This window comes from Paraburkholderia strydomiana, from assembly GCF_031456815.1.
Taxonomy (GTDB): Bacteria; Pseudomonadota; Gammaproteobacteria; order Burkholderiales; family Burkholderiaceae; genus Paraburkholderia; species Paraburkholderia caledonica.
The window spans coordinates 1-229,216 of record NZ_JAVDVL010000012.1 but is presented as its reverse complement, the minus strand read 5'-3'; the positions used below and the strand labels follow the sequence as shown (position 1 = coordinate 229,216).

The following is a 229,216-nucleotide window of genomic DNA, read 5'->3' as shown; positions in this document are numbered from 1 at the left end:
CTTGCGCTCGGCCTCGGTGAAAACATCGACATCGTCGCGATTGCAAGTCAGGCGGTGTTCCGATTCGTATGCACCGTCGAAGCCATCTGCCGCTCTCCGTTCGATTACGTGGTCCTATCCCGCCCAGGCCCAATCCGGCGTCTGCGCGAACGCAAGTCGATACGCGTTGAAACGCATTTCGCGGTGCGCTTCGGCATCGGCGAAACCGGGGACACGTACGACGGTCTCGGCGTAGCGAAGAGCCTCAGCGCGCTTGGCATGTCGCTGATGGCGCCGTGGACCCTGGGTGCCGTCGGCGACCGGTTGCGCGTGGCTTTCCGGCTCGGATCGGTGGAGATGGACACAGAGATACAGACCACGGCCGTGATCCGAAACCTGCAGAAGAGCACTGGCGCTGACACTTCTTCGGTACATGGACTCGAATTCGATCAACTCGAACCGGCCCAGCAGATAGCGTTGAAAGTGTTCGTGTTCGATCGTCAGGACGACGTGCAGCAGTGGTCGCACGGCTTCAAATGAACCCGCGGCAAGCAGTGCGCGAAGCGCGCTTGCCTATCAACCAATCAGTTCTTCCGGCGTGACGCGGCGTGCGCCCCAGGCGCTCGCCATCCGCTCGCAGCGGCCGAGCCGTATCGCGCCACGCTCGAAGTCGACGAATACGACTTCGTCTGCATCCAGGGGACGCGTCGCTTGATCGGTCGTGCGGCCGTCGGTCAGAACCCAAAGCCAGCGCTGTTGCGCCGGGTTGCGGCGCGCGCTGCGCCCGAGCAACTGCGTTGCCTGTCGAATGCCCGCTGCGAACGGCGTCCCGCCGCCACCGCCGACGGGCTCAAGCCAACGCTCGTTCCACCAGCGCGGCACTGCGGGGCCAAAGCGCAGGTCTGCGCCGGCTCCGCCGAAGCAAATCAGCGCAGCCTCGGCACGCATTGCACTCGCGCGATCGAACAGCGCAATCAGCAGACCTTTCGCAAGTGCGAGGCGCTGACCGGCCAGCATCGAGCCGGAGCAGTCGAGCACGAAGCAGTGCAGCACACCGCTGGACGGCGTCTCGCGCACGAAACGCAGATCTTCGGCACGCAGCGCGGGTTGGCCGCGCTCTTCCCGATGCCCTTTCGCTCGTCGCTGTCCACTCGCAGCAAACGTCTGCGGCCATGCGATACGGCGCGTTGGTTCGCCACGCGGATCTGCACGCACATTGCTGTGCGTCTGCGCCCGTTGCCGCCATCGGAAACCGCTGCGCGAGTCAGCGGCGGCGCCCTTCCGATGGCTCAGCGTTTTTTTACGTTAAGCGGTATGACGCCTTTGACGTGCGTCGTCGCGGATGGCTGCGGCGGCAGATAACCCCAATCGCCATCGCCGGCCTCGACATCGGAAGATGAGGGCGTAGTCGAACTGTGCGTCAAACCGCGTGACATTGCTTCGCCGCCAGTCGCATCGTTAGCGGTCGATGTGTCCCGCTGACGCCGCCTGTGCACGAGCACCGCTTCAGCGACGAGATCCACATGCTGCGACGTTACAGCATCGCTCTGCTCCAGTGCCGCGAGCGCTCGCGCGGCGCGCAGCATCACCAGGTCGGCGCGCAAGCCGTCTACTGCGGCGTCGATACACAACGCGCTGACATGCGCATGCACGGCGTCGTCGAAAGAAAGCTGCGCGAGCTTGTTGCGTGCCGCGCGGATCCGCTCGACGTAATGCGCCTGCTCACGAGCGTAACCGGCACTAAAGGCCACCGGATCGAGATCGTATGCGAGCCGCGCCTTCACGATCTCTTCACGCACGCGCGGCTCGAAACAGTTCTGCAACTCGACCATCAAGCCGAAGCGGTCGATCAATTGCGGTCGCAACTCGCCCTCTTCGGGATTCATGGTGCCGATCAGCACGAAGCTCGCCTCGTGACTATGCGATACGCCGTCGCGTTCCACGGTGTTCACACCGCTCGCTGCGACGTCGAGCAACGCGTCGACGAGCGCATCGGGCAACAGATTCACCTCATCCACATACAGCACACCGCGATGCGCCTTCGCTAGCAGCCCAGGCGAAAAGCGCACGGTGCCGTCGCGCAGTACGGTTTCGATATCGAGCGTGCCGATCAGACGATCCTCGCTCGCGCCCAGCGGCAGATTGACCAGTTGCCCTTCGGGCAGCAGCTCGGCGAGCGCGCGCGCGGCTGTCGATTTAGCCGTGCCTCGCGGCCCGGTCACCAGCACGCCACCCAGCCCCGGATCGATCGCGGCGAGCAACAGCGCTTGCTGCAACGGCGCCTGACCGATCAATGCGGCGAAAGGAAACGCCGGCCTTTGCGCGGGGTTTTGCGCAGGATTTGGCCGCGCATTTTGCGTGGCTGCATTCATGATTGCATTCCTTCAATCTGCTGTTCGCTCGCGAGCAGATGCTGTTCGACCTGAGCGCGATAGTCGCCGGGCGCCTGCCACAGACCGCGCTGCATCGCTTCCAGCAGGCGCTCGCAAATCGAATGTAACGCATGTGGATTGTGCCGCTGCAAGAACTCGCGCGTATCCGCATCGTTCAGATAAGCATCGGTGACAAGCGCATATTGATGGTCCGCGACCACACGCGCGGTCGCATCATAGCCATAGAGGTAATCGACCGTTGCTGCAATTTCAGAAGCGCCTTTATAACCATGGCGCTTTACACCGTCGATCCATTTCGGGTTGACCACGCGCGAGCGCACTACGCGCGCGATCTCCTCGTGAAGCGTGCGAACGCGCGGCGCGGCGGGGTTGCTATGGTCGGCGTGATAAACGCTCGGCTGATTGCCTGCAAGATGGCGCACAGCTGCGACCATACCGCCCTGAAACTGATAGTAGTCGTTCGAATCGAGCAGATCGTGTTCGCGGTTGTCCTGATTCTGCAATACGACATCCATCGCGGCGAGGCGTGTGCCGAATGCGTGACGCGCTTCTTCGCCGGCGTTTTTCTGCGTGTACGCATAACCGCCCCAAGCCTGATATGCATTCGCGAGATCAGCGTCGGTCTGCCATTGTTGCGAGTCGATCATGTCCTGCAAACCGGCGCCGTAAGCGCCGGGACGCGCACTGAATACGCGCCAGCCGGCGCGCTTGCGTGCCTCGGCCGCGTCCATACCGTGTGCGATCAATGCATCGCGTTCCCGCAGCACACGCTCGCGAATCGGGTTCAGTTCTGCTGGTTCGTCCAGTTCGGCGACGGCTTGCACCGCAGCATCGAACAGATGCATCACATTCGCAAACGCGTCGCGGAAAAAGCCGGACACACGTAGCGTGACGTCGATGCGCGGCCGGTCGAACGCTTCGATCGGCATGATTTCGAAGTCGGTCACGCGATGGCTGCCAGGCGCCCACTTCGGTCGCACCCCAAGTAGTGCGAGCGCTTGCGCAATGTCGTCGCCGCCGGTGCGCATCGTCGCGGTGCCCCACACGGACAGACCGATCGCACGCGGGTAATCGCCATGTTCCTGCAAATGCCGCTCGATCAACTGCTGCGCCGACTTGAGCCCCAACGACCAGGCCGCTTGCGTTGGGACCGCACGCGTGTCGACCGAATAGAAGTTTCGGCCGGTCGGCAGCACATCGGGTCTGCCACGCGATGGCGAACCGCTCGGCCCCGGCGGCACGAATCGCCCTTCGAGACCGCGTCTGAGATGCGTCATTTCCTGCGTACCGCATGCGTCGAGCCGAGGCAGCACGTCGTTGCGCAAGCGCTCGATCACGCGCTCTGCTTGCGGCAGCGGCGCCTTCGCCAATGCGCTCGACGTATCTGTATCCGTATGCGCTTGCGGCTCGCATAGGCTCCGCAGCATTTCCGCTGCGAACAGTTCCAGACGCTCGCGCGTATCGCCGCAATGCCGCCAGGGCGCATCGCTGACCTGTTGCAGAATGTCAGGACGCGGGCCGGTCCAGGCCGCGGACCAATCCACCGATAGCGGGTCGAAAAAGTGATCGATCTGCAGATCGCGCGCCAGCGCATCGATCAACCCTGCGTTGCCACCTTGCCCATCGCCGACGGGAAAGCGCGCTAACGCAAGCAGCGTATCGCGTCGTTGCACTACTTGCGGCGATTGGCCGAACGTGTGCAAACCATCGCGAATCTGCGCTTCTTTCAATTCACACAGCCACGCATCGACGCGCGTGAGTAACGCATCTTCGTCGTCTTCACCCTTCGGCTCGGACAGGCTCAATTCTTCATGGAGCTTATGTTCGACGATAGTCGCGAGAATCGTGCGCCGTAATAGTTTCGAGCGGCGCGGGTCGACCATCAGCGCTTCATAGTATTCGTCGACCTGGCGCTCGAGGTCCTGCAACGGACCGTAGCTTCCGGCGCGCGTGAGCGGCGGCATCAGATGATCGACGATCACGGCTTGCGCGCGGCGCTTGGCCTGACTGCCCTCGCCCGGATCGTTGACAATGAACGGATATAGATGCGGCATGGGCCCGAGAATCAGATCTGGCCAGCAGGTATCGCTCAACGCAACACTCTTGCCGGGCAGCCATTCGAGGTTGCCATGCTTGCCGACATGCACGACCGCGTCGATGCCGAACTGATGACGCAGCCAGAAATAGAACGCGAGATACGCATGCGGCGGCACGAGTTCGGCGTCGTGATAGCTCGCGTAATCGCCCTGCTCGCGCGAACGCGACGGCTGAATGCCGACGAATACGTGGCCGCAACGCCAACCCGCAATCATGAAACGGCCGCGCCGCACGCTCGGGTCGTGCTCTGGCGAGCCCCAGCGCGCATTCAGCGCGTTGCGCGCTTCGGCGGGCAGCGCGTTGAAATGGGTGAGGTAATCGGCCAGCGCAAAGCTTTGCAAAGCGGGCCGCAGATCGCGCACCACCGGATCGTTCGTCACGCCCTCGGTCAGCTTCTGCAATAGCGCGTCGCCGTTATCGGGCACGGTTGCCACGCGATAGCCTTCGTCGCGCAACATCGACAGAATGCCGACCACCGACGCCGGCGTATCCAGTCCGACGCCATTCCCAATGCGACCCTCGCTCATCGGATAGTTGGCGAGAATCAGCGCGAGTTTCTTGTCCGCGTTGTCAAGCGAGCGCAGGCGGCACCAGCGGCGGCTCAACTCGGCAATAAAGTCTACGCGTTCGCGATCGGGCTGATAACGCACCACGTCGACTTCCGTATGCGGACAGCGATACGCGAGTCCTTTGAAACTGATCGCGCGCGTGATGATGCGCCCGTCCACTTCGGGCAGCGCAATATGCATGGCGATGTCGCGCGAATTAAGGCCCTGATTGTCCTTAAGCCAGTCCTCGCGGTTGCCGCCGCTCAGAATCACCTGAAGCACAGGCGCGTCGCCGGCGAGCGCGAGCGGTTCGGGATCATCGATCGCAGAAGCGGCGAACGCTGTTGTGTTGAGTACGAGCGCCGCGTCATGTTGCGCGCACAACGACTGCACGACTTCGCGACTCACCGCGTCCTTCAACGACGTAATCGCGATTGGCAGCGGGTTCACGCCTTGTGCGTCGAGAGCTTCGATCAGCGCGTCGAACACCGCTGTGTTGGCCGCCTGAAGATGCGCCTTGTAGAACAGTATCGCCGCGACGGGCGCATCGTGCCGCCAGCGCGCTTGCCAGTCGGCGATTGTCGGCGTGTCGCGTTGTGGATGGTAAAGCGACGCGGCCGGCAACGCGCGGGGCGGCGCAGGCTCGTGTCCCCAACCGAGCGCGCGATGCGCGATGCAGCGCAGAAACGCCTCGGCATTCTGGGGACCGCCTTCCCGCAAATAACGCCACAACTGATGGCACAGATCCGCGTCCGCGGTGCTGCGCGCAAGCAGATTGGGATCTTCCTGCAGATCGCCCGAAAACATCGCGAGCGTTTGCTGTTTGCGCTCCGCTAGCGCGACGACCTGTTCGATACCGTACGGCCAATACGCTTCGCCGCCAAGATGATCGACTACGACGACGCGCGCGTGTTGCAGCACATCTTCGACGTAGAAATCCACCGACGCCGGTTGCCGCAGATACGTCACGTTCGCGAGGCGCACGCTCGGAAAGCCGTCGCCGAGACGAGGAAACACGCTTGCCAGCAGCGACAACGTGGTGTCCGCAGAACTGAGCACGACGATATCCGCAGGCCGCTGATCGATACGGATCACGCCTTGCGTATCGTCGACGAAACCGCCCGGCGTGGTGCGCAGAAGATGCATGTGCGCTTACGCCTGCTGCGCTGCGACGCCCGGCACCTGAGCGTTCGACACGCCCAGCGCCGCGTCGAACGCGCGCTGCAGCGCGGCTTGATCGAGGTCTTCACCGATCAGCACGAAGCGGCTTTCGCCCGCCTCGCCAGGTTGCCAGCGCCGGTCGAAATAGCTGTCGAAGCGCCGGCCCACGCCCTGAATCACGAGACGCATTGCTGCGCCCGGCAACGCCGCGAAACCCTTTACACGGTAGATCGTGTTGCTCTGAACAAGCGTTTGCAGTGCGGCGATTACTGCTTCACGCGACAGCACGTTTGCATGCACCACTACCGAATCGAATTCATCGTGGTGATGGTCCGCGTCGTCCGCCGAACCGTGATGGTCGTGGCGCAAGTGAATCGTTTCTTCCGATGCGGCTTCGAGTCCGAACAGCGTGTGCAGATCGAGCTGCCCCATGTGCGCGCGCACGACCTTCACTTGCGGCGGAATCTCCTCGCGGATCACGGCTTCGACCGCATTCTGACGAACCTCATCGAGCAGATCTGTTTTGTTCAGAATCACCAGATCGGCCGAAGCCAACTGATCTTCGAACAATTCGTGCAGCGGCGATTCATGATCCAGATTCGGATCGGCTTTGCGCTGCGCATCGACAGCGAGCGGGTTTTCTGCGAACTGGCCGCTCGCGGCAGCGGGACCGTCGACCACGGTAATCACCGCATCGACGGTGAAACTGTTTTTGATCTGCGGCCAGTTGAACGCCTGTACGAGAGGCTTCGGCAACGCGAGACCCGATGTCTCGATCAGCACATGGTCGATCTGCTCACGGCGCTCAACGAGCTTTTCCATCACCGGAAAGAACTCCTCCTGCACCGTGCAGCAGAGGCAACCGTTCGCGAGTTCATACAATTGCCCTTCCGTTTCGACGCCATTCTCGTCGCAACCGATGCCGCAACCCTTCAGGATTTCGCCGTCGATTCCAAGTTCGCCGAACTCGTTGACGATCACCGCGATGCGCTTGCCGCCCGCGTGCTGAAGAATGTGCCGCAACAGAGTGGTTTTGCCGCTGCCGAGAAAGCCCGTGACGATGGTGACGGGGATCTTGCGCATTTGAGTTTGCATCGTGAGGTCCATCCCAGGAGTTGCAGGCGCCGGCCGGCGTAGTCCGCACGCATGAGGTTCAGCGCGTGCCTCGGGCATGAACGACGGCCTTGCTACAACAGGAAAAACGCAGAAAACGGGTGTGAGGGCATGAGCGCAGCGCCGCATCCCCGCGGCGTTCGCCCTTCGTGTTCCGGCCGGTATCCGGGCTGGCGAAAGCGCCGCTTCCCCTTCCCGGACGAGTGATTTCTCGCCCAGTGGTGATATGCCCACGCGGCCTTGCGCGTGGACACCGAAGCCGGCACTGCGACGCCACGCGAACCGCCGTGACGTCACTTTTCGCTTACCGTTGCGGGGGCAGCACAGGTTGACCCAAACCGTGACAGGCGGGCGCCCTGTTTCCCGTTTAACTGCATGCGCACGAGCGCGCACACGAGCACCAGAAGTGCGTGCGAGTTTAGGCCGACCGTCTGGCGCCGTCAAGGAAACGCGGGCCCGGCGCGCTTATCGCACGGGCTTCTCGTGTGCTATCGTATGCGCGCGTTTGGTGCCCGCACATGCATTCGCGTGTGCAGTTAAACGGGAAACAGGCAGCGCTCCCGCGCTCAACCTGTGCTGTCCCCGCAACGGTAAGCGACCTGCGGTGCAATGTTCATGCTGCACCGCGCATGCGTTTTCGATGCCACTGTCCGATACATTCGAATGAATGCGGGCGGGAAGGCAAAGCGCGTGAGGCCGCCAGCCCGGATACCGGCCAGATGCGGAGGCGACCGTGCGTTTCTCGACGTCACGCCGCCGGCAGCCGGAATCCGCGAGGGACGGATGTGAAGGCGCTGAAGCACTATCTGGCAACCGGGTTCGCACCCGCGCGTGCCGTCGTGCGTGAAGACACCGCTTGAATGACTTCGATCTCCAATCACCTGGGCCCGTTCGCGTGCCGCACTGCATGGCGTACGCCGGCGGAGCGCGCAACGTCGTTGCCGTGCACGGTTAGCGAGGCGCGATGACACGCGCGTGGCTGATCGGCGCAGGGCCCGGCGACGTCGAACTGATGACGTTGAAGGCAACGCGCGCCCTCGGACAAGCCGACGTGATACTCGTCGACGATCTCGTCAATCCCGACGTGCTGCAATTCGCGCGCGCCGACGCGTCCATTGTTTATGTCGGCAAACGCGGCGGTCATCCGTCGACGCCGCAAGAAGGCATCGTCGCGCAAATGCTCGATCATCTGCATGCTGGGCGCGGCGTCGCGCGACTCAAGGGCGGCGATCCGTTCGTATTCGGCAGAGGCGGCGAAGAGCAGCAGGCGCTGCATGCGGCCGGAATCGAGGTGGAGATCATCAGCGGTATCACAGCCGGAATCGCGGCGCCCGCAGCTATCGGCATTCCGGTTACACACCGCGATCACGCGCAAGGCGTGATCTTCGTGACCGGCCACGGTGCGGGCAGCAGCGAGCCGGACTGGGGCGCGCTCGCCGCCACTCACATGACGCTCGTCATCTACATGGGCATGCGGCGGCTGAAGGATATCGTCAGCGCATTGCTCGCAGCCGGCATGCGCGCCGACACGCCGTGTGCGGCGATCGAATCGGCTACGCGTCCCGAGCAACGCCATGCGCTTTCGACGCTTGGTGAATTCGCCGATGCCGTCGCGCGCGCGGGACTCGGCTCGCCTGCGATCGTGGTGATAGGCGGCGTGGCGTCGCTCGCGCTCGCGCGTGCCGCCGCGGCAAGCTCATCAGATGCGGCATCTTCGCCGGACGCGAAATGAAAACGCTTAGCGTGGGCATCGGTTGCCGCCTGTACACATCGGCGGACGAGATCGAAACGGCGGTGCGCGCCGCGCTCGGTTCGCACACGTTCGAACAGATTGCAACGGTAGCCTCTATTGAAACGAAAGCCGACGAGCCGGGCCTGCTGGAGTTCTGCGCGCGTCACGGGTTCACGCTGCAAGTGTTCAGCCGCGAGCAGATTCTCGCGATTGACGTTCACGAACCGTCGGCTGCCGCGCGCGAGCATCTCGGCGTGGACGGCGTATGCGAACCGTGCGCGCTGCTTGCGGTGGCCGCCCGTTGCACCGCACATCTGATCGCTCGCAAAACCGTTTACGCTGGTGTCACCGTGGCGATCGCATCGACCGCACCAGCGCCAGCACACAGTGTCACCACCATCTCACAGGACCTTCCATGAAGACCGATCCCGAATCGCATCAACGCATGACCGAACGCCGGCGCGAAGGCCACGAAAAAAAGCAGGCCAACGCGACCGTCGAAAAGGGCCTGCTGATCGTCAACACCGGCACCGGCAAGGGCAAGACAACCGCCGCTTTCGGCATGGCTGTGCGTGTGCTCGGCCACGGCATGCGGCTTGGCGTCGTGCAGTTCATCAAGGGCGCGCTGCATACGTCGGAGCGCGACTTCCTCGGCGCTATTGCCAACTGTGACTTCGTGACGATGGGCGACGGCTACACCTGGAACACGCAGAACCGCGACGCCGACATGGCCACCGCACGCAAAGGCTGGGACGAAGCACGCAGGATGATCGAAAGCGGCGACTATCAGATGGTCATCCTCGACGAACTGAACACCGTGCTCAAGTACGAATATCTGCCGCTCGACGAAGTGCTGTCCGTCATCAACGCGCGTCCGGCGATGCTGCATGTGGTCGTGACCGGCCGCCACGCGCCCGATGCGCTGATCGAAGCCGCCGACCTCGTCACCGAAATGCGCATCGTCAAGCATCCGTACCGCGAGCAAGGCGTGAAAGCGCAGCGCGGCGTGGAGTTCTGAACGTGTCCGCCTGCCCTGCGCTCTTTATCAGCGCGCCCGCGTCGGGTCAAGGCAAGACCACGATCACTGCGGGCCTCGCGCGCTACCATCGGCGACTGGGACGGCGTGTGCGCGTGTTCAAGACCGGGCCCGACTTTCTCGATCCGATGATCCTTGCGCGCGCAAGCGGCGCGCCCGTGCTGTCGCTGGATCTGTGGATGGTCGGCAAGGACGCCTGCCGCAATCTTATCGCGCAGGCGGCGGACGAAGCCGATCTGATCCTGATCGAAGGCGTGATGGGCCTCTTCGACGGCACGCCGAGCAGCGCCGATCTGGCGACCGAGTTCGGTGTGCCGGTACTCGCGGTGATATCGGCGAAGGCGATGGCGCAAACCTTCGGCGCGGTCGCGTTCGGCCTCGCGAATTTCCGGCCTCAGGTGCCGTTTCATGGCGTGCTCGCGAACCGCGTCGGTTCCTCGCGTCACGCGCAGATGCTCGAAGAGGCATTGCCGCCAGCGCTGCACTGGTGCGGGCACATTACCGCCAGCGACGAAATCGAATTGCCCGATCGCCACCTCGGCTTGCATCAGGCCGCGGAAATCGACGATCTCGACGCGCGTCTGGATCGCGCCGCCGATGCGCTCAGTCATACAGCGCTGGCCGGGCTGCCGCCCGCGGTGGAGTTTGGCGCGGCTACGCCACAAGTGCTTCCCCGCCTTCTGCACAACAAAAACATCGCCATCGCGCGCGATGCCGCGTTTTCGTTCATCTACCCGGCCAATGTCGCGCTGCTCGAAGCGCTCGGCGCCCGCGTTCACTACTTTTCGCCGCTCGCTGACGAAGCGCCGCCCTCCGACACCAATGCGCTGTATCTGCCCGGCGGATATCCCGAACTGCATGCCGCGGCGCTCGCCGCGAATGCCCGCAGCACCGCGGCGATCCGCGCACATGCGGCGGCCGGCAAACCGCTCGTCGCCGAATGCGGCGGCATGCTTTATCTGCTCGATAAGCTCACTGACACGCAAGGTGTCAGCACGTCGATGCTCGGCTTGCTGCCCGGTCACGCGACGATGCAAACACGCTTCACCGCGCTCGGCATGCAACAGATCGACAGCATGCATGGCCCCGTGACCGGCCACACGTTTCACTACTCGAAGCTCGGCACGCCGCTTTCGCCGTTGCGCTCGGCCACGCGGCCACAAGGCGATGCGCCCGGCGAGGCTCTATATCGCGTCGGCTCGATTGTCGCGACTTACATGCACGCTTACTGGCCCTCCAACCCGGCCTTCACGGCCGCTCTGTTCAATGGCGAAGCCTTTTAACGAAGCCGACCGCGACGCGGTTTATCGCGCGATTTACGAGCGCCGCGACATGCGCCACTTCGTGCGCGATCCCGTCGATGCCGCGGTATTGCAGCGTCTGCTCGATGCCGCGCATCACGCGCCGAGCGTGGGTTTCATGCAGCCGTGGCGCATCGCGCGCATCACCGATCCCGCCTTGCGTACTGCGTTGCATGCGAACGTCGAAAGCGAACGGCTTGCTACCGCCGACGCGCTGGGCAAGCGCCGCGAAGAGTTCATGAAACTGAAAGTGGAAGGCATGCTGGAGTGCGGCGAGCTGCTCGTCATGGCGCTGATGGACGGCCGCGAGCGGCATATTTTCGGCCGGCGCACGCTGCCGGAAATGGACCTCGCGTCGGTGGCCTGCGCGATCCAGAACATGTGGCTCGCCGCCCGCGCCGAAGGGCTCGGCATGGGCTGGGTGTCTCTCTTCGACGTCGATGCAGTGCGTCGGCTCCTGCGCATGCCGGAAGGCGCGCGGCCGGTCGCGATACTATGCCTTGGCCACGTCGACCGCTTTTATAGCGAGCCGATGCTGCAAACCGAACGATGGGCGGAGCGCACGCCGCTCGCCGATTGCGTATTTGAAAACCGCTGGCCCGAAGATCCGATACCGAAGGAGCAGTCGCCGTGCGATCCGCTGTAGCCGGCATTATCTTTGCAACGGCATCACCGAGACCACGTCCGGCAGGCTGCCTTCTGGATTCGGGCGCAACTTCACCCGCCAGTCGGTTGGTGCGTCGAACGGGAACTGCACCAGCGCGCTTCTGATCAGCGCGGGCGTGGCGTGCAACGGATCGGCGTCGCGGTCTGTACTGGCCGCGCTGACCTTGTACACTTCGCGCCCGCTCACACGTTCGAAAAACCGCAGCGTGAGCGTATGACGGTAGACGCGTGCGCCGAACAGCGGGACCGATGCGTCGGTCTGCGGGCCGCAATTGCCAGATGCACAGTCGCTCACACCAACGCCGATTTGTGCTGGCCGCGTCTCGTATCCGACCGAGAGCACGTAATGCGCAGGCCGCTCCGCCGTATCCGCGAAACCCTGCTTCGTCAGCTCGTCACGCAGCACGGTTTCGAACTGCGCATGGTCGACGCGCGCTTCCTGCATCGGCAGACGCGCGAACGTGTACGTCCGCTCGCCAGCTAGTGCGGCTGCGGGCGTCGCGGTGTGCACGTCCGCGTGCATGCCGGTACATCCGGCGAGTGTCGCCACAGCAAGCGCCGTACACACCAGAGTCGCTTTCATTGCGTTCACCGCTTTCGTCGCTTCCACAATTCGCTCCCCGATTCGATAAGACGCGCGCTCAGGCGTCATGACGCCGGCTCGCAGGCCGATCCAGTTGCGTTTCTTCCAGTGCCGGCAGATAGATCGTGACTGCCGTGCCTCGCCCGGGCGCGCTCACCACGTCCACTTCACCGCCATGGCGCGTGACCACGGTCTTGACGAAGGCCATGCCGAGCCCGGCGCCGCCCACTTCTGGCCGCTCTGTTTCGTGAAAACGTCTGAAGCGTTCGAATAGCTGTGCCTGCTGGTCTTGCGGTATCCCATAGCCCTGGTCGCGGATCGTGCACGACACGCGTCGCGTCGCGCGATCCGATGCAACCGCCATAGTGAAACCGGCCGTCGCCGACGTGCGCGCGGGCACCTCGTTCGATAGCTCACAGGTGATATGCGTGTCGGGCGGACTGTATTTGACCGCGTTGTTCAGGATGTTGACGAGCGCACGGGTCAGGAGCGAACGATCGGCGCAGATCCAGTGGCCCTCGTCGCCGATATCGCCTATGTCGCGGCCTTCTGCCGATAGGTCCGTTTCCGTGTGCAACGCGATCCGTTTCGCGTGCGCCTGCGGCCAGACTTCATCGCTCGCGTCGATCATCAGCTCGGCGAGATTCACCGGCTCCAGCAGGTAGGTTTGCGACTCGGCGCGCGCGAGTTGTACGAAGTCGTCGGCGAGTGTCAGCGCACGTTGCGCGTAACGTTCGATGCGCTCGAGCAAGCCGCGCGCGAGCACCGGCTTCTCGCGGGCCCGCTCGATCTCGACGAGCGCCAGGATCGACGCCTGCGGCGAGCGCATATCGTGCGACAGCAGCCGAAGTGCGTCTTCGCGCTGGCGCTCGGCGGCATGCAACGCAGAGACATCGACGAGACCGGCGATCCATCCGGTCGTCTCGCCCTGAGCATTCGTGCAGTTCGCGTAACGCAGCAGATGATCGCGCCCGTCAGCGTCGCGCACTTCGACGCCCTGCGCCATCAGCGCGGCAAACTCGCGGCTCGTGGGATCGAGCAGCGCGGGCCAGTGCGCACGGGCCCGCAAATCGTTTTCGGCATCCGATCCGGCTCCGCTATCGATGGCCTTGACGAACGTCAGGCCACCCAGCACCGCCTGCATGGAACGTCCCTCGGGCATCGGCGCGCCAAGACGTGCAAAGTGCGCCCTCGCGGCATGGTTCGCGATCAGCACGATGCCCTGCATGTCACTCACGAGAATCGGCTCGGGCATGCTGTCCAGGCTGTCCCACATAAAGCGCTTCATGTCCTGCACGCGTTGTGCGGCTTGCGCCATCAGCGCCATGTGCTGTTCGAGCACGTCGCCGCCAAACTGGCGCCGGCGCTGCGGCGTTTGCGGCAGCAGATGCGGTTCGTCCGCGAGACGCTGCAACTCCTTGCGCAGATACGCCATCGTCATTTCGAGCCGGCGCCAGTTCCAGATCGGATAAACGGCCACCACACCGAGAATCGCGGGCACGGGCGACAACCACAGCTGCGCGCCGTACAGCAGAATCGCACTGCCGGACATGGCAAGCAGGCACAGCGCGCCCGTCAGCAGCAGCGAGCGGCGCGGCGACAGCACGAGGAAACCGGCCAGCAACGCCGCGAGCGGAGCCAGTGAGACGACGAGCAGCAGCCATCGTGCGGCGGGCGCGACTTCGCGGCCGGTGAGCAGCGTATCGAGCACATTCGCGTGGATGTAGACGCCGGGCAGCGGCCCCAATGCACCGGAAACCGGCGTGGCAAACCGGTCGTAGAGACCCGATGCTGTCACGCCGATTACGACGATGCGCCCGCGCAATTTCTCGGGCGGGACCTGGCCCGCGAGCACGCTCGCGAAACTGAGCTTCTCGTAGCTTTGTGCATTCGGGCTGAACGGGATCAGGAAGCGGCCGTCGCTCGCCGCGTCGTTGCGCGCACCCGTTCCCCGATCGCTTGCATCGCTCGCCGATTCCAGAGACGCGCGCCTCGCCGGCTGCACATTCAGCCCTAGCGCGCCGCGTTCTGCCGCCCGCGCCACCGTGAGCATCAACTGCGGCCAGCGCGAGTCGGCGTCGCCTTCGAACTGGGCGACGCTGCGCACGATGCCGTCGCTGTCCACTTCAATATTGATATGCCCGAGGCCGGCCGCCGCGCGTACGAGCGGCGCCACCGGTTCGACGACGACAACGGGCGCGCCGCGCCCGGCGTCCGTGAGGAGCACCGGCAAATAGGTCGGACTCAGCGCAATCGCGCGGGCAAGTTCGGCGTCGTCGGGATTGGTTTCGGTGAAGAGCACGTCGTAGACGACCGCGGCGGGCTTTGCCTTCGCGACCTGCTCGAGCAATCGGGCGTGAACGCTGCGCGGCCACGGCCAGCGGCCGAGTTGCGCGATGCTTTCATTGTCGATTTCCAGCACGACGATGTCCGGCAGCACCGCCTGCGCATGCAGGCTCAGTAAGCGGTCGTACACGAGATGATCGACGCTCGCGCTCATGCGACCCAACGAACTGAGCGCGATCACGACGAGACCCAGGCATCCGATAGCCGCCCATTCGATCAGAAAACGACGGCCGGCGCGCCGTCCGAGACGGGCGCGCGGGTCGAGGCTCAAGCGCGTGGATGTGTTGGGCAAGGCGCGATGTCAGGAGGTAGAAAGCCAAAAACAGCAAGCGGACCGGGGCACTTCCGGGCCTGTGAATCTGTCAGCGTCAGCGCGCAAGCGTGAACGTGCGAACTGCGCTGGCCGTCGCGTACGAGCGGCCGTTGTCGAACTGCTCGGCAACGATGGTCCAGTAATAGACGCCTGGCGGCAGATCACTCACCACCAGTTGCCCGCCCGTCAGATCCGCGCGGTCGACAATCGGATGACGCAGATCGGCCGTCGTCGCCATGACGAAGCGAAAACGCGTTTGCGCCGACGCCGGCGCGCGGCTCACGAACCAGCGGAATTCGTAATCGTGGCTGCCCACGCGCGGCACGGCCGACGCGCCGACCGCGAATTGCCGTCTCTCGAAGGCATACACCTGCGGCAAACCTTCGAGCCCGTTCGCGTCGATCGCCGCAATGCGCACGAAATACGTGCCGTCTGCCAGATCGCCGAAGTCCGCATGTGGCGCGCTCACGCGAAGGTCGCGGATAAGATCGAGCTGGTCGGCGTCGCGGGAAATCTGCACGCGGTAGGTTGTTGCGGATGTTGCAGTTTCGGCGGCTCCGGCGGCCTCGGCTGGAATCAGATCGAAAGCCACCGTCTTGCCGTCCTGCACTCTCGCCGGCTCCTTGAGCGCAGGTGCTGGAAGCAGTGCAACTGCATCGCCTATCGCGGCGCCGGCCCGCGTCACGCTGCCGAAGCGTTCCGTGAGCAGTTGCGCCGACGCCTGCAGCGGCACGCCTGGCGGCGGTGCAGACTTGCGCGAAAGCGCCGCGACCGGATCGACGCCGACCGCGCCGTCCAGCACTTCGACAGCCGTGGTTTGCGCGTCGCCGTCGTAAGCGACCCTGAAGCGCGTCCCACGCACGCCCGCCACCACCGACGGCGAACGGATCTGAAAGCGGTCGTCTTTCTTCGTCGCATGCGTGACCTGGCTCTCGATCTGCCCGCGACGCAGTTCCAGTTGACGGTCGCCCGCGCCCGTCAGTGTCGTCCGCCGCAACCGGTCGATATCGAGCGCGCCGTCCTGCGTCATCGTGAGATGAGAGCCGTCGGACAACTCCAGTGTGACGAAACCGTTGGGTCCGGTGCGGATGCGGTCGCCTTCGCCAAGCGTCGCGCCCGCCGTCAGCGGCAGATAAGGGCTCGCGCCCGACGCATGTTCAGCGGGACCGCTCGTCGCGATCACACGTGCCGTCTCCGGGTCCTGCTTCAGTTTGTCGGCTGGCAGACGCAGTGCAATGCCGGCGGGCATGCGACGTGGTGCGGGCACCTGATTCAGGCGACTGAGCACGGCCCAGTCGGCGGTGTCGCTGAGATACCGGCTCGCGATTTCATAGAGTGTGTCGCCTGCGTGCGTCACATAGGAAACATAGGCGGGAGGCGCGGCTTTCGCGCGCTGCTTTGGCGCCCGTGACGGCTGCGCCTGTGCCGAAGCGGGCGCGAAGCAGGCGAAGGCGAAGAATCCCGCCGCGGCTAGTACGGCGCTCGCGCGGCGGCCAGCCGAGCCGGTCCTGCCGCGTATCGCTGAAGCGTCGTCGACGGAAACCGTCACGCCTGCCCCGCTTGCGAACGGTCCGCGGCTGGCGGTGTATCGCTCGCTGACTCCAGCCGCTCCAGTCTGTAGCCATAGCCGTAGATCGGCGTCAGACGGTAGCCGTGTTCCGGCCGCAGGCCGAGCTTGCTGCGCAGCATCGACACGTGCGTGTCCATCGTGCGCGACGGGATGTCCGTCGCCTGCTTCCAGACGACGTCGAGAATATGCGCGCGCGACAGCGGCCGGCTCAGATGCTGGAACAGCAACAGCGCGAGTTCGAACTCCTTCTGGGTGACCGCCACTTTGGTGCCGCGCACCACCACATGCTTGGCATGCAGATCAAACTCGAATTCGCCGAAGACTTCCGTCGCCGCCAACGGCTTCAGATGATAAGCGCGGCGCAGCAGCGAACCGACGCGCGCGAGCAGTACGGCGGCCGGGACCGGCTTGACGACGTAGTCGTCGGCGCCGATGTTCAGGATCGACGTAATGTCGCTCTCCTGGCCGCGGTTCGTCATGAACAGCACGGGCAAGCGTTCTGACAGGCTTTCGCGCACCCAACGCAACACTTCTTCGCCCGACATGTCAGGCACATTCCAATCGAGCACGAGCAGATCGAATGTCTGGCGCCGCAACTGCCGCACCAGTTCGCGTCCCGCAACGTATGCATGACAGACGTGGCCCGCTGCCGACAGCGTTTGGCAAACCAGATCGGCTTGCGCCGAATCGTCATCCAGGACAGCAATTCTCATAAAAACCCCGCAACGCGACTTCGTCGTTTGTTCGTCGTTCGTTCGTCGTTTGCCGGTAATGGGCGCAGCGGCGTATCGGCGACCGCGGCCATTACCGGCAAGCCGGCGGATCGACCGGGACGCCGGTGCTCGCTGGCACCGGCGATCCGGCCTTTCATTCATCTTCAGTTCGAAGTTTGTTTGACTCTCTTTCGACTAATGGTCCTTCGCCTCGCGCCCCGTACAACCCTGCTGCCACCCCATCTCAAAATTAGCGCGCATTTTTCGATTTGGGAGCGGCGATTATCAAACCGCCGATAATCATAATCGAAAAGACGATCGATCTTTGCTGAATGCCATTAAACGGTTCAGCGGCGGCTGCCGGCTCGCATGCCGCTTTTGCCGGTTTTGCGCGCCGTTCCCGACGCCTCTCAGGTCCCGCCGGCTAGTTTCGGCCCGTATGGGCCTGCATATAAAAAGGTGGTCTCTCTCGCACACTTCAGGCCCCGCGCCTGTCTTTTTCAAACCGCGACAAGCTTTTCGGGAAACAGCGATTTGACAATTTGAGTGAGTATAGAAACGGTCCCAAAATAAATCGTTTAAGGATTGTCAAATCGGTGCTGCCGCTGTTGTAGATTTGCAATGAAGCTGTCGAGTCCGCACAAACCAGTCAAAAAACACTGGATCAGTGGATCGACACCTCTCACTGTGACAACGTGCAGTTAATCGCGGAGCAAAGCTTTCAGGTTATGTCTTGGGCAACCGCTCAATACACCGAGTCGCGCTCCGATTGCCCGGGTGCTCTGCGCGTTTCGCGGCATGGGTCGTTGCGCGCGGGCCGTCGAGAGCAAAAAAAACGGCGTCGTGCCTGGTCAGGACGACGCCGTAAAAACATCACACGCTCGCGGGGGGCTACCTCACGAGTGCACAGAAAGTAACCGCTCAGAAATTCATTCTCAAGATGAAAGAACTACGTTTGTAACGAACAACGCGGTAGATATTACGCAGGCCATAACAACCATCCCGAAGTTGCAATGCCGCGCGGCATCGAACCTTGGGGGATGAACAGTGCGGACATGTGAACATTTACAGAAGGCGATGATTTGTTACAGACGGACGTGAAAGCGAAAAACTCGCACGCCAGTGCTGCATTCTCTCGAGCATGAGTCACGCGAATCCCGGCCGCATCGAAAGCTGCGAAAGCTTGCGGCCGACCCTCACGCTGCCCGCTCTGCCCGGTCAACACAGCGACGAGCGCCGTCCAGACCACGCGCGGGCGCAATGTGTTCGAGCTTGACGGGCAAGGTACCCGCGACGTTCACACCGATTGCCTCGGCAGCGGCATACGAGAGATCGATGATCCGTCCGTGCACGAACGGCCCACGGTCGTTGATCCGCACGACCACCGAACGTTCTCGCCCCACTGCCGTCACTCGTACACACGCGCCCAAGGGCAAAGTGCGGTGTGCCGCGGTCAATGCGTGCATGTTGTAGCGCTCGCCGCTCGCGGTGCGGCGACCATGGAAAACCTTGCCGTACCACGACGCGAGGCCGGTCTGCAGAAAGCGCCTGCTGCAAGCGCAAGCCGACGCGGCCGGCGAATCGTCATCCGCGGACTGCGCGTCGGATTGCGGCTCGGATTGCGGCTCGGCAGCCGATAAGCTCGGCGCAAGGGCAGCGGCCCGCTCGTCATCATCGTTGTAGCCACCTTGCAATGCATGAGGCGCAGTCTGCGCGACTGTACGAATGGCCGGCTCGGCGCTGCTCAGGGCGGAGCGGTCAACGACCGACGGCGCGCAACCCGCCAGCGCCAACACACAGCCAAGCGACGCGAGCGTGAGACCGAGAGGATTTGCAGGCACGCGAAGAAAACCGGTGAAACCGGTTGAGCCGGTGCGGTTGGTGAAGCGAAAAGTCATAGGGCATTACATTGCGCAGCGCGCTGCACGAAACAGCACGCCGCGTCGGTCCGGTTCGAGGAAAGCGGCAATGCCGCGTGGGCACCGGCTTAAGGGCGCTTCGGAAGATAGAGGAGCGGATCGACAGGCTTGCCGCCGTCGCGCACTTCGAAATGCAAAGACGCGTCGCCGTGGGAGTCCGACGAAAGCTCGGCAATCGCCTGCCCTTTCTTGACGAGCGCGCCGTCTTTAACCAGCAGCGCGCGGTTGTTGGCGTAGGCGGTCAGTAAATGTGAGTCGTGCTTGATGATGATCAGCAGACCGTAAGCCGCAATGCCGCCTCCCGCGTAGACGACCCTGCCGCTCGCCGCCGCTCTCACCTGTGCGCCGGCGGCCGCAGCGATCGCAATACCCCTGGTTTTTCCTGCGACGAACGGCGCTTCAACCGGCCCGTTAACCGGCCATGCGAGTCGCGCTTTGCCGATGGGCGCGACGCTCTGCACTGCGTTCGCGCGGGGTTCTGGGCTTGCAGGCGTGCGCGCATTCAATCCGGCAGGCGCGCTGGCAACTCCCGGTGGCGGCGCGACCCGCAGCAGTTGCCCGGCATCCAGTGCGCCATCCGCCGACAGATGATTCCACTGCGCAATGGCCGCAGCATCGCGGCCAAATGCCCTGGCGATGCCGGTCAAGGTATCGCCCGAATTCACCCGATAGAACCCGGCCGGAACCATTGCCTCATTGGGCACTGCTGGCAATCCAGGCACTGCTGGCACTGCGGGCGCCCAGTTGGAGGGCCACGCCAACGGCGGACTGGCAGGCGCACCGCTCGGCGCGAGCAGCGAGCAACCGCTCAGCGCGCCCGCCAACGAGAAGACGAGCAGGATTGGGACAGCCGGTGTGGCGAAACGGGGCAAACAGATTTTCATTAGAGCAGTGGGCGAGATCGGGGTAGTGCAAGGCGGCGCATCGGGCTACCGTTGCTGCGGCGGCGCGGCGGCCAGCACGGCCGTCGGCACGGCGGCCAGCACGGCGAGGTCCGCCTGTCGAACACGCTGCGCAGTCGGCGCGCGCGTTCATTGCGGGCGAGAACATCAGCAATCGTGTTTCTTTGCGTGGCCCGGCGGGCAATGAGTGCCGCGATTGAAGCGATAAGCATCGTCGTGACCTGCACGCGTGCGCCGCCCTTCCCACTCGTCGCGGCTCCACGAACGGTGACCGTCCCAATAACGTCCGTCGTGCCAGCCTTGTGTCGCTGGAGCATTCGCAGTCGTGCGTGTGGACGGGCTGAGCTCGAAGCCGAAGCTCTTTGCCTGAGCGACGACGGACAGGCTCATCGCGCAGCCAAACGCGATCGAAAGACAGATACGTTTCATACAAGAGTCCTAATTAAATAGACGTGATTGCAAGCGGCAATGCGAACGACGCTCTGCGTCAGCCACCGGGCTGCCCGAAAGAAGACCGTGTTTTATGTTTCGCGCAGGTTTTCGTCGATGAACTGCACGCAGCAAACGGGCCGATGTCAAGCACCGGCCCGCGTCTTCACAGGCTCGCTACGCGGCGTAACGGTTACGGCTTGGCGGGCGCTGCTTCGTCGGACACCGGTGCGGCATCCTGTTCGCCGCCTGCAGCCGATGCTGCATGGTGCGAATGCTTGTGCGAATGCTTATGTGCGTGCTTGTGTTGCTTCGTGGCGTGGTGTTGCTTGACTGCCGGCGTTGCTTCCTGCTGGGTAGCAGCAACAGCAGCTTGCGACGATGCCGCGACCGGTGCCGAAGCCTGCGCAAACGCTGCGATCGAGAAAAGGCCGGCAACAGCGGCGGCGACGAAATGCTTGTTCATAACGGTTATTTCCTTAACGTACTGCGTTGACTGACCTGATGATGGTCGCGTGTTCAACGAGTACGGCAAGCAACCGTTGACGGCAGGCAGACAAACTCCGCGTTTCTTGACGACTTGTGACGTCTTTGAACAATGCGGAGTCAAATCTGGGAATATTGGATACCGGAAAACGTCGGCATTCAGTGGTGGATGAGTGCGCGACTCGTGCGCACTGTCCCGAAAACGGGTCGCGTCACCTTCCGCCTTCGAGCTCGGGCATCGGCGCGAAGAGTGCGTCGATATCGTCGTCGGAGAACTTGGCCGCGCCGGCGGCGTCTTCCGAAAGAATGCTGTCTGCAAGACCTGCCTTTTGCTCCTGCAATTCCACGATCTTTTCTTCGATGCTGCCCGCCGCGATCAGTTTGTAGACGAACACGGGCTTATCCTGTCCGAGCCGATGTGCACGGTCGGTGGCCTGATTCTCGGCGGCGGGATTCCACCACGGGTCGTAGTGGATCACGGTATCCGCAGCGGTGAGGTTCAGCCCCACGCCGCCCGCCTTCAGACTGATCAGGAACAGTGGCACCTCGCCTTGCTGAAAGCGCTCGACGGGCGTGATCCGGTCCGTCGTGTCACCGGTCAGGATCACATAGGGAATCGCCGCTTCGTCCAGCGCCTCGGCAATCAGCGCGAGCATGCCGGTGAACTGCGAGAACAACAGCACGCGGCGTCCCTCTTCGATCAGCTCCGGCAGCATGGACAGCAGCAGGTCGAGTTTGGCAGAGCGCATACCACGCGCGCCCTTTTCCGCCTTATCCGGGCTCGCCGGTTTCGCCGCTGCGTCCTCGCTGCGTTCCGCGCCGTCGCCTGTGGTCCTGAGCGTGCGCACCAGTCGCGGATCGCAACACACTTGCCGCAGCTTCAGCAGCGCGTCGAGCACGATGATGTGACTGCGCGCGAGGCCCTGTGCGCTGACGGCCGCGCGCACCTTCTCCTGCATCGCCGTACGCACGGTTTCGTACAGATCGCGCTGCGTGCCTTCCAGATCGACAGAGCACACAATCGTCGTCTTGGCCGGCAACTCCTTCGCCACCTCGTCCTTGCGACGCCGCAGCATGAAAGGCCGGATGCGACGCGCAAGCAACGAACGGCGCACGCCGTCGTTATTCTTTTCGATCGGATTGCGCCAGCGGCGCGTGAAATCCTTCTGGCTGCCAAGAAAACCCGGCAGCAGAAAATCGAACTGCGACCACAGTTCGCCCAGGTGATTTTCGAGCGGCGTGCCGGTCAGACACAGCCGGTGCCGCGCGTTCAAGCCGCGGATTGCCTGCGCGGCTTTCGTCGTCGCGTTCTTCACGTACTGCGCCTCGTCGAGAATCAGCAGGTGATATTCGTGTTCGGCGAGCACCTTCTGGTCCCGCCACAGCAACGCGTACGTCGTCAGGATGAGTTCATGTTCGCCGATCTGATCGAAGCGCTGCTTGCGTTGCGGGCCGTTCAGCACCAGCACCTTCAGTTCGGGCGCGAAGCGGCGTGCTTCCTCGCGCCAGTTGTGCACGAGCGTGGTCGGGACCACGATCAGCGCCGGCCGGTCGAGTCTGCCCGCTTCCTTCTCGGCGAGAATATGCGCAAGCGTCTGCACGGTTTTGCCAAGGCCCATGTCGTCGGCGAGTACACCGGCGAGACCCTGCTCGCGCAGATACTGCATCCAGTTCAGACCCTGCTGCTGATACGCGCGCAGTTCAGCGCGCAGACCGCTAGGCACCGGCACCTCGCGCAAGCCAGGACCGGCTTGCAGACGCTGCGCGAGTTCGCGAATGGAATCGTCGCCGCGAAATTGCCAGCGTCCCGTATCGCTCAATGCCTGGAGGCGGCCTGCGTCCACAGAAGGCACGCGCAGCGGCGCGCCCTCGGCGAGACTCGCACCGAGCGAATCGAACAGATCGACCAGCACGCGCACCACCGGCTTCAACCGGTCCGCGCGCAGCCGCAGGCGCTTGTTCTCTTCGGTCTTCAGTTCAATCGGCTCGTCGTCGGCGATCGCCTCAAGCGTGCCGCCCAGCCAGCGCCGGTCGCGGCGGAACAGATCGGCGAGCAGCGGCTCGAGCCGCACATTGCGCTCGCCGATGCGAATACCCATTTCGAGATCGAACCAGCCGTCGCCCGCCTGATGCGCGGTGCCGTCGATCGCGTCGATCTCGATCACGTTGTAGCGGAACTCGGGCGCCATCGTCACACGCCACCCTCTGCTGACGAGTTCCGGCACCGCGTCGCTGACAAACGAGGACCAGGCGTCCGCATCGGCCAGCCCGAGCATCGTATCGGGCAGTTGCCGCGACGTGAACACGCGGCTCGTGGGCACCTTCTGCAACCCGCTTTTGCGAAGTTCGAGCAGGCGCTTCTTCTCGACCTCGTAGCGGCGGCGGATGTGAATGACGTCGCCGCCCGGCATGGGCACGAGTGTCACGCTGCTGTCCACGTTGATGCTGACGCCGTCGTAGTCGAAGCTCACGCCGGCCAGTTCGACGGCCAGGCCTTTGGCCTTTCCGGCGGACGGCAACGCGTGGCTATTGAGCGTGAGCACCGGCACCGGCTCCACGTCGATCACCCGGATCGCCCGCGAGTCTTGCGTGGGCGGCAACGGCAAGTCGGGCGCAACTTCGCGCAGCACCGACGCGACAAGGGGCGCTTCGGCAAGCGAGATCGGCGGCATTGCGAGGTAATCGGGCAATTGCTGGAACGGTAGCGACGAGCGGACCACACCGGCCTCGTTCGCCACGCCGTCCACATACCAGACGGGCTCGGTCGGCAACACCATACTCGCGCGCGGCTCGGTGCACAGAACCGGGCGCAGCCGCTGGTCGGCAAGCGGCTCCCATTCGATGCGCCCAGGCCGGTCGGCCGCACGCGCGAGCGGCGTGGGGCCGTCGTGACCTGGCGCAATCCCGAAGTCGACGAAGAGGCGCCCAGTGGCAATGAGCTTTTGCAGCATCTCCGCGCCGTTCGTGCCACGCAGAACGAATTGCCCGAAGTCTTCGCGAGAACGGCCGAGCCACAGGCCGCGCAAGATGGACAGATCTTCGTCCGATACGAACCCCGGTTGCTTGACGAGCGCCGCTTCGACGTTGCCCCACGTTTCGCCGACGGAGACGATCCGACCGTCCGGATGGCAGCGCGCGCGGTGCAGCACGACCTCGTGCCGCATGTGGAAGTCGGACCAGTTCAGCCGGTAGGCGAGCGTCTCGGTGCGCGCGGCGCTTGCCTTCTGAACAGCGGCGTCGGCGGCTTCCGCGCGTGCCCGGAAGCGTTCGAGCCAGCTGACCAGTTCGGGACGCACGCCAGGTTGCAAAGCAGTAGGCTCCGCCGATGCGGATCGGCCGAAAACGGCGGCGCCACCTTCGCGCTCATTGCCGTCCACGTCGATGATGTGGTCCATCTCGTCGTGGTATTCGAGCTCGGCCAGCAGCAGCGCGGCGACGTGCTTGCAATTGCGGCCGACCGGGCAGGTGCAGTCGCTCTGCGCCCACGGCAGGCCGCCGTCGGTGCGAAAACGGACCCGCGTTCTGTAAGGAAGCGGCTGCGAGCCTTGTACGTCGCCAGTCAGTGTGGCCCCGTGCCATGCGACTTTGCTGACGGGCCCGACCGCGCGCGCCTTGGCGACGGTGTTCTCACCGAGCCATTCTGCAATCCGTTCGCGATCAAAGAAAACTGACGACATCAGGGTGCATCCTCTTCAAGCCGGCGAAGGCAGGCGGCGCGGAAGGCAACTGCCGGCGGACGGCGCAGTCCACCGCTTCGTTCACCCGGAGCCAGGCTGCCAGCGATAACCGGCCATTTTACGCGTCGGAGCGAATTGGCTGTGCGAGGCGGCGCTCGCGTGGGGCGAGCCTGGTGTGGGGTCTGGTGTGCGTTGGCCGGTGTCCGCGTTCGAACCGCTCTCAGCGAGGCGGTTGCTAGCGGGGGCGCGCGCCGTTCTCGTCGTTCTCGCCGTTCCCGTCGTTTCCGTTCTTCGGGTCGTACCGGTCCTGCCCGCCCTTCTCGCCGCTTCTCGCCCCGCCGCCGGGCGGCGCGCCGACGAGCACCTCGACACCTGCGGCCGTCAAAACCTGCGCAAGCGCCGGAGCGGGAGCTTCGTCGGTAACGAGCAGGTCCACGCCATCCGCGGCAAAAGCGTGGAGCAGCGCGCTATGTCCGAATTTGGCGTGGTCCGCCGCGACCACGCGACGCTCCGCCTGAGCGAACGCCGCGAGCGAATACGCGACGTCGGCGGGAAGCGCGTCCATGAAATGCCCGTGCATGTCGATCGCGGTCACCGAGACGATCGCGTAACGCACATGAAACTGGCGCAGAAAAGCCTGAACGCTGTCGCCGATCGCGGCGCTGTCGTCGGCACGAAGTTCGCCGCCCGCGATGAACACGCGGTTGCCGTTGCGCGGCGCGAGCAGCCGGGCCACTTCGATGGAGTTGGTCACGACCGTGAGCCGCGAGCGCGCCGTCAGCGCCCGCGCGATATGCACGCAGGTGCTGCCGCCGTCGAGAATCAGAGAGTCGCCGTCGCTCACCAGTTCAGCGATGCGCGCGCCGATCGCCCGCTTGCCCGCGAGGCTGGCCGCCATGCGCCGCTCGAACGGCGGTTCGTCGAGGCGCTCGGGCAGCATGATGCCGCCGTGGACCTTTAGAAGCAGGCCCTGCGCAATCAACGGTTTGATATTGCGGCGAATAGTCTCGTCGGAAACCTCGAAGCGCGCCGCGAGACCGGTGATCGTACAGGTGCGTTGCTCGCGGACAAGCTGCAGGATTTCGCTCTGGCGTTGGGTAGAGAACATGGAGTGCGCGATTGTGGGCTTCGGTGAGTCTAGCAAAAACCACGGTTCAGAGTGGCAATTCTCATTTATTCCCACACAAAGCCACATTCAAATCTGCGGTGATTGCAAAGCGGTTGCCTTAAGCTAAGCGCCGCGTTTTTCGGCCTGTACAGCACCTTTACAGCCGGCAAATGACATCTGTGTGTCGAGATATCACCTCAGATCTTGCAACAACTCCCCGTTGCGTCATGTGCATTTATGGGGCAATCTTCGCGTGTCATTCATCTAATTCAACACATGTCCACATCCATCCCTCAGCACGCGCGCGTCGTCATCATCGGCGGCGGCATCATTGGTTGCTCGGTTGCGTACCACTTGACCAAGCTCGGCTGGACCGACGTCGTCCTGATGGAACAAGGCCAGCTTTCCTGCGGGACGACGTGGCATGCGGCCGGTCTGGTCGGCCAGTTGCGGACTCAGGAAAGCATGACGAAGCTGATCCGCTATTCGACCGCGCTCTACGCGGAACTCGAAGCCGAAACGGGTCTTGCAACGGGTTGGAAACAATGCGGCTCGCTGTCGGTGGCCCGCACTGCCGAGCGGATGACTCAACTCAAACGCACCGCCGCCGTGGCTCGCGCCTACGGCGTGGCCTGCGACGTGATCAGCGCGCGCGAGGCCGGCGATCTATGGCCTGTCATGCGCACCGACGACCTGCTGGGCGCCGTCTGGCTGCCCGGCGACGGCAAGGCGAATCCCACCGATCTGACGCAGGCCCTGGCTCGCGGCGCCCGCATGCGCGGCGCGCGCATCGTCGAGAACACGCGCGTGACGGCTATCCACACACGCGACGCGCACGGCGCGCGGGAAGCGACTGGCGTTGCGTGGCGCAACAAGAACGGCGACGAGGGCACGATCGGCGCCGAAATCGTCGTAAATTGCGCCGGCCAGTGGGCCAAGGCCGTGGGCCGCCTGTGCGACGTGACGGTGCCGCTGCACTCGGCCGAGCACTATTACATCGTCACGGAACGCATTGCCGGCGTGCACCCCGACCTGCCCGTCATGCGCGACCCGGACGGCTTCATCTATTTCAAGGAAGAAGTGGGCGGCCTCGTCATGGGCGGTTTCGAGCCCAACGCGAAACCGTGGGGCATGCAAGGCATTCCCGAACACTTCGAATTCCAGTTGCTGCCCGACGATTGGGATCAATTCGAAATTCTGATGACGAACGCGCTGCAACGCGTACCCGCGCTCGAAACGGCGCAGGTACGCCAGTTCTACAACGGTCCTGAATCGTTCACTCCCGACAACAACTTCATGCTCGGCGAGGCGCCCGAACTGCGACGCTTTTTTGTCGGCGCGGGTTTCAACTCGATGGGCATCGCCTCGGCGGGCGGCGCCGGCATGGCGCTGGCCGAATGGATTGTGGCGGGCGAGCCGACCATGGATCTGTGGCCGGTCGACATTCGCCGCTTTGCGCGCTTCAACGGCAACGACACGTGGCTGCACGATCGCGTGAAGGAAACGCTAGGCCTGCACTATGCGATGCCGTGGCCTAATCGCGAACTCGACAGCGCCCGTCCGTTTCGCCGCTCGCCGCTGTACGCTTTGCTGCGCGAGGACGGCGCGTGTTTCGGCAGCAAGATGGGCTGGGAGCGCGCGAATTTCTTCGCACCGACGCGCGACGAAGCACGCATCGACTATGCGTTCGGCCAGCAGAACTGGCTGCCGTTAAGCGGGGCCGAACACCGTGCGTGCCGCGAACGCGTGGCGCTCTTCGACATGACGTCGTTTTCCAAATTTCTTGTCAAAGGCCGCGACGCGCAAAGCGTCCTGCAAAACCTGGTCGCGAACGACGTCGACGTGCCGCCGGGCACCACGGTCTACACCGGCATGCTCAACGAACGCGGCAATTACGAATCGGACTTCACGCTCACTCGCCTCGCCGCGGATCAGTACCTGCTCGTTACCGGCACCGCGCAAACCACGCGCGACTTCGACATGATCGATAAAGCAATTCCGCGCGATAAGCACTGCGTGCTCGTGGACGTGACGAGCCAGTATGCAGTGCTCGCCGTGATGGGGCCGCGCTCGCGCGAACTTCTGCAAAGCGTGTCAAAAGCAGACTGGCGCAACGAGTCGTTCGCGTTCGGCCAAAGCCGCGAAGTCGATATCGGCTATGCAACCGTGCGCGCGACCCGCCTCACCTATGTCGGCGAACTGGGCTGGGAGCTGTACGTGCCGGTCGAATTCGCAGTGGGCGTGTACGAGATCCTGCATGAAGCCGGCAAGGCGTTCGGCCTCGTCAATGCGGGCTACTACGCGATCGACTCGCTGCGCATCGAAAAAGGTTACCGCGCATGGGGCCGCGAACTCACTCCGGACACGAACCCATTCGAGGCGGGCCTTGCATTCGCATGCAAACTCGACACCGACATTCCGTTCCGCGGCCGCGACGCACTGCTCGAACTACGCGGCAAACCGCTGCGCCGCCGCATGGTGGTGCTGACCGCGGACGGCGCAGCAGATCGCATGCTCTGGGGCGGCGAAGCGATTCTGCGCGACGGCAAGCCGGTCGGCTTCGTGAGTTCGGCGGCATTCGGCCATACGCTCGGCTGCCCGGTCGCGATGGGCTACGTCAACAACTCCGACGGCGAGGCAGACTCCGCGTATTTGACGAGCGGCGCATATGCGATCGACGTAGCCGGCGAATTGCTGCCGGCTACGCTTCACCTGAAGGCGCCTTACGATCCTCGCTCCGAGCGAATCCGCAACTAGCAAACGGCGTCTAGCGTCCGCCGCGCGCCATGCTCGAAAACACGCCGTCGCGGCGGATCAGGCCATGAAACAGCGCCGCCGCAAGATGCAGCAGCACCGTGCCGAACAACGCAAAAGCAAGCCACGTGTGCAACGCGCGCAGCACCGCGAAAAGTTCGACGTTATGCGGCGCGATCGGTGGCAAATGAAACGGACCCCATAGCGTGAGCGGATAGCCCGCCGCGGACAGCATCGCCCAGCCGATTAGCGGCATCGCAAACATCAGCGCATAGAGCACCGCGTGCGAGCCCTTCGCCGCCATTTTTTGCGATGCGGGCATGTCGCGAGGCAATGGCGGACTGCCGCGCCGTAAGCGCACGCTTGCGCGTATCACCACGAGCAGCAGCAAAGCGATGCCAAGCGGCTTGTGAATTGCAATCAGCGTGTCATGCGCGCGCGACACGGTTGCGACCATGCCGACGCCGATAAACAGCATCGCGACGATGAGCGGCGCCATCGTCCAGTGCAAAAACCGCGCTAGCGGACTGAAGTGCGTGCGGGTCCGCGTCATGAGCGCTCTCCATGTGTCGTCGGGGTTTGATGAACTTCCGGATGCAGCGTTTCCTCGCGCGTGCGTCGCTTGAACGACAGCGCATAGGCCGCCGAGCGCGCGGCAAGCAAAGGATCGTCGGACGGCGCGATGCCCGCCGGCACGATCGTCGGGTCGAAATTGACGTCGCGGCAAGCACCGTTTTCCTGCGACGTGCTGCGCTCGATCACGAGCGTCCCCGCGTCGATATTCTCCCGATCGGACGGCCATTGCAGCGTGGCGTCGCCGGTGGGGTCGCCCGGATGAGCAACGGTCAGGATCAGATGCCAGCGCAACGGCCCGCTCTGCAGACGCTCGTCCAGGTCCGCCGCGAGGAAATTCTTCTCGGCCTTTTGCGCGTCCGTAATCGGCGCGTACGGCGTCTCGGGCACCATCGCCCAACGCACCGCGCGCGTGTCGCCGGCCTGGTTGGTGAAGCGGAACGCGTTGATGCCGTAGTACGCGGCGTTCGCGAGGCTCGACGAAGGCGGATGCGCCTTCACCCACGTCTGGAAGGGTTGGGTCTCCGGATTGGCTGCATAAAAGGCCTTGAGCCGGGCCGGGTCCGGCTTGCCGGTCGCCGGATCGGGCGTTGCGGCAAGCAGTTGCTGATAGAACTGCTCAGGCGTATGCACGGCGAAGACCGGTGTCGAGTTCATTCCGGTGCGCCACTGCTCGCCGTCCTTCAATTGAAAGAGCAGCGCGAGGCTGCGCACCGGGGAACTCGTATCGGGCGCCGACGGATTGCCGCCGGGCACCGCAAAGCGTCCGGTGACCGGCGTGCGTCCGGGCGCAAATACGACCGCGCGCGAGACGCGCTCGCCCTGGCCGTTACTGTCGAAATAACCTTCGACGCACAGGCCCTTCGCATGATTGCGCCGATAGCCCGGATGCGGTTGACCCGCCACGGCCTGAAGCGTATTGACGATGCGCGGCGCGCTCAGGCGTTGCGGCGTCAACCACCCCGCCGTATAAGCGAAGCCGCCTGCGGACAGAAGCACGACGGCGCCTATCGCGGCAAGCCGGCACGGCACACAGCGAGGTAACTGATCGGGAACGGTGTTTTTTGTCACGGAGACTCCTTGCTGAATCGAGGCGTTGATTGGCTAACACGCGCGGCGCAAGTCTATTCCGTTCGATTTCCGGCGCGCGCGTTCGCCACGCGCGCCGGCCGTCGGCATTTCAATGCCCTCAATTCATGCTGTCGGTCGGCCTGGCGTCGCTCGCGACGCGGTTCGCGGCCGCCTCGGCAGCAAGCGCCTGCTTGTGCTGTTCGACCATATGCGCGAAGACCGGGCTGACGTCCGGATATGATGCGTCGGTCACGTAATCGAGACCGTTCTGTTGTGCCTGGATCAGTTCCTGATAGACCTCGGCACGGGTTTTTCCTTGCGCGAAAACATTCGACGAAGCGGCCAGAACGACGACGGACAATGCGGCAAAAGCGATCTTCTTCATGATGAACTCCGGTGAGTTGGTTGCGGGTTTGCATCAGGGAGAACCACGCCTCACCGGCTTTTATTCCTGCGTCAGCCACGTGGAAAAAACATTTCCGTTGCGCGGAATAAAGCACTTCGCGAACGGGTTTGCTAGCTTCCGCGACGCTGCGATGGCACAGTAAAAGATGTTGCGCAAACCCGGTGACGAGAGCGGAATAAACCGCAGCGCGGCGGTGTTTGCACCTCAATAGCCGGATTTTGCCCGGAGACCTTTTCCCATGAACCCGACCGACGCCCCCAACGATTCGCCGCTTTCCGAAGCCGACATTCAGGCCTACGCCGATGGCACGTTGTCGCCGGCGCGCGCCGCGTTTCTGCGCGATTATCTCGGCCGCGATCCGGCGGAAGCCCGCCGGGTCGCCTTTTACGGCAAGCTCAACGAACAGATGCAACGCTCCTTTCAGACCGCCGACGAACCCGAGGCCAGCGCATTCAACGGGCGGCGCAACGCCGGCAGCCGCTGGCGCAGCGCTGTAACGCTGCGCTTGCGCAAGCCGCTCAGGGTGCTGGTTGCGCTCGTCATCGCGTGCGTCGCCGTGAGCGGCTGGTTCGCGGCCACCGAGGTCACGCGCCAGGCGCTTAACAACGCGGCCATCATGGCGTTGGCCGAAACCGCCGCCGCCCCGTTTCCCGCCGGCTCGCCGACTCGTCGAGATCCGTCCGCTCCCGACCTCGAAGCGATCGGGCTGCGGCTCGTGGATCAGCGCGTCGTGTCGCTCGGCCTGCTGCAGCGCGCCACCGAATTCATCTATTTGAATGGCGATAACGAGCCGGTCGTGGTGCTGTCGACGCTCGCACTGCTCGCGCCTTCTCAGCCGCAATGGTCGGCGCGCCGCATCGGCGATGTACGTCTGTTGACATGGACGGCGCAGCGGCAGCGCTTCGTGGTCGCCGGCAATGCACGCACACACGGTCTGATGCGCGCCGCCGACGTCATGACCATGCAATGAAACCGCACGATCTTGCGGCGTGTCGTTTAATCAACGGAATAAAATGCGTGCACGCGTGTTTGCACTACAAACGCGTGCGACGCCCGACGAAGCGCCGCCGCTCCGTGTCCACGAGAGGCCCCATGACCGGGATGAATAATGGATGTTCGTGACGAGTTGATGGAACACGTGCCGCGCTTGCGGCGCTATGCGCGGGCGCTGATCAACAATCGCGACCTCGCGGACGATCTGGTGCAGGACACGCTCGAACGCGCGCTCGGCCGCACCGAAATGTTCCAGGCCGGCACCGATCTGCGCGCCTGGCTATTTACGATCATGCACAACGTGTTTGCAAATCAGGCGCGCAAGGCGTCGTCGCGCGCGGTACACGTGGCGGTCGATGACGAAAGCGTGCATGAAAGCGAGTTCGCCGTGCCGGCGCAACAATCCCGTTCGCTGGAAATGCGCGATCTCGACTACGCGTTGCAGCGTTTGCCCGTTGAGCAGCGTGAAGTCGTGCTGCTGGTCGGGCTGGAGGAAATGAGCTATGCCGACGTCGCGCTCGCGCTGAACGTGCCCATCGGCACGGTCATGTCGCGGCTTTCGCGCGGACGCGAACGGCTTCGGGCATTGATGGCGGGCAGCCAGCCCGGTGCGAAATTACAGGTGGTGCGATGAGCGAGCAAATTACGCCAGTTAGCGAAGAAGAACTGCACGCCTATGTGGACGGCACGCTGTCCGAGGAACGACGTGCGGAGGTCGAGCGCGCGCTCGAACAGAATCCGGATCTGGCCACGCGCATCAGCGATTATTTCTCGCTGAACAGCATGTTCCATGAGCGCTACGACCGCGTGCTGAACGAACCCGTGCCGAAGCGTTTACAGCCGGGCGCGCCGCGCCGCTCGCGCGTCGCTGCCAACTGGCCGCAGTTCGCGGGCATGGCGGCGGCGCTGGTAATGGGCATTGGCATCGGCGTCGGCACGCATATGGGACGCGACACGTTGCCTTCGGTGGCGGGTTCGTCCGACACACGCCCTGTCAGTGCGGACAGCACCGAAGTACTCGCGCGTCAGGCTGCGATTGCGCATGTCGTCTATATGCCGGCGGTCGACCGGCCCACCGACATGAACGCGGATCACGAGCAGGACTTCGTGAAGTGGCTGGCGAGTCGCCTCGGCACGAATGTGCATCCGCCCATGTTGTCGAAGGCAGGCTTCGCGCTGTCGGGTGGCCGCCTGCTGCCTGGTCCGGACGGCGACACCGCGCAGTTCATGTATCGCGGCCAGAATGGCGAACGGGTGACGCTGTGCATCTCGCGCCGCAAGGTGAACGCGAACACGACAGCGTTCAAGCTGTATCAGGACGGGCCGGTCAACGTGTTCTATTGGGTTGACGGCGATTTCGGCTACGCGGTGTCAGGCGGTATCGATCGCAAGCAGTTGCTGCAACTGTCGCATGACGTGTACTCGCAATTGACGGCAGCGGCGCCGCCGTCGAGCTAATGCCGGTACGGTCTATTGTGTTCGTCAGCGCGAGCTCGACTTCACGAGTTCGCGCGGCGTGATGCCGAGGAGCCGCCCCATCCAGTGCGCCATATGGCTCTGGTGTGCGAAGCCCGCGTCGAGCGCGACCTGGCTGGCGCTCAGCCGGCCTTGCAGCAACAACGTTCGCGCGCGTTCTACGCGCCGCTGCACCACATATTGATGCACAGGCACGCCGAGCGTCGCGCGAAATAGCACCTTGAAGTGCGGCACGCTGAGGTCGGCAAGCGCGGCAAGCTCGCTCAACGTGAGACGCCGGTCGAGATGTGCTTCGATAAACTCCGTCACGCGCGCCGCTGTCCGCGGTGCGAGCGTGCGCCGCTTGTTGTCTAGCGACGCGGCGCCGCCAATCAGACGGACCACCATTGCCGTGCACAGACTTTCGGCGTAGAGCGGGTCAGACGCGACGTCTGCTTCCAGTTCCGCGCGCAACGCCCACGCCAGGTGTTGAAAGCGCGGATCGCGCATCTGGAACTGCGGGAGAATCTGCGCGCCGTCTGGTTTGCGCGCCAATTGTTCAGCGGTCCTGCGCGCGAAATCTTCGCCGATCCAAATGCTGAAAATCGTGCAGGCCGATTCATCGCTCCACTGCCCGTCGAGTCCTGCCGGAATCACGTCGGCGTCGCCGTGCGCCTGAATGCGCGAGTGCGGTTTCTCGTTGCAACGACAGTGCGCGCGGACAGGCGCGCCCACATGCACGCCGATTCGATGATGCTTGAACGCAGGTATCCGGTGCACGCCAGCTGACACGTTCACCAGCTCCGCGCCGAAACCCTGCCAGGCGAGCAGCCGGCTCGAGCGCAGCGCAATACGGGAGCCGGTATGCGCGGGTGGGATCTGCGTGCGGGTCTCTGGGACGGCATTCATCGTTTATCTCGCGGATGGCAGTCGGTCTGCGGGCATTGTGCATGGTTTTTAGCGCCTACGCTCAGTACGCCTCCTGACTTCCCGTGCGCAGCGCCGACGAGCAACGAGTCATCCGAATCTGCTCACGGGCATCCTTGCATGCGCGTTTTGCGCTGCGCGCGTCCTTATGATCCTCTCATGACGATCCGGTAAGGAGCACCTGATGTTCGTGATTTTTGGAGCCGGCGGCAATGTCGGCAAAGTGAGCGTAGCCGCGTTGCGACGCGCCGGCCGGGACGTGCGCGCCGTGGTTCATAGCGTGGCGCAGGCGGATGCGTTCGAGCGAATCGGCTGCGATGTCGTGGTCGCGGATTTGCACGACCGGGCAGCGGTGGCGCGCGCATTGGAAGACGCGCACGCGGTGCAGGTTGTGTGTCCGCTGCCGCGCCATGACGACGACCCGGCAAACGCGATGCGCAGCATGATCGATGTGAGCGTCGAAGCATTGCATGCGAATCCGCCACCGCACGTACTCGCGCTTTCGGATTATGGCGCCGAGCAGCCGAGCGGAACGGGCATCACGACGCTTTTCCACTACCTCGAAACGCAACTCGGCACCGTCGACACCCGGTTGACGTTCCTGCGCGCAGCCGAGCACATGCACAACTGGGCGCGTGTGCTGCCGCTCGCATTGTCCAAAGGGGTGTTGCCGAGCCTGCATCATCCGCTCGAAAAGCGCTTTCCTACTGTGGCTGCGCAGGATGTCGGCGCGCTGGCGGCTCAATTGCTGCTCGACGGCGATCCGCGTGAGCGTTCGCCTCGCGTGGTGAGCATAGAAAGTGAAGTACGCGTCAGTGTGAACGACGTTGCGCACACTATCGGCGAACTGTCGGGCCGGCCTGTCGTGCCGCACGCGGTGCCGCGGGAGCAATGGGCCGCGATGCTCGAAGGCGCGGGCTTGAGCGAGCAACACGCGCGGCTCATTGCGGATCTGTACGACGCGCACAACGCGGGACGCATCGACGTGCAAGCGGGCGTTAGCGAACGGCGATTCGGTCCCACTACGTTGGCGCAGGCGTTAGCGACGATCATGCCGCAGGACGCGGCACAGAACGGTTGATCGAGGACCACGGAGATGTCGACCTGCCCCTTGAGATGCGAGGCGAGAAGAATGCCCACTCGTGCGAGCGGCTTGCTCGCGCTCGTGCTGACGTTGTCGGCACTGGTGGGCTGGCGTGCGCTTCGGGATCTGCTCAATGCGATTCCCGATAGCAACGATGATTTTGGTCTGTTTTAAGCGATGTCATTGCGCTGATATGACGGTCGCAGCGGCAGGCGAAGAACATCAGGTACCGCGTCAACTAACTGACGAGTCCCCGTCATTCGAACGAATCAATGCGCTTGAATGCGCGGCCGTTCATTCAAGGCAGACACTCAGCCAAAACCTGTTTGCTATCCCACGACACCTTTTGCTGCCTCGCGCCCCGCAACCGCATGAAAAACCTCGCGGGCGATTTTATTTTTCCATTTAGATTCAGCAACTTATGTGATGGTTGCCAGCTTGCCCGCTTCACGTTGGCACACCCTATGCAAATACCCCTGTGAGCGCGACAAATAGTGCTCTTCCATCCAGACCGAAGACCTTCACAGGAGATTTACCATGAGCTCACTGACCATCAAAGACATCGCCCACACCGAAGAACTTTCCGCCAAGGCTCTGTCCGCTGTACGCGGCGGCAGCAACTACAACGCAGGAAACCTCAACCTTGCCTACGGTGGCGGCTTCGCCAGCCCGGGCGTCGTGGTCGCACCCGTCACGCAGACGGACACGTACACGAAAGTCGAGATCCCGACGATCCAGAACTTCGGCGGCCTGCAGTTCGCCAAGGCGTAAGTTAAGCGCCGCGGAGAGTCGCGCTGACAGCGGATGCCGTTCGATCCCGTCGAGGTGCGCTCTCCGCGCTTGCACGTCGAACCACACTCTTTAAACCCAAACAGAGAAACAGCTCCAGGAGACCTACCATGACCTCACTGACCATCAAAGATATCGCCCATAGCGAAGAACTGTCCGCCAAGGCCTTGTCCGCTGTACGCGGCGGCAGCAACTACAACTTCGGCAACGCCAATGTTGCCTATGGCGGCGGCTTCGCCAGCCCGGGCGTCGTAGTCGCACCCGTCACGCAGACTGACACGTACACGAAAGTCGAGATCCCCACGATCCAGAATTTCGGCGGCCTGCAGCTTGCCAAGGCGTGAGTTAAGCGCCGCGGAGAGTCGCACCCACATCGGATGCCGTTTCATCCCATCAAGGTGCGCTCTCCCCGCTTGCACGTCGAACCACACTCTTTAAACCCAAACAGAGAAACAGCTCCAGGAGACCTACCATGACCTCGCTGACCATCAGAGACATCGCCCACACCGAAGAACTGTCCGCCAGGGCTCTGTCCGCTGTACGCGGCGGCAGCAACTTCAACTTCGGGAACTTCAATGCTGCTTATGGTGGCGGCTTCGCCAGCCCGAGTATCGTGGTCGCACCGGTTACCCAGATCAGCACGTACACGAAAGTCGACATTCCCACGATCCAGAATTTCGGCGGCCTGCAATTTGTCAAGGCATGAGTCCAGGGATCGGGAGTCGCAAGCCCGGACCCGCATGATGGATGCTTTGCAGGTCTGACGGCTTTATACCTGGGGAGCGCAGTGGGATGGCCAGGCGGTTGGTCCAGCCATCGCAGTTCGTTCTCCTTCCGTACCCTCCGGACTTGTCACCGAGGTTCGGATCTCGGGGCCCGCCGGCCGGTCCGCCCGGCGGGATTTTTTGCGCGCTGTAGCTCAAGAGCCAGGTGATCGCGAACATGCGGGCTTGGCATTCTCTCCATCGAGAATGCGCACGACGACAGATGGTGGAGCATGCACGGGTACGGGCCAATGCCCTTACGGTTCTTCGCCCGCGGCGGTCGTCGACGGGCTCATTGACGCCAGAATCTGGTCACGGCAAGCCGCAAGGATTTCGTCGGCCAACGGCGAATCGTCCGGGCAGGCGCGCGACATGACAATCGCACCGACCGCATGCGCCAGCATGTCGAGGGACCTGGCTCGCGCCTGGCTCGTGTCCGCACCGTCCCCCGCACCGCCTTCGGGGCAGAGCACAGTCAGCAGGTTCTCGATACCGGCCGCAAACTCGGCCCGAACTGCGTCCGACTGACGCGCGGCATCCCCACCCAGCGCAGCCATCGTGCAGCCGGTCGCGCGGGCGTCGCGGTGCTCGCGGGAAAGGTAGTACCGCACAAACTCAGGTGCGTCGGCACCCGCGCTCAGCGCCACGGTCTGCGCAATACCGCAGGCCGCCGACTCCGCCATCAGATCGGACTTGGAGCCGAACTGCTTATAAAAGCCGCCGTGCGTGAAGCCGGCGGCTGCCATCAGATCGGCAACGCCCACCCCATCGTAGCCGCGCTCCCGAAACAGCTTTGACGCCGTCTCGACGACGCGTTCCCGGTTGGCCTGCGCCTGTGCCTTGGTGATCTTCATTTCGTGACCACAGTGGTTCATGTGTTCGAAGGTTCGATTATACATTGATGTCGATCATCATCAAAACCTTGACACGTTAGATTATGACCATCATCATTGCGTCCATTGCCAACCCAGAAATTGACCGACATGACTGGAAAGAAGCTTTTCGAGCCTTACGCCCTTGGCCGCCTGACGCTTGCCAATCGCTTTGTCATGGCACCGCTAACGCGTAATCGCGCGGGCGCCGGGCTAGTGCCCAGCGAACTGGCCGCGACCTACTACGCCCAGCGCGCTTCGGCGGGCCTGATCATCACGGAAGCCACCCAGGTGTCGGCCCAGGCACAGGGCTATCAGGACACGCCGGGCCTATACACGCCTGAGCAAATTGCCGGCTGGCGCAAGGTCACCGAGGCCGTGCACGCCAAGGGTGGGCACATCTTCGCGCAGCTCTGGCACGTCGGACGCGTTTCGCACGCCGACGTCCAGCCCGGCGGCGCTGCGCCAGTCGCGCCTTCGGCGATTCGCGCGGAGACGAAAACCTTCGTCAACAACGGATTTGTCGATGTATCCCAGCCACGTGCGCTGGCGCTTGTCGAATTGCCGGGCATCGTGAACGATTTCCGTCAGGCTGCGGCCAACGCAATTGCGGCCGGCTTCGACGGCGTGGAAATTCACGGTGCGAACGGCTATTTGCTGGAGCAGTTCATCAAGGACGGGGCCAACCAGCGCGCTGACGCCTACGGCGGTTCTGTCGAGAACCGTGCGCGCCTGTTGCTGGAAGTCGTCGCGGCCGTGGTGAAAGAAATTGGTGCCGATCGCACCGGCGTGCGCATTTCTCCTGTGTCGCCGGCAAACGGCATTTCGAGCAGCGATCCTCAGCCGCAGTACGACTACATCGCGGCGCAGCTCAGCGCGCTGGGCATCGTCTACCTGCACGTGGTCGAGGGTGCGACGGGCGGCCCGCGCGATTTCGCACCGTTTGACTACGACGCACTGCGACAGCGGTTCAGGCAGACCTATCTCGCCAACAATGGCTACGACCTGGAGCTCGCCACCACCAGGCTCAACGAGGGCACCGCAGACCTGTTCGCGTTCGGCCGTGCCTTCATCAGCAATCCCGATCTGGTCGAGCGCCTGAAGACCGGCGCCCCGCTGGCTCAGCCCGATTTCGCCACGCTCTATGGTGGCGGCGCCGCGGGCTACACCGATTACCCAGCCATCACCGCTTGAGGCGCGGCGCTTGTTCCCGCACCCGAACCGCTTATTCGAAGGAAACTACTCATGACCACGCTTCCGACTGTTCTCGTCACCGGTGCATCCTCCGGCATCGGTTCCATCTACGCCGAGCGCTTCGCACGCCGCGGCCACGACCTCGTGCTCGTTGCACGCGACAAGGCGCGCCTCGATACGCTGGCCGCACGCCTGCGTGAAGAAAGCGGTGTTGCCGTCGAAGTGCTGCAGGCTGACCTGACCCAACCGGGGGACCTGGCTGCAGTCGAGACCCGACTGCGCGACGACGCTAGCATAGGTATCCTGATCAATAACGCGGGGATGGCTCAGTCGGGCGGGTTCCTGCAGCAGACCAGCGAGGGCATCGAACGCCTGATCACGCTCAACACCATGGCGCTGACGCGGCTGGCAGCCGCGGTCGCTCCGCGCTTTGTCCAGTCGGGCACAGGCACGATCGTCAACATTGGCTCGGTGGTGGGCCTCGCGCCCGAGTTTGGTATGTCGATCTACGGCGCCACCAAGGCGTTCGTGCTGTTTCTGTCGCAGGGATTGCACCTCGAGTTGTCGCCCAGCGGCGTTTATGTGCAGGCGGTGCTGCCGGCAGCGACCCGTACGGAGATCTGGGAGCGCGCCGGCATCGACGTCAATTCGCTTACCGAGGTGATGGAGGCCGGCGAACTGGTTGATGCGGCGCTCGTCGGTTTCGACCGCCGCGAACTGGTCACCATCCCGCCGCTGCATGTGGCCGGCCGCTGGGATGCGCTGGATGGCGCACGTCAAGGGCTCCTGTCGGACATTCGACAAGCGCACGCGGCCGATCGCTACCGGTCGGAAGCCTGAACACTTTGGCCTATGTCTACGCGAAAGCCAGCCATGCCTTATCGACCGATTCCCCGGCTCAGTTCTTGAGATGTAGCTCGATGACCATCACGCACACACAACGCTCACGCGCGTTGCAGACGATCGACTCGACCGGCAGGGTTAGCCAGTCGGCAATGTCCTATGCCCGCGCACAGAACAGCCATGTCACGGCGGCCGGAACCACTTTCGCTTACCGCGAGCTTGGCCCGCACGGCGGCATTCCGCTGATCCTGCTCAACCACTGGGGCGCCGTGCTGGACAACTTCGATCCGCGCATCGTCGATGGCCTCGCTCGCAAGCATCGCATCATCGCGATCGACTATCGCGGAATCGGGTTATCTGGCGGCCTCACGCCCTTGACCGTGGACGAGATGGCGCGCGACACCATCGCGTTGATCCACGCGATGGGTTTCAGTCAGGTCGATCTGCTCGGCTTTTCGCTCGGCGGTTTCGTCGCGCAGGACGTGGCGCTAAAGGCGCCGGGCCTGGTGCGCAGGCTCGTCCTCACAGGTACGGGGCCCGCGGGCGGTCGGGGCATCGACCGTGTGGGGGCCAAGTCCTGGCCATTGATGCTCAAGGGTCTGGTGACGATGCGCGATCCCAAGACCTATCTGTTCTTCACCTCCACCGCTAATGGCCGCCAGGCGGCAAACGCGTTCCTGAAGAGGCTGAAGGAACGCACGGCGGAGCGCGACAGAGGGCCGACACCCCGCGCGTTGCTTCGCCAGCTCAAGGCGATCAAGGCTTGGGGCCGGCAGGCGCCGCGGGATCTCGGCCGCCTGCACATGCCTGTCCTGATCGCCAATGGAGACAACGACATCATGGTGCCTACCGCCTTGAGCCACGATATGGCGCGCCGCATTCCCAACGCGCAGTTCGTCATTTACGAGGACGCAGGACACGGAGGCATCTTTCAGTATCACGCCGACTTCGTGATCAAAGCGCTGGAATTTCTGGCGCATTGAAAACATCGCGGCCGGCGACAGGTACCCAAAACTGGATTTAGAACACCATGAAAGCGCTCACCTTCAAACGCTACGGCAAGACACCCGAAATCGGGTTCGCCGAAGTGCCCCGCCCCACGCTCAAGCCTGATGAACTGTTGGTACAGGTCCGCGCGGCGGGGTTGAACCCGATCGACAACATGATTCCGTCGGGGACCTTCAGGCCCGTCCTCAAATTCGAGTTGCCCGCTACGCTGGGCAGCGATATTGCCGGCGTGGTGACCGAGGTCGGCAGTAACGTGACGCGTTTCAGGCCGGGCGATGCAATCTTTGCCAGCCTTTTCGATCTCGGCCGGGGCTCGATCGCTGAATTCGCGGCGGTGCCGGAGAGCGTTGCCGCGTCGAAGCCGGTCAACCTCGACTTTGTGCAGGCTGCGGCCGTTCCGATGGTCGGGCTCACCTCGTGGCAGGCGTTGAAAGAGCGCGCCCACCTTCAAGCCGGCCAGAAAGTTTTCATTCCTGCCGGGTCGGGCGGCATTGGCACGTTTGCGATCCAGTTCGCAAAGCACTTCGGTGCCCGCGTGGGAACGACAACCAGCACGGGCAACGTGCAACTGGTGACCAGTCTGGGTGCAGACGAGGTTGTCGACTATAAGAAGCAGGAGTTCGAGAAAGTTCTGCACGGCTACGACGTTGTGCTTGGCACCCTTAGAGGCGATGCGATTGAGAAATCCATAGGCATCCTCAAACCGGGGAGCAAGATCGTGTCGCTCATCGGGCCGCTGGACGCAGCGTTCGCCCGCGCCCGCAGGCTGAACTTTATTTTGAGGTTGGTATTCGGGCTAATGAGCCGCAAGATCAAGCGGCTCGCGAAGAAGCGGGATGTGGCGTATTCATTTCTCTTCATGCGCCCCGACGGAACCCAACTCTCTGAAATTGGCAAACTCCTCAAGTCGGAACAGGTTCGTCCAGTGATCGACAAGGTGTTTCCGTTTGAGCAGGCGAAGGAAGCGCTCGAATACCTGGCCCAAGGACGTGCCCGGGGCAAGGTCGTCGTGAGAATGAAGTGAGTTGCGCAGGGGCGTAGCTTTGGGGCGCAGGTGCAGACGGCCTCGATTGCGAGCGAAGCGTTAGCCTGTCTCGCGGCCGATGACCGCGCTAACGCACGACGCATATGAGGGTCACTGGAAACCGGATCGTTCGATCGATGTGGCGGTGCTTCGACGGGCGCTCGCTCTCAGAAAACGCCTCGACATCCACATGAGTCCGCAGTCTCTCCGCGAGATGCAATTCGCCCGTTATAGCGGTCCGAGCCGCATTCCTGCCTTGTCATTCGAACGGGTTTTGCTTACGGCCAGCGATAGGCCAGCACGCGTTCGAGCGGATAAGCCAATTCCCTCACCTCTCCGAGTTGGTTGCCTCCGAACAGGTAGACGTTGTCGGCGTCCGATCGGATAAAGAACCCGACATGCCCTTTCCATTCGACGGCGTCGTCGGCAGTCAACACAGCAACACAACCATATCTGGGCGCATCGAGCGGATTGCCCCACGAGAGCCACGAGCGAGCCAAGGCCGATCCCGTTCCGGGAACGCCTGACTGCTTCATACACCAGTTGAGGAATGACGAGCACCACGAAATCTTGTCGTCATAACCGGCGAGTTGAGTCGTGTTGTTGTATTCGGCAATCCTCGGGTTGGATTCTCCTGGTCCGTAACGGCTGACGCCCCGTTCCTTGAACGCAATATCCAGCCAGGCAGGCGTGAATCCGGTCGCCGATGGCTCGTAACGATACCCTTCACGCATAAATGTGCTCCTTACAGATGATCCTGTTCGAGTGGGCCGTAGATTGCATGTGGCTGTCCGGAATTACTGTCCGATAACGGTCGCCGTATGACCGGTGTCGCCATTCTCAGGGGTAAGTGACAAAGCCAGCTCCTGTCATTGCATTGGATCGCAGCTGCTGCTTCTCTTGCGCCCGTCGGCTAATAAACCGACATGTAACACGCGCCAGAGGACACCGCGACTTGTTTGTTCCATCAAGGTCGCTTCCAACACCAAAGGGTATTCAATTCGGAGCTTCGATAGACGACGCTCAAAGTACCTTTGCTGAGGGAGAGCGGCCAATACCCTCTGTAACTTGCAGACGCAGGCCGCAACCCGAAAGAGTCCGAGCTGCGACGTTGCCAGCGTGTTTGCAGACGATCAAGGGCTGCCTTTCTTGTCCGCGCTCTCATATCGAATGAACTGCCTTGAATCCTATGTCAGTATGGTCACTTCAAGCACGATTTAATATCCGTTGGAGTCATTGATCGTTTGCACGACACTGCGAAGGGGCCGTCCGAGTTCGCGTCGTTATGCAGGGTTAATAGTTGACGCAGCACTCTGGATTTAACTTTTCCGTTACACTTTCCAACAAAAGTTGTCTTGCGGTGGTTTTTAGGAATTTGGTGTTGGGGTATTATTCGGCCAGCGCAAAAGCGCCAAAGAAAAAATCGGCTGTTTGCCACGCTGGGGGCTTCAATGAGTTTTAATAACGCTAGTGACGGAATCTCCGCGTCAGGAGGTTCTATTGCGGGACTATTGAGTGGCGCGGAGTCATTTGCCGGAGTCGCAAGTAGTTTAGGCGGACCGGTTGGCAGCTCATATGCAGCGGGAGTCGTTAATCAGGCGGCACGCGCGGTTCAACTGGCCCAGACGGCGTCGAACCTGATCGGCAAGACGCCCTCAGCCGTCGCAGACGCCATCAATTCGCTTGCAACCAAGCCCCAGCTCACCCAGCAGAATCGCTTCATGTCGATTCGGACGCCGCTCGGCCCGGATGTGCTTCTGGTCACCGCGTTGGTGGCAGACGAGTATCTGAACCAGCTGCCAGAGATTCATCTCGATCTCATATCACAGCGACGCGATATCCAGATTGACTCTCTCGTCGGCCAACTCGTTTCTGTCTCGCTTAAGCCTGAACAGGGCGGACTGCTTTCCGCAGTGCCAAAGAACCCTAACCAGTCCGAGCGCTTCTTTCACGGCTTTGTCATTTCCTTTTCGCGCGTTGGTAATTCTGGCACTGTTACGCGCTACCAGATGACGGTCGTGCCCTGGCTTTGGTTTCTCAGCCGCTCGACAGACTGCAGAATTTTCCAGAATAAAACGCCTTCGGATATATTGGCGGAAATATTTTCCGAGTTCGGATTTAGTGATTATGAGTTGAACCTGCAAGGCCAATATAAACCGTTCGAATACATCGTGATGTATCGCGAGTCGTACTTCAACTTCGCGGCACGCCTGATGGAGCAGGAAGGGCTTATCTGGTGGATTCGTCACGAGAAGGACAAACACGTCCTCGTGATCAGCGACAGCAATGCGGGCTTCAGGGCGATCGACGGCCTCGCCGAAATTCCGTTCTACGCGGACAGCGCGGCGAGTGAGAAAAACGGCATCTCGCAGTGGAACGAAGCGTTCAGCTTCCGCGTCGGCAAGATCACGTATCGGGACTTCAACCATCGCACACCGTCGACGCCCCTCCTCCATGTGGAGGTTCCGTCGACCTTGTCGAATCCGAATATCCAGAACACTGAGCGGTACGAATATCACTCGCTCTACGACCACGGCGACGACGGGGAGCGTTATGCGCGCATTGCAATGGAGGCTGAAGAGGCACAGGCCCATCATTTCAATGGTGCATCGTACGTTCAGAAGCTTGACCCGGGCCTGAAATTCAAACTGGTCAATCATCCGGTATCGGCCTTCAACAACAAGGACTTTGCCCTTCTGCACGTACGGCACGAAGCTGCCAACGACTACACACACGAGTCGCACGAACTTCCGTATCGCAACTCGTTTTCGTGCCTGCCGGTGGATATTCCCTATCGGGCCGAACGGCGCACGCCGAAGCCTTACATGTACGGTACGCAGTCGGCGGTGGTGGTCGGGCCGGAAGGCGAGGAAGTCCACACCGACGGCAGTTCTGTGAAGGTTCATTTCTTCTGGGACCGCCGTGGCAAGCAGGATGGTAGCGACTCGATGTGGGTGCGTGTGGCCCAGTCGTGGGCGGGCGGGGGCTGGGGCGGGTCGGCAATGCCGCGCACGGGACAGGAAGTGCTCGTCGCGTTTAACGAGGGCGACCCTGACAACCCGATCATCGTCGGTCGCGTCTTCAATGGAGAGAAAACCAACCCCTACCACCACACCGCGGGCCGGACGATGGGGTTGCGCAGCAAGACCATCAACGGCGACGGGTTCAACGAACTGAAGTTTTCGGATGTCGCCGGATCGGAAGAGGTCTTCATCCACGCCCAGAAGAATCTGAACACCGTCGTCAAGGATAGCGAGACGCGCTCGATCGAAGCCGGAAATCGGCTCGTGAGACTGCACGCAGGCGATGAAACGAAAGACATCGCCAAGGGTAGCTTGACGGAGACGATCGCGAAGGCGCGCGCGACGACGGCCAATACGATCGATACAAAAGCGGTCGGCGGTGAAGCTGGGCCTGGCAACCAGATGCATCAGGCGACGGACAAGATCGAGCATCGCGTCGGCGCGAGCATCATCACGATGAAGCCCGACAGCATCAAGCTCTCGCACGGTGCGTCGAGCATCCTGATCAACCAGAGCGGAATTTTCCTCGACGGGCCGGTAATTCACCTGAACCAAGGCCTGTTTGTGACGCCGGAGCAGGCGCTGGCCATCCAGTGGGCGCAGCAGCAGGCGATCATCGCGGCGGGTCTGGCGAGTCCGGATCCGAAGGTGCGTGACGCGGCGAAGCGGCTGCAGGCATCTGTCAAGGCCCAGCAGATGGCGAAGTTGGCGGACGCAGTTTATTCGCCCGGTACGGCGCCGCCCGGATGGTCGAACATCAGCAATGACCCTGAGGCTCTGAAAAAGTACGGCCTGCGCCCCGCAGATCTGTCGATACCCGGAAGCAACTTCGGAGCACAGGCGTATGCGCCTGACCCCGCTGTGTTTGGCGATAGCATGAAGCCAACGGTGGCGTTCAAAGGTACCGAACAGCTCACGCGGGAGGACATGTCGAATAACATCGCACAGGGTCAGGGCTACGAGTCCGCCTATTACGGGCGGGCAGTAAAAATTGGCAAAACTGTGCAAGCCTCGGGTAATGCTTCGGATCTTGACCTCGCGGGTCACTCGCTCGGTGGTGGGCTCGCGTCAGCGGCCGCAGAGGCGAGCGGCTCCAGCGCAACTACCTTTAACGCCGCGGGATTGAATTCCGGAACACTCTCGCTGTATGGAGCGACACCGGTCGGCGCTTCGATAACCAATTACCGTGTCGACGGCGACATCCTGACTGGATTACAGGAAGGAAAACTCGGTCCGATCAGTGACGCCACAGCTTCAGTAATGCCGAAAGCTGTTGGTGAGCAGATTGATATCCCGGGCAGCGCGATGAGCACGTTATCGCGTCACAAGATGGCGCAGGTCAATGCAGGAATGGAATCAACGGTTGCGGACCAGCAGTCGTCGCTGCTTCAGCTTCTAGGATCGCATTAAATGAAATATCGAAAACTCGCAATTGCCGGGGCAGTCGCCGTCGCGGTGTGCGTCACAAGCCCATTCTGGTGGCCGACCCAGGCAGAGGAAACACACATGTCCACCTTCAAACGCTATCCTCCCGAAGACTTTTTTTCTGGTGTTGAACTCGAGCTAGCCCGTGCTATCCGGGATGGCGATCTCGCCCGTACAAGGGAACTGATACCGAAGGTCGACTTGAGCCTGGTAGGCAGGAAAGAAATGACGATGCTCGCGTTCGCCGTCCAAGAAACGGTCCCCGTCAAAACGGACGCAGGCAACGTGCGCTATCAGATCGTTAGCGAACTGGTCCGCCATGGTGCCAAACCGGAGCAGCCATTTGGTCAAACCAGAGGCAACGTTGCGTGTATCGCCGCCCGGGCTGACTCACCCGCCCTGCTCAAGGCGCTCCTGGCAGGAGGCATGAGCCCTGACCTGAGATACGACGGGGACACTCCCCTGCTTTTCGCAGTTGCCGAAGACAATCTTCTAGCTCAATTGCGCGTGCTCGTAGAAAACAACGCAAATGTGAACCTCAAGGATTCGCTTGGCAACACCGCGATTTTCGGAGCGACCCAAATCCGCCAGTGGGACTCCGTTGACTATTTGTTATCGCACAAAGCCGACCCTACCGTCGTCAATGACGGTGGCGTGACATACGCCAAGGTGCTCAAGATCGAGCTTGACAGTACGCCGAAAGGCTCCCCCCAGCTTGAGCGTATCGAGGCGATACGCAAGAAATTAATCAGCGCAGGCGGGAAGTGGCCGACGGCATGAGAAGTACCCGAGATGAAAAACGCAGGGTTGCCGGCATGAGACGACATCCTAGGTAGCGCGATGGCCACGTTATCGCGTTGCAGATGGCGAAGGTTAATGCAGGGTTAGACGACAGTGTTAGACGGCCCTGCTCGCGACCGCAAATGCGCGACAGCTGTCACAAATGGCGACACTGATCGATCACGGGGCCAACGCCAACATTCCCGACTCGATGAGTAACTTGAACTAAAAATCACGCCTCGCGATTCGCCACAAGCGGACCGCAGTGAAGCGATCGCAAAGCGAATCGTGTCGGCCGGGGATACATGCCGCCGAGGAAAGTCAGCGGTGGCGCGGCACGCAGTCGCAGGACGCAGGCAACAGGTATGCAAACCACAAGCAGCGGATAGAACACATCCATGTCCAGTTATCAGATGAACGATGCCTCCATCGATCTGCCCGAGCAGTTCAAGGACGGCACCATGCACCTGTTCACCGTAGAGCGCAACGGCATCAACGCGTTCACCTTTGTCGTGTCACGCGCTGATATGGACGAAAGCGATACGGTAGATACGTTCGCGCATAAGCTCGTCCAGCAAATGCGCAAAACACTGCCCCGCTTCGAACTGAAAAACCTGCGAGCAAGGGAAGTCGACGGTGACACGGCGCGAGAAATCGACTATATCTGGGCCTCTCAGGGCACGCCGTTACACCAGCGACAGACCGTTGTGATGGCGCGGGGAGCCTCAGGCACGACACCCCGTGCAATCAGTTTCATAGGGACGTGCCCGAACGGCTTTACGCCGGAGTGGGCAGAGGAATACCAGAAGCTGGTCGGGAGCGTGAAACTTGCCAAGCGGGGAGCTGGACCGTTCGCGAGCCGTATGCTTCCTGCTGACGCAGACGGGCTGGTCTTCGTTCTGCGAGAGGCCGACGGGTCGCTGGTAGTCGTGCCGAGGTTGTCCCAACTCTTCGGTTATAACATCGCGGACGCGCTCGACCCCAAGGTCGCGTTCTTCGATCACACGGGGGCACCGATCGGGCTCGAGCGGACAACGGAACCGGGAGAAGGCTGGGCGCATCCGGATGGCGAGCGCTATATGTTCTGGACTCTCGACCCGGCGACTCACCCTCGCCTTGCCCATCGGCTCGACGCTGTACGCAGCGTCAGTGGCATCAGCAGTCTGTCTAGCGTCGACGCCGTGCGCCGATATCTGGCTGATGTGTCCGTCTCTGTACTCACGAAACCGGCGGTTAGCTGATGGATTCGCTACTCGCCGCAGCCCGACTCGGAGACCCGGTCGCGCACACAGCTTCCAAAGGCTGGATGCTCGCCGGTCTGATCGGTGGCGCATTGCTTGGTGCAGCAGTCGTAGCGCTTACGGGCGGCACAGCATTGATCGCGCTGGCGGCAGTGGCAGCGGGAGCTGCTGCCGGTGGTGGTATCGGCGAAGTACTGGGCACGATGTCCTGGGCGCCCCGACACGTCACGGGCAGTCTCATATCCGGATCACCAAACGTCTTCATCAATAGCCGCTCAGCTATCCGAGCGCACATCAGCAACGGGCTTTGTAGCGACCACTCAGGTGCTCCACAAGTCGTCGCGCAGGGTTCGAGCACCGTCTTCATCAACGGCCAGCCCGCAAGCCGCAAGGAGGACATGCTTGCGTGCAGCGCGGTCATCAGCGACGGCTCGCCCAATGTATTCATTGGCGGTGCACGCCAGACGACCGATGACATCAGCCCGGAGGTTCCGGCCTGGATGAACTGGGCGATGCTCGGCGTGGGAATTGCCGCGGCGGTCGTGCTCGCGGGGCCCGTTGTCGGTCTGATCGGCGCAGCGGGCGGATTCGCCGGCGGGGAACTCGGCTCTGCGGTCGGCGGCGCTGTTTTTGGTGAGGGTTCGGATGGCCAGAAGTGGTCGATGCTGGGTGGATCGCTCGTTGGCGGTGGACTCGCCGGCAAGGGCGCAGGCATGCTCGAGGCGCCCAAAGAGCCTGTTCCCATCGCTTTGCTCAAATCGCCAAAAGAGCCTGTCGCCGCGCCGGTTTCGCGCTTTGACTATACGGTCGATAAGGTGCCCGCTGACCTGGAACCCAACGCGGCTGGCGTCTACGGGTACATGCCCAAGGAAGGGACCGAGTTTCACCAGTCAAAGTGGGGTGTAGACTGGACCGACCCGGAAGCAACAGCGGGTGCGACCGCGAAGCGGATCGACTATCACGAAGGTATGGAACAGAAAGAGGCCTGGATCGCGGACCAGAGAAGCGCGGGCGTGCCGGACGAAGAGATAGCCCAGCAGATAACCAATAGTCGCAACGCAGACCGCCTTTCCTACTACACGGAAGAGCAGTTGCCGGGCGTATACGCGCGCAACCTGGCCAAGTATGGTGACAAGATGGGCCCGAGCTACGATTATCTGATCGAGAGCGGCAAGACCCCTCAACAGATCATTGAAAGTGCAACACGCACGAACCCGACCATGGACATCCTCACGGGCATCGCGAAAGTCAAATGAACGAAACACAGATCATCGTCCGTACCCTGCCGAACCGTCCGAGACTTGTGCTGGACAAGCCGACGGGCAGCCTTACTCCCGTCACCGGGTCAGAGTTTTTGCCCGTGCGCGGTTTCGCTTTTCCCGTGGAGGGCAAGACATTTGTGCAATACGCTGAAGACGGAAGGTTGTACCTTCAACTCGGCGAGCCGCGCTGGGAGGTTGGGCCGTCGAGTGACGTGAGCTATGGCCATAACTTCGACAGCAAGACGACGACGTTCACCATCAACGGATTCAGCCTCGAATATGAGGCATGGTGGGCGCACGATCCAACATTCAACAAGTTTGCGCCGGAACGTGATCAGGACGAAGACCCCCTTGCCTACGTGTATCACCTGTACAGGAATGACGAGGAACGGGAGGACTACATTCGCCGCATGATGCAAGGCTGAAGGCTCGCGATTCTCGTAATGAAGCCCCTCGGTCTCGCGCTTGGGAATTTGCCACCAAAGACCATCGCTTACACCTGCGATCCTGGGGCTTTCTCACCGCAGACAGCTACGCATAAATACCGCCTCCCGCCTACTCATTCTCATCGAAGTAATGCCCAAACTTGAGCTGCTTCGTACGGATATAGCGCTCGTTTTCCTCGCGCATCGGAATGGCGAGCGCGACGCGTTCGCAGACCGGAATCCCGTGTTTGGACAGCGTGTCGAACTTTTCGGGATTGTTGCTCATCAAGCGGACCGAGGTCACTTTCAGCGTGCGCAAGATGCCCGCCGCCGAGTCGTATTCGCGTGAGTCGTCCGGCAAGCCGAGATCGAGATTAGCCTCGACGGTATCGCGGCCCTGCTCCTGCAGCGCATAAGCGCGGATCTTGTTCGACAGACCGATGCCTCGGCCTTCGTGCCCACGCAGATACAGAAGCACGCCGCAGCCTTCGGCCGCGATATAGCGGAGCGCCAGATCGAGTTGCTCGCCGCAATCGCAGCGGTACGAGCCGAGCACGTCGCCCGTCAGGCATTCGGAGTGCAAACGTGTCAGCACCGAAGACCGGTTCGCGACGTCGCCCATCACGAGAGCAAGATGTTCGGCGCCGCTTTCGACCACGCGAAACACGTAAGAGGTGAACGTGCCGTAGCGCGTGGGAAGCGTGGCGGTGGCGTCGAGAACGACGCATTCGCCGTTGATGGCGCCGTCTACTACGGGCGACGGATCGTGAGACGTGAGCATGGCGTTAGACAAAGGTGCTGAACATGAACCCGATGAAACCGGGGATAAGGTACGGACAGGAGTTTACCGCTAATCGGCCGACCTCACCGTATGCCCATGCATGGCGCACGGATCTTGCACCAGCGAAGCGCCCAACTCACCGCAAGTGCAATAGTTTGAGGCCGCACTACCCGAAGTAAACGCTTCGCGCGCTCCAGGTATTCCCGAACACACTCGCTGGCGTCTCGCGCCTATACTGGAATTGCTTGGTCCTCGACAGCCGCCGCGCCGGCGTGCTGCACCGCGAAACGGAGCCGCTCCATGACAACCGTTGCACAGCTTCTTAAAACCAAACCGAACAACACGACCGTCTACACGATACGGGCCGACGACTCCGTGTACGAAGCGATCAAGCTGATGGCTGAGAAAGGCATTGGCGCGCTCGTCGTGACGGACGGCGACAGCATCGCGGGGATCGTCACCGAGCGCGATTACGCGCGCAAGGTCGTGCTGATGGACCGGTCATCGAAGGCCACGCCGGTGCGCGAGATCATGAGCAAGGCCGTGCGCTTCGTGCGCCCCGAGCAGACCACCGACGACTGCATGGCGCTCATGACCGAGCGGCGTATGCGCCACTTGCCGGTGATCGAAAACGACAGGCTCGTCGGAATGGTGTCGATCGGCGACCTCGTGAAGAACATCATCGCCGAACAGCAGTTCACCATTCAGCAACTCGAGTTCTATATTCATGGCGAGCGTCCCTGACGCGCCGCGCCTGCCGCATGTACGAGCCGCAAAAAAAGCCCAATCGCTGAACGGTTGGGCCAAGCTACCTTGCGGCAGCGGAGGTTCCTGTGAATTTCTGGGCGGTATGTGACACCGCGCAACGCTTTGCCTGCGTATGAGGCTACGGCGCTGTGTGACGCGGTGTCGGCCATGGACCTGAGTCTTTGCGTTAGCCCGCCCAACGTGTCAGAACTACGTGATTCGGTATTTCAATCCCGGCTGGAAGACCGGCCGCCGCCTGATCTGGCGACACGCTCTCCGGCTCATATCCAGACTTGCAATGCTTGCGGCAGCGGCCGTATCACGCTTGATGAATCCAACGCTCTGCGGCCTTACGAAACTGGCCGGCCGGTTGCAGACTCAACTAGCGGAGACTGCCGACGCGGCCAAGCTGCAGAATCTTAGTTGCCGAAATAAACCGACTTCGCGCCAGTCATGGGCTCACGCACGCCGCCTGATTGCGACGAGCCATTCGCGACGCCGCCGTAACCGCTGGTGTCGGCAACCGGCAATTGGGTTTGCGCAACCGCGGGGTTTTGCGCCTGGACGCGACGCTCGGCGGCCTGGACGTCGGCCGGATAGTTCGGGTCATTGCTGACTGCCGGGTTGTAACCTGCCTGTTCCAACTGGATCAATTCGTTGCGGACTTCCGCACGCGTCACGGGTTGCTGGCTCGATTGAGCGAACGATGCGATCGGAGCGGCGAGAACTGCTGCAATGGCGACTGCCTTGATAAGCGATTTCATGATTATTACCTCCAGACTTGGTTTTATTTGCTGCTTGCCACACCGTGTGGAAGCGAGTGATTCCAGTCTAGTCACCGGCGCACCGAGGGAAAACCCCTAATTGTGAGATACATAATTGTCGTAATCGAAAAAGTCAGCCGGAATTGCCGCCAAGCAAAATGCCGCTTGCATCGTTGCCGTAATAATTTCGCCGACGTGCCACGCCTGCCTTCCTCCGTTCCGAAGCTGCGGTATTTATCCGTGCAATCGGCGGCCGCGAGACGGTCAATTTTGCAAATTGCCGCCGAGGTCGGCGTGAGGTGCAAGAAGCAGTTTGCGCGGGCCGCTGACGAATGCGCTGCCCGGCTCGAAGAAACGCAGCGGCCGATGCGTTTCCCGCGACAAGCCAATGCGTGTCGTCACACCGACCGGCATATCGCCTTTTTCGATGACACCGATCCACAGGTCGCGCCCGCTGCAAAGATCCTGGCCGTCGAAGGACTGGCCAATGCCCAACGCCATAGTGAGGCGGCCGGGTCCGCGTGCCAGGTCGCGCAGCGGCACGCCGGGGCGGCGCGCTTCCATCAGCGGCAGACCCTCGAGCGGCTCTATCGCGCGAATCAGAATGCCGGCGCCGATGTTCTCCGCTTCGGCAGACATATTGAGCATGTACGATAGGCCATAGGTGAGCCGCACGTAGGCGTAGCCGGGCGCGAGAAACATCGAGCCGTTGTACGGACGACGCCCGATGAACGCATGGCTGGTCGAATCGCCTACCGGATATGCCTCGGTCTCGACGATGCGACCGCTCATACGCCCTTCGGGCACGTCGTGCACGAGGTATTTGCCGACCATGAAACGCGCGAGGTCAGCGGCCCCCACGGGCAAATCGTTACGCGACAACGGGATGATGGGAAGCAATGATTTGCTCATGCTGCGTGCCTTTTTTGAATGCGTTGGTGGTTGCAGTGACTGGTGCGTGGGTTAGTCCGCGGGCTGATGCATTGGTTAGTCCACGGTAAGTCCACGTTAGTCCACCGTTAGTCCACTTTTTGGGAACACGGGACGCCACGGCCTACACCAGCCCGCCCGGATATGCAGCAAAGCTTTGCTCATCATGGCTTCACCGTTGTAGCAAAGCCTCATTCCGGGCACCGCCGCATTCACCCTGGAACCAATTGGAGTATCGTTTGCTTCCGGCCCCAAGCAAGCCTGCACCGGCTCACGCGGGCTTCGGCCCGTCGAAGCAGCCAAAACGAGTTCGCCAGACTCAAGCATTTGCAAGACCCGCAGTGACGTCCTTCCGATTTGATTCCGCTGTACCCGTAGTGCAACACATGGTCTCCGCCAGGGGACGAGCATATTCACGACAAGGAGAAACTCGCATGAAAGCATCCACGGCAATGAAGATGGTCGGCGGCGCGCTGATCGTATTGGCATCGCTCAACGCATCCGCACAAAGCAGCGACGCTGCAGCGTCCGCACCGGCAACCGCGGCGTCGTCGGCGGCAACGGGCAAGCAGGCCAAGGCTGCCAACCGTGCGCTCGGACGCAAGGTCCGTAGCGCGCTCGCCAAGACCAAGGGCTTGAGCGTCGCGAACATCAACGTGCGCGCACGCGGAGGCGCTGTGACGCTGGCCGGCACGGTGCCTGACCAGTCGCAAGTCGACATCGCAACGCAAGCGGCGCAAGGCGTGGCCGGCGTGACGTCGGTGAAGAACGCATTGACGGTTCGCCCGGTCGGCCAGTAACGACCACAAGCCGGCGCTCGCGTGGCGCCGGCAGCAACCTCGGCAAGTGCCGGCGTCGAGTTGCCTGACGTTGGCACTCTGCCGGGCGTAACAGGCTCGAGCAACTCTTTAGCAGTGTCGTCGCATTTTGACGCGTCACGGTTCGCAGTTCGCTGTCTGCAGTCCACGGTCGGCAATCCCGGCCAGACCATTCCAACGCGGCCTCCAGCGTGGCAATTCCCTGCCCAATCTCGTGCTGCCAGGACCCGCGGGGCCATCAACAAACCTTCCCCGCGCCTGATAAAAAGCTCTACCATCCAAACCGTTGCACCATCCTCCTAACGCACCGGTTTAATTCGTCGCTCCCGTTTCCAAAGCCCGCCTCGTCGCACGATTCACGAACAAGTACCAGACAAAAGGATGCCCGATGGCCAAGCCGCCGACCGTCTTGCCCCGCTGGACTCTCGCCGTGCCGCTGGTTGCGTGGATCGTACTGGGCGCGGCCTACGCGTCGCCGGGCAACCAGTTACTGCTCGTGCTAGTGGGTATCGCGCTCTGCGCCGCGGTCTTCACGGCAGTGCATCACGCTGAAGTGGTCGCGCACCGCGTCGGCGAGCCCTTTGGCACGCTAGTTCTCGCTGTCGCCGTGACCGTGATCGAGGTCGCGCTGATCGTCTCCGTCATGCTGACGTCCGGCCCCGAGAAAGCGGGCCTCGCACGCGATACCGTGTTCGCCGCGGTCATGATCGTCTGCAATGGGATCGTCGGACTGTGCGTGCTGGTGGGCGGCATCCGCCACCGCGAGCAGGACTTTCAGAGCCGCGGCGCGGCTGCGGCTCTCGCCGTGCTGGCGTCCCTATCGGTGCTGACCCTCGTCATGCCGAACTACACGACGACGAGCGTCGGCCCGATGCTGTCGCCGTCGCAACTCGCTTTCGCCGGCGCGTCGTCGCTAGTGCTGTACGGCGTGTTCGTATTCGTGCAGACGGTTCGCCATCGCGATTACTTTCTCGCCGACGTGCCCGACGAAGACGTGCACGCCGCGCCGCCCAGCGCCGGACTCGCGCTCACGAGCGGCGGCCTGCTGGTGGCGTGCCTCGTCGCGGTGGTGCTGCTCGCGAAAGTGTTGTCGCCGGTCGTGGAGACAGCGGTCCAGAATGCCGGCGCGCCGCCGGCGGTGGTAGGCATCATCATCGCCGCGCTGGTGTTGCTGCCGGAAGGTCTAGCCGCCGTGCGCGCGGCGCGCGCCGACCGCTTGCAGAACAGCCTGAATCTGGCGCTCGGCTCCGCGCTCGCGAGTATCGGCTTGACCATTCCAACCGTGGCGGCCGTGTTCCTGACGACGGGGCAACCTCTCGTGCTCGGCCTCGACGGCAAGGAGACCGTGCTGCTCGTGCTTACGCTGATTGTCGGCACGCTGACGCTGAGCACAGGACGCACGACGATCCTTCAGGGCGCGGTGCACCTGTCGCTCTTCGCCGCATATCTGTTCCTGTCGTTCGCGCCGTAGCTTTGCGCTCTGCCGCCCCGCCTTCAAACGGGCGGAACATCGACACCTATTCTTCCCAATGCGCGGCGATCCAGTCGCGAAAGAGATTCAGCTTCTGCTGATGCGCAACCGAATCGGGATACACAAAGTAGTAGCGCCAACCCGTTTTGAGGACCATATCGAAAGGCCGCACGAGACGCCTCGCGGCCACGTCCTCGTCGATTAGCGCGAGGTCGCTGATCGCCACGCCGAAGCCCTGCAACGCGGCGTTGGTTGCCATGTCCAGAGTGTCGAAGCTCGGCCCGTGCTCGGCGTCGATCTCGCGCGCGTCTGCCGTGTCTGCTTCGGCGACCTTGGCAAGCCACATTTTCCAGTCGCGATGATCGCGCGTAGGATGCAACAGCGTATGCCGCGCGAGATCCCCGACGGCCGCGAGCGGCTTGTCCTTCAACAGATCGGGCGCGCACACGGGCGTGAGACGCTCCTCGAATAACGGCACCGCCTGCACGTCCGCACCGGGCGACGAGCCATAAATGATCGCGGCATCGAACGGTTCGAGCTGGAAGTCGACGTCGTGCTGCCATGTCGTGGTGATCTGCACATGCAGGTCCGGATATTCGGCCTGGAAGCGCATGATTTTCGGCAGCATCCAGCGCATGACGCAAGTGGGCACCTTCAGCGCGAGGTCCGTGCGTTGGCGCGTCAAGCGCAGCGAAATCTCCTCGATTCGCGCGAAGCTTTCCTTCACCGCCGGCAGCAGCAACTCCCCCTCGGCGGTCAACGTCAGCCCTTTCGCATGGCGCTTGAAGAGCGGAAACTTGTAGTAGTCCTCCAGCGCGATGATCTGCCGGCTCACCGCGCCTTGCGTAAGGCACAGATGATCGGCGGCGCGCGTGAAGCTGCGGTGACGCGCAACGGTTTCGAAAATCTGCAGCGCGTTGAGCGGCGGGAGGCGTCGCATGAAGTATCAGGTATCCGGATCAGAAAAAATCATTGCGGCGGTGTGAAGGACCGATGTCGTCATTCGTCGCCTGCCCACAGGATACGCGATCGCGCGTCGCCGCACGAGTCGTGGCAACGCGTAACGGCATGCGTTGCGCTCATGCGTCGGTCGAAAAACGCGCCGAATGTGCGCGGCGCGCACTGCAGCGGGGCACGAGGCCACCACGAGCGCACCAGAACCGAGCTTTGCTCATACCTACGGGCAAGCGCAGAGCACGGAAATGCATGGACGTTAACCCGAATGCGCCGGTGGCTCAACCTTCGAGCGGATCGCGCGACGCGCTTTCCGCACTTCGCGATACGTGCCCGGCATGAGATTACGTCATGCCCTCCATGCGCATATTTCGTTTGTTGACGGATTTTGGCAAACCTAGAGTGCATCCACAGTACGCATCCGCCAACGCCAACGAACGGTGCCGTGCGGTGCGGCGGCAGCGGTCACAGCGATTATCACCAGGCAACAGGCGTTCAACACAGGGAGACCGCCATGCAAGAGATCAAACGGGGCAGAAGGCAGGCCATCAAAACGATTGGCGCAGCGCTCGCGGCGTCCACGTTGCCGATGCCGTTCGTCAGTCTGCGCGCGCAGCAGCAGAACTTCAGCGGCAAGACGTTGCGGCTCCTGACATGGTCGGACGACACGGGCGCGGCCGCGCTGCGCAACATCGCCGCGACGTTCACCGCGAAGACCGGCGCGAAGGTGATCGCCGACCGCGCGGACGGCACCTCGGGCATGGTCGCGAAGGTCAAGGCCGCGGGCGAGCGCCCGACTTACGACGTCATCACGCTCGCGGGCGTGGGCGCAGCCGGTCTCGGCGACGCGGGCTTGCTGATGAAGCCCGATCTCGACAAGCTGCCCAACCTGAAAGAAGTGGCGCCGCAATACCGCACTGGCGCGAACGGCTTTGGCATTGGCTACCTGCTGTGGTCCGACGGTCTGATCTACAACACGTCGACGGTGAAAACCGCGCCGTCGTCGTATGAAGCGCTGTGGGACCCCAAATACGCCGGCCGCCTGTTCCTGCCGCCGCCGGAATGGGCCGAAGCGGTCGATCTGGCGATCATCGCCGCGAAGATGAACGGCGGCTCGCAGCAGAACATCGAGCCCGGTTTCAAGAAGCTGATGCAACTGAAAGACCACGTCATGACGCTCGGTGAAAATCCGAATCAGGTGGCCGATCTCTTTCGCACCGGCTCGCTCGACATTGGCGGCATCTATTCGCCGGCGTTTTTCCCCGATCAGATTCGCAAGCCGGAATACAAGATGGGCGTGACGTACGGCATGAAAGAAGGCTTCGCCACGCAATTGATGTTCACGGTGATCCCGAAAGCGCATCCCGGCGACATCGATCTCATCCATGCCTTCATCAACCATTCGCTCGATGCAGGCGTGCAAGGCCGCATGGCCGCCGACGTGCTCAACGGCCCGGTCAATTCGAAAGCGGTGATTCCCGCCGAGAGCCGCGCGTTCGTGCCAAGCGCGCAGCAGATCGCCGAGAAAGCCGTGCTGCATGACGACAAGGCGCTCGCCGCCGTGCAGCCCGCGTGGATCAAGCGCTACACCGAAATCTTTTCGGCATGACGACGATGCCCGCGCGCTTCTCGCGGCGTGCTTCAGCGGCCTCCTCCGATGCTACGGCTCACGAGGCGGCGCCTGGCATGAGCGCCGCGTCCCGGGCGGCACTCAACGCAGGACCGGACGCCGCAGGACCCGACGCGCCTGCAGCCAGCGTCGCGCAGAAGGCGCGGCCATGGCTGCTGCTCGCGCCGATCCTGCTGTTTCTCGCGGTGCTCGGCGCGGCGGCGCTCGTCGTGTTACGCATGAGCTTCGGCACGCAAGGCAACGAATGGCATGGCTTCACGCTGCAGAACTATGCTGATCTGCTGGACGGCTACTTCATGCGGTCGTTGTGGCTCACATTGAAGCTCGCGTTCCAGAGCATGATCTGCGCGGTGCTGTTGGCCATTCCGGTCGCGCTCGCGATGGCGCGCACGAAGTCGCGTCTCGCGCGGCGGCTGTTGCTGGCCGGCGTGCTGCTGCCGCTGCTCGTCAATCTGCTGCTGCAAGGCTATGGCTGGCTGATCATCCTCGGCCCGGCCGGTTTGCTCAATCACGCGCTGCTCGGCAGCGGTCTCATGCATCGTCCGTTGATGTGGCTGTACCGTGAAAACGGCGTGCTGCTCGGCCTGATCCAGACGGCGTTTCCACTTGCGGTGCTGCCGCTTTCGAGTGCCATGCGCGCCGTCTCCAGTTCATTCGAGGAAGCCGCGGCGACGCTCGGCGCAACGCGCTGGCAAACGCTGCGGCATGTCCTGTTGCCGCTCGCCATGCCCGGTCTGGTGTCGGGCGCGCTACTCGTGTTCGCCTATAACGCCAGCGCGTTCGCCGTGCCGCTTTTGCTCGGCGGCCGCCGCGTGCCGATGCTCGCGGTACTGGTTCACGATCAGGTCGCGCCTTTGCTGAACTGGCCGGCCGCGTCGGCATCCGGTGTCGTGCTGATGATCGCGACGCTCGCCGTGATGGCGCTTTCACAACGACTCGTGCGCCGCACCCAACGTCTCGCCGAGGAGCCCCACGCATGAGCACGCCCGTCCCGAGTGCGCGCCTGCATCGCGCGTCGCCGCCGCCCCGCTGGCCGCGTCTGTCCAACGCTCTGCCCGGTCAGCTCGGCAAGGCCACCGCGTTGCTCGCGGCTATCGTGCTGTTCGTCGCCGCGCTGCCCATTCTCACCATGATCACGATGTCGTTCAGCGCGGCCGACACGCTCGAATTCCCGCCGCACGCGTACGGTCTGCACTGGTATCGCGCCGCCTGGCAAAGCTTCGTGTCGCCGGACGCAACCAGTTCGCTTTCGATGGGCGCCGCGTTGAGCACGAGCCTGATCGTCGCACTGTCGACCATGCTAATCGCGACGCTCGTCTCCGTGCCCGCGGCTTACGCGCTGAGCCGCTATCGCTTTCGCGGCAAACCGGCGGTCGAGCAACTGGTCGCGCTGCCGCTCGTCTATCCGCTCGTGATGCTGGGCCTGTCGCTGTTGCTCGTCTTCAACGTGCTGCCGGTCGAACTCGGCGTCTTCCGCCTGATCGTCGCGCACGTGATTCTGGCCCTGCCCTTCACGGTGAAAAACTGCGCGGCGTCGGTCGCCTCGATTGGTCCCGAGTTCGAAGAAGCGGCCTGCGTGATGGGCGCGAGCCCGGCCCGCGCGCTCGTCGACGTGATCCTGCCGCTGATGCGGCCCGGCATTCTCGCCGGCATGCTGTTCGCGTTCATCGTGTCGTTCAACGAATTCACCGTGACGTTCTTCCTGTACACGATCGACACGATGACCTTGCCGGTGTGGCTCTACAGCCGCACGGTGTCGTCGCTCGATCCGACCGTGTTCTGCTTCGCGGTGTTTATCGTCGCGATCGATTTCGCGCTGATCTGGCTGCTCGAAAAGCTGATCGGCGACGAAGGGGTTGCGCTGTGACCGCTCGTGTTTTTCCGACGCCTTCTTGCTGGAGCATTCGATGACTCATCTGACCTTGCAGGCCGTGACCCGGCGCTTCGGCGCGGCCTATGCTGTCGACAGCGTCGATCTGAGCGTGCCGGACGGCAAGCTCGTGTGCTTTCTCGGCCCGTCGGGCTGCGGCAAAACCACCTTGCTGCGGATGATCGCCGGCCTCGAAACGCCGACCTCGGGCAGCATCGAATTCGCGGGCCGCGACATCACGCGCGTGCCGGCCAACCAGCGCGACTTCGGCATGGTGTTCCAGTCGCTCGCGCTCTTTCCGCATATGAGCGTCGCGCAAAACATCGCCTATCCGCTGAAGCTGCGTAAGACGCCGAAGCCCGAACAGGCGCGCCGGATCGCCGAACTGCTCGAACTGATCCAGTTGCCGCATATGGCGAACCGGCCGGTCACCCAGCTTTCCGGCGGCCAGCGGCAACGGGTGGCGATTGCGCGTGCGATCGCGTCGCAGCCGAAACTGCTGCTTCTGGACGAACCGCTTTCCGCGCTCGACGCCAAACTGCGCGAAGCGATGCAAGTGGAAATTCGCCTGCTGCAACAGCGCCTCGGCATCACCACGATCATGGTCACGCACGACCAGCGCGAAGCAATGACCATGGCCGATGAAATCGTCGTAATGGAAAAAGGCCGCATCGCTCAGGTCGGCAAGCCGCTCGACATCTATCGCGATCCGGTCAGCGAGTTCGTGGCCGACTTTATCGGGCTCGGTAATATCCTGCCGGTCACTTACGACGGCGCGGGCGCGGTCAGTCTTCCTGGCGGCGTGCGCATTGCGGTGTCGCAGGCGGCTCGCGTTCCGGAGTCCACGAGCGACATCCGTTTGCTTATCCGTCCCGAGGACGTCTGCGTGAAATCCGCGGCCGGCGCCGCCGCAGGGCCGAACCGGCTGGCCGGTACGGTCACGTTTATCCGCGACGTAGGCGCCTCGCTTGAGGCGACGATCGATTGCGCCGGCTTTACGCTGACTGCCGCAACTACGCCGCGGGAAACACCGGGCCTTGCGCTCGGCATGCCGGTGCTGGCCGAACTGCCGCCGCACGCGTGCAAGCTGATCGCCGCGCGCGCGGTGCAGTGATATCAATCGTATTCCAACACGACAGTTGCAACACACTCGACAGAGGACAGACCATGAATCAGCTCATTAAGCAACTCAAGCCCGTTCGATCGACAGCGCGCCGCGCATTCGCCACGCTGGCCGCAGCGCTCGCGTTCACCGGCGCTGGCGCGCTCAGCGCGTTTTCGCCGGCCGCTCATGCCGATGCGCTCGACAGCATTGCCAAATCGGGCACCGTGCGCATTGGCGTGTTCATGGACTATCCGCCGTTCGGCTCGATCGGGCCGGACATGAAGCCGATGGGCTATGACATCGACGTCGCGAATCTGATCGGCCGCGCACTCAACGCGAAGGTCGAACTGGTGCAGGTGACGGGCGACAACCGGATGGCGTACCTCGCGGACCGTAAGGCCGACATGCTGCTGTCGGTCGGCCAGACGCCCGAGCGCGAGAAGGTGATCGACTTCTCGCAGCCGTACGCGCCGTACTACCTGGCCGTATTCGGCCCGAAAGCATTGCCGGTGAAAAACGCCGCCGATCTGGCAGGCAAATCGATTTCGGTCGCGCGCGGCACGCTGGAAGACCTGAGCGTGACGAAGATCGCGCCGCCCAGCGCGAACATCAAACGTTTCGACGATCCTAACGGAGCAATTTCGGCGTTTCTTTCTGGTCAGGTACAGTTGATGGTCGTCGGCAACGACGTCGGCGCCACGATTCTCGCGCGTCATCCCGCGAACGATCCCGAGCAGAAGTTCTCGCTTTTCAGCTCGCCGGATCACGTCGGTTTGAACAAGAACGAGCCGCGTCTGAAGCAGAAAGTCGACGAAACCATAGCCAAGGCCCGCAAGGACGGCACCATGAACGCGATTTCGCAGAAATGGCTGCGCACGCCGTTGCCGGCCGACCTCTGAATTTCCTGTACGGAGTTTGACTCACGATGAGCGCCACGCCATGACCTATGCGTTCGATTTCAGCGGCTTCGGCCTCTATGCGGGGATGCTCGCGCGCGGTGTTGCCGTCACATTGGGACTCACGGCGATCTCGACCTTGCTCGGCGCCGTGGTCGGCATCGCGGGCGCGAGCGTCGCGGTGGCCGGACCAAAATGGGCGCGCTGGGTCGTGGCGAGCTATGTGGAACTGATCCGCAATACGCCGTTCATCGTGCAGTTGTTCTTCGTGTTCTTCGGCTTGCCGAGCCTCGGTATTCACATCGACGAAATACAGGCGGCGATTCTGGCGATGACCGTCAACCTGGGTGCCTACGCAATCGAAATCGTGCGCGCGGGCATCGACTCCATTTCGCGCGGCCAGGTTCAGGCCGCGCAAGCACTCGGTCTGCATGGACGGCAAGTGTTTCGCTACATCGTGCTGCCGCAGGCGCTCGCCAATGTGTTTCCCGCGCTTCTGAGCCAGGTGCTGATCGTGATGCTCGGCTCGGCGGTGGTGTCGCAGATCTCCGTTCCTGATCTCACGTACGCAGCCAACTTCATTCAGTCGCGCAATTTCCGTTCGTTCGAGAGCTACCTGATCATCACGGCGACTTACCTGCTGCTGTCCATCGTGCTGCGGCAAATCCTCAACCGGTTCGGACGCGGCCTGTTTGCGGGCCGCACCGCGCGCGGCGCCGACAGCGCGCCTCGCAGCTGGCGCGCCCGCCTGATGTGGCGCGGCGCCCGCACCCTGCCCGCGGAGCGTTGATCATGGTCGAATTCACCCTGTGGGACATCGCTCGCAATCTGCTGCTCGCGGCGCGCTGGACAGTGCTGCTTTCGTTGATCGCGTTTGTCGGCGGCGGCATCGTTGGCCTGATCCTGCTCGCCATGCGTGTGTCGCCGATCGCGTGGCTGCGCCGCATCGTCGTGCTCTATGTGGAGGTGTTTCAGGGCACGCCGCTTCTGATGCAACTCTTTCTCGCGTTTTTTGGTCTGCCGCTCCTCGGCGTGGACGTGTCGCCGTGGGTCGCCGCCACGGTCACGCTCACGCTTTACACGAGCGCGTATCTGGTCGACATCTGGCGAGGCTGTGTGGAAGCCGTGCCGCGCGGTCAGTGGGCCGCCGGCGCGAGTCTCGGCATGACGTTCAGCCAGCAGCTGCGTTATATCGTCTGGCCGCAGGCGCTCAAAATCGCCGTTGCGCCGACGGTCGGCTTTCTCGTGCAGGTAGTCAAGAGCACTGCGCTGGCGTCGATTATCGGCTTCACTGAATTGACGAAGACCGGCACGATGATCACGAACGCAGCGTTCCGCCCGTTTCCGATCTACGGGATGGTCGCCATGATCTACTTCGCGATGTGCTTTCCGCTGACCTGGTACGCACGCGTGCTGGAGAAGCGGCAGAAGGTCGGACAGCATCGCTAGACCTCGCGAGCCGGGTGCGTCGCAGAAGGTAAAAAGCGTCAACCGCCGCAAGACGGTTGACGCTTTTTCATGCGCTCACGCTTTACGCTACAGCTAGCGCGCCGCTTGAGTCGACTTGCGCAGCTTCGTCACGTCGGCGGCCGTGACTGCGGGCGCGCCGTTGTTCCAGCCGGCACGCACGAACGTGAGCACGTCGGCGATCTGCTGGTCGTTGAGCACCGGCGCGTACTTCGGCATTGGATACGGCGCGGGAATGCCGCCGATCACGAGGTCCTCGGTGCCGTTCAGCGTCACGTTGATGAGCGACGACGCGTCCTTTTCCAGCACGTTCGGATTGCCGGCCAACGGCGCGAGCATCGGCGCAAAACCGCGTCCGTCGACGCCGTGACAATGCATGCAATACGCGGTGTAGACGCGCGCGCCGGCATCGTTCGCGGGACGGTTGAGCGACACCTTCGTCGTTTGCGGATCGTACTTGTAGGGCGGGGCACCGTTGCCGCCCACCGCCGGCAGCGACTTCAGATACGTCGTCATCGCCGCGATATCGCCGTCGTTCAGGTTCTGCGTGCTGTTGTTGATCACGCTCGTCATCGAGCCGAATGCGGAAGCGTGACGATTCGCGCCGGTCTTCAGGAACGCCTGCAAGTCCTGATCGCTCCAGCGCCCGAGGCCGCCGTTATGTTCGCCGGTGAGGTTCGTCGCGTACCAGTTGTCGAGCAGACCGCCAGTCAGAAACGCGCTGCCGGTTTCGTCGAGCGCCTTCTCCTGGAACGCAATGCCGCGCGGCGTGTGACATGAGCCGCAGTGCCCGAGTCCCTGGATCAGATACGCGCCGCGATTCCATGCGACGTCCTTGCCCGGCTTGTTCTGGTACACGCCCTTCTCGAGGAACACCATGTTCCAGAGCTTCAGCGGCCAGCGCATGTTCATCGGCCATTTGATGTCGGACTCGCGATTGGCCTGCTGCACCGGCGCGACGCCGCTCATGAAAAACGCGTAGAGCGCTTTCATGTCTTCGTCGTTGACCTTTGCATACGACGGATACGGCATCGCCGGATACAGGTTGTGCCCGTCTTTCGCGACACCTTCGCGCATGGCGCGGGCGAAGTCCTGTTCCGTATAACTGCCGATGCCGGTTTGCGCGTCGGGCGTGATGTTGGTGGTGTAGATCTGGCCCATCGGCGTGTTCATCGGCAAGCCGCCCGCGAACGGCTTGCCTTTCGGCGCCGTGTGGCATGCGGCGCAATCGCCGGCCTTCGCCAGATACGCGCCGCGTTGCACGAGCGCCTGGTCGGCTGCGGATGCCGCCGCGCTTGCCGGCGATGTCTGGGTCAGAAAAGGCAACGCCACGCATAGCGCCGCACCGAAACCCTTCAGAGTGTTTTTCATGTCGGGCTCCCGTTAAGCGGTTTTCAACTGGCTGCCGACCGGCAATTGCCGCAGCCGCTTGCCGGTGGCCGCGAAAATCGCATTGGTCAGTGCGGGCGCGAGCGCGGCTGTTCCCGGCTCGCCGATGCCGCCCGGCGCCTCGCTGCTCTTCACGATATGCACGTCGATAGGCGGCGTCTCGTCGATACGCAGCATCCGGTAGTCCGTGAAGTTGTTCTGCTCCACGCGGCCGTCCTTGATCGTGATCTCGCTATAAAGCGCCGCCGTAATGCCGAAGATGATCCCGCCTTGCACCTGCGCTTCGACGGTGTTCGGATTGACGACCATTCCGCAATCGACCGCGCACACCACGCGCTTGACCGCCACCTCGCCCTGATCGACGGCGACATCGACGACGATCGCGAAGTAGCTGCCGAACGCATGCATGACCGACACGCCGCGCCCTTGCCCCTTCGGCACCGCGCTGCCCCAATTTGCCGCCTGCGCGGCAGTGTTGAGCACATTCAGCGCGCGCGGCGTCTTGCCGAGCAGATCGCGCCGGTATTTGACGGGGTCTACCTTGGCCTCGGCCGCGAGTTCGTCGATAAAACTTTCGACCACGAACGTGCCGCGCGTCGGGCCCACGCCGCGCCAGAACGCGGTGGGAATGGCGTGCGGCTCCTGGCGCACGTAGTCGACAAGCTGGTTGGGCAAGTCGTACGGCAGATCGGACGCGACTTCGACCGCGTCGGGATCGAGCCCGTCCTTGAAAGCAGGCGGTGCGAAGCGCGCCATGATCGACGAACCGACGATCCGGTGCTGCCACGCGAGCGGCTTGCCGTTCGCGTCGAGGCCTGCGGAAATCTTGTCGTAGTAGTACGGCCGGTACATGTCGTGCTGAATGTCTTCTTCGCGCGTCCACAACACTTTGACGGGCGTCGACACCTGCTTGCCGATCTTGACCGCCTGCGTGACCATATCGAACTCGAGCCGGCGACCGAAGCCGCCGCCGATCAGATGGTTGTGCACGACGATCTTGTCGGCGGGCAAGCCGGTCACGGCCATTGCCGCGTCGCGCACGCGCGTGGGCACCTGCGAGCCGAGCCAGATTTCGCAGCCATCGGCGCGCACATGCACCGTACAGTTGATCGGCTCCATCGTGGCATGCGCGAGAAACGGCTGCTGATAGACGGCATCGACTCGCGTCTTCGCGTTCGAAAAGGCGTGCACCACATCGCCGTCTTTGCGTGCGACCGCGCCGTTGCGTTGCGACGCATTGGCCAGATCGTCGACGATCTGCTTCATCGAAAGCTTTGCGTCCGCGCCCTCGTTCCATTTGATGTCGAGCGCCTGCAGCCCGCGTTTGGCTGCCCACGTATGATCGCCGATCACGGCGACCGCGTTGTCGATCTTGACGACCTGACGCACGCCGGGGATCTTCTTCGCGTTGGTATCGTCGACGCTCGCAAGCTTGCCACCGAACACGGGGCAATTTGCGATGGCCGCGTAGACCATGTCGGGTAGTCGCACGTCGAGGCCGAACGTTGCGGTGCCGTCCACTTTTTCCGGCGAATCGAGGCGCTTCACGGCCGTGCCGATGATCTTGAAGTCTTTCGGGTCCTTCAGCGGCACGTTCTGCGGCACCGGCAGTTTGGCCGCGGCATCCACCAGCTGGCCATAGCCGATGCTGCGATTGCTCGCCGCGTGAATGACCTGGCCGGATTTCGCATGACAGCTCGCGGCGTCCACTTGCCATTGCTGCGCGGCCGCGCTGATAAGCAGCATGCGCGCGGTGGCCCCTGCCTTGCGCATCGGCTCCCATGCATAGCGGATCGACGTCGATCCACCGGTGAGCTGGCCGCCGAGCAGGGGGTCGGTGAAGAGCTTCTCGTCAGGCGGCGCGTGGTCGAGCGTGACGGTGTCGAGCGGCACTTCGAGTTCTTCGGCGATCAACATTGGAATCGACGTATAAACGCCCTGACCCATCTCGACCTTCGGAATCACCAGCGTAACCTTGCCTGCCGTGTCGATCTGGATGAACGCATTCGGTGCGAACACGCCGTTCTGCGCCGCTTCGTTTGCGTCGCCGCCAATCACCGACTTGCCGGCTTTCTGGTCCTGACTGACGGCCGGCATGCTGAATCCGAGCAGCAACCCGCCGCCCGCCGCCGCGCCCACGGTCACGCTCAGCTTGAGGAATGTGCGGCGCGACACGCCGCGCTTTCCGTTTGCCTCGGGCGAGGACGTTGCGCCGTTCTGTGCATCGAGCAATCCTTGCGACATATCAGACTCCCTTCGCCGCATGCTTGATTGCAACGCGGATGCGGTTGTACGTGCCGCAGCGGCAGATGTTGCCGGCCATGGCTGCGTCGATGTCAGCATCGGTAGGATTGGGGTTGCTCGCAATCAGCGAGGCCGCCGACATGACCTGGCCCGACTGGCAGTAGCCGCATTGCACCACGTCCAGTTGGCGCCACGCCTGCTGCACCTTCTGGCCCGCGGGCGTGTTGCCGACTGCTTCGATGGTCGTGATCTTCTTGTCGCCGACAGCCGCCGCCGGCAATACGCACGAGCGCACTGCGACGCCGTCGAGATGAACGGTGCAGGCGCCGCATTGAGCGATACCGCAGCCGAACTTCGTGCCGGTCAAGCCGACGAGATCGCGAAGGACCCACAACAGAGGCATGTCGGGCGGCGCGTCCACGGTATGTGTCTCGCCGTTGATATTGAATGTTGTCATGAGCGACTCCTTGTGGGGTTATCTTTTGCCAGGCTGTTTAGTCATGACCTGCGTTCAAAACGCAATGACTCGTCGCGTTTATTCGACAGCAATGACTAATGCGCAATGCCAATATGCGCCGTTGCAAACGCGTCGTCGCGTAACTGCACGCCAGGCATCGCGCTAGTGACTGTGAGGGTTCGGCGAATTGTAGCCGTGCATTAAGAACTTCGCCTGGACCCCGCCATTGCTGTGCAATGGCACCGGAGCGGCCCCAGGCGCCGCATTTTTGTTAGCATGGGCGAGACCTGCACTGACCATCCGAAGGAGCCGCATCATGAACGACCAGCAATGCACCCAATTCCTCTCGGAGATCCGCAGACCTTTGCTGGCGCTGCATAAGGCGATACTCGATCATGAGCGCGCGTCGTACGAGAAAGAATTCGGCCCGCTTACGCCTGCGGCGTTTCTGCAAGTGCTGATCAACGGTACGGGCTTCCGCTGGCTCACGCCGCTCTCGACGATCATCGCGAACGTCGACGAAATTCTCGACGACAAGGAAGCCGACGCCACGGACCGGATCGCCGCTGCCGAAGCCGTTACCGGCCTCTTCTCCCCCGACCAGCCGAACAACATTTTCCTGCCGCGTTATCTGCCGCTGTTGCAGGCCGATCCGGCGATACTGCATCTGCATGGCCAGGTATCGCAACTCTTGCGCGGCGCGCAAGCGAAGTAGTCGAAGTAGTCACTGACAGGCCGCGTCTCCCGGATTTCCTCACCGTTCGCAAGCCTTTATATGTGATGAGTCTGCGTCTATCCGGCGTGGTTGTTCCTAAGCGGCGGAGCGTCGCCAATCAGCGATTACCAGGCTTTGCCAACCATGACGGCGCAAAATCGCCCTGATTCAAGGGCATTCATGCGCGATTCGTAAAGATGATGCATGAGCGACTGGTCGATGGAGGTGCCGTGCAAGCGCGATGAAAGACCTATCGACCAAATTGCCTGGGTTTGCTGAACAATTTTACGGTGAGCTTTTGCGGGACGTGGGCGGTCAACCGAGCAGCGTCTGGCGGTGCATCGCGGCGCCGGCCGTTTAAAACCACGCAAAACCGTGATGCATGCTGTCGCGAGCCCTGCTAACGTAAGCAGACTTCGTCACAACCGCTCACTGCCATGAACGACTGGCCGCTACCCCAAACCTATACGTTCCGCGATCAAAGCGTGCGCTTCAACGTGACAGGAACCGGCCCGCCACTCGTGCTGGTTCATGGCACACCGTTTTCATCTTATGTCTGGCATCGCATCGCGCCACATCTCGCGCAACATCGCACGGTCCATTATTACGATTTGCTGGGCTATGGGCAGTCCGCCATGTGCGACGGCCAGGACGTGTCTCTCGGTGTCCAGAATGAGTTGCTCGCCGAGTTGCTCGCGCACTGGCAATTGAAGAGCCCGGATGTGATCGCGCATGACTTCGGCGGAGCCACGTCGTTGCGTGCGCATCTGATCAACGGTTGCGACTACCGCAGCCTCATGCTGATCGATCCGGTGGCGCTCGCGCCGTGGGGTTCGCCGTTCGTCCAGCACGTGCGCCGCCACGGCGACGCCTTCGCAGGGCTGCCGCCCTATATTCACGAGGCCGTGGTCAACGCGTATGTGCGCGGTGCGATCGCGCGCGACATCTCGGATCACGAGCTTGCGCCGTACGTGACACCATGGCTCGGCGCAACAGGGCAAGCTGCGTTCTACCGCCAGATCGCGCAAATGGATCAGCGTTACACAGACGAAGTCGAACCCCGCTATGCGCAACTGCGCTGCCCGACGCAGATTCTGTGGGGCGAAGAGGATCGGTGGATTGAGCTGGAGCGCGGCCGTCGTCTGGCCGCGCTGATTCCGCAGGCGCGCTTTCAGGCCGTGCCGCGCGCGGGCCATCTGGTGCAGGAAGATGCGCCGGAAGCAATCGTCGCGGCGGCGCTCGGGTGGCTCGGGCAGCTCGACTGAAGCCGCCCGACGAGATGCGCCTAGCCGCGTCCTTGCGGCAGGTACGGCATTGGATCAATGGGCTTGCCGTCGCGGCGCAATTCGAAGCCGACCGAGACGCGTGAGTTGTTCTGATCGCCCATCTCGGCGATCTGCTGCCCTTGACGAACGATGTCTCCGGTCTTGACCAGCAGCTTGCGGTTATGCGAGTAGGCGGTGAGGAAGTCTTTGTTGTGCTGGACGATGATGAGACTGCCGTAGCTGTTCAGCCCCGTACCGGCGTACATGACCTTGCCGTCGGCCGCAGCACGAACCGGATCGCCTGCCTTGCCGCCGATCTCTATGCCGCGCGTTTCGCCCGGCTGAAACCCTTCGACCACCCGGCCGCCCGCCGGCCACGCGAGCGCAACACCGTTCGCGTGACGCATGGTCTGTTGCGCGACTTCGCGCGCTTCGGCGGCGCTCGGGCCGGTCGAAGCTTGCGCGGCTGACGACGTTCCGGCTGCGGCTCCATCGGCCGCGGAAGTCTGCGCGACAGAGGCGCTCGACGTAGCAGCGGCGGCTTTCGCGGCAGCCGCTGCCGCGTTGACCGCCTGCACCGTTTCCGGCGATGCAACACGCAACACCTGGCCCCGCTTCAACCGCGACGATGCCTTGAGGCCATTCCAAGCCTGCAACTGCCCGACACTGCAATGATGACGCTGCGCGATGCGCGCCAGCGTGTCTCCGCGCTTGACCCGATACACCAGCGGCGGCGCTCTCCTGAGTGGTGAGGCTTCATTGGCGGCCGGCGCCGGCGTATTCGCCGATGCAGACGCTCCCGCCGTGCCTGCAAGGCTTGTGGCGCCTGTTGCCGATGCTCCGTCGCCCTGCGCACCCTGCTGCCCGACGTTCGCGCAACCGGTCATCGCAAGCGCCAGCCACGCGCCGGCAATGCTGACCATCATTGCTCTGTCGAAACGCTTTCCGATCATGTTCGAATCCTGACGTATCTTGTTGGCAGGTCGCAGGCGCCTGGCCGCATGCGATGCGCGCGATTGAACAACGCGCAGCCTTTCGTGTTGCGACCTGGCGAGCGCGCGTTGCGCGCCCCGCACCCTTGCTGTTCTTGCCTTGCATTCGACCGGCCCGGCTCGTCGATTCGTCGCTCGCGCGGCGGCGGATTCGGGCGCTCAAAGCAGCCACTCCCTTCGCGGACGGGCCAGACCGGACTAAATTCCCAGCAGAATTGTAAAGTGGCTTCAACAGAAAACCCGGCGCGTCACACAGTCTGATACAAACGTTACGCACGCCCTTGCATGCGTCGTTGCGCGCGCAACGGGCGGGCAACGCGATCGACGCCATCTGCTTAACGGCACGCCGCCGTCATAACTTGAATGGCCGGTTCGAAAAGGCGATGGGCCACGCACGGCGGTCGAGCCGGCAAGCATCAGCTGTAGTACTGCCCCGCATAGCGCACGTAGCCGACGGGATGGTGAGTGAAATGCAGGACTGGCAGGACAGGGTCCGAATTGTCGTCGGTCGGATAGGCGCTCGCCTCGGGAATGTATTCGCCTTGCACCTCGATCGGTTGACCGGCTTGTAGTCCGGGGATCTCTTCGGACAGTCCCTCGTTGTCGCCGAAGCGAACCGCCACGAACACTTCTGTGCCCACCAGGTTTTGCGTGCCGCCTTCGAACTTCAACATTTTGTCGATCTTGATGACCATATGCTGATGATTCGCGCCGTGGTGGTTGTCCGGACTCGCGAATACTTTGCTGATTGTGCCTTGCACGCAGGCGAGCGGCGCGCCCAGCGAATGAACATAGCGATGGTGAGGAAGAATTTGCGTCGCACGATTGCTCATGAAATCTCCATCGAAGAAGTCAGGTCAATGTCCCACGGTTGACTGAGCCGGGGCGGAGCCCGTATCCGCCCTCGCGCTTTAGGATTTCTCCGAAGCGTGATTAGGAAACGGACGATAGGTTGAAGAGCATAAAAAAAATATTCTTAGGCCTCTTTTGATGCTGACTGCCGCGCACCGAAAAAGCTCCCCAGTTACTCAACTGAAATACCTTCCCTTCAGAATATTTTGCTTCATCAACCCTCACCCGGACGATGAAGAAGTCGAGGCTCAAGTGGATTCTCTTACATCAGCCAACCGCTTCATGAGCGGTTTCTTCTTTGGCGCCGTGATCGCTACCGCCATCATGGTGCTGTTCTGCGTCGGGGCTGAATTTTCCCCGCTCATGGCCAGACTGCATGCATTCGAACAGGTCATTGCGACGACGGTCATCTCGCTCCTTATCGCCGACACCAGGCCGGTTCTGTACAAGACGGTATGGAGCAAGCGCCGCAGCAGCTTTATTCTCGACGAAGATCTGAGTGCGACTCTCCGCGGCCGAACCTTCGGCATTCCCGCAGGCGTGATGGCCGGCATTCTGGTGCAAAACGTCCTGATGAACTGAGTATCGAATGAAGCAGCCGGTGCGAATGACCGGCAAAAAACGACGCGCCCGGTGAACTGCTCACCGGGCGCGTTTTTCTCTTGTATCGTCGTTATCGGCGGCGGCGTACAGACTCAAGTTTAAAATTTATGCCGTATCGCGGCGCGCACCACGACCTGTTTCGATGTCGACGACGGCGCTTGTGCGCCGGTTATAAACGCATCATCGAGTATCGAGTAAGTGGAGTCGCCAGTCACGTGCTGGTACTCGCCTTGAATGTAGACATCGGTGCGTTTGGACAGGTTGTAATCGGCCATCAAACCAAACGAATGGATTTTCGGTTTGACGCCGCCGCTCGACGCATCGTAATTTTCCATCGTGTACACGTATTGCGCCCCGACGAACAGCACCGGTGAAAACTGGTATTTTCCGTTCAACTCGAAGTTCTGATATTTCAACGAATTCAGCAATACGCCGGGCGGCACCAGCGGCGTAACGCCGAGATAACCATTGCCGGTCGGATTCAGATAATTGGAGTTGCTGTACACAAAACCCGCCGTAGCCGGACCGAAGTTATACGTAATGCCGCCACCGAACACGCGCATGCGGGTTGCGATAAAGCTGGCGTCATTGGCGGCAATTGCGCCATTCACGCCATTGCCGGGATTATTGGCCTGTAAATAGGCGGCGCTCACGAGCAGCCCTCCATAGGCGTACTGTCCGCCGACGCTATAAGCGCGGTTATTGCCGAAGTTGGTATCGTTACTGAAGCTGTATGTGCCGCCGAATTGAAAACCGCTAAGCGACGGGCTCGTATATTTGACGGTGTTGTTGAGGCGAAACGAGTTATCCGTGTTGTCGTTATCGTAGGGGTGCGAGAAGAGCGAACCGGCCCAATTGCCATTGGCCGTGGTCTGCGCCAGATAATCGACTACCGAATCGTATTGGCGCCCGAACGTCAACGTGCCAAAGCGGTCCGCGCTCAGGCCGACGAAAGCCTGCCGCCCGAACATACGGCCACCCTGATTGAATCGCCCGGAACTCAGGTCGAAACCATTCTCGAGCTGAAAAATCGCCTTGAGACCGCCGCCAAGTTCCTCCGCGCCCTTGAGCCCCCATCGGCTGCCTTGCGCATAGCCGCTCGCCAACTCGTAGGCATGGCCACGGCCGGCGTTGTTCGTGTAGTTGATGCCTTCGTCGAGCACGCCATACAGCGTGACGCTCGTCTGTGCCGAAGCTGGTGCGCTGAAAGCGGCGGACACAGCGGTGGAAACAGCGAGCGCGAACACTTGCTTGTTCATGACGATCCCCCTGCACTCGAGTAATGGGCCTAACTCGATCCGACGCCTTCTTCTTGACCCTACGACAACGCGCTTCTAGATGCCTGACGCGCTTACGGGAAATCCTCACACGCCGTAAGCCGTCCGTCCATTGGGTGTCGCTTGGATATGTCAAAACGTTGCGAAATCTCCACTGTCTTTAACCGCCTATTCCGCCGACAACCCATGTGGGCGGGCTTCCCATTTGTGTGACTCCGAGCAGACTTGTCACAGAAAGAAATATAATCGCTGACTTTCGCGGCACCGAAGCGGAACTCCGCCGCTCTGCCCGGGTCATTTTTACTGCATCGTGCAACCGTGCCTTCGTGCCGGTCGACAGCGGCAACGCGATTGCGCGGCCGCCGCAGCACTCATCCACTATTCCAAAGCCATGTGAGACGCCCGACGCGCTGAAAGAGCGCGCCGTCGCACGCGGCTGCTTTTGGCATAAAAACAATGAAACCGTCGCAATCCCGTTTAGTCGAGCTCGACTTTCTTCGCGGACTCGTTCTGTTGATCATCGTGGTGGACCACATCGGCGGAAGCATTCTGTCGCGCGTCACGCTGCACGCGTATGCGCTGTGCGACGCCGCGGAAGTCTTCGTCTTTCTCGGCGGCTTTGCTACCGCGACGGCCTACGCGGCGCTCGCCGAGCGGCGTAGCGAAACCATCGCGCGCAACCGCTTCCTGCGGCGCTCGCTGGAAATCTATCGGGCGTTTCTCGTGACCGCCGGCCTGATGCTGCTCGTGAGCGCGGTCCTGAACGCATTCAGCATCGAGGCGCCGAACCTCGCGATCACCGACCTCGACGACCTGATGGACACGCCCGTCGCCGCCATGCGTGACATCCTGTTGTTCCGCCGCCAGCCTTATCTTGCGTCGGTGCTGCCCATGTACGCTTTCTTCGCGCTGCTCGTGCCGATGATCCTGCCGCTTGCGCGCAGCAAGCCTTGGCTTCTGCTTGCCGGCAGCGTCGCGCTGTGGGCCGGCGCGCCGGCCATCAATGCGTATCTGCCGGCCGCGCCCGACATGCATTGGGACTTCAACCCGTTCGCCTGGCAGTTGCTGTTCGTGCTCGGCGCGCTCGCGCGCTGCCAGCCCGTCTATCAGCGAGTGAGCGAACATCGCTTGGGCTGGCTCGTCACTTTCGCGGCGTGCTCGGTAGTGGCGCTCGCCGCTTACTACAAGCTCTTTATTGAACGCGAGCCGCTCGATGCGAGCTTCAAGCAGAACCTGTCCTACTTGCGAGCGGTCAACTTCCTCGCCATTGCATGGCTTGTCGCCAACCTGATCGAGCTTGGCTGGGCAAAAAAACTCGCTGAGTCGCTGCCGTTGATCGGTGTCATTGGACGCAAGGGCCTGCTGTGCTTCATCGCCGGCGCAGTGATCTCGCTCGTGGTGGACTCGGTGCTGTATGCGGCAACCGACGGCTATCTGAACTATCCGCTCGGTCTGCTCGCCGACGCGTGCGCGGTCACGGCCTTGTTCGCCGTCGCGTGCGGGACCGAGCCGCTCAAGCGCCTCGTGACGCGTCTTTTCACCACGCGGCTTCGCACGTCGCCGTAACGCGCCGAAGGCAATGCGCATGGCGGCACCTCGACACGCCGCTTTGCAAAGCTTTTACCCCACTGCGTGCCCGGTATCCGGAACAGAGGATCGCCGTAAAGCTCTCTGGACAAAGATCCACCGGATGCTGATAGCATGACGGCCGCGCGTCATCTGGCGCGGCTGCTTCCTACCCTGACATGCGTCCATTCCTACACTCCGTGCTGGCTGTTCTTTGCGCCGCTTGCGGCGCTTCGTCTTTTGCAAGCACGGTAACGAGTCGAAGCTTCCATTCGTCCGCGCTCGGACGCGACTGGTCCTACACGCTTTATCTGCCGACCGGCTATCGTCCGGACGCCGCGCGCATTCCGGTCATCTATCTCCTGCACGGCAACAATGGCGACGCGAATGACTGGATCACCCAAGGCCATCTGCAAAGCACGGTCGACGCGCTGATCGAACACCGCGATATCCCGCCGGTCGCGGTCGTGATGCCGCAAGGCGGCACCGACTGGTACGTCGATCGCAAGGAAAAGATGGAGACCGCTTTCTTCGACGATCTCCTCCCAGAGATCGAAACGCACTACGCCGTATCGACCCAGCGCGCCGGGCGGATGATCGGCGGCGTCTCGATGGGCGGCTTCGGCGCGTTGCGCTACGTGATGACGCAGCCGGAACGGTTTTGCGGCGCGCTGCTGCTGAGCCCTGCCATCTATGCAAACGAGCCGCCGCGCGGTTCGGCCGCGCGACGTGTCGGCGTGTTCGGGGAGCGGCAATTCGATCCGCGCATCTGGCACGAGCTGAACTACCCGGCGCAGTGGGAGCGCTATATGAGCCGGCCTTATCGCGTGCCCGTCTTTATCGCCGCCGGCGACGACGATCTCGCCATTCAGGCCGACGCGTCTTTGCTTTACACGCACCTTCGGTTAGCCGGCAATCCGGCAGCGCTGCGCATTATCGACGGCGGCCACACGTGGGACGTATGGAGCGCCCTTCTACCGGGCGCATTGAAATACACACTCGGCTGCGCGAGATCGCCGGTGCAGGAGCATCCGTCGAATCAGCGGCCTTGAGTCGGGCGCCGCGCAGATGCGGGCGCCGCGCAGATGCGGGCGCCGCGCAGAGCGCGACCGGGCATTGCATTGATGTGCGTGCAACTACTGCACGAGATCGGTCCACAGCACCATCAGCACGGTCATCAACGCGGGGCCGATAAAGAGGCCGAGCAGGCCGAACGTCTCGGCGCCGCCGAGAATGCCAAAGAGCACCAGCAGAAACGGCAGGCGCGTCGAGTTGCCGATCAGCACCGGCCGCACGAAATGCTCGGCGACGAACACCACGATCGCACCGAACACCAGCAGACCGATCGCGCCCGCCACCGATCCTTGCGAGAACAGCCACAACGCGGCGAGGCTGAAAGTAATCGGCGCGCAGAACGGCAACATCGCAGCAATCGCGGTGATCAGCGCAAGCAGCGCCACATGCGGCAAGCCGGTCACGAAATAGGCGACGCCGAGCAACGCGCCTTCGCCGAGTCCGACTACCACGAGTCCGGACACGGTGCCGCGTACCGCCGTGGCCATGCGCTGAACGAGCTGCGCGCCGTCTTCACCGAAACCGCGCCGCAGGCCCCGGCTCAATGCGCCCGACAGACGCGGCCCTGCCTGGAAGATCACGAACAACGTCACCAGCATGAATGCGAAGACGGTGACCGCATGCACGGCGCGCGCGCCGAAGTGCCGCCCGAGCGTGACGACCGTGGTGCTGTGCAAGCCCTTCATCGCTGCGGAATCGCGCAACGGCGGCGCGAGATACGTCTGCCACCAGGCCGCGACCTGCTGGGCACCGAACGGCAAACGGTGAAGGAAATCCGGCATTGCAATGCCGTTCTCCTGCGCGGTCTTGAACCACTCGCTGAGGTCACGCGCTTCGCGCAAGGCCTGCGCAATGCCGATGCCGACCGGCAGCACCACGAGCAACGCTATCGCAAGGGTCAGCACGGCCGCGATCAAGGTGGTGCGGCCGGTGAGCCAGCGGTTGCCTTCGACCTTGCGCAGCAGCGGCCACAAGGCAATCGCCAGCACGCCTGCCCAGGCGACCACCGGGATGAAGTCGCGCACGACCCACAACGCCAGCAGCACGAGCCCAATGTAAAGCACCAGCGAAGCCGCCCTCTGCTTCTTGACGCGCCCAGGCGTTGCCGGCAACTCCGTGGAATGCGTCGAGTCTGGCGGGGTGACGGGTGGACGTGAATTCATGTGAGCTCTTCTATTAATGCCAATGTTGAAACCGGGATGCGCGCGAGCCGACTCGCCAAAGCCAAACACGTTAGACTTGCGGAACGCGCTCGAACCATCGCAATGACATCTTAAAGGAAGCGCGCGCACGCCTCTGACCGCGGTTCTGGTGTCTCAGCGATTACAACACTGCGTTGCAAAAAACGCTCCTATCCGATTTCGTGATAGCAAGCGGGGCGCGAAGCCCCGCCGATTCAAGCCCCTTCGAAAGTCAAGTCTGATTGTTGCTAATTGGGGAACAGTGTTTCAACGGGGACACAATGGCTCTGCGGCGCGCGCAGGTCTACATTCGGCACACCCACAAATACGGAGCCGACGATGATGACCCTGGAGTCCATCCCCCTTGACGGTACCAACGGCGTACGCATCGAAATTCTCGAGCGCTCCGACACGACGCTGGTGATCCGCTGGGTCGAGCCGGGGCGATGTCATTACGGCGAGCAGCGCTGGCGGCGCAGATCCGCGCACACTTCGGGAACCTGCGCGGTGACGCGTCGCAAGATTCGACGCGGCGACGCGGTATTCAAGCCGGCCGAGCGCCCAGCACCGGCGAATGCTTCCGCCATGATCTGCGCCGAAATTGTCGGCGCGCTACCCGCCGAAGCCTGATTTTTCTGCTGTATCCCTGTCTGCATGCCGGTGCGGCCATGCGGTTCCCAGACCGCGCCGCGCACAACCCTCCCCCGATTGCGGCCCTTCGCCACGTGCGTTAAGGTGGACCTGCTTGCGTCACGTCACCCGCCTGCCCACCGCGCGGCGGTAACGTGACGTGCATATTCACCTATCGCGCCGTGCGCGCCACGGCGCTGCTCGAGGGCATACCATGGCAGAAGACACGCCGCATCCGTCGACCCGGCAGGACACCGGCGCGGCGAGCGCGCCTCCCACTCCTCTAGTCGCTCCGCAGCAATTTGCCACCGACGTCCTGCTCGAAAAGTACGCGAAAGGCGATGAGCAATCCGCCGACGACGTCTTCAGGCGCGTCGCCCGCGGCGTCGCCGAGGCCGAACCGCCGGAACTGCGCGAATCGGTAGAAGCGCTTTTCGTCGATAACCTGCGACACGGCGCGCTCGGCGCCGGCCGCATCATGAGCGCGGCGGGCACCGGCATCGCGGCCACGCTGATCAACTGCTTCGTGCAACCGGTCGGCGACGCGATCCAAGGCGTGGACGAACAAGGGCTGCCCGGCATCTACGTCGCGCTGCTGCAAGCCGCGGAGACGATGCGGCGCGGCGGCGGCGTCGGCTACAACTTTTCGGCGATCCGGCCCAAGGGCGCGCGCGTTCACACCACGAGTTCGTCGGCGTCCGGGCCGTGCAGTTATATGGATGTGTTCGACGCGTCCTGCCGCACGGTGGAAAGCGCGGGCTCGCGGCGCGGCGCACAGATGGCCGTGCTCGACTGCGATCATCCGGACCTGCTCGAATTCATCGAGGCGAAGCACTCGAAGGGACGCTGGAACAACTTCAACGTTTCCGTCGGCGTAACCGACGAATTCATGCGAGCGGTCGAAGAAGATCAGCCCTGGCAGCTCGTGCATCGCGCCGAGCCGTCGCCTGCGCTGCGCGCGGCAGGCGACGTCAGGCAGCGGAACGACGGTATGTGGGTCTACAGCGAGCGGCCCGCGCGCGCGATCTGGGACCGCATCATGCGCTCCACTTACGACGTCGCAGAACCGGGCATCGTCTTCATCTCGCGGATGAACGACGACAACAACCTGCGCGCCGTCGAAACGATTCGCGCGACCAACCCTTGCGGCGAACAACCGCTGCCCGCTTATGGCTGCTGCAACCTCGGCCCGCTGAATCTCACGGGTTTCGTGATCGATCCGTTCGCGCAAATGAAAGGCGGCAAGCCGTCATTCGACTGGGACGGTCTCGCGAGGCGCACGCGCACGCAGGTGCGTTTTCTCGACGACGTGCTCGACGTCACCCTGTGGCCGCTGCCGCAGCAATACGAAGAATCGCGCGCGAAACGCCGCATCGGCGTGGGCTTCACCGGACTCGGCGACACGCTCGTAATGCTCGGCTTGCGCTATAACTCGCAGGAAGGCCGCGACTTCGCCGTGAGTATTGCGCGGCTGATGCGCGACGAGGCGTATCGCGCTTCGGTGGAACTCGCGAAGGAGCGCGGCGCGTTTGCGCTCTTCGATGCCGCGCGCTACCTCGAAGCCGGCACGTTCGCATCGCGCTTGCCCGATGACATCAAGGAGGCGATTCGCCGTCACGGAATTCGCAATAGCCATCTTCTGTCGATTGCGCCGACCGGCACCGTAAGCCTCGCATTCGCGGACAACGCGTCCAACGGCATCGAGCCCGCATTCTCGTGGACCTACACGCGCATGAAGGTGATGGCGGACGGCGGCCGCGAATCGTTCGATGTCGAAGACTACGCGTACCGGCTTTATCGCGAGCTGGGCGGCGACGTGAGCCGGCTGCCCGACTATTTTGTCAGCGCACTCGAAATGTCCGCGCGCGATCATCTGGACATGATGGCGGCCGTGCAGCCTTACGTGGACACGTCGATCTCGAAGACGGTGAACGTGCCCGCCGACTATCCGTTCGGAGCCTTCGAGAGCCTGTATTTCGATGCGTGGAAAAGCGGCCTCAAGGGTCTCGCCACGTATCGGCCGAACGAAACTCTCGGCGCGGTGCTCAGCGTGAGTCCGCCCCAAGCCGACGACACGCTGGCCGAAACCGATCTCGATCCGCTGCGTATCGCGATCGACCATCGGCCAAAAGGCGAGCTGCCGGCGATCATCGAGAAGGTCGAGTATCTGACGCAAGCCGGCAAGAAATCGCTATACGTCGCGGTGTCGTTTATCGAGGTGACAGGGCGTCTCGGCGGAGAAGACGTGACCATCGAGCGGCCCATCGAGTTCTTTATCCCGACCGGTCAGCGCGACGAGTCGCAGCAGTGGATCACGGCGACCATGCGTTCGCTGTCGCTCGCCGCGCGCGGCGGGTTCGTCGCACGCAATCTGCAGGACATGCGCAAGGTGTCGTGGGATCGCGGGCAAGTGCGTCTTGGCGAAGTGCAGCGTCTGGACGGGCACCGCACGCCGCGCTGGCACGATTCGGAAGTCGCCGCCCTCGCCTTTGCAATCCAGCAGATCCTGCACCGGCGTGGATTCCTCGATGCCGAGGGCAATCAGGTTCCATCGCGCCTGCTCGCGCGTTTGCCGCGCGGACAGATGAAAGCGGAAACGGCGTTGCCCGCGGACTTCGGCATCCGCCCGCATCCGGGCGAAGCCGAAACCAGCACGTTGCAATCGGCGCAGCCCGGCGTGCTACCAGGACTGCATTCGATGCTGGGACGCAAATGCGGGTCGTGCGGCGCGAACGCCGTGATTCGCAAGGACGGATGCGACTTCTGCACGGCGTGCGGCGAAGTGGGGGCTTGCGGGTGAGTGTGGCGATCGTTCGTCGCTCGGCGTAACGGGAACGACGGCGAGTTGCTCACCCGCCTGTCCAGGTCATCGGACAGCGCGGCACGCCGCTCTTATAGCCACTCGCGTACTTTGAGGATCGCGTCGGCGAAAGCCGAGGGCTGCTCCTGCGGCAGGTTATGTCCCGCATCGATCACGCGGTGTTCGTGCGCGGCGATGAACATGCGGCTGTGATCTGACGTCCCACCGGGTTTCAGCGGGTCTCTCGTGCCGTCGAGCGTCACTGCGGGCACCGCGATGGCGGGCTTTTGCGCGAGGCGCTGTTCGAGAGAGTCCAACGCTGGGTCGCCGGCTGCGAGGCCGAAGCTGTGGCGGTAACAATGGACTACGACATCGACGAAGTGAGGATTGTCGAAGGACGCCGCCGTACGGTCGAATACTGCCTGGTCGAACCGCCAGCCCGGCGACCACTCTTCCCACAGCATCCGGCACAGGTCGCGGCGGTGTTCGGCGAGGCATGCGCGCCCGCGCTCGGTCTGAAACAGATGCTGATACCAGCAAACGTGCTCGAGCGAAGGCGCGGATGGACGTCGTTGGGCGCTGACATCGATGATGTCGTAGCCCGCGTACGAGACAAGGCCACCTATCCGCTCCGGCCACAACGCCGCGACGACGCACGACGCGTTGCCGCCCCAGTCGAAGCCGGCGAGGATCGGGCGCTCAAGGCCGAGAGCGTCCGCAAGCTGGACGATATCGCGACCGCGCGCGGCTTGTTGCCCGCTTCGCATGATCGCGTCGGCAGCGAAGCGGGTAGGACCGAACCCGCGCGTATAGGGAACAATGATTCTCGCTCCAGCGTCGGCGAGGATCGGCGCCACGTCATCGAAGGCATGAACGTCGTAGGGAAAACCGTGCGACAGGATGACGGGCCAACCGTCGCTGGGACCATAGTCGAGGAAAGCGATCCGCAAACTCCCGGTCGCGACCGTCTTCACCGGCTGCTCATTCATGCAGGTCATCTCCGATGGGTTAGTATTCCTGCTTTACCGACGCTGGCCGACCTCGACGCGCTACATTGCCGGAAAGAGTCGCTCGCAGCAGCTGCGGCGGCGTAATCCGACAAACCCGACCACGACGCCATCAAATAAAGCACATCGATTAGCCGTTGCGCCGAGCGTCGCGGCGCATCCGGCACAAGTGCTGGTCCCGCAGCGTGGATTCACGCTTCAGCGTCCCGCTCGGCCGGCTCGCGTGGCAAACGCTGACAGTGTTTTGTCCGCCGCCCACCGTTGCACAGACCACTATTTAACATCTGCGGCGTCGAAAGCAAACGACTCACGCGGTGGGTGGCGCTGCCCTCGCGGTCCGATCCGTGCGGGAGGTCAAAATGTCGCGCTTTAGCAAAAACTGGTTTAGCCAAAGCGGCGCAATCGCCGCGCTGGTACTGTTGCTGACTCTACCGTTTCCGCCCGGTGCGGCGGAGGCAGTTTCCCCGAACGCCGCTGTCTCCAATGCTGCGGTTGTTACGCAGTCGGTTACGTGCCAACCCACTTCCATCACCAGGCCGCAACCGACCCTCCCAAAGGGTTTCACCGAGCAGATTTTATACAGCGGCTGTCTTAACCAGCCGACAGCGATAAGTTTCAACAAGAATAAAACGAGGGTTTTCGTTGCCGAAAAAGGCGGCAGGGTGTGGAATTGCGACTTGTCTTCTCCCACCTGTTTGCTGTTTGGCAACCTGAGCGGCAAAGTCTGCAATGATTCCGACCGGGGACTGCTCGGGCTTGCAGTAGATCCCCGAACGACGGCAAGGTCTACGTGCTTTACACCACGCCACCTGCTACTGGGGCGTGCAGCGGAAACGTCCTTACCCATGGCCAGCTTTCCCTTTTGACAGGGACGGGCGAAACGAAGATCCTGCCCGCCGCAACGTCAGGCAACCAGACCTGGTGCTTCTTCTACACGTCCCACAGTATCGGTGGCCTGGTTTTCGGAACGGATAACAAAACGCTCTACGTTAGCGCTGGCGACGGCGCAAGCTTCAATCAGGTCGACGACGGTCAGTTGGATAACGCTTGCGGCGATGGAACGAATCTGCCACAGGGGGCGTTCCGCAGTCAGGGTGTCTCGCCCTACAGCGATGGCGTTATTTTGCGGATAGCGAATCCAGGCACGACCACCCTAAGCATTGCCACGGTTGCAAACGGCCTGCGCAATCCTTTCCGCTTTGCGCGCGCGCCCGGCACGGATGATCTGTATATCGGCAATGTCGGCTGGAACGCCTGGGAGTCCATCGATCATGTGAGCGTCGAAGGCCAGAACTTTGGATGGCCGTGCTACGAAGGATGGAACCCTAGTAATAACGCCGCTGCGGCTCCGCAACCCGACTATCAGAGCACTGCCTACTGCGGGAGCGTTGGGGGTGTCACTGCGCCGTTCTTTGCTTACGCTCACCTGGGTTACGTCACGCTCGACGATCGAAAAGGGAAGGCCTGCGGCGGCAAGCCGTCCGGCGGAGGGCCGGACCAGAACGGCAGCGTGCTCTCAGCCATTGGGTTCACTGACGACACGAGCACGACCTACCCCGTTCAGTTCAAGAACGCGCTGTACTTCGGTGATCTTTTGCGCAAATGCATCTGGACAATGCGGCCTCCCGACAACACGCCACAGAATTTTGCGAAGGGTCTGCAAGGAGGACCGGTGGATTTGAAAGCAGGTCAAGACGGAGACCTCTTCTACGTCGACCTGGTTACCAGTACGGTAAGGCGCATCACGCACAAGTAGCCGGGAGGTCACACCACCTCACGACACGAACGTTGCCCGCACATCGTCCGATAGAGGAATGCGCACCGCGACGACAGTACCCGAACCGGCGCTGCTCGCAATCGAGAGCGCTCCGCCGATCAGGCGGGCGCGCTCGGCCATGCCGAGCAATCCGTAAGAGCCGCGGTGCCCGGCCGACACGGCATTCAGATCGAAACCGCAACCATCGTCGCGAATCTCCAGGTCGATCGACGCGTCGTCCGAACGCAGCGTCAATACCACGCGCGACGCGCGAGAGTGGCGCGCCACATTGGTGAGCGACTCCTGCGCAATGCGGAAAATCGCCGTCGCGCACGAATCCTCGAGTGCGGGTTCGTCGCCATATGTCACGAACGAGCAGCGAATGTGGTGGCGTCCGTGGAAGTCCTCGGCGAGCCATTCGAGCGCGGACACAATGCCGAAATTCAACGCTGCAGGCCGCAGATGATTGGCCACATTGCGCACCATCCACATGGTTTTCTCAACGAGTTCGCGCATTGCTTCGGTCTTGCGCAGCGCGTCCGGATTGGCCGCCAGTTTCATCTGCAGCAATGAAATGTCGATCTTCAGCGCGGTCAGAAGCTGGCCGAGTTCGTCGTGAATTTCGAGTGCGATACGCTTTCTTTCCTCTTCACGAATCACTTCGAGGTGCCAGGACAATTGCCGAAGCTCCTCGCGCGAAGCCCGCAGTTCCTGCTCGGTGCGTTTGCGCTCAGCGACTTCCACCTGAAGCCTGTCGCGGTGGCGGCGCAGATTGTCCAGCGCATGCTTGCGAGCCGTGACATCGGCAAGCAGGCCGTCAAGCCGAACGATATCGCCATGCGGGTGCGCGACGCCGCGCGCGCTCAGTTGTACCCAGATAGCCGTGCCGTCAGGTCGCGTGAGCTGCAAATCGAGCTCGGCTATTTCGCCGTCCCGCTTCAGGCGCGCAAAGAGGTCGTCCACCAGCTCGGACGAAAACGGCCGCTTGCCCGGCTCTCCGGTTCCCGCAGCGACCAGCGCGTCTGCGCTGCTGTAGCCGAGCAGACGCGCCATCGCCGGATTGGCTTCCTCCAGCCAGCCGTTGCGGTGCAGGCAGAAAATGCCTTCGAGCGCGTTTTCAACAATGCTCCGGTACTTCTGTTCACTGTCGTAAAGGCGCGCCGTCGATTCGCGCAGGCGGTCCGCCATTGCATTGACGCGCGCAGCGAGGCGGCCGAGTTCGTCGTCGGACTCCACTGCGCAGCGCGCATCGAGATTGCCGCCCGCTATGCGGTCCACCATTTCTTCGAGCCGGTTGACGGGGCCTCGCACCATGCCATTCAGCAGGACCAGCGTGGCCGCGTAGAGCGTGGCGACCATCGCGGCTATCGTCGCGAGAATTGCGTTACGCGCATCGCGCATTGCCTGCATTGCCGGTGCTCTCGACAGTTGAACGCGGACCTCGCCGAGCTTCTCGCGCGGCGCATTGCCGGGCGGCTGGTATTCGATCGGCCGCACGCGCACCACGTCGCTGGACGGGTCGGCACGGCGTGCACCCTTCGCCTCGGCCACGACGCCATAGCCTACCGCGGTGACCGTGAACTGCACGACCTCCGGATTCGGCGAAAGCGCGGCGAGCTGGGCGCTGATCGCGCCGCGGTCCACGTTCCATAGCGGCAACGCGAGCGAACGGCTGAACAGATCGGAAATGCGCGCAGCACGTTCTTCGAGTTCGGAAAATTTCTGCGCGCGCTGGCGCTCGATCAGCAGATAAGCCGACGTGCCCGCGACCACCGCGACCAGTATCGCGAGCGCAAGCATGAGCTTCGCATGCAGATTCAACGAGCGTAGACCCGGAAGCGAAAATGGACGCATCACCCGCTCCCGGCGAATGGACCGACAAGCCGCGCGAGACTGAAATCGTAGGGGCCGGGTTCGGGATGCCGAACCTTCGAAAACATCGTGAAATCGAGTTCGTCGCCATGATCGAAGATCGCCTGGCTAAAGCGCTCGACGTTCCCCTGATGAACCACGCTCAGAAAGTCCAGCGTCTGGCGGGCGCCTCCCGATGCCGCAAAATCCTTGCCGTGATGGTAGTCGTATAGCAGCACCATCGCCCACGCGCCGATGAAGTAGTCGCCGCCCACCATCGCTGCCAGTCCGCCTTCGGCGACGCTGCGCAGCGCGCCTGGCAGCGCGCCCATGCCGCCTACGAGCACGCGCGCGCCCCGAGCCCGGACCGCGCTCAACGCGCCGAGGGTCATCGAGTCATTAGCAGCCCAAACAAGATTGGTGTCCCGATAGCGCGCAAGCAGCACGCGCGTCTTTTCCTCGCTATCCGCGTAGCTCCAGTCGCTGAACACCAATTGATACATTCGCGAGCCGCCGACGCGCGACAGGAACGCGTCGACACCCGAGGCGCGTTCCTGCGAAACCGGCGTGTTGGGATCTCCGGTGATGCCGATCACCCTGGCCGGTTCGCCGGCTAGCCGGCCGCACAAGTAGCTCATCAGGCGATAGCCGCCGCTCGCCGCGTTGGCTGTCACCGTTCCGATCCAGTTCCGTATGGCTTGCCGTTCGTCGCCGATCTCACGACGTTGCCGCGCGGTCACGTCGTTATGAATGACGACAACTTTCGAAGACGAGCGAGCGAGCGACCGAAGCATCTGCTGGGCGGCCATTTTTTCATTGACGATCACCACGTAATCGGGAGGATCGGCCCGGCGCGCGACTTCCTCGGCCTGACGCAACATAAGCAGATGATCCCGCTCGGCGTACACAACGTCGAGACGCATGTCGAAAGACTGCGCCGCAATGCCCATGAATTCCGACACCAGTTGCCAGTGCTGTCCGGTGCCATGCTCGACGGCCTCACCCGGGTTGAGGAACACCACACGAGGTCTGCCCGCCGATGCGCGAGCCAGACTGACCGGGCTGAGCAGAGCGCCTAGCGAGCATGCAGCGAGCGCATCTCTGCGTTTCATATCACCAATAGGCCGACCATGACGCGGGATACTCATTATGAATCTACCGCCACGCCATTGCACCTCTGGCAAATGCGTAGGCGGCGGCGTTCACAGAGGTCGCAATGGACAGACGAAAGACAGCGGCGTCTGGTCAGATCGGGGTCAACACAGGCTCGCCGGCGAAATGCCGGGCAGCGTTTCGCAGAAAATTGTTCACGGCTGCCGCTATCGCGTCGGGCGAGCGTCCGCCGACATGCGGTGTCAGCACGACGTTGCGCAGCTTCAGCAAGGCAGCAGGCGGCTGCGGTTCGCCCTCGTAGACGTCGAGTGCCGCGCCTGCGATCGTCCGTGCTACGAGCGCTTGCGCGAGCGCAGCGGTATCGAGCACGCTGCCGCGAGAAACGTTGACGACGAAACCATCCGGGCCCAGCGCCTCAAAAACCCTGGCGCCGATCAGATGATGTGTACCCGCACCGCCGGGCGTCGCGATCACGAGGAAATCGCACCACTGCGCGAGTGCTTCGACGCCGTCGAAATACGATAACGATGTGCCTTCTCGCGGCTTGCGGTTGTGATAGCCGATCTCCATGTCGAAGCCCGCGCCGCGCCGCGCGATCTTCTCGCCGATGTTGCCGAGCCCCACGATGCCGAGACGCTTGCCGGAGACGTCCGGACGCATCGGCAATGCATCGCGCCATACGCCTTCACGCGTCGCCTCGTCGAGTCGCGGCACATCGCGCACGATCGACAGGAGCAACGCAAACGCGTGGTCGGCGACGCAGTGATCGTTGGTGCCCGCTCCGTTCACGAGCACGATGCCGCGCGAGCGCGCATGGTCGACGGCAACGTTTTCATAGCCCGCGCCGAGTGCGCTGACGAATTCGAGCTTCGGCATGCGATCGATCTCAGCCGCGCTGAGCCCACGTGTGCCGTTCGTCAGCACCGCATGGATCGTTGCGCCGTGAGTGGCGATGACAGCGGCATGTTGCGCCGGATCGGGCGCGTAGACGCTGTCGAATTCTGCCTCGATAGAAGCGCGGCTCGCGTCGTCGAGATGAATGAGAATCAGCAGAGAAGGCTTCATGTCCGTCCTTTTTCCCGGTGGCGTGTGTGCAGGTTGCAAACGAAACGCGTCGAATCGAGTGTAGCAAGACCAATTATTGCGTGCTGACGCGAAGCCCTGCTGCAAGCCGATGAAAGCCGTTTGTTTTTTAGGCGACTTCAAAGGGGCCGTAAAATAGCCGGACTTTTCGCTAAGAGAACCTCATGCTGGATACTCTGCCAGGCGTCCCCGAGCCCGCCAACGACGATTCGAAGATGTTCGACCTCGCGCCCGTCTCGCTATGGGTCGAAGACTTCAGCGGCGTGCGCGATCTGTTCGACGCATGGCGCGCCGAAGGCGTGACCGACCTGCGCGCGCACTTCGCAAATGCGCCCGAACGGATTGCGGAATGCGCCCGTAGCATTCGGGTCATCAAGGTGAATCAGAAGACGCTGACGCAATTCGAAGCCGCCGATTTCGCCACGCTCAACGACAATCTCGCCACGGTGTTCCGCGACGATATGCTGAAGACGCACCTGGAAGAACTGTGTCAGCTGTGGGCCGGGCAAGCCCACTTCACGAGCCAGACCGTGAACTACACGCTTGGTGGTCGGCGCCTCGACGTGCTGCTGAAGGGTTCCGTGCTGCCGGGTCACGAGGAGCGCTGGGACCGCGTGCTGGTGTCGGTCGAAGACATCACCGAACTGGAGGCGGCGCGGCGTCGCGTGACGCTCGCCGAGGAATACGCGCGCGGCCTGTTCGAGCATTCGCCGGTATCGCTATGGGTCGAAGATTTCAGCGCGGTCAAGCAGTTGCTCGATCAGGCGCGGGCAGCCGGGATTAGCGATTTCCGCGTGTTTACCGATGTGCATCCGGAGTTCGTCGAGCGCTGCATGCAGGAGATTCACGTGCTCGACGTGAACTGGCACACGCTCGAAATGTTCGCCGCGCCGGACAAAAAAACGCTGCTCGCGCGCCTGCCGCAAGTGTTCCGCGACGACATGGGGCCGCATTTCCGCGAGCAGTTACTCGACCTGTGGGAAGGCAAACTGTTCCAGCAGCGCGAGGTGCTCAACTATTCGCTCGACGGCAGCGAGGTGCACGTGCATCTGCAATTCTCGGTGCTGCCCGGTCACGAAAAGAACTGGGACCTCGTGCTCGTCGCGCTGACCGATATCACCGCACGCAAGAAGGCCGAAGCGTACCTCGAATTTCTCGGCAAGCACGACGTGCTCACCAAGCTGCGCAATCGTTCTTTCTATGTGGACGAACTGAACCGGCTCGAGCGCAAAGGTCCGTGGCCCGTCACCATCATCATGGCTGATCTGAACGGCTTGAAACGCGTGAACGACCAACTCGGCCACGCTGCCGGCGATGCGCTGCTGCGCCGCGCAGGCGAAGTGCTGGCGAAAGCCATGGAGTCGCCGTTCCAGGCCGCCCGTATCGGCGGGGACGAGTTCGCGATCCTGATGCCGAACACCGACGAGCGCGGCGGCGCGGCGATGATCGACGCGATTCGCCAACTCGTCGAAATGAACAACCAGTTTTATCCGGGCTCGCCGCTGAGCTTTTCAATGGGAGCCGCGACGTGCCAACGCGGGGACCGCCTTGAAGCCGGCGTGCAGCGCGCGGATCTGCTGATGTACGAAGAAAAACGCTCGCACTACGAACTGCGGCCCAGTGTGGACGCCAGCGGCGTCTGAAAGCGGGATAGCGCGACGCAGGCGTCGGCTATACTCGCCCCCCTCAACCGATCCCGATCCTCGGCGCACGCGCCTTCCAAAAAGAACCATGTCGACAATTCCCGCCTGCCCCCAATGCGCAATGGACAACACTTACCCGGACGGCGAGAACTATGTCTGCCCCGACTGCGCGCACGAGTGGCCAATCGCCGCCGTCACATCCGCTGACCAGTCAGACGAACGCGTGGTCAAGGACGCCAACGGCAATGTGCTCGCCGACGGCGATGCGGTAGTGCTAATCAAGGATCTCAAAGTAAAGGGCTCTTCCATCACACTGAAAATGGGCACGAAAGTGAAAAGCATTCGGCTCGCCGGCGGCGATCACGAGGTGGACTGCAAAATGGACGCCGGCAACTTCATGTTGAAGGCGGCGTATCTGAAGAAGGTGTGAGGCAGCGCGCTTACACGGCCGTGACATAACGTGCGACTGGCTGCACGATTCGCGGCGGCGGTGAGTCGTAGATTGCCCGCATGCGCTTCACTTCGTCGACGGGACTCAGGCCAAACAGGCGCTTGAATTCGCGGCTGAATTGCGAGGCGCTTTCATAACCTACGCGCGCCGCTGCGGCGCCCGCATTCAAACCGTCCTGCACCATCAACAGGCGCGCGTGATGCAAACGTGTGGTCTTCACGTATTGCATCGGCGAAGTCGCTGTCACTGCTTTGAATTGCGCGTGAAAAACAGCGAGGCTCATACCGGCTTCCGCAGCAAGCGTATCGACGTCGAGCGCGCCGTGATAATCGGCGTGGATGCGACGCAGCGCCTTTGCAACGCGGCCAAAATGATTCTGGTGCGTGAGCGCCGCGCGAATCGCGTCGCCCTGCTCGCCGGTCAACACCCGATAACAGATTTCGCGCACGATGCTGGGCGCGAGAATGCGCGCGTCGAGCGGCGACGCCAGTGCATCCAGCAGACGCTGCACCGCGCTGCTCAAAGCGGGATCGAGCGGCGTCGAGTAAATGCCGAGCGGTTCGTTCTTCGCGGCGCCTTGCGTTTCGTTGAGCGCCATCAGCAACTCGGCCACCATGGTCAGATCGACCCGGATCGAGATGCCGAGGAACGGCTGATCAAAGCTCGCCTCGGTCTCACATTCGAACGGCAGCGGCACGGACAGCACGAGGTACTGCTGCGCATCGTACTGGAACACCTGGTCCCCGAGATAGCCTCGCTTGCGCCCCTGACACACAATAACAATGCTCGGCTCGTACATGACCGGCATGCGCGGCAGCGGGCTGTTGGCACGCATCAGGTTCACACCTTCCAGGCTCGAACGCGTCATGCCAGGCTTCGGCGCGAGCATGTCGAATACTTCGATCAGGCGCTGCTGCGCGGCGTCGGCCACTGGAAGTTCGGCTGCGGGTGACGACAGTTCGGACGAGTGCTGCGACATGACGATATAGTGACGGGCAAGAGAATAATGCTTGAAATTTAGCACCAAACTGCCTGGTGCGCTCCTCTCCAGGAGTTTTAGGCAAATCTTCAAGACATTCAGGTATTCACTGAGTGGCCGCGCGCTCCTACTATGGGAACCCTGCCGGATCATCCTTTCCGCGCTACGCCACCAGTCTGGTCGCAGTTCAAGTTCACGAACTCGCCACCCATGCGGGCGTTCCGATCCGCGCGGTGGTCCGACGCTTTGATCGAAACATTGGCAAGACCTGGCCGCATCGGCGACATGTATCGCCCATCGCGGGCGGCTTGCAACATCCACCCTCTTTTGCTGGAGCTACCCATGAGCACGACATATGCCTATGCCGCGACCGACGCCAGCGCGCCGCTCGCCCCGTTTGAAATCCAGCGCCGCGAACTGCGCGCGCACGACGTACAGATGGAAGTGCTGTATTGCGGCGTGTGTCACTCCGACCTGCATCAGGCCCGCAACGAATGGAAGAACACCGTGTATCCCGTGGTGCCCGGTCACGAGATCGTCGGCCGCGTCACCGCCGTGGGACCGGACGTCACGAAGTACAAGACGGGTGATTTCGTAGGCGTAGGATGCCTCGTCGACTCGTGCCGCACCTGCGCAAGTTGCGCCGAAGGGCTCGAGCAGTACTGCGAGAACGGTTTTGTCGGTACCTATAACGGCGTGGACCGCGTCGACGGACAGATTACGTACGGCGGTTATTCGACTCAGCTCGTCGTCGACGAAGAATTCACGTTACGCGTGCCGCAAAATCTCGACCCCGCCGGCGTTGCGCCATTGCTGTGCGCGGGCATCACGACGTATTCGCCGCTGCGCACATGGGGCGCCGGCCCCGGCAAGAAGGTCGGCGTTGTCGGCCTCGGCGGTCTGGGTCACATGGGCGTGAAGCTTGCGCGTGCGATGGGCGCGCATGTCGTGCTGTTCACCACGTCGCCGTCGAAGATCGAGGACGCGAAGCGGCTAGGCGCACACGAGGTGGTGATCTCGAAGAACGCGCAAGAAATGGAAGCGCATGCGAACAGCTTCGATCTGATTGTGAATACGGTGGCTGCGCCGCACGACCTGAACCCGTTCCTTAACCTGCTCAAGCGCGATGGAACGATGACGCTGGTAGGCGCGCCGGAGCACGACCATCCGTCGCCGCAAGTGTTCAACCTGATTCTCAAGCGCCGCCGCCTGGCTGGCTCACTGATCGGCGGGATTGCCGAGACGCAGGAGATGCTGGACTTCTGCGGTGAGCACGGAATCACTTCGGACGTCGAAGTCATTCCGATGCAGAAGATCAATGAGGCGTATGAGCGGATGTTGAAGAGCGACGTCAAGTATCGATTTGTGATCGATCTCGATTCTTTGCGGAAGTGATTGAGAGGGTTGCTGCCTGCGGCGCGGTATTTTTTTCGCGCCTGCGGGCGGTGGATTTGTTTTTTGCTTTTTGTGGTTTGGAGTTCTGTTTCTGGGTGGGACCTTTGGCCTTTCCTTGATTTCACGGCGGTCTATTAGCGTTGCCCCTGTGCGGGGCGGCACTTACTTTCTTTGCCGCCGCAAAGAAAGTAAGCAAAGAAAGCGGGCTCAAACCGCTAGCTCATAAGTGGGCGCCGTGGTCTGCAACCGGTAGTGGTGCATCTGGAATCCGTGCTCCCGCACATTCCGCACTCGTGACAAGGCAGTCATTCTTCCGGCAGCGCTTCGCGCGCCGTGGCGGTCGTTCATAAAACCGTCGGTGCTTTTTTGTTGCGGGCAGTCATGTCGCGCCCAAGTTTTCGATCGGAAGTACTACCGATACGCGTCAAAGCGCGCACGGTGTTCCGTGCACCTTTCCGACGAGCGCACCGCGCGAGGCGGGAAGTATGACTGCCTTGTCACGAGTGCGGAATGTGCGAGGGCACGGAATCCAGATGCACCACTGCCCCCTCTGAGCCAGGGGACCCACTTATGAGCTAGCGGTGTGAGCCGCTTTCTTTGCTTACTTTCTTTGCGGCCGCAAAGAAAGTAAGTGCCGCCCCGCACAGGGGCAGCGCTAATAGACCGCCGTGAAAACAGGGAGAGGCCAAAGCGTCCAAAGAACCCCAGTGTAATCAATCAAACACCCAAACAGCCCGCCGCAAAGGCAAAAAGCTAACCCCAAACGAGAGGCACCGAATGATAGACAGAATAACCGCCATGCGCACATTCATCCGGATCGTGGACACGAACAGCTTCACCCGCGCAGCGGAATCGCTGAACATTCCGCGCGCGACGGCGACTACCATCGTCCAGAATCTGGAAGCCCTGCTCGGCACGCAGTTGCTCGCCCGCACCACGCGGCGGCTCAGCGTCACTCCGGAAGGCGCCGCCTATTACGAACGCTGTGCGCAAATCCTCGCCGATATCGACGAAATGGAAGCCAGCATCCGGCACGCCACCGATAACCTCACCGGCCGCCTGCGCATCGAAATGCCCGGCTCGGTGGCAAGCGCAATCGTGCTGCCTGCGCTCGACGACTTCCATACGCGCTATCCCAACCTGGACCTTGCCGTTGGCGTCAGCAACCGTACGGTGGATCTGGTGTCCGAAGCAATCGACTGCAGCATCCAGCTCGGTGAATTGCCGGACTCGAATCTCGTCGCGCGGCATCTCGGCACGCTCGAGCATGTGACCTGTGCAAGTCCGGATTATCTCAATCGATACGGCACGCCGACCGACCTCGACGACCTGCGCGGGCACGTCGCGGTCAATTGCATGTCGCCGCATAACGGCCGCGAAGTCGCATTCGATTTCGAAGTGGACGGCGAAGCGCAAAGCGTCAAGGTAAATGGTTTCGTGAAGGTCAGCGACGAGCAGGCGTATCTCACCTGCGGACTGCAAGGCCACGGGCTCATTCAACCCGCACGGATCGCCGCGCAACCGTACCTCGACTCTGGACTATTGCGCGAAGTACTTCCGCAATGGAAGCCTGTGCCCATGCCTGTTTCGGTCGCCTATCTGAAGAATCGCCGCGTGTCGCCCCGCGTACGCGCATTCGTGGACTGGCTCGCGGAGTTGTTCGAAAACGCCGAGCACGTCGATCAGGATCTCTCGCGAGTGCGTCAATTGCTGCGTGGCTTGCATCCCGCGTGAAGCGGATTCATGCAGCCTCGCAGCAGTACACGCGTGACAATAGATCAGCCTGGCAGCGGCACCGGCCGGGTCAGCAGGTCCACATAGAAATTGAAGAAGTTCTGGTTGTCGAAGCGTTTAACGATGGTCATCTTCTGCAAGCCAGCCGGCGGTGAGCTCGCATAGCCGGTAGCTTTGCCGTCATTTGCGCCGAAACTCGTATCCACGTCCACCCACTCGTCCACGGTCTGGGTCGCAAACGAAGGATGCATTAGATACCCGAGTGTCAGTGTGTCCCATATGTTCGTGGTGTAGTTCGGGTTCGTCTCGAAGCCGTTCTTGCCGTCGAAACCGTAGCCATTCAATGTCTTGAACAATTGAGTAATGATGGTCTGCTTCGTTGGATCATGTGCGATACGGTCGTAAAGCGCCTTATCCATTTTCACGGTGTCTGTCACGTCGAGCGGCACGACGACCTGCTTCACCGGCAGACGCAGCACCTCTTTCGCTGCTTGCGGATCGAACCACCAGTTGAATTCCGCCGTTGGTGTCGTATTGCCCGGCACGTCGATCGCGCCTCCCATATAGATGATCTGCTTGATCAACGGCACGATCTCGGGATGCTGACGCGCGGCGAGCGCAATATTGGTCAATGGTCCGATTGCAAGAATCGTCACCTCGCCGGGATTCTGCTTCACTGAATCGACGATGAAATCCACCGCGCTTTTGCTCTGCACCTTGGTGTGCGTCGCGAAGCCGTCGGGCGGTGCCACGAGGTCGCTGTCGGACTTCGGCTCGGGCGTGCCCCAAGCGCCGAGATAGCCGTCGCCGCCGGGGAATTGCGTCATTTCTGCCTGGATCGTGGCGAAGTCATGCGACAGTGCATAGTTTGCGCCCGCATAGACGCCGATCTGCTTTTCAACGCCGAGCCGCTCGACGGATTTCAATGCATCCGCCACGCCTTGCTTCAACCATTGATTACCCGACACTACGGTAATGCCGAGTACTTTCAGCGATCCCTGCGCCTGTAATTGCGCCGCCATGACGCCGAGCTGGCCGTCGTCGCTCAGCGTGTTGTAGTCGCTGTCGATAATGACCTTGGGGGGACTGGAGGGATTAAGTTCGCTGCCGCCGCATGCCGCAATGACCAGAGCAGTCACGACGCTTGCTACATAGCTCAATGCCACGAAAAACCGCTTCATTGATGTCTCCTGTTCTATCGCATCGGTGTGCGACTAGGGAGAGTCATCATAGACTTAAAGACGCCGAAATCAAACCGTAGTATCGACGAGGCTCACGGATAACGCGAACCTCGCCAAGGCCTCTCTAACAGAAAACTCGTATGGCAAAGAGTCAGGGCTGACGCGCTTGCTGCGCAGAGCCTGGGCATGCGGGGTCTTTGCCCCAATGACCGTCGCACACGCGCCAGCGGCACAACTGGTCTTCGAAAAAGCCACGCTGTCCGCACTCTTTTACGCGCTCGGCAAGCTTTGCATTGCCCGGCGCCGCCGAGGTAGGCACCTTGGCGGCCGGACTACTGCCGCCCGCCTTGCTGTCCGCCGGTTTGGTCCGTGCAACGAGCGCGGCTAATAGATCGGCGTCCGAATCATCTTTCGATGTCGCACCCGGCTTCGCTTTCTTCGTCTGCGTGGCGGCGGTCGTCGTGCCCGAACGATGGTTGCCTGCGCTTGCCGTTACGGTTTCCTTCTTGCCGTGCGCCGCTGCCTCGTGCCTGCTCCTGCTCGCAACGGCCGTTGAACTCTTGTCGTGCTTCGCCGCCGACGCAACCGCTGGTGCCGTTGCGGACGCGCCTGAGACCGGCGCGACCGCAGCAACCGAGGTCGAAGCGCCGCTCGGCACCGCGCCGTCCGCAAGCGCCCGCGACAAGCGGTTGTCCGCGAGACCCGCGGACGCCGATGCAGAAGAAGCCGCGGCTTTGCTGTCGCTGTCATCGGCGATGATCGTCGCCGCTTGCGACGATGCCGGCGCGGGCGCTTGCGCATTCGCGGCGACCTGAACGGTTGCGCTCGCAACGGAGGCTGCTACGGCGGCCCTGGCGACGTTTGCCCCACTCGCGGGCAGGGCGCCGGCGACCGGCTCCGCAGGCGCACGTTGTTGCATGTGCCACGCGCCCCATCCCCCCGCCGCGATTACAAGCAGGGCGACCAGCGCAAGAGGCGTTCTTGACCGGCGTGGTTTATCGTTAGGCGGCGCGACGCGGCCTTCCAGATTCGCAAGAATTCGCGAACCATTGCCATCTGCGCCTTTAGCCTTATCGGATAACAGGCTAGGCGGGGCTTTGGAATTTGAATTTTCCGGCGCACTCATTCACTGTCTCATTGAATCCTGGATTATTTCGCCGTGATAATACTGCTCCGGCTCCTCTCCGAGCAGGCCTGATTCTAAGAGCAAGCATTACAAAATACAATTGTTTCCAATTTCCGGGGTCGCCATTGATTGCCGTAGTACTTCTTGCCTATTTCGCCATCGCGGTTGTGATCGCCGCAATGCTGCTTTTGCCGGCAGTCCGGGCTTCTCTATTAGACGCTGCACTGACCATTCATGGACGTGTTATGCGCGGGGCATCGCGTAGCGCATCCGTCGCGCGCGGCCAATTAGCACGCTCGGCAAGAATTTCGCAATCCACTGCGGTGGATATGAAGAAATTACTGGCGCGTCGGCGCTTGCTGATTTTTACCACCACAGGTATTCTTGCGACGCCGCCATTGGTGGCATTGGCATTACGCGGCCGGCAGTTATTCCAATTCGACGAAACAGCACGGGTACCCGACGAGAAAATTGCCGCCTTACTAAACGGCGAACAGCTCGTACCCCCGCCGCCGCTGCCGCCGGAGGTGTTTGCCACGCGTGAAGTCGAGCAGATCCGGCCCGCGCTGAAAGATGCGAGCCGCGACTGGAATCTGCTCGATGCCGATTTCAGAACGCGTTTATTGCTCGTCTACAAAATCATGCACGAGCAGCACGGGTACGAAATGGCTTTGCTTGAAGGTTATCGCAGTCCGGAGCGGCAAAACCGGCTCGCGCAAATGGGGAGCAACGTCACCAATGCCGCTGCGTTTCAAAGCTATCACCAATACGGTCTTGCGGCGGACAATGCGTTTCTACGCGACGGCAAGCTCGTCATTTCAGAAAAAGATCCCTGGGCGATGCGAGGCTATCAGTTATATGGGCAAACAGCCGAACAGGTCGGCCTGACATGGGGTGGCCGCTGGAAAATGATGGATCTCGGGCACGTTGAATATCACAAACCCGGCTTCGTCCTCGGACGAGGTCATTAAGACGTAACGGGTACAAGAGGCTGGAAAATGGGGCGTTCAATCATTATTTATGGCAAAAAGCGGCAATGCAAACCGCAATCGGCCATACAACGGTGCATTCATCGAGCCGCTATTTGCAAGCACCGCGCTCACGCATTTAACAATTGAGCCATTTAGATGTTTGTCCCGAACCCGCTTTCGTTTTCTTTCGCTTCGGTTTCAAACGCTGCACTCGCGTGATGCCGTTTGCCACAGCACGCGCCACAACACCAATCATCAAGATCTGAACGGCTTATGCGACGCATTCTCAACGTGTTGACCCATCCACGCACGCTCTCGATCATCGGCCTGCTCGCGCTCGCTGCTGTGTTGTTCGTCGGCGCCGATACATTGCAGATCGATCTGATGTGGCCGGCCATCGCACTCGGCGTGGTCATCGCGCTATGGCTGCTCGTGTGGGCGGTGCGCCGCCTGCGCGCGCGGCGCGCGAACCGCAAGCTCGGCGAGATGCTGGAACAGCAGGCCGAGAAACAGAGCACCGAGGCCGGTCCTGCGCCCACGCCCGCCCGCCAGGCGGAACTCGACGTACTGCGCACGCGCCTCGTCGATGCGGTCAAGACCATCAAGACCTCGAAGATCGGTCAGGTCTCGGGCGGCTCCGCACTGTATGAGTTGCCGTGGTACATCGTGATCGGCAACCCCGCCGCCGGCAAGAGCAGCGCTGTGTTGAACTCAGGCTTGCAGTTTCCCTTCGCCGACAAGAACAACGCGGTAATTCACGGCATTGGCGGCACGCGCAACTGCGACTGGTTCTTCACGACCGAAGGCATTCTGCTGGATACGGCCGGCCGTTACTCGGTGCATGAGGAAGACCGCACCGAATGGCTCGGCTTTCTCGGCCTGCTCAAACGCTTCCGGCCGAAAGCACCGATCAACGGGATCATCGTGACGGCGAGCATTGCGGAGCTCACCAGCAGCAAGCCGGAATTCGCAATCAATCTCGCGAAGAATCTGCGCCAGCGTGTGCAGGAATTGACCGAGAAGCTCGAAGTTTTCGCGCCTGTCTACGTGATGTTCACGAAGGCAGACCTGATTACGGGCTTCACCGAATTCTTCAGCGGCAGCGACCGTCATGAATACGACCGCGTGTGGGGCGCCACCCTGCCCTACGAACCGGACGAGAAGCGCGACGTGGTGGGGCTTTTCGACGAGCATTTCGAAGAACTGTACGACGGCCTGAAAGAAATCAGCGTCGCGCAAATGTCAATCAATCGCGGCAATAAGCTCTCGCCCGGTCAACTGAGCTTTCCACTGGAATTCTCGACGATTAAGCCGGCATTGCGTGCCTTCCTTGCCACGCTGTTTGAAACGAACCCGTTCCAGTACAAGCCGATCTTCCGCGGCTTTTATTTCACGAGTGCGTTGCAGGAAGGCGAAACCAATAGCTCCGCGGCCACGCGCATCGCCAACCGCTTCGGCCTGAGCGCCGACAGCCTGCCGAAGCCGCATAGCGCATTCTCGAAGAACGGCTTCTTTCTGCGCGATCTTTTTTCGAAAGTAATTTTCGCAGACCGGCAAACGGTCAAGCAGTTCGCAAGCCCAGCGAAAACGCGCATGCGCTATGCAACGTTCTTCGGCTTCGTCGCCGCGCTGGCGCTCGCACTCGGCGGCTGGACCTGGTCGACCATCGGAAATCAGCAACTCGCCGAGAACGTGAAAGCCGACCTCGACAATGTGGTGCGTCTGCAGCAGAACCGCAACGATCTGCAATCGCGCCTGCAGGCCATGGACGTTCTCGAAGACCGTATCGACCAGCTGGAACAGTTCCGCCGCGACAAGCCGCTCGCCGTTTCATTCGGTCTGTACCAGGGCGATCGTCTCGAAGAACGCCTGCTTACCGAGTACTACAACGGCGTGCGCCAGATCCTGCTCGATCCGGTTTCGCAGAACCTCGCGTCGTTCCTGAAGGAAGTCAACGCGCATCCCGATCAGCTTGCGCCGCTTAACCGCACGCCCGATGCGGCCGCCATTCCCGTCTCGGCTCACACGGCCATGGCGGCGAACAGCCAGGGCGGGCTTTATAGCGACGCATCGCCAACCAATGTCGAAGACGCGTACAACGCGCTCAAGACGTATCTGATGCTAAGTGACAAACGTCACGTGGAAACGGCTCATCTGACCGACCAGGTTGCGCGTTTCTGGCGCGGCTGGCTCGAAACGAATCGCGGCAACATGCCGCGCGACGAGATGATCCGCAGCGCGGAGCGTATGATCACGTTCTACCTGTCACGCGTATCCGACGACGACTGGCCGATGATCGACCAGAACCTCGGCCTCGTTGACCAGACGCGCGAAAACCTGCGCCGCGTGGTGCGCGGCATGCCGGCTCGTCAGCGTGTCTACGAAGAGATCAAGGCGCGCGCGTCGACCCGTTTCGCGCCAATGACCATTGCGCGCATCGTCGGCGAAAACAATACGGCGCTCGTGGCGGGCAGCTACGCGATCCCCGGCACGTTCACGCGTGAAGCGTGGTTCCAGTACGTGCAGCCTGCAATCCGCGACGCCGCGACGAAAGAACTGCAAGCGAAAGACTGGGTGCTCAACACCTCCGCTCATGACGACCTCACGCTCGAAGGCAGCCCTGAGCAGATTCAGAAAGCACTCGTCACGATGTACAAGACCGAGTACGCAATGCACTGGCAGAAGTTCATGCAAGGTATTGCGGTGCAGAGCTTCGGCAGTTTCGGACAAGCGGTGGACGCAATGAACCGTCTCGGCGATCCGCAGGATTCGCCCATTCGCAAAGTACTCGAAACTGCCTACGACCAGACCTCGTGGGATAACCCGTCGCTTTTCAATGCGAACCTGAAACGCGCGCAAAGCGGTGTGACGAGCTGGTTCAAGCAATGGTTCGCGCGCGCGCCGACCGGTCAATTGAACGCGAACATCGACATCAACGGTAATCCAGTTGAATTGCCGATGGGCCCGATCGGCCAGGAGTTCTCCGCGCTCGGCCGCATTGTCGTGACGGGCGACAACGGCTCGATGCTCAAGGGCTACATGGACACGCTGTCGAAGGTCCGTACGCGCTTTAACGTCATCAAGAATCAGGGCGATCCAGGGCCGGGCGCGCGCCAGCTCATGCAGCAGACGCTCGACGGCAGCGGCTCCGAGTTGGCCGATTCGCTCAAGTATGTCGACGAGCAGATGTTGACGGGCCTCACCGACTCACAACGCAAGGCGTTGCGGCCGCTGCTGGTGCGTCCGCTGATGGCCGCGTATGCCGTGGTGATTCAGCCCGCGAGCGTCGAAGTGAACAAGGTGTGGAATGCGCAGGTGTATCAGACGTTCCAGAGTTCGCTTGCGAGCAAGTATCCGTTTGCCGGCGATGCGAAGGTCGAAGCCGGCGCGGGTGAGATTGCGCAGGTGTTCGGACCCGACGGCTCGATTGCGAAGTTCGTCGGCACCACGCTCGGGCCGCTCGCGGTGCGCCGCGGCGACACGCTCACCGCCCGCACATGGGGCGACATGGGCCTCGCGCTCACGCCCGACTTCACCAACGGCTTCGCGCGTTGGGTCGCGCCGCTCGCAGGCGGCGCAGCGGGTGCGTCGGCGGGTCAAAGCTCGGCCGAGCCGCAGACGGTGTTCCAGATTCTCCCGCAGCCGAGCAGCGGAACGACGGAGTACACGCTCGCCATCGACGGTCAGCAGATGCGCTACCGCAACACGCCGCCGCAGTGGACCAACTTCGTGTGGCCGAATCCGTCGGGCTCGCCAGGCGCTACGCTGAACGCGACGACCTTCGACGGCCGCACGCTGCAGCTCGTCAACGAGCCGGGCCGCTACGGTCTTGAGAAGCTGATCAACTCGGCTCAACGAAAGCGCCGCCCGGACGGGACCTTCGACCTGTCGTGGACCCAGGGCAATGTGACGGTAGCGGTGAGCATGCGCATCATCAGCACGTCGCAAGCATCGGGCAGCAGCAGCGACGCGCCGCAACAGCAGAGCCTGCGCGGTTTGCGCCTGCCGTCGTCGGTAGCGGACGTGAGTGCGGCGGCCAACTCGGTCACCGCAACGGCCACGAATACGGCGGCGCCCGCGTCGCCGGCGGCGCGGCCGGCCACGGCCGCCACTGCGGTTTCGAACACAGGGAGTGCGCAATGACGCAGACCGTGCAGGCGCAGATCGCGTACTTCGGCAAGATTCCGTCGCGTGGGGACTTCGTAAAAAGCGCGCACAACCCGCAGTTGCTCGCCACGCTCGACCGCTGGATCGCCGAGGCAATGGAATTGCTCACCGACGATCCGCGCTGGAAGATCGTCTACGAAAATGCGAAGCCCATGCACTTCGCGTTCCTCGGTTCGCGCAGCAAGCTCGCCATTGCGGGCCATATGGTGGCGAGTCACGATCAGTCGTCGCGCCGCTTTCCCTTTCTGGCGGCAACCGCGCTCGAAGTCGAAAAGCCGCTCACGTTCCTCGCGCACAGCCCGCTCGCTTTCGCGCGTTTGTGGTCGCGCGTGTCGGCGCAGATGAAGCCTTTGCTTGGCGCAAGCGAGCCGGCCGGCGCATTGCAGGCGCTGGGCGAAACGCAGGTGCCGATCGAGATTGGCGGCGGTCCGGGCAATCCGCATGACGGCACCTTCAACGACTTTGTCGAGCACCAGACACTCGCCGGGCTCGAACAGATGTTGCTGGCAAGCGGCCATCCGGTGCGCTTGCGCGGCGCGATGCTCGCGCTCGGTTCTCTGCTGCGCCCCGTGATGCAAAGCGGCTCGTCGCATCTGGAACGCGGACTCACGCTGCCGCTGCCCAACGATCCGTTCTATCGCAGTCTCGTTGCGGCATTCTGGCTCGAACTGATCGCGCCGTTCGTCGCGCAGGCCGATTTCGAACTGGCGATCTTCATCGGCACGATCGCAGAGCGCGAGCGGCTCATTGTCGGCTTTAACGGCGCGTCGGCGAAAACGCTGCATAGCGTGGTCGATCCGCAAGCCTATGCAGCACATAACATCGATATCGACGATCCCGAGTGGATCGACGAACACGCACAAAACGATCATGGCATCAGCAAGCTTGTCAGCTACCTCGACCAACCGCAACTGTCCTTGCGCGTCAGCATCGACACGTTCCGCGAAGCCTTCACGGGAGCGTAATGCAATGCTGAATTCACGCACCAGCATCGCCGTGCTACTCGCGGGCTTGATGTTCAACGCTTCGGCGCACGCCGACAACGACGGCCCTGCCCGCGTCACACCGGTCGACAACAGCGGCATTTCGATTCGCACCACGACACTGGCCGCGGCTTCGGCCAACCCCTCAGCTACGGCGGGCAATGTGGGGCCCGCGGTGAACACTGCCGGCCTCGCGAGCGGCACGACCGGTGCGGGCACGGGCGCCGTCACGGCATCGCCGCCGCCCGCTAACGCGGCGCCGGGCCAGGTCGTGGTGGGCGGCAAAGTCCCGGACGAAGCGACCAAGGCGGCCGTGCTCGCACGTTTGCGCGAGACGTATGGGGCAGCCAGCGTGGTCGATCAGATCGAAGTCGCGGACGTCGCGACGCCGCCTAACTGGTCCGCCAACGTGCAAAAGCTGATCGGGCCGCAACTGAAGCAGATCAGCAAGGGCCAATTGAAAATCGACGGCACGCAGATCGACGTAAAGGGAGAAGTACGCAACGAGTCGCAGCGTCAGCAACTTGCGAGCGATATGGCGAATGCGTTGAATCCGACCTATACGATCAAGAACGGTCTGCGCGTCAGTGCATCCGAGCAGGGCCTGCTGGACCAGACGCTCGCGAATCGTACGATCGAATTCGAGACCGGCAGCGCGACGCTCACGCCGCAAGGCCGCGCCATTCTCGATCAGATGGCTGCTGCGATGCTGAAGATGACCACGAAGACGGTGGCGATTATCGGTCACACCGACAACTCGGGTAACCGAACCTCGAATATCGCTTTGAGCCAGGCACGCGCCGATGCCGTGAAGGGCTACCTCGTCGCGAAGGGCATTCCGCCCCAACAGATGAGCACGACCGGCGTCGGACCCGATCAGCCGATTGCATCGAACGATAGCGCCGATGGGCGCGCACGTAATCGCCGAATCGAGTTTCGCGCGGGTTCCTGAGCGGACCAACGCGTCAGCACTTGAACTGCTCGCGTAAAAAAACCTGGCTCGGTCAAGCGACTCGAAGCCAGGTTTTTTTCGTTTTGGCGCGGACCTCTAGCCGTTTTCTTCCGGCTTTACGCCGAGCAACTCGCGAATATGCGCGAGCGATCCGTCGTCTTTCACCACGGTCGAAAGCCACTGATGCAACGGCATGTCCGCAGCCTCGGCGGCCTTGTCGGCAAAGTAAGCAGCAGGATTATGCGGCTCCGTAGTGCGAAAGAACCGGGCCACCGCGCGCAACTGCGCGACGGCTTGCGCGCGGCTCTGGATTCCTGCGATTGCGTGGGTCGGCGGCGTCGTCAACACGGGTTCCTCGCGTTGCGGTGAAGTTTTGAAGGTGGGTTCGGCCCGTTCCAGTTCGTGATGCGTCGGCGCACTCGATCTGTCGACAGACGTCGGTTGCGCATCTGCATTCACGCCCAGTTCGCGCGCAAAACGTTCGGCCAGACGATAAACGCTTTCATACGCGTCTTTCGCCTGACGGAAGCTCGGTGCCGAGTCAGCGGCGCGACGGTCCAGTTCCTGTTCGAGTGCGAGCATTGCCGCTTCGAACGCCTTGAGTTCGGCCAGCAGCGTTGAGTAAAACGCGGGCGGCGTCGCGCGTTTCGATGCGTCGATCTGCTCGATGGACGGCTTGCCGCGCGCAATGTCGTCGGCATGATCGGGATCGCGCTTCACGGCTTGCGCAACGTGTGTCGCCACGTCCCAATCGATCGTGCTGTACAGGTTGCCTTGCGACGAAGTAAGCGGCATGGCGCGCAGCAGATCGCCGGTGCGACCGACAAGCCATGCAACGTTGCCGAGTCGATATTCAGTGTCGTCGCCTTCCGGCAGCGGATGGACTGTGTCCCAGAACTTCTCGCACAACCCCGCCAGCAGCGTATAACCCTGCGTGAGTCCGCTCACGCCTTCTTCTATGGCAAGCGCTTCCGTGAGCCACACGGCGAGTCGCAAGTCTTTGGTCTGCGTCTGCAGCAAAGCGCTCGATCGCTCGATAACGAACGGCCAGTCGGCTTCCTTGATCTCGGTGATCCATTCGCCTTGATCCAGCGATGGATCTTCGAAACGCCGGGCGTGCTGGATCGCATCGAAGTCGGCGGAGAACAGCAGATCTTCGCCACAGGGCGCGGCTTCGCTGATTGGGGCAAGCAGCGTGTTCAGTTTGGTCGGCATGGCACAGAGCTATCAGAATGCATTTGTGAAGTTGCTTAGGCGACGGCGTATTCGAACTCGCCAGCCTCGCTTGCGTGCACCGAAATACGTTGAATCGCCACGCCGTTGGCTATGCGCTCCAACACGTGTTGTGCGACTTCGGGCAACAGCGTGCCGTTGAGAATATGGTCGACGTTGCGCGCACCGGAATCCACTTCGGTGCAGCGCGCGAGGACCGCATCGACGAGAGACTCGTCCCACTCGAACACTGCCTTGTGATTCGATTCTATGCGGCGGCGAATCCGCTCCAGTTTCAACGCGATGATCTCGGCAAGCACGTCGTCGGAAATCGGATAATAGGGCACTACTTTCATGCGCCCGAGAAAAGCCGGTTTAAATGCTTTGTATAGTTGCGGGCGCAAGGTTTCTGCAAGTGCATCGGCGTCCGGCAATTCCTCGGCGGTTTTGTTCAGGCACGCCTGCATGACCGCTTGCGAACCGACATTCGACGTGAGAATGATCAGCGTATTACGGAAATCTATCTCGCGGCCTTCAGCGTCATCCATCGTGCCCTTGTCGAACACCTGAAAGAACATTTCGAGCACATCGGGATGGGCCTTTTCGACCTCATCGAGCAACACGACCGAATACGGGTTGCGGCGCACCGCTTCTGTCAGCACACCGCCTTCGCCATAGCCGACGTAGCCCGGCGGCGATCCTTTGAGGCCAGACACGCTATGCGCTTCCTGGTACTCGCTCATGTTGATCGTCACCATCTTGCGCTCGCCGCCATACAGCGCATCGGCAAGTGCGAGTGCCGTCTCGGTCTTGCCGACGCCCGACGGTCCGACGAACATGAACACACCACGCGGTTTGTTCGGATCTTCGAGGTTCGCGCTTGCCGTGCGTACTCGTTGCGCGATGGCTTCGAGTGCATGATCCTGTCCGATCACCCGCGCGCCAAGTAATGGCTGCAGGTTGAGCACAGTCTGGATTTCGTCCTTGACCATGCGGCCGAGCGGAATGCCTGTCCACGACGCGACGATTTCCGCTACGACGTGGCCGTCCACCTGCAACGGCACCATGGGCTGACCGCCCTGCAACGCATGCAATTCGGCGACGCGAACCGCGAGCGTTTCGCGCGCCTGTTGCGCCTTCGCCGCTTGCTCCGCGTCCGCGCTACTCACCCGCGCGGCGTCGATCTCCGCCCGCAAGCCCACGATCTCGCTCACCAATGCGCGCTCCTTGTCGTAGCGCGCTTCGTCTTCGGCGAGATCCTTCAGGTCTTCTTCGCGCAGTTCGCGCAACTGCGCGAGCCGTTCGTCGTGAAGCGCCCCGCTCGCCAGTTCGCGCTCCAGCGCCGCAATTTCCGCGTCGATACGTTCGAGGCGCTTCTTCGTGTCGTCGATGGCGGCCGGTGTCGAACTGTGCGCGAGCGCGACTTTCGCGCATGCGGTGTCAAGCACGCTGATGGCCTTATCCGGCAGTTGCCGGCCGCTAATGTACCGATGCGAGAGGCGCACTGCTTCGGTAATGGCGTCGTCGAGCACCCGCACGTTGAAGTGCTTTTCCATCAGCGACGCCATGCCGCGCAACATCGCTGCCGCCAGCGTTTCGCTCGGCTCTTCGATCTTCACGACCTGGAAACGGCGTGCCAGTGCTGCGTCTTTCTCGAAGTACTTCTTGTACTCGCTCCAGGTGGTCGCAGCGATTGTGCGTAATTCGCCGCGCGCCAATGCCGGCTTCAGCAGATTCGCCGCATCGTTCTGGCCAGCCTGCCCGCCCGCGCCGATGATCGTATGCGCCTCGTCGATGAACAGGATGATCGGATGCGGGCTCTTCTTGACCTCGTCAATCACGTTCTTCAGGCGATTCTCGAATTCGCCCTTCACGCTGGCGCCCGCTTGCAGGAGGCCCATGTCCAGTACATGCAGCGCCACGCCTTTCAGCGGTGCGGGCACGTCGTCTGCCGCAATGCGAAGCGCGAGCCCTTCGACCACCGCAGTTTTACCGACACCCGCCTCGCCTGTCATGATCGGATTGTTCTGCCGACGCCGCATCAGTATGTCGATGGTCTGGCGAATTTCGCCTTCGCGGCCGATCACCGGATCGATCTTCCCTTCACGCGCTCGCTGTGTGAGGTTGCTGGTGTAGGTGTCGAGTGCCGGCGTCTTCGACGGTGCGCCCACAGCCGCGTCCGCTCTCGCTGAATCGCTCGCGCTTTCGTCCGGACTCTGCGCCGCATCGCTGCGCTCGACTTCGCGAGAGCCCGCAGTCAACTCGTCGAACTTATGCTTCAGATCCGTCACACGCACATCGCCCAGCAATGGCGACATCCGCTCGGCGAATTGTGCGAGATCGGGTGCGCTCAGCAACGCGAGCAGCAAATGCCCTGAACGGATGCGCCCAATCTGTGAATCGAGCGACGCAATTAGCCATGCCTGTTCGAGCAGATCGATCAGCTGTTTCGAGAACACCGGCGTACGCGTATTGCCTGTTTTCAGGCGCTGCAACTCACGCTCGATATCCGCGCGCAACGCATGTGGATCGATCCTGCTTGCGCGCAGCACTAGCGCAACATCGCTTGCCGGTTCATCGAGCAGCGCAAGCAGCAGATGTTCGAGGTCCACCTCGTAATGACCGCGTGCAAGACAGTTGTTCGCCGCCAGCAACGCTGCTTGCCGGCAAGTCGGATTCAGTTTCGCGATCAGGGTATTGAGGGACGTGCTCATGTCGTGCGATCCGGTCAGGTTCTATCGTTATGGTCAGTGAATCACGTGCAGTTCGTAACGCGCATCCATGCGGTCGCGCTCGGCGTCGCGTGTACAAAGAAACGCGTCCCAGCCGAGGCGTGCGCCCTTACTGAGAAGCGTCGGGCCCACGGCCTCGCGGCGCAGCACTAGCGCCACTTCGTATTCGAGCGTGATGCCCGCCAGCAGCGTAAGCATGCGTTCCAGCGCAACGGCGCGGTCCGCACCGGGCAGAAACGCCTCGTAGTCGGCTTTGTCGAGCGGTCCGATCACGAGCCGCGCGCGCATGTCGCGCTGCCAGACGCGCTCCCCCGCGAGCGCAGTCGCGCCAAGTGTTGCGTTGACGCTGCCGAGCAGCGTCAATTGATCGCGCGGCACGTCATACCATTTGCCGACGAACTGCTCGACACGCACCGGCACCTTGAAGTATTCGGACAACGTGCGTTGCAAATACGCTGCCGACACTGGCCTGTGCCGCGCGGGCAGCGCATAGCCGGCAATCGCTTCGTCGAATAGCGCGCCCTCGCCAGTCTGCAGACTGGTGCGGGTGTCGTTGTCCGCAACGCCCGCGAGCGCAAGCAACAACGGCAAGTAGCGTTCGTCGCGATCCAGTTCGTAATGAAACGGCAAGCGGTACTTCTTCCACGCCGCGTAAAAAAGCGCGGTGGCGCGATTGGAAAACACATCGAAGAATTCGCGCGCGGCGCGGTCGCGCTTGATCTGTTCACGGGCGATGATCTGCTCGGTGTAGTGCAACGGCAACGCGCCCTGACCGCCGAGCAAGCCGAAAAATGCCGGCGTGATGTCCACTTTTTCGAGCGAGCCGTCTTCGAGCGCTGCCGCACGCTGAGCCCTTTCCTTTAGCGCAGTGCCTTCGTCGTCGTACGATTGCGCACCGTGAATCTCGCTCGGCGGGAACGACATGGAGAGCGAATTGCGAAACGCAATGCGCTGCGCGACGATATCGCCGGAACGTCCGGTGTCAGACGGCGATTGTTGTGCAAACCACTTTTCGAACAGCCGCACCGCCTGAAAAAATTCAAAGCGATGCGGTTCGTCGAGAAGCTGCTCGACTACGCCAGGATCGATTCGCCGCTGCGCGGTTTGCATCGCAAGATCTCCTCGCCAGTGCGCTTCGACACGACGACCAGTTGCACAAAGCTGTTCAGATGCACATACAGCCCAAAGAATGTGTCGATCACGCGCACGAAAGACGCGAGACTCGTGCCGACAAAATGTTCTTCGTCGATGGTCAAGCGAATCTCAATGCCGCGCACGAACGTCGCGAACGGTTTGCCGGGCAGCCATTGCACGGCCGCGCGCTGCTCGATCCCGACAAGACCGTCGATATGCCGCGCCGACACCGCCGTGCGCCGCAAATCGTAGAGCACCAGCATTTCCTTCAGCGCGGAAAGCCCGCTATTCGCGAGCGACACATGGTTCAGCGCGAGATGCGAAATGAGCCGCCAATGCGCGGCCCGGCCGCGTTCGAAACGCACACTCGGCGTGGGCCGGCGCAACATCGTAATGCTGCCCGTCAGCGACCCGCCTTCGAGAAAGAGATCGCCGCCTTCGAGACCCACGGCGAGGCCCGCTGGCAAGTCGCGGTTCGTACAGGTCAGATCGAGACTCAACGTGTCGGTTTGCGGCGCCGCCGGTTCAAAGTCGATATCGACAATCGAGATCTCGGTCTCGTAGCCTGGGCTCTTTTGCGCGACCCAGTCGTTGCGGCGCGCGAACCAGTAGTGTCCGGCGCGCGCGGCCTCGCCGTGATGCAGCGAATAGAAAGGCCTGAATTCGGTGACCGATTCCTGGTGCGCCTGTTGCCTGACGAGCTTGACCGAATCGATCGAATAAACCTCGTAGGCAAATGCGCGGCGCGCTTCAGCGATCACCGGGTACGAGACCGCCTGATGGGTCACGCGAATCGGTTCGCCGTGCTGTTCGAACAGATTCACCACCGGCGTGCAGAAGAGACGGAAATGATGCGCCGACAAAGCGTCGAGAAGCCTGGCGACATGCGAATCGCTGCGCACTTCTTTCAGCACGACGTGCAGTGTCAGCCGTTGGCAGCGTCCTGTCGCGCGCGTCATTGCGGTCAGATCGAAGTCGGCGAAATTGAATTTTTCCGGGAATGCAAAGTACTCGGTGAGGAGCCGATAAGCCGGATGGGACTTGGCCGGATAGTCGATTAGCGCGTCCTGCTCGTCAAAGCCTGCTTGCGCGAGCGGCGATGTACGCAGTTGCGTCCATACGCCGCGCCGGTCGGCTTCGACATATGTGGCCATTGCATTGACGAACAGGCAGTCGGCGAGCGCAGCAATGAACGACTGCTCGCCGTGCAGATGCGCGCGCAACGTACCGACCTTCAACGCGGACAGATCGAGTTGCGCAGCGGTGGATTCGAAGGTGATCGAAACGATTGCGGTCGCGTTGCCGGGTAGCACGGTCGCGCTGGGCGCCATTGCGACTGACGTGTACTTCGCCTCGGAGATACGAACCGGTGCGAGCGTGACGTCGTATGCGGTCCGGAATCGGCATTGCACGCCGCGAATCGGCCGCGACTTCAGCTCAGTACCGCGTTCGATCGTGACCGGTTCCGTCAGATGACTCAATGCGGCGGAGTTGCCCAATTGCGCAATCGAACACGACGGAAATGGCCGCAGATAATGCGGATACAGCACTTCCAGCAGCGCTTCGGTGAACTCGGGGTAGTCGTCGTCGAGCTTCTTGTTGATGCGTGCGCCGAGCAGCGCGAACGACTCGATCATTCGCTCGACATGCGGGTCCTCGCAGTGCTCGCCCGACATGGCAAGACGCGCGGCGATCTTCGGGTAGCGCTCCGCGAAGTCGCGCGAATAGCGCCGCAAAAATGACAACTCGCGCTCGTAATACGGCAGCAATTCTTCCATCGATCTAATCCCCGGACCCGAACCTTCTCCGCTTCGTTACCGCCGCCGATGCGCGTGGCGGCGGCGGGGAAGCGGCATTGAAGCCAAGCGGTATCAAGCTAAAAACAGCGTCTACAATTTTGCGCGTGCGCGCGTCACCGAGTATTGCAATGTGGACGGTTGCAACATCGCGTCGAAACTCACCGGTTCTTCTGCCGGATGAACGACCAGCAGCGCCTGAATTGCGAAATTCAGCGCGTTGGTCGATTGTTCGTTCAGTTCGAGCGTGACCGATACCTGCTGTAAGCGCGGCTCATGCCGCGCAATTGCCTGTTGAATCGATTTGCAGATGAACGTGCGGTCGTAATGACTCGCGAGACTCAGTCCTGCGAAGTCGTTCAGGCCATACGTGAGCACGGAGCGCTGACATTCGGGCAAAGCCGCGAGTTCATGCTCGGTCAGCGCGATGCGCGTGTTCAGTATCGCTTCGACATCTCGCGCGACAGTGCCCTTTAACTCCTCCAACGACAATTGCCGCATCGCCGGTGAAGCCGGCAGATGCGGTTCGTCGTCGAACAGCTTGTCGAGAAAGCTGGGTTCGAAGCGTTTCATCGGCGTCCGAAGAAGCGGTTAGATGCAGTGCGCACGCCATGCGCTGCAGCCCTTCCGGGCCGCGCGCCGCGTGCGCCCATGCATCAGACCGCGTACGTCTTGTCGTTCTTCGTCAGGCTCCACGCGCCCTGCGCGTTGCCGCCCTGGTTGCCGCCGATCTTCTGCTGCGTGTACTTCCACTGCACGGCTGCGTACTTCAGCGAGAACTGTTCGGTAGGCAGACCTTCGCCGACGACGCTCGGCGTCACGCTCGAAATGATCACGTACTTCAGCTTTACTTCGAGGTACTTGATGCGATTGCCTTCGCCGTCCGAACGCATGAAGTCGATGGTGACTTCGTCGAACGTCGTGCCGCCCGATGCGTGCTGATAGATCAGCGGGCTGACTACGTCGATGTCTTTCGTGAACTGCATGTCCGCGTGTTCGCAACGCTCAGACGTGTGGCCGCCCGCGGTCGAAGCCGTGGCCGAGCGCGGTTGCGTGATCGAGTGGCTCCACGAATCGATTTCGATCCAGCCAGCGTGATCTTTATCGGCAGACTCGCCTTTGATCGCCGGATTGCCGAATTTTAAATAGATGTCCTTCATAACTCATCGACTCCCCAAAGAGGTGGTTTTAACAGCCAACCCGGGCGGCCGGCCCGGGTTTTCTGACTTCGTTTATGAATTGGCCGGTTTCGGCAGATCGGCGACGAGCCGCAAGGAGATCGACAGTTCGTCGAGCTGGAAATGCGGGCGCAGGAAAGCAACCGAGCGATATGCGCCGGGCTTGCCCGGAATCTCCGAGACCTGGATGGATGCTTCGCGCAACGGGAACTGCGCTTTCTGTTCCTGGGTTGCGTTGTCATCCAGCAGCACGTACTGCGAGATCCAGCGATTGAGAAAGACCTCGACGTTCTGCGCCGATGCAAAGCTGCCGATCTTGTCGCGCATCATTGCCTTCAGGTAATGCGCAACGCGCGATACCGAGAAGATGTACTGCAATTGCGCGGACAGAACGGCATTCGCATTTGCGCTGTCGGTGCTGTACTTCTTGGGCTTTTGCACCGATTGCGCGGCGAAGAACGCGGCGTAGTCGGAGTTCTTGCAATGCACGAGCGGAATGAAACCCAGGTCGCTCAACTCTTTTTCCCGGCGATCCGTAATGGCGATTTCGGTCGGGCATTTGAGCGCGACTTCACCGTCGTCGGTCTTGAAGGTGTGAGTCGGCAGATCTTCCACCAGACCGCCGCCTTCCACGCCGCGAATGGCTGCACACCAGCCGAAATCGTCGAATGCAGCCGTGAGGCGCGCAGCGAATGCCCACGCAGCGTTGCACCACAAGTACTTGCTGTGATCGGTGCCGTCGACGTCTTCCACAAAGTTGAAGCCTTCTGCCGTGGCGCCGTCTTTCGGATTGAACGGCAGGCGGCCGAGAAAGCGCGGCAGCGTGAGGCCCACATATCGCGAATCTTCGGAGTCGCGGAACGACTTCCACTTCGCGTATTCGACGGTGTCGAACACCTTGCCGAGGTCGCGCGGCTTGCCCAGATCGGCAAACGTTTCGAGGCCCAGCAATTCGGGCGACGCCGAAGCGATGAAGGGCGCATGCGCGGCCGCCGCGACATGCGACATCTGCTCGATGAAATAGACGTCTTCGGGCTGACGCGTGACCTCGAAATCGCCGATGATCGCGCCGAAGGGCGAGCCGCCGAATGTGCCGAACTCTTCTTCGTAGATCTTCTTGAAGAGGGCGCTTTGATCGAATTCGATCGCGGTCTTGAAGTCACGCACGAGATCGCGCTTGGGCGCATGCAGCGCCTTGATCTTGACGGTCGAGCCGGTGTTGCTCTCCTTGCACAGATAGTCCAGACCGCGCCAGGTGCTTTCCATGCGCTGGAATTCGGGTGCGTGCATCACCGCGCTCAACTGCGCGGAAATGAGGCGGTCGAGTTCCGCAACGCGTGCGTCGATCGTTGCCGACAGGTTGTCGGAGACGACCACGGTGCCGTCGAGCACCTGATGCACGAGTTCGCCGATCAGGTCTTTCGCACGCGCATGTTCGGAATCGGACTTCGCCACGCGGCTTTTCTCGACGATCTCGTCGAGCAGCGTGGATTCCGGACCGCTTTGCGCAGTAGCGAGTTGGGCCGCTGCTGTTTGCTGGTTCATCTCACACCCCGTACTTATTCGCCTTGCTTGTCGTGGTCCGGCGCGCCGCCGTTCTGGTCCGCCGCATTGCCCTGATCTTTCGCCAGAGTTTGCAACTGCTGCGTGTTGTTTAGCACTTCGGAAAGCAGATCTTCGAGCTTGTCGTTGCCGGCGAGCTTGTTGCGCAGATCCGCGAGCTTCGAACGTGCTTCGAGCAGACGCCGCAACGGCTCGATTTGCGCGACGACTTCGTCCGGATTGAAATCGGCCATCGACTTGAAACGCAGATCCACGGCAAATTTGCCGCCGGCTTCGCTCAGGCGATTTTCCACCTGGAACGCAGCGCGCGGCTCGATCGCCTTCATCACGTCGTCGAAATTGTCGCGGTCGATATTGACGAACTTGCGATCGCGAAGCTTCGGCTGATCGACTTCGGATTGCCCCGCCAGATCGGCCACCACGCCGACGACGAACGGCAGTTCTTTCACCTCGATCGCATCGCCGCGCTCGACCTCATAGGTGAGCTGCACGCGGGGCGGCCGCACTTTTTGCAAGCGTTTTTGTATGCTTTCTTTCTTCGCCATCGTCGGCTCCCGAATGCTGATGGTGAGACGTGGAGATCAGCGCAGCGCGCTGAACGGATCTGACGCGCCGCCGCTTTGCGCGGCCTTGGCGGGCGCTGCGGGTGCCGCTGGGGCAGGCGCCGCCGGAGCCGCCGGCGTGGCAGCCGGAGCCGCAGCCGTGGTGCTCGCATCAGGCGCCTCTACTGTCTTGCTCTTCGCGACGCGGCGAATCACGCGCTTTTTCTTTGCAGGTGTCTTGTCGCTCGGGTCAGGCGGGAACAGCGTGGCTTCGCCCAGCGTGTCGCGCAACTGCTTGGCGAGCGCTTGCGCGTCCGACTTGGCGTCGCCCGCGAGCGACGCGTCCTGACGCAATTCACCGAGCGATTGAGTGGCAACGCGAAGACCTGCCACGGCCAGTACGCTCTTTGCCTGACGGTCGGTCTGGTCGCGCTGCAGCGCCTCTTGCGCGGCGACGATAGCCTGACCGTAATGACCTTGCGCAAACTGGATCTGCGCAATGCGCGACCACGGTTCTTCGCGCGTCGGATCTGATTTTGAAAGCTGCTGATAAAGCGCGATAGCACGATCCTGATCGCCGCCTTTCGCTACAGTATCTGCGTCCGCGAGCTGCTTATTAAAAGCCTCCGGTGTGGTCGCCGTGTTGTTGCCTTGTGTCGCGCAACCGGCCATCACGCCGCATGCCAACACTACCCCAGATAGTTTTACTAACAGACGGTCATTCATCGTTTTTCACCGACGTGCGATTTTTTAATTCAAGGAGAAACCAGAGTTTTGCTTTGCTTCAAGTGCGCGGGTATAGTACAGGCCAATTTTCGATAATTCAACTTTCATGTGAAGAAGCATTGCACGAAAAAAATACGCATGGATCTTTAAAACCAGGCACGCAGAAATTGTTTCCTGGCGCAATAGGGTCGGTCGGGTAAACGGGAAATTTTGCCACTCACCGGGCGCAAAGCCAATGTATGCGCGGCATTACATGCAAGCAGCATCGCGAGGCAGTAAACGGCAGAAAGCGGCATTAGTTGGTGCAGTTCTGCAGAAATCATTTTGTTATCGATGTTTAGACGGGGGACGGCGGCCAGCCGGTCGATGTATATGAATTCGCGTCTTGTTCGCCATGCATCGCTATTGATTGCAAACGCCGCCTTGTGCGCCGCGCTAGGCGGTTGTGCCGCAGGCGTTACCGTGCTGGGAGCCGCTGCCAACGCGGCTTTGCAGGCGAGCGGCCTCGGCAAGCCTGATTTGCCGGACGCGCAAAAACCGCCGCGCAATGTCGGCCTCACGTTATATGCGGCGCCCAATCTGAATGCCGCAAATGACAAGCGGCCATTTGCGCTGGTGGTGCGGCTTTACACATTGAAAGATCCCACTTCATTCCAGCAGGCGCCATTCGACGCATTTACCGATCCAGCGAAGGAAAAGACCATACTCGGCGGCGATCTGCTGGGCGTGCGTGAAGTGACGCTGATCCCAGGCCAACGTTACGTTGTTACCGAAAAGGTATCGCGTGAAGCGCAAGCCTTCGGTATCGTCGCTCTATTCCGCGATCCGGCCATGCAGCGTTGGAAATTCGCCTTCGACCCGGCGAAGTCGGAGAAATCCGGCATAATGATCGGCCTGCATAACTGCGCAATGACGGTGACCAACGGCACGGTGATCCCGCCAGAACAGGGATTGCCCGCGCAGCCGCTGAATATGCTTTCCGCTGTTAGCTGTGGTTAAAACCTGCCGCGAAAGATGCGGAAGCAGTGAGATTTAACATTTTCAAGAGAATTAACAATGCGGCGCCCGAATAGGCTTATTGCGGCCGCGCCGCACGCTGAACCCATATAACAGGTTTGAGATGAGTTATTCCGCAAAAGTGCTCTGGGGGGAAGGCCTGTTTCTGAGGCCGCAGCATTTTCAGCGTCAGGACGCCTATCACGAGGCGCGCCTGTTCGAGTCCATTCAGGCTATCCAGCCGTACAACTGGGGCGTACGTTCCGCGCGCTTCGACCGTGACGCACTTGGCAGCAACGTGCTGCGTGTCAGCGAGCTTTCGCTGGTGTTCCCCGACGGCGCACTGTATTCGGCGCCGCAAGCGGACGACCTGCCGCCGCCCATCGCGTTGGACACGCTGCCCGACGGTATCAACGAATTTACGTTTTATCTTGCGCTGCATCCGTTGCGCGAGACGGGCGCTAATTATTCGCACGACAACAACGCGGGCTTCGTTGCGCGCTACGTCAGTGAGCAGACTCCCGTCGCCGATCATTTCACCGACGCGGCCGAAGCCGACATCACCTTCCTCAAAACGAGTGTCAAGCTGATTGCGCACAGCGAGCCGCGCGATCAACTGCTCTCGGTGCCGCTCGTGCGTGTGCGCCGCACAGCCACGTCGGGCTTTGAAATCGACGACAGCTTCGTGCCGCCGTGCCTCGCAATCGACGCTTCGCCGGTTCTGCATCAACGGCTGCGTCAACTGATCGACGCGTTGCAGGCCAAGGTCAACGCGCTATACGGTTTTCACCGCGAACCGACCAAGAACATTATCGAGTTCCGTTCCGGCGACATTGCTTCGTTCTGGCTGCTGCACACGGCGAGCGCGGCGTTCGCGTCGCTCGCTCATCTGTATCAGCATTCGGCGCTGCATCCGGAGCGGCTGTTTCAGGAGTTGCTGCGCCTCGCCGGCCAGTTGATGACGTTTTCGAAGGGCTACGCGCTGTCCGATCTGCCGGCTTATCGCCACGACGATCCGGGCCCCGGCTTTGCCCGGCTCGATATGATCCTGCGCGATCTGCTGGAAACCGTGATCTCCACACGCTACTTCGCGATCGCGCTCGAAGAAGTGCGTCCGTCGTTCCATGCAGGGCGGCTGGACTCGGGCAAGATCGACGACAAGACGCTCTTCTATATTGCGGTATCCGCCGACATGCCCACCGCCGAACTGGTCGAAGCGGTACCGGCACGCTTCAAGGTCGGCGCGCCAGACGACGTCGACAAGCTCGTGCTCTCGGCCATGCCGGGCGTGCGGCTCGTCTACACGCCGCAGGTGCCCCCTGCCATTCCCGTGCGGCCGGGCGCGTGTTATTTCTCCTTCGAGCCGCGCGGCGCGCTGTACGAGCGCATGTTGCAGGCGCAATCCGCAATGATCTATGCGCCCTCGGGCATCAACGATCTTCAACTTGAACTGATCGCGGTTACATCATGAGCTACGCGCCTTCACTTTTCGGCGGCAGCACGCCTGCCGCGACGCCCGCCCCGGCGACCGAGCCGAGCTATCAGGTCCGTTCGCTACTCGACCTGCTGTACGACGGCTTCTTCATGCTGTTCCTGTTGAAGAACGGCCGCGAGCCTGGCGAAGCACACGAATTCAGCCAGCGCATTCAGCAGTTTCTCGGCGACTTCGAGCGCGGCGCGAAAAAGCTCAATGCCTCCGCCGAAGATGTCTACGCGTCGAAGTTTGCGTTCTGTGCGGCGATAGACGAGTCGGTGTTGTCGTCCACGTTCAAGATTCGCACGGAATGGGAGCGGCGGCCGCTGCAACTGGTGCTGTTCGGCGAGCAGCTCGCGGGCGAAAAATTCTTCCAGTATCTCGAGGAATGCCGCGCGCAAGGCGCGGCTCGTTTGCAATCGCTCGAGGTCTTCCACATGTGCCTGCTGCTCGGCTTTCAAGGCAAGTACTTGCTGGAAGGGCCGGAGAAGCTTGCGTATCTGACCGCGCGTATCGGCGACGAAATCGCGCACATGAAGGGTAAGCGTGCACCGTTCGCACCGCATTGGCCGTTGCCCGATCAGGTCGCGCACCGTCTGAAGCGCGAAGTGCCGTTGTGGTCGATCGGCGCGGTGTTCGCGCTGGTCGGACTGCTCGCCTACCTCGGCCTGAATACGTATTTGCGCGATCAGACATTGCGCACATTGGCGCCCTATTCGCAGGTGGTCAAGCTGGGGCCGCAATCTGCCACGCTGACGATCTCGTTACCCTGAAGTCAGTTCGCCACAAGTAAAACGGCCCGCATTGATTCAGCGGGCCGTTTTTCATGGTGCGACAGAAAAGACCGCTTACTGCGACTCCTCCGCCCACACCGCATTTTCGCGCGCCATCAGTGCCGTCGACGCAGCCGGCCCGAACGTACCCGCAGTGTAGTTACGCGGCCGCTCGCCCGACTTGGCCCAGCCTTCGAGAATTGGTTCGGCCCACGCCCACGCAGCTTCCAGTTCGTCGCGGCGCATGAAGTGCGTGAGGCGTCCGCGAATCACGTCGATCAGCAGACGCTCGTAGGCTTCCGCGCGACGCTCGGTGAACGCCTGCTGCAAGTCGAGGTTCAAATTTACGGGCAGCATGTGCATGCCGCTGCCCGGTTCCTTCGCGAGCATTTGCAACTGGATCGACTCTTCGGGCTGCAACTGGATCACGAGACGGTTGCCGTAGTTGCGTCCGCCGCTCGGAATGATCGAGAACGGCAGTTCGGAGAATTCAATGACGATCTCCGATACCTTTTTCTGCATGCGTTTGCCGGTACGCAGGAAGAACGGTACGTTGGCCCAGCGCCAGTTGTTGATATGCGCGCGCAAAGCGACGAACGTCTCCGCGCGGCTTCCGGCCGGCACGTTGTCTTCCTGCAGATAGCCCTTGACCGCCTCGCCGTCTACCGCACCCGCCGTGTACTGGCCGCGCACGGTATCGCGGGCGATGTCCTCGGGCGTCATGGGCCGCAACGAGCGCAGCACCTTCAGCTTTTCGTCGCGGACCGCGTCCGGGTCGAGCGACACGGGCGGCTCCATTGCGACGATGCACAACAGTTGCAGCAGGTGGTTCTGCACCATGTCGCGCAGCGCGCCGGTTTTGTCGTAGAAGCCTGCGCGGCTGCCCACGCCGACCGTCTCGGCCACCGTGATCTGCACGCGTTTGATATACGGCGCCTGCCACAGCGGGCCGAAAATCGGATTACCGAAGCGCAGCACCATCAGGTTCTGCACGGTTTCTTTGCCGAGGTAGTGGTCGATCCGGTAGATCTGCGCTTCGCTGAAATGCTTGCCGACCGCCGTGTTGATCTCCTGCGCGGACGCCAGATCGTGGCCGAGCGGCTTTTCGAGCACGACGCGTGAGTTGCCGTCTACGAGACCTGCGCCCGAGAGGTTCTCGCAAATGTTCATGAACAGATCGGGCGACGTCGCGAGATAGAACACGCGGCGTACGCCTTCGCGCGACGCTTCCTTCAGCCGCTGATAGTCTTCGGGCGAGTCCACGTCCATGCGCACGTATTCGAATAGCGCGAGAAATTTGTCCCACGCGGCGGCATCGAATGCCTTCTTTTCGATGAAGGGCTTGGCCTTCTGCTCCATGAACTCGTTGATGTACTCATCGCGCGACCACGGCTTGCGCCCGATCGTCAGGATGCGCGTTTCCGGCGGCAGGTTGCAGTGCAGATGCGCCATGTAAAGCGCGGGGAGCAGCTTGCGAAACGACAGATCGCCAGTGCCGCCGAAGATGATCATGTCGAGCGGAAGGTCGGGAGTCGCAGAAGCGTGTTGGGTCGTCATAGCGCGGTCGCAGCGTCGTGAGAAAGAAAGCGTTGCCAGGAGCCAACGGGCCGTTTGGGTCGTTCGAGCCGTTTAAGCCGAGGCCTGGGGCAAAGGCAGAAAAAGTGGACAGGCGGCCTCGCGGCGCGCTGACCGGCACAATTTTCTGGCAGACGCCTATGGTGCAACGTTTTGGGATTGTTTGCACGGCAACATGCGCCGCACATTGGCGCAATATGCCAACGGGGCCCGGCAAGCGACTGTTTTGATGGGATTTCTTAGGCGGGATGCGATTAGCGTTGCCGGGCCTGAGTAGGCAGCGGCGGCAGCTGGTCCACCTGGGCTACCAGGCAACGGCCGTTCGCGTCCTCTGTGCAGAATGCGCGGCGCCCACCTCGCCGTGCCTGGCTCAGCCGCCGCCCAAAGCCTGGCGCGCGACCCGGCACGCCGCCAGATCCCAAGCGGCACAGCCGACGCTTTTGAAAACGATCGGCGTTCGAGCCGGCAGCGGCATTGAGTTATCCAGCACGGCCGCGATGCCCCGAACGTCGCTCCAATCCACGCCTGCCTGGATGAAATCGCCGGCTTCGTGTTTTGCTCCGGCTTCGTCGTCGACAAAAAGTGCGCTGTCCGCGATCGTCCGGGCGCCGATTTCGACCATCTCGGGCGTAAAGGCGCCGACGCCGATCACGAGGCGGCTCGCGCGCGGCGCTTCCTGATAGACGGGTTGCCGGCTCGTGGTCAGCGCAATGACCGTGTCGACCGACTCGGGCAGCGCTGCGTCCGGATCCGTAAGCGGCCGGACTTCGAATGCCTTGCCGCGATGCGCGGCGCAAAACGCTTCGGCGCGAGCCGGCGCGCTGCCCTTCACCCACACGCGCGCGTCCGGGTACAGCTCGCCTATCGCTTCCAGATGATTCAGCGCCTGCGTGCCGGTGCCGATCAGCACGAATTCGCGGGGCGTGGCCGCGGCAAACGTCCGGACGCCAAGCATCGACATCGCCGCGGTGCGGCGGCCCGTGACCGTGGGGCCGTCGAGAATGAACAGCGTCTCGCCCGTGTCGGCGTCGAATGCCATCACCTGGCCGTGGATCGTGGGCAAGCCGCGCGACCCGTTCCCGGGACACACGTTGACGAGCTTGTGGATTGCAAGATCCGGCGAGGTTGCCGGCATCGACAGCAAAATGCCGCCTTGATTCAGCGGCACGACAAGCCGCTCGGGACTCGCTATGCGCTGCTGCGCGTACTCGATGCTCGCGCTCTTCAATGCGTCGACAAGTGCGGCATACGGTGTGAGCCGCGCGGTCGCGGCGGCGCCGAAAATCTGCGTGGTCGGACGGGTCATGAGCGGATGTCTGGTCGCAGTGGAGACAGGCGATTCTACGACGCCGCGCCGCCTTCAGAGCACGCAATGAGTTCTCTCACGAAGACTATGGCCATGACGGCGATCACGATGGTAGCCGTGACCGCGCTGCAACTCCGCCCGCGGCCTTCCCTTCGCGCGTGTCCCGCTCGCTCACTGCGGACTCACTCCGACTTACTGCGCAGCGCCCGAATTTCCGCTGCTATCGCCGGACTTTTTGCCGCCTTTGAACATCGCGCGGCACGGCGGGCTCAGTTCGTCGATGTGCTGCTTCATGCAGGCCGTAATTTTCGCTTTGTTAGGAATGTCCGCGGCGCAAAAGTGCATCGCGTCGCCGCGACAAGCCTTGGCCTGTTCGTCCTGTGTCGCGGCATTTGCGGCGGTAACGGCGCTGATGGCGAAAAGGCTCGCGGCGAGCAAGGCGTGGATTCTGGTCATATCGGGTCCTGTATCGCAATGTCGATACAACGCGTGACAGCAGAAAACGGGCCCGATCAACTGTGGGCTGTGCGGTTGCGCCGATTCTGCTCGCTGCGCGTGCCGTCCTGCCTTGCCGCGCTCGCTGTACAGCCTTTGCCTCAAGCCTTCGCCTTAGCCCTCGCTCACACTAAGCACCATGCCGCGGCCGGCGTAAAAGCGCGTCATTGTCGCGAACGGCAGATAGACGTCGGCCTGTTGCGGCCTGATCCCCGAAGGATTGTGGAACCACACGCCGTTCGCGTCGCGTCCGTGCAGCAGAATCAGATGCCCGCCCCGGCGCTCGTTGGGCCGTTCCGGATAGCGAATCTCAGGGCTGACGGAGACAACGGCGAGCGTCCGCGAATTCAGACGCGAGGCGATTTCTTCGAGCGTCGCCTCTGACAGTACGTCGACGCGCACCCCGAACGCCTGCTGCACCCACGCCGCGAACGGGTGATAGATAAGACCGTCGACGCCGCCGTCGTCCCTGATTCGATACACCCCGCGCGCGAGCGCTTCGTCCAGCAGCGCGGCGCGCGGCGCATGTTCGATACGCCAGTAGTCGAGTGCGGATTCGAGGCACGTCAGACCGCACAGGCGTTTGGCCCAGAAGCGGTAGCGCTCCGGGTCCGAGAAGCCGCTCTTCTGCCAGCCAGGGTCGTCGCAAGGATCGCCGTTCTGCTCGACGATATGGCGAACCCATTCGGGGCTGCCCCATTGCGTGTGATACGGCACGCCGGCGTGGCGCAGAGTCGGTTCGTTCATGCTGACGCGATCAATGAAAAGTGAGGGACGCGAAGACGGCAGACCCGCTTACAACATGCTGCGGGGCCGCTGCATGGTGCCGTCGAAAAAACGCTGCAGGCGAAACGCCGACAGATCCAGCGACGCCTGCCCGCCGTCGTTCATTTCCGCAAGCAGCTTGCCGACGATAGGTCCCATCGCGAATCCATGGCCGCAAAAGCCGGTGGCAATCGTAAGACCGCTGACCTGCGGCGGGGCGTCGATCACCGGAATTCCGTCGGGCAGCACGTCGATCAGACCCGCCCACGACTCGACCACCTGCGCGTCCTTCAGAGCGGGAAACAGCGCGCGCAGTTTGGCAAGCGCGCGAGGCGCGTGGCTCACGTTAGGCTGCGGATGCGGATCGCGCGGATGCAGCACGCGCTGGCTCTGCGGCACGCTGCCTGGCAGCCGGTCGCGCAAGTCCCGCAAGCAGGCGCCGTTCAGATGAAAGCTGAACTTCTCGCGCTGACTCCACAGTTCGGGCAGAAACCATTTCAGCGCGCGGAAATGGCCGAGCGTCATGTCGACGTCGACCTGCATGTCGTCGGCGAGATTGATCGCGCCGTTCGCGCGTTGCCGCACGCCCAGACCAGGTCCCCAGAACGTGGACACGGTGACGGGCGGCAACGGATTCGTGCGCATGCAAGTGCCGCGCACCGCCTGCTGCGGCAATTCCAGGCCCAGTGTTTTCAGAAGACGCCAGCTGCTCGCGCCGGCCGCGCAAATGAAACGCGACGTGCGGATGGTTCCGCGCTCTGTGACGACGCCGGCAATCGCGCCGCCAGCGCGCTCCACGCCGAGCACGCCGCAGCCTTCAAAAAATAGCGCGCCCGCTTCCCGCGCCCGCGCCGCGAATGCGGCTGCGGCGCGGCGCGGCTCGGCCTGACCGTCGCTCGGCGTATAGAGACCGCCGAGCGCCGGGCCTTGCATGCCGGTCACCACCGAATCGATCTGCTTCCGATCGAGCGTACGCGTGTCGAGCCCGTGTTCCCGCGCGACGTCCATCCATTGCTGGAAGGAGGTCCAGTCCTCCTCGCTGCTGGCGACATAAAGGCAGCCGCCCTGACGCCATTCGAGGTCAAAGTTCAACTCGCGCTCGAGCGTTTCCCACAACGGTATGCTCGCCATCATCAGCGGGACTTCGGCGGATTCGCGACCCTGCTGGCGCACGAAACCCCAGGCTCGGGACGACTGCTGGCCGGCGATGCGCGACTTGTCGAGTACGGCCACGGACAACCCGCGCCGCGCAAGATAGTAGGCCGCTGCGCAACCCATGATGCCGGCACCGGCAATGACGACGTCGGCGTGCTTGGGAAACGGTTGGTCGGCGACGCTGAAGCCGGCGTGCAGCGGATAAGTCGTGGTCATCGGGCGAGTGGTTTTAAGTGCGAGCGTAATCTTCGCAGGCGAGCCGATTGTCCGCAATGGCGACGGCGCCCGGAGCCCTGCGGGACCCGCTCGTCAATCGCGTGATCCGCGCAGTTCAGTGAGGATGCGGTTTATCTGCGAGACGAATAATTTGCAAATATCCGTCTCACAGATATTTTGCGTTTATTCGCCACACGAATATTTGCCAGATATTCGCATGGCGAATAAAATGCATTTATTCGTTCGACGGATATTTTGCCATGCTCCATCTCATCGCCACACCAGACCAGATTGCCCAACTGCTGGCTGCAAGCCGCCGGCAAGCGGGTCTTACGCAGGCCGAAGCCGCCGCACGAGTGGGCGTGAGTCAAAGCCGCATTTCGGCGTGGGAGACCGACGCGGCCGCGCTGACCGTCGCCCAGCTGCTATCGCTGTGCGGTGCTTATGGGCTGCAGCTACAACTGCGCGACAAGAACCAGCCGGCCTCCGCGCCGACGCTTTCCACCGAATGGTAAGCATGGCCCGCCCTACTCATTCACGCGCGCTTTCCGTCTGGGCGAACGGCGAACGCGTCGGCGTCTGGCGCCTTCCGGCCCGCGGTCCGATGGAATTTTCTTACGACGCCACCTGGATCGGCTCGCCGGCCGGCCGGCCACTGTCGCTCTCGCTGCCTTTCATGCCCGGCAACATCGCGCACAAAGGGCCGCGGGTGCTCAACTACTTCGACAACCTGCTGCCGGACAGCGACATCATCAGAAAGCGTATCGCTCAGCGCTACCGGACCGAAACGCTGGACGCGTTCGATCTGCTGCAAGCTATCGGCCGCGACTGCGTGGGCGCCGTCCAGTTGCTGCCCGAAGACGATGCGCCGGTGGGCGTAGACCGCATCGAGGGCACGCCGCTGACCGATGCCGAGATCGAGACCATGCTGACGCGCACCGTCAGCGCACCCGCGCTCGGCGCGACAGACGAAATCGACGATTTCCGCATTTCGCTTGCCGGCGCACAGGAGAAAACCGCGCTGCTGTGGCACGACGAACAATGGAAACGGCCGCACGGCGCCACGCCCACCACCCATATCTTCAAGCTGCCGCTCGGACTCGTCGGCAACAAGCTGGCGGATCTGAGCACGTCGGTCGAAAACGAATGGTTGTGCCTGCGCATACTGCGCGCTTACGGCTTGCCGGTAGCAAATACGGAAATCGTGACGTTCGGCAAACAACGTGTGCTGAGCGTCGAGCGTTTCGACCGGCAACTGCATTCGAGCGGGCAATGGCTGCTGCGCCTGCCTCAGGAGGACTTTTGCCAGGTCTACGGCGTGCCTTCGCACCTCAAGTACGAGAACGAAGGCGGTCCGGGCGTGCTGGATCTGGCGCGCGTGCTGCAGCAGTCGGTCACGGCCGCGCAAGACATCGAGACGCTGCTCGCGAGCCAGATTCTCTTCTGGATGCTCGCCGCGCCGGACGGCCACGCGAAAAACTTCAGTATTCGCCTGCTGGCAGGCGGCCAATACCGGCTGACGCCGCTCTACGACGTCATGTCGATCTGGCCGGTGGAGGGCAACGGACCTAACCAATGGTCGTGGTTCAAGGCACGCCTCGCAATGGGCATGTGGTCGCGCAGCAAGCACGACGCTTTTCGCGACGTGCAGCGGCGCCACTTCAACACGATGGCGCTCAAGTGCTCGTATGGCGCGAGCGCGGAACCGCTGATCGAGCGCCTGATCGGGCAGACGCCGAACGTGATAGAACGGGTTTGTGCAGAATTGCCCGAACAATTTCCGGGCAAGGTCGCCGAGCGGATCTTCAAGGGCCTGCGGAATTCCGCTACGAAACTTGCGAAGATGCCGGCGGCTTGACGTCGCCCCCGGGCGCTCGGTGGATACGGCCCGGTTTCGCCGGTAAAATGCATTTTATGCGCTGCGCATAGCGGGTGCGCGAGTATGACCGTTAAATCTGTCGAATTTCCGGCTTTCCCTGACAGAAACAGCGGCACCTTTACAAAAACCCTGACCGCGGTGTTTTTACGGTACATTTGCTGTCCCCCGCGTACTGCTTTGCCTTGTGTCCATGATGCACGGCCGCGCTACGCCTGCCGTATCGCCCCCACAGCCCTTTAAGACGGCGGATTTTCACGCAGTATGACCAACGAAACACACTCACCAGACTCCATCGCAGTCGCCGAGCGCGTGCGCGAGTTGATGAGCCGGCATGGAATCGGCAAGCGACAGCAAACCACAGAACTTTGCCGCATCCTCGATCTGAGTTTTTCGCAGGGGCACCGCAAGCTGCGCGGCAATAGCCCGTGGACCCTGTCGCAAATCAAGAAGGTCGCCGAGGTGTACGGCGAGCCCGCCGCGCAACTGTTCGGCGCCCAATCGCTCGACCCGGGCATGGTCGGCGCGATCGCGCAGGAGGCCGTGTTCTGCATCGGCGCAATCGAGTTGCCCTGCACCGCCTGGGTCGGCGCCGCGCTCGAACCGGGCAGCCGGCCGGAATTCGTCGCGTACTCCAAGCTCGGCCAGTGGCGCGTCGCGCGTCACGACGGCACGCTCTACCAGAGCGCGTATGAAGTCCACAAGATCGAGATTTATCCGCGTCGCGCGGAAACGGACAAGCCGACCATCGCCGTTGTCGACGACGATCAGGCGAGCGCCGACAATCTGCGAGATTATCTCGAGCGCAGCGGTTTCACCGCAGTGGCGATTTACGGCCTTTCGGCTTTTGCCGAACAGTTGCAAACGCAGGTGTTCGACGGCATCGTGATCGACTGGCTGTTCGGCTCGCAGACATCGGCGGCCGCGATTCGCGCGGTACGCGCGTCGGAAAATCCCGACGCGCCGATCTTCGTGCTGACCGGCGAGTTGCTGACCGGCAAGGCGAGCGAATCGGAGATCAGCCAGGTGATCCGCAACTACGACGTCGCCTGCTACGAAAAGCCGGCGCGCATGGCGATTCTGGTGGCCGATCTGTCGAAGCGGCTGAACCGGCCTTGAGCGCGTCGTGAAACGCGCAGCGCTGTCCTAGACGGTATGCCGGGAAGCCAGCGCGCGCTGCAACGCGTTGCGCAGATCACCGTAATGTATCGGCTTTAATAACGCCTCGAAGAACGGCAGCGCGCCGTTCTCTTTCTCACCGCCGTGCTTCGCGCCGGCCTCCGGCGCATAAGCGCTGACCACGATCACCGGCACTTCCGACGACGGCCCGCCGCGCGCGATCAGATCCGCGAGAAACGCGTAGCCGTCGCGTTCGGGCATGTGCAGATCGAGTAGCACGACATCGCAACGATGCGCATCGAGCCACGCGAGAGCATCGTCGGCATTGGCGACCGCGTGCGCGTCGAACTCCATATGCGCGACCATTTCACCGAGCGACTCGCGCATCAGCCGGTTATCGTCGACGATCAGCACGCTGGGCCGCGCGCCGCCAGGCTCGGCCCGCGCGGTGACGCCGGGCGCCTGAGCAGACGCGACCGGCGTAACAGGAATGGTCACGGTGAACGTGGTGCCCTCGCCCACCATGCTCGACACTTCAACGCTGCCGCCGAACAGCCTCACGAGACCTTGAACGATCGCGAGTCCCATGCCCGCGCCTTCGAAGCGGCGCGTACGCGAACTGTCCAGCTGCGTGAATTCTTCGAAGATCAGTGGAATCTGTGCCTGCGGCACGCCCGGCCCCGTGTCGCTGACAATGAAGCTCAGCAGCGCCGGCCGCTGCATCAGCTTCACGCGCACCGTGCCGGTTTCCGTATAACGGATGGCGTTGGTAACGAGGTTATTGACGATCTGGCGAATCCGGTGCGGGTCCGAATCGACGAGCCCGCTCACGCCGCTCGCCTCGCTCTCGAGCGTGAGGCCGCGCGCGGCGGCGGACATGGCATGTTCGTCGACAATCGACGCCAGCAGCTCGCGCGGCTCGAAATGCTCGTGACGCAGCTCGAGCTTGCCCGCGCCGAGGCGCGCGTAATCGGTCAGGTCCTTCATCTGCGCTTCGAGATGCCGCGCTGCGGTTTCGAGCCGCTGAATCACCTTGCGATCGGCTTCCGAGTGATAGTTGAAACCAAGCAATTCGATCGACGACACAATCGCGTGCAACGGCGTGCGCAACTCGTGACTGATCATGCCGAGAAACGCGTCTTTCGCGAGGCTCGCCTCGCGCGCCGCACGGCTCGCCTGGTGCTCGGCTTCGAGCGCCGCGTGCTGCTGATGCATGAGGCGCGTGCGGCGCCGGCCGTTCACCACGAGCAGCAGCGTCGCCGCAGCCGACAGCAGCAGCAGGATCATGCCGCCCGCAAAAAGCAGCCGGCGCTTGTCGATGTAATCGCGGTTCATCGCCTCGCGGTCGGCGACATCGGCGAAACGGCGGCTCAGCGCGAGATCGTTCACTTCGTTCCAGTGCTGGCGCAATTGCGCGACGATCCGGTTGACTCCGCTGCGATCGTTGGGCAGTGACGCGACCTGAGGCGCCAGGCCGGTCAGCATGCGATCGAGCGCATGGATTTCGTCGAGTTGCCGTTGCACCAGTGCGACTTGCGTCGTGAGCCTCAGCGTGGAACCTTCCATGACGTGCAGTTTCGATTGCAGCAACTGGTAGCGCAACGTGAGCCGCTGATAGTCGTCATCGACGCCCGCCTGGTAGAGCAACAGCTGGTTCTCGAAGCGTGCGTAGGCGATTTGCAGTTGCGCCGCGTCCCAATAGAAGCCGTCGTACGAGCCTGTGAGAGACTCGGTCGTGCCCGGATTGAGCAGGTTCGCGTAGAGCAGATAGCCGATCGCGCCGGCCGGCGCGGCGAGCGCGGTGAGCCAGATCAGCACATATAAAACCCGGCGCCACGGACGGCGCGTTACTTGACTATGAGTGCCTTGATCTGCCATACGAATTTCGAATCGCCCGAGGCGCCCGCGAGTTCATCGGGGAACGCGTCGCGCGGATAGATGAGGAACAGGGGCCCGAAGTCGCTGATCTTCAGGCGCCGGCCGTTCATGCTGTACGCCACAACCACGCCGTAGCGGTCGCAATCCGATACTGGGACCGTGTAGGTGTAGTCGTCGAGCGTGCGGATTTCAACCTGCGTGCCGTACGCACCAACCGTCTTCAGAATATCCGCGAGCAGCGGTCCTGTGAAGGTGGAGCGCGGCGTCCACGTCGTGGCGGTGGTGATCGAGTGGGCCGGCAGCGCAAGCAGCTGCGCCTCGGCGAAGCGATATGAACGGTGCGCCGCGTCGTTCGTCTTGCCGATTTTGCCGGAGACGTCGAGCGAGAGCGCCGCCGCGTCGGTCTGTGCCTGCACGCTCCAGGCGGTCAGCGCCAACATCAACCCCATGGCCCACCGCGCGCGTGCGTGCGCGCCAAACCTGCGTTGCAGTCTTGCAGTTACTTTGGTCATCTGCTCTTTTATTCCGTGGTCTGTTGTTTTTCTTGCGGCGCATCGCCCCGCGTTTGCCGTCACACGCGCCACCCCGACGCGCGATCGCTGAACGGCATGCATAATATCGTCAAAATTCTTTGCAGGAAAAAACGAAGGCCCACCGCCGCGCTATCTGCCGACGCGCGTCGCGCTTCAGGCGGCGGTTTTCCCACACGCGTTGCGCGACCTCACGAGCGTTATGAACAAGCCGGTTTTGCCCCTCACCTATGAGCAACTCGACCACTGGATCGAATCGCTGCAACCCGCGTTGCTCGCCGAAGGTTTTGCGATGGCAATCGGCATTCTGCGAGGCGGCGCTCCACTCGCACTGATGGTTTCGCATTCGGCCGGCGCGCCGGTTGCGTTTCTGCGCTATGACCGCGCGTCGCGCACTGTGGCGTGGGACTCGACGCTGTCCATCCCGCCGGCCGGCTCGAAGGTCCTGTTGTGCGAAGACATTGCGGGCCGCGGCTTTACGCTGGTGGATTGCATTGCGTTCCTCAAACAGCATGGCCTCGATGTGAAGACGCTGACGGGCGCCGTCGACGACCTGAGCCGCACGCAGCCGGACTATGCGATCGACGCCCGCGGCTACTTCGCGCTATTCCCGTGGGAACGCCAGGCCTACACCGAGCGCTATCGCGACGACTGGGCGCGCGTCGAAGCGGGCGATGCGCCGGCAATGGCAGACGATCACCACTACGCGACTTATGCGATCGACCTCGACGGCATTCTGCTGCCCGACGTGCCGCTTGCGCGCTACGACGAAGATCTCGCGGCGGCACTGCTCGAACGCGATGCACTGCTGCCGTTCGAAGTGCTGCCGGGCATCGACCTCAAACGGGTTCGCACGATCATTACGGGCCGGCCTGAAATGGACCGCGCGCGCACGCAGGCGTGGCTGGAGCGGCACGGCTTCGGCCATATGCAACTGGTGATGCGCACGCCCGGCACGCACGACGAGAGCCCGGCCGGTGCGGCCGCTCACAAAGCGGCTGCGGCGCTCGCGGGCGGCGTCACGCATTTCGTGGAAAGCGATCCGGTGCAGGCCTTGCTGATTGCGCAGCAGGCGCCGCTATTGCGCGTGATCTGGTGGGACGCCCACACCCACACCGGTATGCTGGTCGGCGCGCGCGCGTGGGCGTCGGAGTGAGGGTGAGCGCGCGTCAGGCTTCGCGCGCTTCCTTGTTCTCCTTTCTCTCCTTGCCGTCGCGCAAATGCAGATACTGGGCCGCGCGCTGCGAAGCGACGATGATGAGCTTCATTGTTGCCCGCGTGGCGCCGACAAACAGTTTGCGTGCGATACGTTCGTCGAATGCATTGAAGTCGACTTCAGTGAGAATCACGCAAGGCGCCGCCTGCCCCTTGAAACGGTAGATCGATTCGAACAGAACGTCGCCGTCGCGATATTCTGGATTGCCAAACAAATCATATTTCCCGGTAAAACTGCGCAGCCGATGCGGGCCGAGATGATCCTGCGCGGTCATCGCCGAGCCTTCGCGTCCGCGAAACGACAGCACCGCGATGTCCTGCTTGCGAAAGCCAAGCGACAGCGCCTGGGTGATTGCGCGCTTGGTCGCTTCGATGCTGCCCTCGGCGGCGTTCGCTTCGTCGTAGACCGACAGCGAAATGTCGGACCCGTCGAATGGACTACCCGACGCGAGCGCCGCCGCAACAGGCACCGCTGCGCCGACCACGTCACGCACGTAGTCGAGAATGTCGCGCGGGCTTCGGTAGTTGGTGGTCTCTTTCAGCGTGGTCCAGCCTGGCAGCGCCACCGGTTCACGCATATAGAGATTCTGCAGCGGATCTTCGAGCCACCACCACGCGCCGCCCGGGCTCAGCAGGCGTTCGAGTGCGGCGACCCACGGCTCCTGAAAATCCTGGCCTTCGTCGACGATCAGCACGTCGAATTGCCAGCGCGCGTCGATCGGAGTTTCCGCAAACATCGCTTCGAGTTGATCGAACACCTGGCCTGACTCGAAATCGGGCTCGCGGCCCGCATCGCGTGCAATCCAGTCGCACAGTTGATGATAGTTCGCGACCTTCGCCTCGGGCGGTGCCACGCGCGAGATATGGTCGGCCAACGGCCGGTTGAAGCACACATATAGCGGACGCTGGCCGCGCGCGACGGCGTCTTTCATTACCTGCACCGCCAGTTGCGTCTTGCCGGAGCCGGCCGTGCCGATCACGCGCAGGCGAAACGGCGAGAATTCGAGCCGCCGCGCCCACGTCGCAAGACCGCCTGCGAGCCGTGTGACGAGCGTGCCCGCCTGGCCGACGAGAGCACTTGCGTCGGGGGTAAGCGCGAGTTCATCGGCGAGGAAGTGGTGGATTTTCGACGCGCATGGCAGGCGCGGCTCATCGGCCGGCAGCGCTTCGCGAATCACTGCGGCGAGCCGGTCGCGGCGCGTCGCATCGACGATCCGGGCGGGATTCACGCCTGCAATCGCGGCGTCCTTCACGATATGGTCGGGGCAATACAGCAATTCTTCGATGAAATAGGTGCCCGCGCCGAACGCGGCGGTAAAGCGCCGGTGCAACCCTTCGATGGTATGCGCGAGCGCGATCGCTACGTTGCGCTCGGTCTGCAGATAAACCTTGACGAGCCCCTTCGGGGTTTCGCGCAGGAAGCCCGTTTTCTGTTCGACGATCATCACGCGCCCGGCCGGACTGACGATCACAAAATCGGCCTCGCCGAAGACGGAAAAGTTCTGGTTGAGCCGCGTCCAGTGCACGCCGTGATAGACCGTGTAATCGTCGGGGAGCGCCTGCTCCAGCAATGCGAGCGTTTCCCGCTCACGCGACGCCGCGCCGGTGGCGGCGAGGCTCTTCCAGTCGTCGGGGACAATGCGGGCCATGCGGTGCCTCGTCGTATTTCGGTGCGCTCATTGTACGCAACGCATCGAGCAGCCGGCGCTCCGGCGTTCCGTTGAGAGATGGCCGCATCGCCGCGCACGCATCCAAACGTATGCGCATCGTGTATCGTTACTGGTTGAACGCCGAGCGCGATGCACGGCTTGCCAACTGTCGACAAAAAAGGATTAACCGGATGATTACGATCTGGGGACGCACGAATTCAGTCAACGTGCAAAAAGTCTTGTGGTGCTGCGATGAACTGGTGCTGCCGTACGAGCGCATCGACGCGGGCATGCAATTCGGCCGCAACAACGAGCCGGCGTACCTTTCAATGAACCCGACCGGCAAGATTCCCACGCTGGTCGACGACGACTTCGAACTGTGGGAATCGAATTCGATACTGCGTTATCTCGCGCTGCAGTACGGCGCGGGCAGTCCGCTGTATCCCGCCGAACCGCGGCTACGTGCGAGCATCGACCGCTGGCTGGACTGGTCGCTGTCCACCTTGCAACCGGCCGAGCGGCCGGTGTTCTGGACGCTCGTGCGCACGCCACCCGAACAGCGCGACGCGGCCAGACTCGCCGAAGACATCCGCAATGTCACCGCGCTGTGGCAAATGCTCGACACGCATCTGCAGGGACGCTTCTTCCTTGAAAGCGACAAGTTTACGCTGGCCGATATCGTGATCGGCGCGTATGCAAAACGCTGGTTCGGCCTGGACGGCGTGGAGCGTCCGCCGTTGCCCAACCTGGAGCGCTGGTATTCGCGCATTGCGACCCGCCCGGGCTTCAAGAAATACGTCGACTTCCCGCTCACGTGAACCAGGGCGGCGAGCGGTGCGCAATCCGCGGAGCCGTGGGGCCGGTCGCCGTCGCCGGGCATGCGCGGCATAACCGTGTCCGGCGCGGCGACTCACGCCGACGCGGCAACAGGTTGGCAACAGGCGCTGGCCCTGGTTGGCCTTTATAATCGACGCATGAAGAACGCCAAGTCCGCCGCTACCGCCGCAAACCCAGCCAGTCCCGCGCGCACGGAGAAAGCCGCAGCTTCCGCGGATGCCGTTGCGCAAGCGCCGGGGCACACGCACGGCGACTCGCCCGAAGCCGCGCTGGCTCTCGCGGAAGAGTATTGCCGTGAACGCGGCGAGAAGCTCACGCCGATTCGCCGCAAAGTGCTCGAATTGCTGCTGAACTCTGGACGCGCGACCAAGGCGTACTCGCTGCTCGACGACATGCGCCAGATTCATCCGGGATCTGCGCCGCCCACGGTTTATCGTGCGCTCGACTTCCTGCTGTCGGCAGGTCTCGTGCATCGGATCGAATCGATCAATGCATTTACGGTGTGCCACGATCTGACGCAATGCCAGCACGGCATTCTGGTGGTTTGTCAGCAGTGCGGCAACGTCACCGAACTGCATCAGCCGAAGCTGCGTCAGGCGCTCGTCGCGCAAATCGAAGATGCGGGTTACCGGATCGCAAGCGACGAAATCGAATTGAAGGGATTGTGCTCTGCATGTCAGGCGGCAGAGGCGGCCGCGGCGGCTGCGCCGAAGACGGGATCGACGGCGCCCGTTGCGGCTAAATAGCGGCAATGTGTTGCGCTTGCGGCGCAAAGCCTTTCACGCTTCGCGCCGCGTTGTGACCCGCTCAGCGGGCCCCGCGTGCACCGATGGCGTCGTGCAGCAGAGTCACCAGTTCTTCCGGTAACGCCGGTTTGGTCATGAAGTGCTGGAAGCCTTCGCCGATACTTCGCAAACGGTAGGCGTCGTCGGTATGTCCCGTCAGCGCCACCGCTACCGAAGGCGCGTGATCGCCGCGAATCTCGTGATCACGCAGCCGCTGGATCAGATAGAAGCCGTCCATGGCGGGCAGTTCGAGGTCGCATACCACCGCATCCGGCAGCAGCCGGACGGCCGCTTCGACGCCCTCTTCCGCATCCGCCACGGCAACGACGTTTGCCCCTTCCGCTTCCAGCAACAAGGTCAGCGATTCCCGGCTGTCCGGGTCGTCTTCTACGAGCACGATCGTGGCCTGATCGAGTCTCAATGCACCGTTCATTTTATGTTGTTGCTCTAAAAATCCGGTCAGGCCGTCAGGCTTGGCCAATGTGTCGCCCTGCTGGGAGGGTTGCTTGCCGCCGATTTGCGCGGCCGCGAAATTGCTGTTCATGGTTCCGACTCGAATTCATGTGCCGAGTTGCATAAAAGGCCCACGATTGTAGACATGGCCCCCTGCAACGCGCGCACAGTAACGCGCCAAAATTGCACGCCAATGAAAAAACGGCTCCCGGCGTCCGGGGCCGACACCCGATTCGCCGCGACGGCATTGGCGATTGATTGCTTTCTTGCCGCCGCGGCGTCTTTTCGTCATTCCTGCCGATTTCTTCTGCGACGCCCGCAGCCCCGTTGCCCGGCGTTCGCATTTACCCCACTGGTAGCACGTTATGTGCCGCGCATCGCCAGACATGCAGCAAGTAGTTGCATGGTTAACCAATTTTCTTCGGACTAATCCCCTGCACGAGAAGCGCCACCGCGTGGCGGGCAATCTCGTCGCCGCCAATCAGGCGACGTTTGGGATCGCGGCGCCACAGCTTCGACGTGGCCAGCGGCAATAGCGTCAGCCCGAGCAGCGTGACGAACATCAGCGATGGCTCGAGCGCCGGATTCAAACGCCCTTCCTTCTGCCATCGCTCAATAGTGGCAAGCGACGTCTTCTGATTTGCGTCGCCGGAACGCTCCTGCATGCGCTGACGCAGCAGGCCGCTATCGCTGATGACTTCGCGCACCCACAGCGATGGAAACCACGGTCGCTCGACCGCAGCCTGCACCATGCGCTGTGCGAGCTGCGTGATCGCCGCGACGGGATCGTCGGCATGCTCCTGGAACGGCACGCCGAGACTCGCGCGCAACGGGCCGAAGCGCTCTTCGATGAGCACGTCGAGCAGCTGCTCACGCGTCTTGAAGTAGTAATGCATCATGGCCGGCGTAAAGCCCGCCTCGCGGGCAATCTCGCCGAGCGTCGTATCGACGATGCCTTGCCGCGCGAAAAGCTCGAGCGCCGCGTCGAGCAGACGAGTGCGCTGCTCCGCACCGCGCGAAGCGCCCGGCGGTCTGCCAGGCCGTCTTGAAGATGCGCCCTCTGACGCGGTTTTTGCCGGGGCGCCTGTCGCGGGATCTGCGGCAACCGCCGCCGTCTGCCCCGCGCGCTTGCGCGCTTTCGCCGCCGAGCCGCTACCGCCGGAAGCCTTCGCGCCGCTCGTCTTCTTACCAACTGATGGAGTTCTTGCCATTGCACTCGTTTGACGGGCGATAGAATGTCGCATATATTAATCTTCGAGTTAATTAATTTCAAGGCACTAATGCCATGCAACAGCCCACACAACAAGCCGTGCTCGCCCAGCCGCAGCGATTGCTGAACGACGGCCCGCAGGCCGCTGTGACGCGACACGAGCCGGCTTCGGACCATTCGGTTGAACGAGCCGCCGACCACCCGCCGATTCGCCTTCTGTTCCCCGCGCTGTTGCTGGTCATGCTGCTCGCCGCGCTTGATCAGACGATAGTGTCGACCGCCCTCCCGACGATTGTCGGCGAACTGGGTGGACTCAATAACCTGTCGTGGGTCGTCACAGCCTATCTGCTCAGCTCGACGATCGTCGTGCCGCTGTACGGCAAGTTCGGCGATCAGTTCGGCCGCAAGATCGTGCTCCAGACGGCGATCGTGCTCTTTCTCGTCGGTTCCGCGCTGTGCGGCATAGCGCAAGACATGACCCAGTTGATCGTGCTGCGGGCATTGCAAGGGCTCGGCGGCGGCGGTCTGCTCGTCGTGACAATGGCCGCAATCGCCGACGTCATTCCGCCCGCGCAACGTGGCCGCTATCAAGGCGTGTTCGGCGGCGTATTCGGTCTCGCGACGGTAGTCGGTCCGCTGCTCGGCGGCTTTCTTGTCGAGCACCTTACGTGGCGCTGGATTTTCTATATCAACCTGCCGCTCGGCATCGTCTCGCTGGCTGTGATCGGCGCGGTCTTCAAGCCGCGTCTGCATCACGTCAAGCACACCATCGACTATATGGGCGCTGCGTTTCTTGCAGGCGCACTCACCTGCATCATTCTGTTCACGAGCCAGGGCGGCACGATCTTGCCGTGGTCGTCGCCGCAATTGTGGATCACGCTCGGCATGGGGCTCGTCGCGATCTGGGGCTTCATCCACGAAGAACGCAGTGCGGCTGAACCGATCATGCCGCTCGAACTTTTCAGGCAGCGCACGTTTTTACTGAGCAGTCTGATCGGCTTCATCGTGGGCGTGTCGATGTTCGGCTCCGTCACGTTTTTGCCTCTCTATCTGCAAGTGGTCAAAGGCTCCACGCCGACGGAAGCCGGCATGCAGATGCTGCCGATGATGGGCGGCCTCTTCGTCATGTCGATGGTGACAGGTCGTCTGATCAGCAAAATTGGCCGTTATCGCATGTTCCCTATTGCGGGCACCTTGCTGGTCGCGATCGCCATGATGCTGCTCGCGCGCCTGCAGATCGACACACCGATTCATGTGATGTATCTCGACATGGGCGTGCTCGGCTGCGGTCTCGGCATGGTGATGCAAGTGCTCATTCTCGCCGTGCAGAACACCGTCGAATTCAAGCACATGGGTGTGGCCACATCGGGCGCCACGTTGTTTCGCTCGATTGGCGGATCGATCGGTGTGGCCGCGTTCGGTGCCGTGTTCTCCAACGGCCTTGCCGCGCGGCTCGAAAAGCTGATCCCGCCGGACACGGAATTGCCGCACGCACTCGGACCCGCCGCGATCCGCCATTTGCCTGACGCATTGCGCGCCGACTATTTACAGGCATTTGCCGGTGCGTTGCATACCGTGTATCTCTCCGCGGCGTGTGTCGTTTTGATCGCATTCGTGCTCGCGTGGCTGCTGAAGGACCATCCGTTGCGTGAGCATTGAACCATCGCACTTCGTCGGGCGCGTCATGGGAATATTGATTGCATGCGCCCGAAATTCGTCTGCGAAATGCGCGCCCTACCATAAAAAGAATCGCGCGCGTTCGTCCTCATGATGTGCACGATCATTCGTCCTACCTGGTAATGTGCGGTAGCGCACACAACATAGGGTCGATCGTCCATTGACGTCCGCTTCGAAACGCCACATATTGAAAACGACGGCGCGCGGGCCTCGCTTGCCCGCTCGGACTCTCTGGCGCATGTAGATCGTGGTTTCCGCGGACACTCATACCGCTTCAAGCGCGATCGGAAGCATGCCGTAACGGCATTGTTTTCCTCAGTTGGAGCCATAGCATGTCCACTCAGACCTTAGCCGGCGATCGCTTTCCGACGCCATGCAAACAATGTGGCGGAGCCCTCTACCGGCGAGTGGATCATTGCCCGTATTGCGGCTCGGTTCATCCGCTCGATGCCGACGCACGCGCACCTGTGCGCAGCGCGCTGCACGAGAGTCGAGCCAGCACGCTGAGCATGTCGATGTTGAACGACGGTTTCGGCGCGCCGGCGCTCAACGAGCCCGACTTCCCCGGCGGCGCCCTTCATGCCGGCCTCAACCTCGCTCCGGCAGGCGCGCTTCAGGCGTCGTCATCGTCGCTGCTTTCGCCCGAGACGCCGCTGTTGCCCGTTGCCGATCCTGCCGAACTGCCCCATCGCGCGGGTCTGCATATGCGCCACGCGGTACTCGCGACCGCGACCATTGTCGCCGCGGGCCTGGCGTATGTCGGCTACGCGCTATTCAACGACAGCCGCGACCTGCATTCCGGCAACGGCGAGCAATCCGCAGAAACCGCCCGCGACGCCAGAACGACGACGGGGACCATCGCGCGATACTCGCCCGGTCAGGCAGCCGACTCGCGCCTCGCGGCGATGCCCGGCAAATCTGCTGGCACAGAAGGCGTGCGAAACACCGTACAGGCAATACCGGCCACTGTACCGATCGCGGTGGTTTCAGCGAAAACGGCCACACCGCAATTCCACGACGGCGCGCAAGCACTGCGGGCGGCCCGCACCGCATTGCGCGCCAACGATCTGAGCGCGGCACAAGCGGCCCTGGTCGCAGCGCAATCGCTGCAACCCGAGAGCAGCGACGCGCAAAGTCTCGCCGCCGAATTGAAGCCGTTGACCGCGCGCCGCGACGCCGCGTTGCTGGCGGCGCAGATGTGCGCCGATCATCAAACATGGCCGTGCGCACGAGAGCATGCGAACGAGGCGCTGGCGCTAGACACCGGCAGCGACACGGCAAAGACGATCCTCGAGCGTGTGATTCGCGAAACCGGCTGGGCACCGCTCAGTACCCAGACAACGAGCAATGCCAGGCTGCCGCGGCAGCCGGCCGTCCAATAGTTCGGACACCGAATCTAATGGCTGGAAAATTGCCAACCCGACCCGATAGGTGCAGACCATGCTAAAGAGATTTCTGACGGGATGGCTGGGAGCGATGCTGCTGATCACGTCTTCGCTGCTGAGTGCCGAACCCGCGCACTACAAGATCGTCACGGGCCCCGAACGCGGCACCTACATTCAGATCGGTCAGGACCTGTCGAAATGGGTCGCGCAGCCGGCGGGCATCGACCTCGCCGTGGTCGCGTCGAAAGGGTCTGCCGAGAACGTACAGCGCATGCGCTTCGAGCCGGGCGTGAAACTCGCGCTGGTGCAGTCCGACGTGTATCAGGCGTACATCGACATGGCCAACTCGGGCAATCCCGACGCCGGTACCGCGATCCGCCCGCTGCGCCTCATCATGCCGCTCTACGACGAAGAAATTAACGTCGTGGTGCGCGCGGATTCGCCGCTCAAAAGTCTAGGCGACATCAGGGACAAGACCATCAGCGTCGGCCTGCTCGGCAGCGGGACCGCGCAATCGGCGACTACCCTGTATCGCCTTATGTTCGGTCAGCCTATTCCCGAACAGAACATCCAGCACCTGAGCAACGAAGATGCACTTGCCGCATTGATCGTCAAGAAAGTGGACGTTGCGATCATCGTGGTCGGCCAGCCGGCAAAACTGTTCAACGATATGAACCCGGAACTGCTGCAGCAGATCCGTCTGCTGAAAGCCGAGCCCACGGCACCCGAAACCGTCCGTGCGAAGCAGACCTATTTCCCCGCCACGATCCGCGCGAGCAGCTACCCGAACTGGCTGAAAGAAGACGTGCCCACGCTGACGGTCAAGGCCTTCCTCGTCACCTATGACTACGGTCTGCGCGATACCGTCGGCAATCTGAATCATTTTGCCGACTCGCTATGCGCGAACTTCGACAATCTGCAGGAGCATGGGCATCCGAAATGGAAGCAGGTCAAGCTGGAATTGCCCAGCCTCGTGCGCGGTTGGAAATATTACCCGCCTGTAGAGAAGCATTTACGCGCGTGCCTCGCGAGCCGCAGTGCAGGCATCAACGCGGCCGCGGCTCAGGTCTCCGAAAAACCGCGTAGCAACTGTACGAATCAGGAGCGCCTGCTTCTGCTGTGCAAGTAGTAATGCATGCGAATGCGGAGCGCCACTGCATCTGTGAGCGCTCCTGCCGCGATCACGCCCGCTTGCGCTCGCCGGATGCGGCAGCGCTCTCCATCGCGCGCTGCAAGGCCTCATACACTTTCGGCCGGTTGCATTGCGAGACGTTAAAGCGCAGGTAACCGGTCGCCGATTGCGAGACGCTGAATACATTGCCCGGTGCGAACACGACATCTGCGCCTAGCGCATGGCGCGCGATGTCGGCGGCGTCGAGCGAATCGGGCAAACGCGCCCACACGAACATGCCCGCACGCGGCTGCGTCCATACGTCGAGGCCCGCGTAGTTGAGGCGGCGCATGGTTTCGCCCATCGCGTCCGCGAGCTTCGCGCGCATCGACTCGAGATGACGCCGGTAAGTACCGTCCACCAGCAACCGATGCACGACGCTCGCCGCGAGTTGCCCATTGCCGAACGACGTGGCGAGTTTCAGGTCGATCAGCGGCTCGATCCATTCGGCGCGCGCGGCGATGTAGCCGCAACGCGCCGCCGCGGAAAGCGTCTTCGAAAAGCTGCCGATCGACACCACGCGCGTGAGCCCGTCAAAGGCGGCAAGCCGCGGCGCGGGTTCGTCTTCGAAGTCCGCGAAGATATCGTCCTCGACGACGATCAGTCCGTGTTCGCCGGCGAGCTTGAGCAACCGATGCGCGACCGCCGGCGCGAGCGTCGCGCCGGTGGGGTTATGAATCGCGGAGTTAGTCACATAGAGCCGCGGACGATACTCGACCAGCGCCCGCTCGAAGGCCGCGAGGTCCGGACCCGACGGCGTATAAGGCACGCCGACGATGCGCGCGCGATGCGCCCGCAACAGCGCCTGGAAGTTGAAATAGCACGGGTCATCGATCAGAACCGTGTCCCCCGGTTCGAGCAGAAAACGGCACACCAGATCGAGCGCGTGCGTGCCGCCGTCGGTGAGGACGATCTGTTCGGGCGGCGCTTCCACGCCGTGCTGCGCGAGCCGCCAGGCAAGCTGCTGACGCAGCGCGGGCAGGCCATACGGGTTCGCATAGTCGGCGAGCGGCGACTGCGGATCGCGCGCTATGGCCCGCAACGCGCGACGCACGCCGTCCTCGGGCAGCCAGGAGGCCGGCATCCAGCCGCAACCCGGCTTCAGCACCTTGGAGCCGGGTTGTAGCGACTGGCGAGTGAGCCATAACGGATCGACCTCGCGATCGAGGCGCGGCCCGAGATCGGCGAGCGCGAGCGGCGGCGCATGGCCTGACACGAAAAATCCCGAGCCGCGCCGGGCCACGATCGCGCCTTCGGCAACGAGCCGGTCATACGCCTCAACCACCGTCGACTTCGACACACCGAGCGTTTCAGTCATGACGCGGATCGACGGCACGCGCGCGCCGGGCATCAGCGAGCGACTCGCAATGCGTTCGCGCAGATTGTCCATGACGATGCCTACACGCGTTCCTTGCGATTTCCCGAGTGCTCGCATCTGCCCACCTTGCTCCATCTGTACTGCTCCTTCGTCGGTACAGTTTGCACGAATTGTACTGATCCGTAGCTTAACCTTTTCGCGATGAAAGCGGATGCTATACGCTTCATTCCAATACGCGTGGACCTCTAGATGGACAAGACAACGAATGGCTGGCTGAGCGGGCTCATAGGCGTGCTGATTTTCAGCGGCTCGCTGCCGGCCACGCGCATCGCCGTGCAAGGGCTCGATCCGGTGTTCCTGACGGTGGCGCGCGCGACCATCGCGGGCACGCTCGGTCTGTTGCTGCTGCTCGTGTTCCGCGAGGCGCGTCCCGCGCGGCGCGATATGGTTCCGCTCGTAATCGTCGCGCTCGGCGTGGTGGTCGGTTTTCCGCTTCTGACCGCACTTGCGCTGCGCCACGTGAGTTCCGCACACGCGATCGTGTTCGTCGGACTGCTGCCGCTTGCAACCGCGATCTTCGGCGTGCTGCGCGGCGGCGAACGTCCGCAAGCGGCCTTCTGGTTTTTCTCGGCGCTCGGCAGCGGCGCGGTGGTCGCGTTCGCGATGCGCCACGGTCTCGATGCGTCTCCGGTGGGCGACGCGTTGATGCTCGCCGCAATCGTCGTGTGCGGGCTGGGCTATGCGGAAGGCGCGCGGCTATCGCGGCATCTCGGCGGCTGGCAGGTTATTTCGTGGGCGCTGGTGCTGTCGCTTCCGCTGATGTTGCCGCTCGCATGGTGGACCCGCCCGGCTTCTTTCGAGGGCGTCAGCCACGCAGCGCTTTGGGGGCTTGCGTATGTGTCGCTGTTCAGCATGCTGATCGGCTTTGTATTCTGGTATCGCGGCCTCGCACTTGGCGGCATCGCAGGAGTCGGACAGTTGCAACTGCTGCAGCCGTTTTTCGGCCTGGTGCTGGCGGGGTTGTTGCTGCACGAACAGGTGCCCCCCTCGATGATCGCGGTCACCGTCGCAGTGGTGGCGTGCGTGGCCGGCGCCCGGCACTTCTCCAAAGCGACGCCGACGCGCCGCACGGCCTGACCAGGCGCCGAGTCGTCACGCAACGATTTTTGTCCGGCTTCAAATTTGCGCGCGCGGCGGGCATAGTCAAACGTATCCTCCGAAGAAGAGACACGACAGGCCGGACCCGGCCGCACCAGGACCACGTATGACCACAGCCCGCCCAGCATCCGGCGCCCCGGACGCAACCGCTGCAAGCGCCGCAACCGCTGATTCGACCGGCAGCGACCCGCTTATCCGCGACGCAACCGAAGCCGACCTGCCCGCCATTCAGGCCATTTACGCGCATCATGTGTTGACCGGCGTCGCGTCGTTCGAGGAAGTGCCGCCATCCGTGGACGATCTGCGCATGCGGCTCGCGTCGGTGCGCAGCCATGGACTGCCGTACATGGTCGCCGAGATTGGCGGAGAGGTCGCGGGCTACTGCTACGCGACGCCGTACCGCCCTCGCGCGGCGTACAGGAACACCATCGAAGATTCGATCTATGTGAGCGACGCCTATCGCGGACGAGGCCTCGGGCGCGTGCTGCTACAGGCGCTGATCGACCGATGCGAAACCGGGCCATGGCGCCAGATGGTCGCCGTGATCGCGGACGGCGGCAGCGGCGGATCACTGTCGCTGCATAAGCAGTTGGGTTTCGAGTTGACCGGCACGTTGAGGGCAGTCGGTTTCAAACATGGCAGATGGCTCGACACCACGCTGATGCAGCGGACTTTGGGTGCGGGCGCTTCGACGCCGCCTGACTACGAAACCTGAAGCCGCAACCCGAGCGTCGTGCTGGTCCGCCTCCATACAGCGGGGGTAAAATTCCGGGCATGCCTAACACGCCGCCCGCCACGCCGCCCTCCACCTCGCCGCCGTCCTCGTCCGGCGCCTCGGACACGTCCGCAGGCGCCGCGCCTCGCAACGAGTACACCGTCGACGAACTCGCGCGCGTCAGCGACACAACGGTGCGAAACGTGCGGGCGTATCAGGACCGCGGTCTTCTCGCGCCACCGGAAAAGCGCGGCAGAGTGGGCGTATATAACAACGCTCACGTGTCGCGTCTGAAGCTGATCAATCATCTGCTCTCTCGCGGCTACACGCTCGCGAACATCCACGATCTGATCAAGGCCGTGGACGAAGGCCACGATCTTCGCTCCATTCTGGGCCTCGAAACCGCGATCGGCGGGCGCTGGTCGCGCGAACATCCAAAGAAGTATTCGTTGGTCGAACTGCTGCAAATGTTCGGCGACAAAGCGTCGCCGAGCGCGCTCGCGAAAGCGGTCGATCTTGGCCTGCTGGAACGCGAGGGCCTGTCGTTCGTGTCGGGCAGCCCCACTGCACTCGCCGCTGGCGCCACGCTCGCGAAAGAAGGCATTCCGCTGGCCGATCTGCTCGACGCCGTCGGCGTCGCCCGCCCGCATTTCAGCGCGATTGCCCACGCACTGGTCGATCTGGTGGTCCGTCAACTGGACCGCTACGATCCGGACGCGCTGCCGCCGCCCGCCGACGTGCCGGCCCTCGTGGATGCGATCTGGCGCGTGCGGCCGCTCGCTATGGTGCTCGTCGAAAGCGAGATGAATCGAGCGCTTGAAGAGGCCTCCGGCGACTACCTCGGCGATCGCGTCGCGGCCATCATGGAAAAGAAACTGGCGCGCTCCGCCGGTCAACCGAAGCGGCCAAAGAAATAGTCCGAGGCGCCGCTCGACGCTTCGTCAGCAATGGCCTGAGTCCCCGCCTTTCCAACCTAGAGTTTCGCGTCTAGACGTGCTCTTGCGTCGTCCGTCCTTCCGCCCTATCGTTACATCAATAAATGTAACAGTTATCAGCGTAATAAGGAGGCGATCCGGATGAACGCACGCATGCCACACGACGCCGCGGGCCACGGCGCGTTCGCGCCTATCGAGACGGACATCGCCATTATCGGGACCGGCTTTGCGGGGCTGGGCATGGCGATTCGCTTGCGGCAATCCGGCTTCACCGACTTTATCGTTGCAGAAAAGGCCGAGTCGGTCGGCGGCACATGGCGCGACAACCACTACCCGGGCTGCGCGTGCGACGTGCAATCGCACGTCTATTCGTTTTCGTTCGCGCCGAATCCGCGCTGGACCCGCATGTTCGCGCGTCAGCCGGAAATCCGCGCATATCTCGTGGAATGCACGCGACGCTTCGGCGTGGAGCGTTATCTGCGCTTTGGCCATGAACTCGTGAGCGCGGTCTACGACGACACGCGCCACCGCTGGCAACTGCGTTTCGCCAACGGGCAACAGTGGTCCGCGCGCGTACTTATCCCTGCGATGGGCGGCCTGTCGCGCGCGGCGATACCCGACATTCCCGGCATTGAACGATTCAAGGGAAAGGCATTTCACTCGCAGCACTGGGATCACGCCTATCCGCTCGAAGGCAAGCGCGTCGCCGTGATCGGCACCGGCGCCAGCGCGATCCAGTTCGTGCCGCAAATCGCATCTCGCGTCGCGCATCTCGATGTGTTCCAGCGTACGCCGCCATGGATCATGCCGAAGGCCGACCGCGCGGTGCGACCGTTCGAGCAGTGGCTTTTCAGGCACGTGCCCTTCACGCAAAAGATCATGCGTTCGGCGCTCTACTGCATGCTCGAATCGCGCGCGCTCGGCTTCGCGATCCATCCCTCGCTAATGAAGACCGCGCAGAAAGTCGCCCAGCGGCATTTACGTCGCCAGGTGCCCGACCCGAAATTGCGCGCGACGCTCACGCCGAATTACACAATGGGCTGCAAGCGCATTCTGATCTCGAACGACTACTTACCTGCTTTATCGCGGGCGAACGTAACGGTGACGACGAGCGCTATCGAGCGCATCGACGAAGACGCGGTCATCACGAGCGACGGCGTGCGTCATCCGGTCGACTGTCTGATCTTCGGCACCGGGTTCCAGGTCGCCGATCCGTTCGCGCGAGGTGTGGTGCGGGGACGCGACGGCGTAGACATCGTCGATACGTGGCGTGACGGCGCGCATGCCTATCTCGGCACGGCATTGCCTGGTTATCCCAACTTTTTCATGATCGTGGGTCCGAACACGGGACTCGGCCATAACTCGATGGTGTTCATGATCGAGTCGCAAGTCGAGTACATTTTGCGCGCACTGAAAACCATGCGCAGTGAGCGAGCCGAGGCGATTGAAGTGCGCCCGCAGGTGGAGCGTGCGTACAACGAAAAGATCCAGCACAAACTCGGCCGCGCAATCTGGTCGACGGGCGGCTGCAAGAGCTGGTATCTCGATCCGGGAACCGGCAGGAACACCACGCTGTGGCCGGGGTTCGCGTACAAATTCCGCCAGGCCACCAGCATCTTCAGTATGGACGATTACTTCGCTTTCACGTCAGCGCCCGGGACAACGATCGCGCACACTGCCTCGCCGCACAGCGTGCACGGCAGCGCGCAGGCTGCCGCGTCGGCTGACGTCACCTGAAACACACATAACGACAACGCACATTCAGAGAGGACGGGAGATAAAACCAATGAAGCATTTCAACGACAAAGTCGCTGCGATCACAGGCGCGGGTTCCGGCATGGGTCGCTCGCTCGCGATCCGGCTCGCGCGAGAAGGCTGCCACCTGGCCCTTGCCGATCGCAACGCGACGAGCCTCGATGAGACCGCTCGACTTGCGCAAGCCGCCGCGCCGCATATCGTCGGCGCGCCGCTGCTGATCACCACCGCTGTGTTCGATGTCTCCGACCGAGCTGCAATGTTCGCGTGGGCTGCGGAAACCGTCGAGCAGCATAGGCGCGTGAACCTCGTGTTCAACAACGCAGGCGTCGCTCTGTCCAGTACGATTGAAGGCATGGAATACGCGGATCTGGAGTGGATCGTCGGCATCAACTTCTGGGGCGTCGTGCATGGCACCAAGGCGTTTCTGCCGCATTTGAAGGCGTCGGGCGAAGGTCATATCGTCAACACGTCGAGTGTATTCGGCCTTTTCGCTCAGCCTGGCATGAGCGGCTACAACGCGACGAAGTTCGCGGTCCGCGGCTTCACCGAGGCACTGCGCCAGGAACTCGATCTGATGAAATGCGGCGTGTCGGCTACCTGCGTGCATCCGGGCGGCATCCGTACAGGCATCGCCCAGTCGAGCCGCATTGCGCCGAACATGGTCGGCTTCATGGTGGAGAACGAGCAGCAAGGCAAGGACGATTTCGAGAAGTTCTTCATCACCACCGCCGACGAAGCCGCCCGTACGATTCTCGACGGCGTGCGCAGGAACAAGCGGCGCGTGCTGATCGGCCGCGATGCACGTGCCGCCGACTGGCTCGCGCGCACGTTGCCCGCCGCTTACCAGGCACTTGTCGTGCTGCAAACGCGGCGCATGAAGCGCAGTGCGGAGAAACGCGCCCGGCGCGCGGCGCAACTTGCCGGCAGGCGCGCTTGATGGTGCGCGCCCGATGGCACGCAACTGACAGCACCATCCAGACGCTCATAGAATCACGAGGAGAAAGGCCATGATGCCCGTTCGCCGCGACTTACGCTTCAACCTCCCGCAGGACCGTGCGTGCGACTGGCACGCGCAAGGCTCGCATGTGACACACTTCTTCAACGCGCTTTCGCTGCTCTTTCCCGCCGGCGAGCGCTTCTTCATGGACAGCGTGCGCAACTATCGCGATCAGATTGACGACCCGGTGCTGAAAAAGCAGGTACTCGGTTTTATCGGCCAGGAAGCGATGCATACGCGCGAGCACGTCGAATACAACGATCTGCTGGAACAAGCCGGTTTGCCCGCGCATAAGCTCGACAAACGGCTGTGGGCGATTCTCAACTTCGGCCGCAAGGTGCTGCCGCATTCGTATCAATTGGCCGTCACCGTGTGCCTCGAACATTACACGGCCATGCTCGCGGGCTTGCTGCTCGAGGACGCGTCACGCATCGAAGGTTCGGTCAACGGTTACGCGCAAATGTGGACGTGGCACGCACTCGAAGAAACCGAGCACAAAGCCGTTTCCTACGACGTGTGGAATACGGTACTCCAGCCTGGACTCGGGCGTTATCTGTTACGTACAGGCGTTATGCTCGCCACCACCATCACCTTCTGGCTGATCGTGTTCGACTTTCATGCGCGTCTGCTGATTGCAGACCGCAAACGCGGCGGTCATCTGCGCGGCATGTGGCGCGTCGTGAAATACCTGTACGGCCGGCGTCATGGCGTCTTTCCCCGTATAGCCGCTGAATGGCTGAGCTTTTTCAGGCCCGGCTTTCATCCGTGGGATCACGACAATCGCGCTCAACTTGCGCGGATCGACGGCCTCGTAGCGGCGGTGGACGCCTCGAACGCGGCCGCCCCGAATTCGCGTAGAGCAGCACGGCGCGGCGCGCAGGCGGCCGCGTGATACGCGACACGTTGCCGGTGGATGCCGGCGACGTGCGGCTTGCGGCCTACGTGAGCGGCCCGCGTGACGCGCCGCCGATCGTGCTGGTGCACGGCTATCCGGACTCGGCCGCCGTATGGGAACCGGTGCGCGTGCAACTCGAATCGCGCTACCGCGTCATAAGCTACGACGTGCGTGGCGCCGGCGCATCGGAAGCGCCGGCCGCACGCGACGGATACCGTATTGAACGACTCGCCGCCGATCTCTGCGCAGTCGTGAACGCCACCTGCGGCCAGCAGCCCTTTCATCTGGTCGGCCACGACTGGGGTTCGATTCAAAGCTGGGAAGCCGTAACCGACCCGCAGTTCAAAGGACGCATCAGGTCGTTTACCTCTATCTCGGGCCCGTGCCTCGATTACGCCTCGGTCGCGTTGCGCAGCGCGCGTGCCACTCACACAAAACATAGGATGGCGAAGCAATCGCCGCGCTTCAGCATTCGTCAATTGCTCAGATCCTGGTACATCTTCTTTTTTCATTTGCCGTGGCTGCCGGAACTGGTGTGGCGCCTGGGCGGAGTGCGCTTGTGGCCGCTGTGGCTACGAATCACGGAACGCATTGACGCGTCGCGTGACCCAACGCAGATGCGTAACACGATCAACGGACTGAACCTCTATCGCGCGAATTTCATCGACAAACTCCTGCATCCGCGCGCGCGCCACGTGCACGTGCCCGTTCAGTTCATCGTGCCGTTGCATGACCGCTATGTCGGGCCCGAATTGTCGGTGGGCCAGGAAGCCTGGCTGGGACCCTATGACCGCGTCGAACTCGACGCAGGTCATTGGGTGGTGCTGCGCGAGTCGCAACTAGTTGCGGCACACATAGAACGCTTTGTGGCGCGACATCTGGCAGAGCCGGGTGGCCCAGTCGCGCTCAACGCTCGCGCGGCAGGCGAGTGAATAGCGTCGGATAGTCAATGACAAGGCCGTCGTCGTCGACTTTCATATTCGCTGTGAAGTCGCGGAATATGCCTTCATAGCGGTACTCGCGATTCAATTCGATGCACGAATACGCCTGCTCGACACGCGTGACCTGCAAGTCCGGTGTGGAAATGTACGCGACCTGTATAGGTCGACGCTCACCTTGCGTGAGTTGCAGCCGGCGAATCGGCAACGTATTAGTGAACGGCGTGGCGGCAATGTCGATATCAATGCATCCTTCAATCGCGCTCAACAGAAGGCCGTGCCCATCGCGCCAGTTGCCCTCGCCGTCGCCGTGCAGTTCCAGTTCTCCGCCGCCCACGATCTTCAGCCATGCGTAACGCGTGCGCCATTGCGCATCGCAGCGCACTTTGTAGTGCAACCCGTAAGCCTTGCCGTAGCGCTGCCCGACCACGACGCTTTCCACTTCGAAGCCGTCGTCGCGTGCGTCGAACGACAGGTGTTCGATTCCCTCGGCCTCTTGCGATGCCCACCGTACTTCCCGCATCAGATCGCCTCCTATGATGAAACGCGCAGCAAGCGCGTCGCGCTTCATATCGTAGCGCGAACGCGGGGCGCTCGTCGATGTGCGTGCCTACCGACACATTGTGCGGATGCTTTGCAAATAGCCACTATCAATGCGCGGGCATGCACACAGCCGCGCGAGTGCCCTATCCTCGCGTTTCGCAACTGTTCGCCGCCGGCGCGCCATTCGATTTCAGATGCGCGCCGCCGAACGCTCATCGACCGATACCATGCATGCCGCCGCGACCGAAGCGCATTCCGCCGCCTTGCGCACCCTGCTGCGCAGCTTTGGGCAGATCGTGCTCCAGGCGAACGCATTCACAGGGGCGTGCCTCGTTGCGGGCTGGCTGCTTTGCGACCCGCGCCTTGCCTGTGCTGCCTTGATCGGTGCAGTCGCGGCCAACGTGAGCGCGATGCTGGCCGCTCACTCCCACGACGACCTGCGCGCTGGCCTGTACGGCTTTAACGGCGCATTGGCGGGACTCGCCGCGTTCAGCTTCATCGCCGACAATGCGACGGCGGCCGCCATCGCGATTCTCGCAGCCACGAGAACGGCATGGCTTCACGAACCGTGGTCACGATGGCTGCGCGCGCGCCAATTGAGCTACTTCTCCAGCCCGTGCCTGATCGTCACGTGGCTCTGGATGCCGATCGCTGCAAGCGGACCCGAGCCGGCGCGTCTCGCAGCAACTCCTACGCTCGACCCGGCGCAGTTCGGCGGCGGCGTGCTCGCCGGTCTCGCGCAAACCGGCTTCGCCTCGGGCGCAATGGCCGGTGCATTCGTGTGCTCGGGATCGCGGCGGCATCGGCACGGCATGCGCTGTACGCGTTGACGGGCGCGGCGCTCGCAAGCAGCCTGCATGTTCTGCTGGGCGCGGGGGCGAGCTCGTTCGACGCAGGCCTGCTAGGATTCAACGGCGCCCTTACCGCGATCGCGCTGACCGATTGCGGTGTCTTGTGGATGCTCGGCGGCGTGGCGATCTCAGTGGCTTTGCAAGCGGCGGCGGCTCACGTCGGCTTCGCCGCGCTAAGCGCGCCTTTCGTCGTCGCAACGTGGAGCGTGCAATGGCTGAGGCAGCAGGCTGTTCGCTGAGACTCCGCCTGTCAGGCAAGATCGGGGAATACCAGACAACCTCAGGAGAGATGTATGTCTTTCATCCACACACCCGCAGGCCGCATTGAGCAATCCGGGCCGACTTCGCAAGCCGAGCGGCAAACTCGCGTCGACCTGGCCGCCGCGTATCGCCTCGTCGCGCTCAACGGTTGGGACGACCTGATCTATACGCACATCTCCGCGAGCGTTCCGGACGAGCCGGGCCACTTTCTGATCAATCCATTCGGTCTCGCGTTCGACGAGGTGCGCGCGTCGAATCTCGTGAAGATCGACATCGACGGCAATATTGTCGGTGCGAGCGAACATGTGGTGACGTAACCGGCTTTGCCATTCACGCCGCCGTGCATGCGGCGCGCGCAGACGCGTTCTGCGTCATGCATTTGCACAGTACAGCAGGCGTGGCCGTGTCGGCACAGCCTGCGGGTTTGCTGCCCGCGTCACAACACGCGCTGCGTTTCTATCGTCAGCTCGCTTATCACGACTATGACGGCCTCGCCTTTGCGCCGGCGGAGAGCCGGCGCCTCGTGGAGCATCTGGCGGACAAGCCGGCCATGCTGCTGCGCAATCACGGCCCGCTGACCGTGGGCCGCACCGTCGCCGAAGCGTATGTGCTGATGGCCACGTTGCTTAAAGCGTGCGAGATCCAGTTGCAGGCGCAAGCATGCGGCGCCCCGCTTGTCGTGCCTGACGACGCGGTCGCCACGCGCACAGCCGAGCAACTCTATGACGGCGGCGCAGTGGAAGGAACACTGGAATGGCCTGCGTTGCTGCGCAAGCTGGACCGGCTGGACCCGACTTATCGCGACTGACGGGCGACTGACGGGCAATTAGTACCTGAATTACCCTGACCATACCGCGCAATGACTACCGCAATTGCTTATGCGGCGCGTGATATCAATTAGATTCTCAACGGAGCCGAACCATGCCCACGTTTCGTATCGAACTGTTCGAAGGCCGCTCGCTGGAACAGAAACGCCAATTCGTCGAAGCAATCACGAAAGCGACTTGCGAATCGCTCGGCGTCGAGCCGAATTCGGTCGACATCATTCTTACCGACGTGAAGCGCGAAAATTGGGCAACAGGAGGACGCTTGTGGTCCGACAGCGGAAGCTGAATTGAAACGCTGCGCGCGTGGTGCGCGCAGCGGTTTTATTGCTCAGCGACGCATGAATTAAATGCGCCGCTGTGGCGGCGTAACAACACGCCGCCGCTACCCTGGAGCCATTAGAAGCGGTGAATGATGCCCACGCCGCCTGCAACCTGGCTGCGCGACGAAGACGGCGCGCTGTTCTGACCGTCGCCGATATCGGCCGTCGCGTTGATGATGCTCACGCCGTTGTTGCCGATCGTCTTGCCGTTCGCACGCTGAAACGCTTCCACCGCATACAGACCGGTACGCTTGGAGAGGCTGTAGTACTGCGACAGGTTGAACTGGTGATAGCTAGCTGCGCTCGAAATGCCATTCGATTCCGTCGCACGCGTGTAGCTGTAGCCGGCTGCCAGATCCAGTGCACCGACCGGCTTGAAGTGCAGCACTGCGCCACCCGTGTTGAACGTCGCCTGATGACGGAAACTCGAATTCACACCCGGGACGTATTGCACGTTCGAGTACGAGAACGACACGTCCCATTGCGAGCTGAACGCGTAGCCGCCGGTAACCGCGACGCGCTGCTGAGCCTGCGCCGTGCGGTAACCGTTGGTGATGCCGGACAGACCCGGGCCGGTCGTCGCGCCGTTGTTCGACGTAGTCGAGTCCGGGCCCCACAGACCGCCGCCAGGCGTCGAGTTGTTGATGCGCTGGAAGCCTGCTGCGATACCGAACGGACCGTTCAGGTACTGCACCGCGGCGCTCCACGTCGAGCCGGCGTTGAAGCTGCCCGGCACGCCGCCCAGCGAGTACGAACCGCTCACCGTCAGACCGTGCATGTTCGGCGACGTGTACACGAGGGAGTTATTCGCGCGATAGATCGTATCCAGCGAATCGAGATCGCCCGGGTGCGCGCCGTAAGCACCCGTCAGCCACGTAGTCGGGCTATACGGCGACAGCAGCGTGTAGTACGACGTGTACTGACGGCCAGCCGTCAGCGTACCGTACGTGGGATTCGTCACACCGATCCATGCCTGGCGGCTGAAGCCGAGGCCGTTCACGCTCTGTGCACCGGTTGCGCTGTTAAAGCCCTGCTCCAACTGGAAAATGGCCTTCGTGCCGCCGCCAAGATCCTCGCTACCCTTCAGGCCGAAGCGGCTACCCGCCCAGATGCCGTTGTTCATCTTGACAACCGAGCGGCCGCCCGAAGTCGAGCCGAGCGTCGTCGAGCTGCTTTGGTAGCCGATCCCCGTGTCGACGATACCGTACAACGTCACGCTGCTCTGAGCGTGTGCGCCAAGGGCGAACAGGCCAAGGGCGGAGGTTGCTAGTGCCTTTTTCATTTATGCTCCTCTTTAAAAAATTGTTCTTGACTACCGGTCATTGTCTGAACCGCGCAACCGGTGAATCGGGGATTTCAGGTCAGAAAACCGGGTGTCCGTTTATCACGCTCGGCAACCACGTGGAGAACATCGGCACGTAGGTCACAATATTGATGGCGCTGAAGATAGCGAGGTAATACGGCCAAGCCACCTTGGTAGTTTCCCCAATCGACACATTGCCGATCGCGCAACCAATGAACTGCACCGAGCCGATCGGCGGGTGAACGAGGCCCAATGCGCAGTTCAACAGGATCATGATGCCGAACTGCACGGGACCGACACCGCTATGCATCGCCATCGGCAGGAACAGCGGCGTAGTGATCAGAATGTGCGCCGCCATGTCCACGAATGTGCCGAGGAATACCTGAATGATGTTGATATAGAGCAGCATCAACCAGGGAATGCTCGTCGCGCCGTCCAGCATGTGCTCGATCGCATCGGGGATCTCCAGATATGCCATCTGGTAGCGCAGCATGTTCGATACGCCGATCAGCAGCAGAACGACGCCTGTGGTCTTCGCGGCCTTCGACAATGCGAAGGAGAGCTTCTTCAGCGTCATCGAGCGATACACGACGACCGTCAGCACCAGCGAATAAGCCACCGCAATAGCAGCGGCTTCCGTCGCTGTTGCAATGCCCTTCGCCACGCAGACCAGAATGATCGCGATCACCATCAAGCCGGGCAATGCGCCGAGGAAGGTCCGCGCGACCGCCATCCAGCCCGGGAAACGCTGCAGTTCGGTCGAGCCATCGGGACGGCGCGGGTAGCCATAGCGCACGGCTTGCCAGTACGCGGCGATCAGCACGAAGCCCATTACCCACAACACGGGCAGCAGCCCCGAGAACAGCAGATCGCCGATCGACACGCCGCTCATCGGCACACCGTTCAGCGTGCCCGTAATGCCCTGTGCCGCGAACGCGTAGATGATCATGTTCGTCGACGTCGGCATCAGCGCGCCCGCGAGCGACGAATGCGTCGTGACGTTGACCGCATAAGCGGCGCTGTAGCCCTCGCGCTTCATCAGCGGAATCACGACGCCGCCCATTGCCGACGTGTCCGCCGTGGGCGAACCCGAGACGCCGCCGAAGAGCGTACATGCGACGACGTTCGCCATGCCGAGGCCGCCGCGGAAATGGCCGACCGTTGCCTGCGCGAAACGCAGAATGCGATCGGCAATGCCCCCGTGCAACATCAGTTCGCCCGAGAAGATGAAGAACGGCACCGCGAGGAACGAGAACGCGTTCATCCCCGAGATCATCGACTGCATCGCGGTGGCGGCCGGCAGCCCTTCATACAGATACGTGAGCACACACGACAGCCCCAGCGCGAACGAAACAGGAACGCCGAGCACCAGAAAGACGATAAAGCTAATAGAGAGGAGTGCAAGTTCCATGATTGTTCTATTTGTGTTTCTTTGCGAAAAGCGTCAGAAGGTTCTCGAATGAGAACAACGCGATGCAGACGCTCGCAATGACCGGGATCACGTAGCGGAGCGCTTCGGGCAAACCGAGAATTGGAATCTTGTCGTGCAGCGTGGTCTCGGCCATTTGCAGCGAGCCGAAGAAAATCGCCACGGCGAGCGCGATGAGACACAGATGCTGGAACGTGTGCGCGGCGAGCTGACCTTTCTCCGGCAGACTCTTCACCAACGAATCGAGCCCGATATGGCCGCCTTCGCGGACCTTCAGCGCTGCGCCGAACATCGCGATCACGATCACCAGCAACAGTGCGATTGGCTCGACGAAATCGGGAGCGTCGCTAAACACGTAGCGCATGACGACGCTGTAGATCACCAGCAGACTCAGCCCTGCGAGGCTGAGCGAGGCGATAACAGCGAGCGCGCGAAAGATAAAATCGTTTGGGCGTTTCATGAATCTCTTGACCCCATTCTTGCCTACGACGGACCGTTTTTACTCGTTAGTCGTGCTACTTTCCGTCGCCCGTTGCGCAATCGCGCAGACAGCGGAAAGCCTCGCAGTACTTCTGCAAGGCTTTTCCGCTGTCGCGAAAGCGCGATGCGAGCGTTACTTGATTGCCTGAATTTCGTCCACGAGCTGCTTCATTTGCGGCGTCTTCTCGTACTTCGCCCAAACCGGCTGCATCACCTTGACGAAAGCCGCGCGGTCGATCTGCGACGATGCGACGATCTGCGCGCCGCCCTTCGTCACCGTCTTGCTCGCGTCGTTCTCACGCGCGGTCCACAGCTTCTGGTAGTAAGGCACCGAGTCGGCCGCGGCCTTCTTGATGATTTCCTGCTCCTGCGGCGACAACGTATCCCACACCTTCTTCGAGAAGACGAGAACTTCCGGCGTCATGGAATGCTGGGTTTCCGAATAGACCGGCGCGACTTCGAAGTGCTTGGTCTCTTCGTAAGAAGGCAGGTTGTTTTCCGCTGCGTCGACGAGGCCGGTCTTCAGGCCCGTATAGACTTCGGCAAACGGCATCGGCGTCGGCGTACCACCCATTGCCCTGATTTCGTCGACCATCAGATCGGACGGCTGCACGCGCACTTTCAGACCCTTCATGTCGGCCGGCGTGCGGATAGGCTTTTTCGTGTAGATGGAACGAGCACCGCTTTCATAGAAAGTCAGCGCGATCATGCCCTTTGCCTTGAAGGCGTCCAGGATCTTCTGGCCTTCCGGGCCGTACATCACCTTGCGGAAATGGTCGATGTCGCGAAACAGGAACGGCAGCGACGGAATCATCGATTCAGGCACGATTTCGTTGAATGCCGCACCGTTTGCACGCGCCATGTCGAGTGCGCCGATGCGCACCTGATCGATTGTGTCGTTCTCCGAACCAAGTGCGCTATTGCCGAACACCTTCACGGAATCCTTGCCGCCGGTTGCCGTCTTGATCTGCTCACCCATGTACTTCACGGCCATATTGGTCGGGTAAGTGTCGCCGTGCACGTCCGACACGCGGAACACGCGCGCTTGCGCCGACATGGCGCCAAAGGCCAGCACCGATGCAGCGACAATCAACGAAACACGGGAAGAGGCGAACTTCTTGTTCATCATGACATTCCTTGAAAAATAGACACCCAATCGATGCGAAGGGCTGCTGACGGCTGGCCAAACGCGAACGGCCGGCTGCAAACGGACGGTCCCGGATGTGACATGGTTTGGCTGGGTCTCCCGGTGCGGCGCTCGCGGTCTCCAACAGTGGCAAATGCTTTGCCGTGCTGTTTGTGCAACGTCCCCGGCACAATGATCAGCACTCCTGTCGGACAACTCGACTTCTTGTACTTCTGCTGCGTCGGCGCACTTTCACGCGAGCGATTGCGCGCGCCAAAGCCGCCATTCATCGCGTTGCAATCTCGAAAAGCGCAGAAAGCTGTCTGTTTGCGCTTATACGTTGTACGACGACATACGAAGTCTATAAAACGCAGTTTGAGTTGTACAGACGGTATTTACCCGAGGAAACAACAGTTCGACAGGGATGACCTGAATCGGCCACGGGCGAGCCCCGGCGAGGCGGTGCGCCCGATTGCGCGAATAAGTGGAGAACGCACGCAGAACGACGGACATTATTCGGAATAACCGAAAAACGTCGCGTCCGCACGACAATGTTGTATGACGAGTGATGAATTTAATCGTTTCGAAGAGGGGGCGCCGACCGGGCTACCAGGCCAGCGCCCTATGCGAGAACAGTGCGCAGCGACTTAGAGATCGCCGGCGAATTCGGGCTCAGGCAAGCCGCTCACGCCGGGACGTACCGCGAAGAGATGGCCATCATGTTCGCTCGCGCCCGCGCCCGGACGAATCGACGTGACGAAAAGCGTGTCGAGATCGCGGCCGCCGAACGCGCACATGGCCGGCTTGATTGCAGGCACGGCAATCTGCCGGTCGAGTTTGCCTTGCGGCGTAAAGCGCAGCAATGCGCCCGCGTCGTTCGCGCAGATCCAGTAGCAGCCGTCGGCATCCACAGCGGCGCCATCGGGCCGGCCAACATAGTGGTTCAGATCCGCGAAGACGCGGCGGTTGTTCGGCTCACCCGTTTCGACTTCGTAGTCGAAAGCCCATATCTGCCTGCGCAGCGGATGCGAGTCGGACAGATACATGGTCTTGCCATCCGGCGACCAGCCGAGACCGTTTTGCGTAATGAGTCCGTCGACAACCGGCGCCGAGAGCACGCCCTGCGTGTCGAACCGGTAGAGCGCACCGGCTGGATTGGCCAAAGACATGTCCTGCACCATCGTGCCGGCCCAGAAGCGGCCTTGCCGGTCGCAGCGGCCGTCGTTGAAACGCATGTCCTCAAAGGGGAAGACGGGCGCCGCGAGCTTGCGTCCTGTTACTTCGACGGGCTCGCTGGCGCGCACGGCTTGCGCGGTGGCATCGGTCGAACTGCCGCTCAAGGTCACCGCAAACAAGGCAGTCTCGCAGCCCGCGAGTACCGTGCCGCGACGGTCGAACGCGATGCACGCGACCTTCTCCGGCAACAGCCATTCAGAGCGCTCGCCCGTCTCCACCACGAGGCGCACGATTTTTTGCGCAGGAATGTCCACCCAGTAAAGCGCCTGTTCGGCAACACGCCAGACCGGACTTTCGCCGACGAGAGCCGGCGCCTGCTCCGCCGCCTCGACTCGCTCGACGCGCGGATTGGTCGCCGCGCTCATCGCTTTGGCTCCATCGGTCCGGCCAGGACGAATGCGCCGCCCTGGAAGCGTTGCGTAGGATCGTCGAGATCGGCGGTCGGAGCCGCGACTGGGAAGAGATGTTCGAACTGGACCGAACTGTCTTGCGGACGAAAGCCGAGGAACGCCGCCTTCGTGTTATCGACCCACTTCGTGCGATTGTCCGAGACGCCGTACACGATCGCATGGCCGACGCGATTGGTGAACAGCGAACAGCGCACCAGTTCGATGAAGTCGCGATAGCTGAGATACGTGACGAGCATGCGCGGGTTCTTCGGTTGCTCGAACGACGAGCCGATCCGCAGACACACCGTCTCCAGGCCGAAGCGGTCGAAGTAATAGCGCGACAGCGATTCGCCAAAGCATTTGGTCACGCCGTACAGACTGTCGGGACGCAACGGCGCGTCGATATCCACCACTTCGGTCACCGGGTGAAAACCCACCGCGTGATTCGAGCTCGCGTACACGACGCGCTTCACACCCTGTTTCTGCGCAGCCGAATACAGGTTGTAGAGTCCGCGAATATTCGCTTCGAGCAGATCTTCGAAAGGCGCCTCGACGGAAATGCCGCCGAGATGGATCACCGCATCCACGCCTTCGAGTAGCGCGTGAACCGCGGCTTCGTCTGCGAGGTCGACGATCGCTGCTTCTTCGTGGTCAGCCACTTCGCCGAGCGGCGCTATGTCGGTTACGCGCACGACGTCGGCCCACGCCGCGAGTGCGCCGCGCAATTGCGTGCCGAGGTTGCCGGCGGCACCGGTGAGCAGAAGGCGTCGGAAAGGTTTTTGTGCAGCCGCGCGGTCAGAATTCGAGTCAGTCATGTCTTTTGTATTTATGAGTAGCCACTGTCAGTGAAGCAATAAAGGCGAATAGAGCCAGTCATGCAACGAGCCGTCAAGCCCAATGTAAAACGAGCCGCGAAATCGCGGCCCGCTGAATCCGGCGATCAGGTCACCGGCGCCGGATTGAAGAGCGCCAGCGCATTGTGCAGCTTGAGCTTCTCCGCACAGGTCTTCTTGCGGCCGCTCGCAACGTCGAGCATGAAGCGGAACAGCTCCCAGCCCACCTCTTCGATCGTTGCCGAGCCTGTTGCAATCGTGCCCGCGTTGATGTCCATCAGGTCATGCCAGCGGCGCGCCAGATCCGAGCGCGTCGCGACCTTGATGACGGGGACTTCCGCGAGACTATACGGCGTGCCGCGGCCAGTCGTGAAGACGTGCAGGTTGATGCCGGCCGCAAGCTGAAGCGTGCCGCAGATAAAGTCGCTCGCCGGCGTGGCCGCGTAGATCAGGCCTTTCTGCCGCACCTTCTCGCCTGGCGACAACACGCCGGAAATCGGCGAGTTACCCGATTTGATGATCGAGCCCATCGCCTTTTCGACGATGTTGGAGAGGCCGCCCTTCTTGTTGCCCGGCGTGGTGTTCGCGCTGCGGTCGGCGCCGCCGCGCTTCAGATAATCGTCGTACCACTGCATTTCGCGGATGATCGCCTGAGCGACGTCCGCGTTCGCCGCGCGCGCCGTCAGCTGGTCGACGCCGTCGCGTACTTCGGTGACTTCGGAGAACATGACCGTGGCGCCGGCGCGCACCAGCAGGTCAGTCGCAAAGCCGACGGCCGGATTCGCAGTGAGACCGGAGAACGCGTCGCTGCCGCCGCACTGCACGCCCACGACCAGATCGGCGGCCGGGCAGGTTTCGCGACGCCGGTTGTTCAGGCGCTTCAGGTGACCTTCGGCCGTTCTCATGATCGACTCGACCATCGACTGAAAGCCGACGTGCGCCTCGTCCTGCAGCACGACCACGTCTCCGTTCTCGTCGGCGCCGAGATCGCCGATATCCGCGATTTCGCTCGGGTTCTGCGCCGCGGCGATGGGGATCGTGCCCGGCGGCATCAAACGCTCCGGCTGCAACTTCTCGCAACCGAGGCTCACCATCATCACCTCGCCGCCGAAGTTCGGATTCAGCGCGATATTGCGGACCGTGCGGATCGGCACCATTGCGTCCGGCGCGTCGATCGCCACGCCGCAGCCATAGGTGTGGCCGAGACCCACCACGTCGTCGACATTCGGATATTTCGGCAGCAGTTCGGACTTGATGCGCACAACCGCGTGCTCGACGACGTCGGCGACGCACTGCACGGTCGTGGTGATCGCCAGGATGTTGCGCGAGCCCACCGAACCGTCGGCGTTCCGGTAGCCCTCGAACGTGTAGCCCTCGAGCGGCGGCATTTCCGGCGCCTTGATGGTGGCGATCGGCAGGTCCTCGAGCCCCGGCGGGCTCGGCATGCGGATCACGTGTTCGTTGATCCAGCTTCCCTTGGGCAGCGCTTTGAGCGCATAGCCGATCACCACGTTATAGCGGATGACTTCGTCGCCTTCGGCCAGATCCGCAAGCGCGACCTTGTGACCTTGCGGGACGCGCTCGCGCAGCACGAGGCCGTCGGGAAAAACCGCGCCCTCGCCCAGGCCGCCGTCGTTGACGACGATCGCGACATTGTCATTGGGGTGAACGCGAATGTAGAGGGGTGAGAGTTCCATTGCATCGATCCTTATGGCGATTTACGCCTTCTGCGGCAGCAATTCATACGTCATCCTACAACATACATGTTTGCCCGCATGTTCCGTATTTACCCTATGACCAGCATTATGCCGCGAAAACTCCGTTGAGTTAGCCGAATTGTTGTTGTACGATGACGTATAAGAAATCTTCATTTCTATCGATCGACGGTTCAACCGATCTCAACCTTTAGCGACGCCCGGATACATACATCATGACTACACCGCAGGAACTCAAGCAGATCGTCTCGCAAGGCCTCCTCTCCTTCCCTGTCACCGACTTTGACGAAAAGGGCGATTTCCGCGCCGACACTTACGCCGAGCGCCTGGAATGGCTGGCTCCGTATGGCGCGTCGGCATTGTTCGTAGCGGGCGGCACGGGCGAGTTCTTCTCGCTCACGCATGACGACTACTCGAACGTGGTGCGTACCGCGACTGAAGTGTGCAAGGGCAAGGTACCCATTCTGGCCGGCGCAGGCGGCCCGACGCGCGTCGCGATTGCGTACGCGAAGGAAGCCGAGCGCCATGGCGCGAACGGCATTCTTCTGATGCCGCATTATTTGACGGAAGCCTGTCAGGAAGGTATCGCCGCGCACGCCGAAGAGGTCTGCAAGTCCGTGCCGAACATGGGCGTGATCATCTACAACCGCGCGAACTCCAAGCTCAACGCCGACATGCTCGAAGGCCTCGCGGAGCGCTGCCCGAACCTGATCGGTTTCAAGGACGGCGTGGGTGAGATCGAAAACATGGTAACGATCCGCCGCCGTCTGGGCGACCGTTTCTCGTACCTCGGCGGCCTGCCGACCGCGGAAGTCTACGCCGCGGCATACAAGGCGCTGGGCGTTCCGGTGTACTCGTCGGCAGTATTCAACTTCATTCCGAAGACGGCGATGGACTTCTACCGCGCAATCGCCGCGGACGACCACGCAACCGTCGGCAAGCTGATCGACGAGTTCTTCCTGCCGTACCTGAAGATCCGCAACCGCCGCGCCGGCTACGCGGTCAGCATCGTCAAGGCGGGTGCAAAGCTGGTTGGCCATAGCGCCGGCCCGGTGCGCGCACCGCTGACCGATCTGACCGAAGAAGAAATGGCGCAACTCGACGCGCTCATCAAGACGCTCGGCCCGCAGTAACGCTGCGCGCCTGACCGGCGCGTGGATTTCGCGCCGGTCAGGAAACAAGCGCCGCACAGGCGGCAGCGCAACAGCGCCCGGGGACAACACCGTCGCCGGGCGTTTTTTGCACATGCGTTTGGGAGCCGCCGCGCCGTCAAGGCCGGACACCCGCCCCCTTGCATAAGAACTAAGGAGATGACCATGGACCTGAGCCGCACGGCAAGTTCCGCGAACGTTGCGAAGCGCACGAAAGTCCGCTACGCAATCCTGCTGCTTATCTTTGTAATCACCACGTTCAACTACGCGGACCGCGCGACGCTGTCGGTCACTGGCTCGGCAATGCGCGCCGAGTTCGGTTTCGACGCGATCCGGATGGGCTACATCTTCTCCGCGTTCAGTTGGGCGTACGTGCTCTCACAACTGCCGGCCGGCTGGCTGCTCGACCGCTTCGGCGCGCGGCGCGTGTATGCCGCGAGCATTTTCTTCTGGTCGCTCTTCACGCTGCTGCAAAGCTCGATCGGCCTGCTCGGCAGCGCGGCTGCCGCGGTCACCGGTCTCTTCCTGTTGCGTTTCGCGATGGGCGCGGCGGAATCGCCCGCCTTTCCCGCTAACGCCAAGGTGGTGGCAAGCTGGTTTCCCACCAAGGAACGCGGCACCGCATCGGCGATATTCAACTCGGCGCAGTACTTCGCGGCAGTCGTATTCACACCGTTGATGGCCTGGCTCACGCACGCGTTCGGCTGGCACATGGTCTACGTGGTGATGGGCGTCGCCGGCTTACTGCTCGCCCTCACCTGGCTCAAGGTGATGAAGCATCCCGCCGACCACCCGGGCGTCTCCGCTGCGGAACTCGAGTACATCGAACAGGGCGGCGGCGTGGTGAGCGGCCACCACAACGCGCGTCGTGAAAACGTCGAGAAGGCAGGCGGCTGGTCCCTCGTGCGTCAATTGCTGAGCAACCGGATGCTCGTCGGCGTCTATCTTGCGCAGTACTGCATCAACGTGCTGACGTACTTCTTCCTGACGTGGTTTCCGATCTACCTCGTGCAGGCGCGCGGCATGACGATCCTGCAAGCGGGCCTCGTAGCGTCGCTGCCCGCGATCTGCGGATTCTCAGGCGGCGTGCTCGGCGGCATCCTGTCCGATTCGCTGATCCGGCGCGGCCATTCGCTGACCGTCGCGCGCAAGGTGCCGATTGTCGGCGGCATGCTGCTGTCGGTGTCGATCATCGGCTGCAACTACGTTTCTACCGACTGGGTCGTCGTCGCGCTGATGTCGCTCGCGTTCTTCGGCAAGGGCATCGGCGCGCTCGGCTGGGCGGTGGTCGCCGATACCTCGCCGAAGGAAGCGCTCGGTTTGTCCGGCGCGATCTTCAACATGTTCGGTAACGTGGCCGGCATCGTCACGCCGATCGTGATCGGCTATCTCGTGGCGAAGAGCGGCTCGTTCAATGGCGCGCTGGTTTTCGTCGGCGCAAATGCGCTGCTCACGGTGTTCAGCTACCTCGTGATCGTGAAGGACATCAAGCGCGTGGAATTGCGCCCGCGCTAAGCGCCGCGCCGTGTAGCCGCCCGGCAGCGCCGTACCGCGCGCCGCTGCTTACCCGCCGCGGCACGGCGCTAAATGATCCGGCCTTTCTATAATCAGTCGTCAGACGACGGTATAATGGATCGCACGAAGTCTCTGCAACTACCTGATTCAAGGGGCGTTTTCGATGGCTACACCACTGGCATCCGCGGCACCGCCACGACGCGCTCGTAATCTCGCCGAGCTCGTCGTCAATTACGTCACCGAGCAGATCGCGTCAAACGCCCTCAAGCCCGGCGACAAGCTGCCGACAGAATCGCAACTCATGGTCACGCTGAGCGTAAGCCGCACGGTTATCCGCGAAGCGATTTCGCGCCTGCAGGCGGGCAAGATCATTGAGACGCGTCACGGCATCGGCAGCTTCGTTCTTGAACCGCAGCGCGAAAAGCTCGGCATCGACATGGTGCCGGCCACCACGCTGCGCGACGTGCTGTCGATTCTCGAACTGCGCATCAGCCTCGAAACGGAATGTGCGGGCCTCGCCGCTCAACGCGCGAAGCCGGAAGACGTCGCTCGCATGCGCGCCGCGCTCGACGCGATCGAGGCGACGCGCCACAACGGACGCGACAGCGTCGACGCCGATTTGCAGTTTCATATCTCGGTGGCGCGCGCCACGGGCAACCGCTATTTCGTGGACATCCTCACGCAAATGGGCAGCGCGCTGATTCCGCGCAACCGGCTCGACTCGGCGGGCATTGCGCGCGCGGAGCCGGACGCGTACCTGTCGCTCGTCAACCTGGAGCACGAGAGCATTCTCGAGGCGATCAGCCGGCACGACGCCGAAGGCGCGCGCGCGGCCATGCGCATGCATCTGTCCAACAGCCGCGAACGGCTGCGCCGCGCGAACGAAATTTCAGAAAGCCATAGTTGACGGGTCGCTGAGCACCTCGCCGTTTCTCACGGCGAATACACGGCGAGTACACGGCGAGTACACGGCAAATACGCAAAAAAATGGCCGGGGAGTCGCCTCCCCGGCCATTTTTCGTTTCAGCCGCAGTTCGATCGCAATGATCAGCTGCGCGTGATCTCGCCATCGCGGCGGCGCCACAGGTCGAGCGGATTGTCGTCAGCCAGCGCCTGCGGCAGCAGGTCGGCCGGGAAATCCTGATAGCAGACCGGGCGCAGGAAACGCTCGATCGCGGTCGTGCCGACCGACGTCGCGCGGCTATCGGACGTAGCCGGGAACGGGCCGCCGTGAACCATCGCGTGACATACTTCTACGCCGGTCGGATAGCCGTTGACCAGAAGCCGGCCAGCCTTGCGCTCGAGAATCGGCACGAGCTTTCTGGCTGCGGGTACGTCGGCGCTGTCCATCTGGATCGTCGCGGTCAACTGGCCGGCAAAGTGCTCGGCAACCTGCAGCAGTTCGTTTTCGTCCTTGCAACGCACGATCGTCGATGCCGGTCCGAACACCTCGTCTTCCAGCGCCGGCGTGGCGAGGAACGTTTTGGCGTCCGTCACGAACAATGCCGCGCGCGCCTGGTTCGGCCCCGTCACGTCGACGCCGCGCGCCACTGTCTCAACGCCCGGAATATCGGCCAGTTTGCTTTCGCCTTGCGTGTACGCCGAATGGATGCCCGATGTGAGCATGGTCTGCGCGGGCTTGCCGCCCAGCGCCTCGGACGCCACGGCGACGAAGTTCTTCAGCGCGTCGCTGTCGACAGCGATTGCAAGGCCCGGGTTGGTACAGAACTGGCCGGCGCCGAGCACCAGCGAATCCACGAAACCGCGAGCGATGTTCTCGGTGCGCTGCGTGAGCGCGTTCGGCATCAGGAACACCGGGTTGATGCTGCTCATTTCCGCAAAGATCGGAATCGGCTCGGGACGCGCCGCCGCGACGCGCATCAGCGCCAGGCCGCCCGCGCGCGAACCGGTGAAGCCGACCGCCTTGATCGCCGGATGCGCGACCAGCGCTTCACCGACCGAATTGCCTGCGCCGACGATCAGCGAGAACACGCCTTCGGGCAAATCCATTTCCTGTGCGACGCGTTGAATCACGCGGCCCACCATTTCCGACGTGCCGAGGTGGGCACGATGTGCCTTCACCACCACCGGGCAACCGGCCGCGAGCGCCGCAGCCGTATCGCCGCCCGCCACCGAGAACGCGAGCGGGAAGTTGCTTGCGCCGAACACGGCGACCGGGCCGATCGCAATTTTCTGCATGCGCAGGTCGGAACGCGGCAGCGGCTTGCGCTCAGGCAACGGCGAGTCGAGCGTCGCGTCGAGCCACTGGCCCGAGCGAACGAATTGCGCAAACAGCTTCAACTGACCGGTCGTGCGGCCGCGCTCGCCTTCGAGGCGCGCTTTCGGCAAGCCCGACTCCTGCTGCGCACGCTCGACCAGAGCGTCGCCCAGCGCAGTGATGCCGTCGGCGATACGCTCCAGAAATTCCGCGCGCACGGCGAGCGGCAGTTGGCGGTACGGATCGAACGCTTTCTGCGCCAGTTCGCACGCAAGGCCGACGTCGCGAGCCGTGCCGCTGCCGAAAACGGGCTCGGCGATGTCCGAACCGGTGGCGGGATTGAATGCGTGCAGCGCCTCTTCGGCGCCGCGCACCGATTGACGGCCGATCAGCATTTCGCCGGTGATCCGACCGATGACTTCGCTGGAACTGGACATGTCTCTTCCTTTGGATTGAATGCTAAAGATATAAGTCATCCTACAACATAGGAGCGTTCTTGCGCAACCTGAACCGCCTTGCTTCGGCGCAGATTCGGGTTAACGTGCCCGTTACAACGCCTTCCTCGGGTGCTAATCTGAAATAGATATACGACGACCTATAACATGCGGTCAGCCATCGTCGGAACTAGCCCGATCCATTGCCGTTCGAGGAAAACGTTCATGCCAGCCGCGCCCTGCCAGCCTTATCAGTCCCTTCCCAATAGCTTCCGTCAGGCGGTACGCGGAGGCGAAACCCTGATTGGCTGCTGGGCCTCGCTCGCCAGCCCGATCGTCACGGAGTTGCTCGGCGTGATCGGATTCGACTGGATGCTGCTCGACGCCGAGCATGCACCCAACGACGTCCTCACGCTGATTCCGCAACTGATGGCGCTCAAGGACAGCCGCAGCGCGCCGGTGGTGCGCCCGCCAGGAAACGACAGCGTCGTTATCAAGCGGCTGCTCGACAGCGGTTTTTCCAACTTCCTCGTGCCGTTCGTCGATAGCGCCGACGACGCGGCGCGCGCGGTCGCTGCCACCCGCTATCCTCCACAGGGCATTCGCGGCGTTTCGGTGGGTCACCGCGGCAACCGCTATGCGACGGTACCCGACTATTTTGACATTGCCAACGACAACGTCTGCGTGATCGTGCAAATCGAGAGCCGCCAAGCGGTCGATGCCATCGACGAGATTCTTGCCGTGGACGGAGTCGACGGCGTTTTCGTCGGGCCGTCGGACCTCGCCGCGGGATACGGGCACCTGGGCAACGCCGGACATCCCGACGTGCAGCAGGCGATCGCGCATGTGTTCGAGCGCGCGCAGGCCGCCGGCAAGCCGAGCGGCATTCTTGCACCGGTGCAAGCCGACGCGGAGCGTTATCGTGACATGGGCTGCCGCATCATCGCCGTTTGCGCCGACCTCGGGCTCTTGAGGAACGCCGCGCAGACGGTCCACCAACACTTCATGCAGAAACCAGCAGGCCAAAGCTGAACCGGGCGCTAAGCGCACACTACCCCGCACAGGCGTGGCCGCCTTGAAATCTCCGGAGCATTCCATGCAAAAAGCAGGCTTTATCGGACTCGGCATCATGGGCAAGCCCATGGCTGCCAATCTTCTCAAGAACGGCGTCACGCTCGCTGCCTTCACGCGCAGCGGCGTGCCCGACGATCTCACCCAAGCCGGCGCGCAGGCTTGCGACAGCCCCGCCGCCGTCGCCGCACAGGCGGACGTGATCTTCATCATGGTGCCGGACACGCCGGACGTCGAGCGCGTGCTGTTCGGCGAAAACGGGCTGGCGAGCGGCTTGCGCGCCGGACAGACAGTGGTCGACATGAGTTCGATTTCGCCGATGGCCACCCGCGACTTCGCCGCTCGCGTACGTGAAACCGGCGCGGACTATCTCGACGCTCCGGTGTCGGGTGGCGAAGTCGGCGCGAAGGCGGGTTCGCTCACCATCATGGTGGGCGGCGAGCAGGCCACCTTCGACAGCGTGAAGCCGTTGTTCGACATGATGGGCAAAAACGTCACGCTAATCGGCGCGGTCGGCGCCGGACAGGTATGCAAAGTCGCCAATCAGGTGATCGTGGCGGCCACTATCGAGGCAGTCGGCGAGGCGCTGCTCCTCGCGTCGAAAGCCGGCGTGGACCCGGCTCGCGTGCGAGAAGCCCTGATGGGCGGCTTCGCGTCGTCGCGCATTCTCGAAGTACACGGCGAGCGTATGACCAAACGCACGTTCGACCCCGGCTTCCGCATCGAACTGCATCAGAAAGATTTGAATCTCGCGCTTCAGACCGCGCAGACACTCGGTGTCTCGTTGCCGAATACGGCTACCTGTCAGGCACTTTTCAACGCATGCGTCGCGCACGGCGGCAAGGCGTGGGACCACTCCGCGATGGTGCGCGCGCTCGAAGTGCTCGCCAATCACGAGATCGGCCAGCAAACAACCTGACCCGCCACGCGCATCCGGTCGCGCCGCTTTCTCCGTTCAATCCGACGAACGGGCAAAGCGGCGCGTATTGCGTTTCAACTCATCGCAAGCAGACAAAATCCCTTCGTTTCTTTCATTTGTTAAGGATGACTGATGGAATTCAAGCGGTCGAGATGAACCGCGTACTTTCGAGCATCGACGACTATTTACAACGCCCTCAAGGGCATGGAGACATTCGTGGCAACTCAATATAAAAGCGGCAGCAAAGGGGCGACATCGGCAAACTCCGGTCGCGCCGACCCTGCTTCGCCGGGGCGCCGGGCTTTCATGGTGTTCGCCGGGACCTCGGCGGGCGCAACGCTCGTCGGCGGCCTGTCCGCATGCGGCGGCTCGGGCAGTTCGGGCCTGACACCGGAAGATCCGATCTGGGGCAGTGCCGGCGCGGCGACGCAGATCATCGCGTCGCTTGCCGGCGTCACGCAGTCCATGTTCCCGTCGCGTGACTTCGTCGTCACGCAATACGGCGCACAGCCTTGCGCCGTTGTCGCCGCGACCAATCCGTACACGGGTTCTTCTTCTCCCGCGAGCCCCGGCTCGAACCAGACTCACGCGCCGTCGTCATTCGACTCGCGGCCCGCGTTTCTCGCTGCGATTCAGGCCTGCAACGCGGCTGGCGGCGGACGCGTCGTGGTGCCCTCCGGTACCTGGTATTGCGCCGGGCCGATCGTGCTGCTCAGCAACGTCAACTTTCACCTGAGCGCGAATTGCACGATCTATTTCAGCCCAAATCCGGCGGACTATGCGAAGGACGGCCCGGTAGACTGCGGTGCGAACGGCAAACTCTTTTACAGCCGCTGGCAGGCCAATGATTGCCTGAACTACGGCTCACCGGTGTACGCCCGCAATCAGACCAACATCGCGTTGACCGGCGAAGATGCAACCTCGGTTCTGAACGGCCAGGCCATGACGCCCTTCTTTGGTTCGGGCAACACTGCCACATGCTGGTGGACATTCAAGGGCTCGAATGGCGCTTACGGCTGCGTAAGCTCGTCGACGCCTTCCCAGGTATATCGGAATCCGAACAATGTGGACCTTCGGACCGCCGCACCAGGCATTTCCGACACGCTCTACGCGCAGCTGACGAGTCCGACGACGCCATGGCAACAGGATCAGAACTACTTGCCCGCTCTCTCGGAAGCCGGCGTTCCGATTGCGAAGCGAATCTTCGGCATCGGCCACTATCTGCGTCCGTGCATGGTCGAGTTTATCGGCTGCACGAACGTGTTGATGGAGAACTATTGCACCAATAACACGCCGTTCTGGCAGCATCATCCGACCGCCTGCAAGAACGTGGTCATTCGCGGCGTCACGACCAACAGTATCGGCCCGAATAACGACGGCTTCGATCCGGACGCGTGCAATAACGTGCTCTGCGACAACGTCACGTTCAATACGGGCGACGACTGCATCGCGATCAAGTCGGGCAAGGATCTCGACACGCAATACGGTCCCGCGCAGAACCACGTCATCCAGAACTGCACGATGAATAGCGGTCACGGCGGCATTACGCTCGGCAGCGAAATGGGCGGCGGCGTGCAGAACATTTACGCACGCAATCTGCAAATGTTGAACCAGAACTGGGCGACCAATCCGCTGAACATCGCGATCCGCATCAAGACGAACATGAATCGCGGCGGCTTCGTGAAAAACTTCTATGTCGACAAGGTGACGCTGCCCAACGGCGTCGCATTGAAAGGCGGCGGCTACGGCAGCGCGCTGCTCGCGGGTAGCCCGATCAACGGCACGGTGCCGCTCGGCGTGGTCACCGCGAGCGCGGCGAATCCGTCAGCGGCCCAAGGCGGTCTCATCACATTCGACTGCGACTATCAGCCCGCCAACGACGCGATTCGGACGCGGCCTGCCGTCGTGCAGAACGTGAACATATCGAATGTGCAGGCGAGCAACGTGACCTCCGGCGGCGTCACCGGTTCGTGCTTCCAGGCGATCGTCGCACAAGGTCCGGTTGCGTTCGACTACAACGGACCCACGCCCGCGCCGACGATCCCGCCGATCACAGGCGTCACCATCTCGAACTGCAACCTGGGCACGGCTGTTTGCGCGGGACCGGCTACATCAACCACGCCCGGGCCGATCTATGCGTACAACGTCAACGGCATCACGTTGAAGAACGTCGTCATCGGCTCGACGACGTACAACACGAATGTGACTGACCTGCGTTAGAGGGCAAACGCGCGGGCTTAAAAAAAAACCGCTCGGATGAGCGGTTTTTTTGCGAAACGAAAACCGGCCGCGGCCGCTATCGCAATCAGTCTTCCAGCAACGATAAATCGCGCACTGCGCCTTTGTCGGCCGACATGACCAGCTTCGCGTAGGCCTTCAGCGCCGCCGACACCTTGCGCGGACGCGGCTTGGCAGGCTTCCAGCCCTTCGCGTCCTGCTCGTCGCGGCGGCTTGCCAGTTCGGTGTCCGACAACAGCACGTTGATCGTACGGTTCGGAATATCGATGCGGATCTTGTCGCCATCGCGCACGAGGCCAATCGCGCCGCCTGCTGCCGCTTCCGGCGAGCAATGGCCGATCGACAGGCCCGAAGTGCCGCCAGAGAAGCGGCCGTCTGTCAGCAGCGCGCACGCTTTGCCCAAACCCTGAGACTTGATATAGCTCGTCGGATAAAGCATTTCCTGCATGCCCGGGCCGCCCTTCGGACCTTCGTAGCGCACGATCACGACGTCGCCCGCCTTGACCTTGCCCGCGAGAATATTTTCCACCGCTTCGTCCTGCGATTCGGTGACGTGAGCCGTGCCCTCGAACACCAGAATGCTTTCGTCGACGCCGGCGGTCTTCACCACGCAGCCGTCGAGCGCGATGTTGCCCGTCAGCACCGCAAGGCCGCCTTCCTTCGAGAACGCGTGCTCGTAGGAGCGGATACAACCTTCGGCGCGGTCGAGATCGAGACTGGGCCAGCGCGTGTTCTGGCTGAATGCCACCTGCGTCGGAACGCCGGCCGGGCCCGCCATGTAGAAGGTCCTGACGGCCTCGTCCTCGGTGCGCACGATATCCCACTGATCCAGCGCGTCTTTCAGCGTGGGCGCGTGCACCGTGGGCACGTCCGTGTGCAGCTTGCCTGCGCGGTCAAGCTCGCCGAGAATCGCCATGATGCCGCCTGCGCGGTGCACGTCCTCGATGTGGTACTTGTTCGTATTGGGCGCCACTTTGCACAGCTGCGGCACGATGCGCGACAGACGGTCGATGTCCGTCATCGTGAAGTCGATCTCGGCTTCGCGCGCGATTGCCAGCAGGTGCAAGATCGTGTTGGTGGAACCGCCCATCGCGATATCGAGCGTCATGGCGTTTTCGAACGCCTTGAAGCCGACCGCACGGGGCAGCACGCTCGCCTCTTCCTGCTCGTAGTACTGGCGGGCCAGTTCCACGATGCGGCGGCCGGCGCGCTTGAAGAGCTGCTCGCGGTCCGCGTGTGTCGCGACCACGGTGCCATTGCCGGGCAACGACAAGCCGAGCGCCTCGGTCAGGCAGTTCATCGAGTTAGCCGTGAACATACCCGAGCACGAGCCGCAGGTCGGGCAGGCGGAGCGTTCGACTTCGGCCACATCGGCATCGGAATACGCTTTGTCGGCGGCAATCACCATCGCGTCCACGAGGTCGAGCTTCTTGAACTCGATCGTGCCGGTCTTCGGATTGGCGAGGCGCGTCTTGCCGGCTTCCATCGGGCCACCGGACACGAAGATCACGGGAATGTTCAGGCGCATGGCGGCCATCAGCATGCCGGGCGTGATCTTGTCGCAGTTCGAGATGCACACCATCGCGTCGGCGCAGTGCGCATTGACCATGTATTCGACCGAATCCGCGATGATGTCGCGGCTCGGCAGCGAATACAGCATGCCGTCGTGGCCCATCGCAATGCCGTCATCGACGGCGATGGTGTTGAATTCCTTGGCTACGCCGCCTGCGGCTTCGATCTCGCGTGCGACGAGCTGGCCGAGGTCTTTCAGGTGCACGTGTCCGGGCACGAACTGGGTGAACGAATTGACCACCGCAATAATCGGCTTCGAGAAGTCTTCGTCTTTCATGCCGGTGGCGCGCCACAAGGAGCGCGCTCCAGCCATGTTGCGACCGGCGGTGGAGGTTTTGGAACGGTATGCGGGCATCGTGGTGGTTGAATGAATATCGCTTGAAAGAAGCGGGCCAAGGGAGTGAAGGCCCCTCGAGCGCCCGTGCGAACAACCTTTTGAGCCGCGCCCCGGGCAAAGCTCGCAATTATCCCACAGGCCCCGGCTGCGTGCGGCTCACGCGGGCGGTCTTACGGTCATCGCACTGAAAATCGCCGTGATGCGGGAAAGACGGTTCATAAAGAAAAGCGGCGCACGAAGGCGCCGCTTTGCGTTGCTACCGAGGCTGGAACGTCGCGCCCGCTCGTGCCCGACTTGTCGCCGCTTATTTAACGCCGCGGACTTGCCGCCGCTTACTTGTCGCCACTTACTTATCGCCACTTACTTCGCGGTGACCGCACCGCCAGGCTGGGACCAACGCGGCTCCGCCGTTCTGTCCGCGCTTTTCGCGAGCAGACACACCACGGCGGCCGCAATAATGTCGAATACGGCCAGCACGACGAAGAGCGGACTGTAGCCGACCTGCGTGACGAGGACACCGAACAACGCGGTGAACGCCGCAGCGCCGAGATAGCCGGCCATGCCGCCCATGCCCGTTGCGGTAGCCACTTCGTTCTTGCCGAAAATGTCGGACGTGATCGCATACAGCGCGCCGGACAACGTTTGGTGCGCGAAGCCGCCGACGCACAGCAGCGCAACCGCCACGTACGGACTCGCGACAAGGCCCACGCATGCCGGTCCGATCATGCACAGCGCGCCGACCACGAACACCATTTTGCGCGACGTGAACAGCGAGACTTTCGCGTACTTATGAAACAGCGGGCTCAGATAGCCGCCGAGCACGCAGCCGATATCCGCTGCGAGAAACGGCATCCATGCATACAGCGCGATTTCCTTCAGATTCATGTGACGCTCGGTCATCATGTACAGCGGAATCCACGCGTTGAATGTCTGCCATGCCGGTTCCGACAGAATGCGCGGAATGCCGATCGCCCAGAAGTCGCGGCTGCGCAGCATGGCCGACCAGCTGCGCTTGGGAGCGCCCGCGTCGCTGTGCTTCGCCTCCTGGCCGCTGAGGATATAGTCGCGCTCCCCGTCGCCGAGCAGTTTCTGATTGCGCGGATGCTTGTACAGCACCATCCACACGACGCTCCAGATAATGCCCGCTACACCGACGATCACGAACGCCAGTTGCCACTGGCCGTGCAGCAGCGCCCACACCACGAGCGGCGGCGCCAGCAACGCACCGATCGACGAACCGATGTTGAACCAGCCGATCGCAACCGAGCGCTCCTTTGCCGGGAACCACTCGCTGGTGGCCTTTACGCCGGCCGGAATGCCAGCCGCTTCGGCAATGCCGAGCAGGCCGCGGAAAAATGCGAGGCTGCGCCATCCGGTCGACCACGCCGCCGCCGCGCAGGCGAGGGACCACGCCAGCGCGAACGCGGCGAAACCGATTTTGGTGCCGACCGTATCGAGCAGGAAACCCGCGACCGGCTGCATGAATGCATAGCAAAGCTGCCACGCGACGACCACGTGAGCGTATTGCTCGGTCGTGATGTGCAGATCTTTCATCAACGTCGGCGCGGCCACCGACAGCGTATTGCGCGCGAGATAGTTGATGATGAGCCCGGCCGCGACCAGACTGACCATCCACCAACGGATGCCCTTGATCTTCATTGCTGCGTCTCCTAATACCTGATCGTTCAGGACGGCCGCGCGGCCGAAGCGGCTGCATCGCCAGCGCCGCTCTCCGTGCCGTTCTCCGCGTCGTCGCGCGAATAGTCGATGCCGACAAATGCGCCGCCCTGGAAGCGCTGACCCAATGCGTCGAGCGGATTGGGTCGTGCGAGAACCTCGTCGGCGTAGTCTTCGGCGTTCTGTTTCGGCGTGTAGCCGAGACGCTCGGCGCCGCTGTTGTCCCACCAGCTGCGCGTATTGGCCGACACGCCCCACACCGTGATGAAGCCCAGGTCTTCTGCTTCGATGCAGCGGTCGAGGAAATGCATCAGGTCCGCGTGACCGAACCAGGTGCTCAGATGGCGCGGCTCCGTCGGACGCTCGAGACAACTGCCGATGCGCACGCACACGCTTTCGATGCCGTGCTTGTCCCAATACATGCGTGCGAGCGCTTCGCCCCACACCTTGCTCAGCCCATAGAAGCCGTCCGGGCGCAGTTCGCAATCGAGGCTCAGGCGCTCCGTCACCGGGTACATGCCGATCGCGTGATTCGAACTCGCGAACACGATCCGCTTGACGCCGTGCCGACGCGCGCCCTCGTAGACCTCAACGAGACCGCGCAGATTGTTTTCGATGATCTCGGGCAGCGGACGCTCCACGCTCGTCCCGGCAAAGTGGATCAACACGTCGACGCCGTCGAGCAGCCGATCAACGACAGCCGGATCGCGCAGGTCGCCGTGCATCACATCCTCACCTTCGACGAGAGGCGTCAGCGGCTTCGAGCCCGCCGCCGAACGCAACGGCGTGCCGCGCGCAATGAATGCGGCGCGCACGACCGAGCCAAGCTGGCCTCCGGCGCCACTCAGGGCAATCTTCTTCATAGGGGTTCCTTTACTGCACCGGCTCGCGAGCGGCGGGAATAACTCCACACCTCGGCTTGGGTGAGATCGATTACTGCTCGATCTAGTTGTACGATGACGTACTATCTCTGATGCGGAAGCGGAATTCAATTAGGCATTTACCCTGATAAAAACGCGCCCTCAAAGCTTTCTCTCAGATGAATTCAGCTGTAAACCGTTTAATCTTCATGCGATGTCGTATAACTGCTCATGGATCTCGCATTGGCTTCTGGTACAACGACATACTGAATTAAGCCGATGCATCCGCAGCGCCTGGTCCGCAGGGGCATCACGTGCGCATAGCTTTGCTGCGACGCGGTCGATTGCCGCAGTTTCGCGTTACGCAGCTTAATCAACGCGAAACAGGCAATAAGAAAAAGCTGATATATGTCAATGGCTTGCAGCACAAGAACCGCACCGCCTCACAAAACAACGCGGTTTTTTGACGCACGTCGCGGCGCAGCATAAATCCCGCGCTTCCCCTAATCTTCGGCCATCTGCGAAACGCAGTGCGCACCGACACCGGTCGACGCGCGTAGTCCGCCCACGCGGCATCACGCACTTCACGATCATGAACTCCGCAATATCGGCATTCGACCTCGCCCGCATCCAGTTTGCGTTCACCGTCTCTTTCCATATCGTATTTCCGGCGCTGAGCATCGGCCTCGCGAGCTTTATCGCCGTGCTCGAATGGCGCTGGCTGAAAACCGGCAAGGCGTACTACAAAGACCTGTGCCTCTTCTGGTCGAAGATTTTCGCCGTCGCCTTCGGCATGGGCGTGGTGTCCGGCGTCGTGATGAGCTATCAGTTCGGCACCAACTGGTCGGGCTTTTCGAGTTTCGCCGGCCCTGTCACCGGACCTCTGTTGATGTACGAGGTCATGACCGCGTTTTTCCTCGAAGCCGGCTTCCTCGGCATCATGTTGTTCGGCTGGCAGCGCGTGAGTCCGCGCGCACACTTCGGCGCGACGCTGATGGTCGCCATCGGCACGCTGATCTCCACGTTCTGGATTCTCGCGTCCAATAGCTGGATGCAGACGCCGCAAGGATTCGAAGTCGTGAACGGCCGTGTGGTGCCGCTCGACTGGTTCAAGATCATCTTCAATCCGTCGTTCCCGTACCGGCTCGCGCATATGGCGCTCGCGGCGTTTATCGTCGCCGGGCTCGTCGTGGCGGCGGTGGGCGCGTGGCATCTGCTGCGCGGACGGCGCGACCCGGCCGTCAAGAAGATGTTCTCGATGGCGCTCTGGCTGCTGCTGGTTCTCACGCCGATCCAGGCGTTCGTCGGCGATCAGCATGGCTTGAACACGCGCGAATATCAGCCGGCCAAGATCGCTGCAATCGAAGGCCTCTGGGACACCGAAAAAGGCGGCACCGCCCTGAACCTGTTCGGCATTCCCGATATGCAGGCCGAGACCACACGCTATGCAGTGTCGATCCCACATCTGGGCAGCCTGATTCTCACGCATAGCTGGGACGGCGAAATACGCGGCCTGAAGGAATTCCCGCCGCAAGACCGGCCGAACTCGACAGTGGTGTTCTGGAGCTTCCGGATCATGGCCGGGCTGGGCGTGCTGATGATCGTCATGTCGGTCGCCGCGTGGGTGTTGCGCCGTCGCGGGCGTCTGTTCGAGTCGAAGTGGTTCCAGCGCGTCGCGGTGGCGATGGGTCCGAGCGGTTTCATCACGCTGCTGGCCGGCTGGGTCACGACTGAAGCCGGACGTCAGCCATGGGTCGTCTATGGCGTGATGCGCACGTCGCAAGCCGTGTCGCCGCTCACCGCGCAACAGGTCGGCATTTCGCTGATGGCGTTCGTGGTCGTCTACTTCCTCGTATTCGGCACGGGCATCTATTACATGCTCAAGCTGATGCGTTCGGGCCCGGCGCTTCCTGGACACACGCCGCACGGCGTGCCCGGGCAAACGCCAAACCAGACCGCGCGCCGCCCTTTCTCCGCCGCCGATCAGATGATCGACGCCGCCTAACCCTGATCGCCTGCGAGTAACAAAATGGACGTAACCGTAGTGTGGGCCGCGATCATCGCGCTAGGCCTTTTCATGTATGTCGTGCTGGACGGCTTCGATCTTGGCATCGGCATTGTCTTTCCGTTCTTCCCCGACGAAAGCGAACGCGACCTGATGATGAACACCGTCGCACCGGTCTGGGACGGCAACGAGACCTGGCTCGTGCTTGGCGGGGCCGCGCTTTTCGCCGTGTTCCCGATGGTGTATTCCACCGTATTGTCAGCGCTGTATTTGCCGCTCATCTTCATGCTGGTGTGCCTGATCTTTCGCGGCGTGTCCTTCGAGATTCGCGCGAAGGCGAATCGCACGAAGCATATGTGGGACCTCGCGTTCATCGGCGGGTCGGCGGGCGCGACGTTTTTCCAGGGCGTCGTGCTCGGGGCATTTCTGCAAGGCATTCCGGTGATCGACGGCGCGTATGCCGGCGACGCCTTCGGCTGGCTCACCCCGTTCAGCCTGCTGACGGGCCTCGGGCTCATCGTCACGTATGCATTGCTGGGCTGCTGCTGGCTCATCGCGAAAACGGAGGGCGACCTGCAGCGCCGCCTGCATCGCGTGGTGTGGCCGCTGACGGTGGTGCTGCTCGGTTTCATCGCGATGGTAAGCCTGTGGACGCCGCTGCAAGACCCGAACATCGCGCAGCGCTGGTTCCACGACGGTCTCTTCTATCGGCTACTGCCTGTTCCCTTCATGGTCGCGGCCTGCGCTGTCCTGATGCGACGCGCGGTGCGGGAGCGGCATCACAACACGCCGTTCGTCCTCGCGTTACTGCTCGTGCTGCTCGGTTATGCCGGACTGCTGGTGAGCTTGTGGCCGTATGCGATACCGTCGAGCGTGACGCTGTGGGACGCGGCCGCGCCGCGCTCCAGCCAGACCTTCACGCTGGTCGGCGCAGCGGTGATTCTGCCGATCATCATCGCGTACACGACGATGGGTTACTGGGTATTTCGAGGCAAGGTGCGTCATGGCGACCAACATCACTATCACTAACTCCGCGCGCAAGCTGCCGGGCTGGCTCTGGTTCATCGCGCTGTGGTGCCTCGGCGTGGGCTCGGCCATGTCGCTCGGCTTCGCCTTCAAGCTTCTGATGAATGCGACGCTGTTTGCCGTGAAATGACGGCTCGCCGCGCGAGCGCCCGTACGGTTTATCCGGCTCGCATAAGCTTTCGTATCGGACCCCCGCGGCTTCAAAAACGACGCGCACGGCTCGTCTACGTAGCAAGCCGGAACTAATGCGCGAGTGAGACCTGCCTGGATCAGGCGTAAATAAAACGTGGCGCCGGCGATGCCACCAGCAGAGAATGACCGGGGCGGCGAGCCGCAAGGCCCGCCGCCCCACACCGATCGGCTTATGATCACGGGGTAGCCGGCAATGATGCGATTCACGACAACAGAAGTAAAACAAGACCCAGCAACAGCGGTAGTCCACAACGCGCAAGCCCGACTCGTGGAGACATCATGAAGTTTCTTGTGGCGGACGACCATGAATTGATCCGGCAAGGCGTCAAGGGCATGCTCCGCGGACTCGACGCCGACGCCCAGTTCGACGAAGCCGATACCTGGGAAACACTCGCCGCCGCGGCGCGGCCCGACGCCGATCACGATCTCGCAATCGTCGATCTGCATATGCCGGGCATGAGCGGCGCGTCGTCGCTCGAAATACTGCTGAAGGCGAATCCGGCTCTCCCGGTAGTCGTACTGTCCGCCGAAGAGTCGCCGGACGAGATGCGTGCGGTGCTGGCCGCCGGCGCGCTCGGCTTCGTGCCCAAGCGGCAGCCCGCAAGCGTCATGTTGAAGGCGATCGAGCTGGTGCTGTCGGGCGGCGCATATGTGCCGATGGAAGCGCTCAGCCTGTTTGGCTCACGCGACGCCCAATCCGCGGACTCATGCGCGGAGCGCGCCGGTGCTGGATCGTCGCAGCAGGCAGCGCCGGGCGGCGCCGGCCAGAGCACGGCGACGCTGAGCGAACCGATCGCACAGTTGCAGGCGTTGCAGCCACATCAGCAGCATCTACTCGAGAACCTGTCGCCGCGTCAGCAGGAAATCATGCGGCTCGTGCATCGCGGCTGGACCAACAAGATGATCGCACGCGAACTCGGCGTAGCCGAGGGCACCGTCAAGGTGCATCTGTCGGTGATTTTCCGGGCGCTCGGCGTGCACAACCGGTCGATGGCAATCGCGGTGATCAACGGATGGCTCGAAGCTGGAAAAACGCTGTAGCGGCGGTGGTCGGCAGCGCGATGTGCTCGCGTTTATGGACTCTGGCGGGCACGTCGTGACGCAGATCCGCTTTTGCTCGTGCTTGCCCGTGCTTGCCTGCGCCCATTCTTGACCCTGGTGCCGCGCTGCTGCGAAAACCCGCAACCTCCTTACTATCGCCGCCTACCCTTCCTGTTGCGATGCGCTCTGCGGACGATGCCGCGCTTCGACACCCGCCCTGCCTTGCGGCATGATCGCCCGCGCGCCGCCAGTCTCTTCGCTCAGCACGGTCCCTTCACCGCCTGCATCGGCGCTGTGGCCCGCAGGCGATTCGGAAGCGGCGCCCTGATGCCCCTTGTCCAGTTCCGCCTGTTGCCACAGCATCTCCAGCGTGCGGCGCAAACGCGCCGCCGTCACCGGCTTGTGCAAGACCGGAATGCCTTGCAACGCAAGCGCAGCCAGTTCGGCCGACGCCATGTCGCCCGTAATCAGCAGCGTCACCACACCTTCGTGGCCGGCATGCGCGAGCATGCTGCGCACTGCCGTGAGCGCCTGCGCGCCGGTCCTGTGATTGGCCAACTGATAGTCGCATAGCACCGCGTCGGGCACGAAACCGTCCGCCAGCGCGGCCAGCGCAGCGGCTTCGTCGCGTGCGCCGCGTACCGTGCAACCCCAGCGCCCAAGCAGCGCGGAAAGGCCTTCGAGAATCGACGGTTCGTCGTCGATGCACAGCACCTGCCGCCCTTGCGCCGACGGTCCGCCCGCCCCCGCTTCGTTCAGGCTCGCGACGATTGCGCTGGCGTCGCCCTCCTGCACCGGGAAGCGGAACACCGAACCGCGGCCCGGCGCCGAGCGCAACTGCAACTCGCCGCCCAGCATGCCGACCAGTCGCTTGACCGTCGGCAGCCCGAGGCCATGACCCTGACGCGCGTCGCGCTGCGGGTTCGCGACCTGATAGAACTCTTCGAAAATGCGTTCGTGCTCTTCAGCAGGGATGCCGATGCCCGAATCGCGCACCTCGATATAGCCGCCCGTGGTTCGCCCCGCGCGCCGGACACCGAGCCAGATCGCGCCTTCCTCGGTATAGCGCACTGCGTTCGACAGCAGATTGCTCAGCACGCGTTCGAGCAGCACCGGATCGTCGTGGACCACCATCGACGTCGGTGCTATTCGCAGTGCGAGCCCTTTCGCCGCCGCCTGCGGTCGATATTGGCTGCCGACGCGCTCGAACAACTCGGAGAGCCGGAAATGCAGACGGATCACCTGCGTGACGCCGCTCTCGAGCCGCGCGAGATCGAGCACCTGGTTGAACAGCTGATTGAGCGCTTCGACGTTATAGACAATGTGCTCGGCGGTCTTCGCATGCTGCGCGGGCGTCGCCGCCTGATCGTTGAGCGACGCCGCGAGCAGGCCGATCGCGTGCAGCGGCTGACGCAGATCGTGGCTCGCCGCAGCGAAAAATCGCGTTTTCGCGAGACTGGCCTCTTCGGCGACATGCTTTTGCATCGCAAGCGATTCCGCGAGGTACTGCTGATCGACGCGCGCCTGCACCACCTGCTGGAAGAGCTTCCGGTAGCTGAGCGCATACACGTTGATCGCGCAGAAGAAGAACGCGAGCACGATGGCAAGAATCGTGCGGTCGAACGTATGTGTGCCGAAGTGCAACAGGATCGACGGGAACAGCAGGAATGGAATGGCGGTGGCGAAATTGAGCATGTCGAAACCGTTCGACATGAACACGCCCGCTGCCAGCGTGACGAGCATCACCGTGTGCAAGAGCGGCAAATCGCTCTGCGGACTCTGGAACGCGAACCAGATGGCGATTCCAGGCGCGCTGTAAAGCAGCACGCCGCGCACCGCATGCAGATTGATCCAGCCGCGCGGCGAAACGAGATGCGGATAACGCCGGTTGCAGATCCACAGCGCGAGGCCCGCACAATTGGCCGCCGCATAGAACCCGAAGCAGGCAATGAAAAGCGGCGGCGAGGGGATGGCGGGCCAGTAAATGGCAACCAGCACCGCGATCGAAAACCAGTGCGAGAAGAACGCGATCGGATCTTGCGCGTACAGCACGCGCACCAGGTCTTCGTCGATTGCACGCTGGATCGGGTCAGCCCGCATCGCGCGGTCTCCTTGTGGGCACGGCAAATTCGGTGATGTGGCGCGAAAGCCCGGCGCTCGCATGAAGCGCGGCCCGGCGTGTTGCGCAAGAGCTTGCACGGTCTACGGCAATGCAGCGGCGAGGCGCAACCGCTTTCTCATCAGACGAATGAGGGGCGCCCTGTCGGATGGTTTACCCGGCAGTTTACCCATCAGCTACGACTTAATCCATATATGCGAAGCCGTCGGCGGCGACCATACTGCTTTCACAACATAGCGCGGCCCAAACAGTTCCATCGTCGATTCTTCGCCTGCAGTCGAGGCTCACCGCGCTTCTCGCCTTACCCAAATGGAGGCTTTCATGGGCGCAGTTCCGAGCCACGAGTTCGTCCGCAATCTCGACGATGCGATCCTGCCCGATCTATGGCGCCGCCGTACCCAGCTGTCCGCCGACGAGATGGTGTCGATGGTCGAACTGGTCAAGCGGGCCCTGCGCACGTATCACCCGCTGGAATTGCAGGCGCTCGGCGAAGACAAGGAAGAACTGGTCGCGCAGTTCATTTATTCCAAGGTGCTGCGCCTCGCGCCCGGCCACACGGAAACGCATGCCTGCGCGGACAGCGCGCCGTCCAACGGCTACGCATTGTGCGCGTACTTCCGCCGCTATCTGATCGACTGCCTGCGCAGCGCCGGCCATCAACGCAACGTGTCGATGGAAACCGACGGCATGGCGCAGGAAATCGATCTGCACGCCCAGGCATTGGAAGACCCCGTGCAAAGCGTGCTGCTGCAGTATGGTCTCAACGAGCAAAGGGTGCGGCTCGCAGCTCGCGCATTTATCGAAAGCCTCGACGAGCCCGAGCGCATCGTGCTGGCCGGCAGCCTTGGCTGGTGCTCGGAAGGCAAAGGCGGATTGTCTGCGGTTGCGGCCCAGCATCGTGTGCCCTCGTATCACTATCGCGCCGTCAAACTCGGCGTCACCATGAAAAAGACGGCCACCGCCGACGATTTTTCCAACACGAAGATCGGCCGCTGGCTCACGGACGTGCTGGGCATCGAAATAGACCTCGACAATCGCGGCGCCATTCTGCTTGCGCTCAACCTGCTTGCGGCAGAATCGAACGATAGCGAAATGAATGAAGTAGCCGCGTAACAGCGCAAATGCATCAGCGCCACGCGGAAGGCAAAAACCGGGGGCGGCATCAACACCGCGTAGCGCATCGCTTCGATGCGCCTTTTTTTGTCATCCCGCACCGCCTACGATAAAAAAACCGCGAGAGCGCGCCGTCTTCGTTGCGCAGCCCGGATCCGTTTCCCAGCATCGATTCCTGACGAGGTGGTCCAGTATGAACCGCTTATCGAGCGCCATGACGGCGATGAAATCGCACTACGAAGTCGTCGTGATCGGTTCGGGTTACGGCGGCGCCATTGCCGCAAGCCGCATGGCGCGCGCAGGTCGCAGCGTGTGCGTGCTCGAACGCGGGCGCGAATTCATGGCCGGTGAATTCCCGCGCACGCCGTTCCAGGGCGCCGAGCAGGTGCAATACAACACGGCGCTCGCGCAAATCGGCTCGCCGCTCGCGCTGCTCGAAGTGCATGTGAACGACGACGTCAACGCCGTGGTCGGCTGCGGCCTCGGCGGTACTTCGCTGATCAACGCCAATGTCGCGTTGAAGGCCGATCCGCGCCTGTGGGACGACCCGCGCTGGCCCGCCGCGTTGCGCGCCGATCAGGCCGGACGCGACAAAGGTTATCTGCGTGCGTGGGACATGCTCGAACCGTCGCCCGTCCCGGCGCGCTTCCGCAAATTGCCGAAACTGGTTGCGCTCGCAAAATCCGCCGAGGCGCTCGGCATGGCAGACCGCTTCAGCACGCCGCCCGTGACCGTTACCTTCGAGGACCGCACCAACGCGGCCGGCGTCCCGCAGAAAGCGTGCATCGGTTGCGGCGACTGCAATTCGGGCTGCAACTACGACGCCAAGAATTCCACGCACATGAACTATCTGCCCGATGCCGTCGCGCACGGCGCGCAGATTTTCACGGGAGCCGCGGTGCATTCGGTCGTGCGCAATGCAGACACGCAGAAGTGGCAAGTCGCCTACCAGCTCGTGCGCCTCGGCCGCGAGAGCTACGATGCGCCGGACCTGTTCGTCACCGCCGACATCGTGATCGTGTCGGCGGGAACAATCGGCTCGAGCGCGTTGCTCCTGCGTTCGCGCAACGAGGGCTTGACCGTATCCGGCATGCTCGGCCAGCGCTTCACCGGCAACGGCGACGTGCTCGCCTTCGCGTACAACACCGACGACGTGATCAACGGCGTCGGCTGGGGCGCGCATGTCGATCGCGACATACCTCCGGTCGGCCCGACTATTACTGGCCTGATCGATCATCGCAATACCGCGGACGTCAAAGACGGCTTCGTGATCGAGGAAGGTTCGCTCGCCGGGCCGATCGGCGCGGCGCTCGTCGGCATGCTAGGCGCCGCTGCACCGCTCTCGGGCGTGGACGTTTCGGGGCCGCGTACGATAGAACAGCAGCTTGCTTACGACGCACGGTTCGTCGAAGGGCTGCTGCACGGACCCTATCGCGGCGCGCTCAATCACACGCAAAGCTACCTCGTGATGGCGCACGACGACGAAAGCGGCCAGATCAGCGTGAATGAAAAGGGACGGCCGCGCATCGCATGGGAAAACGCGGGCAAGCAGCCCATTTTCGCAACCGTCGAGGACACGCTAAAGAAAGCGACGGTTCCGCTCGGCGGCAAATACCTGCGAGATCCGATTTCGAACGACATTTTCGGCAATCGGACCGTGACCGTGCATCCGCTTGGCGGCTGCCCGATGGGCGAGGACGCGGAACATGGGGTGGTCGATCATCTGGGCCGCGTTTTTAGCGGCAAGACCGGCACCGACGTACACGAGGGCCTCTACGTGATGGACGGCGCGGTCATGCCCCTGTCGCTCGGCGTGAATCCGCTTTGGACGATCTCCGCGCTCGCCGAGCGCAATTGCGCGCTGCTGGCGGCATCGCGCGGCTGGACGATCGACTACGATTCGAAAGGCACCGCCAGCACGCCACCCGCTCAGAAGATCGGACTGCGTTTCACCGAAACCATGGTCGGCCACTACACGCCGACTGGCGCGAACGAGGCCGCCGCAAGCCCCATGGCGTTCACGCTTACTGTCGAATCCGACGACCTCGCCGATATGCTTGGCAATCCCGATCATATGGCGAGAACCGCCGGCACGCTGACCTGCCCTGCTCTGTCCGCGCAGCCAATGACGATCACCGAGGGCACCTTCAATCTCTTCGTGGCCGACCCGGACGACGTTGACGAGCGCAACATGAACTATCGAATGACGCTCAATTCGGCAGAAGGCAAGACCTGGTATCTGAGCGGGCAAAAGATCATTACACGTACGTCGCCGCTCGAGTTGTGGGAGCAGACGAACACGCTGTATGCACAGGTTCGCGACGCGCCGTCGATCGACGCGCCGCCTGTCGGCAGCGCGAAGCTGGTCATCACGCCGGAAAACTTCCTGAAACAGCAACGCACGCTCGAAGTCACCAATGCGCCCGATCTGATAACGCGTCTCGAATGGACGTTGAAGTTCGGCAAATTCTTCGCTGGCGTGCTGTTCAGCGAATATGGCGGTGTTGCTGCGCCTTTGCAGTACTACGACCCGAACGGGGCACCACGCCTGAAGCGTGCCCTTCGTGCGCCGGCGCCACAGGTGTTCTTTTTCGACACGCCGGACGGCACGCACCTGCGGCTCACGCGCTACGTCGATCCAGCGCGCAAGAACGCGCGCCCTGTGTTGCTGATTCACGGCTCGGGCGTGTCGAGCCGCATCTTCTCGACGGATCTGGTCGGCACCAACCTCGTCGAATATCTGTGTGCCGCGGGCTACGACGTGTGGCTCGTGGATCTTCGCGTAAGCATCGAAATGCCGAGCGTGCTCGTGCCGACGAACGTCGATAAGGTCGCGCTCGAAGACATTCCCGCAGCCGTTGCAAAGATTCGCGAAGTGACGGGCGCAGCGGATATCCAGGCGTTAGGCCACTGCATGGGCGGGCTCGCGTTGAGCATGTCGCTGATGGCGGGACTCGAAGGCGTGCGCTCGGCGGTGATATCGCAGGTGGCCGCGCATCCGGTGCCCGGCCGGCTCGGCAGGATCAAGGCCGGCCTGCATATTCCCGACATCATGCAGCACCTCGGCGTGACCGACCTCACCGCCTACACAAAGGACGAAAGGTGGCCGCACAATCTGTTCGACGAAGCACTGCGGCTCTACCCGGTCGATCACGACGAGGGCTGCGGCAACCCGATCTGTCATCGCGCGACTTTCATGTACGGCCTGCTGTACGAACACGCGCAGGTGAGCGAGACACTTCATTCGAATTTGCAGGAACTGCTCGGCGTGCATGACGTCGGCGTGTTCAAGCATCTCGCCGCCATGGTGCGCGCGGGCAACGTCGTCAACGCCGACGGTGACGACGTTTATCTGAAAGGCGCGCGCGGCATGAAAGGGCTGGAAGGCATGCGGATTCCGATCGGCTTCATTCACGGTGACTGCAACGAAACATATGTGCCGCAAAGCACCGCGCTCACCTACGAAATGCTCATTGATGCGTTTCCCGAGCAGCCTTATGAGCGGTATCTGATCCCGGGTTACGGACACATCGACTGCATCTTTGGCAAGAACGCGGCAGTCGATGTCTATCCGACTATTGCGCGCTATCTGAACGCGCACTAACGCCGCATTTCAGAACAGCTTGCCTGGATTGAGAATGCCGTGAGGGTCGAGCGCATGCTTGATTGCTGCCATGGCCGCGAGTTCGGCAGGCGAGCGCGAGATGGGCAGAAACTCGCGCTTGAGCAAACCGATTCCATGTTCAGCCGACACGGAGCCATGCAGCGGCCCGAGCATTTCATAAACGAACGCGTACACGGCGTGATGATCGACGCCCGGGATCGAATGGCCGTCGACGGTGACATGCAAATTCGAATCGCCGATATGCCCGAAGAAATAGGACTCGTTGCCGGGCCACCGTTCGTTCAGGGCCGCGCGGCAGCGTTCTACAAAGTCGCCGATCACGCTGATCGGCAGGCTCACGTCGAAATTGATCGCGTCGAGCCGCACCGGAAATTCGGCGGTGCATTCGCGAATTGCCCATAGCGCACGCGCGTCTGCCACGGATTGCGCTATCACCGCATCGCGGATCGCGCCTTGCTCGAGCGCGTCGGTAAGCGCGGCGGAAAAGCGCTCGCCGTTGTCGCTTGCATCGAAGCTCGCGTGTTCGATCAGCGCGTAGAGCGGATGCGATCCGTTGAACGGCGAACGGGCGCCCGTCAGCTTGACGCCGAATTCGTAGAAGTCCGGCCACATGATTTCGAATGCGCCGATGTCGTTGCCGAAACGCGTCGACAGACGCCGAAGCAGATTGACGGCCGCATCATAGCCGTCGAGTGCGACGAGCGCCGTGTGACGCGCGGCGCGCTGCGGATGAAGCCGCAGCACCGCGCGCGTGATGATGCCGAGCGTGCCTTCGGAGCCGATGAACCAGTGCTTGAGGTCATAGCCGGTGTTGTTCTTGACCATCTTGCCAAGCGAGGTCAGCACGTCGCCATTGGCGAGCACGACTTCGAGACCCAGCACCTGGTCGCGCGCGGTCCCCGACTGGATCACGCGATTGCCGCCTGCATTCGTCGCGAGATTGCCGCCGATCTGGCATGAGCCGCGCGCGCCGAGGTCGAGCGCGAGCTCAAAGCCCGCTTGCGCCGCCGCTTCCTGTGCGGTTTGCAAGGTAGTACCGGCGCGTACGGTCAGCGTGGCCGAAGCCGCGTCGATTTCCTCGATGCCGGTCAAGCGTTCCAGCGACAACGCGATGTCGTTGGCGCGCGCAATCGCTCCGCCGGCGAGGCCAGTCATACCGCCCTGCGGCACCACTGGCTGACAGGCGGCATGGCAAATGGCGAGCGCACGTGCGACGTCCTCGGTGCTGCGCGGCAGCAGCAATGCGGCAGGCCGGGTCGGAGCGTGACGCGTCCAGTCGGTCAGCGCGCGCTCGCCGATCTCGTCGCCCACGCGCACCGCATCATCGCCGAGCGCGGCACGCAGTGCGTCGAGCGTTGTGGCAAGCGGAGCAGTGAGGGCGGCCGTGCTGAGCGGCGGGTTCGCGTTGCTGTTGTCGGTCATGCAAGTGTTCCTTCGGTTACCTGTTTGCTTATGTCGTTTGAGCAGCGTGCTTTTTCCGATAGCCCATCGAATCGTTGATGCGCCCGAGGATATAGTCGCCCGCGGCCACCGGCTGATACTTCGGATGGTCCGCGCTCGCGCCCAGATCGCGCGGATCGACGATTGCGCCGTAGGTCGGATCGTAGAACGTCGCGATCGAATAACGCTCACGCCCGGACGCATTGATCACGCGATGAAGCGTCGAGCGAAACCGGTCGTCGGTCCAGCGCGCAAGCAGATCGCCGACGTTGACGACGAAGCTGCCCTCCACAGGCGGCGCATCGATCCACGTATCGTTGGCGATTTCGCGCACCTGCAAGCCACCCACCTGGTCCTGCCACAACAGTGTGATGCAGCCGTAATCGGTATGCGGCGCGACACCGAATTGATCCTCGTCCGACTGAGGCGGCTGCGGCGGATAGTAGACCATCTGCGTGCGCTGCATTCGCTTCGTATAACGCGGTGCGAAAAAATGTTCGTCGACGCCAAGACTGACCGCCACCGCGCGCAGCAGATCGGCGCCGCATGCGCCCACCGCCTCGTAGTAGCCGTACAACGCGGGACGCAGCTCGGGCATGAACTCCGGCCAGTTGTTCGGTCCGCGTAGCGCCTGTCCCGAGAGCACATCCGGGTCGTCTTCGGGCAGTTCGAGTCCGATGCTGAAGAACTCTTTGTAATCGGGCCGTTTTGCCTGGTACATGGTCGCGTCGCCAAGCGCATTGAAACCGCGATGCCGATGGTTGACCGCCGCGCGCCGTTTGATGTCGGTTGGGAAAGCGAAGAACGTGCGCGCCGCCTGTGCCGCCGCGTCGATTGTCGCTTGCGGCACGCCGTGATTGACGATGTAGAAGAACCCGATGGTCGTGCAAGCTTCACTAATTTCGCGCGCCACGCGCTGCAACGCATGCGGGTCGCCCGCGCGCACGCCGGCAAAGTCAATGAGTGGAATACGGGTCACAGGCATCGCGTTGCTCCGTAAGAGGACCGGCCGGACCGGCGGGTCGCCAGGCTATTGCAGTGGTATATACCGCCAAAAGCGTGCTCGCAAGTGAACGCGCGGCTCTTCCTATAAGGGCTTTTCTCTACTGGCGGGTTTATTTATTTCGCGCGAATACTGCGGTATATACTGCCTCGCATGACTTGCGCCGAGCCGCTCTGTGCGGTCCTCGCTTTGCCAACCGGAGAATCTCATGAGCATCCTTTCAGGCTGGAAGTGTCGTTTGGTCATGCTGGCATTGTGCGCCGCAAGTGTCGCCGCTCATGCGGAAGACCAGCTCGCCAAAGTGAAGAAGGCCGGTGAACTCGTAGTTGGCACCGAGATGCAGTTCGCACCTTTCGACTTCCTCGAAAACGGTCAACAGGCCGGTTTCAACAAGGATCTGTTCGCCGAGGTCGGCAAGGAACTCGGCGTGAAGGTGCGCTTTATCGACTTGCCGTGGCCGAGCGTGCTGCCCGGCCTCGAAGCGGGCAAGTTCGATATGGTAGGCGGCCCGCTCACCGTCACCAAGGCGCGCATGGAACGCTACACATACACGCTGCCGGTTGCAGACGCCACCGACGCGCTCCTCAAGCGCGCGAACGACACCGCGCTCAAGCAATCGTCGGACATCGCGGGCAAGACCGTGGGCGCCGGCAAGGGTTCGGCTCAACTCGATCAGCTGAAGGCATATGTCGCCACGTTGCCGAAGCCGCCTGAAATCCGCGAATACGTCGACAACAATCAGGCGTATGCCGACCTCGCCGCCGGCCGCATTGCCGCGGTGGCGAATTCAATGACCAACATCGCCTACGTCGCCAAACAGCGTCCTGAAACCTTTGCTGTGGTGCAGCCGCCGTTCGGCGCGAAAGTGTACTTTGCGTACTGCCTACGCAAAGACGCCGACAGCAAGCCGCTCGCAGACGCGTTCAATGCGGCGCTCGTGAAAATGCACAACGACGGACGGCTCGCGACTTTGCAGAAGAAGTGGTTCGGCGTTGCAATGGACGCCCCGACGACCATGCCCGCGCCGAACTATTGAGTTCGTTCCAGAAGCACATTGCACGCATACTCAGCGCACGCTAGTGCCTGTTTGATGCGTACCTAACGCACATTGGCGAGGTCGACGCCCATGTTCAGCACGACCGTCTTCGTTCAGGGCATGCCGCTCCTGCTGCACGCGGCGCTTGCCACCATCGGCGTTTCGCTGACGGGCCTTTTCATCGGCTTTTTCGTCGCGGTCGGCGTGTGCGCAGCGCGCCTGTCGCCGAATCGCGCCGCGCGCAGATTCGGCGGTGCGTATGTGTTTTTCTTTCGCGGCGTGCCGATGCTCGTGCAATTGCTGCTGGTGTATTACCTGCTGCCGTTCGCAGGCATCAACGTATCGCCGCTCGTCGCCGCGATCAGCGCGGTGTCGCTGTGCTCGGCCTCCTACATTGCCGAAATTCTGCGCGGCGGTTTTCTCAGCATTCCGCCGGGTCATATAGAAGCTGCACGCATGCTCGGCCTCTCGCCGTTCGACACGCTCCGGCGCATTCTCGTGCCTCAGGCGTTTCGCCTGACGCTACCGTCGCTCGTCAATGAAATGGTGCTGCTGATCAAGGCTTCGTCGCTGATTTCGGTTGTCGGTGTCGCAGAGTTGACCCGCACCGCGCAGAACATCGCCGCGAGTACTTACAGGCCGCTCGAGGCATATCTTGCCGCCGGGCTTATCTACTTCGTGATTTGCGGTGCGCTTGCGCTGATCGCGCATGCCGCCGAGTTCCGTCTGAAGCACGCCTGATCGGCCCGGAGCCTTTGCTATGCAACAGTTCGATCCCACCGTCATCACGCACAATCTTCAGCCGATCGCAGCGGGCCTCGCCACCACGCTCGGCACCTGGGCCGCGGGAGTCGTGATCGGCATGGTGATCGGCTTTCTGATCGCGGTGCTGCAGCTCTTTTGCGGACGCTGGGTACGCGGCCTGTTGCGCTTTTATATCGAGCTCTTTCGCGGCACGCCATTTCTCGTGCAATTGTTTCTGCTCTACTACGGCGGCCCGTCGTTCGGCCTCACGCTCGAACCGATGACAGCCGGCGTGCTCGGTCTCGGCCTCTATGGCAGTGCGTATTTCGCCGAAGCGTTTCGCTCCGGGTTTCAAACTGTGCCGCCCGGCCATCTCGAAGCGGCGTCGTGTCTCGGCCTGACGCGCACACAGGCCGTGTGGCGCATCCAGATGCCGCAAATGCTGGTGTTGATCGTGCCCGCGCTCACCAACCTCATCATCGTGTTGAGCAAGGAGACGGCTGTGCTGTCCATCGTCACGGTCCCCGAGTTGACGTTCGTGCTGACCGGCATCGGCTCGGCAAGCTTCGCTTTCGTGGAAACGCTGCTCATGCTGTGCGTGTGCTATCTCGCGCTCGTCGAACTGACGTCGCGCGCGGGCATGTGGGCCGAAACCCGCATCGCGCGTTTCATGGCATAAAAGGAATCGGATCACTTCATGAACGCTATCGCCGACATGCCCTCCTCCGCGTCCGCCGTTCACGCCCGACATGGATCGCCGCTGATCCAGGTGCGCGATCTTCGTAAACGCTTCGGCGAAGTCGAAGTGCTGCGCGGCGTCGATCTGGAGATTGCCCGCTCCGAGGTGGTATGCATCATCGGGCCTTCCGGATCGGGCAAGAGCACACTGTTGCGCTGCCTCGCTGCGCTCGAAACGTACGATCACGGCGACGTGCGCATCGAAGGCGAACTGCTCGGCTACAGCGAGCGCAACGGCAAGCGCGTGCGCGCGACGCAGGGCGAAATCAATCGCGTGCGGCGTAACGTCGGCATGGTATTCCAGCAATTCAATCTATGGCCGCACATGACCGCGCTCGGCAACGTCATGGAAGCGCTGCTGCGCGTGCGGCATCTGCCGCACGCCGACGCGCGCCGCCGCGCAAACGCGATGCTGGAAACAGTGGGCCTCTCAAATAAGGGCGATGCTTACCCGGCGAAACTTTCGGGCGGCCAGCAGCAGCGCGTGGCGATTGCGCGAGCGCTCGCCATGGAGCCGCACATCATGCTGTTCGACGAACCCACTTCGGCGCTCGATCCCGAACTCGTCGGCGAGGTGCTGCAAGTGATCAAGCAACTCGCGCGCGACGGCATGACGATGGCCGTCGTCACTCACGAAATGGGCTTTGCCGCGCAGGTCGCGGACAAAGTCATGTTCATCGACCAGGGGCGCATTGCTGTTCAGGGCCAACCGCGCGAAGTTTTCCATGACGCCGGACAGCCGCGCTTGCGGCAGTTCCTGCAGAACTACTTCGACCGCAACGCTTTCTGGGCGCGCGGCCCAGACGACGCAGAGCCGCTATGAACGCGCGCCCTGCCCCGACCGCATTGCGCGGACAGTAACCAGGGGCTGCCGATGTCCTCCATGCTTCGCGGCAAGAGCCACAAAGCCCACGGCAAGCCGCCAGCCGCCGCGGTTCGAAGCACGCGCGACGCGGCTGCGGGTACGAGCGCTGCAGGTGAGGCGCCGGCTGCACGCTACGAGCAGGTCAAGCAGCATATTCTTGGCATCATCGAATCGGGCGCGCGTCAGGCCGGCGAGCGTCTGCCCTCCGAACTGGACCTCGTTGCGACGCTCGGGGTTTCGCGCATGACCGTCAATCGCGCGCTGCGCGAGCTGGCGCACGAAGGGTTGGTTACGCGTGTGTCGGGCGTCGGCACATTCGTCGCGCAAGCAAGACCGCAATCCACGCTCCTGATGATCGCGCATATCGGCGACGAGATTCGCTCACGCGGACACGAATACAGCTACCGTACCGTGCTCTTGCAGCGCGAGACTGCATCTGTCGTCGTATCGAATGCGTTAGGGCTCGCGCCGGCCGCTTCGGTTTTTCATGTTGTTTGCGTGCACCGTGAGAACGGCTTGCCGGTGCAACTGGAGGATCGCTACGTGAATCCGGCCATTGCGCCGGATTTTTTGCAGCAGGATTTTTCGGCGATCAGGCCGTCGGAGTATCTGTTCGAAACGGTGCCTGCGCACGACGTCGAACACATTGTCGACGCGGGCTTACCGACTCAGGCCGAAGCCGGACTACTCGAAATTCGCGCGGAAGAACCTTGTCTCACGCTCGTGCGTCGTACCTGGACGAGCGGTGTTGCGGTGACGTTCGCGCGGTTCGTACATCCCGGCTCGCGGTACCGGCTCGGCTGCCGCTTCTCGCCGGATATGTCGCAACGGCAAGGCTGACGCGCCACGCTTCACAACCTGGTTTCGTGCCGGGCCGGCGCCGTGCTGACCCGTCACACATTGCCCGCCAGATGAAAGCGCGAGGCCGGATGCCACAACTGCACGGACGTCGCCACGTCTTCGCCGACCCACGTACGACGCCATAGTTGCAAGCACGGCTCGCCGATCTCCATTGACAGATGACGGCGCACATACGCGTCCGGCTTCTGCGCGTAGATGCGAAACTCCGCGCGTTGAATCGGTGCGAGGCGCACCATGTAATGATTCGGCGTCTCGATGGTGAAGTCCTGCTGCAGATACTCCGGAAACACCTTCGGATTCACGTAGCGATCCTCGTACTGGATCGGCTCGCCCTCTTCGCTGTGCACGATGCACGAGTGGAACGCCGGGCCATTCGACAGGCCGAGCGCTTCGAGCGCCTGCGGGTCGTCGCTCGGTTCGAGCGTCAACACGCGGGCCGAATGACGATGACCACGAGCGGTGATTTCATCGGCGATATTGCGGATTTCCAACACCGTCGATTCGTAGCGCTGCGGCGCGACGAACGTACCGGACCCCTGCACACGGGTCAGCACGCGCTCAGTGGTCAATTCGCGCAATGCGCGCGAGACCGTCATGCGCGCGACGCCGAACTCCTTTACCAGTTCAGTTTCGGACGGGATCAACCCGCCCGGCTTCCAGTCGCCTTCGCTGATACGCCGGATCACATAGCGCTTGATCTGTTCATAGGCGGGCATTGCTTTCGCGGGCGTCTCCTTGCACACGGCGCGGTCCGCGTTGCCGCCATTTGCCGCGCTTATTTGCGGGGCCGCATGTGCACCTGCTTGTGCACCCGCATGTGCACCCTCTCGTGCACCCTCTTGTGCACCGGCTTGTGCAACTGTCTCCGCGCTTTGTTGTGCGCGCTTTTGCTCATTTGTAGTTGTGTTCACTCCGACCTCGTGGGTGGGTTGCGGATCGCATCCGTTGTACCGCTTTTACGCCCGCAGTAAGTCCCTTGGGGACACCTCGGTCGGTTCGCCGGCGGGTAAGCCCGCTCACCGGATATGTCTGTGTCAGGCCGCGTGAGCGACAACCGGCGCGCCGCCTGCAATGGCGACATGGCCCGCTACGTTCATCACGCCCGCGCTATCGCTCACACTATTTGCGGCGGCGGGCAAGTTACTGGCCGCTGCGAGTTTCCCGATAGACGCGTCCGCAACGACACTGAAATTGCGCTGCCTCAGCTTGTCAGGACCTGGCAACGGCGGCGGCGCCTCGCCAGCGATCATCCGGAACGCCACGCTCATGTCGTCAGCGAGCGGACGGTCGTCGCGATACGTCGGCACGATCTGCCGCACGCGCTGCCACAACGCCTGCGTATGCGGGGCCGGTGGGGCGTCGGTGGCTTGAAGGTCGTAGGCCTGCGCCGCGGCCAATAGCTCTATCGCGACGATGCGCCCCGCGTTGTCGATGATTTCCAGCGCCTTCAATGCGGCAGGCGTGGCGTGGCACAAATGGTCTTCCTGTAAACCCGACGTGATGCCGCCGTCGAGACTCGCTGGCAGCGCGAGCCGCCGGTTCTGCGCAACCAGCGAGGCCGCCGTGTACTGCGCGATCATGAAGCCCGAGCAGGTGCCACCAGGCTCGGCCAGAAACGCGGGCAAGCCGCTCACCAGCGGATTCACGAGACGATCGAGCCGCCGTTCGGCCATTGCGGCGACCTGCGCGATGGCGGTGGCGAGGCTGTCCATCGCGAGCGCAATGGATGCGCCCACCGCATGCGCCTGCGAATAAACGCGCGGATCTTCCGGCGTGCCCGCGACAATCGGGTTGTCGGTGATCGACGCCAGTTCGCGATCCACCACGTCGGCGGTCGCGGCAAGCACGTCGCGCGCCGCGCCGTGCACGTGCGGAATGGTGCGCATGCTGAGCGGATCTTGCGTGCGCTGGCCGACCACGGCCGCGAGAATGCCGCTGTCGGCAAGCGCGGTGCGCATGCGCTCGCCTACCAGGTTCAGCCCCGGCGAAATGCGCAGCGCGAGCGAGTCTTCATCGAATGCTGCCAGTTGGCCGCGCAGATTCTCGAAGCTCATTGCGGCGACGACATCGGTCCAATCGAGCAGACGCACCGCGCGTGCAAGCGCCAATGCGGCAAGCCCGGTCACGCAAGGCGTACCGTTGATCAGGCTGAGGCCTTCCTTCGCTTCCAGCACGAGCGGCTCGCGGCCGAGCATGTGCAACGCGTCGCGGCCCTTCATACGCTCGCCGCGATATCGCACATGACCTTCGCCGATGCACACCAGCGCGATATGCGCCATATGGCTCAGATAACCGACCGAGCCGAACGCCGGCACTTCAGGCAAGCAGTCGGCGTTGAGCAAGGCCACGAGTTGATCGGCGACCTCGATACGGATGCCCGAGTGCCCATGCGCGAAATTGTTGACGGCGGCGGCCATGATCGCGCGCGTCTCGGCGACACCGAGCGGCGTGCCGACACCGACTGCGTGACTCATCAGAATGTTGCGCGACAGCGTGCGCTGTTCGGTGGGCGACACGATCACGTCGCACAACGCACCGACGCCCGTGTTGACGCCGTACGCACGAATGCCGCGCTCGACGATCTGTTGCACCAGTACATTTGCCGCCGCAATGCGCGCGCGGGCGTCGGCGGAAAGTTCGAGCGGCTCCCCGGCGGCGACCGCCGCCACCTGGGCCCAGTCGAGAGGACGATCGGAACGGATCACGGCCATGATGTTGCTCTGCTCGGTAGAGTGCGTGGCGATACGGATTAGTTGGTCGTGCGGTCCTGATGACTCGACACGAATTGACGGAAGCGTTCCGACTTGCATTCGACGAATACTTCGTCAGGCGTGCCGTCGGCTTCCACTTGTCCCTGATGCAGGAACATCACTCGGTTAGACACGTGCCGCGCAAAACCCATTTCGTGCGTGACGACCAGCATCGTGCGCCCTTCTTCGGCAAGCGAGCGCATCACGCGCAGTACTTCGCCAACGAGTTCGGGATCGAGCGCCGACGTGGGTTCGTCGAACAGCATCACTTTGGGATGCATGGCAAGCGCGCGCGCAATCGCCACACGCTGCTGCTGACCGCCCGACAGATGCGCCGGATAATGGCCGCGCTTTTCCGCGAGACCGACTTTCGCGAGCAGCGCCTCGGCTTCTTCCACCGACTCGGCGCGGCTGCGCTTTTGCACGCGCATCGGCCCTTCGATCAGGTTTTCGAGCACCGTCATATGCGACCAGAGATTGAAGTTCTGGAACACCATGCCGAGTTGCGAGCGCACGCGGTCCACCTGGCGGCGGTCGCTAGGTTGCAGCTTGCCGTCGCCGCGGCGCTTCATTTTCAGTTCTTCTCCGGCGAGCGCGACGGAACCGTCGTCGGGTGTCTCCAGCAGATTCAGGCAGCGCAAGAAGGTGCTTTTGCCCGAGCCGCTCGCGCCGAGAATCGAGATCACGTCGCCTTGATGAGCGTCGAGCGAAATGCCTTTGAGCACGTGGTGGTCGCCGAACGATTTGTGAATGTTCTTGACCGACAGTGCAACGGGTGCCGTAGCGTTCATGGAATTCTCCAGGTTCATCCGGAATGGCCGGGCGCTCAGGGCGCGGCGCGGCGTGCTTCGGTAGTGGCGGACACCGGGCGGCTCGGCGCGGTCTGCCTGGGCGCCGCACGCAGATGCCGCGACAGTCGCGTTTCAAGCATGCCGAGTGCGCGCACGATAATGAAGTTCAGGAACAGATAGATCAGCGCGGCGCAGATAAACACTTCCGTCGTGCGATACGTTTGCTGAATGATCTGCTGCGCAACACCGGTCACTTCCCACACGGTCACGAGACTCGCAAGCGCGGTGGATTTGACGAGCAGCACGGCTTCTGTCGAATAAGCGGGCAGACACTGGCGCAGTGCAATCGGGCCGATCACGCGGCGCAGCAGCCCGAAGCCCGACAGACCGATCGAGTAACCCGCCTCGATCTGACCGACCGGCACGGCCATCAGGCCGCCGCGAATGATCTCGGCCGTATAACCGGCGGTACAGAGCGCGAGCGATAAAACAGCGCACATATAGGGCTCGCGCAGCACCGGCCACATGAAGCTCTCGCGAATCACGCCGAACTGACCCATGCCGTAGTACACGAGGAACATCTGGATCAGGAGCGGCGAGCCGCGGAACACAAGGATATAAGCGCGCGCGAACCGGTTTGGCAGCCAGTGCGGCGACACGCGCATCGTGACGATCACGAGCGACAGCAGTCCCCCGAGAACGAGCGAACAGAAGAACAGGCCGAGTGTGGTCGGCACGGCGGCGAGCAGTTGCTTCACCGTGTCGAGCAGAAAATCGAAGTCGAAGTTCATGATGCCGTCGCCGTCAGTTGCGCGCGAAGTTGCGCTTGAAGGACCGGCCCACGCGTGCCTCGGCGTGGTTGAAGACCCGGTTCGAGATGCTGGTCATCAGCAGATACAGCGCGCCGCCGACCACGAAGAACGTGAAGTATTGATGCGTGGAGCCCGCCGCCACCTGACTCGTGCGCAGCAGTTCGGCGAGACCCGTGACCGAGATCAGCGCGGAATCTTTCAGGCTCAGTTGCCATACGTTGCCGATGCCGGGCAAGGCGAAACGCAGCACTTGCGGAATCAGGATGCGGCGCGCCATGGTGAGGGTAGGCATGCCGATGGAGCGCGCCGCTTCGAGCTCGCCGCGCGATACCGCGAGCACCGCCGAGCGATACACCTCCGCCTGATACGCGCCGGAAATCATGCCGACAGCGAGCGCGCCGATTACGAACGGCGGCACGCCGACGAAGCCTTCGGCGCCGAACCATTGGCCCACGGTCGTCACGAGCGTCGAGCCGCCGAAGTAGAACAGGTAGATGACGAGCAGTTCGGGCACGCCGCGAAACACCGTGGTGTAGATGTCGCCGATCACGCGCAGTGTGCGCAGACGCGACAGCTTGGCCGCAGCGACCAGGGCGCCGAATACGGCCCCGACCGCGAGCGCTGCGAGCGTGAGCGCGACAGTCATCAACGCCGCGAGCAGCAGCACGCCGCCCCAACCTTCCGGCCCGAAGCCGAGCATCTGTATCAGAGCCATTGCCTACCTCCCGTCTTGACGGACGATGAAACAGCTGCACGCGCAAGCTCGCGCCCACGCATGCAGCATTCGTGCAACGCCTCGTGAATCAGGGCGTGACGTCGGTCTTGAACCATTTCGCGGACAGCTTTTTGACGGTGCCGTCGGCGAGCGCCGCGCTGATCGCGGTGTCGAATTTCGCTTTCAGGTCGGCGTCCTGCTTGCGGAACGCGAGGCCTTCACCCGGACCCCAGATCGGACCGCCGATCTTAGGGCCGGCCATTACGATCGATGCGGTTTCCTTCTTGTCGATGTTCGCGGCGTAGTACGTCACGTCGTCGAACGACGCGTCGATACGCCCGTTCGCCAGATCGAGATCGCGCTCGGGCGACGTCTTGTAGACGCGGATCGTGGCGATGTCTTTGAAACCGTCGTTGATGAACTTGGTATAGACAGTGCCGGACTGGATGCCAATCGTCTTACCCTTCAACTGCTTGCGCAGCGCGTCGACGGTCGGCTGATCGGACTTCGGATCGCCCGTGAGCTTGACGACGCCCGCGTCCGCTGCGGCCTTGGGCAGCACCTTGGCGTCGGCCACCGCGAACGTGGCGGGCGTGGCCGCATACGGCTTCGAAAACGCGATGATCTTTTCGCGCTCCGGCGTGATCGAGATCGCATCCATCAACACGTCGAACTTGCCGGCCTGCAGACCCGGGATCATGCCGTCCCAGTCTTGCGCGACCAGGTTGCATTGCAGCTTGATGCGCTCGCAGAGGTTGGCAACCAGTTCAGGTTCGAAACCGCCGAGCTTGCCGCCGGGCAAGGTCAGGTTCCACGGTGCATAGCCGCCCTCGAGCGCGATCGTCACCGTCTTCCATTCCTTCGCCTGCGCCGGTGCGCCCAAAATCGCCGCGGCGCCGAGCACGGCGCCGATCAATGCTTTTGCTGCCGTGGTGCGTTTCACTTTCACGTCGAAACTCCTTTGATTGAGGAAACCGTCGAACCGGAATGCGGACCAGCGTTCTGAGCGCCGCTGAATTTGTATAGACAAGTCTGCATGAGTCAAAAAGCCGTCGCAAGCAGATTCTTGGAAAAATTGCCCGATCATCGGGTAAGCCCCTATAAGGCGCGGTGGATCGGGGCTTTCCGAGGGCATTAGCGACAAAGGCGCACCCCTGCCGCGCCGCAACGGATGCGTCGGCATGGTGCACTTTGTCTAGACAGGTTCGACGAATGCAACGCGAGGGTGCGCTGCGGGGACACGTCGGCCCGACGAAAGGACCGACGGTGCGGGCGAGGAATTACTCGGAATCGGCCCGCGTGCGCACGCGGTCAAATGTTTCCGCCAGGTCGATGTCACCGGTCTTCAGACCGAAGCGATCGTGCAGACAGGCCGCGAGTTCGTCAGCGCTTGCGAGGCGCTGCTCGCGGACGATACTGCCGTCCGCCGCGCGCTCGTTCAGTTGATCGTTCAACAGCGCGAGGCGCGTGTCGTCCAACACGCGGCACACGATGAGATCGTTGGCGAAGATCGCTTCCGGCGACGTCGACGTGTACCAGTTCGACGTTTCGTAATCGATCCACTCGACCGGATGCAAATCGAAGCGATAGACGCGCGACCACGTTTGATCGCGCGCCTGCACTTCGAGATACAGCGCGTCGTGGGAAGCGTCGGCGAGACGGAAGATGCCCAGGTCCGTGCGTTGCGCAAGACCCGGCGTCAATCGCACCGGCGATGTCAGCGTAACGCTGCCGAAACCCACGTCCGCGATCCATGCTTCGTTATCCACATCGATTCGCAGCACCATGTGCGTACGAGGTGGAACCGCGTCGGGCTCCCGGCCCCACAGCACTCGCCCAATCAACGGCGTGACCTGAAAGCCCAATTCGACCAGTACGTTCGCGAGCAGCGCGTTCTGCTCGAAGCAGTAGCCGCCCCGGCGATCGTCGACGAGTTTTCTTTCGACGGATTCCAGATCCAGCTTCACTGCGCGACGCGTGAGCGGATTCAGGTTTTCGAACGGAATGGCTCGCGGATGCAACCGGTGAATTGCCTTCAGCACTTCGAGCGTCGGCGCACGCGGGCCCGTATAACCGATGCGCTCGAAGTAGTTGTCGAGATCGAGTGTGTGTGACATAGGCGTCGTCCGTCTGGTTCTAGTTGCGCTACTGTCCGCCTCCGAGCGCCGACTTCGCGATCGACGGCACGCTGATACCGTTGCTCGTTGCGAACTGTACCGCGGAACTGAGCGTCGACATCAGCGACTGCAACTGCCCCGGTGCCGATTGCGCGATATACGACGCGCTTTGCGCGGTCTGCGGATTCATGCCGGCCTGCAACAGCGAAGCAGGATTCATCTGTCCGATGCTGCCGAGGCCCGACTGCAAGCTCGAATACTGACTGACGCCTTTACCGAGCGACGCCAGGCCATCGGTGAACGCCTGCTTGTTCACCGGCGTTTGCGTTGCGTTGCCCGTTCCACCCACTCGGCTGGCAAATGCCTGCGTCAATGTTTGCGACAGCGACTGCTGCGTGCTGCCCACTTGCGTCAACTGGCTGACCGACGGCGTACCGCCGCTCAGCAAGCCCGCGGCCTGCTGTGCCTGCCCGGCCGCGCTCGACAGACCCATTGCGGACGCAAGCGACGACTGCCCGCTCAGCACCTGCTGATTCGCACCCACGTACGTTTGCAACAACTGCGATATGCCGCCAGACGATGCCGCGCCAGCATCCGCGGATGTGTCCCCGCCACCAATGCCGAACTGCTTCAGATTCAACTGTGCGTTCGAAACGCCGCTTGCGAAAAGACCGGCGCTCGCCAGCAACGAAATCAGAAGGACACGCTTCATATGTAACTCCTTGTAAGAGACTGCGGAAACTCGTGCGGTTCGACAAGCCGCACCGATACGCGTTCGCACAAATTTTCGACGCGTGAGTCCCCGGTATGTTGACGCGAGTCGTTTGCCTCTCGTTGACGCACCGGTACATGCCTCGGTACGATCACGCCCATTGTCCGGTTTGCGCGAACCGATGCCGGCCTGCGTCCGGTTAAATAGCTGTTTAACGCCGCGGCGCACGAAAGCAGTCGATAACAACATTAAAGGCATTTTGATGAAGCTCGCCCGATCCATTCGCCCCGTTGCATCCTTGCCTGTCCGCTTCGAGTTTCTGTCATCTGGCAGCAAGGCGGCCGGGCGCAGCCGCACGCGTTCGATTCGCCGCATCGCGTGGTGCACGGCATTCGCTTGGGCTTGCACTTCGGGTGCGGCAATGGCGCAAGGCGATGCGAACGCAGCCGCAAATGCCGATGCCGCGCATGATGCAAGCGAAGCAAACGGAGCAGCAGGCGCGGATACGGGCAAAGCCGCGGCCAGCGAGAGCGGCTTCTGGAGCCGCGACCAGATGTTCGGCGACATGGGCGGCTTGCGCCCGTGGCTCGGCAAATATGGCGTGAGCTTCGCGCTTACTGAAACCAGCGAACTGCTTGGCAACCTGCGCGGCGGCCTCGCGCGCGGCGCCGCGTACGACGGCGTGACTACCGCGACTGTCCAACTGGATACCGACAAGGCGTTCGGGTTGCCGGGCGGCCAGTTCAACGTGAGCGCATTGCAGATTCACGGCGGCAACTTCAGCGGTGACAAACTCGGCACGCTGAATACGGCAAGCGGCATTGAAGCCGAAAACAGCACGCGCCTGTGGGAGCTGTGGTATCAGCAGTCGTTCCTGAACAAACGGATCGACGTGAAGGTCGGTCAGCAAAGTATCGACCAGGAGTTCATCTCCAGCACGTACTCCGCGCTTTTCATCAACACGATGTTCGGCTGGCCCGCGCTGCCCACTTACGACATGCCGTCGGGCGGGCCGGCGTATCCGCTGTCGGCGCTCGGCGTGCGCGTGCGCGGACAGATCACGCCTTCATTGACGGCGCTCGCCGGTGTGTTCGACGGCGATCCGCTCGGCAACAATCCGAACAACCGCAGCGGGACAAATTTCAACCTGCATAACGGCACGCTGTTCATCGGCGAGTTGCAGTATGCGATCAACCAGCCGGCGGACAGCGACACGCCGCCGGCGGCGAGCACTGCTGGAGGCGGACTGCCGGGTACCTACAAGATCGGTGTCTGGTACAACAACGGCCACTTCGCAGATCAACGCTACGACAGCAACGGTGTGTCGCTCGCAAGTCCCGCGTCAACGGGCGTCGCGGCGAACCATCGCGGCGACTACAGCTTCTATGCGGTGGCCGATCAGATGATCTGGCGGCCCAACCCGGGTGAAGCGCGCAGCCTCGGCGTGTTTGCTCGCGTGATGGGCGCACCGGGTGACCGCAATCTGGTGAGCGTCGCGGCCAACCTTGGCGTCGTGCTCAAAGCGCCGTTCGCCGGCCGCGACAATGACAGCGCGGGTCTGGCGCTCACGTACATCAAGATCGGCAACCACGCACACGGAATCGATCAGGATAACCTGGCATTCAGCGGCGGCCCGTACGGTGTTCGAACGAGTGAAACCGCGCTCGAAGCGACCTACCAGTACCAGATCGCCCCGTGGTGGATGCTTCAGGCCGACGCGCAATACACCTTCAACGCGGGCGCCGGTCAGAATCCGAACGATCCGACGAAGCCGCTACGCAACACGTTCGTCGTCGGCCTGCGCACCAACATCGCGTTCTGATATGCACCCGCTGCGACCGGACGCGTGAAGTCGGCTGCACCTGTTCACTGCGCGGCCGCCGACCCGCGCGGCTGGGTGCGTAACGACAGATCCTGAACCATCTGCGCGGCCAGATAATCGCAGGTCGGCCGATCTGACTTCGCGCTGCGCGCGACCACGATTTCCAGCGGCTCTATCTTCGGCAAGCCTTGTGCTTCGCCGAGAACAGCGAGGCGCGGCGGCACACTGCAACGCGTGAGCGCCACCACCGACAAACCCGCGTCCACCGTTGCGACGAGGCCCATCAGGCTCGCGCTGCTGAATGCCGCGCGATAGCGAATCCGCGCGCCGTCGAGCGCGGCCAGCGTGTGCTGGCGCGCCACGCAGCCGGGCTCGTACAGCCCGACGGGCAACGGCGACGCCGCCAGTACCGGCGTATCGACACTAGCCCCTACCCACACCATCGGCTCACTGCGAATGAATTCGCCGCGCAATTTGCGGTCGCGCGTGACAAAGGCGAGATCGATCTTGTTGTCGGCCAGCATCGGCGCAAGCGAAGTGCTCTGCGCGCAGACGATTTCGATCTCCACGTGCGGGTAGAGATTCGAAAATCGCCGCAAGACCGGCGACAACAGCGACGACACGTAATCGTCCGGCGCGCCGAGCACCACGCGTCCGGTAACTTCGGGCCGAACGATCGCCGACCACGCTTCCTCGTGCAATGCCAGCACGCGCCTCGCATATTCGAGCAGCGTATTGCCGGGCCGCGTGAGCGACAGGTTGCGCGTGTTGCGCGCGAACAGCGTGGTGCCGAGCATGGCTTCGAGACGCTTGATCTGCATGCTGACCGCGGCCTGCGAGCGGTGAACGGTTGCCGACGCTTTCGTGAAACTGCCCGTATCCACGACCGCGACGAAAGTGCGCAGCAGATCGGCGTCGAATTCGGGGTGCATGATTTATCAATCCCGCTTATGGAATTTCTCAATTTAATTCGTTTGTGATTGCCGCGCAACCGGCGCAATACTTGGCTGCATCACTTCACGGAGACGATCGGCATGACCCTCACCCAACGTCAACAGGGGGCCATCACGTTGGCCGGCGGAGGGCTGCTGATGGGCACGCTCGGCGTCTTTGTCGAGGAAGCGCGGCTCGGTGCGCTGACCCTGGTATTTTTTCGTTGCCTGTTCGGATTCCTCTCGCTGGCCGCGTACTGCGCATGGAAGGGCTTCTTCACGCGCGCACATTTCACACGGCGAACGGTTGTACTCGCGCTGATCTCCGGCGTGCTGATGGTCACGCAATGGGTCGGTTTCTTCGATGCGATCCATCGCACCAGCATCGCGGTCGCGACCGTGGTGTTCCACGTACAGCCGTTCTGGGTCGTGCTGATCGGCGCCGCGCTTTTCAACGAACGGCTGGGCGCGGATCGGCTTGGCTGGATCGCGACCGCCTTTGTCGGACTCGTGCTCGCGTCGGGTGTCGCGGCCACCGAAAATCTGCAAGGCCATACGAGCTATCTGATCGGCATCGGCGAAGCGTTGGCCGGCTCGGTGCTCTATGCGAGCGTCACGTTGATCGCCAAGGGACTCGGCGACTTGCGCCCGCACCTGCTGACACTCGCACAATGCGCGGTGGGTGTGGTGTTCCTGCCGATCATCGCGCCGCTTATTGCCCCCTTTGACGCCGTGCACATCGGGGCAATGCAGTGGTTCTGGATCGTCGGCATGGGGGTGCTGCACACGGGGCTCTCATATGTGCTGATCTACGGCGCGTTGCCCAAGCTCACCACGCCGATCATCGCGGTGCTGCTGTTCGTCTATCCGCTCACCGCGATTGCCGTCGATGCGATCGTGTACGGCCGCGCGCTTTCGCTGCCGCAACTCGCGGGTATGGCGCTCATCGTGATCGCGAGTCTCGGCGTGAATCTCGGCTGGCCGCTTGTATCGTTGCTGCTCCCGCACCGGCGCGCGCGGGGTCATGCAGAGTGAGTCGCACGTGCAGGCTTGGCGATAAATAAGTGCCGGCAAACAGCCGGCACCGCGTTGCGAAGCCCGTCAGATTTACTGCGGCAGCACTTCACCCTTCGTCTCCGGCGCGAACGGAATGACAAACAGACCGGCGACGAACACGAGCGCCGTCAGGGCCACCGGCACCCCGAGCGTGTGCATGTGAAGAACCGCCGCGCCAAGCAGAAAGTTCACGCCCGCGCCAACAAACCGTCCGAACGACGTACAGAACGCAAACGCCGTCGCACGCACGCGCGTTTCGAACTGCTCGGGCAGCCACAAGCTGAACAGCGCAAAGTTGCCGCCGAAGAAACCCAGCACGAACAACCAGGCGATGAACGGCGCGAGCCCGTTCGGCAAATAGAAGGCCCAGCCGAAACTGCCGGTGATCGCCACCGCCATTCCCGCGAAGTAGAACGCCAGCGTCTTGCGGCGGCCGAAGCGTTCCGCGAGCGGCGGCAGTGCGAGGCATCCGAGAATCGTACCGATGGACAGCAAGCCCGTTGCGAGCGACGCCATTCTGATTGCATCGTTCTTCGCCATGCCCGCCTTGGACGCAAGCTGGATGACGGCCGACGGCTCATATACGGCTCCCGCCCACAAACCGATAATGGCAATGGTCAACAGAATGCACGCGACCCATGTGCGCCGCCGGTAGGCCGGTCCCAGGATCTCGCGCAGCGGTTTCGCGCGTTCGGCGTGCGCCTCGGCCTTCTGCCACTTCTCGGATTCCTTCACGCGCAACAAAATCAGAATCGCGACGACGACCGGCACGGCTCCCGTCAGGAACATTGCACGCCAGCCGAAGTGCACGCCAATTGTGTAATTCAGCGCCGCGGCCAGGAAGAAGCCCGCGTAATACCCCGTTTGCAGATAGCCCGCGCCCATCTTGCGACGATCCTCCGGCCACGCTTCCGCCACGTAGGTGCCGGCGAGCGCCCATTCCCCGCCGATGCCGACGCCCGCAATGAAGCGATAGATGCCCAACTCCCACACGTTGTGAGAAGTCGCGGCAAGGCCCGTGAAAATCGCGAATGTGAAGATCGTGCCGGCCAGCACCTTGGTTCGTCCAAAGCGATCGGCGAGCGGTCCCCATATGAAGGACATGCCCCAGCCGACCAGGAACAGCGCAAACAGAATAGAACCGGCCAGCCCGATGTTGGCGGGCGTCGCCGCGTAGCCGGAGCGCGGCAATAGCTCGGTTAGCGCCGGCGTGAGCACGAGCGCGTAGATGAACGAGTCCATGCCGTCGAGCGTCCAGCCGGCCCAAGCGCCCCAAAAACCCGCAATCTGCGAGCGATTTAACGGCGTGCGGCGCCGTGCGGCCGACGTGCGGTCGGTGAGTGAACTCATCGTGCTCCTCCTGCCTGCTGTTACCTGCATATGAAAGGGAAACGACCGGACACGAGCTGTCGTGAAGCCATGGTTGCCGTGCAAGCCCGCATCACCCTGCGGGGCCCGGAGAGAAATTCCGGGTTTGCCCGCGTTTAATTAGCGTCATTTTGTATATAATATTTGAACTATGAACGACGCAACAGATGGTTTTCCCCTGGATGCCCCCGTACGCGCCCCGCTTCTTCCGGCAGCCGCGCCACGGGAGAGCACGTCCCGCGTAATCGCCGAGGCGCTGCGCGAGGCGATTATCGACGGCACGCTGGCGCCCGGTGCGCCGCTGCGCCAGGACGCGCTCGCCCGGCACTTTTCGGTCAGCGCGATCCCGGTGCGGGAGGCCTTGCGCCTGCTCGAGACCGAAGGCTGGGCGAAGGTCGCGGTGCACAAGGGTGCCACTGTCGCGCCCTTGTCCGCAGACGAAGCGCGTGAGATCTACGAGATTCGCTCCGCGTTGGAGAGCCTTGCGATCGGGCTGGCAATACCCAGACACACGGCGGCCACGTTGCGCGAATGCGCGGTGCTGTGCCGCGCGGCGGAGCGCGAGCCGGACCCGTCGCTATACGTGGCGCGCAATGCCGAATTCCACATGAGCCTGTATTCGCCGGCCGCGCGTCCTCAGCTCGAAGACCTGATCCGCGTGCTGCATCGGCGGGGCGAACGGTATCTGCGCCTGAAATTCGGTTTGCCTTCTTACAAGGGCGAATCCGACAATGAACACAGCGAATTGCTCGACGCCGTGCAACGGCGCGACGTGCTGGGCGCGCAAGCGCTCGTCGTTGCGCATCTGCTCGGCACGGGCGATCTGCTTCACCGTTTCCTGACCGAACGCGCGCAGGCGGAAGCCGCGCTCGCGAACCGGCCCAAGCCGCGCGGCAGACCCCCGCGCATCACCACCGGGAGCTGATTGAGCCGATGAACCCATCCGCCGAAGCGTCATCCGCCGCACGTTCATGGACCACGCGCCGCGACGAAAAGAACCGCCGCCTCGCCGTTATCGCGCCATGGCTCGAAGACGGCGTCCTGCCGCCCAACCGCATCGTCGATGCTCTCGAAACGCTGATCCAGCCAGGCGACCGGGTCGCGCTCGAGGGCGACAACCAGAAGCAGGCGGATTTTCTGTCGCGCTCGCTGGCGAAGGTCGATCCGCAGAAGCTTCACGACGTGCATCTGCTCATATCGAGCATCAGCCGCCCCGAGCATCTGGCGCTGTTCGAACGCGGCATCGCGCATAAAGTGGATTTCTCGTTTGCCGGGCCGCAGAGCTTGCGCGTCGCGCAACTGCTCGAAGACGGGCAACTGGAAATCGGCGCGATCTACACGTACGTCGAACTTTACGCGCGCATGTTCGTGGACCTGACGCCGCACGTCGCGCTGCTTTGCGCAGAAAAGGCGGACCGTCACGGCAATCTCTACACGGGCCCGAACACCGAAGACACACCGACCATCGCGGAGGCCGCCGCGTTTCGTCACGGCATCGTGATCGTGCAGGTCAACGAGATCGTCGATGAACTGCCGCGTGTCGATATTCCTGGCTCGTGGGTCGACGTGGTCGTGCAGGCGGACCGGCCGTTCGCTGTCGAGCCGCTTTTTACGCGCGATCCACGCCATATCGGCGACCTGCAGGTGCTGACCGCGATGATGGTGATACGCGGCATCTACGAACCGTACGGCGTGAGTTCTCTGAACCACGGCATTGGCTTCGACACCGCGGCGATCGAGTTGCTGCTTCCCACCTACGGCGAGTCGCTCGGCCTGAAGGGCAAGATCTGCCGCAACTGGACGCTCAATCCGCATCCCACGATGATCCCCGCGATCGAATCGGGCTGGGTCGAGAGCATCCATTGCTTCGGCAGCGAAGTCGGCATGGAGTCGTATATCGAGGCGCGTCCGGACGTGTTCTTCACCGGCAACGATGGCACGCTGCGCTCGAACCGCGTGCTGTGCCAACTGGCCGGGCAATACGGCGTCGATCTCTTCATCGGCTCGACGTTGCAGATCGACGCGGACGCCAATTCATCCACGGTGACGCGTGGACGTCTCGCCGGCTTCGGCGGAGCGCCGAACATGGGCCACGATCCGCGCGGCCGCCGTCACTCGAGCGAAGCGTGGCTCAAGCTTCTGAAGGATCAGGGGCCTGTGTCGCGCGGTCAGAAACTCGTCGTACAACTCGCGGAGACATACAAGAAAGGCGGCGAGCCGACCTTCGTCGACGAACTGGATGCCGTCGCCGTGGGCGCGAAAAACGGCATGCCGATCGCGCCGGTCATGATCTATGGCGACGACGTGAGCCATGTCGTCACCGAGGAAGGCATCGCGCATTTGCACAAGGCCGAAGGCATCGACGAACGGCGCGCCGCGATCGCCGCCGTGGCCGGCGTGACGCCGATCGGCTTGCGTGCGAAGCCTGAAAAAACCGCCGAACTGCGCCGGCGCGGCATCGTCGCGTATCCGGAAGATCTCGGCATTCGTCGCGGTGAAGCGAAGCGCTCGCTGCTGGCGGCACGCAGCATCGACGATCTGGTCACGTGGTCGGGCGGTTTGTATGCGCCGCCGGCTCGCTTCAGGAGCTGGTGATGAGAGCCGCTGCTGTCTTGTTCGAGCGCGATGAGCGGTCGTCCGCACAAGCCGCGCAGGCCGTGCAAGTCGGGCCCGCGCAGTTGCCGGCCGCTCGCGTCAGCAAGTCTTGCCAGAACCTGCTCACCGACGCGGAACTCGCCCATTACGCCGTGACAGCGTTAATCGACGAGGCCGAGCTCACGCCGAAGCCCGCGCTCGTCGATCGGCGCGGCAGCGGCGCGCATCGCGACTTGGACCTTGCGATCATGCGCCGCTCGGCGCAAGCGCTCGAACCGACGTTTGACGCGCTAGCGCGTACGGCGCGCCGCCGCGGCGAACCGTCGGCGCTGTTGCGCACTGAACTCGCGCAGATCGGCCGCGCGGGCGAGCAGGACATGCTGCGCGCGACGGGCGGCAGCAACGCGCATCGCGGCGCAATCTGGATTGTCGGGCTGCTGGTCGCGGGCGCGTCTTTGCAGCAGACCGCGGGCCGCCTCGACGCATCGAACATCTGCCAACGCGCGGCGCAGATCGCCTGCTTCCCCGACCGCTTTGCCGCTGCCACCGACAGTCACGGAGAGCGCGTGCGCCAGCGCTATCAGGTCGGCGGCGCACGTCGCGAAGCGCAAGAAGGCTTTCCGCATGTGATCGGCACGGGCTTGCCCGCGTTGATCGCGGCGCGCGAGCGCGGCATCGCCGAAGACGCCGCGCGCGTCGACGCCCTGCTCTCGATCATGGCTTCGCTCGACGACACCTGCCTGCTGCATCGCGCCGGTCTCGACGGCTTGCATGCCGGACAGCGCGGTGCGCAGCGCGTGCTGCAAGCCGGTGGCAGCTCGACCCGCGAAGGCCAGATCGCGCTCGCCGCACTCGAACAGCAACTGCTGTCGCTCAACGCATCGCCCGGCGGCGCAGCCGACCTGCTCGCCGCCACCCTCTTTCTCGACATGCTGGCGCATCACGACGCCAGCGGGAGCTGAGCCACATGGAACATCTGACCTTCGACTATCCGGCGCAACGCGCCGTCACGACCCGCGCGCATGTCGGCGTGGTCGGCTCGGGCGATCTGGAAGTGCTGCTCGCCCCCGCCGATAACGCCAACGCGCTGACCGCGCATGTCGTCGTGCGCACGAGCGTGGACGGCTACAGTCACATCTGGAAGAGCGTGCTCGACCGCTTCTTCACTCGCTACGACGGCGCCGCGCAAATCGAAATCAACGACTTCGGTGCGACGCCCGGTGTCGTGGCGTTGCGACTCGCCGAAGCCGTCGAGGCCGCCGAACAGGGAGACGACGCATGAGCACGGTTGCCAGCACGCATACCGCGCCGCTGCTGCGCGACAGCTTCATCGAACTGCCCGCTCGCGAGCGCGCCCGCTCGCTGCTCGATCCGGGCACCTTCCGCGAATTGCTCGGCCCATTCGACAGGATCGAGTCGCCCTGGCTGCCGCTGCAAGGCGTGGTTTGCCAGGCGGACGACGGCTGCGTGATCGCGCGCGGCACGATCGACGGCGAGCCCGCTGTGATCGCCGCGATCGAATCGGCGTTCCAGGGCGGCAGCATCGGCGAAGTGTCGGGCAGCAAGATCGCCGCCGCGCTCGAACTGGCGCTGCGCGATTGCGAGCGCGGCAAGATCGTGCGGCCGGTCGTGCTGTTCGAAACCGGCGGCGTGCGCCTTCAGGAAGCCAACCTGGGCCTCGCCGTGATCGCCGAAATGCAGGCGGCGATCGTTGCGCTGCGCCGTCATGTGCCGGTGGTCGGCGTGATCGCGGGCATGGTCGGCTGCTTCGGCGGCATGTCGCTCGCGGCTGCGCTGTGTTCGCACCTCGTCGTGACGAAACAGGGCCGCCTCGGTATGAACGGGCCCGAGGTGATCGAACAGGAAGCCGGCATCGAAGAGCTGGATGCAAGCGACCGGCGCCGCGTGTGGCAACTGATCGGCGGAGAACAGCGCGCGGCGACGGCGCTCGCCGATAGCCTCGTCGACGACGACGCCGAGGCCGTGCGCGCCGCCGTGCGTTCCGCGTTCGCGCTCGGCGTGCCGGCTGCGCACCGGAGCGAACAGGTCGATGTGTTCTTGCAACGGCTTGCGCGGATCGACCCGGCCAGCGTGACGCCGGAAAGCATGCGCGAGGTTTATTCGACGAAGCAAAACGACAATCAGCCGCGCAAGGAGCAAGCATGAGCGACACCCAACTGAGCCGCGGCGCGCGCTGGTTCCACGCGCTCGCCGGCGATTCCCACAGCGCGGCGCCGGTATGGAGCGGCGATGCGCCGCTCGGCGACGAGACCGCGCGCTTCATCACCGTCGTGCCCGATCCCGCCAACCGCTTTCCGCGCGCGACCGACAATGTGGTCGGCCTCGAACAAGGCTGGCAACTTGCACGAGCGGTCCGCGAAACGATCGCGGCCGATGCGGCGAGCAGCACGCGCCGCCCTATCGTCGCAATCGTCGATGTGAAAAGCCAGGCGTATGGCTATCGCGAGGAAATGCTCGGCATTCACCTCGCGTGCGCCGCTGCAGTCGACGCATATGCATCGGCTCGCGATGCGGGACATCCGGTTATCGCGCTGATCGTCGGACCGGCGATGTCGGGCGCGTTCCTCGCACATGGCTACCAGGCCAATCGCATCGTCGCGCTCGATGCACCCGGCACGATGGTCCATGCGATGGGCAAGGAAGCCGCCGCGCGCGTCACCCGACGCACGGTCGAAGCACTCGACGCACTCGGCGAAACCATTGTGCCGATGTCGTACTCGATGGCCTCGTTTGCGAAGCTCGGACTGCTCGATCAGCTGATAGAAGGCATCGACGCGGATGCACCTGACGCCGCGCAAATCAGGCGCGTGCAGCAGGTGTTGTGCGAACAGATCAGCAGCGCACGCACGGGCAGCCGCAATCTGTCACGGCGGCTGGAATCGGCGGCTGCGCAGAAGAACCGCGCGGCGTCTATCGAAGTGCGGCGGCGGCTCGCTGAACAATGGGATGCCGTGTGATGCGTGTCTGTGCCGCGCCGCCCTTCGCCGCGCAGTCCGCTGGGCCATGCGCCGGGTCGTCTGATACACGTTGGCGGCCGCACGACCTGCTGCACTTACGGCGTCTCGCTACGTTCGAAGGCGAACCGGCATGGGTCCGCGACGCTTTCGAGCGCGCGCCGTATGCCGTCGTGCGGCGTGCGCTCACCGCGCTGGGCGTCGTTGCAGTCGGCGTGCGCGGCGCACAGCGCTCGCAGCGGTACGGCACGTGGGTGGCATCGGCGGAGATCGTCGAAGCAACCGCGCCCGAAGCGCTCGCGCGGAACGAGCCGCTCGCGGGGCGCGCCGCATTGCCCGCCTTTGTCGCGCTCGCCGCGTTGCAGCGGGACTCGGCCAGCGCATTGAATCGACTCGTGTGGGGCCCCACCGGAAGCGCGGGTTTCGAACTGGCAACGCGGAGAAACACGGTGTCGGAATCGAGCGACCTGGATCTTTTGATTCGGACACCCGAACGACTCTCTCGCGATTGCGCCGCAGACTTGCGGGACCGGTTCGACGCGCTCTCGCGACAAACCGGCATTCGCATCGACGCGCAGCTGGAAACGCCCGCAGGCGGTGTCGCACTCGCCGAGTGGGCCGCGGGCAAAGCACGCGTGATGGCGCGCCACGCAAGCGGTCCGCAACTGCTTGCCGATCCGTGGGCCGCCGTTCAGCCGACTGACGTCTGATGCTCGCGCTGATCTTGCCGGGCCAGGGTGCGCAGACCGACGGCTTCCTGCATCGCCTGCCGCCACATCCCGCCGTGCATTCGGCGCTCGACGAGGCTTCTAACGTACTCGGCATCGACGTTCTCTCACTCGACACACCCGACGCATTGCGCTCGACCGTTGCCGTGCAGTGTGGTCTGACCGTGGCAGGGGTGGCCCTCGCCCGCGCGCTGGCCGATGAAGGGCTGACGCCCGAGATGAGCGCCGGGTTGTCGGTGGGCGCATATCCGGCCGCGGTGAGCTGCGGCGCGCTCGCCTTTCACGACGCATTGACGATGGTTCGCCGTCGCGCCGAACTGATGGAGGCCGCGTACCCATCGGGCTACGGTCTCGCGGCAGTGTCGGGGCTGACGGAGCACCAGCTCGCAACGCTCGCCGCCCAGCATGCCGACGCAGGCGAGCCGCCCGTCTACATCGGCAATGTGAACGCGCCGCGGCAGATCGTCATGGCGGGTGCGAACGCCGCGTTGGACAGCTTCCTCGCCCGCGCGTTGGCCGCGGGGGCACGCAAGGCAACGCGCCTTGCGGTCAGCGTGCCTTCACATTGCGAATTGCTCGCGAACGCAAGCAACGAACTGTCGGCCTACGCGCGTACCCTGCACTTCAACGCGCCGCAAAGCATCTACATCGGCAATCGCGGCGGGCGCCCCTTATACACGGCTGACGCGATTCGCGAAGACCTTGCGACCAACATGCGCTACACCGTGCGATGGTTCGACGCGCTCACCGTCATGCAGGAAATGGGCATGCGCGTCGCGATAGAGGCGCCGCCCGGCCAGGTGTTGACCGACATCACCCGCGAACACTATCCCGACGTTGCCGCGCTCGCGGCCAGCACGCTTCCGCTCGAACGACTGACGGCGACAGCACAGCGGCGCCTCGAAAGCAGATAGGCACGCCGCGCTTCACTGGCGCTTCTCGATCAACTGCCGCCCCATCGCTTTCGCATACCCATCGCAGGCATTGCGCGCAACGCGTGCCGCTGCAAGCACGCCGACATCGGCGTCGTCGCGGTAGTACATCGCCACGTTGATCGGCGGCGGCAGCGGACGCACCTGCAACTGCCCCAACTCTCCGCTCGTCAGATACGGCTCGACAAAAAGCGCGGGCACAGCCGCGATGCCGAAGCCGTCGCGCAATAGTTTGACGATGACCGCCACCGACGGCATGCACGTCACCTGCGTATCGGCGAGCGGTACGCCCGCGCGCGTAGCCAGCGTGTGCACGATGGCCTCCACCGCGATTTGCGGCGCCGTGCCGCGACCGAACGTGAGTACCGGTTTGCGGAGCAGCGCCCCGACATGCTTCGCACGGCTCGCGGGAATCAGGTCGCTGCGCGCGATCCAGCGCACCGGATAACTGGCCAGCAGCGACGACACGAACGATGTCTCGCGCTCGCCCGCTTCTTCCACCTGGATCACGAGATCGAGTTCGCCCGCGCGCAGGCGAGGTCCGAGCACGGCGCTCGAATCGACGGTCAGGTCCACGACTATGCGGTGGTACTCCAGGTTGAGCATGCGAATGTAGTCGGGCAACCAGCTATGCACGACCGTCTCGATCACGCCGAGGCGCAACCGGGTCGCCAACTGCGTTTCGTCCTGTGCGGCCAGTTGCAGCGAACGCGTGGCCTGCACCACCGAGCGCGCGTGCGCAAGCAGCCGCTCGCCATTTGCGGTGAGCTTGAATTCGGGCGCATCGCGTTCGATCAATTCGACGCCGAGCTCCGACTCCAGCGTCTTGATACGCAGTGAAATCGCGGCAGGCGTTGCGTGCATCGCCGCCGCCGTCGCACGAAAACTGCCGAGCCTGGCGAGCGTCAGGAATGTTTCGACGAAGCGGGTATTCATTGCATGTGGTCTCGCAATCGAGCGGATGAACAGGCGGCACGACCGCCGTAAAGCGGCACTTCCGCCGTTAAGTTTAATTTAACGGAACGGAAGAAAAACTCGCTGGATGGATATTTTTGACGTTACTACTCTGGAACGCATCAGAAGGTCAGTCCGTTAAATCCGAAGCGAGCCGTTCATGTCCTACACGCCATCCGAATTTCGTCAGCAGATACGCAGCGGCCGTCTGTCGGGCCCGACCGCAGGCTTTTGCGGTGACTACGCGCAAGCCAATCTCGCCATTCTTCCGCAGCAATACGCCGCCGATTTTCTGCGTTTCTGCACGCTCAATCCAAAGGCGTGCCCATTGCTGGGGATCGGCGAGACGGGCCAGTGGCGCGTGCCGTCGCTCGGCGCCGACCTCGATATTCGTAACGACGTTCCTGCGTTTTATGTGTATCGCCACGGCGAGCGCGCCGAAGAAGTGCACAGCCTGAACGAACTCTGGCGCGACGACCTGGTGGTGTTCGCCATCGGCTGCTCATTTTCATTCGAAGAAATGCTGCGTCGCGAAGGCATTGGCCTGCGCCATATCGAACAGCAGGTCAATGTACCGATGTATCGCACCCGCGAACGCAATGTGCCCGCAGGCGTGTTCGGCGGCAACCGCGTCGTCTCGATGCGCCCACTGAAAGCCGCCGACGCAATCCGCGCGATTCAGATCACGAGCCGCTTTCCCGCCGTGCATGGCGCGCCCGTGCATATCGGCGACCCGTCGCTGATCGGCATTCGCGATCTGAGCCGGCCTGATTTCGGCGATGCAGTCGAAGTGCGTAGCGACGAACTGCCGGTGTTCTGGGCATGCGGCGTCACACCACAAGCCGCCATAGAGAGCGCGCGCCTGCCGTTCGCGATCGCGCACAAGCCGGGACACATGCTCGTCACCGACATTCCCAACGCCTCGCTCGCCGTCATCTAGCGCGGCGCCATTTCATCCGCAAGCCGCGCGCAAGACGCGGCCCATCACGACGACCGGAGTTCAAGCATGGAAACCAAAGCGCAGTTGACCGCGGACGCCGAGCGCTACGACGACTCCGTCGCAGCGAAAGGCCCATTTGCGTGGTATCGGCAGATCTCCGCTGCCGAGAAGCGCGCGTTCTGGAGTTGCAAGATCGGCTACGTGCTCGATGCAATGGACACACAATTCCTGAGCTTCGTGATTCCGACGCTGATCGCGACGTGGGGCATCACGCGCGGCGATGCGGGACTGATCGGCACGGTCACGCTGCTGAGTTCGGCGGTCGGCGGCTGGGCGGCGGGCGTGCTGTCCGATCGCATCGGCCGCGTGAAGACCTTGCAGATCACGATTCTGTGGTTCGCGATTTTTACGTTGGCCTGCGCGCTTGCGCAGAACTTCTCGCAACTGCTGTGGGCGCGCGGATTGATGGGGCTGGGTTTCGGCGGCGAATGGACCGCGGGCGCCGTGCTGATCGGCGAAGTGATCCGCGCGCGCGACCGCGGCAAGGCGGTGGGACTCGTGCAGGCTGGTTGGGCGATCGGCTGGGGCGTGTCGACATTGCTCTTCATGGCCGTGTTTTCGCTCGTTCCCGCCGATTACGCGTGGCGTGTGCTGTTCGCAATCGGCATTGCGCCGGCGCCGTTCGTGATCTGGATCCGCCGCTTCGTCGAAGAGCCGGAGGTGCATCGGCGGCAAAAAGAAGCTCAGGATGCGGCCCAGGCGCGTCCTTCGATGCTCGACATTTTTCGCGGCGATATTGTCTGGACGACGCTGCGCGCATCCATTCTCGCAACCGGCGTGCAAGGCGGCTACTACGCGGTGACCACGTGGCTGCCGACGTATCTGAAAACCGAGCGGCACTTGAGCGTGATCGGCACCGGCAGCTATCTCGGCGTCGTGATCGTCGGATCGTATTGCGGCTATCTGACGGGCGCGTATGTCAGCGACCGTATTGGCCGCAAGCGCGCGTTCATCGCGTTCGCTGTCGCCTCATGCGCGATTGCGTCGATTTACACGCAGCTTCCGCTGGATAATCTGTCGATGCTCGTGCTCGGTTTCCCGCTCGGATTTTGCGCATCGGGCATTTTCTCGGGTATGGGCGCGTTTTTGACCGAGTTGTTTCCCACGCGGATTCGCGGTTCAGGCCAGGGGTTCTGCTACAACTTTGGGCGAGCTATCGGCGCGACGTTTCCATTCCTGATCGGCTACGTGTCGCAGACGATGACGCTTGGACACGCAATCGGCGCATTCGCGGCGGCAGCCTACGGGATTGTGATTCTCGCCGCGCTTACGCTGCCGGAAACGCGTGGCCAGGCGCTGAGGGAGTGAGGGACGCGGCGGGTGTGGCGCGTTTCGATGGGCCGCTGAGGTTGCTGTTCGAAGCCAGCGGCTCTCTCACGCCGCCGGCCACCGCAGATGCCTGCTCACGCCTGCTCGGGCGCGCGTCCTATCACGTGCGAATCCGATGCGCCTGAAGGCTCGGTCTGCCCGCGCTCGCGTCCCGACGTGACGACCGCGCCGGTGCCGCCAGGTCGCCGCACCGACTTTGCATGCCGTTCGATCAGCCGTTGCAGCAAACAGAAGGCGCAAAGCAGCGCGCCGATCACGATGCGGGTCCACCAGGAACTGAGTGTGCCGTCGAACGTAATCAACGTTTGAATCGTGCCGAGAATGCCGACGCCGAACAGCGAACCGACCACATAGCCGACACCGCCCGTCAGCAGCGTTCCGCCAATCACGGTCGCCGCGATGGCGTCGAGTTCCATGCCTTGCCCCTGCAGGCCGTAGCCGGACAGCACGTAGAACGTGAAAACCGCCCCGCCAAGCGCCGAGCAGAAGCCGCTCAACGCATACACGCCGATGCGCGTATGCGCGACCGGCAGCCCCATCAGCAAAGCGGAGCGCGCATTGCCGCCTACCGCGTACACGTTGCGTCCAAAACGCGTGAAGTGAGCGACATAGATCGCCCCGAGCAGCGCGACGAATGCGATCAGCACGTTCGCCGTCACAGAGCCGATGCCGATGTCGAGCCGGAATGCCGAGATGGCGTGGAAGGTCGGGTCCGTAATCGTGATGGACTGCGTGGTTATCAGGAAACACAAGCCGCGCGCGAAGAACATGCCGGCGAGCGTCACGATAAAAGCCTGCAGTCGAAAGAAATGAATCAGCGCGCCCTGCACGGCGCCAAATACGGTGCCCATCACCAGAACAATCGGCACGATCACCCACACCGATAAGTGATAGCGTTCCGACAATACCGCTTCGACGATGGTGGTGAGCGCAACCACGGAACCCACCGACAGGTCGATGCCGCCGGACACGATCACGAACGTCATGCCGATCGCAACGATCAGCAAAAAGGCGTTGTCGACAAGCAGATCGAGCAACACCTGCCACGAGAAGAAACCGGTGTACATCACGGAGCCGAAGCCGAACAGCGCGCAGAACAGCAGGATCGTGACTGCAATGGGCAATGTGCGCGGATCGACAATATGCGCCCACGCAGAGAAAAATCGTCTCATCGTGCCACCCCGCGTTGCTTGATCATCTGCATGCCGACCGACATTGCGAGTGCGCGTGCGGCTGGCGACTGGATTACGCTAACCGTGAGCACGACCGCTGCCTTCACGACCAACGTAGCTTCGGGCGGCACACCGATCGAATACGTCGTGTAGGTCAGCGTCTGGATGATCAGTGCGCCGAGCACCGTGCCGGCGAAACTGAAGCGGCCGCCAAGCAGCGACGTGCCGCCGAGCGTGACGGCAAGAATAGCGTCCAGTTCCAGCAGAAGGCCGGCGTTGTTGCCGTCGGCGCTGCGCACGTTCGAACTGATCAGGATGCCCGCCATCGCCGCGGTCAGGCCGGAGAAGCCGTACACCGCGAAAACGAGCGCTTTCGAGCGCAAGCCGACGAGGCGAGTCGCAACAGGATTCACACCGATCGCGCGGATAAAGAGCCCGAGCGCCGTTCCCTCGACGAGCGCCGCTGTCGCCAGCACGGCGATCGTCGCGATCCACACCGAGCACGGCACACCCAGCCAGTACCCGCCGCCGACGAACAGATAGCCGGGCGCGCCGATCGGAATGATCTGCCCGGCCGTCAACAACTGTGCGATGCCGCGGCCTGCGACCATCAGAATCAACGTCGCAATGATCGGCTGCATGCCGACAAAGGACACGAGCAAACCGTTCCACATGCCGCTCAACACACCGACGATCAGTGCCGCAAGCAACGCCTGCGCGATCAGGCTGCCGGTCGGCACAGGTTGCGTCGCGAGTATCGTCGCCGCAGCGGCGCCGGCGATTGCGACGACCGCGCCCACCGAAATGTCGATGCCGCGCGTCGCGATAACGAGCGTCATGCCGGTCGCGACCAGCACGAGCGGTGCGGCGCGGTTCAACACGTCGATCGGCGCGCCGAACAGATGGCCGTCGAGCATGCGCAGCGACAGGAAGTGCGGATTGACCCAGAGGTTCAACGCGCACAACAACGCCAGTGTCACGCACGGCCAGATCAACGGACGCTCGACGCCGTCACGCGCGAGCCAGTTCGATAGCTTCATTCGCCGCTCCCCGCGATGAGTCGGTAGATATTGTCTTCATTCGACGCCTTGCCCTCGACTTCAGCGATCTTGCGGCGGTCGCGCAAGACGGCCACGCGATGACTGACGCGCAGCACTTCGCTGATCTCGGACGAAATGAACAGAATGCTCAGACCGTTTGCGCACAACGCAAGCAGACGGTCCATGATGTCGAACTTCGCGGCGACATCGATGCCGCGCGTGGGTTCGTCGAGAATCAGGAGTTTCGGATCGGTGGCGAGCCAGCGCGCAAGCAGCGCTTTCTGCTGGTTGCCGCCCGACAGAAGCCCGATAGGCTGCTCAGCGTCCGAGGCCTTGATGCCGAGCCGTTCGATCCACAAGTCGGCCAGTTCGCGCGCGCGTTGACGGCTGATCTTGCGCCACCATCCACGTCTTGCCTGCAATGCCAGCAGGATGTTCTCGCGAATCGACAGGTCCGCGACGATGCCCTCTTTCTTGCGGTCTTCCGCGCAATACGCAATGCCGTGACGCACCGCATCGTGCGGCGAGCGCAGCCGTACGGGTTTGCCGTCCACGAGCATCGTGCCGCTATCGGCGCGATCCGCGCCGAACAACAGCCGCGCCGTCTCGGTGCGGCCTGAACCGAGTAGTCCGGCGAGTCCGAGTATCTGACCGCGCTCGACATCCAGGTCGATCGGCTGCAAGGTGCCGCGCTTGCCCACGCCGCGCAATTCGATAAACGCCGACGCTGCCCGCTCGCCTCGTTCCGTTCCGCCCGGAGCGGACGCTTCATGCGCGGCTTCGCGAAGGCGCTCGCTCATGCGCTCGTGACCGACCATCTTCGCGACCAGTTGATCGGCCGATAGATTCCGCGCGAGATATTCGCCCTCTCGCTCGCCGTTGCGCATGACCGTAATGCGATCGGAAATGGCATACGTCTGCTCGATAAAGTGCGTGACGAACAGAATCGCGATTCCAGATTGCTTAAGATGCCGAAGTATTTTGAAGAGCTGTGCAACTTCGCTGTCGTCGAGACTCGACGTGGGCTCGTCGAGTATGAGCACGCGTGCATCGACGGAAAGCGCTCTGGCAATCGCCACCATCTGCTGAACTGCGATGGGATAGGCGTCCAGCGAGCGCGTCACGTCGAGCGAGATATCGAGGCGTGCGAGTGCAGCTTGCGCGCGGCGTTTGATGTCCGGCCAATCGATCGCGCCAAACCGCCGCGGCTGCCGGCCGGCGAAAATGTTTTCAGCGACCGACAGGTTCGGGCACAGATTCACTTCCTGATACAGCGTGCGCACGCCCGCCGCCTCGGCTTCCTGCGGCGAAGCGAAGGCCACGACTTCGCCCGCGAGCCTGATTGTCCCGGTGTCGGGTGCGATCACGCCCGTGAGCACATTGATCAGGGTGGACTTGCCGGCTCCGTTCTGCCCCATCAGCGTGTGAACTTCACCGGGGAATAATCGGAAATCGACGCGTTGGAGCGCCTTGACGCCAGGGAACGTCTTGCTGACACCGGTGGTGGCAAGAATCGGCTCGCAGGGGTCCACGTCGCCGTCGACTGCAACGGTAGCTGCAACGGACGGGGTCGTTCTCGTGGCCGGCGGATTCGGTTCGGAAGCGGGATGCGTCATAGACCTCGCTCGAGCGGCGGTGCGTTGGTGTCGTGGTGCCTTGGCGCGTCGTGCCTGTGTTGCCGTCGTTGCGGCAAGTCCCAGCATCGGGTGAAAAGAGACCGTCCGCTGCCCAAGCAATCGGACGGTCAGGCACCGCTGGAGAAACTTTTGAAGCTCGATTACGGCTTCCTCTGCTAATGCCAATGCTGGATTAACCGTTATGGCATACAGGCAAATAGCGAGGAAGACTAATTACTTTTCCTAGTACTTTCGCGTCGGCAACGTCTGCGCCGCAACGCTCATCGGGAAGACGGTTTCTTCGGTCAGGATGCGCTTCGGCAAAGGCTTGCCGGCCACCACATCCTTTACCGCCGACATCAGTTGCGGTCCGAGCAACGGGCTGCATTCCACGTCGACATTCATCTTGCCCGCGGCCATCGCCTGGAAGCCGCCCTTGGTTGCATCGAACGAAACGACGATGACGTCCTTGCCCGGATGCATGCCCGCCTCTTCCATTGCCTGGATGGCACCGAGCGCCATATCGTCGTTATGCGCATAAACTACATTTATTTTATTTCCATAAGTTTTAATAAACGCTTCCATGACCTGCTTGCCGCCGGCCAACGTGAAGTCGCCGCTTTGCGACGCGATAACCTTGAACTTGGGATCGCTCTTGATCACTTCGATGAGGCCAGCGTGCCGGTCGTTCGCCGGCGCGGAACCTACAGTTCCCTGCAATTCAGCGATGTTGACCGGACCTTGCGCATCTTTATAGTGATCGGCGAGCCATTTCCCGCCGCGCCGGCCCTCTTCAAGGAAGTCAGAGCCGATCATCGTCACGTACAGCGAGGTGTCTTTGACGTCGACGTTGCGGTCAGTGAGAATCACAGGAATCTTCGCGGCCTTAGCCTCGCGCAGCACCGGTTCCCAGCCCGATTCGACGACCGGCGAGAAAGCGATGACGTCGACTTTCTGCGCAATATACGAACGGATCGCCTTGATCTGGTTTTCCTGCTTTTGCTGCGCGTCTGAGAACTTGAGCTTGATTTTGGCGTCGGCCGCAGCGGACTTCACCGACTCCGTGTTGGCGGTCCGCCATGCGCTTTCGGCGCCGACCTGGGCGAAACCCAGCGTGATCTGTTTGTCCTGCGCATAGGCGCCGGGCGTTGCCAGCGTCAGCGTACCGAAACCCGCGCACAGCGCGAGCGCGCCCAACGCACGACATGCGGCGCGTCGTGTATTCGCCATGACTGTCTCCTGATCGTTGTTGTGTAAGCGACCCCGTCGAATCCGCGCGGCCCTAAGTCCTGCGCGATGCGTGGATCGTGATGTAGCGTAGTGTGCCGGGCCTTAACAGTCCAATCATATGATTCGCGTCGGCAATATCAATTTTGATATAGGACGCGGGCTTATGCGGAGACGGCGGGCGCGAAGCTGGGGGCACCTGATGCCGCTGGTGGATCGGCGTGGCGGCAAAGCGGCGTTTGGTTTTTATGTGCTTACCTGCTGAGTGACACGCGCTTTGCTGCGTCCAGGAAGTCGAATCTGCGATGAGGCCTTTATCCGCGCGATGAGCGGCCCGGTTCCTCGCGGGGTGTGACCCATCGGAAGGTAAGGTTGATGCGCTCGCCTGTTACGCGCGGCTCTTTCGGCACCCGATGCCGCCATTCGGCCTGCGTCTCGCCCTTCATGACCAGCAGGCTGCCGCTTTTCAGCGAAAACGACTGAACGGTTCCGGTCTTGTTATGCCGCAGGTCGAACGTGCGCGCCGCGCCCAGGCTGACCGATGCGATCACCGGCTGCGGCCCGAGCTCGCGTTCGCGGTCCGCATGCCATCCCATACTGTCCGTGCCGCTGCGATAGCGATTGAGCAGAACGCTATTGAACCGCGCATTGCTGGCCGCTTCGGCAGCGGTCTTGAGTTCCGCGACTGTGGGCGTCCACGGTTGCGGCAGATTGCGTATGCCGGAATAGACATACACCGCGTCGGGATCGCCCTGCCACGCGGTTAGCCGCGGCAGCGCGACGCGACCGCCGGGCGTACCCATCGTATCTTGCCGCCATTCGACTTCGGCTAGAAGCTGCGCAAGGCACTGCTCGGCTCTATCGGGCGCGAGCCAGTCGGGATACCAGGCGACGTCAGGCGTCGGAAGGTCATCGAATAGGTCCGTCATATGGTTGCTTGAAACGAGTGCGGAGCGTGCGCAATGGAACGTTGACTATTATGGTGGCAAAGACGACCCGCCTGCTTTAGCGGCTTGCGGTTTCATTGGACTCGGCGGATGCCTCTATTGGCGCTTCTCATTGCGCGATCGCGGCGCCACCTTCACTGGACCATTACGATGAATTTATCCGATCAGTCATTCGATCAGTTGTTTCGGGAAGCCCGGACGTATAGTGCCTGGCAGCAGAAACCCGTTGATGACGCATTGCTCGAGCAACTCGTCGAGTTGACGCTGCTCGGCCCGACGTCGGCCAATTCCAGTCCAGGACGGTTCGTCTTTGTCAAAAGTCCGGCCGCCAAGGAGAAGCTGCGGCCAGCGTTGTCCCCCGGTAACGTGGACAAGACAATGGCGGCGCCGGTAACAGTCATTGTCGGGATGGACATGGCATTTTATGAGCATCTGCCGAAGCTTTTCCCGCATGCCGATGCGCGCAGCTGGTTTGCCGGTAATGACAAGGCAATTGCCGACACGGCGTTTCGCAACTCGACGCTGCAAGGCGGATACCTGATCCTCGCCGCTCGCGCGCTTGGTCTCGACGCCGGCCCAATGTCCGGCTTCGACGCAACCCAAGTCGACGAGACGTTCTTCGCCGGCACGACGATCCGGTCGAACTTCCTGGTCAATCTCGGTTACGGTGATGCGTCGAAACTGTTTCCGCGCAGCCCCCGCTTGAGCTTTGCCGAGGCCGCGCGGATAGTCTGACGCACGCCGTTTCAGGTGAAGATTGCGATGTAAAACACGACGACGCCTATCACCGCGCCGACGAAGCAGAAATTTTCTACGGTTTCGTCGCCATTGGAGCGCAGCCAGGCGCCGACGACCCCGAACAGCCCCGCAATACCGAGCGCGACGCACAGCATTACGACACCGAATAGCGCGCTCTTGCCGACCTCGGAGAAGTCGATGTTGCGCACGCCAAGGTACAAACCCAACGCCATCAACGACAGGCCGACAAGAGGCAGCATCACATGACTGCCCTCGTATCCCACGTGATGAGTACGGCGCGCAGGCCCCCCGTGGTGAAAACGATGGCCTGATCGGAGCAGCTTCATGATCGCCTCCTGCCTCGCCTTTGTGGCGATAACGCCGACTGAATTCGACCGCTGTCGTGTCGATAGACGTTGCAGCGATTCTTTCCGCCAGCCGGCTCACTTCCAGAATAGTTCACGCCCACGCTTAATTCAAAGCCCATTTAATTAGGGTTATCAGCGTGCTGAGCCATGCTCATGGTGGATGGCTTTAGGCAAATGCCTTGTCGACACATGGCCTGCCTGCCGCTATCGCTGCGCTGCAGCGAAACACTCGACTGCGCGCGGACGCTCGTGCATTTCACGCGCCGGCACGCCGTTGCGCATGCCGGTAGAATGAGCCAGCCAGTCGGTTACATCGCCGCAGCGACTGGCCACCGCCGGCGCTTCATCCTTCCGGCCCCTACCCGCCTTCACGTTCTCTATGCGCCGCTCATCGTTCCTTGTACGCCTGATCCTGATTGGCATCCTGCTGCACATTTACGTCGGCTTCCGTTTGATACCGGACATGCCGGTCGGCACGACCGTCCGCACGCTGGCAGGCTTGTGGCTGGTGCTGTCGGTCCTGCTTATTCCGCTCGGCATGCTTGCACGCACGATCAAACAGCAACCGCTCGGCGACCGGCTCGCGTGGGTCGGCTTGCTGGCAATGGGCTTCTTCTCTTCGCTGCTGGTTCTCACATTTGCGCGCGACCTGGTGCTGGCCTCACTGATGACCGTGGACGCGATCTGGTCGGGCACAATCGCCCTCGCTCGTTGGCGGACCGGCACCGCGGCTGCCGTGCCGTTGCTTGCAATACTGTCGACACTGGTCGGCCTCTTCAATGCCCGCCGCCGTGCCCGCGTCGTGACGATCGACGTGCCGATCGAAGATCTGCCAGCCGCGCTCGATGGCTTCACGATTGTTCAGATCAGCGACATTCACGTGGGCCCGACCATCAAGCGCCGCTATGTAGACGCGATCGTCGACGCGGTGAATCATCTGAAGCCTGACCTCATTGCCGTGACAGGCGACGTGGTGGACGGCACGGTCCCACAATTGACTCATCACACACAGCCGCTCTCGCGCCTGAGTGCACGTCACGGCGCGTTCCTCGTTACTGGCAATCACGAGTATTACGCGGGAGCCAACGCGTGGATCGACGAATTCCGGCGCCTCGGACTCAACGTGCTACTCAACGAACACGTGATCGTCGAGCATGACGGCGCGCGCGCCGTCATTGCCGGCGTAACCGATTATTCGGCTGGCCATCATGATCCACTGCACCGCAGTGACCCGATGGCAGCGATCGCGGGTGCACCGGGCGACGTGCTGATCAAAGTGCTGCTCGCGCACCAGCCACGCTCCGCCGAAGCAGCCGCTGCAGCCGGCTTCACGCTGCAACTGTCGGGTCACACGCACGGCGGCCAGTTCTTCCCATGGAATTTCTTCGTGCGGATTCAGCAACCGTTCACCGCCGGCCTCGCACGCCTGAACGGATTGTGGGTATATACGAGCCGCGGCACCGGTTACTGGGGACCGCCGAAGCGCCTTGGCGCACCTTCGGAGATCACCCGTGTGCGCCTTGTGCCCGGCGTGCCGGACTAGGTGCCGCTCGAAGCGGCGTTCGAAACCACATGCGTCGTTCGCTCGACGCAACACGCCGGCACATGAAAACGCTCGTTACTGCGCGGGGGCGACCGCGACATTGATTTGCGGCGCGAACGCCACCGACACTTGCATGCCCGGCGTTACGTTCGCCAGCTTTGCCGGATCGCGGCCCTGAAGATGGAAGACTGAGCCGTTTGCGTCTTTCAACGCCATCACGCCGGAAGCATGGTCGATTGCCTGCACTTGAGCGCTTACGTTCTGTTCGGGGTTAGTCTGCCCGAGTGACGCAGCGGGAGCAGCGATTGCGCCTTCCCCGTTCGCACCGCGCGTAACCCTGATCACAGCGGTACGCATCATACGGATATGTACCTTGCCGCCTTGACTGATTCGCGCCAGGTCTCGGCTGTCCGTAATGTCGAACGACGCCTCACCGCCCTGCACGTCTCGCACAGTTACGGAATGCTTTGCGCGGTCGACAGATGTCACGACACCTTCCGCCTGCAGGGTACTGCTTCCTTCAAACGGAGCAGGCAAACCTGCGGCGAAGGACGCGAACGGGGCGGCGGCAATCAACGCGCCCGCAATGATGCCAAGAGCTTTAGTTTTCATACATTCCTCGACGACATGAACGGAAGAGAACGGCGGAGAACCAACGCGGTTCAGCGAACCGGCCATTTTTCCAGGCAGGCTTTCCAGGCAGGCGTAACGCATCTTGCGATGCCCAGACAAATACAAAACGTGCGGATAGTTTGTTTATCGTGATGACCGCCGTCAATATTTGGACTCCGTATTACTTTGTCGATTGGTCTGCGCTGATCGTCGAAATTTCCTGGTCGCTTTGGCCCGCGTGCGTTGTCTACATCTGGCTTACAACAGTTTCAGACAATGTTAATTCTGCATCCTGAATATGGACTGCCCTACCGGCTTCGACTAAGCTTTGTCACCGCGTATTTTCCACATTCAACCATGGAGTCTCGATTATGGAACACGGCATCATTGCCTGGCTTGTCATCGGCGCGATCGCTGGCTGGCTGGCCGGCGTGCTCGTCAAAGGCGGCGGGTTCGGCCTTATCGTCGACATCATCGTCGGCATTGTGGGCGCGTTCATTGGCGGTTGGTTCGCCGGCGTGCTGCACATTTCGCTGGGTGGCGGCTGGATCGGCTCGATCATCACTGCTGTGATCGGCGCGGTCATCCTGCTGTTTATCATCCGCCTCGTTCGGCGCGGCGGCTAAACGTAGCGCTGTTGCACAAAGCTGGCGTCGGGGGCAACGTACCTGACGCCAGCTTTGTCTGGCTTAAGCAGCTGCCTGCGCCGCCGGCAACATCGACCCAGTGTCACGTAGCCGCGCATGCCAGGCGAAAGCCTCTTCGAGCCGATGCGGTGTCTGGCCTCCGGCTCGCAACGCATCCCGGTAGTAGTCGCGAAGCAGCTCGCGATATTGCGGATGCACGCAGTTCTGAATAATGAGCGTGGCGCGCTCGCGCGGGGCGAGACCGCGCAGATCCGCCAAACCCTGTTCGGTCACGACCACGTCCACGTCATGCTCGTTGTGGTCGCAGTGGGGAACCATCGGCACGACGCTGGAAACGCGACCGCCCTTCGCCGTCGACTTGGTCGCGAAGATCGCACACGACGCATTGCGCGCGAAGTCGCCCGATCCGCCGATGCCGTTCATCATATGCGTGCCGCCCACATGCGTTGAATTCACGTTGCCGTAGATGTCGAATTCGAGTGCGGTGTTCAATGCGATCAGTCCGAGCCGGCGAATCACTTCGGGATGGTTACTCACTTCTTGCGGGCGCAACACGAGGCGGCTGCGGTAACGTTCGAGCTCGCCGAACACCTGCGCCTGACGCGCGGCAGATAAGGTGATCGACGCACCCGAGGCGAACGTAACCTTGCCGGCGTCCAACAGGTCGAAGGTGGAATCCTGCAGCACCTCGGAGTAAATTTCGAACGCGTCGAAAGGCGCATCCACGAAGCCGGCCAAAACAGCGTTCGCGATCGTGCCTATGCCCGCCTGCAGCGGTGGCAAACGTCGCGGCATACGTCCGTGCGCAACTTCATGCTGGAAGAATTCGATCAGATGACCCGCTATCAGATTCGTCTCCGTGTCTGCGGGCAGCACTGTAGAAGGGCTATCTGGCTTGTCGGTTATAACGATCGCCGCGATTTTGTCGGCCGGGATCTCGATCGCCGGCGTGCCGATGCGATCGCGCGCATGAACGAGCGGGAGCGGGTCGCGATTCGGCCGGCGGCCTGGAATCCAGATGTCGTGCAGCCCCTCCAATGCGAGCGGCTGCGCCAGGTTGATTTCAACAATGACCTTATCGGCGAGTATCGCGAAACTTGCCGAGTTTCCCACCGATGTGGTCGGCACTATGCCGCCGCTTTCCGTGATAGCCACGGCCTCGATGATCGCGACATCGAGTTTGCCGAGCTGGTTGGCGCGCAGCATTTCGACCGTCTCCGAGAGATGCTGGTCGACGAACATCACCTCGCCGCGGTTGATTGCGTCGCGCAGCGTCTTGTCGACCTGGAACGGCAACCGGCGCGCCAGCACATGAGCCTCGGTGAGCATGCGGTCCACGTCATGGCCGAGCGACGCACCCGTCATCAAGGTGATGCGCAGCGGTTTGTCTTCGTGGCGAGCGCGCTCGGCCAATGCAAGCGGAACCGCTTTGGCGTCTCCCGCGCGCGTGAAGCCGCTCGCGCCCACGCGCATGCCGTCCTTAATTGCGAGTGCTGCGTCGGCGGCGGATGTAATCTTATTGCGCAGCGAATCGCAGCGAATCCGGTCTTCGTACATGAAACGGGTCCCTCCATGGTCAGCGATCGCTCTACCGGTGCGCGCGTCTGCGGTGCGCTTTGGTCGGCGGTCGACTTGTCGCGGTGGCCGCGGCGTCATCATCCATGCGTCGCGACACGCTCTCGAACGCGGCGTAATGCCGCTCGATGCTACTAGCTGCCGAAGTAAATGTTGCAGAAGCTCACAGGGCCGACGCACTCGTCGGCGTTGTTCGCAGGCGCGACAGCCGGCTTCGCCGGGGCAACGCTATCGTTGCTTTGGGCAATCGCCTGCGGCGCCTGCTGTTGCGGGGCGACCTGCGGCGTCTGTGCATGAGCGACAGCGGCAAACAGAGAGCACACGGCCAGGACAATCTTCAATTTCATTTCGTTCTCCAGGACTAACGGTTACTGCGTGACAACGATGAAACTATATGGCCGCTGTATGTGCGAATAAACGGGGCTGCCCAGAAGTGACCTTTCCATCCGGCGGAAAGATCGCGCGTGACGCAGACGCCTACTTTCGTCAGCGCGATGCAAAAGGCGCATCTTTGTCCAGCAAAGCTGTGCGGATGAAATGAAGGCAACTGAGAATGCGCTGCACGTCGTGACGTTCGCCGGGATCTGTGCGAACCGCGTCCAACAGGTCCTGAGCGATCCAGATAGCCGAGCGAACCGCTACGAAGGCGCCGTCCAAAGTTCGCGCGTCGGGCCGCTCGAACAGCTGCGCGAGACGATCGAGCACAGCTTCGACAGCCGGACGCCAACGCGGATCGAGCGGTTGCAGATAATAGGCATGGCTCACTTCGTTGCGCAGATCGATTACGGCGTGGCCCACTTCGAGCGTCGCCAGCATCCAGCGCAATGCGTGGCGGCGACGCCGCGACCGCCGCGTCAGCAGTAGACGCAATTGCGAAGCGAGGTCGTGAGTGCTCGACTGAAAACGTTGGTTGAGTTCCGGCCGCTGGTCTTTGCATGCGAGCACAGCTTGCGCCCGTAGATCGCCTATGATTCGTTCGATGAGCCACCGCATATCGGCGGGAAAGACCGTGGCGAGGACAATGGCGGCCAGAAACATCGATGCTGTGAGGGCAACGCCGTTGTTGATGAGCAGGTCAGGTTCGAAGACCACGACGTTATCCGGCGCAGCGAGTAGACAGAAGAACACCGAAAAGCCGACGCCGAGCCCCGCTGTCCGCTTCCGCGTCGCCAGATACGCACCTGTGGCCAACACGGGCGCAAGCATTACGCAGAGAAGTGGAAAGCCGTCGATGTTCGGGTACACATAGCAGGTGAATGCGTAACCAACCAGGGTCGCCAATCCGGAACCGAGCCCCATCTGCACAGCCATGTTTGTAGGGTCCGGCGCGGTCGACGTCAGCGCGCAAGCGAGCGCTGCGCCAATCACAGCAAGGCCGCCGCTCGGCCAGCCGGTCCCAATCCAGAAGCAGGCGGCGATGCCCATCACCGTAGCTGAGCGGATGAACGTGAAGGCAACCACATAACCGTTCGTTATGCTGACGTAGTGGTTTGCGCTGCGTTCTTGTGGACGATCTTCGCGCCGGGCAAGCGCGCTGTAAGTGTCCGAGTATTTCGCGCATTCATCGACAAAGCGGTACAACAGTTCTGCTGCTGTATCGAAGTCCGCCAGCAATTCTGCCGACGCCTCGTGCAACTGCCCTCTTATCTGCCGGACATGCCGCGGAAGCGCCGTCTGAAATTGGCGTAGTCGGGCGCTCACATGCGATACATCGACAGATGCGTCCCGCCGCAATGTGAGCAGTGCGGCAAGTTCACGAAGGCAAGGGTCAATCGTGGCCATCGTTGCGGACGCGTTGCCGGCGTGAGAGCGCTTGAGCAACTGATGCAGCGCATGCAGACGCGCGCAGGCATCCATGAACTCGCTGTTCAGACGGCCGAGGCGATGACTGCGCAAACGCATCGCCGGATCCTCAAAAGCGGCGAAGATACGCGTTGCTTCAAAGCCAACGATTTCGTCGACGAGAGCCGCGAAACGCCGCTCGAACGCGCTGCGACTGACTTGGCGCGAAAGCACGTCGGCCGCGAACGCAGTAAAATTACAGTACCGGAGTTCCAGTGCCCGCAGTAACGCAAGGCTCGAGCGCTGAGGCACGATCAACGCACTTACCGCGCTTGAGCATACGATTCCAACCGTCACTTCGGCTGCGCGCGTGAGCGCCGCGAGGAAAAGATCGTGCGGAGCCGCGACGGTCGGAATGCCGATCAGCGCCGCCGTGTAACCCGCGAGAACAAAGCCGTACCATCTGAAATGCCGATACCGGACTGCCGCTGCGATACACGCGCTGATCCAGATGGTCATGCCGAGCATGTGCAACTCAGCCTGCTGGACGAACAGCGCGCCGAGCGTCAGCGCTGCCATCGCGCCCACCGCCGTTCCGACAATCCGATAGAAGCTCTTCGCGAGCACCATCCCGCTGAACGGTTGCATGAGCACGAACACGGTGCTCATGGCAATACGCGGTTGTGGCAAATCGAGCACCATTGCTATGCCTAGTGCCAGCAATCCTGCGGTGACCGTCTTCAGTAGGTGCAGCCAGACGAGTCCGTCCGTACTCACCCAGTCGCGAAAGCCTGGGCTCAAATCGCGCAATAACGCGTGCCACTTTTCAATGGAATCTGAGGTTGGGCTGATCGCATGTTGGCGTTTCATTGGAAGGCAATGCGCCTCGGCTTGTCGCGGAAGAAAGCGCCGGTTCATGTGGACACCGGCAAGCAAGGCGCCGATTTTAGGAGCATGCGATGTCCGTATTAACGGGCCGGCCGCGGAACGTCCCTTCCAGAACAAACAACAATGAGCTGATCAGTCGAGCGGACAATACGTCTTCAGCTATGAAATAGAAGGTTTGATGGATACGTTACAAAACATGCGGGTGTTCTCGCGCGTAGTGGAAGCCGGCAGTTTTACCGCTGCCGCGCAGTCCTTCAATTCGACGACTGGCGCGATGTCGCGCGCAGTGTCCGAACTCGAGGCCCATCTGCGTACACGCTTGTTGAACCGTTCGACGCGCCGTCTTGCGCTGACTACCGCCGGTGAGCGCTATCTGAAGCGATGTCAGCAAATACTTGCCGACGTCGATACCGCCGAAGAAGAAGCCAGCGGCGCGCATGAGCGCCCGAGCGGCCCGCTTCGTATGCATAGCTTTGCGAGCATCGGACAACACTACGTGCTGCCGGCCATCGCACACTATCGCGCGCTTTATCCCGAAGTGACCGTGGAGTTGACACTATCGCAGCGCATACCGGATCTTTTCGAAGGCAGCGCGGATGTGGCGGTGATTGGCGCTTCTGCGCTACCCGATTCCGACCTTGTCTCGTTCCCGCTTGGTACGACGTTCAGCATACTTTGCGCATCGCCCGCGTATCTCGCAGCGCGCGGTGCGCCCGAACAACCTGCCGATCTCGCACATCACGAGTGCCTGATCCTGCATACGCCTGCGTTTGCGCCGCACGAGTGGGTTCTCGACGGCCCCAACGGCAGCGAGGTGATGGAAGTCGACGGTCCTGTGCAGGTGAATATTGCGGAGTCGCTAATCGTCGCGATCCAGGAAGGCATGGGAATTGGCATGGTGCCGCTTTACGCTGCCATCGCGGGATTGAGGGATGGCACATTGGTGCGGGTATTGCCGGACTACACGCTGCAGAAGATGAACGTTTATGCGCTGTATCCGTCGCGGAAGTTCATCGACGCGAAGACGAGGACGTGGGTCGAGTTTTTGCGCACGCATTTGCCGAAAGTAATCGCGCGCGATGAGGCCTTGTTGGCCGACATGCGTCAAATGGATGCCGTTGAGCGCGCGCTGCCGGAAGTCATCGCCGGCGTGGCTGGAGGAACCACGACGTAATGCGCTGGCGGCGGAAACGCCGCGGCGGTTTCGACTGCGGCGGCGAAGCTGTCCGGGGTCGGCCCGCCCAAGGTCTCCGTCGTGTGAATTTACCGCCGCGTAAACGCAGAAACCCCACCTTTTGTGGGGTGGGGTTTCTGATGCTGCTGGGGAGCCTGACGATTACCTACTTTCACACGGGCAATCCGCACTAT

The 229,216-nt window shown here is 62.4% G+C and carries 196 protein-coding genes, 3 pseudogenes and 2 riboswitches (1 of these 201 cut by a window edge); of the genes and pseudogenes, 105 read left to right on the top strand and 94 right to left on the bottom strand.

All coding sequences use genetic code 11. From position 1 onward, the window contains the following. Nucleotides 1-519: the 3' portion of a flagellar brake protein gene (locus tag J2W46_RS27535; RefSeq protein WP_310357938.1), read on the top strand. The gene continues 426 nt to the left of window position 1, outside the view; 519 of the gene's 945 nt are visible here — the last part of the coding sequence; its start codon lies off the left edge, out of view; its stop codon occupies nt 517-519. A 36-nt stretch (nt 520-555) separates the two neighbouring features. Here the strand turns inward: J2W46_RS27535 and J2W46_RS27530 are convergent, their stop codons facing one another. From J2W46_RS27530 to cobW, 4 genes are all read right to left on the bottom strand, one after another. Then, the gene (locus tag J2W46_RS27530; protein WP_310357935.1) at nt 556-1,194 is read right to left on the bottom strand and encodes a vWA domain-containing protein; all 639 of its coding nucleotides are present in this window, start codon (nt 1,192-1,194) and stop codon (nt 556-558) included. Nucleotides 1,195-1,268: 74 nt separating this feature from the next. Then, nucleotides 1,269-2,351, bottom strand: a complete 1,083-nt coding sequence (locus J2W46_RS27525) for an ATP-binding protein (RefSeq protein ID WP_310357933.1) — start codon at nt 2,349-2,351, stop codon at nt 1,269-1,271. Further along, nucleotides 2,348-6,163 carry a cobaltochelatase subunit CobN gene (cobN, locus tag J2W46_RS27520; RefSeq protein ID WP_310357931.1) on the bottom strand — a complete coding sequence of 1,272 codons (3,816 nt, stop codon included), beginning with the start codon at nt 6,161-6,163 and terminating at the stop codon, nt 2,348-2,350. The genes J2W46_RS27525 and cobN overlap by 4 nt, the downstream gene beginning before the upstream one ends. A 6-nt stretch (nt 6,164-6,169) precedes the next feature. Next, nucleotides 6,170-7,273 carry a cobalamin biosynthesis protein CobW gene (cobW, locus tag J2W46_RS27515; protein WP_310357929.1) on the bottom strand — a complete coding sequence of 368 codons (1,104 nt, stop codon included), beginning with the start codon at nt 7,271-7,273 and terminating at the stop codon, nt 6,170-6,172. A 157-nt stretch (nt 7,274-7,430) separates the two neighbouring features. Next, nucleotides 7,431-7,711: riboswitch (cobalamin riboswitch) on the bottom strand. A gap of 69 nt (nt 7,712-7,780) precedes the next feature. Beyond that, a riboswitch (cobalamin riboswitch) is annotated at nt 7,781-8,025 on the top strand. A 230-nt stretch (nt 8,026-8,255) separates the two neighbouring features. On the opposite strand from cobW, the gene cobA reads away from it, so the two are divergent. From cobA to bluB, 5 genes are read left to right on the top strand one after another with little or no spacing between them, the layout of a single operon-like run. Then, nucleotides 8,256-9,023, top strand: coding sequence for a uroporphyrinogen-III C-methyltransferase (gene cobA, locus J2W46_RS27510; protein ID WP_310357927.1), 768 nt, complete (start codon nt 8,256-8,258; stop codon nt 9,021-9,023). Further along, nucleotides 9,020-9,442: a cobalamin biosynthesis protein gene (locus J2W46_RS27505; RefSeq protein WP_310357925.1), complete on the top strand. Its 423-nt coding sequence runs from the start codon at nt 9,020-9,022 to the stop codon at nt 9,440-9,442. The genes cobA and J2W46_RS27505 overlap by 4 nt, the downstream gene beginning before the upstream one ends. Then, on the top strand, nt 9,439-10,041 hold the full coding sequence (gene cobO / locus J2W46_RS27500) for a cob(I)yrinic acid a,c-diamide adenosyltransferase (RefSeq protein ID WP_020071504.1): 603 nt from the start codon (nt 9,439-9,441) through the stop codon (nt 10,039-10,041). The genes J2W46_RS27505 and cobO overlap by 4 nt, the downstream gene beginning before the upstream one ends. 2 nt (nt 10,042-10,043) lie before the next feature. Then, the gene (locus J2W46_RS27495; RefSeq protein WP_310357921.1) at nt 10,044-11,342 is read left to right on the top strand and encodes a cobyrinate a,c-diamide synthase; all 1,299 of its coding nucleotides are present in this window, start codon (nt 10,044-10,046) and stop codon (nt 11,340-11,342) included. After that, entirely contained in the window at nt 11,326-12,006 is a 681-nt protein-coding gene (gene bluB, locus J2W46_RS27490) for a 5,6-dimethylbenzimidazole synthase (protein ID WP_088176021.1), read from the top strand. Before J2W46_RS27495 ends, bluB begins: the two co-directional genes overlap by 17 nt. 6 nt (nt 12,007-12,012) lie before the next feature. Here the strand turns inward: bluB and J2W46_RS27485 are convergent, their stop codons facing one another. The 10 genes from J2W46_RS27485 to J2W46_RS27440 all read right to left on the bottom strand — a co-directional run bounded on the left by J2W46_RS27485 (nt 12,013) and on the right by J2W46_RS27440 (nt 26,072). After that, a complete protein-coding gene (locus tag J2W46_RS27485) occupies nt 12,013-12,609 on the bottom strand; it encodes a DUF4136 domain-containing protein (RefSeq protein ID WP_374726870.1) in 597 nt (198 codons plus the stop codon). 58 nt (nt 12,610-12,667) lie between these two features. Beyond that, nucleotides 12,668-15,247 carry a CHASE2 domain-containing protein gene (locus tag J2W46_RS27480; RefSeq protein ID WP_310357916.1) on the bottom strand — a complete coding sequence of 860 codons (2,580 nt, stop codon included), beginning with the start codon at nt 15,245-15,247 and terminating at the stop codon, nt 12,668-12,670. Between the two features lie 76 nt (nt 15,248-15,323). Continuing rightward, on the bottom strand, nt 15,324-16,817 hold the full coding sequence (locus J2W46_RS27475) for a FecR family protein (RefSeq protein ID WP_310357914.1): 1,494 nt from the start codon (nt 16,815-16,817) through the stop codon (nt 15,324-15,326). Further along, complete coding sequence (locus tag J2W46_RS27470) at nt 16,814-17,551, bottom strand: response regulator transcription factor (protein ID WP_310357912.1); 738 nt, start codon at nt 17,549-17,551, stop codon at nt 16,814-16,816. The genes J2W46_RS27475 and J2W46_RS27470 overlap by 4 nt, the downstream gene beginning before the upstream one ends. Nucleotides 17,552-18,747: 1,196 nt before the next feature. Next, nucleotides 18,748-19,449, bottom strand: a complete 702-nt coding sequence (locus J2W46_RS27465) for a septal ring lytic transglycosylase RlpA family protein (RefSeq protein WP_310357910.1) — start codon at nt 19,447-19,449, stop codon at nt 18,748-18,750. A gap of 89 nt (nt 19,450-19,538) precedes the next feature. Beyond that, nucleotides 19,539-20,354 (bottom strand): peptidoglycan DD-metalloendopeptidase family protein, encoded by an 816-nt coding sequence (locus tag J2W46_RS27460; RefSeq protein ID WP_374726869.1) that lies wholly within the window; start codon nt 20,352-20,354, stop codon nt 19,539-19,541. A 165-nt stretch (nt 20,355-20,519) separates the two neighbouring features. After that, a complete protein-coding gene (locus J2W46_RS27455) occupies nt 20,520-20,801 on the bottom strand; it encodes a hypothetical protein (protein WP_310357905.1) in 282 nt (93 codons plus the stop codon). Between the two features lie 193 nt (nt 20,802-20,994). Then, nucleotides 20,995-21,267, bottom strand: a complete 273-nt coding sequence (locus J2W46_RS27450) for a hypothetical protein (RefSeq protein WP_020071514.1) — start codon at nt 21,265-21,267, stop codon at nt 20,995-20,997. A 232-nt stretch (nt 21,268-21,499) separates the two neighbouring features. After that, entirely contained in the window at nt 21,500-24,964 is a 3,465-nt protein-coding gene (locus tag J2W46_RS27445; RefSeq protein ID WP_310357903.1) for a DEAD/DEAH box helicase, read from the bottom strand. Between the two features lie 235 nt (nt 24,965-25,199). Beyond that, entirely contained in the window at nt 25,200-26,072 is an 873-nt protein-coding gene (locus J2W46_RS27440; protein ID WP_310357902.1) for a DeoR/GlpR family DNA-binding transcription regulator, read from the bottom strand. A 276-nt stretch (nt 26,073-26,348) separates the two neighbouring features. On the opposite strand from J2W46_RS27440, the gene J2W46_RS27435 reads away from it, so the two are divergent. Next, a complete protein-coding gene (locus J2W46_RS27435; protein ID WP_310357901.1) occupies nt 26,349-28,829 on the top strand; it encodes a GcvT family protein in 2,481 nt (826 codons plus the stop codon). Between the two features lie 10 nt (nt 28,830-28,839). On the opposite strand, the gene J2W46_RS27430 is transcribed toward J2W46_RS27435, so the two are convergent. From J2W46_RS27430 to J2W46_RS27420, 3 genes are all read right to left on the bottom strand, one after another. Next, the gene (locus J2W46_RS27430; RefSeq protein WP_131320938.1) at nt 28,840-29,379 is read right to left on the bottom strand and encodes a cytochrome b; all 540 of its coding nucleotides are present in this window, start codon (nt 29,377-29,379) and stop codon (nt 28,840-28,842) included. Continuing rightward, entirely contained in the window at nt 29,376-30,470 is a 1,095-nt protein-coding gene (locus J2W46_RS27425; protein ID WP_310357899.1) for a catalase family peroxidase, read from the bottom strand. The genes J2W46_RS27430 and J2W46_RS27425 overlap by 4 nt, the downstream gene beginning before the upstream one ends. 118 nt (nt 30,471-30,588) lie before the next feature. Beyond that, nucleotides 30,589-30,855 (bottom strand): DUF4148 domain-containing protein, encoded by a 267-nt coding sequence (locus tag J2W46_RS27420; RefSeq protein ID WP_020071520.1) that lies wholly within the window; start codon nt 30,853-30,855, stop codon nt 30,589-30,591. Between the two features lie 259 nt (nt 30,856-31,114). On the opposite strand from J2W46_RS27420, the gene J2W46_RS27415 reads away from it, so the two are divergent. The 3 genes from J2W46_RS27415 (at nt 31,115) to J2W46_RS27405 (ending at nt 33,327) form a co-directional block, all read left to right on the top strand. Beyond that, nucleotides 31,115-31,846, top strand: coding sequence for an anti-sigma factor family protein (locus tag J2W46_RS27415; RefSeq protein ID WP_310357897.1), 732 nt, complete (start codon nt 31,115-31,117; stop codon nt 31,844-31,846). Nucleotides 31,847-31,984: 138 nt separating this feature from the next. Beyond that, complete coding sequence (locus J2W46_RS27410; protein ID WP_020071522.1) at nt 31,985-32,503, top strand: sigma-70 family RNA polymerase sigma factor; 519 nt, start codon at nt 31,985-31,987, stop codon at nt 32,501-32,503. Further along, nucleotides 32,500-33,327, top strand: coding sequence for an anti-sigma factor family protein (locus J2W46_RS27405; RefSeq protein WP_214881366.1), 828 nt, complete (start codon nt 32,500-32,502; stop codon nt 33,325-33,327). Before J2W46_RS27410 ends, J2W46_RS27405 begins: the two co-directional genes overlap by 4 nt. 24 nt (nt 33,328-33,351) lie before the next feature. Here J2W46_RS27405 and J2W46_RS27400 read toward each other — a convergent pair whose 3' ends face one another. Next, nucleotides 33,352-34,233, bottom strand: a complete 882-nt coding sequence (locus tag J2W46_RS27400; protein WP_310357894.1) for an AraC family transcriptional regulator — start codon at nt 34,231-34,233, stop codon at nt 33,352-33,354. A 202-nt stretch (nt 34,234-34,435) separates the two neighbouring features. Between J2W46_RS27400 and J2W46_RS27395 the strand changes: the two genes are divergently transcribed. The 5 genes from J2W46_RS27395 to J2W46_RS27375 all read left to right on the top strand — a co-directional run bounded on the left by J2W46_RS27395 (nt 34,436) and on the right by J2W46_RS27375 (nt 36,830). Further along, on the top strand, nt 34,436-35,332 hold the full coding sequence (locus J2W46_RS27395) for an NmrA family NAD(P)-binding protein (RefSeq protein WP_310357892.1): 897 nt from the start codon (nt 34,436-34,438) through the stop codon (nt 35,330-35,332). A gap of 51 nt (nt 35,333-35,383) precedes the next feature. Beyond that, nucleotides 35,384-35,509 carry a hypothetical protein gene (locus tag J2W46_RS27390; RefSeq protein WP_310357890.1) on the top strand — a complete coding sequence of 42 codons (126 nt, stop codon included), beginning with the start codon at nt 35,384-35,386 and terminating at the stop codon, nt 35,507-35,509. Between the two features lie 363 nt (nt 35,510-35,872). Beyond that, nucleotides 35,873-36,106, top strand: coding sequence for a hypothetical protein (locus J2W46_RS27385; protein WP_087754404.1), 234 nt, complete (start codon nt 35,873-35,875; stop codon nt 36,104-36,106). 128 nt (nt 36,107-36,234) lie between these two features. Next, complete coding sequence (locus tag J2W46_RS27380) at nt 36,235-36,468, top strand: hypothetical protein (RefSeq protein ID WP_310357889.1); 234 nt, start codon at nt 36,235-36,237, stop codon at nt 36,466-36,468. 128 nt (nt 36,469-36,596) lie between these two features. Further along, nucleotides 36,597-36,830, top strand: a complete 234-nt coding sequence (locus tag J2W46_RS27375; RefSeq protein ID WP_310071312.1) for a hypothetical protein — start codon at nt 36,597-36,599, stop codon at nt 36,828-36,830. Nucleotides 36,831-37,145: 315 nt separating this feature from the next. Here the strand turns inward: J2W46_RS27375 and J2W46_RS27370 are convergent, their stop codons facing one another. Further along, nucleotides 37,146-37,742 (bottom strand): TetR/AcrR family transcriptional regulator, encoded by a 597-nt coding sequence (locus J2W46_RS27370; protein ID WP_310357950.1) that lies wholly within the window; start codon nt 37,740-37,742, stop codon nt 37,146-37,148. A 129-nt stretch (nt 37,743-37,871) separates the two neighbouring features. Between J2W46_RS27370 and J2W46_RS27365 the strand changes: the two genes are divergently transcribed. The 4 genes from J2W46_RS27365 (at nt 37,872) to J2W46_RS27350 (ending at nt 41,829) form a co-directional block, all read left to right on the top strand. After that, nucleotides 37,872-38,954: an alkene reductase gene (locus tag J2W46_RS27365; protein ID WP_310357888.1), complete on the top strand. Its 1,083-nt coding sequence runs from the start codon at nt 37,872-37,874 to the stop codon at nt 38,952-38,954. Between the two features lie 51 nt (nt 38,955-39,005). Next, a complete protein-coding gene (locus J2W46_RS27360) occupies nt 39,006-39,794 on the top strand; it encodes an SDR family NAD(P)-dependent oxidoreductase (protein ID WP_310357887.1) in 789 nt (262 codons plus the stop codon). A gap of 155 nt (nt 39,795-39,949) precedes the next feature. After that, on the top strand, nt 39,950-40,780 hold the full coding sequence (locus J2W46_RS27355; protein WP_310357948.1) for an alpha/beta fold hydrolase: 831 nt from the start codon (nt 39,950-39,952) through the stop codon (nt 40,778-40,780). A gap of 47 nt (nt 40,781-40,827) precedes the next feature. Next, nucleotides 40,828-41,829, top strand: a complete 1,002-nt coding sequence (locus tag J2W46_RS27350; RefSeq protein WP_310357885.1) for an NADP-dependent oxidoreductase — start codon at nt 40,828-40,830, stop codon at nt 41,827-41,829. A 278-nt stretch (nt 41,830-42,107) separates the two neighbouring features. Here J2W46_RS27350 and J2W46_RS27345 read toward each other — a convergent pair whose 3' ends face one another. Continuing rightward, a complete protein-coding gene (locus J2W46_RS27345) occupies nt 42,108-42,563 on the bottom strand; it encodes a TIGR02594 family protein (RefSeq protein WP_310357883.1) in 456 nt (151 codons plus the stop codon). Between the two features lie 717 nt (nt 42,564-43,280). Here J2W46_RS27345 and J2W46_RS27340 point away from each other — a divergent pair. The 5 genes from J2W46_RS27340 to J2W46_RS27320 all read left to right on the top strand — a co-directional run bounded on the left by J2W46_RS27340 (nt 43,281) and on the right by J2W46_RS27320 (nt 49,985). Further along, nucleotides 43,281-46,262 carry a type VI secretion system Vgr family protein gene (locus J2W46_RS27340; protein ID WP_310357881.1) on the top strand — a complete coding sequence of 994 codons (2,982 nt, stop codon included), beginning with the start codon at nt 43,281-43,283 and terminating at the stop codon, nt 46,260-46,262. Continuing rightward, the gene (locus J2W46_RS27335; RefSeq protein ID WP_310357879.1) at nt 46,263-47,057 is read left to right on the top strand and encodes an ankyrin repeat domain-containing protein; all 795 of its coding nucleotides are present in this window, start codon (nt 46,263-46,265) and stop codon (nt 47,055-47,057) included. A 398-nt stretch (nt 47,058-47,455) separates the two neighbouring features. Next, nucleotides 47,456-48,298 (top strand): DcrB-related protein, encoded by an 843-nt coding sequence (locus tag J2W46_RS27330; protein WP_310357877.1) that lies wholly within the window; start codon nt 47,456-47,458, stop codon nt 48,296-48,298. A gap of 65 nt (nt 48,299-48,363) precedes the next feature. Further along, the gene (locus tag J2W46_RS27325; RefSeq protein WP_310357874.1) at nt 48,364-49,554 is read left to right on the top strand and encodes a PAAR domain-containing protein; all 1,191 of its coding nucleotides are present in this window, start codon (nt 48,364-48,366) and stop codon (nt 49,552-49,554) included. Further along, on the top strand, nt 49,551-49,985 hold the full coding sequence (locus J2W46_RS27320; protein ID WP_310357871.1) for a hypothetical protein: 435 nt from the start codon (nt 49,551-49,553) through the stop codon (nt 49,983-49,985). The genes J2W46_RS27325 and J2W46_RS27320 overlap by 4 nt, the downstream gene beginning before the upstream one ends. Before the next feature lie 130 nt (nt 49,986-50,115). Here the strand turns inward: J2W46_RS27320 and ribA are convergent, their stop codons facing one another. Continuing rightward, nucleotides 50,116-50,766: a GTP cyclohydrolase II gene (gene ribA, locus J2W46_RS27315; RefSeq protein WP_020070431.1), complete on the bottom strand. Its 651-nt coding sequence runs from the start codon at nt 50,764-50,766 to the stop codon at nt 50,116-50,118. Between the two features lie 300 nt (nt 50,767-51,066). On the opposite strand from ribA, the gene J2W46_RS27310 reads away from it, so the two are divergent. Continuing rightward, on the top strand, nt 51,067-51,510 hold the full coding sequence (locus J2W46_RS27310) for a CBS domain-containing protein (protein ID WP_020070430.1): 444 nt from the start codon (nt 51,067-51,069) through the stop codon (nt 51,508-51,510). Between the two features lie 422 nt (nt 51,511-51,932). Here the strand turns inward: J2W46_RS27310 and J2W46_RS27305 are convergent, their stop codons facing one another. After that, a complete protein-coding gene (locus J2W46_RS27305) occupies nt 51,933-52,277 on the bottom strand; it encodes a DUF4148 domain-containing protein (RefSeq protein ID WP_310357869.1) in 345 nt (114 codons plus the stop codon). Between the two features lie 264 nt (nt 52,278-52,541). Beyond that, complete coding sequence (locus tag J2W46_RS27300; protein WP_310357866.1) at nt 52,542-53,189, bottom strand: DNA-3-methyladenine glycosylase; 648 nt, start codon at nt 53,187-53,189, stop codon at nt 52,542-52,544. 452 nt (nt 53,190-53,641) lie between these two features. Between J2W46_RS27300 and J2W46_RS27295 the strand changes: the two genes are divergently transcribed. Both J2W46_RS27295 and J2W46_RS27290 read left to right on the top strand, forming a co-directional pair. Beyond that, on the top strand, nt 53,642-54,007 hold the full coding sequence (locus tag J2W46_RS27295) for a BON domain-containing protein (protein ID WP_020070427.1): 366 nt from the start codon (nt 53,642-53,644) through the stop codon (nt 54,005-54,007). A gap of 406 nt (nt 54,008-54,413) precedes the next feature. After that, nucleotides 54,414-55,496 (top strand): calcium:proton antiporter, encoded by a 1,083-nt coding sequence (locus tag J2W46_RS27290; protein WP_310357862.1) that lies wholly within the window; start codon nt 54,414-54,416, stop codon nt 55,494-55,496. Between the two features lie 46 nt (nt 55,497-55,542). Here J2W46_RS27290 and J2W46_RS27285 read toward each other — a convergent pair whose 3' ends face one another. Then, nucleotides 55,543-56,436, bottom strand: a complete 894-nt coding sequence (locus tag J2W46_RS27285) for a LysR substrate-binding domain-containing protein (protein ID WP_087754440.1) — start codon at nt 56,434-56,436, stop codon at nt 55,543-55,545. A gap of 528 nt (nt 56,437-56,964) precedes the next feature. Here J2W46_RS27285 and J2W46_RS27280 point away from each other — a divergent pair. The 7 genes from J2W46_RS27280 to J2W46_RS27250 all read left to right on the top strand — a co-directional run bounded on the left by J2W46_RS27280 (nt 56,965) and on the right by J2W46_RS27250 (nt 63,400). Then, nucleotides 56,965-58,059: an ABC transporter substrate-binding protein gene (locus J2W46_RS27280; protein WP_310357861.1), complete on the top strand. Its 1,095-nt coding sequence runs from the start codon at nt 56,965-56,967 to the stop codon at nt 58,057-58,059. 77 nt (nt 58,060-58,136) lie between these two features. Further along, nucleotides 58,137-59,060 carry an ABC transporter permease gene (locus tag J2W46_RS27275; protein ID WP_374726868.1) on the top strand — a complete coding sequence of 308 codons (924 nt, stop codon included), beginning with the start codon at nt 58,137-58,139 and terminating at the stop codon, nt 59,058-59,060. Further along, nucleotides 59,057-59,947: an ABC transporter permease gene (locus J2W46_RS27270; RefSeq protein WP_020070421.1), complete on the top strand. Its 891-nt coding sequence runs from the start codon at nt 59,057-59,059 to the stop codon at nt 59,945-59,947. Before J2W46_RS27275 ends, J2W46_RS27270 begins: the two co-directional genes overlap by 4 nt. A gap of 40 nt (nt 59,948-59,987) precedes the next feature. Next, entirely contained in the window at nt 59,988-61,064 is a 1,077-nt protein-coding gene (locus J2W46_RS27265) for an ABC transporter ATP-binding protein (RefSeq protein ID WP_310357857.1), read from the top strand. 53 nt (nt 61,065-61,117) lie between these two features. After that, nucleotides 61,118-61,954, top strand: coding sequence for a transporter substrate-binding domain-containing protein (locus J2W46_RS27260; protein ID WP_020070419.1), 837 nt, complete (start codon nt 61,118-61,120; stop codon nt 61,952-61,954). A 40-nt stretch (nt 61,955-61,994) separates the two neighbouring features. Continuing rightward, the gene (locus J2W46_RS27255; protein WP_020070418.1) at nt 61,995-62,741 is read left to right on the top strand and encodes an amino acid ABC transporter permease; all 747 of its coding nucleotides are present in this window, start codon (nt 61,995-61,997) and stop codon (nt 62,739-62,741) included. A gap of 2 nt (nt 62,742-62,743) precedes the next feature. Next, a complete protein-coding gene (locus J2W46_RS27250) occupies nt 62,744-63,400 on the top strand; it encodes an amino acid ABC transporter permease (protein WP_027800089.1) in 657 nt (218 codons plus the stop codon). Nucleotides 63,401-63,493: 93 nt separating this feature from the next. Here J2W46_RS27250 and J2W46_RS27245 read toward each other — a convergent pair whose 3' ends face one another. From J2W46_RS27245 to J2W46_RS27235, 3 genes are read right to left on the bottom strand one after another with little or no spacing between them, the layout of a single operon-like run. Next, complete coding sequence (locus tag J2W46_RS27245) at nt 63,494-64,789, bottom strand: cytochrome c (RefSeq protein WP_310357855.1); 1,296 nt, start codon at nt 64,787-64,789, stop codon at nt 63,494-63,496. Nucleotides 64,790-64,801: 12 nt separating this feature from the next. Next, entirely contained in the window at nt 64,802-67,051 is a 2,250-nt protein-coding gene (locus J2W46_RS27240) for a xanthine dehydrogenase family protein molybdopterin-binding subunit (protein ID WP_310357853.1), read from the bottom strand. Between the two features lies 1 nt (nt 67,052). Further along, complete coding sequence (locus J2W46_RS27235) at nt 67,053-67,508, bottom strand: (2Fe-2S)-binding protein (protein WP_020070414.1); 456 nt, start codon at nt 67,506-67,508, stop codon at nt 67,053-67,055. Between the two features lie 316 nt (nt 67,509-67,824). On the opposite strand from J2W46_RS27235, the gene J2W46_RS27230 reads away from it, so the two are divergent. Further along, the gene (locus J2W46_RS27230; RefSeq protein WP_310357850.1) at nt 67,825-68,223 is read left to right on the top strand and encodes a hypothetical protein; all 399 of its coding nucleotides are present in this window, start codon (nt 67,825-67,827) and stop codon (nt 68,221-68,223) included. A gap of 437 nt (nt 68,224-68,660) precedes the next feature. Beyond that, on the top strand, nt 68,661-69,488 hold the full coding sequence (locus J2W46_RS27225) for an alpha/beta fold hydrolase (RefSeq protein WP_310357849.1): 828 nt from the start codon (nt 68,661-68,663) through the stop codon (nt 69,486-69,488). Nucleotides 69,489-69,508: 20 nt separating this feature from the next. Here J2W46_RS27225 and J2W46_RS27220 read toward each other — a convergent pair whose 3' ends face one another. After that, nucleotides 69,509-70,441: a peptidoglycan DD-metalloendopeptidase family protein gene (locus J2W46_RS27220; protein WP_310357848.1), complete on the bottom strand. Its 933-nt coding sequence runs from the start codon at nt 70,439-70,441 to the stop codon at nt 69,509-69,511. A gap of 455 nt (nt 70,442-70,896) precedes the next feature. Further along, nucleotides 70,897-71,313, bottom strand: a complete 417-nt coding sequence (locus J2W46_RS27215) for a hypothetical protein (RefSeq protein WP_310357846.1) — start codon at nt 71,311-71,313, stop codon at nt 70,897-70,899. A 157-nt stretch (nt 71,314-71,470) separates the two neighbouring features. Here J2W46_RS27215 and J2W46_RS27210 point away from each other — a divergent pair, with 157 nt between their 5' ends. Continuing rightward, a complete protein-coding gene (locus J2W46_RS27210; RefSeq protein ID WP_310357844.1) occupies nt 71,471-71,914 on the top strand; it encodes a hypothetical protein in 444 nt (147 codons plus the stop codon). Between the two features lie 119 nt (nt 71,915-72,033). Here J2W46_RS27210 and J2W46_RS27205 read toward each other — a convergent pair whose 3' ends face one another. Next, on the bottom strand, nt 72,034-73,194 hold the full coding sequence (locus J2W46_RS27205) for a porin (RefSeq protein WP_310357842.1): 1,161 nt from the start codon (nt 73,192-73,194) through the stop codon (nt 72,034-72,036). A gap of 474 nt (nt 73,195-73,668) precedes the next feature. Between J2W46_RS27205 and J2W46_RS27200 the strand changes: the two genes are divergently transcribed. Further along, the gene (locus J2W46_RS27200) at nt 73,669-74,778 is read left to right on the top strand and encodes an OpgC domain-containing protein (RefSeq protein WP_310357841.1); all 1,110 of its coding nucleotides are present in this window, start codon (nt 73,669-73,671) and stop codon (nt 74,776-74,778) included. A gap of 179 nt (nt 74,779-74,957) precedes the next feature. Then, complete coding sequence (locus J2W46_RS27195) at nt 74,958-75,830, top strand: alpha/beta hydrolase (RefSeq protein WP_310357840.1); 873 nt, start codon at nt 74,958-74,960, stop codon at nt 75,828-75,830. 84 nt (nt 75,831-75,914) lie between these two features. On the opposite strand, the gene J2W46_RS27190 is transcribed toward J2W46_RS27195, so the two are convergent. Further along, complete coding sequence (locus tag J2W46_RS27190; RefSeq protein ID WP_310071364.1) at nt 75,915-77,015, bottom strand: AI-2E family transporter; 1,101 nt, start codon at nt 77,013-77,015, stop codon at nt 75,915-75,917. Nucleotides 77,016-77,375: 360 nt separating this feature from the next. Here J2W46_RS27190 and J2W46_RS27185 point away from each other — a divergent pair, with 360 nt between their 5' ends. Together J2W46_RS27185 and J2W46_RS27180 are read left to right on the top strand one after the other, a co-directional pair. Beyond that, nucleotides 77,376-77,663, top strand: coding sequence for a DUF3331 domain-containing protein (locus J2W46_RS27185; RefSeq protein ID WP_027779345.1), 288 nt, complete (start codon nt 77,376-77,378; stop codon nt 77,661-77,663). A gap of 214 nt (nt 77,664-77,877) precedes the next feature. Further along, a complete protein-coding gene (locus J2W46_RS27180; RefSeq protein ID WP_310357838.1) occupies nt 77,878-80,463 on the top strand; it encodes an adenosylcobalamin-dependent ribonucleoside-diphosphate reductase in 2,586 nt (861 codons plus the stop codon). 92 nt (nt 80,464-80,555) lie between these two features. On the opposite strand, the gene J2W46_RS27175 is transcribed toward J2W46_RS27180, so the two are convergent. Next, nucleotides 80,556-81,452, bottom strand: coding sequence for an alpha/beta fold hydrolase (locus tag J2W46_RS27175; protein ID WP_310357837.1), 897 nt, complete (start codon nt 81,450-81,452; stop codon nt 80,556-80,558). Between the two features lie 808 nt (nt 81,453-82,260). Here J2W46_RS27175 and J2W46_RS27170 point away from each other — a divergent pair. Beyond that, nucleotides 82,261-83,226: a PQQ-dependent sugar dehydrogenase gene (locus tag J2W46_RS27170; RefSeq protein WP_310357835.1), complete on the top strand. Its 966-nt coding sequence runs from the start codon at nt 82,261-82,263 to the stop codon at nt 83,224-83,226. Between the two features lie 18 nt (nt 83,227-83,244). On the opposite strand, the gene J2W46_RS27165 is transcribed toward J2W46_RS27170, so the two are convergent. From J2W46_RS27165 to J2W46_RS27155, 3 genes are all read right to left on the bottom strand, one after another. Next, entirely contained in the window at nt 83,245-85,080 is a 1,836-nt protein-coding gene (locus J2W46_RS27165; protein ID WP_310357834.1) for a sensor histidine kinase, read from the bottom strand. After that, a complete protein-coding gene (locus J2W46_RS27160) occupies nt 85,080-86,189 on the bottom strand; it encodes an ABC transporter substrate-binding protein (protein WP_310357832.1) in 1,110 nt (369 codons plus the stop codon). The genes J2W46_RS27165 and J2W46_RS27160 overlap by 1 nt, the downstream gene beginning before the upstream one ends. A gap of 133 nt (nt 86,190-86,322) precedes the next feature. Further along, a complete protein-coding gene (locus tag J2W46_RS27155; RefSeq protein ID WP_310357830.1) occupies nt 86,323-87,255 on the bottom strand; it encodes a 2-hydroxyacid dehydrogenase in 933 nt (310 codons plus the stop codon). Nucleotides 87,256-87,437: 182 nt separating this feature from the next. Here J2W46_RS27155 and J2W46_RS27150 point away from each other — a divergent pair, with 182 nt between their 5' ends. Both J2W46_RS27150 and J2W46_RS27145 read left to right on the top strand, forming a co-directional pair. Beyond that, a complete protein-coding gene (locus J2W46_RS27150; RefSeq protein WP_310357828.1) occupies nt 87,438-88,916 on the top strand; it encodes a sensor domain-containing diguanylate cyclase in 1,479 nt (492 codons plus the stop codon). Between the two features lie 88 nt (nt 88,917-89,004). After that, nucleotides 89,005-89,346, top strand: a complete 342-nt coding sequence (locus J2W46_RS27145) for a zinc ribbon domain-containing protein YjdM (protein ID WP_027805005.1) — start codon at nt 89,005-89,007, stop codon at nt 89,344-89,346. A gap of 10 nt (nt 89,347-89,356) precedes the next feature. Here J2W46_RS27145 and J2W46_RS27140 read toward each other — a convergent pair whose 3' ends face one another. Further along, nucleotides 89,357-90,346 (bottom strand): AraC family transcriptional regulator, encoded by a 990-nt coding sequence (locus J2W46_RS27140; protein ID WP_088176038.1) that lies wholly within the window; start codon nt 90,344-90,346, stop codon nt 89,357-89,359. Nucleotides 90,347-90,688: 342 nt separating this feature from the next. Here J2W46_RS27140 and J2W46_RS27135 point away from each other — a divergent pair, with 342 nt between their 5' ends. Together J2W46_RS27135 and J2W46_RS27130 are read left to right on the top strand one after the other, a co-directional pair. Continuing rightward, the gene (locus tag J2W46_RS27135; RefSeq protein WP_310357826.1) at nt 90,689-91,741 is read left to right on the top strand and encodes an NAD(P)-dependent alcohol dehydrogenase; all 1,053 of its coding nucleotides are present in this window, start codon (nt 90,689-90,691) and stop codon (nt 91,739-91,741) included. 777 nt (nt 91,742-92,518) lie between these two features. Continuing rightward, nucleotides 92,519-93,475 (top strand): LysR family transcriptional regulator, encoded by a 957-nt coding sequence (locus J2W46_RS27130; RefSeq protein WP_131317556.1) that lies wholly within the window; start codon nt 92,519-92,521, stop codon nt 93,473-93,475. A gap of 44 nt (nt 93,476-93,519) precedes the next feature. Here J2W46_RS27130 and J2W46_RS27125 read toward each other — a convergent pair whose 3' ends face one another. Together J2W46_RS27125 and J2W46_RS27120 are read right to left on the bottom strand one after the other, a co-directional pair. Beyond that, nucleotides 93,520-94,656: a nucleoside hydrolase gene (locus tag J2W46_RS27125; protein ID WP_131317558.1), complete on the bottom strand. Its 1,137-nt coding sequence runs from the start codon at nt 94,654-94,656 to the stop codon at nt 93,520-93,522. Between the two features lie 151 nt (nt 94,657-94,807). Beyond that, entirely contained in the window at nt 94,808-95,782 is a 975-nt protein-coding gene (locus tag J2W46_RS27120) for a hypothetical protein (RefSeq protein ID WP_310357823.1), read from the bottom strand. Nucleotides 95,783-95,907: 125 nt separating this feature from the next. On the opposite strand from J2W46_RS27120, the gene J2W46_RS27115 reads away from it, so the two are divergent. The 4 genes from J2W46_RS27115 (at nt 95,908) to J2W46_RS27100 (ending at nt 102,855) form a co-directional block, all read left to right on the top strand. Next, nucleotides 95,908-96,753: a M15 family metallopeptidase gene (locus J2W46_RS27115; RefSeq protein ID WP_027805001.1), complete on the top strand. Its 846-nt coding sequence runs from the start codon at nt 95,908-95,910 to the stop codon at nt 96,751-96,753. 273 nt (nt 96,754-97,026) lie between these two features. Beyond that, the gene (gene tssM / locus J2W46_RS27110; RefSeq protein ID WP_087754461.1) at nt 97,027-100,896 is read left to right on the top strand and encodes a type VI secretion system membrane subunit TssM; all 3,870 of its coding nucleotides are present in this window, start codon (nt 97,027-97,029) and stop codon (nt 100,894-100,896) included. Next, nucleotides 100,893-101,885 carry a type VI secretion system-associated protein TagF gene (tagF, locus tag J2W46_RS27105; protein WP_020070388.1) on the top strand — a complete coding sequence of 331 codons (993 nt, stop codon included), beginning with the start codon at nt 100,893-100,895 and terminating at the stop codon, nt 101,883-101,885. Before tssM ends, tagF begins: the two co-directional genes overlap by 4 nt. 4 nt (nt 101,886-101,889) lie before the next feature. Further along, nucleotides 101,890-102,855, top strand: coding sequence for an OmpA family protein (locus tag J2W46_RS27100; RefSeq protein ID WP_310357821.1), 966 nt, complete (start codon nt 101,890-101,892; stop codon nt 102,853-102,855). Nucleotides 102,856-102,951: 96 nt separating this feature from the next. Here the strand turns inward: J2W46_RS27100 and tssA are convergent, their stop codons facing one another. The 9 genes from tssA to J2W46_RS27055 all read right to left on the bottom strand — a co-directional run bounded on the left by tssA (nt 102,952) and on the right by J2W46_RS27055 (nt 113,738). Further along, nucleotides 102,952-104,070: a type VI secretion system protein TssA gene (tssA, locus tag J2W46_RS27095; RefSeq protein ID WP_310357820.1), complete on the bottom strand. Its 1,119-nt coding sequence runs from the start codon at nt 104,068-104,070 to the stop codon at nt 102,952-102,954. A 35-nt stretch (nt 104,071-104,105) separates the two neighbouring features. After that, nucleotides 104,106-106,781, bottom strand: coding sequence for a type VI secretion system ATPase TssH (tssH, locus tag J2W46_RS27090; RefSeq protein WP_310357819.1), 2,676 nt, complete (start codon nt 106,779-106,781; stop codon nt 104,106-104,108). A gap of 33 nt (nt 106,782-106,814) precedes the next feature. Further along, nucleotides 106,815-107,909 carry a type VI secretion system baseplate subunit TssG gene (gene tssG / locus J2W46_RS27085; RefSeq protein WP_310357817.1) on the bottom strand — a complete coding sequence of 365 codons (1,095 nt, stop codon included), beginning with the start codon at nt 107,907-107,909 and terminating at the stop codon, nt 106,815-106,817. Next, nucleotides 107,873-109,711 (bottom strand): type VI secretion system baseplate subunit TssF, encoded by a 1,839-nt coding sequence (gene tssF / locus J2W46_RS27080; protein WP_310357815.1) that lies wholly within the window; start codon nt 109,709-109,711, stop codon nt 107,873-107,875. Before tssF ends, tssG begins: the two co-directional genes overlap by 37 nt. Nucleotides 109,712-109,822: 111 nt before the next feature. Continuing rightward, a complete protein-coding gene (tssE, locus tag J2W46_RS27075) occupies nt 109,823-110,302 on the bottom strand; it encodes a type VI secretion system baseplate subunit TssE (protein WP_020070382.1) in 480 nt (159 codons plus the stop codon). Between the two features lie 83 nt (nt 110,303-110,385). Beyond that, nucleotides 110,386-110,889 carry an Hcp family type VI secretion system effector gene (locus J2W46_RS27070; protein WP_020070381.1) on the bottom strand — a complete coding sequence of 168 codons (504 nt, stop codon included), beginning with the start codon at nt 110,887-110,889 and terminating at the stop codon, nt 110,386-110,388. A gap of 72 nt (nt 110,890-110,961) precedes the next feature. Further along, nucleotides 110,962-112,452, bottom strand: coding sequence for a type VI secretion system contractile sheath large subunit (gene tssC, locus J2W46_RS27065; protein WP_020070380.1), 1,491 nt, complete (start codon nt 112,450-112,452; stop codon nt 110,962-110,964). A gap of 14 nt (nt 112,453-112,466) precedes the next feature. Then, nucleotides 112,467-113,015 carry a type VI secretion system contractile sheath small subunit gene (tssB, locus tag J2W46_RS27060; protein ID WP_027779365.1) on the bottom strand — a complete coding sequence of 183 codons (549 nt, stop codon included), beginning with the start codon at nt 113,013-113,015 and terminating at the stop codon, nt 112,467-112,469. A 36-nt stretch (nt 113,016-113,051) separates the two neighbouring features. Then, nucleotides 113,052-113,738: a tetratricopeptide repeat protein gene (locus J2W46_RS27055; protein WP_310357814.1), complete on the bottom strand. Its 687-nt coding sequence runs from the start codon at nt 113,736-113,738 to the stop codon at nt 113,052-113,054. A 372-nt stretch (nt 113,739-114,110) separates the two neighbouring features. On the opposite strand from J2W46_RS27055, the gene tssJ reads away from it, so the two are divergent. The 3 genes from tssJ to icmH all read left to right on the top strand — a co-directional run bounded on the left by tssJ (nt 114,111) and on the right by icmH (nt 116,981). Next, entirely contained in the window at nt 114,111-114,737 is a 627-nt protein-coding gene (gene tssJ / locus J2W46_RS27050) for a type VI secretion system lipoprotein TssJ (protein ID WP_020070377.1), read from the top strand. Between the two features lie 121 nt (nt 114,738-114,858). After that, a complete protein-coding gene (gene tssK, locus J2W46_RS27045; protein ID WP_020070376.1) occupies nt 114,859-116,205 on the top strand; it encodes a type VI secretion system baseplate subunit TssK in 1,347 nt (448 codons plus the stop codon). Continuing rightward, the gene (gene icmH, locus J2W46_RS27040; RefSeq protein ID WP_020070375.1) at nt 116,202-116,981 is read left to right on the top strand and encodes a type IVB secretion system protein IcmH/DotU; all 780 of its coding nucleotides are present in this window, start codon (nt 116,202-116,204) and stop codon (nt 116,979-116,981) included. Before tssK ends, icmH begins: the two co-directional genes overlap by 4 nt. A 75-nt stretch (nt 116,982-117,056) precedes the next feature. Here icmH and zwf read toward each other — a convergent pair whose 3' ends face one another. The 5 genes from zwf to J2W46_RS27015 form a co-directional block, all read right to left on the bottom strand. Further along, nucleotides 117,057-118,538, bottom strand: coding sequence for a glucose-6-phosphate dehydrogenase (gene zwf, locus J2W46_RS27035; protein WP_020070374.1), 1,482 nt, complete (start codon nt 118,536-118,538; stop codon nt 117,057-117,059). 388 nt (nt 118,539-118,926) lie between these two features. Further along, nucleotides 118,927-119,862 carry a bifunctional Delta(1)-pyrroline-2-carboxylate/Delta(1)-piperideine-2-carboxylate reductase gene (lhpI, locus tag J2W46_RS27030; RefSeq protein WP_310357810.1) on the bottom strand — a complete coding sequence of 312 codons (936 nt, stop codon included), beginning with the start codon at nt 119,860-119,862 and terminating at the stop codon, nt 118,927-118,929. Between the two features lie 192 nt (nt 119,863-120,054). Continuing rightward, on the bottom strand, nt 120,055-120,318 hold the full coding sequence (locus tag J2W46_RS27025) for a hypothetical protein (protein WP_087754470.1): 264 nt from the start codon (nt 120,316-120,318) through the stop codon (nt 120,055-120,057). A 153-nt stretch (nt 120,319-120,471) separates the two neighbouring features. Then, the gene (locus J2W46_RS27020; RefSeq protein WP_310357807.1) at nt 120,472-121,104 is read right to left on the bottom strand and encodes a C39 family peptidase; all 633 of its coding nucleotides are present in this window, start codon (nt 121,102-121,104) and stop codon (nt 120,472-120,474) included. A 48-nt stretch (nt 121,105-121,152) separates the two neighbouring features. After that, nucleotides 121,153-122,493, bottom strand: coding sequence for an NAD(P)/FAD-dependent oxidoreductase (locus J2W46_RS27015; RefSeq protein WP_310357805.1), 1,341 nt, complete (start codon nt 122,491-122,493; stop codon nt 121,153-121,155). 260 nt (nt 122,494-122,753) lie between these two features. On the opposite strand from J2W46_RS27015, the gene J2W46_RS27010 reads away from it, so the two are divergent. The 3 genes from J2W46_RS27010 (at nt 122,754) to J2W46_RS27000 (ending at nt 125,488) form a co-directional block, all read left to right on the top strand. Continuing rightward, nucleotides 122,754-123,008, top strand: a complete 255-nt coding sequence (locus J2W46_RS27010) for a helix-turn-helix domain-containing protein (protein ID WP_020070369.1) — start codon at nt 122,754-122,756, stop codon at nt 123,006-123,008. 2 nt (nt 123,009-123,010) lie between these two features. Beyond that, nucleotides 123,011-124,351 carry a type II toxin-antitoxin system HipA family toxin gene (locus tag J2W46_RS27005; protein WP_310357801.1) on the top strand — a complete coding sequence of 447 codons (1,341 nt, stop codon included), beginning with the start codon at nt 123,011-123,013 and terminating at the stop codon, nt 124,349-124,351. Nucleotides 124,352-124,633: 282 nt separating this feature from the next. After that, nucleotides 124,634-125,488 (top strand): helix-turn-helix domain-containing protein, encoded by an 855-nt coding sequence (locus tag J2W46_RS27000; protein ID WP_020070367.1) that lies wholly within the window; start codon nt 124,634-124,636, stop codon nt 125,486-125,488. 27 nt (nt 125,489-125,515) lie between these two features. On the opposite strand, the gene J2W46_RS26995 is transcribed toward J2W46_RS27000, so the two are convergent. After that, entirely contained in the window at nt 125,516-127,366 is a 1,851-nt protein-coding gene (locus tag J2W46_RS26995; RefSeq protein WP_310357796.1) for an ATP-binding response regulator, read from the bottom strand. Beyond that, nucleotides 127,336-127,878, bottom strand: coding sequence for a molybdopterin-dependent oxidoreductase (locus tag J2W46_RS26990; RefSeq protein ID WP_310357945.1), 543 nt, complete (start codon nt 127,876-127,878; stop codon nt 127,336-127,338). The genes J2W46_RS26995 and J2W46_RS26990 overlap by 31 nt, the downstream gene beginning before the upstream one ends. Before the next feature lie 220 nt (nt 127,879-128,098). On the opposite strand from J2W46_RS26990, the gene J2W46_RS26985 reads away from it, so the two are divergent. After that, a complete protein-coding gene (locus J2W46_RS26985; protein WP_310357795.1) occupies nt 128,099-129,052 on the top strand; it encodes a phosphoribosyltransferase in 954 nt (317 codons plus the stop codon). Nucleotides 129,053-129,065: 13 nt separating this feature from the next. Here J2W46_RS26985 and J2W46_RS26980 read toward each other — a convergent pair whose 3' ends face one another. Beyond that, on the bottom strand, nt 129,066-130,760 hold the full coding sequence (locus tag J2W46_RS26980; RefSeq protein ID WP_310071448.1) for an ATP-binding domain-containing protein: 1,695 nt from the start codon (nt 130,758-130,760) through the stop codon (nt 129,066-129,068). Nucleotides 130,761-130,951: 191 nt separating this feature from the next. On the opposite strand from J2W46_RS26980, the gene J2W46_RS26975 reads away from it, so the two are divergent. Next, nucleotides 130,952-131,578 carry a glutathione S-transferase family protein gene (locus tag J2W46_RS26975; protein WP_131317578.1) on the top strand — a complete coding sequence of 209 codons (627 nt, stop codon included), beginning with the start codon at nt 130,952-130,954 and terminating at the stop codon, nt 131,576-131,578. A 156-nt stretch (nt 131,579-131,734) separates the two neighbouring features. Further along, nucleotides 131,735-132,343, top strand: coding sequence for a Fur family transcriptional regulator (locus J2W46_RS26970; protein WP_087754537.1), 609 nt, complete (start codon nt 131,735-131,737; stop codon nt 132,341-132,343). Nucleotides 132,344-132,404: 61 nt separating this feature from the next. Here J2W46_RS26970 and J2W46_RS26965 read toward each other — a convergent pair whose 3' ends face one another. Together J2W46_RS26965 and J2W46_RS26960 are read right to left on the bottom strand one after the other, a co-directional pair. Then, on the bottom strand, nt 132,405-132,926 hold the full coding sequence (locus J2W46_RS26965) for a response regulator (protein ID WP_020070360.1): 522 nt from the start codon (nt 132,924-132,926) through the stop codon (nt 132,405-132,407). Nucleotides 132,927-133,242: 316 nt separating this feature from the next. Then, nucleotides 133,243-134,046, bottom strand: a complete 804-nt coding sequence (locus J2W46_RS26960; protein WP_310357790.1) for a TetR/AcrR family transcriptional regulator — start codon at nt 134,044-134,046, stop codon at nt 133,243-133,245. A gap of 74 nt (nt 134,047-134,120) precedes the next feature. On the opposite strand from J2W46_RS26960, the gene J2W46_RS26955 reads away from it, so the two are divergent. The 3 genes from J2W46_RS26955 (at nt 134,121) to J2W46_RS26945 (ending at nt 138,236) form a co-directional block, all read left to right on the top strand. Then, nucleotides 134,121-135,704, top strand: a complete 1,584-nt coding sequence (locus J2W46_RS26955) for an MDR family MFS transporter (protein WP_310357789.1) — start codon at nt 134,121-134,123, stop codon at nt 135,702-135,704. A gap of 350 nt (nt 135,705-136,054) precedes the next feature. Further along, nucleotides 136,055-137,104 (top strand): hypothetical protein, encoded by a 1,050-nt coding sequence (locus J2W46_RS26950; protein ID WP_310357787.1) that lies wholly within the window; start codon nt 136,055-136,057, stop codon nt 137,102-137,104. A gap of 58 nt (nt 137,105-137,162) precedes the next feature. Continuing rightward, the gene (locus J2W46_RS26945) at nt 137,163-138,236 is read left to right on the top strand and encodes a TAXI family TRAP transporter solute-binding subunit (protein ID WP_310357784.1); all 1,074 of its coding nucleotides are present in this window, start codon (nt 137,163-137,165) and stop codon (nt 138,234-138,236) included. Between the two features lie 52 nt (nt 138,237-138,288). Here the strand turns inward: J2W46_RS26945 and J2W46_RS26940 are convergent, their stop codons facing one another. Continuing rightward, nucleotides 138,289-139,731: an aminotransferase-like domain-containing protein gene (locus J2W46_RS26940; protein WP_310357782.1), complete on the bottom strand. Its 1,443-nt coding sequence runs from the start codon at nt 139,729-139,731 to the stop codon at nt 138,289-138,291. A 114-nt stretch (nt 139,732-139,845) separates the two neighbouring features. On the opposite strand from J2W46_RS26940, the gene J2W46_RS26935 reads away from it, so the two are divergent. The 7 genes from J2W46_RS26935 (at nt 139,846) to J2W46_RS26905 (ending at nt 146,986) form a co-directional block, all read left to right on the top strand. Further along, complete coding sequence (locus tag J2W46_RS26935; protein WP_088176033.1) at nt 139,846-140,733, top strand: DMT family transporter; 888 nt, start codon at nt 139,846-139,848, stop codon at nt 140,731-140,733. Between the two features lie 127 nt (nt 140,734-140,860). Beyond that, on the top strand, nt 140,861-141,469 hold the full coding sequence (locus J2W46_RS26930; RefSeq protein ID WP_310357778.1) for a GNAT family N-acetyltransferase: 609 nt from the start codon (nt 140,861-140,863) through the stop codon (nt 141,467-141,469). 59 nt (nt 141,470-141,528) lie between these two features. Beyond that, entirely contained in the window at nt 141,529-142,386 is an 858-nt protein-coding gene (locus J2W46_RS26925) for a MerR family transcriptional regulator (protein WP_310357776.1), read from the top strand. A 159-nt stretch (nt 142,387-142,545) separates the two neighbouring features. Further along, nucleotides 142,546-144,141 carry a flavin-containing monooxygenase gene (locus J2W46_RS26920; RefSeq protein WP_310357773.1) on the top strand — a complete coding sequence of 532 codons (1,596 nt, stop codon included), beginning with the start codon at nt 142,546-142,548 and terminating at the stop codon, nt 144,139-144,141. Nucleotides 144,142-144,190: 49 nt separating this feature from the next. Then, on the top strand, nt 144,191-145,099 hold the full coding sequence (locus J2W46_RS26915) for an SDR family NAD(P)-dependent oxidoreductase (protein WP_310357771.1): 909 nt from the start codon (nt 144,191-144,193) through the stop codon (nt 145,097-145,099). 70 nt (nt 145,100-145,169) lie between these two features. Further along, the gene (locus tag J2W46_RS26910; RefSeq protein WP_310357768.1) at nt 145,170-146,051 is read left to right on the top strand and encodes a metal-dependent hydrolase; all 882 of its coding nucleotides are present in this window, start codon (nt 145,170-145,172) and stop codon (nt 146,049-146,051) included. Next, nucleotides 146,048-146,986 (top strand): alpha/beta fold hydrolase, encoded by a 939-nt coding sequence (locus J2W46_RS26905; RefSeq protein ID WP_310357765.1) that lies wholly within the window; start codon nt 146,048-146,050, stop codon nt 146,984-146,986. The genes J2W46_RS26910 and J2W46_RS26905 overlap by 4 nt, the downstream gene beginning before the upstream one ends. Here J2W46_RS26905 and J2W46_RS26900 read toward each other — a convergent pair. After that, the gene (locus tag J2W46_RS26900) at nt 146,961-147,515 is read right to left on the bottom strand and encodes a putative glycolipid-binding domain-containing protein (RefSeq protein WP_027804992.1); all 555 of its coding nucleotides are present in this window, start codon (nt 147,513-147,515) and stop codon (nt 146,961-146,963) included. The genes J2W46_RS26905 and J2W46_RS26900 overlap by 26 nt on opposite strands. Nucleotides 147,516-147,762: 247 nt before the next feature. Between J2W46_RS26900 and J2W46_RS26895 the strand changes: the two are divergent. The 3 pseudogenes from J2W46_RS26895 to J2W46_RS26885 all read left to right on the top strand — a co-directional run. Next, nucleotides 147,763-148,625, top strand: a pseudogene (locus J2W46_RS26895) (urea transporter). A 54-nt stretch (nt 148,626-148,679) separates the two neighbouring features. After that, a pseudogene (locus tag J2W46_RS26890) lies at nt 148,680-149,455 on the top strand (class II aldolase/adducin family protein). A gap of 104 nt (nt 149,456-149,559) precedes the next feature. After that, nucleotides 149,560-149,760 (top strand): annotated as a pseudogene (locus J2W46_RS26885) (4-oxalocrotonate tautomerase); the annotation flags it as partial. A gap of 110 nt (nt 149,761-149,870) precedes the next feature. On the opposite strand, the gene J2W46_RS26880 reads toward J2W46_RS26885, so the two are convergent. The 7 genes from J2W46_RS26880 to garD form a co-directional block, all read right to left on the bottom strand. Continuing rightward, nucleotides 149,871-151,076, bottom strand: coding sequence for a porin (locus J2W46_RS26880; RefSeq protein ID WP_088175957.1), 1,206 nt, complete (start codon nt 151,074-151,076; stop codon nt 149,871-149,873). A gap of 79 nt (nt 151,077-151,155) precedes the next feature. Next, the gene (locus J2W46_RS26875; RefSeq protein WP_027779400.1) at nt 151,156-152,508 is read right to left on the bottom strand and encodes a TRAP transporter large permease; all 1,353 of its coding nucleotides are present in this window, start codon (nt 152,506-152,508) and stop codon (nt 151,156-151,158) included. Between the two features lie 7 nt (nt 152,509-152,515). Then, nucleotides 152,516-152,986 carry a TRAP transporter small permease gene (locus J2W46_RS26870; RefSeq protein WP_020070341.1) on the bottom strand — a complete coding sequence of 157 codons (471 nt, stop codon included), beginning with the start codon at nt 152,984-152,986 and terminating at the stop codon, nt 152,516-152,518. A 153-nt stretch (nt 152,987-153,139) separates the two neighbouring features. Next, nucleotides 153,140-154,132: a TRAP transporter substrate-binding protein gene (locus J2W46_RS26865; RefSeq protein ID WP_020070340.1), complete on the bottom strand. Its 993-nt coding sequence runs from the start codon at nt 154,130-154,132 to the stop codon at nt 153,140-153,142. A gap of 647 nt (nt 154,133-154,779) precedes the next feature. Then, nucleotides 154,780-155,733, bottom strand: a complete 954-nt coding sequence (locus J2W46_RS26860; protein WP_310357761.1) for an SMP-30/gluconolactonase/LRE family protein — start codon at nt 155,731-155,733, stop codon at nt 154,780-154,782. Then, a complete protein-coding gene (locus J2W46_RS26855; protein ID WP_204523443.1) occupies nt 155,730-156,572 on the bottom strand; it encodes an NAD-dependent epimerase/dehydratase family protein in 843 nt (280 codons plus the stop codon). The genes J2W46_RS26860 and J2W46_RS26855 overlap by 4 nt, the downstream gene beginning before the upstream one ends. Nucleotides 156,573-156,697: 125 nt before the next feature. After that, the gene (gene garD / locus J2W46_RS26850; RefSeq protein ID WP_087754490.1) at nt 156,698-158,287 is read right to left on the bottom strand and encodes a galactarate dehydratase; all 1,590 of its coding nucleotides are present in this window, start codon (nt 158,285-158,287) and stop codon (nt 156,698-156,700) included. 233 nt (nt 158,288-158,520) lie between these two features. On the opposite strand from garD, the gene kdgD reads away from it, so the two are divergent. The 3 genes from kdgD (at nt 158,521) to J2W46_RS26835 (ending at nt 161,878) form a co-directional block, all read left to right on the top strand. Then, nucleotides 158,521-159,438 carry a 5-dehydro-4-deoxyglucarate dehydratase gene (gene kdgD, locus J2W46_RS26845; protein ID WP_020070335.1) on the top strand — a complete coding sequence of 306 codons (918 nt, stop codon included), beginning with the start codon at nt 158,521-158,523 and terminating at the stop codon, nt 159,436-159,438. A gap of 183 nt (nt 159,439-159,621) precedes the next feature. Beyond that, nucleotides 159,622-160,971: an MFS transporter gene (locus J2W46_RS26840; protein ID WP_088175952.1), complete on the top strand. Its 1,350-nt coding sequence runs from the start codon at nt 159,622-159,624 to the stop codon at nt 160,969-160,971. A gap of 163 nt (nt 160,972-161,134) precedes the next feature. Beyond that, a complete protein-coding gene (locus J2W46_RS26835; protein WP_020070333.1) occupies nt 161,135-161,878 on the top strand; it encodes a FadR/GntR family transcriptional regulator in 744 nt (247 codons plus the stop codon). Nucleotides 161,879-162,018: 140 nt separating this feature from the next. On the opposite strand, the gene J2W46_RS26830 is transcribed toward J2W46_RS26835, so the two are convergent. Next, nucleotides 162,019-163,626: an aldehyde dehydrogenase (NADP(+)) gene (locus J2W46_RS26830; protein WP_310357755.1), complete on the bottom strand. Its 1,608-nt coding sequence runs from the start codon at nt 163,624-163,626 to the stop codon at nt 162,019-162,021. A 222-nt stretch (nt 163,627-163,848) separates the two neighbouring features. On the opposite strand from J2W46_RS26830, the gene garL reads away from it, so the two are divergent. The 3 genes from garL (at nt 163,849) to J2W46_RS26815 (ending at nt 167,833) form a co-directional block, all read left to right on the top strand. After that, entirely contained in the window at nt 163,849-164,655 is an 807-nt protein-coding gene (gene garL, locus J2W46_RS26825; protein ID WP_020070331.1) for a 2-dehydro-3-deoxyglucarate aldolase, read from the top strand. A gap of 43 nt (nt 164,656-164,698) precedes the next feature. Beyond that, the gene (locus J2W46_RS26820) at nt 164,699-165,613 is read left to right on the top strand and encodes a 2-hydroxy-3-oxopropionate reductase (protein ID WP_310357753.1); all 915 of its coding nucleotides are present in this window, start codon (nt 164,699-164,701) and stop codon (nt 165,611-165,613) included. Between the two features lie 306 nt (nt 165,614-165,919). Next, a complete protein-coding gene (locus tag J2W46_RS26815; RefSeq protein WP_310357940.1) occupies nt 165,920-167,833 on the top strand; it encodes a glycoside hydrolase family 28 protein in 1,914 nt (637 codons plus the stop codon). An 85-nt stretch (nt 167,834-167,918) separates the two neighbouring features. Here the strand turns inward: J2W46_RS26815 and ilvD are convergent, their stop codons facing one another. The 3 genes from ilvD to J2W46_RS26800 form a co-directional block, all read right to left on the bottom strand. Further along, the gene (gene ilvD, locus J2W46_RS26810; protein ID WP_310071501.1) at nt 167,919-169,778 is read right to left on the bottom strand and encodes a dihydroxy-acid dehydratase; all 1,860 of its coding nucleotides are present in this window, start codon (nt 169,776-169,778) and stop codon (nt 167,919-167,921) included. A 342-nt stretch (nt 169,779-170,120) separates the two neighbouring features. After that, nucleotides 170,121-171,419: an MFS transporter gene (locus tag J2W46_RS26805; RefSeq protein WP_310357751.1), complete on the bottom strand. Its 1,299-nt coding sequence runs from the start codon at nt 171,417-171,419 to the stop codon at nt 170,121-170,123. A gap of 26 nt (nt 171,420-171,445) precedes the next feature. After that, a complete protein-coding gene (locus tag J2W46_RS26800; RefSeq protein WP_310357750.1) occupies nt 171,446-172,300 on the bottom strand; it encodes an NAD-dependent epimerase/dehydratase family protein in 855 nt (284 codons plus the stop codon). A 589-nt stretch (nt 172,301-172,889) separates the two neighbouring features. Between J2W46_RS26800 and J2W46_RS26795 the strand changes: the two genes are divergently transcribed. From J2W46_RS26795 to J2W46_RS26780, 4 genes are all read left to right on the top strand, one after another. Next, nucleotides 172,890-174,302 (top strand): cytochrome ubiquinol oxidase subunit I, encoded by a 1,413-nt coding sequence (locus J2W46_RS26795; protein WP_087754500.1) that lies wholly within the window; start codon nt 172,890-172,892, stop codon nt 174,300-174,302. Nucleotides 174,303-174,326: 24 nt separating this feature from the next. Continuing rightward, complete coding sequence (gene cydB, locus J2W46_RS26790; protein ID WP_310071514.1) at nt 174,327-175,331, top strand: cytochrome d ubiquinol oxidase subunit II; 1,005 nt, start codon at nt 174,327-174,329, stop codon at nt 175,329-175,331. Further along, nucleotides 175,306-175,458, top strand: a complete 153-nt coding sequence (locus tag J2W46_RS26785; protein WP_020070323.1) for a hypothetical protein — start codon at nt 175,306-175,308, stop codon at nt 175,456-175,458. Before cydB ends, J2W46_RS26785 begins: the two co-directional genes overlap by 26 nt. A 341-nt stretch (nt 175,459-175,799) precedes the next feature. Beyond that, entirely contained in the window at nt 175,800-176,561 is a 762-nt protein-coding gene (locus tag J2W46_RS26780; RefSeq protein WP_310357747.1) for a response regulator transcription factor, read from the top strand. A 162-nt stretch (nt 176,562-176,723) separates the two neighbouring features. Here the strand turns inward: J2W46_RS26780 and J2W46_RS26775 are convergent, their stop codons facing one another. Further along, nucleotides 176,724-178,661 carry an ATP-binding response regulator gene (locus tag J2W46_RS26775; protein ID WP_310357744.1) on the bottom strand — a complete coding sequence of 646 codons (1,938 nt, stop codon included), beginning with the start codon at nt 178,659-178,661 and terminating at the stop codon, nt 176,724-176,726. A 340-nt stretch (nt 178,662-179,001) separates the two neighbouring features. Here J2W46_RS26775 and J2W46_RS26770 point away from each other — a divergent pair, with 340 nt between their 5' ends. Both J2W46_RS26770 and J2W46_RS26765 read left to right on the top strand, forming a co-directional pair. Next, nucleotides 179,002-179,793 (top strand): hypothetical protein, encoded by a 792-nt coding sequence (locus J2W46_RS26770; protein WP_310357742.1) that lies wholly within the window; start codon nt 179,002-179,004, stop codon nt 179,791-179,793. Nucleotides 179,794-179,986: 193 nt separating this feature from the next. Continuing rightward, the gene (locus J2W46_RS26765; protein WP_310357740.1) at nt 179,987-183,397 is read left to right on the top strand and encodes an alpha/beta fold hydrolase; all 3,411 of its coding nucleotides are present in this window, start codon (nt 179,987-179,989) and stop codon (nt 183,395-183,397) included. A 9-nt stretch (nt 183,398-183,406) separates the two neighbouring features. Here J2W46_RS26765 and J2W46_RS26760 read toward each other — a convergent pair whose 3' ends face one another. Together J2W46_RS26760 and J2W46_RS26755 are read right to left on the bottom strand one after the other, a co-directional pair. Continuing rightward, entirely contained in the window at nt 183,407-184,840 is a 1,434-nt protein-coding gene (locus J2W46_RS26760; protein ID WP_310357737.1) for an FAD-binding oxidoreductase, read from the bottom strand. A 28-nt stretch (nt 184,841-184,868) separates the two neighbouring features. Continuing rightward, a complete protein-coding gene (locus tag J2W46_RS26755) occupies nt 184,869-185,843 on the bottom strand; it encodes an isopenicillin N synthase family dioxygenase (protein WP_310357736.1) in 975 nt (324 codons plus the stop codon). Nucleotides 185,844-186,069: 226 nt separating this feature from the next. Between J2W46_RS26755 and J2W46_RS26750 the strand changes: the two genes are divergently transcribed. From J2W46_RS26750 to hutC (J2W46_RS26730), 5 genes are all read left to right on the top strand, one after another. Next, nucleotides 186,070-186,897: a transporter substrate-binding domain-containing protein gene (locus J2W46_RS26750; RefSeq protein WP_027780241.1), complete on the top strand. Its 828-nt coding sequence runs from the start codon at nt 186,070-186,072 to the stop codon at nt 186,895-186,897. Between the two features lie 90 nt (nt 186,898-186,987). Continuing rightward, entirely contained in the window at nt 186,988-187,638 is a 651-nt protein-coding gene (locus tag J2W46_RS26745; RefSeq protein ID WP_020070315.1) for an amino acid ABC transporter permease, read from the top strand. 19 nt (nt 187,639-187,657) lie between these two features. Then, nucleotides 187,658-188,320, top strand: a complete 663-nt coding sequence (locus J2W46_RS26740; RefSeq protein ID WP_310357730.1) for an amino acid ABC transporter permease — start codon at nt 187,658-187,660, stop codon at nt 188,318-188,320. An 18-nt stretch (nt 188,321-188,338) separates the two neighbouring features. Further along, nucleotides 188,339-189,202 carry an amino acid ABC transporter ATP-binding protein gene (locus tag J2W46_RS26735; protein ID WP_310357727.1) on the top strand — a complete coding sequence of 288 codons (864 nt, stop codon included), beginning with the start codon at nt 188,339-188,341 and terminating at the stop codon, nt 189,200-189,202. Between the two features lie 51 nt (nt 189,203-189,253). Next, a complete protein-coding gene (hutC, locus tag J2W46_RS26730) occupies nt 189,254-190,084 on the top strand; it encodes a histidine utilization repressor (RefSeq protein ID WP_310071537.1) in 831 nt (276 codons plus the stop codon). A gap of 53 nt (nt 190,085-190,137) precedes the next feature. Here the strand turns inward: hutC (J2W46_RS26730) and hutC (J2W46_RS26725) are convergent, their stop codons facing one another. The 8 genes from hutC (J2W46_RS26725) to J2W46_RS26690 all read right to left on the bottom strand — a co-directional run bounded on the left by hutC (J2W46_RS26725) (nt 190,138) and on the right by J2W46_RS26690 (nt 198,002). Continuing rightward, complete coding sequence (gene hutC, locus J2W46_RS26725) at nt 190,138-190,821, bottom strand: histidine utilization repressor (RefSeq protein WP_020070311.1); 684 nt, start codon at nt 190,819-190,821, stop codon at nt 190,138-190,140. Nucleotides 190,822-191,139: 318 nt separating this feature from the next. Beyond that, nucleotides 191,140-192,816 (bottom strand): HAL/PAL/TAL family ammonia-lyase, encoded by a 1,677-nt coding sequence (locus J2W46_RS26720; RefSeq protein WP_310357725.1) that lies wholly within the window; start codon nt 192,814-192,816, stop codon nt 191,140-191,142. Between the two features lie 38 nt (nt 192,817-192,854). Continuing rightward, nucleotides 192,855-193,646, bottom strand: a complete 792-nt coding sequence (locus tag J2W46_RS26715; protein ID WP_020070309.1) for an ABC transporter ATP-binding protein — start codon at nt 193,644-193,646, stop codon at nt 192,855-192,857. A gap of 35 nt (nt 193,647-193,681) precedes the next feature. Further along, nucleotides 193,682-194,437, bottom strand: a complete 756-nt coding sequence (locus J2W46_RS26710) for an ABC transporter permease (RefSeq protein WP_020070308.1) — start codon at nt 194,435-194,437, stop codon at nt 193,682-193,684. A 13-nt stretch (nt 194,438-194,450) separates the two neighbouring features. Beyond that, a complete protein-coding gene (locus tag J2W46_RS26705) occupies nt 194,451-195,173 on the bottom strand; it encodes an ABC transporter permease (protein WP_027780247.1) in 723 nt (240 codons plus the stop codon). A gap of 88 nt (nt 195,174-195,261) precedes the next feature. Next, entirely contained in the window at nt 195,262-196,122 is an 861-nt protein-coding gene (locus tag J2W46_RS26700) for a transporter substrate-binding domain-containing protein (protein ID WP_020070306.1), read from the bottom strand. A gap of 331 nt (nt 196,123-196,453) precedes the next feature. Further along, nucleotides 196,454-197,290, bottom strand: coding sequence for an arylamine N-acetyltransferase family protein (locus J2W46_RS26695; RefSeq protein ID WP_310357723.1), 837 nt, complete (start codon nt 197,288-197,290; stop codon nt 196,454-196,456). 28 nt (nt 197,291-197,318) lie between these two features. Beyond that, nucleotides 197,319-198,002 (bottom strand): hypothetical protein, encoded by a 684-nt coding sequence (locus tag J2W46_RS26690; RefSeq protein ID WP_020070304.1) that lies wholly within the window; start codon nt 198,000-198,002, stop codon nt 197,319-197,321. A gap of 262 nt (nt 198,003-198,264) precedes the next feature. On the opposite strand from J2W46_RS26690, the gene J2W46_RS26685 reads away from it, so the two are divergent. Next, the gene (locus J2W46_RS26685; protein ID WP_310357722.1) at nt 198,265-199,824 is read left to right on the top strand and encodes a carbohydrate porin; all 1,560 of its coding nucleotides are present in this window, start codon (nt 198,265-198,267) and stop codon (nt 199,822-199,824) included. Between the two features lie 44 nt (nt 199,825-199,868). Here the strand turns inward: J2W46_RS26685 and J2W46_RS26680 are convergent, their stop codons facing one another. Further along, the gene (locus J2W46_RS26680) at nt 199,869-200,756 is read right to left on the bottom strand and encodes a LysR substrate-binding domain-containing protein (protein WP_310357720.1); all 888 of its coding nucleotides are present in this window, start codon (nt 200,754-200,756) and stop codon (nt 199,869-199,871) included. 102 nt (nt 200,757-200,858) lie between these two features. Between J2W46_RS26680 and J2W46_RS26675 the strand changes: the two genes are divergently transcribed. Beyond that, nucleotides 200,859-201,791, top strand: coding sequence for a DMT family transporter (locus J2W46_RS26675; RefSeq protein WP_310357719.1), 933 nt, complete (start codon nt 200,859-200,861; stop codon nt 201,789-201,791). Nucleotides 201,792-201,863: 72 nt separating this feature from the next. Here the strand turns inward: J2W46_RS26675 and J2W46_RS26670 are convergent, their stop codons facing one another. Beyond that, on the bottom strand, nt 201,864-203,162 hold the full coding sequence (locus J2W46_RS26670; protein ID WP_027780254.1) for an MFS transporter: 1,299 nt from the start codon (nt 203,160-203,162) through the stop codon (nt 201,864-201,866). Between the two features lie 169 nt (nt 203,163-203,331). Between J2W46_RS26670 and J2W46_RS26665 the strand changes: the two genes are divergently transcribed. Genes J2W46_RS26665 through mdcH form a run of 8 tightly spaced genes read left to right on the top strand, consistent with a single transcriptional unit; the run spans nt 203,332 to nt 210,392 of the window. Next, complete coding sequence (locus J2W46_RS26665; protein ID WP_310357716.1) at nt 203,332-204,105, top strand: GntR family transcriptional regulator; 774 nt, start codon at nt 203,332-203,334, stop codon at nt 204,103-204,105. A gap of 8 nt (nt 204,106-204,113) precedes the next feature. Continuing rightward, nucleotides 204,114-205,775: a malonate decarboxylase subunit alpha gene (gene mdcA / locus J2W46_RS26660; RefSeq protein WP_310071554.1), complete on the top strand. Its 1,662-nt coding sequence runs from the start codon at nt 204,114-204,116 to the stop codon at nt 205,773-205,775. Beyond that, the gene (locus J2W46_RS26655; protein WP_310357714.1) at nt 205,775-206,737 is read left to right on the top strand and encodes a triphosphoribosyl-dephospho-CoA synthase; all 963 of its coding nucleotides are present in this window, start codon (nt 205,775-205,777) and stop codon (nt 206,735-206,737) included. The genes mdcA and J2W46_RS26655 overlap by 1 nt, the downstream gene beginning before the upstream one ends. 5 nt (nt 206,738-206,742) lie before the next feature. After that, nucleotides 206,743-207,057, top strand: a complete 315-nt coding sequence (locus J2W46_RS26650) for a malonate decarboxylase subunit delta (protein ID WP_027780258.1) — start codon at nt 206,743-206,745, stop codon at nt 207,055-207,057. Then, nucleotides 207,054-207,941 carry a biotin-independent malonate decarboxylase subunit beta gene (locus J2W46_RS26645; protein ID WP_310357712.1) on the top strand — a complete coding sequence of 296 codons (888 nt, stop codon included), beginning with the start codon at nt 207,054-207,056 and terminating at the stop codon, nt 207,939-207,941. The genes J2W46_RS26650 and J2W46_RS26645 overlap by 4 nt, the downstream gene beginning before the upstream one ends. After that, nucleotides 207,938-208,753 (top strand): biotin-independent malonate decarboxylase subunit gamma, encoded by an 816-nt coding sequence (gene mdcE / locus J2W46_RS26640; protein ID WP_310357709.1) that lies wholly within the window; start codon nt 207,938-207,940, stop codon nt 208,751-208,753. Before J2W46_RS26645 ends, mdcE begins: the two co-directional genes overlap by 4 nt. Then, nucleotides 208,753-209,460, top strand: a complete 708-nt coding sequence (locus J2W46_RS26635; RefSeq protein ID WP_310357706.1) for a malonate decarboxylase holo-ACP synthase — start codon at nt 208,753-208,755, stop codon at nt 209,458-209,460. Before mdcE ends, J2W46_RS26635 begins: the two co-directional genes overlap by 1 nt. Then, nucleotides 209,460-210,392: a malonate decarboxylase subunit epsilon gene (gene mdcH, locus J2W46_RS26630; RefSeq protein ID WP_310357703.1), complete on the top strand. Its 933-nt coding sequence runs from the start codon at nt 209,460-209,462 to the stop codon at nt 210,390-210,392. Before J2W46_RS26635 ends, mdcH begins: the two co-directional genes overlap by 1 nt. 12 nt (nt 210,393-210,404) lie before the next feature. Here mdcH and J2W46_RS26625 read toward each other — a convergent pair whose 3' ends face one another. Then, the gene (locus J2W46_RS26625; RefSeq protein WP_310357699.1) at nt 210,405-211,346 is read right to left on the bottom strand and encodes a LysR family transcriptional regulator; all 942 of its coding nucleotides are present in this window, start codon (nt 211,344-211,346) and stop codon (nt 210,405-210,407) included. Nucleotides 211,347-211,524: 178 nt separating this feature from the next. Here J2W46_RS26625 and J2W46_RS26620 point away from each other — a divergent pair, with 178 nt between their 5' ends. Further along, a complete protein-coding gene (locus tag J2W46_RS26620) occupies nt 211,525-212,304 on the top strand; it encodes a putative hydro-lyase (protein ID WP_087754522.1) in 780 nt (259 codons plus the stop codon). Nucleotides 212,305-212,370: 66 nt separating this feature from the next. Next, complete coding sequence (locus J2W46_RS26615) at nt 212,371-213,672, top strand: MFS transporter (protein WP_020070289.1); 1,302 nt, start codon at nt 212,371-212,373, stop codon at nt 213,670-213,672. Nucleotides 213,673-213,767: 95 nt separating this feature from the next. Here J2W46_RS26615 and yjfF read toward each other — a convergent pair whose 3' ends face one another. The 5 genes from yjfF to J2W46_RS26590 form a co-directional block, all read right to left on the bottom strand. Continuing rightward, complete coding sequence (gene yjfF / locus J2W46_RS26610) at nt 213,768-214,865, bottom strand: galactofuranose ABC transporter, permease protein YjfF (protein ID WP_020070288.1); 1,098 nt, start codon at nt 214,863-214,865, stop codon at nt 213,768-213,770. After that, on the bottom strand, nt 214,862-215,905 hold the full coding sequence (locus J2W46_RS26605; RefSeq protein WP_204523412.1) for an ABC transporter permease: 1,044 nt from the start codon (nt 215,903-215,905) through the stop codon (nt 214,862-214,864). Before J2W46_RS26605 ends, yjfF begins: the two co-directional genes overlap by 4 nt. After that, the gene (locus J2W46_RS26600) at nt 215,902-217,521 is read right to left on the bottom strand and encodes a sugar ABC transporter ATP-binding protein (protein WP_310357694.1); all 1,620 of its coding nucleotides are present in this window, start codon (nt 217,519-217,521) and stop codon (nt 215,902-215,904) included. Before J2W46_RS26600 ends, J2W46_RS26605 begins: the two co-directional genes overlap by 4 nt. A gap of 243 nt (nt 217,522-217,764) precedes the next feature. Continuing rightward, nucleotides 217,765-218,751, bottom strand: a complete 987-nt coding sequence (locus J2W46_RS26595; RefSeq protein ID WP_020070285.1) for an ABC transporter substrate-binding protein — start codon at nt 218,749-218,751, stop codon at nt 217,765-217,767. Nucleotides 218,752-219,062: 311 nt separating this feature from the next. Then, nucleotides 219,063-219,677, bottom strand: a complete 615-nt coding sequence (locus J2W46_RS26590) for an alpha-ketoglutarate-dependent dioxygenase AlkB family protein (RefSeq protein ID WP_310357692.1) — start codon at nt 219,675-219,677, stop codon at nt 219,063-219,065. 168 nt (nt 219,678-219,845) lie between these two features. Here J2W46_RS26590 and J2W46_RS26585 point away from each other — a divergent pair, with 168 nt between their 5' ends. Beyond that, the gene (locus J2W46_RS26585) at nt 219,846-220,430 is read left to right on the top strand and encodes a malonic semialdehyde reductase (RefSeq protein ID WP_310357687.1); all 585 of its coding nucleotides are present in this window, start codon (nt 219,846-219,848) and stop codon (nt 220,428-220,430) included. A gap of 11 nt (nt 220,431-220,441) precedes the next feature. Here the strand turns inward: J2W46_RS26585 and J2W46_RS26580 are convergent, their stop codons facing one another. After that, a complete protein-coding gene (locus J2W46_RS26580; protein ID WP_027804984.1) occupies nt 220,442-220,780 on the bottom strand; it encodes a hypothetical protein in 339 nt (112 codons plus the stop codon). 400 nt (nt 220,781-221,180) lie between these two features. Between J2W46_RS26580 and J2W46_RS26575 the strand changes: the two genes are divergently transcribed. Continuing rightward, on the top strand, nt 221,181-222,344 hold the full coding sequence (locus tag J2W46_RS26575) for a metallophosphoesterase (RefSeq protein ID WP_310357683.1): 1,164 nt from the start codon (nt 221,181-221,183) through the stop codon (nt 222,342-222,344). Between the two features lie 75 nt (nt 222,345-222,419). Here the strand turns inward: J2W46_RS26575 and J2W46_RS26570 are convergent, their stop codons facing one another. Next, nucleotides 222,420-222,956 carry a hypothetical protein gene (locus J2W46_RS26570; protein ID WP_288827901.1) on the bottom strand — a complete coding sequence of 179 codons (537 nt, stop codon included), beginning with the start codon at nt 222,954-222,956 and terminating at the stop codon, nt 222,420-222,422. Nucleotides 222,957-223,327: 371 nt separating this feature from the next. On the opposite strand from J2W46_RS26570, the gene J2W46_RS26565 reads away from it, so the two are divergent. Next, nucleotides 223,328-223,582 carry a GlsB/YeaQ/YmgE family stress response membrane protein gene (locus tag J2W46_RS26565; protein ID WP_310357680.1) on the top strand — a complete coding sequence of 85 codons (255 nt, stop codon included), beginning with the start codon at nt 223,328-223,330 and terminating at the stop codon, nt 223,580-223,582. A 63-nt stretch (nt 223,583-223,645) separates the two neighbouring features. On the opposite strand, the gene J2W46_RS26560 is transcribed toward J2W46_RS26565, so the two are convergent. The 3 genes from J2W46_RS26560 to J2W46_RS26550 all read right to left on the bottom strand — a co-directional run bounded on the left by J2W46_RS26560 (nt 223,646) and on the right by J2W46_RS26550 (nt 227,830). After that, a complete protein-coding gene (locus tag J2W46_RS26560) occupies nt 223,646-225,160 on the bottom strand; it encodes an acetyl-CoA hydrolase/transferase family protein (RefSeq protein WP_310357677.1) in 1,515 nt (504 codons plus the stop codon). A gap of 152 nt (nt 225,161-225,312) precedes the next feature. After that, the gene (locus J2W46_RS26555; RefSeq protein ID WP_020070277.1) at nt 225,313-225,525 is read right to left on the bottom strand and encodes a hypothetical protein; all 213 of its coding nucleotides are present in this window, start codon (nt 225,523-225,525) and stop codon (nt 225,313-225,315) included. A gap of 139 nt (nt 225,526-225,664) precedes the next feature. Next, nucleotides 225,665-227,830 (bottom strand): FUSC family protein, encoded by a 2,166-nt coding sequence (locus tag J2W46_RS26550; RefSeq protein WP_310357674.1) that lies wholly within the window; start codon nt 227,828-227,830, stop codon nt 225,665-225,667. 196 nt (nt 227,831-228,026) lie between these two features. Between J2W46_RS26550 and J2W46_RS26545 the strand changes: the two genes are divergently transcribed. Beyond that, entirely contained in the window at nt 228,027-229,022 is a 996-nt protein-coding gene (locus tag J2W46_RS26545; RefSeq protein ID WP_310357672.1) for a LysR family transcriptional regulator, read from the top strand. The last annotated feature ends 194 nt before the right edge of the window (nt 229,023-229,216 follow it).

What these genes read in the sequence shown, in the direction of transcription:
- J2W46_RS27395 (WP_310357892.1), top strand. Translation starts at nt 34,436, where the DNA reads ATGTTCGTGATTTTTGGAGCCGGCGGCAATGTCGGCAAAGTGAGCGTA.
- J2W46_RS26580 (WP_027804984.1), bottom strand. Translation starts at nt 220,780, where the DNA reads ATGAAGCTGCTCCGATCAGGCCATCGTTTTCACCACGGGGGGCCTGCG.
- J2W46_RS26625 (WP_310357699.1), bottom strand. Translation starts at nt 211,346, where the DNA reads ATGAATACCCGCTTCGTCGAAACATTCCTGACGCTCGCCAGGCTCGGC.
- J2W46_RS26865 (WP_020070340.1), bottom strand. Translation starts at nt 154,132, where the DNA reads ATGAACAAGAAGTTCGCCTCTTCCCGTGTTTCGTTGATTGTCGCTGCA.
- J2W46_RS26935 (WP_088176033.1), top strand. Translation starts at nt 139,846, where the DNA reads ATGGACAAGACAACGAATGGCTGGCTGAGCGGGCTCATAGGCGTGCTG.
- J2W46_RS27410 (WP_020071522.1), top strand. Translation starts at nt 31,985, where the DNA reads ATGGATGTTCGTGACGAGTTGATGGAACACGTGCCGCGCTTGCGGCGC.
- J2W46_RS26805 (WP_310357751.1), bottom strand. Translation starts at nt 171,419, where the DNA reads ATGAAGATCAAGGGCATCCGTTGGTGGATGGTCAGTCTGGTCGCGGCC.
- J2W46_RS27320 (WP_310357871.1), top strand. Translation starts at nt 49,551, where the DNA reads ATGAACGAAACACAGATCATCGTCCGTACCCTGCCGAACCGTCCGAGA.
- J2W46_RS26765 (WP_310357740.1), top strand. Translation starts at nt 179,987, where the DNA reads ATGAACCGCTTATCGAGCGCCATGACGGCGATGAAATCGCACTACGAA.
- J2W46_RS27465 (WP_310357910.1), bottom strand. Translation starts at nt 19,449, where the DNA reads ATGACTTTTCGCTTCACCAACCGCACCGGCTCAACCGGTTTCACCGGT.
- J2W46_RS27505 (WP_310357925.1), top strand. Translation starts at nt 9,020, where the DNA reads ATGAAAACGCTTAGCGTGGGCATCGGTTGCCGCCTGTACACATCGGCG.
- J2W46_RS27350 (WP_310357885.1), top strand. Translation starts at nt 40,828, where the DNA reads ATGAAAGCGCTCACCTTCAAACGCTACGGCAAGACACCCGAAATCGGG.
- J2W46_RS26665 (WP_310357716.1), top strand. Translation starts at nt 203,332, where the DNA reads ATGAACGACGCAACAGATGGTTTTCCCCTGGATGCCCCCGTACGCGCC.
- J2W46_RS26995 (WP_310357796.1), bottom strand. Translation starts at nt 127,366, where the DNA reads ATGGCAGATCAAGGCACTCATAGTCAAGTAACGCGCCGTCCGTGGCGC.
- garL (WP_020070331.1), top strand. Translation starts at nt 163,849, where the DNA reads ATGCCAGCCGCGCCCTGCCAGCCTTATCAGTCCCTTCCCAATAGCTTC.
- J2W46_RS26590 (WP_310357692.1), bottom strand. Translation starts at nt 219,677, where the DNA reads ATGACGGACCTATTCGATGACCTTCCGACGCCTGACGTCGCCTGGTAT.
- J2W46_RS26840 (WP_088175952.1), top strand. Translation starts at nt 159,622, where the DNA reads ATGGACCTGAGCCGCACGGCAAGTTCCGCGAACGTTGCGAAGCGCACG.
- tssA (WP_310357820.1), bottom strand. Translation starts at nt 104,070, where the DNA reads ATGCCGACCAAACTGAACACGCTGCTTGCCCCAATCAGCGAAGCCGCG.
- J2W46_RS26910 (WP_310357768.1), top strand. Translation starts at nt 145,170, where the DNA reads ATGATGCCCGTTCGCCGCGACTTACGCTTCAACCTCCCGCAGGACCGT.
- J2W46_RS26595 (WP_020070285.1), bottom strand. Translation starts at nt 218,751, where the DNA reads ATGGCGAATACACGACGCGCCGCATGTCGTGCGTTGGGCGCGCTCGCG.
- mdcH (WP_310357703.1), top strand. Translation starts at nt 209,460, where the DNA reads ATGCTCGCGCTGATCTTGCCGGGCCAGGGTGCGCAGACCGACGGCTTC.
- J2W46_RS27470 (WP_310357912.1), bottom strand. Translation starts at nt 17,551, where the DNA reads ATGAGAATTGCTGTCCTGGATGACGATTCGGCGCAAGCCGATCTGGTT.
- cobW (WP_310357929.1), bottom strand. Translation starts at nt 7,273, where the DNA reads ATGCAAACTCAAATGCGCAAGATCCCCGTCACCATCGTCACGGGCTTT.
- J2W46_RS26860 (WP_310357761.1), bottom strand. Translation starts at nt 155,733, where the DNA reads ATGAGCGCGGCGACCAATCCGCGCGTCGAGCGAGTCGAGGCGGCGGAG.
- J2W46_RS26800 (WP_310357750.1), bottom strand. Translation starts at nt 172,300, where the DNA reads ATGAAGAAGATTGCCCTGAGTGGCGCCGGAGGCCAGCTTGGCTCGGTC.
- J2W46_RS26545 (WP_310357672.1), top strand. Translation starts at nt 228,027, where the DNA reads ATGGATACGTTACAAAACATGCGGGTGTTCTCGCGCGTAGTGGAAGCC.
- J2W46_RS27235 (WP_020070414.1), bottom strand. Translation starts at nt 67,508, where the DNA reads ATGACAACATTCAATATCAACGGCGAGACACATACCGTGGACGCGCCG.
- hutC (WP_310071537.1), top strand. Translation starts at nt 189,254, where the DNA reads ATGTCCTCCATGCTTCGCGGCAAGAGCCACAAAGCCCACGGCAAGCCG.
- J2W46_RS26985 (WP_310357795.1), top strand. Translation starts at nt 128,099, where the DNA reads ATGAACAAGCCGGTTTTGCCCCTCACCTATGAGCAACTCGACCACTGG.
- J2W46_RS26955 (WP_310357789.1), top strand. Translation starts at nt 134,121, where the DNA reads ATGCAACAGCCCACACAACAAGCCGTGCTCGCCCAGCCGCAGCGATTG.
- J2W46_RS26915 (WP_310357771.1), top strand. Translation starts at nt 144,191, where the DNA reads ATGAAGCATTTCAACGACAAAGTCGCTGCGATCACAGGCGCGGGTTCC.
- J2W46_RS26775 (WP_310357744.1), bottom strand. Translation starts at nt 178,661, where the DNA reads ATGCGGGCTGACCCGATCCAGCGTGCAATCGACGAAGACCTGGTGCGC.
- J2W46_RS26795 (WP_087754500.1), top strand. Translation starts at nt 172,890, where the DNA reads ATGAACTCCGCAATATCGGCATTCGACCTCGCCCGCATCCAGTTTGCG.
- J2W46_RS26615 (WP_020070289.1), top strand. Translation starts at nt 212,371, where the DNA reads ATGGAAACCAAAGCGCAGTTGACCGCGGACGCCGAGCGCTACGACGAC.
- tssC (WP_020070380.1), bottom strand. Translation starts at nt 112,452, where the DNA reads ATGAACCAGCAAACAGCAGCGGCCCAACTCGCTACTGCGCAAAGCGGT.
- J2W46_RS26815 (WP_310357940.1), top strand. Translation starts at nt 165,920, where the DNA reads ATGGTGTTCGCCGGGACCTCGGCGGGCGCAACGCTCGTCGGCGGCCTG.
- J2W46_RS26760 (WP_310357737.1), bottom strand. Translation starts at nt 184,840, where the DNA reads ATGACCGACAACAGCAACGCGAACCCGCCGCTCAGCACGGCCGCCCTC.
- J2W46_RS26750 (WP_027780241.1), top strand. Translation starts at nt 186,070, where the DNA reads ATGAGCATCCTTTCAGGCTGGAAGTGTCGTTTGGTCATGCTGGCATTG.
- J2W46_RS27310 (WP_020070430.1), top strand. Translation starts at nt 51,067, where the DNA reads ATGACAACCGTTGCACAGCTTCTTAAAACCAAACCGAACAACACGACC.
- J2W46_RS26655 (WP_310357714.1), top strand. Translation starts at nt 205,775, where the DNA reads ATGAGAGCCGCTGCTGTCTTGTTCGAGCGCGATGAGCGGTCGTCCGCA.
- J2W46_RS27010 (WP_020070369.1), top strand. Translation starts at nt 122,754, where the DNA reads ATGCTCCATCTCATCGCCACACCAGACCAGATTGCCCAACTGCTGGCT.
- J2W46_RS26715 (WP_020070309.1), bottom strand. Translation starts at nt 193,646, where the DNA reads ATGAACGCTACGGCACCCGTTGCACTGTCGGTCAAGAACATTCACAAA.
- J2W46_RS27055 (WP_310357814.1), bottom strand. Translation starts at nt 113,738, where the DNA reads ATGAATGACCGTCTGTTAGTAAAACTATCTGGGGTAGTGTTGGCATGC.
- J2W46_RS27215 (WP_310357846.1), bottom strand. Translation starts at nt 71,313, where the DNA reads ATGAGCAATCGTGCGACGCAAATTCTTCCTCACCATCGCTATGTTCAT.
- J2W46_RS27460 (WP_374726869.1), bottom strand. Translation starts at nt 20,354, where the DNA reads ATGAAAATCTGTTTGCCCCGTTTCGCCACACCGGCTGTCCCAATCCTG.
- icmH (WP_020070375.1), top strand. Translation starts at nt 116,202, where the DNA reads ATGAGCTACGCGCCTTCACTTTTCGGCGGCAGCACGCCTGCCGCGACG.
- J2W46_RS27445 (WP_310357903.1), bottom strand. Translation starts at nt 24,964, where the DNA reads ATGTCGTCAGTTTTCTTTGATCGCGAACGGATTGCAGAATGGCTCGGT.
- J2W46_RS27340 (WP_310357881.1), top strand. Translation starts at nt 43,281, where the DNA reads ATGAGTTTTAATAACGCTAGTGACGGAATCTCCGCGTCAGGAGGTTCT.
- J2W46_RS27405 (WP_214881366.1), top strand. Translation starts at nt 32,500, where the DNA reads ATGAGCGAGCAAATTACGCCAGTTAGCGAAGAAGAACTGCACGCCTAT.
- J2W46_RS26560 (WP_310357677.1), bottom strand. Translation starts at nt 225,160, where the DNA reads ATGTACGAAGACCGGATTCGCTGCGATTCGCTGCGCAATAAGATTACA.
- cydB (WP_310071514.1), top strand. Translation starts at nt 174,327, where the DNA reads ATGGACGTAACCGTAGTGTGGGCCGCGATCATCGCGCTAGGCCTTTTC.
- J2W46_RS26585 (WP_310357687.1), top strand. Translation starts at nt 219,846, where the DNA reads ATGAATTTATCCGATCAGTCATTCGATCAGTTGTTTCGGGAAGCCCGG.
- J2W46_RS27185 (WP_027779345.1), top strand. Translation starts at nt 77,376, where the DNA reads ATGACCCTGGAGTCCATCCCCCTTGACGGTACCAACGGCGTACGCATC.
- J2W46_RS26900 (WP_027804992.1), bottom strand. Translation starts at nt 147,515, where the DNA reads ATGCGGGAAGTACGGTGGGCATCGCAAGAGGCCGAGGGAATCGAACAC.
- J2W46_RS26605 (WP_204523412.1), bottom strand. Translation starts at nt 215,905, where the DNA reads ATGAAGCTATCGAACTGGCTCGCGCGTGACGGCGTCGAGCGTCCGTTG.
- bluB (WP_088176021.1), top strand. Translation starts at nt 11,326, where the DNA reads ATGGCGAAGCCTTTTAACGAAGCCGACCGCGACGCGGTTTATCGCGCG.
- J2W46_RS27205 (WP_310357842.1), bottom strand. Translation starts at nt 73,194, where the DNA reads ATGAACAAGCAAGTGTTCGCGCTCGCTGTTTCCACCGCTGTGTCCGCC.
- J2W46_RS26755 (WP_310357736.1), bottom strand. Translation starts at nt 185,843, where the DNA reads ATGCCTGTGACCCGTATTCCACTCATTGACTTTGCCGGCGTGCGCGCG.
- J2W46_RS26650 (WP_027780258.1), top strand. Translation starts at nt 206,743, where the DNA reads ATGGAACATCTGACCTTCGACTATCCGGCGCAACGCGCCGTCACGACC.
- tssF (WP_310357815.1), bottom strand. Translation starts at nt 109,711, where the DNA reads ATGGAAGAATTGCTGCCGTATTACGAGCGCGAGTTGTCATTTTTGCGG.
- J2W46_RS27345 (WP_310357883.1), bottom strand. Translation starts at nt 42,563, where the DNA reads ATGCGTGAAGGGTATCGTTACGAGCCATCGGCGACCGGATTCACGCCT.
- ilvD (WP_310071501.1), bottom strand. Translation starts at nt 169,778, where the DNA reads ATGCCCGCATACCGTTCCAAAACCTCCACCGCCGGTCGCAACATGGCT.
- tssM (WP_087754461.1), top strand. Translation starts at nt 97,027, where the DNA reads ATGCGACGCATTCTCAACGTGTTGACCCATCCACGCACGCTCTCGATC.
- J2W46_RS26645 (WP_310357712.1), top strand. Translation starts at nt 207,054, where the DNA reads ATGAGCACGGTTGCCAGCACGCATACCGCGCCGCTGCTGCGCGACAGC.
- J2W46_RS27385 (WP_087754404.1), top strand. Translation starts at nt 35,873, where the DNA reads ATGAGCTCACTGACCATCAAAGACATCGCCCACACCGAAGAACTTTCC.
- J2W46_RS26710 (WP_020070308.1), bottom strand. Translation starts at nt 194,437, where the DNA reads ATGAACTTCGACTTCGATTTTCTGCTCGACACGGTGAAGCAACTGCTC.
- J2W46_RS27295 (WP_020070427.1), top strand. Translation starts at nt 53,642, where the DNA reads ATGAAAGCATCCACGGCAATGAAGATGGTCGGCGGCGCGCTGATCGTA.
- J2W46_RS26870 (WP_020070341.1), bottom strand. Translation starts at nt 152,986, where the DNA reads ATGAAACGCCCAAACGATTTTATCTTTCGCGCGCTCGCTGTTATCGCC.
- J2W46_RS26780 (WP_310357747.1), top strand. Translation starts at nt 175,800, where the DNA reads ATGAAGTTTCTTGTGGCGGACGACCATGAATTGATCCGGCAAGGCGTC.
- J2W46_RS27360 (WP_310357887.1), top strand. Translation starts at nt 39,006, where the DNA reads ATGACCACGCTTCCGACTGTTCTCGTCACCGGTGCATCCTCCGGCATC.
- J2W46_RS26945 (WP_310357784.1), top strand. Translation starts at nt 137,163, where the DNA reads ATGCTAAAGAGATTTCTGACGGGATGGCTGGGAGCGATGCTGCTGATC.
- J2W46_RS27255 (WP_020070418.1), top strand. Translation starts at nt 61,995, where the DNA reads ATGACCTATGCGTTCGATTTCAGCGGCTTCGGCCTCTATGCGGGGATG.
- J2W46_RS27380 (WP_310357889.1), top strand. Translation starts at nt 36,235, where the DNA reads ATGACCTCACTGACCATCAAAGATATCGCCCATAGCGAAGAACTGTCC.
- J2W46_RS27000 (WP_020070367.1), top strand. Translation starts at nt 124,634, where the DNA reads ATGACCAACGAAACACACTCACCAGACTCCATCGCAGTCGCCGAGCGC.
- J2W46_RS27145 (WP_027805005.1), top strand. Translation starts at nt 89,005, where the DNA reads ATGTCGACAATTCCCGCCTGCCCCCAATGCGCAATGGACAACACTTAC.
- J2W46_RS27440 (WP_310357902.1), bottom strand. Translation starts at nt 26,072, where the DNA reads ATGTTCTCTACCCAACGCCAGAGCGAAATCCTGCAGCTTGTCCGCGAG.
- tssE (WP_020070382.1), bottom strand. Translation starts at nt 110,302, where the DNA reads ATGAAACGCTTCGAACCCAGCTTTCTCGACAAGCTGTTCGACGACGAA.
- J2W46_RS27290 (WP_310357862.1), top strand. Translation starts at nt 54,414, where the DNA reads ATGGCCAAGCCGCCGACCGTCTTGCCCCGCTGGACTCTCGCCGTGCCG.
- J2W46_RS27390 (WP_310357890.1), top strand. Translation starts at nt 35,384, where the DNA reads ATGCCCACTCGTGCGAGCGGCTTGCTCGCGCTCGTGCTGACGTTGTCG.
- J2W46_RS26785 (WP_020070323.1), top strand. Translation starts at nt 175,306, where the DNA reads ATGGCGACCAACATCACTATCACTAACTCCGCGCGCAAGCTGCCGGGC.
- J2W46_RS27330 (WP_310357877.1), top strand. Translation starts at nt 47,456, where the DNA reads ATGTCCAGTTATCAGATGAACGATGCCTCCATCGATCTGCCCGAGCAG.
- J2W46_RS27335 (WP_310357879.1), top strand. Translation starts at nt 46,263, where the DNA reads ATGAAATATCGAAAACTCGCAATTGCCGGGGCAGTCGCCGTCGCGGTG.
- J2W46_RS26875 (WP_027779400.1), bottom strand. Translation starts at nt 152,508, where the DNA reads ATGGAACTTGCACTCCTCTCTATTAGCTTTATCGTCTTTCTGGTGCTC.
- hutC (WP_020070311.1), bottom strand. Translation starts at nt 190,821, where the DNA reads ATGCCCGCCTATGAACAGATCAAGCGCTATGTGATCCGGCGTATCAGC.
- J2W46_RS27525 (WP_310357933.1), bottom strand. Translation starts at nt 2,351, where the DNA reads ATGAATGCAGCCACGCAAAATGCGCGGCCAAATCCTGCGCAAAACCCC.
- J2W46_RS26960 (WP_310357790.1), bottom strand. Translation starts at nt 134,046, where the DNA reads ATGGCAAGAACTCCATCAGTTGGTAAGAAGACGAGCGGCGCGAAGGCT.
- J2W46_RS27355 (WP_310357948.1), top strand. Translation starts at nt 39,950, where the DNA reads ATGTCCTATGCCCGCGCACAGAACAGCCATGTCACGGCGGCCGGAACC.
- J2W46_RS27225 (WP_310357849.1), top strand. Translation starts at nt 68,661, where the DNA reads ATGAACGACTGGCCGCTACCCCAAACCTATACGTTCCGCGATCAAAGC.
- ribA (WP_020070431.1), bottom strand. Translation starts at nt 50,766, where the DNA reads ATGCTCACGTCTCACGATCCGTCGCCCGTAGTAGACGGCGCCATCAAC.
- J2W46_RS27260 (WP_020070419.1), top strand. Translation starts at nt 61,118, where the DNA reads ATGAATCAGCTCATTAAGCAACTCAAGCCCGTTCGATCGACAGCGCGC.
- J2W46_RS26680 (WP_310357720.1), bottom strand. Translation starts at nt 200,756, where the DNA reads ATGCACCCCGAATTCGACGCCGATCTGCTGCGCACTTTCGTCGCGGTC.
- mdcE (WP_310357709.1), top strand. Translation starts at nt 207,938, where the DNA reads ATGAGCGACACCCAACTGAGCCGCGGCGCGCGCTGGTTCCACGCGCTC.
- J2W46_RS26670 (WP_027780254.1), bottom strand. Translation starts at nt 203,162, where the DNA reads ATGAGTTCACTCACCGACCGCACGTCGGCCGCACGGCGCCGCACGCCG.
- J2W46_RS26940 (WP_310357782.1), bottom strand. Translation starts at nt 139,731, where the DNA reads ATGGAGCAAGGTGGGCAGATGCGAGCACTCGGGAAATCGCAAGGAACG.
- J2W46_RS27190 (WP_310071364.1), bottom strand. Translation starts at nt 77,015, where the DNA reads ATGAATTCACGTCCACCCGTCACCCCGCCAGACTCGACGCATTCCACG.
- cobA (WP_310357927.1), top strand. Translation starts at nt 8,256, where the DNA reads ATGACACGCGCGTGGCTGATCGGCGCAGGGCCCGGCGACGTCGAACTG.
- J2W46_RS27100 (WP_310357821.1), top strand. Translation starts at nt 101,890, where the DNA reads ATGCTGAATTCACGCACCAGCATCGCCGTGCTACTCGCGGGCTTGATG.
- J2W46_RS27135 (WP_310357826.1), top strand. Translation starts at nt 90,689, where the DNA reads ATGAGCACGACATATGCCTATGCCGCGACCGACGCCAGCGCGCCGCTC.
- J2W46_RS27420 (WP_020071520.1), bottom strand. Translation starts at nt 30,855, where the DNA reads ATGAAGAAGATCGCTTTTGCCGCATTGTCCGTCGTCGTTCTGGCCGCT.
- J2W46_RS27130 (WP_131317556.1), top strand. Translation starts at nt 92,519, where the DNA reads ATGATAGACAGAATAACCGCCATGCGCACATTCATCCGGATCGTGGAC.
- J2W46_RS27195 (WP_310357840.1), top strand. Translation starts at nt 74,958, where the DNA reads ATGCGTCCATTCCTACACTCCGTGCTGGCTGTTCTTTGCGCCGCTTGC.
- tssK (WP_020070376.1), top strand. Translation starts at nt 114,859, where the DNA reads ATGAGTTATTCCGCAAAAGTGCTCTGGGGGGAAGGCCTGTTTCTGAGG.
- J2W46_RS27485 (WP_374726870.1), bottom strand. Translation starts at nt 12,609, where the DNA reads ATGAAAGCGACTCTGGTGTGTACGGCGCTTGCTGTGGCGACACTCGCC.
- J2W46_RS26705 (WP_027780247.1), bottom strand. Translation starts at nt 195,173, where the DNA reads ATGGCTCTGATACAGATGCTCGGCTTCGGGCCGGAAGGTTGGGGCGGC.
- J2W46_RS27160 (WP_310357832.1), bottom strand. Translation starts at nt 86,189, where the DNA reads ATGAAACGCAGAGATGCGCTCGCTGCATGCTCGCTAGGCGCTCTGCTC.
- J2W46_RS27370 (WP_310357950.1), bottom strand. Translation starts at nt 37,742, where the DNA reads ATGAAGATCACCAAGGCACAGGCGCAGGCCAACCGGGAACGCGTCGTC.
- cobN (WP_310357931.1), bottom strand. Translation starts at nt 6,163, where the DNA reads ATGCATCTTCTGCGCACCACGCCGGGCGGTTTCGTCGACGATACGCAA.
- J2W46_RS26565 (WP_310357680.1), top strand. Translation starts at nt 223,328, where the DNA reads ATGGAACACGGCATCATTGCCTGGCTTGTCATCGGCGCGATCGCTGGC.
- J2W46_RS26920 (WP_310357773.1), top strand. Translation starts at nt 142,546, where the DNA reads ATGAACGCACGCATGCCACACGACGCCGCGGGCCACGGCGCGTTCGCG.
- J2W46_RS26745 (WP_020070315.1), top strand. Translation starts at nt 186,988, where the DNA reads ATGTTCAGCACGACCGTCTTCGTTCAGGGCATGCCGCTCCTGCTGCAC.
- J2W46_RS26925 (WP_310357776.1), top strand. Translation starts at nt 141,529, where the DNA reads ATGCCTAACACGCCGCCCGCCACGCCGCCCTCCACCTCGCCGCCGTCC.
- J2W46_RS26695 (WP_310357723.1), bottom strand. Translation starts at nt 197,290, where the DNA reads ATGTCACACACACTCGATCTCGACAACTACTTCGAGCGCATCGGTTAT.
- J2W46_RS26620 (WP_087754522.1), top strand. Translation starts at nt 211,525, where the DNA reads ATGTCCTACACGCCATCCGAATTTCGTCAGCAGATACGCAGCGGCCGT.
- J2W46_RS26770 (WP_310357742.1), top strand. Translation starts at nt 179,002, where the DNA reads ATGGGCGCAGTTCCGAGCCACGAGTTCGTCCGCAATCTCGACGATGCG.
- J2W46_RS26970 (WP_087754537.1), top strand. Translation starts at nt 131,735, where the DNA reads ATGAAGAACGCCAAGTCCGCCGCTACCGCCGCAAACCCAGCCAGTCCC.
- J2W46_RS27230 (WP_310357850.1), top strand. Translation starts at nt 67,825, where the DNA reads ATGAACGACCAGCAATGCACCCAATTCCTCTCGGAGATCCGCAGACCT.
- tssH (WP_310357819.1), bottom strand. Translation starts at nt 106,781, where the DNA reads ATGAGCACGTCCCTCAATACCCTGATCGCGAAACTGAATCCGACTTGC.
- yjfF (WP_020070288.1), bottom strand. Translation starts at nt 214,865, where the DNA reads ATGAGACGATTTTTCTCTGCGTGGGCGCATATTGTCGATCCGCGCACA.
- J2W46_RS27435 (WP_310357901.1), top strand. Translation starts at nt 26,349, where the DNA reads ATGTCCACATCCATCCCTCAGCACGCGCGCGTCGTCATCATCGGCGGC.
- tssJ (WP_020070377.1), top strand. Translation starts at nt 114,111, where the DNA reads ATGAATTCGCGTCTTGTTCGCCATGCATCGCTATTGATTGCAAACGCC.
- J2W46_RS26720 (WP_310357725.1), bottom strand. Translation starts at nt 192,816, where the DNA reads ATGGCCGTGATCCGTTCCGATCGTCCTCTCGACTGGGCCCAGGTGGCG.
- J2W46_RS27400 (WP_310357894.1), bottom strand. Translation starts at nt 34,233, where the DNA reads ATGAATGCCGTCCCAGAGACCCGCACGCAGATCCCACCCGCGCATACC.
- J2W46_RS27245 (WP_310357855.1), bottom strand. Translation starts at nt 64,789, where the DNA reads ATGAAAAACACTCTGAAGGGTTTCGGTGCGGCGCTATGCGTGGCGTTG.
- J2W46_RS27305 (WP_310357869.1), bottom strand. Translation starts at nt 52,277, where the DNA reads ATGAAATCGCTTATCAAGGCAGTCGCCATTGCAGCAGTTCTCGCCGCT.
- J2W46_RS27415 (WP_310357897.1), top strand. Translation starts at nt 31,115, where the DNA reads ATGAACCCGACCGACGCCCCCAACGATTCGCCGCTTTCCGAAGCCGAC.
- J2W46_RS27200 (WP_310357841.1), top strand. Translation starts at nt 73,669, where the DNA reads ATGAAACCGTCGCAATCCCGTTTAGTCGAGCTCGACTTTCTTCGCGGA.
- J2W46_RS27285 (WP_087754440.1), bottom strand. Translation starts at nt 56,436, where the DNA reads ATGCGACGCCTCCCGCCGCTCAACGCGCTGCAGATTTTCGAAACCGTT.
- J2W46_RS27300 (WP_310357866.1), bottom strand. Translation starts at nt 53,189, where the DNA reads ATGAGCAAATCATTGCTTCCCATCATCCCGTTGTCGCGTAACGATTTG.
- J2W46_RS27450 (WP_020071514.1), bottom strand. Translation starts at nt 21,267, where the DNA reads ATGAACAAGCATTTCGTCGCCGCCGCTGTTGCCGGCCTTTTCTCGATC.
- J2W46_RS27005 (WP_310357801.1), top strand. Translation starts at nt 123,011, where the DNA reads ATGGCCCGCCCTACTCATTCACGCGCGCTTTCCGTCTGGGCGAACGGC.
- J2W46_RS26880 (WP_088175957.1), bottom strand. Translation starts at nt 151,076, where the DNA reads ATGAAAAAGGCACTAGCAACCTCCGCCCTTGGCCTGTTCGCCCTTGGC.
- J2W46_RS27265 (WP_310357857.1), top strand. Translation starts at nt 59,988, where the DNA reads ATGACTCATCTGACCTTGCAGGCCGTGACCCGGCGCTTCGGCGCGGCC.
- zwf (WP_020070374.1), bottom strand. Translation starts at nt 118,538, where the DNA reads ATGACGACCCAACACGCTTCTGCGACTCCCGACCTTCCGCTCGACATG.
- J2W46_RS26930 (WP_310357778.1), top strand. Translation starts at nt 140,861, where the DNA reads ATGACCACAGCCCGCCCAGCATCCGGCGCCCCGGACGCAACCGCTGCA.
- J2W46_RS27025 (WP_087754470.1), bottom strand. Translation starts at nt 120,318, where the DNA reads ATGACCAGAATCCACGCCTTGCTCGCCGCGAGCCTTTTCGCCATCAGC.
- J2W46_RS26600 (WP_310357694.1), bottom strand. Translation starts at nt 217,521, where the DNA reads ATGACGCATCCCGCTTCCGAACCGAATCCGCCGGCCACGAGAACGACC.
- J2W46_RS27375 (WP_310071312.1), top strand. Translation starts at nt 36,597, where the DNA reads ATGACCTCGCTGACCATCAGAGACATCGCCCACACCGAAGAACTGTCC.
- garD (WP_087754490.1), bottom strand. Translation starts at nt 158,287, where the DNA reads ATGGAACTCTCACCCCTCTACATTCGCGTTCACCCCAATGACAATGTC.
- J2W46_RS27140 (WP_088176038.1), bottom strand. Translation starts at nt 90,346, where the DNA reads ATGTCGCAGCACTCGTCCGAACTGTCGTCACCCGCAGCCGAACTTCCA.
- J2W46_RS26635 (WP_310357706.1), top strand. Translation starts at nt 208,753, where the DNA reads ATGCGTGTCTGTGCCGCGCCGCCCTTCGCCGCGCAGTCCGCTGGGCCA.
- J2W46_RS26965 (WP_020070360.1), bottom strand. Translation starts at nt 132,926, where the DNA reads ATGAACAGCAATTTCGCGGCCGCGCAAATCGGCGGCAAGCAACCCTCC.
- J2W46_RS26975 (WP_131317578.1), top strand. Translation starts at nt 130,952, where the DNA reads ATGATTACGATCTGGGGACGCACGAATTCAGTCAACGTGCAAAAAGTC.
- J2W46_RS27020 (WP_310357807.1), bottom strand. Translation starts at nt 121,104, where the DNA reads ATGAACGAACCGACTCTGCGCCACGCCGGCGTGCCGTATCACACGCAA.
- J2W46_RS26990 (WP_310357945.1), bottom strand. Translation starts at nt 127,878, where the DNA reads ATGACCAAAGTAACTGCAAGACTGCAACGCAGGTTTGGCGCGCACGCA.
- J2W46_RS27175 (WP_310357837.1), bottom strand. Translation starts at nt 81,452, where the DNA reads ATGAATGAGCAGCCGGTGAAGACGGTCGCGACCGGGAGTTTGCGGATC.
- J2W46_RS27125 (WP_131317558.1), bottom strand. Translation starts at nt 94,656, where the DNA reads ATGAAGCGGTTTTTCGTGGCATTGAGCTATGTAGCAAGCGTCGTGACT.
- cobO (WP_020071504.1), top strand. Translation starts at nt 9,439, where the DNA reads ATGAAGACCGATCCCGAATCGCATCAACGCATGACCGAACGCCGGCGC.
- mdcA (WP_310071554.1), top strand. Translation starts at nt 204,114, where the DNA reads ATGAACCCATCCGCCGAAGCGTCATCCGCCGCACGTTCATGGACCACG.
- J2W46_RS27165 (WP_310357834.1), bottom strand. Translation starts at nt 85,080, where the DNA reads ATGCGTCCATTTTCGCTTCCGGGTCTACGCTCGTTGAATCTGCATGCG.
- J2W46_RS27070 (WP_020070381.1), bottom strand. Translation starts at nt 110,889, where the DNA reads ATGAAGGACATCTATTTAAAATTCGGCAATCCGGCGATCAAAGGCGAG.
- J2W46_RS27250 (WP_027800089.1), top strand. Translation starts at nt 62,744, where the DNA reads ATGGTCGAATTCACCCTGTGGGACATCGCTCGCAATCTGCTGCTCGCG.
- J2W46_RS26980 (WP_310071448.1), bottom strand. Translation starts at nt 130,760, where the DNA reads ATGGCCCGCATTGTCCCCGACGACTGGAAGAGCCTCGCCGCCACCGGC.
- J2W46_RS26830 (WP_310357755.1), bottom strand. Translation starts at nt 163,626, where the DNA reads ATGTCCAGTTCCAGCGAAGTCATCGGTCGGATCACCGGCGAAATGCTG.
- J2W46_RS27015 (WP_310357805.1), bottom strand. Translation starts at nt 122,493, where the DNA reads ATGACCACGACTTATCCGCTGCACGCCGGCTTCAGCGTCGCCGACCAA.
- J2W46_RS27270 (WP_020070421.1), top strand. Translation starts at nt 59,057, where the DNA reads ATGAGCACGCCCGTCCCGAGTGCGCGCCTGCATCGCGCGTCGCCGCCG.
- J2W46_RS26690 (WP_020070304.1), bottom strand. Translation starts at nt 198,002, where the DNA reads ATGAAGCGTGTCCTTCTGATTTCGTTGCTGGCGAGCGCCGGTCTTTTC.
- J2W46_RS27150 (WP_310357828.1), top strand. Translation starts at nt 87,438, where the DNA reads ATGCTGGATACTCTGCCAGGCGTCCCCGAGCCCGCCAACGACGATTCG.
- J2W46_RS27155 (WP_310357830.1), bottom strand. Translation starts at nt 87,255, where the DNA reads ATGAAGCCTTCTCTGCTGATTCTCATTCATCTCGACGACGCGAGCCGC.
- tagF (WP_020070388.1), top strand. Translation starts at nt 100,893, where the DNA reads ATGACGCAGACCGTGCAGGCGCAGATCGCGTACTTCGGCAAGATTCCG.
- J2W46_RS26855 (WP_204523443.1), bottom strand. Translation starts at nt 156,572, where the DNA reads ATGACTGACTCGAATTCTGACCGCGCGGCTGCACAAAAACCTTTCCGA.
- J2W46_RS27120 (WP_310357823.1), bottom strand. Translation starts at nt 95,782, where the DNA reads ATGAGTGCGCCGGAAAATTCAAATTCCAAAGCCCCGCCTAGCCTGTTA.
- tssB (WP_027779365.1), bottom strand. Translation starts at nt 113,015, where the DNA reads ATGGCGAAGAAAGAAAGCATACAAAAACGCTTGCAAAAAGTGCGGCCG.
- J2W46_RS27180 (WP_310357838.1), top strand. Translation starts at nt 77,878, where the DNA reads ATGGCAGAAGACACGCCGCATCCGTCGACCCGGCAGGACACCGGCGCG.
- J2W46_RS27455 (WP_310357905.1), bottom strand. Translation starts at nt 20,801, where the DNA reads ATGAAACGTATCTGTCTTTCGATCGCGTTTGGCTGCGCGATGAGCCTG.
- J2W46_RS26575 (WP_310357683.1), top strand. Translation starts at nt 221,181, where the DNA reads ATGCGCCGCTCATCGTTCCTTGTACGCCTGATCCTGATTGGCATCCTG.
- J2W46_RS27220 (WP_310357848.1), bottom strand. Translation starts at nt 70,441, where the DNA reads ATGATCGGAAAGCGTTTCGACAGAGCAATGATGGTCAGCATTGCCGGC.
- J2W46_RS27275 (WP_374726868.1), top strand. Translation starts at nt 58,137, where the DNA reads ATGAGCGCCGCGTCCCGGGCGGCACTCAACGCAGGACCGGACGCCGCA.
- J2W46_RS26555 (WP_020070277.1), bottom strand. Translation starts at nt 225,525, where the DNA reads ATGAAATTGAAGATTGTCCTGGCCGTGTGCTCTCTGTTTGCCGCTGTC.
- J2W46_RS26685 (WP_310357722.1), top strand. Translation starts at nt 198,265, where the DNA reads ATGAAGCTCGCCCGATCCATTCGCCCCGTTGCATCCTTGCCTGTCCGC.
- J2W46_RS26570 (WP_288827901.1), bottom strand. Translation starts at nt 222,956, where the DNA reads ATGAAAACTAAAGCTCTTGGCATCATTGCGGGCGCGTTGATTGCCGCC.
- J2W46_RS26740 (WP_310357730.1), top strand. Translation starts at nt 187,658, where the DNA reads ATGCAACAGTTCGATCCCACCGTCATCACGCACAATCTTCAGCCGATC.
- J2W46_RS27240 (WP_310357853.1), bottom strand. Translation starts at nt 67,051, where the DNA reads ATGTCGCAAGGATTGCTCGATGCACAGAACGGCGCAACGTCCTCGCCC.
- J2W46_RS26735 (WP_310357727.1), top strand. Translation starts at nt 188,339, where the DNA reads ATGAACGCTATCGCCGACATGCCCTCCTCCGCGTCCGCCGTTCACGCC.
- J2W46_RS27430 (WP_131320938.1), bottom strand. Translation starts at nt 29,379, where the DNA reads ATGACGCGGACCCGCACGCACTTCAGTCCGCTAGCGCGGTTTTTGCAC.
- J2W46_RS26550 (WP_310357674.1), bottom strand. Translation starts at nt 227,830, where the DNA reads ATGAAACGCCAACATGCGATCAGCCCAACCTCAGATTCCATTGAAAAG.
- J2W46_RS27365 (WP_310357888.1), top strand. Translation starts at nt 37,872, where the DNA reads ATGACTGGAAAGAAGCTTTTCGAGCCTTACGCCCTTGGCCGCCTGACG.
- tssG (WP_310357817.1), bottom strand. Translation starts at nt 107,909, where the DNA reads ATGCAAACCGCGCAGCGGCGAATCGATCCTGGCGTAGTCGAGCAGCTT.
- J2W46_RS27210 (WP_310357844.1), top strand. Translation starts at nt 71,471, where the DNA reads ATGCTGACTGCCGCGCACCGAAAAAGCTCCCCAGTTACTCAACTGAAA.
- J2W46_RS27325 (WP_310357874.1), top strand. Translation starts at nt 48,364, where the DNA reads ATGCTCGCCGGTCTGATCGGTGGCGCATTGCTTGGTGCAGCAGTCGTA.
- kdgD (WP_020070335.1), top strand. Translation starts at nt 158,521, where the DNA reads ATGACTACACCGCAGGAACTCAAGCAGATCGTCTCGCAAGGCCTCCTC.
- J2W46_RS27280 (WP_310357861.1), top strand. Translation starts at nt 56,965, where the DNA reads ATGCAAGAGATCAAACGGGGCAGAAGGCAGGCCATCAAAACGATTGGC.
- J2W46_RS26835 (WP_020070333.1), top strand. Translation starts at nt 161,135, where the DNA reads ATGGCTACACCACTGGCATCCGCGGCACCGCCACGACGCGCTCGTAAT.
- J2W46_RS26950 (WP_310357787.1), top strand. Translation starts at nt 136,055, where the DNA reads ATGTCCACTCAGACCTTAGCCGGCGATCGCTTTCCGACGCCATGCAAA.
- J2W46_RS26675 (WP_310357719.1), top strand. Translation starts at nt 200,859, where the DNA reads ATGACCCTCACCCAACGTCAACAGGGGGCCATCACGTTGGCCGGCGGA.
- lhpI (WP_310357810.1), bottom strand. Translation starts at nt 119,862, where the DNA reads ATGACCCGTCCGACCACGCAGATTTTCGGCGCCGCCGCGACCGCGCGG.